This is a genomic window from Acinetobacter sp. TAC-1 (genome assembly GCF_029025845.1).
GTDB classification, from domain to species: Bacteria; Pseudomonadota; Gammaproteobacteria; order Pseudomonadales; family Moraxellaceae; genus Acinetobacter; species Acinetobacter guillouiae.
On sequence record NZ_CP118892.1, the window covers coordinates 403,701 to 634,386 of the forward strand.

Below are 230,686 nucleotides of genomic sequence, written 5' to 3' on the forward strand. Positions count from 1 at the left end.
GAATTAATAAATCGGTGCTGCCATGAGTGTTCTAAAAATTCCGTGATACGAATTAACGCTCGTACCAATAATATATTTTGCGCTAGTATAGTTAGAAACCCTAATCTAGCCAATTGGCTGAGTCGTATTATTTTTAAGTCAGCAAGGCATAAACCATGGTAAATCAAAATAATTCAACATCAGCGGCTCAAAATCAGCCAGATTCTGATAATAAAAACTTAATGAGCATTGCACAATACTTAAAAGATGTACAGGCGGGTCACAAAAGGTCAATACCCCCTTTAGAGCAGTGGCAGCCAAAGCATTGTGGCAAAATGGATTTGACGGTAAAAGCCAATGGAGAATGGTGGCACGAAGGTCAATTGATCAAACGCCAAGCGCTTTTAGACCTGTTTACAAAAGTACTTTGGAAAGAAGACGGAAAGTTCTATTTAAAAACCCCAGTTGAACAGATTGAAATTCAAGTTGAGGATGAACCTTTATTGGTCAATCAAGTTGATCAGGTGAATCTCGATGGACAGGTCTATTTACAAGTTACCACCACCAATCAAGACATTACACTGATTGATCCAGAACACCCTATTTTTATGCGTGAATATCAAGGTGAGTTAAGACCTTATGTACATATTCGTTTTGGGATAAATGCCTTGATTCAACGTTCTGCTTTTTTCCATCTGATTGAATATGGGAAATTGCTTGAAAATGCACAAGGAGATACCATTTTATCTTTAGAAAGTGGTGATTTTCACTTGCAATTAGGGACTTGAGGTTTAATCTTGTTAATTATTTTTACCGTATGCCAATAGTGGATCAAATGAGCGCGATTCTTCCTCTCTCTCCTCTAGAAAATCCAATGCCAAAAGCCTTGGCAGATGCCCCGATTGGTATTTTTGATTCAGGTATCGGTGGGCTTTCTATTGCACAGGAAATTGCCAATTATTTACCAAATGAACGTATTGTTTATTATGCCGATACTGCACATGTCCCTTATGGCCCACGGACGGATCAAAATATTCGTGAATTAACTGCACAAGCAATTGAATGGTTATATCGCCAAGGTTGTAAAATCGCAGTTGTGGCATGTAATACCGCTTCAGCATTTAGTCTGGATTATTTACGTGATCATTATGGTGAAAATTTTCCTATTGTTGGGCTGGTGCCTGCTTTAAAACCGGCAGTGCTACAAACCCAGTCTAAAGTGGTTTCCGTTTTGGCTACACCTGCCACTTTCCGTGGAAAATTGATCAAAGATGTGATGCAGCGTTTTGCAGAACCTGCCAATGTTGAAGTACTAACGATTACCAATCTTGAACTGGTTCCCTTGATTGAATCTGGACGTTATAACAGTTTGGAATGTAAACACAGCCTGCAAAAGGTTTTAGATCCAGTCATTGCCAAAGGCTCAGATTATTTGGTGTTGGGCTGCACCCATTACCCTTACTTAAAACAAAGTATTCAAGAATTATACGGCCCTCAGCTTAACTTAATTGATTCTGGATTAGCGGTTGCACGACAAACGGCGCGTATATTGTTAAAAAATGAGTTAATATCAAGTAGCTTGCAAGAAAAAGGGGTGCGTTTACAATGTTTTGTGAGTGGGGAAAATGCAAAACAATTAGAAAATGTCATCAAACATCTCATACAACCAAAAATTACATGGTCTGTAGAAAATATTGTTGAAAAACTCGGCTAATTCTTTCAATATTGAACAGATTTAATATATTTTCATAAGTGTAGGGCATATCCAACTTAAAGCTCATGGATGGATTTAAGTAGGGTGTGACAAGAATGGGTTAACCTATGCTCGATAAACGGTATCAAGTTTTTATTACAACATCTGGCAAAGAAATGCAGCCAGAACGGATGGTCGTGTCACAAACCCTTATAGGGATGGGTTTTTTTTCTTGGGGATTAGAGCAACGGACACCATTAAGTACCGCATTTGCACGTCGTCAGATAGATGACTGTGATTACGTTTTATTGTTGTTGGGGAGTCAGTACGGTGAACAATCTGTTTCAGGGGTGAGTTATCTACATCTTGAATATATTTATGCGGTGACCAAACAGAAACCAATTATTGTATTTATGCATGAGAGTCCTGAATTTCGTGAACCGCATTTAAAAGAAGAAAGTACGCTGCTAAAAGAAAAGTTTAATGAATTTAGACATCAACTACAAAAAGAAGTTGAGCAAGTCGTTACTTATCGAACTTTACGAGATTTAGAACTTGCGGTACGTTCATATATGCCACAAATGCTAGAGCGTTATCCTGTCGTAGGATGGGTCAGACCTCAGAATATTCAAGTCTTACAAGATGAGATTGATCGTTTAAAAGCAAAGTTGGCACATGTTTCCGTAGAGCAAGGAAAAAAAGAAGCAGATCCATTTTTAACTTTACCCAAAGTTTCATTACATGAAGTGTTTAATTTTGATTATCGAATGCATGCCTATCAAGATGGTAATTTTAAAGAGTTATCGCCAGCGCGTGAGATGACATGGGCAGAGTTATTGAAAATCTTATCAGTTGAATTTAGACAACCGACGTCTGAGGATTTTTTCTCTAAAGTCTTAAATGAATATTTGAATAATACGGGTTTAACCGATGCGCAAGTGGTGATGCCACGCGCTCATGCTGTGTCTAGAGCGCAGATTAATGTGCGTTCCTTGCATACGATTAAGCAACAAGTCCGTCAAAATGAATGGATCATCCCTGTGGGGCGTGATGATCGTCAGCGTATGCTCTGGCAGATGACGGATAAATGCGTGAAACTGCTTGAAAATTCACAACGTATTAGCAGTCGCTCTTCAATTTTTTAAGTTAAATAAATTGAGTGAGTTAAGATAAAAAATTTTGTTTAGATAAAGACTCTGTTAAGCTGATCATTCGAGATAAACTATTCTGTAAATCGGGTGAAAATGTCTTTATCTAAACCTAAAGTCCTGATTATTATTGCTAATTTAGGGACACCAGATGCGCCTACAGCTCCAGCTGTTCGGGCTTTTTTAAAGCAGTTTTTATCAGATCAGCGCGTCATCGAAATTCCCAAAATTTTATGGGCAATTATTTTAAATGCATTTGTTCTGCCTTTTCGACCAAAGCGTGTTGCCGAAGCTTATGCACAAGTCTGGTCAAATGATTCACCGATGCGTGAAATTCTATTTGAACAAGTTGAATCACTACAAAAAAAATTAATAAGTACCAATGCTGATTTAGATTTAGAGATTGTGCCAGCAATGACCTATGGGCGACCGGGTATCGATGCTGTATTGAATGATGCGAAAAACAAGCAGTATGACCATATTATTCTTTTTCCGTTATTTCCACAGTATTCGGCAACATCAACTGCCCCTTTATATGATGCCGTTGCACAATGGTTGTTAAAGCAACGCAATATTCCGGGTTTAAGTTTTATTCGAGATTATTATCAACACCCACTTTATATTCAGGCCTTAGCCAACAGTGTGCGTGACTATCAGCAGCAATATGGACAAGCCGCTAAACTGTTGATGTCTTTTCATGGGATCCCACAGCCTTATGCAGATAAAGGCGATCCTTATGCAGAGCGTTGTCGTATCACTGCACTTAAGGTAGCACAGGCATTAGATTTAAAAGACGACCAATGGGCGATCAGTTTCCAATCCCGTTTTGGAAAACAAGAATGGGTAAAACCGTATACCGATCAACTATTGCAAGAGTGGGCAGCGCAAGGTGTTGAATCTGTTCAAGTGCTGAGCCCTGCATTTTCGGCAGATTGTTTAGAAACCTTGGAAGAGCTGGCGATTCAAAATGCTGAATTGTTTTTAAAAGCAGGTGGTCAACACTATGCTTACATTCCTGCATTAAATAGCCGTGCGGATCATATTGACTTATTTGAGCAACTTTTACAGACTCAATTGAATACACTCAAGTTTCATTTACAGGTATAGGGTTTTTTAGGAAAATTATCATGTTACAAGTCAAGATTGTACCCGTTACTGCATTCGCCCAAAATTGTTCTATTGTTTGGGATTCGGAAACCAAAGAAGCGGTATTGATTGATGCTGGTGGTGAGCCTGAGAAATTAAAACAAGAAGTTGAAGCATTAGGACTGACAGTCAAAGCATTGTGGTTAACACACGGTCATTTGGATCATGCTGGTGCGGTAGGTGCATTGGTCAAAGAATGGAATGTGCCTGTGATTGGTCCGCATAAAGAAGACCTGTTTTGGTTAGAAATGATTCAAGACGTATCTGCCCGTTATGGATTTCCAATTCCTGAGCCTGTTCATGTCAATCAATGGTTAGAGGGTGGCGAAAAGTTAAACTTAGGGGATGAAGAGTTTGAAGTACGTTTTGCACCAGGACATACACCAGGTCACGTCATTTTTTACAATGCCAAATATGGTGTGCTTTGGACAGGAGATGTGCTGTTTAAAGGTTCAATTGGCCGTACTGACTTTCCAAAAGGCAACCATCAACAGCTCTTAGATTCAATTCAGCGTGAATGTTTTACCCTACCTGATGAAACTCAATTTATTTCAGGGCATGGTCCAATGAGTACCATTGGTTTTGAAAAGCAACACAATCCTTTTGTAGCAAGTAAAGCGGGTTAAGTATTCGCTGTCTGGCTTTATAGTAAAAATAAGAAATGAAAAATGGTGAAGTAATCAATGTTTTACTCACCATTTCTGTTTTAAATGTATATTTTATTAATGATTCAACATTTAGTAAGAATCTGTAATAGTAACGTGAATGATCTGAGTGAAAACAGTTCATAAAACAATGCTGTTTATGCTCATCTTTAAATAACTCCTGCAAAAGTCATTCATCTCATCATTGAAATAATATGCGTGGAGAATGAGAAAATTAAAATTAGACTTCTTTCATAAGTCCTTTTTTAAACTATAAATCAACATAAAATCCCCCTCATCCTAGCCTTCTCCCAAAGGGAGAAGGAACTTTCAATACCCATATGATTCGCTCAACATGATCATTTTTTGATTTATGAAAGAGATCTATAAAATAGTTTAATAATAGTGTTAAATTGATTTAAATCACCGCTACTTTACCATTTCCAATTTGATTAATAAGATGACTATTGCAAATAGAATTCCAATTGCGATAAAAGAAAAATCGAGTGCATATACTCCAATAAAAGTAAAAAATGCACATAAAATCAATAAAATAGTGATAAATATTTTTAAACCTATAAACATTTAAATGCTCCTTGTTTTATCATGGCTGAAAACTAATCAAACTTTTATTATGTTTAAAGTATGAAATAAACCTGTGGTATCAGATCCAAAGTCTTATGAAAAATGAATGCTTACTGTGAAGTTTTAATATAAAGTTTATTTAGTGTATTGTGATAATTGAGTAAGTTCAAGATCAGCCAGTAAAATGATAAAAATCTAGGAAAGTTTAGGAATCCTCAGCTTGCGGTGCATCTTCTGTAGGTAAGGTATAATCTCCATTGGCCCATGCACCTAAATCGATCAATTTACAACGCTCAGAGCAAAATGGACGAAATTCATTACCTTCCCATGTAGATGGTTCACCGCAGCGAGGGCAAGGAAAAGTTTTAGACATTTGGAAATCCTCATTTAAAAAAGCAAAAACCGTAAAGAGTTGTTAAACTTGTGAACGATTTCTTGTTAGTTTGATCTGATTATGTCGATTCGTCAATTTCAAGCACAGCGTATGCATGCTCCTCGTGATTTTCAATGTATTGAAAATAACCCAATTTGTGTGGAAATTGGGGCAGGAAAGGGCAAACATGCCTTGCTCTTTTCTGAACAGCACCCTGAACTGAAATTGATTGCGATAGAAAGAACCCGTGAAAAATTTATTGCCATGCAAAAACAGCATCAGTTGGAAGGTCAAACAAATTTAACCCCTATTCATGCTGATGCATTACCGTGGGTGGTGCATGCACTTTATCCCAATCAGGTACAACAGTTTTTTATTCTCTATCCAAATCCAGAACCGCATAATCCTGCGCAGCGCTGGTTAAATATGCCTTTTTTTGAATTTTTGCTTTCCAGATTATCTCCAAATGGCAGTATCACGTTAGCCAGTAATATTCCTGAATATATTGCTGAAGCAGAACAGCAACTAAAAGATGTTTGGAGGCTGCCTTATGAAAAACAAACGATTGCATCAGATTCAGCACGTACGCATTTTGAAATTAAATATTTAGAACGTGGTGAATTGTGTCAGCAATTGATTATTGCTAAACCTGAACACTATCAAACCCGTTTTGATGAGGTTGGACCACGTCAGGGTCAAAGCGTTGAAAACTTATCAGAGCTGTCTGATGCCAATTAAGAAAATTGCCATCATCGGGGCAGGGCCAGCAGGTTTAATGGCTGCAGATGTTTTAAGTCAGTCTACAACTGATTATGACGTTCATGTTTTTGAACAGAAACCTTCTGCTGCACGTAAATTTTTGATGGCTGGAAAGACGGGGCTGAATATTTCCCATGCAGAAGCATTTGAACAATTTATTCAACGTTATGATCATGTGGAATGGTTAAGACCTTGGGTTGAAAAGTGGGATGCGACATGGATTCAAAGTTGGATGCATGGTTTAGGGATTGAATCCTATGTGGGCAGTTCAGGGCGAGTTTTTCCTGTAGAAATGAAGGCCGCGCCTTTGTTACGTGCTTGGTTAAAGCAGTTGGCAGCGCAGCACGTTCAATTTCATTATCGTCATCAAATAATAGATTTAAAGCAGCAACAACTCGAAATTCTTGATCTAAGAAACAATGCAACACAGCAATTGGATTTTGATGCGATTATTCTGGCTTGTGGTGCTGTGTCATGGTCACGTTTAGGCAGTGATGGCGCATGGCAAAAGTGGTTGTCTGCTTCTGAAATTGAAGCGTTTCAAGCGAGCAATGCCGGTGTGGTTCGGGCATGGTCGAATTATATGCAACCTGTCTTTGGTCAGCCTCTTAAACGTGTAGATGCTTGGGTGGAAAATTCTGCAAAGACACAAGGTGATATTGTGATTACCCATTATGGACTAGAAAGCGGTCTCATCTATAAACAGGGGCGATTATTACGTCAGTTGGTACAGCACAATCAACCGATGTCGATTTATCTGGACTTGTTACCTGATCAAACTGTTCAACAGCTTACTCAGAAATTACAGGCGTCTAAAAAGCAATCCAGTACCAATATCTGGCGCAAAGCAGGTTTAGATGCTGCCAAAGCCAATCTGATTCGTGAATTGGTGGATAAATCAGTATGGAACATTCCTGAAAAACTCGCACAACAGATTAAGCATTTAAAAATTGAGCTTGAGGGGTTTCGTCCGATTGAAGAAGCGATCAGCTGTGCTGGTGGTGTAAAGCAAGCCGTATTAACACAGCATTTACAACTAAAATCCAATCCCTCTGTATTTTGCTGTGGTGAAATGCTGGACTGGGATGCCCCGACAGGAGGATATTTGTTGACGGCATGTTTTGCGACAGGGCGTGCTGCAGGTGAGGGTGTACATCAATATCTCAGTAGATGAGATTAGGCAAAAAAATGATGGTGTTTTGATTAAAAACGCGACTTTTATGCTAGTTTGATGCTATTGCCAATAGCTTTTGAAATAGGGAGATTTTCTCAATGTCTGCTGAAAAAATATATACAGGAAGTTGTTTGTGTGACGGTATTCACTATGAGATTCATGGTGAAATTGGAGCGGTGATCGAGTGTCATTGCCAACGTTGTCGTAAAGCCAATGGCACAGCATTTGCGACCAATGCGCCAATTCAAAAAGCAGATTTTAAAATCACCAAAGGTGAGGAACTACTGAAAAAATTTGCATCGACAGCAACAACAACACGTTGTTTCTGCCAAGAATGTGGCTCACCGATCATCAGTATTAAAGCAGAGACACCAGATACCTATCGTTTAAGAATTGGAACTTTAGATACAGCTTTAGAACAGAAGCCGACAATGCATATTTTTACTGCTTATAAAGCAGAGTGGGATACGATTTGTGACGGTTTACCTCAATATGATGAGCGTCCATAATCGTGTAGAAAGGGATCGAATAGATCCCTAACTTAATTGTATTGTTGTTATTTTGCTGTTAAAGCATCGCCTTCAAATTTGATGCCATTCCAGCCATTTTGCATAAACTGGCGAATGTTCTGATGGTCTGTTGCATCAGGCGTTGCCAAAACAGCAGCATAATGCTCTGCAAATAGATTCAGTGTTTGTTGTTGATCTAAATCATTTAATTGCGCAAAAGAAAAAACTTTGGCACTGCCTTGGTTCTCTGTGGCAGCATTATGCTGTTGACCATTTTGAAATGCAGTCGGGGTGTGGGTATAACGAGCTTCGATATGACTGATGACATCTGCAAATTTTGCATCGCCTGCTTGAAGTTGTTTCAATAATTCTTGAGCCATGATGTGAAAATTCCGTGTTAAATCGTGCCAATATCATAGCCTATGGTTAAATAATTCAGTAATGCTATTTAATATTTTGAGATGGGCCATTCTTTAACCATATTTGCTAAAATAACAGCATCGAAATTCATAAAAATAGGTCGGTATGAATCGTCATAATATTAAAAATAAAGATTCAAACTTTATTTTGAGCCTGATCGGTCTTTTTGCTGAACGCCCATTATTATTAAAACTACGCCGTATCTTGATGGGTTTTATTCCTTTTCTACAGCTACAAAGTCAGGTCAAGAATATTGTGTATTTGTCATGGTTGGTGGATATAGATCAAGTTCGTTCACGCTATCCACAGCCTATTCAGTTATGGGAAAAGCAAGGGAAAACGATTTTTACCATACTGACATATCAGCATGAACATTTTGGTTTTTCTTTTTTAGGTCCATTACGCAAATTGATGCCATCACCGAAACAAAGCAATTGGCGTTTTTATATTGCCCCTACACAACAGGATAAAACGGTGATTTTCGAGCAAGTTGTGATTGACCAGCAGCTTTATGTTTTGAGTGGGCGTTTGGCAAGTGATGCGATGCCAGCACAATATGCAAAGAAATTTGTTCATCAAGTCTCTGAACAGCTGATTCAAACAGAGCTTGAACTTGATCCAGTTTATCAATTATCCAGCACGGTTCAAATCAATACAGATCCGCGCTTACCTGAGGCGTGGCAAAATTTATTCTCTTCATGGGATGAGGCCATTCAATATCTGGCTGAACAAGACCATGCATGGGTAGAATGGGTCGATCAACCTGAAAAACTATCACAAGGGGATATTGAAATGCCTTTTGATTTTAGTCAGGTTCTGCCTGCGCAAGTGCTTAATATTGCTTGCCCCTTGCTAAAACAATGGGGTGTTCGTGAACAAGATGTATTTGCCTTTGTTGTGCCAACTTTGGACTTTTATGTCAGAAATGAGTTGCCACTTAAATTAGATCGTTAAGCTTCTCCATGTTAATCTGTGGATAACTATCCGCTTATACACAAGTTGCTTATAAACAAGCTGAGCTGTAAAAAATCGGATGGTGGGTAAATACGTTTTTTTAAAAGTTTGAAGGATGTCTAAACATGAATTGGCTATTGGTCGCATGCGGTGGGGCAATTGGTGCAAGCTTACGTTATGGTGCAGGATTTATTATTTCTAAACCACATAGCCTATTCCCTTGGACAACATGGTCGATCAATATCTTGGGCTGTTTCTTGGCTGGGATTTTTTTTGCTTTTACCCAACGCTATCCTATTTTACAGAATGAAACTCGATTATTTTTAATGGTTGGAATCCTCGGTGGTTTTACAACTTTTTCCAGTTTTGGTCTGGAAACATTCCAGTTGATTCGGCAGGGACAGTTTCCAATCGCTTTGGCTTATACCGTTTCTAGTGTGATTGTTGGTGTGATCTGTTTAGCGATAGGCTTTTATATTTTTCAAATGCTTTTATCCACAAAATAATTCGCAATATTCAAAAATGAAAAAGCCTAAGCTGAGGGAAGCTTAGGCTTAGACACAACATATAGTTCAATTAACGTTTAAAACGGGCAAAGCGTTTATTGAAGTTGGCAATACGACCCTCATTGCTTGCCTGACGAATTTCACCTGTATAGAAAGGATGTGAAGCACTGGATATATCGAGGGTGACATAAGGATATTGTGTGCCTTCATATTCTTTGGTATTTGTTGTCTTGATCGTGCTACCAATAACAAAGTATGCATTGGCATTGGTGTCATGAAATAACACTTGACGATATTCTGGGTGGATACCTTGGCGCATGGTTTTAACCTCTAATTATTTAAACATGGTGTAATGTTATAATATTACATTTAGTTTGTAAAGTACTTCATTTGATGGGTATTTGTGTTGTCTAGCGGATTTGAAAAAAGTGAGATAAAAAAAGAAGCCTGAGCAGGAGGATCTGGCTTAGACTTCAAATATAAGTTTAATGTAAAGCTCTATCCTTAAAATTAGATGAAGCGTATAACGAAATTTTTAAAGTGAATGCATTGATCATGTTACTTTTAAAAGAACTGGATGCAATCGACTTCAATAAAAAACATCAAGAAAACTTAGTCTTGTAAAGGCACCAGCTCTTCAAAGAGATCTTTTAAATTATCATGGACTTTAAGTTGAATCAGATTCCAGTATTGTCCTGAAATCGTACGATTTACCATTAAAGTATCTGGCGATGGTTTAAATACATCCCAATACTTCAATGATTTTTTCACCAGTTTGATGCCATCATGATGTGCTGAATTTTCAGCAAAATCATAATGTGTAGTCAGCGGTCGTAATAAAATTTCAAGCCATGCCTCATACAATTCTACGGGAAACTTACCTTTTTCAGCTAACGCATCTAAAACCGTTAAATGCTCTTCAATCGTCACAATATCTTGTTTTCGTGCAGCTCTGACCAAGGCTTTAAAATGAGTAATGATTTCATTGGATAAGGTTTTTACACCACCAAAATCGTAAATGATCACACTGCCATCTTCACGGAAAGCAAAGTTGCCAGGATGAGGGTCACAATGGAAACGTTTTAAGAAGAAAATCTGTTGACCCAATGCTAAGATTAAGCGTCGACCAATTTCATTGCGCACAGATAAATCCCAAGTACTTGCAGTCTCAATACTTTCACCTTTTTCAAGGCTTAGGGTTAAGATGCGACGACTCGAATAGTCTGTAAACACTTTGGGAATAATAATTTTTGTGTCCAAAGCTTGATGGAATGTTCTAAAAACTTGTAAGTTTTGTGCCTCAATTTCGTAATTGAGTTCTTCATGTAAGCTGTCTTGAATCTCTTTAAATAAGCGATCTTGTAATTTTTTATCTACTTTTAAAACACCCATTAAGCGTAATGCCAAACGAACCTGTTTTAAGTCACTTTCACATGCTTCATCTACCCCAGGATATTGTACTTTGACCACAACTTCAGTGCCATTTTTTAACATGGCTTTGTGGACTTGACCAATAGATGCTGCTGCGAAAGGTTGTTCATCAAAATGCAGAAAGGTTTGATCAATCGGTTTGCCTAGCTCGCGTTCTACTTGTTGTTTAATTTCAGCAAATGGCATTGCAGGCGCTTGACGTTGCAATTTAGCAATTGCCCGTGCGACTTCAGGTGGAAAGATATCTTTATATTGCGAGGCGATTTGACCAACTTTCATCACAGCACCTTTCATTTCTCCTAAGGTATCTGCAATTTGAACACCAATATCTTGGAACAGCTTACTGCGGGCTTCATTTTTTTGTTCTTCATCCGCATTAAAGTTACGAATTGAATTTGATACCGTTTTCGTCGCGATACTTGCAGTCATACTCGCAAGTTTCATAAAGCGGCGACCTGGGGTACTGGTACTTTTCGACATTCGTAACCATCCTTTAATTGGGATTAGACGTTTAATTCATTTTGATCATAGGCGACTATTGTTAAACTGCCTACTCTAATTTGTTAAGCGTTTGTTTCTACTTGGCTATTTTTAATCTTGAAATACCCAGCATGCTTTAGGTTTCTTCTCAGTAGTTTTGGATTAAAATATTCTTCAATATTTTAATCGTTGTTGGATCATGAAAGTTTATCGTTATTTAACTGGTAAGGATGATGTGAATTTCTGTGCACGGGTCAGTAAAGCTTTAAATGACGGCTATGAGTTATATGGTTCTCCAACGATGACGTTTAATGGAACTGATGTCATTGTGGGGCAAGCCATCGTAAAAGAGGTTGGCAATGAATCTGAGATGTCTGAAAAGTTTCAGCAAGCCTATCAGCTTCAATCTGAGTAAAATAAAGTACACTTATAAAAAATAATGCTGTAGTTAAACAGCATTATTTTTAGATAAACGCATTCAATATAAGCGTTTCTAATTTAAGCCTGACTCAACCTTTTATTGTTCATATACAGGCGCGTTAATAATAAAGCACAGGCGATGGTCAGTCCAATGATCAGTCCTGTCCATACCCCAGCGGCGCCCATATCGGTATGGCGAGCCAAATAAATTCCAACAGGGAAAGCGATGATCCAGTAGGCCAGCATGGTAATCCACATTGGACCTTTGGTATCTTGCATTCCACGTAAACAACCCGCAGCACTGACTTGCCATGCATCCATAAGTTGGTAGCCAATCGCAAATAAAATTAAATATATTGCTGCTTGGGAAACATCATAGTCACTGGTATAAACGGACACAATTTGAGGGCGTAGAATTAACAGGAGTAACATGGTGATGCAGGCAAATAAGGTACTGGTCATTAATCCAACTTTCTGGACTTTACGCATCGCATACCAATTCTTTTCGCCATAATAAGTCCCTGTACGAATCGTCAGTGCTAAAGCCAATGACATCGGAATCATAAACAATTGTGATGTGATGGATAAGGCAATTTGATGTGCTGCAACGGTAACTTCACCAAGCGGACTGAGTACAATTGCACCTGTACTAAAAATACTGACCTCAAAGAAAATCGCCAAACCAATCGGTAATCCCAGTTTGAGGATACGTTTAATCAGTACGCGGTCTATTTTCTCAAACATATTTAAGGGTTGTGTAGCTTGGTAGCGTTTGGCTTTTAAAATATAAATGCTAATCGTGATGAACATGATCCACTGCAACAAAGCTGTTGCAAAACCACAGCCAGCACTTCCCAAGTGTGGAATCGGCCCAATCCCATACATAAAAATAAAATTCAGCGGAATTTGCACCACAAGCGCAACAAGGCTGATCACTGTGACAGGGCGAGGGTAGCCTAAAGCTTCTGAATAGCCGCGTAATGTTGAATACATGGTAAAAGCAGGCATACCAAAAGCAATTGCATGTAAAAATAAACTGGCTTTAGGCAATAAAGATTCAGGCACACCAACCAAAGGCAACAATAAAGGAATGATCTGTAAAACCAGCATGCCAATAATACCCAGCAATAAGGCAACCCATAAAGACTGGCGAACAATCGAAGGGATGTTTTCTGGGGTACGCGCACCGTTGGCTTCTGCCACTAAAGGTGTGGTTGCGATCATGATGCCACTAAACAGCAGCATGACTGGAATCCATAAACCTACCCCAACAGCAATTGCGGCAAGATCTTCGGGAGACATATGCCCAGCCATAATGGTATCAATCAATCCAAAGCCTGCGGCAGCAAACTGAGTGATTAAAATTGGGAGCATTAAGTTAAAGAGTTGCTTTAATTCAAAGCGGGTAGTTGTGGCTTTTATCGATGCAGACACAGTAAATACTCGTTTTAAATGTGCTTAGAAAATAGATTGGTTAGCGTTGTAGAGTGAGAAGCACACCTATAAAAATCACCACGCCACCTAAAAGACGTTGCCAGTTTACTGGCGTTTTATCTGTACCCAGTAGTCCAAATTGGTCAACGATCATCGACATTGCAATTTGTCCAAAAATAATTAAGCCTGACAGGGTTAAAAAACCCAGTTTTGGTGCAGTATAAATGCTCATACTGATTGCATAAACACCTAAGCAGCCACCTAGCCAAAGATACCAAGGTATCACTGCTAAACTTGAAAGGGTTGGTCTTTGTTCAGCTTGTACAATTACTAAAATAGCGAGCAATAGTGTACCAACTAAAAAGGATAAAAGGGCAGCTTGTAATGGAGAATGTAGATATTCACGCAATTGAGTGTTAATCGCGGTTTGAAAGGTCATGGCAATGCCAATACCCATCGTAAGTGGTAAAAGGAACAATAATTGACTCGATAATTTCAGCATTCTTCTTCATCTACTTTTATTGTTAATGTTCAGTCTAAAGCAAATTGATGACTTGTTCTAATCGGATGGTAGAAGTCATGTTAAAATAATCATTCTCTAAACTTGTTCTGAGCTTTCTTTGACTGATTTAACACCTCAAAATATACCTTTGTCGCTTTATATCCATATGCCGTGGTGTGTCCGTAAGTGTCCGTATTGTGACTTTAACTCACATGCTGTACCCGATGGGAAGCTGTCTTTAGATTTAGAGCAAGAATATTTATTGGCACTGGTTGAAGACTTTAAAACCCAAGTGGATTTTGCTCAGGGACGTAAAATTCATAGTGTGTTTATTGGCGGTGGAACCCCGTCATTGATTTCCGCACAAGGTTATCAGTGGCTTTTTACCCAGTTAAAAGCTTTAGTACCATTTGAGCAGGATTGTGAAATTACTTTGGAAGCCAATCCTGGGACGGTTGAACATGATCCATTTGCTGACTATTTAGATGTTGGAATTAATCGTTTATCGCTTGGGGTACAAAGTTTTAATCCTGATCATTTAACAAAGCTGGGGCGTATCCATTCCAATGACGATGCTGTTTCCGCCATTCAACATGCCAAACAAGCGGGTTTTCAACGCGTCAACGTAGATTTGATGCATGGTTTGCCAGAACAGACTTTAGAACAAGCCTTGTATGACTTAAAACTTGCAGTTGAAAATGGGGCAACCCATATTTCATGGTATCAATTGACCATTGAACCGAATACGGTTTTTTTCCGCACTCAGCCTATTTTGCCTGTAGATGATGTTCTGGAAACCATCCAAGAACAGGGTGAGCAATATTTAAAGGCCAATGGCTTTATCAATTATGAAGTGTCTGCATGGCGGAAAGAAAAACCGTCATCACATAATTTAAATTATTGGCAATTTGGCGATTATTTAGCGATTGGGGCAGGGGCACATGGCAAAATCACCCAAGCTGATGGCGTATACCGTTTTCAAAAAACCCGTTTGCCTAAAGACTACTTAGCCAAAGTGCCGGCTGAACATTTGCAATTTAAACGTATTGAAAAACAAGACATGCCTTTTGAATTTATGATGAATGCTTTACGTTTAAATGAGGGTGTTCATGCGCAAATGTATCCTGAACGTACAGGATTGAATTTGTCTGATTTAGATCAGGTGATTGGTTCATTAAAACAGCGTAAATTGATGTTAAATGATGACACACAGTTGGCATGTACAGCGCAAGGTCATGTATTTTTAAATTCTGTGCTGGAAGAGTTTCTATAAATCTACAGCACAACAATTTAGCTTTTGTTATGATCTGACTTAAAACAATAATCTATTAAAAGTTAAGGTCATCACAATGAATAAGTTTCTAATCAGTATGTTATTTGCTGTGGCAAGCATTTCACTGGCATATGCAAAAAACGTTGTACCCCAATTTAGCGACTATCCTGTGAAAGCTGTGTATACAGGCAAGACTGCGAAACTTGATCTTTCAGACCCAAGCGCCAATATGTTTCGTACTCGACTGAGAGATGCATTAACACAAAAACCAGATTTTGCCGGTGAATATGTCACCACCATGTGGGGTTGTGGTGGGGGATGTAGAGTCTATTCTTTTATCAATAAACGTACGGGTCAGCTTTTAGCGGATGGCTTTGGTGGTGAGGCACGTACAGAAGATGTGATTGCAACACGTCCAAACAGCCGTCTCTTAGTCACACAAGAAGAGCATATGGATCAAAACTATGCAGTGGATCAAGTGACTACACGTTTTTATGTGCTTGAAAAAAATCGATTTAAGTTGCTTAAAACCATTACTCAACCCACATCTAAAACTCAATAGAGAGATAGGGTAGGATATGATCCTGCCTGTTCGTTCAACATCGTAACGGGTTTATTTAAATGATTGTTTAAACCTTATAATGTTTGCTTTAGCGCATCCTTGATTATTAAAAACGCGGGGGAAACCAGTTTTCTACTGGTATAAAATAAATAAAATGCTGGGTGGGTAATTGAGTATTCAGGCATGATTTCAATTAAATGCCTCTGATTGATCTGAGGACCTGCCAGATCTTGAGGAATGTACGCAATACCATAACCACATAAGCTTGCTTCTAGAATTTGCTCAATGCTGGTAAAGATCAATTGCCCTTCACCTTTAAATGCAATGTTCTGTCCATTTTCAGTAAAGGTCCAAGACAAAAGCGAATGATCTGTCAGTATTCGTACATGAAGACAAGCATGTTTTTTTAAATCATGGATCGATAGAGGCATTGTATGTTTGGCGATATAGTCAGGTGATGCAACCAAGCACATTTTGATAGGCTCGCTAATCGGAATCGCGACCATGTCTTTCTCGACTAAATTACCCAGTCGTACTCCTGCATCATAACCTTCCTTGGCGATATCAATACGTCTATTTTCTGAAATCAGCTCAATTTGAATATCTGGATAATCGAATACGATATTTTTGAGTTTTTTCCACAGATGATATTTGATGACATAATCATCTGCTGAGATTTTTACCTTTCCTACAGGTTTATCATGCATAGAGCTTAATAGTTCTAAACCAAGTGTAATATCTTCTATATTTTTACCCACCAGCTCAAATAATCGTTGACCTGCATCAGTAACTGTCAGACTACGTGTTGTGCGATTAAACAGTTTGAGTCCAATTTGCTCTTCTAAATGACAAATACTTTGGCTGATAGCAGATTGTGTCACACCAAGCTGAGCTGCAGTTTTGGTAAAATTTTTATTTTGAATCACTGCGGTAAATGTACAGAGATCATTTAAATTTGTTTTCATTATTTATAAGTATCACTAATGATAGCAATCAGATTATAGCAGCTAATTCTGTGAATGTTGCTTTGTTAAGATGTATCTATCGCAACAAAAATCAATTGGATTCAAAATGACAAATGTAAAAATCAAAGCACCGTATTGGGAAATTGCTGCAAATCTATATTTCCCTGAAAATTTTAATCAAACTGAAAAATATCCAAGCATTATCAGCGCTCATCCGATTGGGAGTTGTAAAGAGCAAACATCAGGAAATGTCTATGCTAAAGCATTAGCAAAAGCTGGCTTTGTCGTCATTGCCTTTGATGCCAGTTTTCAAGGAGAAAGTGGGGGCGAACCTCGTTCTATTGAAAATCCAACTTTACGCGTCGAGGATTTTCATTTAGTGGCTGATTATTTGGTCACACTTGATTATGTCGATGAAAATAGAATTGGTGTGTTAGGGATTTGCGGTGGTGGCGGTTATGCATTAAATGCAGCAATGACCGAAAAACGGATTAAGGCCGTGGGTACGGTAGATGCGGTGAATTTTGGACGCCTATCACGTGAAGGGTTTAGTCAATGGAATCCATTGGAAAAATTAGAGCTTATTGCAAAACAACGCACAGCTGAAGCGCGGGGCGAAGTACGACGAGTCGATGGTTTATTACCGAATACGGTGTCAGAAGCACAAGCCGCAGGTATCAATGATATTGATGTACTCGAAGCAACTGAGTATTACAAAACAGAACGTGGTCAACATCCTAACGGTGAATCTAAAGCATTATTTTCTCATTCAGCTGTTTCAATTGGATGGGATGCATTTCATCTAGCAGAAGTATTACTGACACAGCCATTGCTTATCGTCGCAGGAGATAAAGTCGGTGGCTTTGGATCATACCGTGACAGTCTGGAAATCTATGGGCGAGCACGTTCTGAAAACAAACAACTGCTGATTTTAGAAGGGTGGTCACATTATGATTTATATGACAAATCTGAACCTGTTGCCCAAGCATTAGCAAAACTGATCCCCTTTTATCAAAAATATCTTTAAGTTCAGGCTTTCAAAGATAGGCTTCTGCTACAAGTGAATGAATATCACTGTAGTGCAGCTTGCACTGTTATATCTTAAAAACAAAGAGCGCCGTAGCGCTCTTTGTTTTTTCAGAAATCTTAAATTTTAGTAATCAAAACTAAAATGTTCTGCATCAAGTGCCATCATGGTACGAGATGGATTCACCATAGACTCAGCATGACCTTGTGAACGTGGTAATAATTGTTCAAAGTAGAAATCTGCAAGTTTGATTTTTGCTTTATAGAACTCAGGAACTTCCGCACCATTACCAGACGCTAATTTTTCAGAAGCGACTGCTGCTTGTTGCGCCCAGTAGTAAGCCATCATTGCATAACCAGAGAACATTAAGAAATCGACAGAAGCAGACGATACGATTTCACGGTCTTTACGAGCTGCAAGCATGATACGAACAGTCAAAGCATTCCATTGCGCACAGATCTTGGTTAAATCCCAGGCAAAACGACGCATATATTTGTTACGTGCATGTTGACCACAGAATTTCAAGATTTCAGCGGTGTATTCACGAACCACTTTACCTTTAGATGAAAGCAGCACTTTACGACCAATTAAATCAAGTGCTTGAATACCTGTTGTACCTTCATACAAAGTCGCGATACGCGCATCACGTGCAATTTGTTCCATGCCATGCTCTTTGATATAGCCATGACCACCGAACACTTGCATACCCAAATTCGCAGATTCAAGTCCCATTTCTGTCAAGAAACCTTTGAGAATCGGGGTATAGAAACCAAGCTTATCATCATATTCTTCAAATTTTGCTTGATCACCTTGTAACATTGCATCAGTCATTTTATCTGCAAGCTGAGCTGCGTGATAAATCATGGCACGACCGCCTTCTGCAAATGCTTTTTGAGTCAAAAGCATACGACGTACATCGGCATGGTGAATGATTGCATCAGCCACTTTATCTGGATCTTTTTTACCAGATAGGGCACGCATAGACATACGGTCTTTTGCGTATGGTAAAGCACCTTGGAATGATAATTCCGCGTGAGCAAGGCCTTGTACAGCAGTACCAATACGTGCTGTGTTCATGAAGGTGAACATTGCATGTAAGCCTTTATTCACTTCACCAATCAAATAACCTGTTGCGCCATCAAAGTTCAATACCGCAGTTGCAGATGCACGAATACCCATTTTGTGTTCAATAGAACCACAAGTCACAGGATTACGTTCACCCACTGTACCTTCAGCTGTAGGGATGAATTTAGGCACAATAAACAATGAAATACCTTTGGTACCTGTAGGTGCATCTGGAAGACGCGCAAGAACGATATGGATAATGTTTTCAGTTAAATCATGTTCACCGGCAGAGATGAAGATTTTTGTCCCTGTAATTGCATAAGTACCATCAGCATTAGGTTCAGCTTTAGTTTTTACTTGACCTAAGTCTGTACCACATTGTGGTTCAGTCAGACACATTGTTCCTGACCATGTACCTGCAGTCAGGTGTGGCATATAGGTATTTTTTTGTTCGTCTGTACCAAATTGCAGGATGGTATTCATACATCCCATGCTCAAACCTGGGTACATGGTGAATGACCAGTTTGCAGTCCCCATCATTTCAGATTTGATCAGGTTTAATGACATCGGCAAACCTTGACCACCAAACTCTTCAGGATAAGACAGACCTTGCCAGCCACCTTGAATAAATTGGTTATAAGCTTCTTTAAAACCTTTTGGCGTCGTGACTTCACCATCTTTAAAATGACAACCTTCTTCGTCACCCGATTGATTCAGTGGAGAAAGTACATTTTCACAAAAATCTGCAGCACCTTCTAAAATCATATCGACAGTATCAGCATCGGCATTTTCGCCAATTGATAGTGTTTTATAATGTGCAGAATAGTCAAAAACTTCATTCATTAAAAAACGTATGTCACGGAGCGGCGCTTTATATGCTGGCATGTGTTTAATCCTAATTTAAAAATAGTTTTGGATTTTCAATCTATAGCTTCATTATTCATAATCATATGGGAATTACATTGATAAGACTCTCTAAAAAAATTGTCAGAAATGCGAATTTGGTAGAAAAAGCACATGTGAATTTGTTGATTTTTTGATAGTCTTGTACACTTTGTTTTTTATTGTTTCATTGTTATTTTTATTGTCATTATAATATTCACGTGGGTAGATCTATCATGCATTTAAAAAAATTAACATTGTGTTTATTGGGTTTGAGTTTATCAGCATGTTCTACACATGTGATTAAAAGCAATGCTTTAAATGCAGATCAAGACGCTCCGCAACGTGCAATTCAAGGCTTTAATGCCTTATATGAATATCCAAATTTTGATTACCGTGGACAAGTCAAGGTTCGACTTGATAGCGTTCAGAAAGCCAACACAGCTGATACAAAGCAATTAGATCCTACAATTGAAAAAAAGGTCAATCAATACCTGAAAGATCAAAAAATCAAGTTAACCGATGCGCAAAAAAAAGACCTTTATCAAGCAATTGCTAAACAGGACTCAAAGTATTTTAGTCGTTTTGCTGGTATGGGCGCAGATGTTGTACAAAATATCGTGAATGATTTGCAGATTCGTTATGATGGAACGGTAAATTATCGTCAGAAAATGGCATCATTTAACTTAGAGACACAGTATAAAAAACCCAACCTCTCTGTGGAAATGCGTGTTCCTACAGTGTTGGATCTGAATAATTATAAATTCTATACCCATATTTTTTCTTTAATGCCTTATTTGGCCAATTCACAAGATCAGGATAAATATGCCTATTATGATTTTTCTAAATACAAAGATGATATTGCCAAAGTAAATGGAAAAGCCTTGGTTGAGTTCCTTAAACAATCAGGCGCAACCTCTTATTTGATCGCTTCTCCGAATCAAATTGAAAGTCTTGCGGTGAGTTCAGCTGAGAAGCAAGCGGGTGTGGTTGAAAAAATCCGCTTAACTACCAGCATTGAAGAAATGTTTTTGCAAGGGCAATTGTATTCTACAGTGAATCGTCAATATTTCATGAATTCAGTGCTTGGATTGAGTCCTACAAATATTGCAAAACTCTTAGATACTACTGGAGAAAATCAATCAAGTGATGCTGCTAACGAAGCGGCACAAGCTGCAATGAAAGCAGTAGAAGAAGCCTCAGCGGGGATCAATACTGATGATGCGGGAGTGGCTGATGCCGCTAGCGCCATGTATCAACTTTATAGTGCAGTCAATCGTCAATCTCATGACGCGTCTGAAGAAGAGGTGGACGCTGTTTATGCAGATGCACAAGACGCGGCTAAAAAAGCAGTTGAAGATGATGAAGACTATGCCACTAGCCAAGCTTCCGATGCTGCTGAGCAGGAAGATGACAATGTTGAAGCTGAGTCTGAAGACGCATCAGCAGAGCGTCAGAAAATTTTAACTGAACAACAATGTGAAGACTTAACAAAAGCAAAAGCTCATCCACGTTTTGGTGATGTGGAATATTGTCAGTATCATTATGAAATTGATGTTTTAAGTGCTGAAGCAAAGGATGATGCATCTTCAGCCAGTAAAGCTTTACAGCAGCAAAGTAATGCAACGCTTGTCAAAACCTTTACAGGCTATGCGAAAGACCAGTTGGTTGATGCTCAACAATTTAAACAATTGTGGAATCAACATCATACTGAAGTTGAAGCCAGTTTGCCGCCTAAAAATAAACGTAATCCTTTAATCGTCGATCTGTCTTTAGATAACAAAGGACGGGCGGTAAAAGCAGATTATGATTTGGGTGTGGATTTTGATAAATTAAATCGTAAACTGAATGTTAAGATGGATATGCAATTCCTTAATTATGGAAATGCCAGCAAGATCGACCAGAGTGTTTTACAGCAAGCCAAACCATTTAAAGACATCTTTAAAGGCAGCATTATGGAGCAAGCTGTGGGCGGTATTGCGGGTGTTTCAGGTGATACAGGCAGTCGTTCAGAACAAAAATATTTAACTTTAGATGAGCGTTTAGCGCAGTTGGCTGAACAAGTGTATGCACAAACGGGTTCATATGAAAAAACCTATAAAGCCGTATTTATTGCCAAACTGACTGCAGAAAAACCTGAGGTAATCAAACAATATTCTGCTCAAGATTTACAGGAAATTGCGGCAGTCTACGCTTATTCTTATTCTGATGAAGAGATTTACAATCCGAAAGGTCAGGCTTTAAAACAGGTCCAAGCTTTACAGAAAAAGCATCATTTGGAAGATGACCACCAATATGATGATGGACTTGGAAATGCTGTTGATGAGATCGTGGCTAAAGTCTGGAAAGATAAGCAAAGTGTTTTAGAAATTCAGAATTTAGTCAAGAAATACAAAACCACTGAAGCCGTTTTTGCGCAATATTATATGCAGAAGTTTGAAGCAGAAAATGAGATTGAAAAAGGGCGACGCGCTGATTTTATCAAAACAGCGAAGATTTTAGCCAAGTCTTATACTGCATTTAAACGCAATAAATTTAACGATCAGGTTGTAGCTGGCTTGGATCAAGACGCGACTGAATTTATTGATTATGATTTATTTAAGCAAACCTATCAGATCTTGAGTGATGCCAAGTTAAAGTAATTGGTTTTGGTTTGGCTAAAAAGAACCTCAATTGAGGTTCTTTTTTTATGGATTTTTTAAACAAAGATACATCCATGATTAAAGAAAATCTTTTAAATTTGGACGAACCCCATTCCAAATATAAAAGGCTTCGATGGCTTGCCCAACCAACATACCGAAGCCTTCTGAGCTTGGAATCTGGCGCGCTTTGGCTTGATCGATAAAACTTGAAGGTTTGCCATAGGCCATTTCATAAGCATGGTGAAAGGTTAAGGTTTCAGGAAGAATCAGTGCATCACCCGTTAAGCTTGCCGAAGTCGCATTGATAACAAGATCAAATTGCCCATCTAATTCATCTAGGCTACAAGCGGAAAGTTTTGCTTCAGGAACAGCGCTTTGTAAATCGGCCACCAATTGTTCTGCACGTGAACGGGTACGGTTGGCAATCACAATTTTTTTAGCCCCCGCTTTTACCAGAGGGTAAACCACGCCGCGAGTTGCACCACCTGCCCCAATAATCAAAATATCTGTGTTTTCTAAAGTCCAGTCTAATGCTTTAATCGCATCGACTAAACCTTGTCCATCTGTATTGTCACCATGCAATACACCGTTTTCCATCCAAAGCGTATTGACCGCCTTGGCGATTTTTGCACGTTCTGTCAGTTGTTGGCATAAGGCAAAAGCTTGTTCTTTAAATGGCACAGTAACATTCATACCTACGCCATTGTGAGCAAAGAATTCAGTTACACTTGCAGTAAAGCCATCGAGTGGGGCAAGACGTTTTACATAGTTGAGATCAATACCAGTCTTTTCTGCAAAGGCATGGTGTAGTTCAGGTGAACGAGAGTGTTCAATCGGATTTCCAATGACTGCGAATAGTTTACTCATGCCAAATGTCCAAGTATTGATTGTGTTGATTTTTAGAGAATGTCGACAATATACGTGAAAATGGATGATACAACCAAACTATATGCGGTTTAGCTTATGCTAAAATTTGAATAAATTGATGATTTAGAGCGCTTTTTTAATCGCGCTAAAGCTGGTTTTTAAGAGGAAGGTTTTTGGGGAAATGTTGTGCTTTAAAAAAGATGTTTATGGATTGCAAACTGACTCTAAGAAGTCAAGAAAAATCATAGCAAAAACAACAAGAAAGCCAGCAGATAAAACAACACTAGAAGTAATTGAGATGCTGTCAGAGAGATGGTTGTTAGAGATAATGGTGGTTGAAATGGAACATGCTAATAAAAATAAAATACTGAATGAAAGTGTAACCTTGTGATTTTCTAATAAATTCCTCATACCTACCTCTGGTTTCTACCGCTATAATAATCTTTAAACGCTAAGACTTTATCAAAAAATTAAGGAAATTTTAAGGTTGGTATCTTAGTCAGGTTTGAGCATATATTAAATTAAAAAAGTGTCCTTATCGTGAATTATTCTCATTTTAATTGTGAGTAAATCTTTCAAGCGCTATCTTCTCAGAAGGATTCATCGGTAAAGGTTAAAAAGCTATCTTGAATGCAAGATAGCTTGGTCACGATGAAACCTAAATGGCGAGAGATTATTTTAATATCGACAACCAATCTTTAGGTTTTAAATAATGAGCAGTGAGACGTTTTTCTGGGCTGTTTTCATCCCATTCTGGGCGATAAGACCATGCTGCAAGCGGTGGCATACTGACCAGAATAGATTCAATTCGACCACCAGTTTGTAAGCCAAATAAGGTGCCACGATCATAAACCAAATTATATTCAACATAGCGACCGCGACGATACAATTGGAAGTCGCGTTGGGCTTGTGTAAATGGTTTATCCTGATTTCTTTGGAAAATAGGCAAAATAGCATTTAAATAACCATTTGCGACCGCTTGGATATATTCAAAGCACTTTTCAAAATCCCATTGATTTAAATCATCAAAAAACAAACCACCAATACCACGTTGTTCATCACGATGTTTTAAGTAGAAGTAATCATCACACCATTGTTTATGTTCAGCATAAACTTCTTCACCAAACGGTGCGCACAGGTCGAATGCTGTTTGGTGCCAAGATAAAACGTCTTCATCATTGGGGTAAAAAGGTGTGAGGTCAAAACCCCCACCAAACCACCAAATTGGTGCTTGCCCTTCGGGTTCTGCAACAAATAATCGTACATTGGCGTGAGATGTGGGAACATTGGGATTTGTTGGGTGAATGACCAAAGAAACCCCCAAAGCTTGTGCTTTGGCTCCAGCGATTGCCGGATGGCGTTCTGTTGCTGAAGCTGGCAGTTTGGAAATGTTGATGTGAGAAAACATCACCCCGCCTTTTTCGATCACAGTACCATTTTGTAGAACACGTGAACGACCACCACCTCCTTCAGGGCGTTGCCAGTCATCAATTTCAAATGTTGCAGTGCCGTGGCCTATTTGTTCTTGTTGCTCTAGGGTAGAGCAGATTCGAGCTTGTAAATCTGTCAGGAAATCACGAACACGTTGAATATCTGCAGAAGTCGGATTTTGCATGATCATCCTCGAAGGAGAATTGAAAAATTTTCTACATCAAAACATAAAACGCTAAAAAAACAAAACCAAGTCATCATAAAGACAGGTTTTGAACGTGGCGTGAATGAGTCGAATGAGCCTAAAAAATCTGTGGGTATCACGGATACACGCTACGCAATCCCGAGCAATTCGCTAGGTTGAAATCTATCCTTAAGCTCAGCACAATGTATTGAGGATAAATTCAATTTTTGGGTTTATTGCATTCTGAATGTTAATTGCGTATCGAGCAGTGAATATGAGTTGTTCTTTGATTCAAAAATACAATGTTGCTGGACCCCGTTATACCAGTTATCCAACGGTTCCATATTGGGAGGAGGCATCATTTTCGCTGCAACAATGGAAACAGACGTTAAAGCGCTCTTTTGATGAGTCTAATCACGTTGAAGGCATCAGTCTTTATATTCATTTACCATTTTGTGAAAGTCTATGTACATTTTGCGGATGCCATAAAAAAGTCACGAAACGGCATGATGTTGAACAACCCTATATTCAAGCCGTTTTAAAAGAATGGGACTTATATTGTCAGTTGTTAGCAGACAGACCCATCATTAAAGAAATCCATTTGGGTGGCGGGACACCAACATTTTTTTCAGTTGAGCATTTACAACAATTAATTCAAGGTATTTTAGCCAAAGCCAATATTGCAGATGGTTATGAATTTAGTTTTGAAGGGCATCCCAATAATACCACGCGAGATCATTTACAAGCCTTGTATGAGCTTGGTTTTCGCCGTGTCAGCTATGGGGTGCAAGACTATAATGAGACTGTTCAGAAAGCTATTCATCGTGTGCAACCTTTTGAACATGTAGAAAAAGTGACGCAATGGGCAAGAGAGATTGGTTATACATCGATTTCACATGATCTGGTTTTTGGTTTGCCATTTCAAAATTTAGCAGATGTGTTGCATACCATTGATTTGACTAATATGTTAATGCCAGATCGCTTGGCTTTTTATAGTTATGCGCATGTGCCTTGGATTAAGGGCAACGGACAGCGTGGGTTTAAAGATCATGATGTACCTAAAGATGGGATGAAGCGAACGCTGTATGAGGAAGGGAAAAAGCAACTTTTAGCGCATGGTTATCATGAGATTGGGATGGATCATTTTGCTTTAGATCGAGATGAGATGTATCAAGCATTTCATGCAGGTACTTTGCATCGTAATTTTATGGGTTATACCTCATCAAAAACACAAGTCATGATCGGATTGGGTCTATCTTCAATCAGTGATAGTTGGTATAGCTTTGCACAGAATGAGAAAAATTTAGATGCCTATTACACTTGTCTTGAAAATGATGAGATTCCTGTGGTGAAAGGGCATGTGTTAAGTGTCGAAGATTTAAAGATTCGTCAGCATATTTTGAATTTGATGTGCACCTTTCAAACCTCTTGGTCAGATCAGGCGATGGATTTTGCTGAGCGTGGTGATGTGATTCAACAGCTTGTTGAAATGCAGCATGATGGTTTATTGAACATTGAAGCGGATCGGATTGTGATCACGGAGCAAGGGAAGCCTTTTGTGCGAAATATTTGTATGGCGTTTGATTTACATTTAAAGCGTAGAAAGCCTGAAACACAAATTTTCTCGATGACGATTTGATTATATTTTACAAAATATTGTATTTAAAAATTTAGATGAAGAAGTGTAGATGATTCCTTTCCTTGCGCTGCAAACAAAGTAGTACTTTGTTTTTACTCAGGATGAAAAGAAACAAAAATCCTTTGTTGGGCAAAGGGGACTCCTGTCACCCTTGCCCAACGGCGACATCCCTGTCGCCATCCGCGATAGCAAAACCTTTCTTGATGTTTTATTTATAAAAATTAGTGAATTAATAGAGAGGTTATGGTTTTACTGATTTCTTTTGTTCAATTAACTTATTAATGACTTCACCATATACCCAATTATTTAAAATACCATCTGAGCTTTCTAGGCCAATAATATCTAAAAATTTTTCATAGCTAACAGCAACTTGTTCTCTATCATCTGTATCTAGGCTATATGGGTCAATTTGATTGAGTTTTTGCTTTAATTGAGGATTTTTGATCCCAGCATATAAAAAATGGTCTTGTTGTTGGAACTCTCTTAATTGTTGAATGATTACAGATTGGGCTTTTGAATCAGATGCCTGACACTATGCGCTGAGTTAAAGGAGACTGATTGCAAATAAAATTGAGCTTAATTTCATTAGTTCAGTCTCCTATTATTTAACTTAGTGATTATTTAAAAATCATCTTTCTCATACATATGTGACATACGATCATGTTTGGTTTTTAAATAATCTTCATTGAACTTATTTAAGCCCACGGTCAACGGTACACGGTCTAATACATCAATACCTAAATCTGTTAAAGCTTTTAATTTTAATGGATTGTTGGTAATGAGTTTAACTTGTTTGACCTGTAAATGATCGAGCATGATGCTACACATATCATATTTACGTGCATCAGCAGGTAGGTTTAACAATAAATTTGCATCAACGGTATCATGGCCTTGATCTTGCAAAGCATAAGCACGGATTTTATTGGTCAAACCAATACCACGACCTTCTTGGCGCAAATATAAAATCACACCTTGGCCTGCATCATTCATCATTTTCATGGTGTTGTGCAATTGAGGGCCACAGTCACATTTTAATGAACCAAAGGCATCGCCAGTTAAACATTCTGAATGAATACGAACTAAAACGGGGTTTGTAGGCGCGATTTCTAAACCCTTAGAAAGAGCAACATGCTCTTCACCTGTTTGTGGATCTTGAAATACAGAAATTTTAAAATCACCATAAGCAGTGGGTAATTTTGAAGTGGCAACAAACTCTATTGACACAGAATCTTCCATCTATTTGTTTAGAAATTGGCTAAAGTATAGCGTAATGCTTGGACATTGGTAGGTTTGTAAAGCATGTTTTTATAGATAACATTGCTATAAAAATTTCTTTTTTGTATAAAGCACACGATAATAGTTGATATATAGATAGATTATTCATGATAATTGACACCAAGAGCACACTTGCTGACTTGGAAGTTCCAATGACGCATCATTATAAATGTGGCTGATTGAATGTGATATCATTGGTTCTCACAATCATGCTAACCCGTTTACCTAGCTAGATTTGCCAGGCTTTAGAAGGCTTTGCCACATATGTTGTATACCGAAATACCTAGTCATCGTCCTGTTACGCCTTTGTTGAATGAAATTAATCATCCTCAACAATTACGTCAGTTTGAGCAAAGCCAATTGCCGCAGGTCGCAGACGAATTGCGTCAATTTATTTTGTATGCTGCTGGACAAAGTGGCGGGCATTTTGGTGCAAACCTTGGCGTTATAGAATTAACAGTTGCCTTACACTATTGTTTTGAAACTCCACGGGATCGTTTAGTTTGGGATGTGGGCCATCAGGCGTATCCACATAAAGTCCTTACAGGACGCCGTGAGCAATTGATGACCATCCGTTCTAAAGATGGTTTGGCGGCTTTTCCAGCGCGTGATGAATCTGAATTTGATACCTTTGGTGTAGGACATTCATCGACTGCAATTTCTGCTGGCTTGGGTATGGCCTTGGCACGTCGTTATCAAAAAGATCCTTGTGAAGTTGTTGCTATCGTTGGTGATGGTGCGATGACTGCTGGAATGGCATTTGAAGCCATGAATGATGCAGTGGCGCATAATGCTGATTTGATGGTGGTACTCAATGACAATGATATGTCGATTTCATGTAGCACGGGTGGTTTTGCTAAGCATTTAGCTGCAATTTGGGAACAAGGGCAATTCATCAATATTGATGAAGAAGGGCAAGCTTTTGTACAGGATTGCCCTGAATGGAACTACAACTCTCGTTTACATCAATCTGCGACAGATGCTGCGGATAATCTATTTAAAGCCATTGGTTTTGATTATTTTGGCCCATTTGATGGCCATGATGTGGAGCAACTAGTACAAGTCTTTAATGCGCTGAAAAAGCGTAAAGGGCCACGTCTGATCCATGTCTATACCGTGAAAGGTAAGGGTTTTGCACCTGCTGAAGCGGATCAAATTAAATATCATGCGATTGGCAAAATTAATGCTTCAGCAACTAAAAATGTAGCGCCAAAATATTCAGATGTATTTGGGCAATGGCTTTGTGATGAAGCTGCACAAGACGACAGATTACTCGCAATTACGCCTGCCATGTGTGAAGGCTCAGGCATGGTGCAGTTTGCTAAACAATTTCCAGAGCGCTACTTCGATGTTGCTATTGCAGAACAACATGCAGTGACATTAGCTGCGGGTATGGCGTGTGAAGGATTGAAGCCAGTTGTGGCAATTTATTCAACCTTCCTGCAACGCGGTTATGACCAACTGATTCATGATGTTGCTTTACAAAATCTTGATGTGACCTTTGGTATTGATCGTGCAGGTTTAGTCGGCGAAGACGGTCCTACGCATGCTGGTGCGTATGACTATGCTTATATGCGTACTGTACCCAACATGGTGATCATGGCGCCAAAAGACGAAAACGAATGTCGCCAAATGTTGCATACAGCATATCTATACAAAGGCCCAACTGCAGTACGTTATCCACGCGGTAACGGTTTAGGTGTAGAAATTCAACAACAGTTGATTGAGCTGGAAATTGGTAAAGCTGAAGTATTGTTAGAACTTAATACTGAACACGAAGAAGGAATCACAATTTTAGCCTTTGGTAGTCGTGTTCAACCTGCGCTTGAATCAGCAAAACAGCTGGCACCAAAGTTGGATATTGCAATTCGTGTGATCAATATGCGTTTTGTGAAACCATTGGATGAACAGATTATTCGTGATTTGGCAGACAAAACTCACTTATTTGTAACTGTTGAAGAACATGCGGTGATGGCGGGTGCGGGTAGTGCGGTCAATGAGTTCTTGGCACAGGCGCAAATTGTGAAGCCAATTTTAAACCTAGGTTTACCTGATGAATTCCTCGCACAAGCAAGCCATTCTGAAATGCTCCAAGACTGTGGTTTAGATGTAAAAGGTATTCAAAACTCAATTGAACAGGCTTGGTTAAAGCTGGTACAACACGTTTAAGCTCATGTAAAAGTTAAAGTTGTAAAAATTTAGCAACAAAATTTCCCAAAAAGCGCCGATATTTGCTAAAATGTCGGCGCTTTTATGCATTATTCTTTATCAGTATCTTCAAATTTGTAGTGGGTGTTCAATGGAACCTATGGTGGTGATGGCTGCGCGTGCGGCTCAGTTAGTTGGTCAAGAGCTTTTAAAAGCGCATCAAAATCGTCATAAACTCGATCTACAAGTCGAAGAAAAAGGTATTGATGGTCCAGTGACTCGTGTAGATCGTTATATCGAGCAGTTGACTATTGATACGCTTCGTAAAAGTTATAAAAATCACAGCTTCCTTGGTGAAGAGTTTGGACTACAAGAAGGTAAAGGTCACGATGCCGATTGGTGTTGGGTGATTGATCCTCTGGATGGTACTTTAAACTTTATCAATGCTTTCCCACATTTCTGTGTATCTATTGCAGTTCAACATAAAGGTGTAACTCAACACGGTGTTATCTATGACCCTGTGAAAGATGAGCTATTCTCTGCAAGCCGTGGTCGTGGCGCAATGTTGAATCAACGTCGTATTCGTGTGAATGTTAAAGACAGTCTTGAAAATACCTTTATGGGTGTAGGCCATGCTTACCGCGCTAAACGTAATGGTGAGATTGTTTCTTATGCGAAAAACCATTTTGAATCATTATTAAATGTAACTGAAGCTGGCGCACAATATCGTCGTGCGGGTTCTGCTGCATTGGACTTGGCTTATGTTGCAGCTGGTCGCTTAGATGGTTATTTTGAACTCGGTTTAAAACCTTGGGATATCGCAGCAGGCGAGCTTATGGTGAAAGAAGCGGGTGGTACTGTCGTTGATGCTCGTGGTGGTTCAGATTCTATGGAAAATGGTCAAGTGATTGCGTGTTCTATGAAAATGTTAAAACCATTGATGCAAGCTGTTGTTCCTGCTTGGGGTGAAGCTGCGAAGTAATTTATACTTGTGTAGATTGAGTTTTAAAAAGCCTTCATCGTTATGAGGGCTTTTTTATGGGTTGCGATTTAATGCGATACTATTAAGACGGAATATAGTCGTTTAAACATTGGTGAGTGCAAGACCTAGCGAATAGTACTGATATAAAAATAATACAACTTATTGGGGGAAGTTAAGAGCACATATCATTGGCAAACCAATACGATTATTCTCAGCGAGTTTACCGTGGAGTGTTTAGGGGGAGCTGTAGCAGATATTCTTGAGGATGAAAGTTTAGCTGTAGATCAAATTTTTTATTTAATTCCTGATGATAATGAATGACTTAATACAATACAGGAAAAAACAATAAAACTTCGTGACATTATTATAAATTCTGCTATACTCTGCGCACGCACTAAATTTCGTTCATTACCTGAACATTTCTCTTCTATATTGTGTATGCGCGTCCGGTCCAAAGAGAGGACAATATTTCGCGCCCCACCCAATCGCTTAAGCGATTCCTTCAGGTTGCGGCTGTTATCAAATGTGCGTTATACGCATCGTCGTTCTCGGATCGCCGCTGATTCTATATTTTCAGCGATTATTGCTGTGCCGCTTTTTGCCGATGTCCATCAGACCATATATTAATGGAGCACCCACATTAGGGTGAATATCTCTATGAGCAAAACTTTTGCTGAATTTTCATTAGACGAGTCGCTACAGAAAGCACTCGAGAGTCTTGGTTTTACTACGCCGACTCCTGTTCAAGAACTATCTATTCCAGCGGCTTTAGAAGGAAAAGACCTTCTAGTATCAAGCCAAACTGGTTCTGGTAAAACTGCTGCATTCTTACTCCCTACGTTAAACGCTTTAGCTGGTCAAGATACTTTTGTACCATTTAAAGATCGTATGAAAGCAGTAACTCAACCAAATATCTTGGTGATTTCACCTACTCGTGAACTTGCACAACAAGTATGTCAAGATGCGATTGCATTTGTACGCCATATGAAAGGTGTACGTGTTGCAGCAATCATGGGTGGTATGCCTTTTGGTAAGCAAATCCAACAATTAAAAGGTGCACAAGTTGTTGTTGCGACTCCAGGTCGTTTACTTGATCTTGTAAACCGTCGTCAAATTAAACTTGATTTAGTTGATGCTTTAATCGTCGATGAAGCTGACCGTATGCTTGACTTAGGTTTCTCTGAAGACCTAGAAGCAATCAGCGATTTAGCTTTAAATCGTAAACAAACATTAATGTTCTCTGCAACATTTGCACCACGTATCATTAATCTTGCTGAACGCATGATGAACGAACCTGAACGTATTGCAATTGAAACAGGTCATTCTACAAATACTGATATTACCCAAACTTTACATTGGACTGATGGCTTTGAGCATAAGAAAAAATTGCTTACGCATTGGTTAAATGAAGAAGACGTAGATCAAGCAGTTGTATTTGCTTCAACTCAAGAAGATACAGATATGCTTGCTGAAGAGCTTGCAGAAGCTGGTCTTTCAGTTGTTGCGCTTCATGGTGCTATGCCACAAACTGTACGTAACCGTCGTTTACGCAGTATCCGTGAAGGTCGTGCAAAAATTCTTGTTGCTACAGACGTAGCTGCTCGTGGTCTTGACGTACCAACAATCTCTCACGTAATTAACTTCGGTCTTCCAATGAAGAATGAAGATTATGTGCATCGTATTGGTCGTACAGGTCGTGCGGGTCGTACTGGTAAAGCAATCACTTTAGCAACTTACCGTGAACGCGGTAAAATCCGTGCTTTAGAAGATTATTTAGAAGCGCGTTTAAGTGTTTCTGAAATCGAAGGTTTAGAGCCATCTCCACCTCCAGCTCGCGGTAGTCGTGATGGTGGCGGTCGTGGTCGTAGTAACGGTGGCGGTCGTCGTGAAGGCGGTCGTGGCGGTTTCGGCGGTGGTCGTCGTTTTGAAGGTGAATCAAACTTCAAACGTCGTGAAGGCGGTGATGATCGTACACGTCGTAGCTTCGATGACAAACCACGTGGTGATCGTCCATCTTATGGTGATGACCGTCCTAAGCGTGATTTTGGTGATCGTCCACCACGCCGTGAAGGTGGTTTCGGTGATCGTCCACAACGTTCATTCGGTGGCGAAGATCGTCCTAAGCGTGATTTTGGTGATCGTCCACCACGTCGTGAAGGTGGCTTCGGTGACCGTCCACAACGTTCATTCGGTGGTGAAGATCGTCCTAAGCGTGATTTCAACTCTGATCGTCCACGTCGTGAAGGCGGTTTTAACGATAAACCTCGTTTTAACTCGAATGATGACAACCGTGGTAACAGCGTAGATTACAAACCACGTCGTGAAGGCAGTTTTGCTGATCGTCCTAAGCGTGATTTTGGTGATCGTCCACCACGTCGTGAAGGTGGTTTTGGTGACCGTCCACAACGTTCTTTCGGTGATGATCGTCCTAAGCGTTCATTCGGTGGTGAAGACCGTCCTAAGCGTGAATTTAATTCAGATCGTCCTAAACGTGCGTTTGGCGGTGAAGATCGTCCTAAGCGTGAATTCGGTGGTGAAGACCGTCCAAAGCGTGAATTCAATGCAGACCGTCCGCGTCGCAAATTCAACGATTAATTAGATATTTTTAATAAAAAACCAGCCTTCAGGCTGGTTTTTTATTGCAAGTTGAAAAGTATTTGGTAGAATAAAGTGTGACATAGTTCAATTTATTTAATAAAACAGTTAGACTTAACTTATGAAAAATTGAATCTAATAAAGTTGATGATTTCTTTGAGGTAATTATGTTATATATGTTCTCACTTTTATTGATCTCAAATGTTGGGTACTTTTTTTATAGCCTGCTTTTTAGATAATCTATTTGCTCATTAAATAAAATTTAAAAGTAAAAAACTAAAAAATAGCCCAACAAACATTGTTTATAAAGATGAATATTCTTTATGATTTTTTATTATCTTTTAATTACAAAACATATAGATATTTAAGAGTATAGTATGTGGGCTGATAAATGCAGGAAAAAGTTCAGCTATGAATAAACACAGTCATTCCGAAGCTGAAGCTTTAATTGAAGTCAAAAATTTAAGTTTTAACCGAGGTGAACGCGTTATCTACGATAATGTGAGTTTGCAGATTCGTCGTGGGCAGATTACCGCAATCATGGGACCATCTGGAACGGGTAAAACAACCTTGTTACGGCTCATCGGTGGTCAGCTTAGCCCAGATGCTGGTGAAGTACGACTTGATGGGAAAAACATTGCTTCGATGTCACGTAATGAGCTTTTTGCTGCACGTGCGCGTATGGGGATGTTATTTCAGAGTGGTGCGTTATTTACCGACATGACCGTCTATGAAAATGTTGCTTTTCCAATTCGCGCACATACAAAATTACCAGAAAATTTAATTGCTGAGTTGGTGGCACTAAAATTAGAATCGGTTGGTTTGCGTGGTGCTGAAAAGTTGATGCCCGCAGAACTTTCTGGCGGGATGAATCGACGTGTGGCGCTTGCTCGTGCGATTGCGCTTGACCCAGACTTGATTATGTATGACGAACCTTTTGCTGGGCAAGATCCGATCGTGATGGGGGTTTTGACCCGATTAATTCGATCATTACGTGACGCTTTAGATCTAACAACAATTATTGTTTCACATGATGTTGATGAAACATTATCAATTGCTGACTATATTTATGTTGTGGCTGAAGGTAAGGTGCAAGGCGAGGGGACACCTGAGCAATTGCAACAACACGCTTCTCCATTTGTACAGCAATTCTTAACAGGTTCGGTTGAAGGTCCTGTTGATTATCAATTTAGTCATCAAGCCTATTTAAGTAATGAGGTTAGTTCATGAATGCTATTGCCTTATTGGGTAGACGCGTTCTAGAACGTGTTCAGGGCATTGGTGTTGCAATGCTCATGTTGTTGCGCATTTTATTCTCTTTGCCAACAATACTTGGTGTAAAACTTTTCATTTATCAGATGTATCGAGTAGGCGTACTGTCTTTATTGATCATTGCTGTATCTGGGCTGTTCATCGGTGCAGTACTCGGTTTGCAGATGTATAACATCTTGGTCACTTTTGGTAGTGAAGCCATGTTGGGCGCAGCTGTGGCTTTAACCTTGTTGCGTGAACTTGCGCCTGTTGTGGCTGCCTTGCTTTTTGCTGGTCGTGCTGGCTCTGCTTTGACTGCTGAAATTGGCCTAATGAAGGCAACTGAACAATTATCCAGTATGGAAATGATTGGTGTTGATCCGTTAAAGCGTGTGATTTCTCCACGTTTATGGGCTGGTATTGTCAGTTTGCCGATGCTGTCTGTGATCTTTGCTGCGATTGGTATTATGGGTGGCAAAATGGTCGGTGTAGATTTTCTCGGCGCAGATGAAGGCTCGTACTGGAGTGGTATTCTGAGTAGCACTCAGTTTATGAAAGATGTGTTTAACGGGACCATCATTAAAAGTTTAGTATTCGCTTTAATTTGTACTTGGATTGCGGTGTATCAAGGTTATGCTTGTGAACCAACATCTGAAGGTATCGCAACATCTACGACACGTACTGTTGTGTATTCATCGTTATGTGTTTTAGGTTTTGATTTCGTGTTGACTGCGGTCATGTTCGGAGGTGTTTAATGAAATCACGTGCTAGTGAGCTGACCGTCGGTATTTTTGTCATCATTTTTGGTCTTGCTCTATTCTTTTTAGCCATGAAAGTGAGTGGTTTGGTCGGTACAAACTTAAAAGACAGTTATGAAATGACTGCAACATTCGACAATGTGAATGGTTTAAAACCGCGTGCCAAAGTGACCATGAGCGGTGTTAAAATTGGACAAGTTGATGCAATTACACTTGATCCTGTGACACGTCATGCAACGGTTAAATTCGATTTGGATGGTTCATTGACAACCTTCAATGCAGAACAGTTGAAGAAAGTAAAAGAAAATGCGCTAGGTGATTTACACTACAGTGCTGATTATCAGGCTGCGACACCTGAGAAACAAAAAGAAATGGAAACGCAACTGTTAGGTAACATGAAATCCATCACAAATATTGATGAAGATGCTTACATAATGGTCGCAACCAATGGTCTTTTAGGCGAAAAATATTTGAAAATCGTACCAGGTGGCGGCATTAACTACATTAAACGTGGTGAAAGCATTGAAAACACCCAAGGTACGATGGATCTAGAAGATTTGATTACCAAATTTATTACGGGTGGTGCAGGAAAATCATCAACTGGCACATCGGAAGCTAAAGATGCATCTGCATCCACTGAAACAACTGATGCTCAAACTTCATTTGTTGAATAGGCATTAGAGGAGTTATTGAAAATGAACATGCTGTTAAAACAAACTTTTACTGCAACTATTTTGGCAACTATGGTGGCGACTGCAGCTCAAGCTGCTCCAGCAGAAGCACCACCAGTATTTGTTAAACGTGTTGCTGATGGCCTGATTTCGCGCTTAAAAGCAGATCAAGGTAAATTGCAAAACCCTGCTACTGTTAAAGCGATTGTTCGCCAAAACCTTGATCCTTATGTCGATGGTCAAGCGTTTACACGTATTGTGATGGGAACTTATGCAAATAGCAGTACCCCTGCTCAACGTGCGCAATTTGAACAAAACTTCCGTAATACGTTGATTGAGAATTATGGTAGCGCATTTGCGAAGTATTCAAATCAATCGTATTCAATGCGTCCGTATAAGGCAACCAACAGCAAGTTTCCTGTCGTTACTTTAGACTTCAATAACAATGGTGAAAAGATCCCTGTATCTTTCCAGTTGTCTGATGCAGGTAGCCAATGGAAAGTGCGTAATTTGAATGTGTCTGGTATCGATCTAGGTTTGCAATTCCGTAACCAATTTGCTGCGAACGTGCAACGTAACGGCGGTAATATTGACAAAGCAATTGCAACATTCAAGCCTGATGCAGACGCTGCTGTTAAGAAGTAAGCTCATAACATAGATAGGTGCAAGCGAGTGATTGAATTTAAAAATCAGGAATTATATGTTAGCGGTAAAATTGCTTACGAGAATGCTGAAAGCTATTATTTAAATGGTTTGAGAGTGATTCAAAATGAGAAAAATTTTCCAATAACTGTGAATCTATCACAGCTTGAACATGGCAGTACCCTTGCTTTATCTGTGTTTGTGCAGTGGTTACGTCAAACACCAAATCTTCAGGGACTGCAGTTTAAAGCAGTGCCTGAAAAGATGATGAAAATTATTCAAGCTTGCCATTTGCAAGATGACTTGAAATTAATTTAGCATATGCAATATTGATGTAAAAAAGCACCTAAAGGTGCTTTTTTATTGACTCATTTTTCTTTCTGCATTGAGCAGTGCTAAATCTCAACTCAATTCAATAAGGGGAATGCAGTATTTAAATCCATTTCTTCCATCTAAAGTAAGCCAAAGGCCCCACAAAGAAAGCAATTAAGATGCTAATCACCACATAAAAGCTCCAGTGGCCATGGGCAAAAGGCAGAATCTCAGTGTTCATCCCATAAATACTGGCAATCAACATCGGTGGCGCAAGCATACTGGGTAAGATGGAGAAGCGACGAATGGTATCGTTCTGTTCAGTGTTAATAAATCCAGAGGTGGTATCAAGTAAGAATCGTACTTTTTGGAACAAGAACGCGTCATGTTCTACAAGGGAACGTACATCTTCACTTAACTCTCGAATATCTGCATCATAGATATGGCTCCCCAATGCGCGAGGGCGAGACAGAAAGGTCAAGACACGACGTAAGTCAATCAGACAGAGTTGCGCTTTTCCAAGCATATCTTCCTTTTGTGCTAAACGGGTAATCATGTCATCTAAGTCTAAAATCATTTCACGATGACGGACGTTGAGGACTTCTGTGGAATATAACTCTAAGTCTTTGTGGATATCTTCCAAGATATCCGCAAGCTCATCCAGTTTTGCTTCTAATAAACCTAAAAGAATCCATGTCGGATCTTTGTATTCAATTTCATAGTCATTGCGGCGTGCGCGTGCACGAAAGGCACGAAAGGCAACCAGCTTTTCACCACGTAAGGTAAATAAGCGATCTTTATGCAAAATGAATGCAACCGTCTGCACATTGGCAAGCATGTTTGAAGTATCTTCGGGATCGCCTTCAACTTGGTAATTTTTATTTTTTGTTAAAAAATAAGTACTGATATGTAGAATCCCATCATCATCACGGTAGAATCGTGCAGAGGATGAAATGTCTTCTAAAGATTTAAGAGTTGGTAAATTTTGCTGATAAGCATCTAAAACCCATTCTTGTTCTTCTTGTGAAGGTGCAATGAGGTCAACCCATACCAATTCAGGATGTAGGTCGAATCCACCATTAATTGTTGCATCTTCTAAGCTACCGCGCTCAGTGGCGTAAAAGGCTTCAAGCATTATGTCTTTTCTCCCTTGCGCAGTGTGGTGTCAATTTGATGTGTGTATTTTAGACAAGGATTTTAGGAAAAACACTCATTACATTGCTGTTTTGTAAAAAAAATCTTGATTGGCCGTCTGCATTTTTAGCATGACAAAATTAAAGTTAGGTTAAATTTATGAATTCTATTGCTATTTTTTGTGGTTCATCGTTAGGTACGGATCAAATTTTTGCTGATGTAGCAGAGCTGACTGGTGAAACAATCGCCAAGCAAGGGAAAACTTTGGTCTATGGTGGTGGTCGTTCAGGCTTAATGGGCATCGTTGCTGACAGTGCTTTGGCAGCTGGAGGCAAAGTGATTGGTGTGATCCCTCAGGGTTTGGTCGATCGTGAATTGGCTCATCCAGATTTGACCGAGCTGTATATTGTTAAAAATATGCATGAACGTAAAACAAAAATGTCTGAACTTTCCGATGGCTTCATTGCATTGCCTGGTGGTGCAGGAACAATTGAAGAGATTTTTGAGCAATGGACGTGGGCACAATTGGGAATTCATTTAAAACCTTGTGCATTTTTAAATGTTGAAGGTTTTTATGATGATTTATTGAAATTTATTCAACTCACGACAGACAAGGGTTTTTCTAAAGCGCGTTTTACAGATCAGTTGATTCATTCTGCTTCGATCGAAGAAATTCTAACCCAGTTTAGTCGCTATCAAGCACCAGAACCAAAATGGGGTGTAAAAGAACGTGAAGAATTGGTTAAATTAGATCAAGCAGATCGTACATTTGGTTAAAAAACTAAAACACAATATATTGTTTTTAAATTTATTGCTGTCACAATATATTGTGTTTTTATTCTATTTTTAAATCTTATGAATGTAATTACTGTCGCGGCAGCTGTGATTTTGAATGATAAAAATCAATTGCTCTTGGTGAGAAAGCAAAATACACAATTTTTTATGCAGGTTGGTGGAAAGCTAGAACCCAATGAACCACCTGAGCAGACCATGTTGCGTGAGATTTTAGAAGAAATTAGTGTTCAAGCCGAGATTACTCAGTTTATTGGGCGTTTTGAAACAAAAGCGGCCAATGAAGCAGACTTTCAATTGGTGAGTTATCTCTATCTAGTCGACCTAGAGCAAATACCAAAAATCAATGCAGAAATTGCTGAAATGAAATGGATTGATTTGGATGATGCGCAAACGCTTTTAGCGCCATTGACCAAAGAGATCGTGATCCCATGGTGTAAAGCAAATTTAATCCATTCATAATTTTTGCTATGTTTGCTTCACAATGTATGTATCGCTGAACGATGAGGAAAATTTATTGAGCTGCGGCAATGCAGACGCTATAAATCTGCTGGCAGCCCAAGTTTTCTAAAGCATGGGTTAAAGCATGAATTGAACTGCCTGTGGTCACGACATCATCAATAATCAGTACTTTTTTATATTTTCTTTTTTCTGTTTTGATCATTTTAAATTGATATTCAATATTTTCTAAGCGCTCAATTCTACTTAAACCTTTTTGTGAATGTTGTGCTTCTCGAATCACGGGTTGCCATACTGGGATATTTAATTGCCTTGCCATGATTTTGGCGATAATCAGCATTTGATTGTAGCCACGTTCTTTTAAACGAGCAGTAGAAATTGGCATAGGAACAATGGCTTGAATTTTAGGTAGGCTTAAATTCAATAAACTTTGTGCCAATAGTGTCTGATATTGCAGTTGTTGTTCATATTTATAGACTTGGATGATGCGATCAATTGGGAAGTCGTAACGGTGAGCACAAACAATCTGGTGTTGATGCCGTTCTATATGCTGCTTATACCAAGGAAGTTCGTTCCAACACGTGTTACAAAGGGAATGCTGTTGTTGTCGATCTGTTCCACAAAGTAGGCAAGGGGAAAGGCTTTGTACGCTTTTATGGAGAACTCGATTGATAAATTGGAGCATGCTCTGTTCTATTTTTTATTTGTGATTAATTTCGCATAGTGTGCTGAATAGATCAATAGCAGATTTTTATTAAGCTTTATATCGCTTAATCTTCATATCACCATGTAATGACAACTTCCATGTCATCATTTGTGGTTATCGATTTTGATAAGCATCGTTAGACTGAATGAATCAAATATCTAAGCTATGCTGTTTATGCATGGATATTCTAAATACATGTTTAGACATAGGCATATCTCGGTGCTTCAGGTAACCAGCGTTTTAATAAAGCTTCAGCATTTTCTGGATCATCTTTGAGTACTTGACTGGCAACATAATGTGCTTGATTAAGTAAATGATCATCTCGTTCTAGCTTGGCGACACGGAAACCCAAATCTCCTGTTTGTTTGGTGCCCAGTAATTCACCTGGCCCTCGGATTTCTAAGTCTTTTTCTGCAATGATAAAACCGTCATTGGTTTCACGCATGATGCGTAAACGTTCTTGGCCATTTTGTGATAAAGGATGTTTATAGAGTAGGGCGCAGAAACTTGCGGTTGCACCACGACCGACACGACCACGTAACTGATGCAACTGAGACAGGCCTAAGCGCTCAGCATTTTCAATCACCATAATGGAGGCGTTTGGAACATCGACTCCGACTTCAATCACTGTCGTTGCAATCAGCAGTTGCAATTCATTGTCTTTGAATTGTTGCATGACCAGTTGCTTCTCATCGGCTTTCATTTTTCCATGGACTAAGCCAATATTAATCTGTGGAAAGCGATCTTTAATCTCTTGATAGGTGGCTTCTGCGGCTTGAGCATCGAGAGTTTCTGATTGTTCGACCAATGTACAGACCCAATATGCCTGTTTACCTTCAGCGCAGTTGGTGGTGATACGATTCAAGACTTCTTCTCGTCTATCAAGTGGAATCGTGACTGTTTGAATGGGAGTACGTCCAGGAGGCAATTCATCAATCACTGAGGTATCTAGGTCACCATAGGCCGACATTGCCAGTGTGCGAGGGATTGGTGTTGCTGTCATGACCAATTGGTGTGGTGTGGTGTTATCCACGCCTTTATTACGTAAAGCTAGACGTTGATCTACCCCGAAACGATGTTGTTCATCAATAATCACGAGACCAAGTTTGGAAAATTCAACATTGTCCTGAAATAAAGCATGGGTACCCACCACAATATTGGCAGTTCCATCTTTAATGGTTTGTTCAGCCGCAGCGCGTGCTTTGCCTTTTTGTTTGCCTGAAAGCCATGACACATTTAAACCGAGTGGCTCGAACCATTTCTTAAAATTGATATAGTGCTGTTCAGCTAAAATTTCAGTCGGTGCCATCAGCGCCACTTGCCAACCTTCTTCCAAAATATGACAAGCCGCAACACCTGCAACCAATGTTTTACCTGCTCCTACATCACCCTGAACCAATCGCAACATAGGTTTGTTTTGTTTTAAATCTTTGGCAATTTCGTTTGATACACGTTTTTGTGCATTGGTCATTTCAAAAGGTAAGCTTGCCAATAAGGCTTTTGCAAATTTTTTACTGGTTGAAAATGCTGGCGCTGCAATTTGTTGAATATAAGCACGTCGGGTTAATAGGCTGATTTGATGTGCAACCAATTCTTCAAAAATTAAACGTTGTTGAGCAGGGTGAGAACCTTGTGAAAGTTGCAGCATATTGGCATTTACAGGAGGATGATGAATATACTCCAATGCCTGTTTAAGCGCATAACCATTGGTGAATTTTTCAGGTAATAACTCAGGTAAAGCATCAGCGTGCTGGTTTAAAGCTTGCTTAACATATTCGCGTAATTTGGGTTGGGTTAAGCCTTCGGTGGCAGGGTAAATTGCTGTTAGTTGGGTTTTAGGGAGCGCTGTATGTTCGGTAATTAATTGGATCTCAGGATGGTAAAGTTCAAGGCCCCGAGCCCCTACACGGACTTCCCCAAAGATTCTTAAACGATTACCCGCTTTAGCACGATCTGTGAGTGCTTTATAGATATGATAAAAGCGTAAGGTAACCTTGCCAAAATCATCTTGCAATAAAATCGCCATCGATTTGCGTTTACCAGGTGGCATATCGATTGATCTGACCACGCCTTCCATGAGATAACTACGACCGACTTGTAATTGGTTCATGGGAATGATCGTGCTACGATCTTCATAATCACGTGGCAAATGAAACAGTAAATCATCTGTGGTGAAAATATTTAGTTTTTCAAGTAAAGCAGCGGCGGCATTGCCAACCCCTTGCAATTGATGGACGGCAGCCATGTCCCCTCAACTTAAGTTTGATTAATTTTGAAAATCGGTTTCGAAGAATAGGTCGTGTAATGCATATTCTATTTATTGGTTATGGTAAAACATCGCAACGTGTTGCCAAACAATTATTTCAGCAAGATCACCAAATTACCACAGTTAGCCGCGGTGCGAAAGATGATGATTTCGCACAACATTTGATTCAAGACATTCAACAACTCGATTTAGCGCAAATTCAGCCTGTCGATGTGGTGTATGTATTGCTCGCACCATCTCGAAATTCTCCGCTAAGTGCTATCGAAAATTATCAACAAACCTATGTCGACTCGGTACAGCCGATTGTAAGGGCTTTAAAAGACCATCCGCTCAAAAGAGTTATTGTGGTTTCATCGACACGTGTTTATGGGGAAAACCATGGTGAACGTATTGATGATGAGTCAAGGCCTATTCCAAGTGATCAACAGGGGCAGTTGTTATTGGAAATGGAGCGGCGATGGCAACAGGCTTATCCATCTAAATGTGTGATTGTGCGCCCAACTGGGATTTATGGTACATCCGTTGCTCGTATGATTAAACTTGCAGAAACCACACACAGCTATCCCAATATTCATTGGTCAAATCGAATCCATATAGATGACCTTGCAGATTTCTTAGCGCATTTGCTTCACGTGGAACATCCAGAAAAATCATATATTTGTACAAATAATCAACCGCTACCATTGCATGAAATAATTTTATGGTTCCAACAACAGTTGAATTTATCGCACTTAGTTTTAGAAAGTTCCAATCAAACAGGGAAGCAGATTTTTGCGGAGAGGATGCTTGCAACAGGATTTAAGTGGGCACATCAAAATTGTTATCTTGATTATCAGAAGAATTTAAACCTTAAAATATACTAGCTATTTTTAAGGATCATTTTACGTTTTAGATAAGTTTGGAAATAAACTAAAAAATTGTTAAGTATGAAAATGGGTTGGTTCAGTATTGTTCATCATAGAGATATTGAAAAGTTCCCTCTCCTTGCAGGAGAGGGTTAGGGAGAGGTAATCATCCCAACCTTCTCCCAAAGGAAAAAGGTACTTTAAAGCTTTTATTTTTTCTTCCGTTTTAAGCGCTTCTTGGCTTGTTGAGCGGCTAAAGCATCTAAAGCTTCTTTTAACTCCTCATCTGTAAATGAGGTGATATGGTGTAGCATTTGCAAAGTTACATCATCAAGCACCAAATTGGCATATTGCGCAACATTTCTAAACTGCTCATCAAAAACAATGGCATGGTCTTCATTGGTTTTGATATAGCCTTGTTCAGTTAAGACTTTCATAAAACTTTGGAATAACGCTTTATCAAAGAACTCAGGTGAGTTGAACTCATACAACACAGATAAACGTTGCCCAACCAAGTGACTTAATTCTTCAACTTGGCGAATCGAGATATTTCCAGAGCCACGTTGAGTAATTAAAGCCAGCGTCATGTAATAACGTTCAAGACTTTGACGTACTGGCGCAGCCAAAACAGCCAATTGATTATGGTCTTCTGAGTTTGGCGCAGGGCTGAAGATAAAATCTTCATCATCGACAAAAATTAAATTCGCTTGAGCCAAAGCATCGACATATTCAGTCACTTGAGCCTTGATTTCACTATCTTTCCATTTTAAGAACAACTCTGCTTTTAAGAATGGATAAAGGGTACGAATCACATTGAGTAAATCAGACTTACTGATCTTGCCATTGTGTTCGACCAATGCCGCAACCAACGACGGTAAAACAAAGGCATGCAAAATGTTATTGCGGAAGTAAGTCAGTAAAATGGCTTGATTATCTTCAATGGCAATAATATCGCCAAGGACGTGTTGAACACGTTTAATCAATTTCAACTTCATACCATAGGCAATGATTTCTTTGCCTGACAATGGTGTGACCTGAGTACGGCTGTCATAAGGATTTGCGGTTAATAACTTGCGATATGTATCAAGCTGTTTAATGCAGATTTCTTCATCAAGTGTGTGTTTTGGAGTTGCCAATAAAATCAGTGACAATAAAGAAACAGGGTTGATCACCACAGCACGGTTGATATTTTCCAGAATCGCATTTGCCGAACTGGTTACTGCATCTGAGACTTCTTGCGGAATTGGATCATCATTATGTTCAATGGTGATTTGATCAGCGCCATGTGCTTTGAGTAAGTCATCTAAGAAAACAGGCTCACCAAAATTAACATGCACTTTACCAAAAATACGCTCAATTTTTTTCAGGGTTTGCAAGATTCCCCAGATGGATTCAGCTTCTTTTGGCTTACCATTCATTTCGCCGACATAAGTTGCGCCTTCCATCAAGCGCTCATAACCCACATAGGTTGGGATAAAGACAATCGGTTTGGCACGGCCGCGCAAATGACCATGTACCGTCATTGCGAGCATGCCAGTTTTCGGTGGTAACAAACGCCCAGTTCGAGAACGACCACCTTCAATAAAGTATTCAAGAGGTGTGTTTCTAGACAGGATACTAAATAAATATTCTTTAAATACCGATGTATAAAGTGCATTGCCGCGGAATGAACGACGGATAAAGAATGCACCGCCTCCACGCAGTAATTGACCGACAAATGGCATGTTGAGGTTATCGCCTGCAGCAATATATGGCACCATCAAACCACGTTTATAAATCACATAAGACAATAACAAGTAATCGATATGGCTACGGTGACAAGGTGTATAAATCACTTCATAGTCTTTGACTAACTCGCGCACAGTATTGAAGTTATGTACTTCAACGCCGTCATAAAGTTGTGTCCATAGACGAGTCAAAGCCATATCTGCAAAGCGTACAGCCGATGCAGAATAGTCGGATGCAATTTCGTTTACAAAACCAATCGCTTTATGTTCAGCATCAATCATGCTGATTTTTGAGCGAATACTTTCTTTACGAATTGCATCCTGTACATCAGGGGCTTTAATCAGTGATTGCATGACATTACGGCGATCAGATAAATCTGGACCGAGAATGACCTCACGCTGACGATCTAAGTAGTCATTTAACTGATTGACAATATAAGTGGCTGGTGAAATATTGGGATGAGCAATTTTCGCATGATCCACCAATGCTCTAAGTGATTGCGCTTCATGGAATTCAAGGAATGACTGTCGACCATGTAAACCAATGTTCATCAACTGTTTAACTTTACTTGGCGTTGCCCAAGTGTCAGTAAATAACAGCTTAAACCAAGAGTCTTCTTTATCTGGTGAACGTCCCCACAGTACTGTAACAGGGATCAATTCAATATCTAAATCAGCATTTTGATCAAGTGATTCAATCAGTCTAACTAAACGCGGCGGATAAGCATGCGTAGGCGGATTAAAATAATTGTTTTCGTCTTGGTGTTGTAAAAATAAAATCGCAGCTTTTTCGCGACTATTGCCAATCATTAATGGGTCAAGTGCAGGAGGAAGCTGCAAACGACGTGTTTCACCATCAACAACTAAAGCATTACTTCGTGAGTAATTCTGTAGAACATAACAGACAACTTTTTGAGTTGTGGGCTGAATGAGTTCAGAATTTTCAGTTGAAGGGTCTAAAGGTTGAGCTTCTGTAGGAACCTCTCCAAGAACATGTGGTGTTACCACAAGGTCAAGTATTTTACTCGAAAGTCGACGATACATTTGACCAAAGCCACTCTTGGACATAAATACTCCTAGCCAATGGTGAATCACGCAATAAAGCGGATAAAAAATATTTTCTGTAATTAAAGCACAGAACAGTATGTCATTTTCTGACAAACTGCGGGTCGCTTGTCAGATTTTATCGTTAAAAAACGTATTTTAAACAATCCATCAGCACAAGAGAAGTGACAATACAGTTTATGAAAATTTAATGTTTCTCTCAGGACTTATGGCAAAATAGAGTTAAATCTCTAAAATATGGATACTTTGTTCTATCCATTGGAATAAAGTCAGTATTCAGTATATAGAAAGGTCACTTATGAATGCTTTAACCCAAGAGCTTGTAGAGCTTTTAACCCTTGAAAAACTTGAAGAACATATTTTTCGTGGTCAAAGTCGAAATTTAGTTGGTAAGCGTGTTTTTGGTGGGCAAGTTTTAGGACAAGCACTGCGGGCAGCATCATATACCGCTGATCGCCCCGTACATTCTTTACATGCATACTTCCTATATGGCGGGGATATCAATGCCCCAATCATTTATGAGGTTGATCGTTTACGTGATGGCAAAAGCTTCTTGAGTCGTCAAGTACGTGCAATCCAGCATGGGCGTACCATTTTTTCTGCAATGGTGTCATTTGCAACACCTGAAGAAGGCTTGAATTATCAAATTGCTGAGCCAGAATATCCAGCACCTGATGAATTAAAAGCTGAGCAAGAGCTTAAAGAAAATTTAATTAGTTTTATCCCAGAAAATATTCGTGCTGCGTTTATGCGTCCACGTCAGGTAGAAATCCGTCCGATCAATGTGACCAATCCATTTCAACCACAACCTGAAGCGCCGTCTTATGCACATTACTTGCGTACGCATGAGCCATTAGCTGCAGAACAGGCGGATGATATTTCCTTAAATCAGGCAATTGTTGCGTTTTATTCGGACTATACCTTGATGATGACTGCTTTGCGCCCGCATGGTCTCAATTACCTCTCGCCAAGTTTGCAATGTGCCAGTATCGATCATACGATCTATTTCCATAAACCAGTGAAAGCAGATGATTGGATGCTGTACGATATGGATGCAACAGTCAGTGCAAATTCACGCGGTCTGAATTTTGGTCGTATGTGGCAAAATGGCGAATTGGTTTGTAGTACGGTGCAAGAAGGTTTGATGCGGGTACGTGAAATCGAAAACCAATAAGATTTTATACTGATACTCAAATCCTAGAAATAAGCCATCATCTCTGATGGCTTTTCTATTTTTTAGCAGAGCTTGTGACAAAAAAATGCTCGATTCTAAATAACTTCAATGGCATAGTTCAACGTGTAAATATTTATAATAGTCAGCGAAGATGAGTTTAAACACCCAAATTTTTATTGCAGCCATTCTTGGTGTGGCATTTGGATTTTTATTAAATCAATTCCCTAATACTCAATTTTTAGATGCCAGCATTTATGGTTTGAGCATCGCCAGTAGTATTTTTATTGGTTTATTAAAAATGCTTTTGGTTCCACTTATTTTTAGTTCAATCTTGGTGGGTGTTTCAAACTTAGAAGCGGGCAGTCAACTCAGTCGAGTTTGGAAAATAACCTTGGCTTGTTGTGTGACCACAACGACATTGGCACTTATTCTCGGTTTAGCCTCGACACATCTATTCAATGTAGGACAAGGTGTGGACATTGCAATGTTTCAAGATGCAATGAATCAACATAAAAGCCCAGATTCACTGACACCCAGCTCGTTTTTAACCAATTTTATTCAAAATACCCTCATCAATCCATTTAAAGCATTTAGTGACGGCAATGTTTTGGCAGTCGTACTGTTTGCTTTGTTATTGGGTTTGGCACTGGTACATGGTGGAGAGCGCTTTAATTCAATCAAACAACTGGCACGTCAGTTTTTTGACATCATGATGATGTTAGTGGGTTGGGTGATGAAAGTTGCGCCGATTGGTATTTTTGCTTTGATGGCAAAGCTGATTGCAACAGAAGACATCTCTATTTTAAGCCGTCTTGCTGAGTTTGCTATTGTTGTTACGGGAACCACCATATTTCATGGTGTTGTGGTTCTGCCATTGTTGTTATGGATCTTTGGAAAAATGGATCCGATTACCTTTTTTAAAGGAACGCGTGCAGCATTAATTACAGCTTTTGCAACCAGTTCAAGTTCTGCAACCATGCCTTTGAGTTTAAAGTGTACTCAAGAAAATTTAGGCGTGCGTCCACAAATTGCAGGCTTTGTGATTCCTTTTGGTTCCCAGTTAAACATGGATGGAACAGCACTTTATGAAGCAGCAGCAGCGCTTTTTATTGCCAATTTAATGGGTTTAGAATTATCAATCACCCAGCAGGTAATTGTCTGTTTGACCGCGATGATTGCTTCATTGGGCGCACCGGGTATTCCAAGTGCGGGCATGGTCACCATGATCATGGTGCTGCAATCTGTGGGATTACCAGCGGAAGCAATTGCGATTCTTCTGCCAATTGACCGTATTCTCGATACTGTACGTACCGTAGTGAATGTACAAGGGGATATGATGATTAGTGTGGTGGTTGACCGAAACACCAAAGATATGGAAAGTTCAACTTAGTCTATGGTTAGGATCTTGTTCTAAAAGATTGGCCCAAAAAAAGCAGGATCTTAATCCTGCTTTTTTGATTGGATTTCAGTATTCATCACTATTCAATAGTTATTATGCTGCAACTCTAGGCAATGCACGTTTTGCCGCAGGGGATTGATCCAAATAAGCAATCGCATCTTCTGTTTTTGCTTCATGTACTGGATCATACCAAGGCATTAAATAGCCCAATTGCTGTGAAACCAACCATAATGGATGTGGCATTAAGCGATTATCTGATTGTGCGATACTTGCCCATTCACGCCAAATCCAAGGCTTATAGAAAGCAGGTTTTTTATCTGCATAACGTGGGTCTTGCCCCATGATATGTGCAGCACCATCAACCCATAAGCCTAATACAGCGGCAATCACGATAACACTTTGATAATAACGGGAAATATAACCGCCACCTAAATGACGATACAGATCAAAAGCCACTGTGCGGTGTTCAATCTCTTCGGCACCATGCCATTTGACTAAATCAAGCATATTGGGATCTGCACCCAATTCCGCCCATTTTTTATTATAAAGCGCATATTTACCCAAGACACAAGTCATATGTTCAACAGTGGCGACGATACCTAAGCGGAACAAATCCCATTGATGATCAAGAGCTTTGGGTACTTTAAAGCCGAGTGGTTGATCTGCAAGTAATTTACCAAACAAGAAATCCATAATCTCAAGATTACGTTGAATATCAATATTACGCACAGTTAAGTATTCTTTATTTGCCGAAGCATGTGCTTGGGCATGCATAGCTTCTTGGCGGATAAAGGCGCGAACATCTTCAGCTAATTTTTCATCTGTGATTTTGGGTAAAACACGATTGTATAAACGGCAAAACCAAAATTCACCTGCTGGGAGAATATTGTTAATTTCATTGATAAAGTAGCTGACAAATGGCTGATTTGGAATCCAATCGACAGGGGTATCTTGCCATTCAAATTTCACTTTACGTGGTTTGATGTGGTACTGAATAGACGATCCAATCCGACTGTTCTTTAATTTAGCGAGTAACTTCATCACAGTGTCCTAATTTTTCTTTGGTGATTTCACACTTTATTATTCAAGTATAAAAAAATGTCCTAAATAGTTATTAGCAATTTAGGACATTCCAGTATCAATATGTGATGAATTTTGTTAGACAAGACTTTTTTATTTATGCTTGTGGATTTTCATCTACATTTCCATCAATATTTTCACTATTGAATTCGGATTCTTGGTCTTGATCAATGAACTCATCATCCAAATCATCTTCAGTGGCTTCAGGAATTGCATCAATATCAAAATCTAAAGTTTTGTCTAAGGTGTAATTTAAGCGACCGGCCATAATTGACGCAAGTTCTTCTAGACCTTGTTTATTGAGTGATGAAAACAGTTGTATTGAAAAATTCAACTTCATTTTCTTCAATTGTTGTTGTACATCTAACAACACTTTACTGGCAGGACCACGGTTGAGTTTGTCGGATTTAGTCAACAGTACATGCACAAACAAGTGACGTGAATATGCCCATTCCAGCATCATCACATCGAAGTGTTGTAAAGGGTGGCGAATATCCATGAGTAGAACCAGACCTTGTAAACTTTTTCGATGAATCAAATAATTCTCAAGTTCTTTTTGCCAGACAATTTTCATTGCTTCAGGTACAGCTGCATAACCATAACCTGGTAAATCGACAAGGCGTTGATCTGGATTACCTAAACTAAAAAAGTTAATCATTTGCGTACGGCCAGGTCTTTTCGACGCGCGTGCCAATTGCTTTTGATTGGTCAATGCATTGATAGCACTTGATTTTCCTGCATTTGAACGGCCTGCAAAGGCAACTTCATAACCGGTGTCTTCTACACAAAGATTCAGTTTAGGTGCACTCATCAGAAATTCAGCTTTACGCAACCAGTTCAAAGATGAAGTTGAGTATTCTGAAATCGCAGGATCAGCCTTTTTTTCATAACTGATTTTTTGTTTAGGGGCGCTTGAGGTCTTACTATTTTTAGACTTTCCACTGCTGCGATGCATATTTCAACTTCAATAAACGGATAAACAAAGTGCATTATAAAGGAAGTCGGTGATTCAAGCGAATTTTGATCGTGTTAACTGAGATATTGATTATTGAGATGCTGGATGATGAGCTTTTGCGATTTACACATTGAGATTGGGAATAGGCGAGTTTACGATCTTTGGATGTTGTGGTGGTGCATTGAGAACATCGGCAACAGTATAGTGATCTAGGCTTTGATAAAACTGTTCAACGGCCTGATCTAAAATACCCTTTAAGCCGCAGCGTGGACGTAGCACACAAGGTGGCGTATTGCACTCTACAATTTGTGCATCGCGTTGGAGAATTCTTACAATATGTCCTAAGCGAAATTCTAAGATATCTGGGTTTAAGCGCAAACCACCGCCTTTACCTCGTGTGGTAATCAACCAACCTTGTTTTCCCATAAAATGCACAATTTTGACCAAGTGATTTTCTGAAACATGTAAATCTTCTGCAATTTCGGCAATTGTATAAGGCACATCTTTTGGAGGCGCGATGTACATTAAGATGCGCAGGGCATAGTCGGTAAATTTATTTAGTTGCATGTAGGCTGCTCATCTATGGGTAAAGATGTATCTCATCCTGAAATAAATAAGGCCAGTCTATCATAGACCAGCCTTATAAAGAACGAATGGAGATTTAGATACCTGCACCACCCGTACCAAACGCTTCACTATGAATTTGTTCAGGTTTAATACCACGAGCCACCAATGCTTGGTGTTGTTGTTGCATAAATGGTATTGGGCCACAAAGATAATAATCAGCATGGGCTGGGAGTAATGCTGTATCAAGCGTTGCTAAGTCTAAACGACCAGCCACATCATAGTCCTCACCTATAACATCACCGCTATGTGGGAACTCATAAGCTGTAAATGTACTGAGACGTGGGAATTTAGTTTTTTGCTCTTGGATATGTTGTTTCATCGCATGTACTTGGCTACTGCGACATGCATGAATAAAGCTAGCCGGTTGAGGCATGTCTAAAGTCACCAATTGGTTAAGCATTGCAATCATTGGGGTTAAACCTACACCCGCACTAATGAAGACATTACGTTTGCTACTATCAATCAGGTAGAAGTTACCTGTTGGAGCAGACACTTCAATTTCTGAACCTTCAGCTAAGCCATGTAAAGTATTTGATACCCAACCACTTGCCAAATCACCTTTTTCATCTTCACGTTTAACTGAAATACGTAAATAGTCTGCCTGTGGACTTGTCGATAGCGTGTATTGACGTGGTTGTTTTAAGCCTAATGCTTCAACAAATACGCGCACTGAAATATATTGACCCGCTTCATATTTAGGTAATGCACCACCATTGACTGGTGCAAGATAGAAAGAGGTAATTTCTTCGCTTTCATCCACTTTTTTAGCGATTTTAAATTTACGCCAGCCTAACCAGCTGCCTTGAGTTTGTTGGTGCTGTTCATAAATCGCTTTTTCAGTACTGATAAATAGATCGGCCAATTGCCCATAAGCTGCAGCCCATGCGTCAATTAATGGATCTTCCATCGAAATAGTTAATACTTCACTAATTGAATGTAATAGGTTTTCACCGACAATGTTGTAATCAGGTGCTTGAATATTCAGACTGACATGTTTATGGGCAATCAGTTCAACCACAGGCAAAAGTACTGAAGGATCTTCAATATTTTCAGCATATGCTAAAACAGCACCAGCCAAAGCTTGAGCCTGTGCACCACTACGTTGATGCCCCATATTAAAGGTTTCTTTTAATTCAGGATTATTGCCGAGCATGCGGTTATAAAAATAACCGGTAAGTGCTACACCATTTTCGCGAAGAACAGGAACTGTTGCTTTTACAAGGTCAATTTGCTGCGGAGTCATTGTTGATCTCTCTTGGCTGTCATTTATAAGATGTATTTAAAATACATCTTATAAAATGTATTTGCAATACACCTTTAAGAAAAACACATAAAATAATTATGGTTTAGTTTGAGTTTAAGTTTTATTGATTGAAATTATTGAATTTATTTTTAAGTTTTTAGATGAATTTTTTGAATAAGTTTTTAGATATGCTTTTAGATATGTTTAGCGGGCTTGATAAGCGGTATAAGCGAATAAAAACATAAGCAAGAAGATAAGCTATAAAAATGGAGAATAAAAAAGGAGCGCTAACGCTCCTCATATTTGTGTTTAAACGAATCAACGCCCACCAAATAATGAACCTAACAAACCGCGGACCAGTTTTTGTCCTGTAGGACCACCTAAGGTTCTTGCGGCGCTTTTAGCAAAAGTTCCGATCACGTCTTGAGTCAGTTTGGCACGTGCAGCTGCAGCTTTTGCTTCCTCTTTTTCTAAGCGTTCTTGCTCTTTGGCTTGTTGTTTATCGATGGTCTGTTGTTGCTTTGTGAGCTCTTCTAATTGCTTGGCTTGTTGAGCCACTGCATCAAAAGCCACCTGCTGTTGTGAGCTATCAGAAACTTTACGTTGTAGCATTTCATAAGCGCTATCACGATCCACTTCATTATCATAAACACCCGCAACAATACTTTGTGCCATTAAGGCTTTTCGTTCATCTAAAGTGATTGGGCTAAATGATGAGTAGGGTGGCATCACCATCGCTCGTTCAACCACTTGAGGTGTACCTTGTTCATCTAGGCAACTAATAAGCGCTTCACCAACAGCCAATTCTGTAATTGCTTGATCTACTTTAAACTCTGGATTAGCGCGGAAGGTATCAGCAGCAGTTTTTACTGCTTTTTGATCTTTAGGGGTAAACGCGCGTAAGGCATGTTGTACACGGTTGCCCAGTTGTCCTAAAACATTTTCTGGAATATCTAATGGGCTTTGTGAGATGAAATAAATTCCGACACCTTTAGAGCGAATTAGACGGACCACTTGTTGAATTTTTTCTTGTAAAGCTGGGCTGGCATTATCAAAGAGCAAATGCGCTTCATCAAAAAAGAACACCAATTTTGGCTTATCTAAGTCACCGACTTCAGGTAGCTTTTCAAATAATTCTGAAAGCATCCAAAGCAGAAATGTTGCATAGAGCTTTGGTGTGTTCATCAGCTTATCCGCAGCCAAGAGGTTAATATAACCATGTCCATTGGCATCAGTTTGGATAAAATCCATAATATCAAGGCTTGGCTCACCAAAGAAACGTTGACCGCCCTGATCGCCTAAAGCCAATAGATTACGCTGAATAGCACCTAAACTTGCTGGTGAGAGATTGCCGTATTCTGCTTTTAAAGCCGCAGCATTTTCACTGACATAGGTCAGCATGGCTTTTAAATCTTTAAAATCAATTAACAGTAAGCCTTGATCATCTGCAACACGGAACACCGCTGAAAGTACACCTTCTTGAGTGTCATTTAAATTCAGCATTTGCGAAAGTAACAGTGGGCCAATTTCAGAGATTGTGGTACGGATCGGATGTCCTTGCTCACCAAATAAATCCCAAAAAATAGTCGGTGACCCAGCAAAAGGAACACTGTCTACCCCTAAGCTTTTAATGCGTTCTTCAAATTTAGGATTGGTTGAACCTGCTTTGGCGATACTGGAAACATCCCCTTTGGCATCGGCAAGAAATACGGGTACACCAATTCGTGAGAAACTTTCAGCAAGCACTTTAAGGGTAACGGTTTTACCTGTACCTGTGGCGCCTGCAATTAAACCATGACGGTTAGCAAATTGTGAATGTAATACAATATCTTGTGTTGTATCTGAAGTTTTTTTTGCGATGACGATTGGTGTGCCCATTGTTATTCCTATAGCTTTAATTTGAGTTTGGATATTCTTTATCTGACTCAATATTTATATCATTGTTGTTATACAAAATTGCATTAAATGATGATGTTGTAAATCTGTTTTTATTGTTGAATATGACTGTAGGGTGGTGTGGATTGTTTCTTGAAATGCACAGGGAATAAGTAAAAGCTAAATGTACTTTTCGCTGAATGATCTCTGCACTTAATCGTGTTTAAAGGTGAGTGTAGGGCCCTTGCCATCATTTATATAGCAAAGACCCAGAGATTATGTATTAAGCCTGCTGAGTTGAAATATTAAGCTTGAATGGCTTGAAGTGCGTTTTGAATATCTTGGATTAAATCGTCTGGATGCTCTAAGCCAATACAGAAACGAACCAATAGACCTTGCTCTAGATGTGCGCGTTCTAAATGACGCATGTCAGTCAGATTATAAATCATGACTAAGCTGACAGGACCACCCCAACTAAAACCGAGTTTAAATAAAGATAAATGATCACAAAACTTTCTGATTTTGTTGATATCAAACTCAGGTTTAAAAATAACACTAACCAGGCCAGCACTTTGTCCTGTTTGACAGGTCTGGTTCCAATAGGTGTGACTTATATTGTCAGAATCCGCAGGGTGTAAAACTTGAGCAAACGCATTTTGACTCTTTAACCAATTTAAAATCTTTAAAGCACTTTGCGACTGATGCTCATAACGAATTTGCATTGAGACCAAACTACGTTGCACTTGTGCAGCATCATCACCTGAAATCGCGATACCTTGAATGGCATGCATACGGAACAGCTTATGATGTAAGGCTTTATCTTGAGTGACCACAGATCCCATTAAAATATCGCCACCACCACTTGGGTATTTGGTTAAGGCATGTACACTGATATCTACACTTAAATGTTCATGACTAAAATCAAAGGCATTAAACGCTAGGCCAGCGCCCCAGGTATTGTCCAAAGCCGTGAGGATATTTTTTGCTTTGGCTTTTTTGACTAAACTCACCAAATCAGGAAATTCGAGTGTGACTGAACCTGCGGCTTCTAGCCAAATCAGTTTGGCATTTTCATTGGGTTGGAATGTGTCTGCATCGATAGGATTATAAACTTGAACAATAATGCCATAACTTTTTTCAAGATGACGTAGATGTTCCATGTTGGGACCATAGATATTGTCAGCGACCCAGACTTCATCTCCATGGCTCAAAAAACATGAATTAACCAGATTAATCGCAGATAAACCACTGGGTGCAAGCAAGCAATATTCACCACCTTCTATTTGGGCAATGTGATCGCCTAGGGTAAATGTTGTCGGTGTGCCATGTGTGCCGTAACTATAGTCATAACGATCTGTCCAATGGCGATTAAATAGTGCATCGGTATTTTCAAATATAATTGTTGACGCACGAAATAGGGGAGGCTGTATTGTATTTATATATTGTGGTGCTTTACGAGAAGAATGAATTAAAGCAGTAACTGGTTTTTGTTTCACAGGAATACTCAATTTTTGTTAATAGCTGGACTAAAGTAAGCAAAACATAATCGCTCAGTGACGAAAAGCAATAAATTGTGAAAAATAATAAATAAAATTGATATTGGCTTCATTTTTGCATTTATCCAACTATGTTTTGTGGTTTGTAGCGTAATTGATACAACAAGAATAGGTGATAACATGAAAAAACTTAAAGTGCATTATTTTCAGCATATTGCAGGTGAAGGCTTTGGTAGCTGTTATGAGTATTTAAAAGCAATGGGCGCAGAAATTACTGCAACAGAATTTTTTGCTTTACCCACAGATTCACAATTAGAAATAGAAGCTTTGCCGCATGTCAATGATGTGGATTTACTCATCATTATGGGTGGGGAAATGAGTGTAAATGATGAAGCCAACTATCCTTGGTTAAAGGTCGAAAAACGATGGATTCGCCGTTATTTGGCTTCGGAAAAGCCCGCAATCGGGTTGTGTTTGGGTGGGCAGTTGATAGCCAATGCTCTAGGTGCCAATGTTCGACGTAATACTGTGCAAGAGATTGGCTGGACCTTGGTCAATAAAAGCAACCATGTGCCAGAAGGTTATTTCCAATTGCCTGAGCGGGTCAATGTCATGCAATGGCATAGTGAGACCTTTGATATTCCTAAAGGCGCAATTCGTTTGGCGGAGAATCCAGCATGTCCCAACCAACTTTATCAGATTGGTAAAAATGTATTGGGGTTTCAGTTCCATCCAGAAATCACCCCGCATAGCTTAAAAATCTTCATTGAGCATGAAGAAGAAGATATGGTGTTTAGTGGAGTACACAGTCAATCATTATTGAAGCTAAAAAAATCGCAACAAACGGATTATGTGATTGGGAATCAGTTGCTCAATCATGCGATTGACTACGTTTTAAGGGTTTAAGCTGGTGTTTAAATAATAAGCGCTTTATTTATAATTAATTACTCAAAAAAAGGTAAAAATGTCCAAATAAGTTTGCTTAAGTGTTAAACAATCGTTATAATGAGCGACCCTCCGATATGGCGGGGTGAATGGCGAAGAAAGTCATTCAGATCGTTACAGTCGTGGCATCGATCACGACCTTAGTGATTTTCACTGCCTTTGACACTTACCTTATTTAGTGGGGTGAGATGCGTCAAGGGTGATTCTTTATATATTTGGCTTGGAGTTAACTGGTATGTCTAACCAGAGAATTCGTATCCGTCTTAAGTCTTTTGATCATCGTTTAATTGATCAATCTTCTCAAGAGATCGTAGAAACAGCAAAACGTACTGGCGCACAAGTGTGTGGTCCAATTCCGATGCCTACTCGCATCGAACGTTTTAACGTTTTAACATCACCACACGTGAACAAAGATGCGCGTGACCAATATGAAATCCGCACATATAAACGTTTGATCGACATCGTTCAACCTACAGATAAAACTGTAGATGCGTTGATGAAGTTGGATCTTGCAGCTGGTGTTGATGTTCAGATCGCATTGGGTTAAGGCTTTCGGTTAATTAACGCTCTATAAGTTAATTAGGCCGCTTTTTTAGAGGTTTATGCACATGGCTATTGGTTTAGTCGGTCGCAAGTGCGGTATGACACGTATCTTTACAGATGCTGGTGTTTCTGTGCCTGTAACAGTGATTGAGGTTGATCCTAACCGTATCACTCAAATCAAAACGCTTGAAACTGATGGTTATCAAGCGATTCAAATCACTACTGGTGAACGTCGCGAATCTCGCGTAACAAATGCTCAGAAAGGTCACTTTGCGAAAGCTGGTGTTGCTGCTGGTCGTTTAGTTAAAGAATTCCGCGTTGCAGAAGCTGATCTTGAAGGTCGTGAAGTTGGTGGCACTATCGGTGTTGATTTGTTCGCAGTAGGTCAAGTTGTTGACGTTACTGGTCAATCAAAAGGTAAAGGCTTCCAGGGTGGTGTTAAGCGTTGGAACTTCCGTACGCAAGATGCTACACATGGTAACTCAGTATCTCACCGTGTAATTGGTTCTACAGGTCAAAACCAGACTCCTGGTCGCGTGTTCAAAGGCAAAAAAATGCCTGGTCACTTAGGTGATGATCGCGTAACTGTACAAGGTCTTGAAATTGTATCTATCGACGCAGAACGTTCAGTTCTTGTTGTTAAAGGTGCGATTCCTGGTGCTACTGGTGGCGACGTTATCGTTCGTCCTACGATCAAGGCCTGAGGGGAAATAACGTGAATTTAAAAACTGTTTCCGGCTCTGCTGTTGAATTGTCTGAAGTTGCTTTCGGACGTGAATTTAATGAAGCTCTTGTACACCAAGTTGTTACAGCTTATTTAGCTGGTGGTCGTCAAGGCTCTAAAGCTCAGAAGTCACGTGCAGACGTTTCTGGCGGTGGTAAAAAACCATTCCGTCAAAAAGGTACTGGCCGCGCTCGTGCTGGTTCTATTCGTAGCCCAATCTGGGTTGGTGGTGGTAAAACTTTTGCTGCTCGTCCACAAGATTGGTCTCAAAAAGTAAACCGCAAAATGTACCGCGGTGCAATGCAATGTATCTTAGCTGAACTTGTTCGCCAAGATCGTCTTGTATTGGTTGAAGAGTTTGCAGTTGAAGCTCCAAAAACTAAAGAATTGCTTGCAAAACTAAACGGCTTGAACGCTACTCGCGCATTAATCGTTACTGAAGCTGTAGATGAAAATCTATATTTAGCTGCTCGTAACCTTCCACACGTTGATGTGGTTGATGCTGCTGGGATCGATCCTGTTGGCTTGATCGCGTTTGATAAAGTTGTTATGTCTGTTGCGGCTGCTAAGAAGATTGAGGTAGAACTCGGATGAACAACGAACGTATCTATCAAGTCCTAAAAGGGCCTGTTTTTTCAGAAAAAGCACAAGTTCTAGGCGAAACTGCTGGTGTTCAAGTTTTTAAAGTTGCTATCGATGCAAACAAACTTGAAATCAAAAAAGCAGTAGAGCAATTATTTGGTGTAGAAGTTGTTAAAGTTAACACGACTATCACTAAAGGTAAGACTAAACGCTTTGGTAAAACATTAGGACGTCGTTCTGATGTTAAAAAAGCATACGTCACCCTGAAAGCTGGCCAAGATGTTGAAATGGCTGACTTGGGCGATACCGCTGAAAGCACAGCGGAATAAGGACGAAAATTATGCCAATTCAAAAATGTAAGCCAACGTCTCCAGGACGTCGCTTTGTAGAGAAGGTGGTTCATAATCATCTTCACAAAGGCGCGCCTTATGCACCGTTGGTTGAAGCTAAAAAACGTACTGGTGGTCGTAATAATAACGGTCACATTACAACTCGTCACGTTGGTGGTGGTCATAAACAAAACTACCGTATCGTTGACTTCAAACGTAACAAAGACGGCATCCCTGCTGTAGTTGAACGTATTGAATACGATCCTAACCGTACATCACATATTGCTTTATTGAAATATGCTGACGGTGAACGTCGTTATATTATTGCTGCTAAAGGCTTGCGTGCTGGCGATAAAGTACAATCTGGTAACGATGCTCCAATTCGTCCAGGTAACTGCTTACCGCTTCGTAATATGCCTATCGGTTCTACATTACATAACATTGAGCTTAAAATCGGTAAAGGTGCACAATTAGTGCGTTCTGCTGGTACTTCTGCTCAGTTGTTGGGTCGTGACGGTTCTTACGCAATCATTCGTCTTCGTTCAGGCGAAATGCGTAAAGTACACGTTGAATGTCGCGCTGTGTTAGGTGAAGTATCTAACTCAGAAAGCAACCTTCGTTCACTTGGTAAAGCAGGTGCTGCACGCTGGCGTGGTGTTCGTCCTACCGTTCGTGGTATGGCGATGAACCCAGTTGACCATCCACATGGTGGTGGTGAAGGGCGTAACAAAGGTATTCAACCTGTAAGCCCATGGGGTCAAAAAGCTAAAGGGTACAAAACTCGTACCAATAAGCGTACGACTAAGATGATCATTCGCGACCGTCGCGTTAAGTAACAAGTAAAGGAATCTGACAATGCCTCGTTCTCTGAAAAAAGGCCCATTCGTCGATGCGCACTTGTTCGCTAAGGTTGAAGCGGCTATCGCGGCTAATAACCGTAAGCCGATCAAAACTTGGTCGCGTCGTTCGATGATCCTCCCGGATTTTGTTGGTTTAACAATTTCTGTACATAATGGTCGTAACCATGTTCCAGTGATCGTATCTGAACATATGGTTGGTCACAAACTCGGTGAATTCGCGCCAACTCGTACCTATCGTGGTCACGGTGTTGACAAGAAGTCTAAACGTTAAGGTGCTATGATGGAAGTTACTGCTAAATTACGCGGTGCCGCTATCTCGGCACAAAAAACTCGTTTGGTTGCAGACCTAATCCGTGGCAAATCTATTGCTCACGCGCTTAATATCTTAAACTTCAGCAACAAAAAAGCTGCAGTTGTAGTGAAAAAAGCATTGGAATCTGCAATTGCAAACGCTGAACACAATAACAGTTTAGATGTAGACGACCTTAAGGTTACTACGATTTACGTTGATGAAGGCACTAGCCTTAAACGTATTATGCCACGTGCTAAAGGCCGTGCAGATCGTATTACTAAGCGTACTTGTCACATTACCGTTAAGGTAGGGGTTTGATATGGGTCAGAAGGTTCATCCAATCGGTATCCGCCTTGGTGTTGTAAAACGTCATAACGCCAACTGGTATGCGAGTCCGAAACAATACGCTGAATACTTGCTTAAAGATCTTCAAGTTCGTGAGTTTTTAACTAAAAAACTTAAAAGCGCGATGATCAGCAATATTCTTATCGAACGTCCTACAGGCGCTGCTAAGGTAACAATTAGCACTGCTCGTCCAGGTATCGTTATCGGTAAAAAAGGCGAAGACATTGAGAAATTACAGCGTGAACTTACCAAGATTATGGGTGTTCCAGCGCAAGTAAGCATCAACGAAATCGATCGCCCAGACTTAGACGCTCGTTTAGTTGCTGAAGCAATTGCTTCACAATTAGAGAAACGTGTAATGTTCCGTCGTGCTATGAAGCGTGCGGTTCAAAACACTATGCGTGCTGGTGCTAAAGGTATCAAAGTTGAAGTTTCTGGTCGTTTAGGTGGTGCAGAAATTGCACGTACTGAATGGTATCGTGAAGGTCGTGTACCTTTACATACACTTCGTGCTGACATCGACTATGCAACTATGCGCGCTGAAACTACTTACGGTACGATTGGTGTTAAAGTTTGGATTTTCCGTGGCGAGATCTTAGGTGGCATGAAACAAGTCATGAACCCTGCTCCTGCTGAAGAACGTCCAGCTAAACGCGGTCGCGGTCGTGGTGAAGGTCAAGAGCGTCGTGGTCGTCGCAATGATCGTTCTGCTGAAAAAGGAGAATAATCCATGTTGCAACCTAAACGTACTAAATTCCGTAAGGTGCAAAAAGGCCGTAACACTGGTCTAGCGCATCGTGGTAGCACAGTATCTTTCGGTACAATCGCACTTAAATCTGTTGAGCGTGGTCAAATGACTGCTCGTCAAATCGAAGCTGCGCGTCGTACAATTAGCCGTCGTGTTAAACGTGGTGGTAAGATCTTTATCCGTGTTTTTCCAGACAAACCAATTACTGAAAAACCATTAGAAGTTCGTATGGGTAAAGGTAAAGGTTCTGTGGAATACTGGGTTTGCCAAATCAAACCAGGTAAGATCTTGTACGAAATGGATGGTGTTAGTGAAGAATTGGCACGCGAAGCGTTTACGCTTGCAGCTGCTAAGCTTCCATTTAAAACCACTATCGTTACTAAGACGGTGATGTAATGAAAACTAAAGATCTACGTGAAAAATCGGTAGAAGAGTTGGCAGCTTTGCTTGATGAGCAACAGCTTAACCAATTCCGTCTTCGTATGGCGAAAGCAACTGGTCAATTGGGTAAATCGCATGAAGTTGCGTTAACTCGTAAGACTATTGCTCGTATCAAGACCCTCCTTACCGAAAAACAGGGGAACGCACAATGAGTGAGCAAACAGTTCGCACGTTAACAGGCAAAGTAGTAAGTGACAAAATGGACAAGTCTATTGTTGTACTTATTGAACGCCGCGTTCAACACCCGTTGTATGGCAAATCAATCCGCCGTTCAACAAAATTACACGCTCATGATGAGAACAACACTGCTAAAACTGGCGATGTTGTAACCATTAAAGAAAGCCGCCCAATTTCAAAAACTAAAGCTTGGACTTTAGTGGAAGTTATTGAAGCAGCTGCTGAGTAATTAGACGTTCTTGTTGCATCATCGGTCAATTTCGAGTACTCTTTGAGCCTTTCGAAATTGCGACCGGTGATGCTCGGTTTTGGAGTAGGGCAATGATTCAGACCGAAAGTATGCTAGACGTAGCAGACAACAGTGGTGCTCGCCGCGTACAATGTATTAAAGTACTTGGTGGTTCACATCGTCGTTATGCTTCTGTTGGCGACATTATTAAAGTTACTGTAAAAGAAGCAATTCCGCGTGGCCGTGTTAAAAAAGGTGACGTGATGAATGCAGTTGTAGTTCGTACTAAATTCGGTATTCGTCGTCCAGACGGTTCTGTGATCCGTTTCGATGATAATGCTGCAGTTATCTTGAACAACAACAAGGCTCCGATTGCCACTCGTATTTTCGGACCAGTGACTCGTGAACTTCGTACTGAACAGTTCATGAAAATCATTTCATTGGCTCCTGAAGTTCTATAATAGAGGCAATCATGGCTAAGATTAGAAAAGGCGATCAAGTAATTGTGATCGCAGGTAAAGAAAAAGGCAAACAGGGTACTGTTTTGTCTGTTTCAAATGACCAAGTTAAGGTTGAAGGCCTTAATTTAGTTAAGAAGCATCAAAAGCCGAACCGTGCAACAGGTGCTGAAGGCGCTATTGTTACACAAGAAGCTTCGCTTCATATTTCAAACGTGGCAGTTTTTAATGCTGCAACCCAAAAGGCTGACCGTGTTGGTTACCAAGTGATTGAAGGCGTGAAAACTCGCGTTTACAAATCAAATGGTGAATCAGTGGCGGTAGCGAAGTAATAGGTTGAACTAGGCTATGGCCAGACTTAAAACACGTTATAACGACGAAATCCGAGCTAAGTTGAAAGAAGAACTTGGTTTGGGCAATGTGATGGAAATTCCTCGCATTACTAAAATCACCATCAACATGGGTGTTGGTGCGGCTTCAGCTGACAAGAAATTGTTAGATGGCGCTTTGGCGGATATGCAAGCTATTGCTGGTCAAAAACCAGTTCTTACATTAGCGCGCAAATCAATCGCTGGTTTTAAAATCCGTGATGGTTGGCCGATTGGTTGTAAAGTAACTTTACGCGGCGAACAAATGTACGAATTCTTAGACCGTTTGATCTCTATCGCTATCCCTCGTATTCGTGACTTCCGCGGTTTTTCTGCGAAATCATTCGATGGTCGTGGTAATTATTCAATGGGTCTCAAGGAACAAATTATGTTCCCTGAAATCGATTTTGATAAGATCGATCGTATTCGTGGTATGGATATTACTATCACTACGACTGCTCGTACTGATGACGAAGGCCGTGCGCTAATCCGTGCATTCGGCTTCCCGTTCAAATAAGAGGTCGATATGGCTAAGAAAAGTATGATTAATCGCGAATTGAAACGCGAAACTACAGTTGCTAAATACGCTGCAAAACGTGCTGAATTAAAAGCTACGATTGCAAACGTAAATGCATCTGATGAAGAACGTTTCGAAGCGATGATGAAGTTACAAGCATTACCACGTAATGCGTCTCCAGTACGTCTTCGTAACCGTTGTGGTTTAACTGGTCGTCCTCATGGTTACTTCCGTAAGTTCGGCTTAAGCCGTAACAAATTACGTGACACAGTAATGCAGGGTGATGTACCGGGCGTTGTTAAGGCAAGCTGGTAAGGAGCGACTATAAATGAGTATGCAAGATACCGTTGCCGACATGCTAACACGTGTTCGTAACGCACAAATGGCAAAGAAACAAACTGTTTCTATGCCTAATTCTAAGTTGAAAGTTGCAATTGCAAACGTACTTCAACAAGAAGGTTACATTTCAAATGTAGAAGTTGCTGATCTTGAAGGCAAAGCTACTTTGACAATTACTTTAAAATATTTTGAAGGCAAACCAGTTATCGAAACTGTGAAACGCGTAAGCCGTCCAGGTCTACGTCAGTATCGCGGTAAAGATGCACTTCCGAGCGTTAAGCAAGGTTTAGGTATTGCAATTGTTTCTACAAGCAAAGGCATCATGACTGATCGCGCTGCACGTGCTGCAGGCGTTGGTGGTGAAGTTATTGCTTTTGTTTCTTAATAGGTGATTCCTCATGTCTCGTGTGGCTAAAGCCCCAGTAACTGTACCTAACGGTGTAGCAGTTACTCAGAACGGCCGGCAGGTCGAAGTGAAAGGCAGCAAAGGTACGTTGTCTTTCAACCTGCATGCGCTGGTCGAGCTTAAACAGGAAGAAGGTCAACTTCATATTGCTCCAGTTAAAGAATCTCGCGATTCTTGGATGCAAGCTGGTACTGCTCGCGCTGTTCTTAATAACCTTGTAAAAGGTGTTAATGAAGGCTTCGAACGTAAGTTACAACTTATCGGTGTTGGTTATAAAGCTGCGGTTAAAGGTACAGTTGTGAACCTTAACCTTGGTTATTCTCACCCGATTGATTACGCTCTTCCTGAAGGTGTAACTGCTGAAACTCCGACTGCTACTGAAATCATTTTGAAATCAGCTAACAAGCAATTGTTAGGTCAAGTTGCTGCAGAAATCCGTGGTTATCGTCCACCAGAGCCGTATAAAGGTAAAGGTGTTCGCTATTCTGACGAAGTTGTTCTTCGTAAAGAAGCTAAGAAGAAATAAGGCGCGAGGTTCTTATGAACGAAAAGAAACAATCCCGTTTGCGTCGTGCGAAAAGCACACGCTTGCACATTCGTGCATTGGGTGCGACTCGCTTGTGTGTAAACCGCACGCCGCGTCACATCTATGCTCAAGTTATTTCTGCAGATGGTGGCAAAGTATTAGCGCAAGCTTCTACTTTGGATGCATCTTTACGTAGCGGAACTACAGGTAATGTAGATTCAGCTACTAAAGTAGGTGCTTTAATCGCAGAACGTGCAAAGGCTGCTGGTGTAACTAAAGTTGCATTTGACCGTTCTGGTTTTAAATATCATGGTCGTATCAAAGCCTTGGCTGATGCTGCTCGTGAAAACGGCTTGGAGTTCTAATCATGGCTAAAGTTGAACAAAACGAAGGTCTTGTTGAAAAGCTGGTTGCCGTTGATCGTGTAGCCAAAGTTGTTAAGGGTGGTCGTATCTTCTCTTTCACAGCATTAACTGTTGTGGGTGATGGTAATGGTCGTGTAGGTTTTGGTCGCGGTAAAGCGCGTGAAGTTCCAGCTGCTATTTCTAAAGCACTTGAAGCTGCACGCCGCAACATGATCACTGTTGATCTTGTTGATGGTACTGTACAACATCCTATTCATGCTCGTCATGGCGCTAGCCGTGTTTACATGCAACCTGCATCTGAAGGTACTGGCGTAATCGCTGGTGGTTCTATGCGCGCAGTTTTAGAAGCTGCTGGTGTACGTAACGTATTGACGAAATGTTATGGTTCTACTAACGCGGCTAACGTTGTAAATGCAACTTTTAATGGTTTACGTGATATGACGTCTCCTGAGAAAGTTGCTGCTAAACGTGGTCTTTCAGTAGAACAAATTTTAGGGTAATCAATCATGAAAACGATTAAAGTTACCCAGACTAAATCTTCTTCGCATCGTTTGAAAAATCACAAACTTTGCCTACAAGGTTTAGGTCTGCGTCGTATTGGTCATACAGTAGAAGTAATAGATACACCTTCTAACCGTGGTATGATCAACAAAGTCTACTATATGGTTAGTGTAGAGGAATAAGCCATGACTCTGCGTTTAAATGAGCTTGCACCTGCTGAAGGTGCAAAACGTGATAATCGTCGTTTAGGCCGTGGTATCGGTTCTGGTGTCGGTAAGACTGGTGGCCGTGGTGTCAAAGGTCAGAAATCACGTAAAAGTGGTGGCGTTCGTCCAGGCTTTGAAGGTGGTCAAACTGCGTTATATCGTCGTTTACCTAAATTCGGTTTCACAAGCCAATTGGCTTTGAAAACTGCTGAAGTACGTTTGTCTGAACTTGCTAAAGTTGAAGGTGATATTATTTCACTTGAAACTTTGAAAGCTGCGAATGTTGTACGTAAAGATATGTTGCGTGCTCGTGTTGTTCTTTCTGGTGAAATCACTCGTGCATTCACTGTTCAAGGTGTTGCATTGACTAAAGGCGCTAAAGCTGCTCTTGAAGCTGCTGGCGGTAAAGTCGAGGAGTAATCGCGAGTGACTATGTCTCCTAGTTCTTCAGGTCATGTTAACATGATGAAAGGTCAACCATTTCATGTGAAATATCGTGAAATTATTCGCCGATTAATGTTCTTGATTGGTGCATTGGTAGTCTTTCGACTAGGAGCGCATATTCCGCTGCCAGGTATTGATAATGTTGCTCTAGAACGTTTTTTCAAAGCTAATGAAGGTACTTTTTTAGGTTTGTTTAACATGTTCTCGGGTGGAGCATTAGAACGAATGTCCATTCTGGCGTTAGGTATCATGCCGTACATTTCTGCATCTATTATTGTGCAGTTGATGTCGACCGTGGTGCCTTCGTTAGAAGCATTGAAGAAAGAAGGCGAGCAAGGTAAGCGTAAGATTAATCAATATACGCGTTACGGCACCCTTTTACTCGCATTAGTCCAAGGTATCGGGATGTGTGCTGGTCTAATCAGTCAAGGTATTACTTTGACTTCGGGACTGGCTTTTTACATTCCAGCGCTAACATCGTTAGTTGCAGGTACCATGTTCTTAATGTGGTTAGGTGAGCAAATTACTGAACGTGGTGTTGGTAACGGTATCTCAATGATTATCTTTGCAGGTATTGTTGCTGGTTTACCAAACTTAGTGATTCAAGCATTTACTTCGGTAGATAATGGCCAATCAAGTTTAATTGGTTTGGCTATCTTTGGATTGCTATCAGTTGCTGTTTTAGCAGCGATTGTGTTTATTGAAAAAGCTCAACGTCGTATACCTGTGAACTATGCTCAAAAACAGCAAGGTCGTCGTGTATTCACTGCACAGCAAACGCATTTGCCATTGAAGATCAACATGGCAGGGGTTATTCCAGCAATTTTCGCAAGTTCGTTATTGTTGTTCCCTGCAAGTTTAGGTCAATGGTTAGGCAGTGCTGATCCAAATGCAGGAATTGTAAAACGTAGCCTACAAGATTTGGCATTGGTATTATCGCCTGGACAACCGTTGTATTTAGTGCTCTTCGGTGCGTTAATTATCTTTTTCTGTTATTTCTATACGGCGCTTGTTTTTAGCCCGAAAGAAGTATCAGAGAACTTGAAACGCAGTGGAGCTTATGTACCTGGTATTCGCCCAGGTGAGCAAACTGCTCGTTACTTAGATCATATTCTTAATCGTTTGACGTTTATTGGTGCAATCTACATTACAGTCATCTGTTTAATGCCGATGATTTTACAAAGTTCTTTTGGTATTCCATTCCATTTGGGTGGTACCTCATTACTTATCGTAGTTGTTGTTGTTATGGACTTTATGGCTCAGCTTCAAGCCCATTTGACATCACACCAGTATGACGATCAATCGTTAATGAGAAAAACGACTGCTCATCCTAAGGGATAAGCGCACTTAGAAGGTTTCATCATGAAAGTACAAGCTTCTGTAAAGAAAATTTGTGGTAGCTGTAAAGTTATCCGTCGTAATGGGGTTATTCGCGTAATTTGCAGCGCAGAACCTCGTCATAAGCAGCGTCAAGGTTAATTTAATTAAGACCTGTTGATTTCAGTAGGCTAATTAGGTTATTATCCGCCCCTCAAGATTTTTGTGGGGCGGTTGATTATCTCTACTGCCTTTTTGGAGAAATTTGAATGGCTCGTATTGCCGGTGTAAACATTCCGGATAACAAGCATGCTGTTATCTCTCTCACGTATATTTTTGGTATTGGCCGCCACACAGCTAAAAACATTTTAGCTGCTGCAGGTATTACGACTACTACTAAAATTCGTGAATTAGATGATGCTCAGCTTGATGCGATTCGTGCAGAAGTTGCTAAGGTTCCGACCGAAGGTGACTTACGTCGCGAAATTTCCATGAACATTAAACGTTTAATGGATTTAGGCTGCTACCGCGGTCTTCGTCATCGTCGCAGCTTGCCTGTTCGCGGACAACGCACCAAAACTAACGCACGTACCCGTAAAGGTCCGCGCAAACCTATTAAGAAATAAGATTTCTGGAAGCTAAAAGATGGCTAAAGATACTCGCACACGCAAGAAGGTCACTCGTACCGTCTCTGAAGGTGTTGCACACATTCACGCTTCTTTTAATAACACCATTGTTACGATTACTGATCGTCAAGGTAATGCATTGGCTTGGGCTACTTCAGGTGGACAAGGCTTCCGTGGATCACGTAAATCAACTCCGTTTGCTGCTCAGGTAGCTGCTGAAGTTGCTGGTAAAGCTGCTTTAGATTACGGTTTGAAAAACTTGGACGTCCTTGTAAAAGGTCCTGGTCCAGGTCGTGAATCTGCGGTTCGTGCATTAGGTGCAGTGGGTTATAAAATTAACAGCATTACCGATGTGACACCGATTCCGCACAACGGTTGCCGTCCACCTAAAAAACGTCGCGTGTAAGGAGAAACATTCATGGCTCGTTATATTGGTCCAAAATGCAAACTCTCTCGCCGCGAAGGGACAGACCTGCAATTAAAATCTGGCGTTAAACCATTTGACGTCAAAACAAAAAAATCTGCTAAAGCTCCTGGTCAACATGGCCAAAGCCGTGCTAAACAATCAGAGTATTCACTACAATTACGTGAAAAACAAAAAGTACGTCGTATGTACGGTGTTTTAGAGCGTCAATTTAGTAACTACTACAAAGAAGCTGCTCGTGTTAAAGGCGCAACAGGTGAAAACTTGTTGAAATTGCTTGAAAGCCGCCTCGATAACGTTGTTTATCGCATGGGTTTTGGTTCTACACGTGCAGAAGCTCGTCAGCTGGTATCTCACCGTTCAATCACTTTAAATGGTCGTCGTGTTAACATCGCGTCTATCCAAGTTAAAGCGGGCGACGTGATTGCAGTTCACGAAAGCGCTAAACAACAATTACGTATCAAAAACGCAATTGAATTAGCTGCTCAACGTGGAACAGCTGCTTGGATTGAAGTAGATCATTCAAAACTTGAAGGTACATTTAAAGCTGCACCAGATCGTTCTGATTTACCTGCTGAAATCAACGAAAGCTTGATTGTAGAATTGTATTCTAAATAATCCTTGAGGTAGCAATAATGACGCGTACTGCAAACGAGTTTCTAACTCCGCAAGCGATCAAGGTCGAAGCGGCAAGCGGGACCTCGGCAAAAGTGATTCTTGAACCATTAGAGCGTGGCTTTGGTCATACTCTTGGTAATGCTTTACGTCGCATCCTTTTGTCTTCTTTACCTGGCGCAGCCGTGGTTGAAGTAGAGATAGAGGGTGTCGAGCACGAGTACAGTACTTTAGAAGGCTTGCAGCAGGACATCGTCGAGCTCTTGCTGAACCTAAAAGGATTGTCTATTAAGCTGTTCGATCAAAACGAAGCATATTTGACATTGGAAAAACAAGGTCCTGGCGATGTAACTGCTGCTGACCTTCGTTTACCACATAATGTTGAAGTGGTTAACCCTGAACATCTGATTGGTACTTTAAGTGCTTCAGGCTCATTAAAAATGCGCTTGAAAGTTTCTCAAGGTCGTGGTTATGAAACTTCTGACTCACGTTTCCCTGAAGGCGAAACGCGTCCTGTAGGTCGTCTACAGTTAGATGCTTCTTATAGCCCGATTAAACGTGTGTCTTACACAGTTGAAAATGCTCGTGTAGAACAACGTACTGACCTTGATAAGCTCGTCATTGATCTTGAAACGAATGGAACTGTAGATCCTGAAGAAGCTATCCGCAAAGCGGCAACAATCTTGCAACAACAAATTGCAATTTTTGTTGATCTTCAGAAAGATCAAGCTCCAGTTGCTCAAGAGCCACGTGAAGAAGTTGATCCAATCTTGCTTCGTCCAGTTGATGATCTAGAGCTTACTGTTCGTTCTGCTAACTGTTTGAAAGCAGAAAATATTTACTACATTGGTGATCTAGTACAGCGTACTGAGGTTGAGTTGCTTAAAACTCCTAACCTTGGTAAAAAATCGCTTACTGAGATCAAAGATGTTCTGGCTTCTAAGGGCTTACAGCTCGGCATGCGTTTAGAGAACTGGCCACCAGCTAGTCTCCGTATGGACGATCGTTTCGCCTATCGTAGCCGTTAATTAAGTAGGACTATCACCATGCGTCATCGTAATAGTGGTGTGAAATTAGGCCGTACCAGCAGCCATCGTAAAGCGATGTTTCAAAACATGGCTAATTCTTTGTTTGAGCATGAGTTAATTAAAACTACTGTGCCTAAAGCAAAAGAGTTACGTCGTGTAGCTGAGCCTTTAATCACTTTAGCTAAAAACGATACTGTAGCAAACCGTCGTTTGGCGTTTGCTCGTACTCGTTCAGCAGCAACAGTTGGTAAATTATTTACCGTTCTTGGCCCTCGTTACAAAGAACGTAACGGCGGTTATCTACGTGTTCTTAAAGCTGGTTTCCGTGCAGGTGATGCTGCACCGATGGCTTATGTAGAACTTGTGGATCGTGAAGTAAACTAATTACTCACGTCACAGAACAATCGGTTGTTCGAAAAAGGTCGGTGTTTCACCGGCCTTTTTTTATGCTTTTTTGTTGGACAATTTATGGTTTTGTCCCAAATTGACTTAAATTTCGTCAGAAAAATGCAAACTTGACATTGCGTATTGTCAGATTTGTGCTTTAATAAAAAAGTACTCTTAAAAAGGTTATAAAAACAACATGGAAAAGCAAGTTGATATTCTTATCGTTGGTGCAGGTATCTCTGGTATTGGTGTAGCTGCGCATCTTTCAAAACACTCACCACAACGTTCATTTGAAATTATTGAGCGTCGTGAGAGCTTCGGTGGAACTTGGGATTTATTTAAATATCCGGGTATCCGTTCCGATTCAGATATGTCTACTTTTGGGTTTAATTTTAAACCATGGCAAAAAGCCAATGTCTTGGCAGATGGCGCTTCGATTAAAGGTTATATTGCTGAAGTTGTCGATGAATTTAAATTAAAAGATAAAATTCATTTTAATCAGCGTGTACGTACTGCAAATTATGATTCATCAATTAAAAAATGGGTCGTACAAATTGAAGATGAAAATCAAAAACTCAATACGTGGGTTGCAAACTTTGTAATCGGATGTACGGGTTATTATAATTATGACCAAGGTTATCAACCTGATTATCCAGGTAAAAATGATTTTAAAGGCGAATTTATTAACCCACAATTTTGGCCTGAAAACTTAGATTATACGGGTAAAAAAGTGGTGATTATTGGTAGTGGTGCAACAGCTATTACCTTAGTGCCTGCGATGTCAAAAGGTGGAGCAGGGCATGTGACCATGTTGCAACGTTCACCAACCTATATTGCTTCAATCCCATCTATTGATTTTGTCTATGACAAAATGCGTAAGGTTTTACCTGAAGATGTGGCCTATAAGTTAACCCGTGCACGTAATATTGGTATGCAACGCGGTATTTATGCGCTTGCACAAAAACAACCGAAGTTACTGCGTAAGTTCTTACTCAAATCGATTGAAATGCAATTAAAAGGCAAAGTGGATATGAAACACTTTACCCCAACATATAATCCGTGGGATCAGCGTTTATGTGTTGTGCCAGATGGCGACTTATTTAAGATTTTACGCTCTGGTAAAGCCAGTGTTGAAACAGATCAAATTGAGAAAATTACTGCAACAGGTATTCAATTAAAATCTGGTAAGCATTTAGATGCAGATATCATCGTTTCTGCAACAGGTTTAGAAATCCAAATCTTGGGTGGTATCAAAGCTACAATTGATAATAAGCCAATGAATACGTCTCAGCACATGCTGTATCAGGGTGTGATGGTTAGCGATGTGCCAAATATGGCAATGATCATTGGTTATATCAACGCGTCATGGACATTGAAGGTTGATATTGCAGGTGAGTATATTTGCCGTCTTGTAAACTATATGGACAAGAAGGGCTATGACGAAGTTATTCCACAAGGTGATGCAACTGAATTGATGGAAGATACGGTGATGGGTAGTTTAAGCTCAGGTTATATTGCTCGTGCGGCGGATGTGATGCCGAAACAAGGTAAGCATGCACCTTGGAAAGTGTCGAATAACTATTTAGCAGATCGTAAAGAACTTAAAAATGCCAAGTTTGAAGATGGTGTTTTAAAATTTCATAAGCGTGAAGCACAACTCGCAAAAAAGCCTAAACTGGTTTCTTAATCAAACCTAGAAGCAACCAAACTAAGAAATAGCAAAATAAACAAGCTATGAAATAAACAAGGAGCGTAAGCTCCTTTTTTATTGCGACATAAAAATTGATTTAAAAAGAATGCTTGGTGATAGAAAAAGGAGCCAAAGCTCCTTTAATAGTAATTGGATAAATTATAAAGAACGGGAAATCAGTTCTTTCATAATCTCGTTTGTACCTGCATAAATACGATTTGCCCGATTATCGATATAAGCACGTGCAATTGGATATTCCAGCATATAACCATAACCACCATGTAATTGAAGGCATTCATCAACCACATTAGAGAATACTTCTGAAATTTTGTATTTTGCAGCAGCTGCAGCATCAACACCTAAGGTGCCTTCAAGTTGTAATTCCATACAACGATCGAGGTAAGCACGGCAGAAATCAATTTCTGTGCGCATTTCAGCAAGTTTAAAGCGTGTATTTTGAAAAGCACCGATCGGTTTACCAAACGCTTTACGGTCTTTGGTATATTGAACGGTGTGTGCCAACGCTGCTTCTGCGCCTGCTTGGCAGATAATCGCGACCAGCATACGTTCCCATGCCAACTCTTTCATCAGCATGATAAAACCCATGCCTTCCATACCCAATAAATTTTCTTTTGGTACACGAACATCTTCAAAGAACAATTCACAAGTATCTTGTCCTTTCATACCAATTTTATTGAGTGGTTTGCCTTTGCTAAAGCCAGCACGGTCAGCTTCAACGATAATCAAAGATAGGTTGGCAGAACCTTTCTCTGAACTGCCTGTTTTACATACCACAATTGCCATATCACATAGATAACCATTGGTAATAAAGATCTTAGAACCATTGATCACATATTCATCCCCGTCTAAAACGGCGGTGGTGCGAACACCTTGTAGGTCTGAGCCTGTTCCCGGTTCTGTCATCGCAATGGCTGTGACGGTTTCTCCAGAAGCCATTTTAGCAATCCAATGTTTTTTCTGTTCTTCATTACCAAAGTTGTTGATGTAGTTGGCAACAATATCCGAGTGCAAAGAAAAACCTGTAGAAGAGTCCATTGCATAGGCTTGTTCTTCAATCAGAATCATACTGTAGAGGCGATCTACGCCATAGCCACCATATTCTTCAGGCATGGTTGCGCAGAGCAGCCCCATTTCACCTGCTTTGTTCCATAAATCGCGATCTACATGTTGTTGCTGTTCATATTTAGCAATATTTGGCACAACTTCTTTTTCATAAAATTTACGTACTGTTTCACGAAAAGCATCGTGATCGGAATTAAACAATTTACGAGGCAACATATTGGTTAAAGGTCGGATAGCACCTGATTGCATTTTTATAATATCCATATGAGTTTTAGTGAGTTGAAATTATGTGAATTGCTTATGTGTCGCAATGAGATGAATGCTCAAAACTCATTTTTAAATGATGAATTTGGTCATTTAGAAGAATTTAGCGAGAAATTGATCGGGAATCGGGTAAACTAAGTCAGAATTAACCATTGGGGGAAAATGATGTCAGAAGAACTTACTTTAGAAGAACGTAAAGTGATTTATCGTGCTCGTCGCGGTTTAAAAGAGATTGATGTATATTTTGACCCATACGTAAAACAATATTACTTAGCAGCAAGTGCGCAAGAAAAAGCCTTGTTTAAAGAGTTAGTTGATCAGGAAGACCCAGATTTATTGGATTGGTTTATGGAAGTTTCAGAGCCACCTCGACCTGAACTCAGAAGCTTGATCAATAAACTTAAAGATTATGTCCACGGATGAGTTAAAAACTCACCAACGATATCAATTCAAACCCAGTCGTATTGCACTGGGTTTTCAGCTTTTGTGTTTAACAATTATTTTTATAGTGCTGTACTCGATTATCACTGTATGGATAAGTGGATTACTGCTGTTGTTGGCATGCTTCAGTCTAAAAATATTTAGAATGCGTCCACAAGTCCGAAGTTTAGAACATTTTGATTTAGATCAGTGGACCCTACAATATGAGGATTCCAATCAAATTCATCATGTGCAAATTCAGCAAATGATTGATCATCGATTTTATATCGCAGTGTATTTTTGTGAGAAAAACAATAAAAGTTTAATTATTTGGCAAGATCAAGTGAGCAAAATACAGTGGAAATCTTTAAAATCTCGGGTAAAATTAAGTTAATTGTCTAACAAATATAAAAAATCTAATTTAAATTTAATCCAAATAAAACATAATCTTATTTGTATTTTTGTTTATTTAATATCCATTGTTAGACCAAATATATACAAAATAGCGCAATTGTAAAATTGTCAGACAATTATCTCTGTAAAAATCTGATTTTGCATGTAAATTAAAAATACCAACAGCGAGGAGGAATTTCCAAATGGGTGAAATTCATACGTTTTGGTTCTTAGTGGTTGCAATTGTTTTTGCAATTATATTTGGAAGACTAGGAACTATGCTGAGGGAACAGATTGAGAAAGCTAACGCTAACAGTGTTAACGGTAGCAAATTTAAAAGACTTAAAACCAATAAACTCTCTTAAAGAGTTTACCTTTTAACAAGTAGCATGTGCTGAACCGTCGCAATGCTACTTTTTTTTGCTTAAAATTTGTATAAAAACCAGATTAGGTCAATTGAATACTTTCTATATTGTGGCAAATTCTTCAGATGAAATTAGAGCTATTACTCTGTTATTCAGAGATTGCATCTGATATTGTTATTTTAAAAGGGATATAAACACAATTATATAGAGGACAGGAAGTATGTCTAAGGTCCACAAGCTTGGTCAATTGATGCTGACCGCTGTTGTTGCCTCATCTGTGTTATCAGGTTGTTCATATGTTGTAAAATCAGGTGCCAATGTTGCGCTTGGCTTTAGTGAAAAACATATCGTCCCACCCATTTTGGCGGGCAATGATACAGATATGGCGTGCAACTCAGGCAATGCATTAACGCCAGCGATTATGGCAACAAAAGATATGGGGGCCGACCCCACCCGTATGGCGGTATTGTTATATTCAGCTGCGGGGATGTGTGCAGAAAATCGTGCTTTGGATGCAGAACTCAGATATTTACGTGCTTCAAAAGATGGTAAAGTGACTGAAGCGCAAGATGCTCGTATAGAACAAAAACGTTGGGCAGCCCTTGCCGCAGAACGTCAATACACGGGTTATCAATTATTTGCAGAACGTTGGCAGGCAAAATATAAATATACTTTAGGTGATTCTTGTCCAACCATGCGTAAGGACTTAGATCAAACCATCTATTTAATTGGTATGCTCAGTGGTTTGCAAGCGATGACCAATGACATTAACTCTGGTGGTGCAGTCAATGTACCGAAAGATATTGCTGCGATTGTTGAACGTGGTATGGCATGTCTAGACAATAACAAATTCTGGGGTGCGCCAATGGCGACCCGTGCAGTGATTTGGATATTATTACCAGGTGCAGGAGATGGTAAGCCTGATCCAACCCAGACCTTACAACAATCAATGCAAATCGCAGAACAAAAAGGTGTTCGTCTAGCATTTGCAATGAATGCCGTTGCAGCACAAGCCAGTGGTGATGACGCTAAATTAAGAGCGGCGTTAAAAGCTTATGCCGCATCGCGTGCAGATGATAAGCCAGTAAACCCTGAATTTAGATTGTTAGATGGTATGGCGGGTCAAATGGTTCAAGGCATTGCAGATCGTTATTGGACTGAACATACTGGTGTTCGTGCAGCAGATGATGGAATGACCACATTCTGGGATGAACAAGCATCTACGGGTGATGATGAATTGTTTAATGATTTACCTGCACCGACTGAAGAGCCAAGTGCTTCAGCTGACGAACCTGCAGCAAATCCGTAGTATTCAATTGCATGAATTGGTTAGAATTGAGGAAGAGCGACAGCTCTTCTTTTTTTATGGTGTAGCATGGAACAACACAAGTTAGATAAAAATATATTGTTTATTGCAACCTGTATCATTTTTTTTGCAATTCTTCAGCTTTTTCAAAATCATTTCATTTATCAGCATGATGTTTTTTTAAGCCAGCCTTGGCGTTGGTGGACAGGGCATTGGGTTCATGTGGGATGGATTCATTATGTTTTAAATGTTGTGGCTTTGGCCTGTTTACCCTTTTTATTTCCAAACATTAAAAAGCAAGTTTTTATTGCTTTATTGCTTATTTTACCGCCTTTACTCAGTCTCTGTTTTTATCTGATTTATCCTCATATTTTTGCTTATGCAGGTTTGTCTGGGATTCTTCATGGTCTGTTTGTATTTTGTGCGATCGTCAGTTTAAAAGAAAAGCCAGAACGAAATTTTGCCTTCATCGTACTGTTATGCATCCTCGGCAAAATCGCTTGGGAACATTTTTTTGGTGCACTACAAACTGAACAATTGATAGGTCATCCTGTTTTAATACAGGCGCATTTGCTTGGGGTGATTTTTGGAAGTATTTGTGCCATTTTGAGCTTAATTTTTCGCCTTAATGTCATCAAATAGAAAGCAAATCAACGCTATTATTTGTATGAAATATTATTTTATAAAATTTCATTATTTTGATGAGGTTAAGCACATAGCATTGTAAAAATATTTAAAAAATAAATTTGAATAAATGCTTTGTAATGAATGGATAGTGATTCTCATTTGTGGTTAATTATGTGAATATTACATCTATTTTAGTGATAAAAAATATAAGTACTGAGTTGTTTTTTCACATTTAATGATAAGACTATAGATGAGTTGACAAAAAGCTCGCCAAAAAAATTAATCTTTGTCATGTTTTTCTTAGGAAAATTAAGGCAAATTTGAGTAGTGATGATAGGAATGGGTATTGGTAAAGGATTTTACCTCTCACCTAATAATAAAAGATAAGCTGTGCAAGCGATTGTACACTGGTTATAAAAACTGGAATAACAATGCAAGAACCTGTAAATAATAGATCGGGATTAGGTCTACTCAGTTATCTCTGGAATGAGTGGTTCTCAACCTTTTCCATCCTTATTCTGCTTCTCCTGACCTTGATCATTGGGACAGGGGATATGATTCATGGGCAAATGCTTCGTTTAGGTGAACGCCTATATGGAGACGAAAAAATAGGAATGCAATATTCCTTTTTACGTGCTGAGCCCAACAAACCTTCATGTGACCGCAATGTAGATATCGATAAGCTTGTCAAAGAAAAAATGCAACAGGAAGCCAGTGATCCTGATGCGGCATTTTTTGGTTTAACACCAGAAGCAGATGTTCGCGCTTCATTCGTTTCAGCTCAAACGGATTGTGAACAGAAATATGCGTTCTATGATAAGTCGATCAAACATATGGAAGATCATCCATCCCTTCGTACATATCGTTCGATGGAAACGGGGTTCTTCTGGATATTAAAATGGGGCTCTGAACATCGCGTACTCATCCTGATTTTGATGGTGGTGATCGCGGCAATTACAGCATCATTGAAGATGCATCATATTGGACTACGTCCAGCGCGTACCAAGCTTGATTTTAAAGTCTATAACATTGCGATGGTGCTGGGGAATGCCTTACTGAGCTTCTCGGTCATTAGCCAATATCGTTCAGTACTCAATTCTGGTGTTGAATCGACCCTTGAAACGATTGGGGTCTATTGGTTATGGATGATCCTGTTTGTAGTCTTAACAGTCATCAGCCTGTTTAAATTATTCCGGACACCAGAAAATGCTGAAGAAGGCGGTAAATTTGGCCTTGCGCTGTTGAGCATACCTTTATATGCCTTTATGGCAATTGTGACAGGTATTGCGTTTACTTTCTTTATGGACTACCCAATGGGGCAAGGTATTTACCTTGGCTTGTTGACTGAATTTTCAAATATCTTCCTTAACTTAGCACTGTTTATTTGGGCAGGGATGTTATTGACCCAAACACGTGTGATGGATCTTTTCTTAGCGATTCTTCGTCCTTGGAACTTAGCGCCTGAAACATTGACGTGGATCATTTTGATTGGTGCTGCAATTCCAACCGCATATACAGGTGCTTCGGGAATCTTCGTTGTTGCTGCTGGTGCAATTATCTATAAAGAAGTGTGGAATTCAGGTGCTCGTCGTCAATATGCACTTGCGGTTTCAGCAATGTCAGGTTCGCTGGGTGTTGTACTACGTCCGTGTCTCTTGGTGATCTTAATTTCAATGCTGGATAGCCGTCATGTAACTTCAGACGAGTTATTTAATCATGGTATTTATGTATTCTGGTTAACCGCATTTATTTTCTTAGGGGTGTCGTTATTCCTTGCTGAGAATAAGTTCCGTATTAACTCACCGAAAACCGCTGTCCCTGGTATGTTGCGTGCTTTCGTTCCAGTGCTTCCATATATCTTGATTGTTGCTGTCGTGATTGGCTTCTATCAGTTTGGTCTGGACACGAAAATGGATGAATTTACTGCACCTGTAATTCTTCCAATCATGTTATTGGCATTTATTTTATTTGATAAGTTATTTGGTAATAAATTACCGATACCAGAAAACCCAAATAAAGCGCTTGCTCTAGAACATGAAAAAAATTCTGAATACTTACGTGAGCATGGCGATACCGCTGAAACAAAACGTGGCTTCCGTAGCGCCATTCGTTTTGCAACATCGGAAAGTGTTGGTCATATTGGTGCGTTAATTATCTTAATGGCATTGTCTGCAAGTGTTGGTGGTCTGATTGAACGTAGTGAGATCGTGACCATGGTTCCAACGCATCTGGGTAGTATCTTGGTAACACTCGGCTTTATGGCATTGTTACTTGCATTAATTGGTATGACAACAGATCCATTTGGTGCGGTGATTCTTGTTGCTGCGACGATTGCGCCAGTTGCATTTGAAAATGGTATTCATCCGATTCACTTCTGGATGATTGTACTGGTTGCATTTGAGTTTGGTTATGTTACGCCACCTGTTGCGCTCAACCATTTGCTGACGAGGCTCTCGGTCGGTGATGCAGAGGTTGCCGCCGCCGATGCAGAGGCAAAAGCCAAATATACAAGCTTCTACTATCGTTATGAGCGTTGGATCTTACCAATCGTGGTGCTGTTCTCAGCATTGGTGATTGTGACCTATGCGCCGTACATGTTTAACCTGTTTGACTGGTATGCCAGTAAATAATTGAATGTCTAAAAAGCGCCTTCGGGCGCTTTTTTTCTGTCTGTAGATTTTGAATAGATTTAGTGATCTTCAAATTGAAACTGCTGAATGTACTCACTCGGCGTCAAACTGGTTTCACGTTTAAACATGGCACTAAAGGCACTGGCACTGTCATAGCCCAAATCCAGTGCAACATTGAAAATTGATTTATTCATTGCCAAATCAGTCATGGCTTGCATCAACCTTGCCTGCCGTACCCAATGACTAAAATGCATATTGGTTTCTTTCTGAAAATGTCGAGTGAGGGTTTTCGGACTAACATGTAAAAATTGGGCGGCATGTTCGAGTGTCCATGTATGGCTAAGATCAAGTTTGATTTCAGCACAAAGCTTTTGCAATTTAATATTTTGTGGCTCAGGTAAATTAAATGGTAGAACAGGGAGAAGCTCCAACTCATCTAAAATCAGTTCAAGCAATCGTGCTTCACGACTTTGAGGATGGATCGTGGTTTGAATCTGCATCGCGGAGCGAATAAGCTCTTTTAGCAGGGGTGAGATCGTGACAACACGACATTCATTGACTAATTTTAAACGTGCGTCTGGCTGAATAAATACACCATAAGCTTGCACATCACCACTGATCAGTAAGGCATGAGCCTTATATGCTGGAATCCATACACCGCGTCCCGGTGGCGTGACCCATGTTCCTTCTGTCGTTTGAATACGGATAACCCCAGAAAGCGTATGAATCAGTTGGATACGCTCATGGCTATGCCAATCTTCAATATGCCCATGGGAATAATTTTCAGTAAAGGCATAAATTGGATAATCTAAAAATCCATGATCATAATTATTCCCCACGATTTACTCCTCAATCAATACGGCACTGCCAATCATATATTCGTGGAATTGGCTTAGTCCTCAAGCATAATGTTCTTTTTGCGATAGTTATTGTCATTTTGTCGTACAAATACAAAATGATTATTTTTTAACATGGTTGAATCTTTCTGTATAGGCAGAGCAGCATGTTTCAAAAAGCTTATTTCTATCCATTGTTTGCCATTTTATTTTGGGCTGGAAATGTGATTGTGTCTAAAATGGCAAGTCATGCAATTTCACCTGTGGCGATTACATTTTATCGTTTGGTTTTTGCGCTCGCGGTGATGAGTACTTTTGTATTGATTCCCACGTGGAAAAATCGCCATATTATTCGCCAGTATTGGAAACATTTGGCTTTAGGTGGATTTCTTTCTGTATCCTTATTCCAATTTTTGTCTTATCAAGCAGCGACAACCACAACAGCGACCAATATGGCGATTGTGACGGCATTGATTCCATTATTGACGATTATTTTAAGTACATGGATTTTAAAGGATCAGATTAGCTATGGCTTAGTGATCGGAGGCTTCTTATCATTCTATGGTATCTTGTATTTATTGAGTCATGGGCATATTGCTCAAGTTTTTAGCCAAGGGATGCATCTTGGCGATGGCTTGATGTTACTTGCCGCAATCGGCTACGCCTTATATGGTGTGCTGTTAAAACGTTGGAAAATGCCGATCCCTGCATGGCAATCGAATTTTGTGATGTCGAGCTTTGCCATCTTATATGTTTTGCCGTTTTTTATCTTTTTACCTGCATCGCAAATGCAACTGAATCAACAGACCATTCCTTTGATTTTGTACGCCAGTATTTTCTCATCAATTTTATTGTCTTATTTATGGATTGAAGGTGTAAGACATTTGGGACCCAATAAAAATAGTATTTTTATGAATTTATTGCCCGTGTTTACAGCTTTAATTGCCGTGGTGCTCTTGGGTGAACATTTACAAGTTTTTCATTTGGTTGGTGGTGGTTTAACACTCTGTGGAATTTTATTGGCGCAAATTATTCAAAAGCCAATCCAATGGAAAAAATCAACACAGCAGTCATTGGACTCACTTTAAAATATTGAAATGACTATTGTTCAAATTAAAAAAAGCCTTAACTTATAAATAAGTTAAGGCTTTCTGATATCAGATCGTCATTTTTGCACATGATCAAAAATTATTGATTTTGTGCGGCCATTTGCTGTTGAAGTAGCTTGATTTGCTCTTCCTTAAGTTTAATCAATTGATCCGCATCAGCATGTTGTGATTTGAGGTTTTGTTGCTGATCATCAAGTTGTTTTTGGATGTCTTCTAGTTTAGCCACTTCTTCTTTCGCTAAACTGGCATTTTCAGGAATTTTATCTTTTAAAATGGATGCTTTGACCAATTCTACATTGGCAGCCTCTGAAGCAGCACTTTGTTCAACAGACGTTGCCACAGGTGGTGCCGTTGTTTCCACTTTCTTCGCAGCAGGTGTAGTCTGGTTCAATGGCTCATTGATTTGGGTGCTTTCAGAGGTGTTATTTAACCAGAAAAAAATAGCAATTAAAACGATAACTGCCCCCAACCCGCCTGCAATAATCCACATTAATTTTGAATTGTTTCTTTGTTCTATATGCATTTTATTCGGTCCGATCTATTTTGAAGAGCGAGGCTTGAATTGAATGACCCCAATTTCATCAGGTATAGCAGGTTCTTCAGGCGCATCTACATGGGTAGGGCGATTTTCAGAATATCCACACTCGATGCATTCAATCCATTCAGCATCGCCTTGGGTGAGCATAACAATACGATCCATCGCTTCACATTTTGGACATTTTGCACCAGCAATGAAACGACGTCTAATATTCATACACCCACCACACTTTAAACAATTTTGGCCGTTAGTTTAAGCGTTTTTTTAGCTATTCGTCCAACCTTGATGACGTAATAATGCATCTATTTTAGGTTCACGACCCCGGAAATTGATAAATGCATCAAGTGCTGTATCTTTTCCGCCAACTGCAAGGATTGCCTTACGGAACTCTTGTCCAGTTTGGGTATTAAACACACCTTCATGTTCAAAGCGGTCAAAAGCATCACTTGCTAAAACTTCTGCCCATTTATAAGAATAATAACCCGCAGCATAACCACCCGCAAAAATATGACTAAAGCCATTCTGGAAGCGATTATAAGGTGCTGTTGCTAAAACGGCATACTTCTGGCGAATATCATCTAAAGTTGCTTGGATTTGTTCAGCATTTAGGGCAGGTGTAAGTTTATGAATGGTTAAATCGAACAATGCAAACTCAATTTGTCGTAAAGTTTGCATACCTGACTGGAAGAAACGAGCATTTAGTAAGGCTTTTAAAAGATGCTCAGGAAGTGAGTCTTTAGATTCTATATGTTCACTGATTAAAGCCAAGCTTTCCGTATCCCATGTCCAAAATTCCATAAACTGGCTAGGTAACTCCACGGCATCCCATGCAACGCCGTGCGTTCCAGCAACTGCAATATTGTCTACTTCGGTCAACATATGGTGTAAGCCATGACCAAACTCATGAAATAAGGTATTCACTTCATCATGCGTTAATAGGGCCGGCTGATCACGGACAGGTGGGGTAAAGTTCCCAACCATATAGCAGATTGGTTTTTGTAACCCCGTTTCGGTTTGCATACGCGAGCGGAAACCACTCATCCATGCACCACCACGTTTACCGTTACGTGCATAGAGGTCAAAGTAAAAACCACCAATCACAGTGCCTTGGTCTTCTAGTTCATAATAATGGGCATCTGTATGCCAAAGTGGTGCTTGGCGTTCAATGACTTGAATCCCATATAAACGATTGACCACATTAAATAAGCCTTGAATCACTTTAGGCGCAGGGAAGTATGGTTTTAAATCTTCCTGAGAAAGGTTGAACTGTTGAACTTTTAGTTTTTCAGAATAATAACCGCTGTCCCAAGGTTTTAGCTCATCTATGCCATCTTGTTTGGCAATGGCTTTGAGTTCTTCGATTTCTTTTAATGCAGGTGTACGTGCATGCTCTGCTAAATCAACCAGAAATTGATCAACAGTGGCCACATCGGGTGCCATTTTTGAAGCAAGTGAGTATTCTGCAAAATTGTCAAAACCTAAAAGCTTGGCCATTTCCTGACGTAAGCTGAGGATTTCAACCATCACGGGTGCATTGTCAAATTGCGTATCGCTGGCTTGATCTGAGGCGCGTGTAACATAAGCGTGATAGATTTCTTCACGGAGCGCGCGATCTTCTGCATAGGTCATGATGGCCAAATAAGATGGAATATCTAAGGTAGCAACAGGCTGATCTAGTTCGCGTTGTTGACCATATTGTTTGAGTAATTCAATACTGCCTTGCGGTAGACCTTTAAGCTGATCCGTGGTTAAAGTTTTGCTATAGGCTTGGGTTGAATCCAAAACATGATTAGAAAAATCAGAAGACAATTGGGATAATCGTGCTGAAATTTCTGCATAGCGTTTTTTAGCCTCACCTTCGAGGGCAACACCTGAAAGTTTAAAATCACGTAAAGCCAGCTTAATTGCACTTTGTTGCGCCGTTGGCAAGTCGCTAAAAATCGCATGATCATAAACATTTTGATAAGTTTGGAACAAAGCAACGTGTTGACCGATCTGGGTGTAGTATTCACTTAGACCCGGCAATAAGGCTTGATAGACTTCACGCGTTTCAGTGTTATTCATCACTGCGTTGAGGTGTGACAAAATTCCCCAAGATTCACTCATGTTATTTTCAAGTGAATCTACATTTTCGATCACTGCAAGTTGTTGTTGAATGCTTTCAGGGACTTGCACCAAGTCATTTAAAAAGTTTTGACCGTCTTGGATGGCTTTTTCAATATTTTGTTTGAGTTGATCTAAACTAATTTGATCAAATTGCGGTACTGGCAACGTTGCCTGTTCTAGTGTCATGAGCTTTATGCCAAATCATTTCTTAAGTTATAGATAGATGTAGGGCTTCTGGCAGGGGAAATCAAGGTGTGACAATAAAATTAACACAGATGTTAATGGACTTGTTTGGTTTTGAGGTTGTATTCAAAAGGGATAGAATATGCGCCCGCATCAAAACTGATGCCCAAAATATCTTTTTTAAGATAAAAGCCATTTGCATTTTTTAGCGCAATAAAATTTCGATCTTCAGCATAGTATCGGTATAGGTATTGCAGATCTGCGCTATCACAGTCATTAGACGTTTTAGAAAGCGTTGCTGTTTTATTTTCAATACATGGGTCAAGTTGCTGAGCAATTTCATTTGAGATTTGTGCTGCAGACAATTGATATTTTTGTAGTATTTGGGACAATGTTGCGAACTGTTTATTTTTTAAATCGATCACATAATACTTTTCACGATAATAGCTTTGTCCGCCTTCAATTTCTAAATGGGTATAAACACTTAAATAGTTTTGATCCTGATAGATCTTTCCTGAACTAAAGTCGATACGTGTAGCATCATCTGCCAAAAGTTCGTGTTTGATCTGTTGGTTGATTTTTTCAAAACCTTTGCCTTGGATAAAGGGAATATTTCCTGAAAAATTCGTATATTGGGGGGGAATAGTTTGGGTTTTAAAGGTGATGGTTTCAGCAGAAGCTACAAAGCTGAGTAGCAGTATTGAGAGTGATAGTATATTTTTAATTTTCATGCTGTTATTTCTAGAGTTATTTGAGTCGCTATGCATGCATTATAAAACAAGGAAGATTCTATGAGGGTACAAGAAAAGTATTTTTAGACGTATTCAAATTTAAAATTTTAATGATAAAAAAGAGAGCCGAAGCTCTCTGATTTTACGGTAAGTCAAAATTACTCAGTCTTTGCTTTTGCGTTCGACTTTTTCTTTTTTGCTTTAGCCTTTTTCTTCACTTTATCTTTAGTCTTTGTTTCAGGCTGAGTTGCAGCACTTTTTCCAGGTTTTTTATTGTAAGAGCTGGGTTTTCCTTTGGGCTTTTTCTTTCGAATGGGACGTTCCCCATCTTCGCTGGCATTCCCACTGTCAGATTCAGATTTAACTTTGACAGGACGTTCAGAAAAAACTTCTTCTTTGGCAACGGGTTTTGCAACACGTGGTGCACGACTACGGATTACACGGCCCGCATGCGACAGTTGTTGTAACAATTCAAAATCAATCTTACGTTCTTCTAGGTTAACCCCAGCAACTTTAATTTTGACTTCGTCACCCAAGCCAAAGGCTTGACCACGATTTTGACCGACTAAATTTTGACTAACTTGATCATAAACAAAGTAGTCATCGCCCAATTGACTCACGTGAATCATACCATCCACATATAGATCTTTTAGGGTTACGAATAAACCAAATTCAGCAGTTGCACTGATCACACCAACAAATTCTTCGCCTAAATGTTGCTGCATATAGTGACATTTCAGCCATGAAGTAACCGAACGCGAAGCTTCATCTGCACGGCGTTCAGTTGCAGAGAAATGTTCACCCGCATCTTCTAACGCTGCACCTGAAAGAGGATACTTTTTGTTGGTTAAACTGGCTTTAATCGCACGATGTAATAGCAGGTCAGGGTAGCGACGAATTGGTGAAGTGAAATGGGTATATGCTTCATAAGCCAAGCCATAGTGCCCCACATTTTTTGGACCATAGTAGGCTTGCATCATTGAACGTAATAACACCGCATGAATACTCGGTGCATCAATACGATCTTTGGTTGCTTCAATCACCGTTTGATAATCGGCTTGTGTCGGTTGGTCAGGGAATTTAAAGCCCAATAATTTCACAAAGTCTTTTACTTTTTGAATGCGTGAAAACTCTGGTGCTTCATGCACACGATACAACATTGGAACTTCATTTTTTAAGCAATATTCCGCTGCTGCAACGTTAGCAAGCAACATACATTCTTCAATAAGCTTATGCGCAACATTACGTGAACGCGGTAAAATTTCTTTAATTCCACCCAATTCATCAAAAGTCATGTAGGTTTCAACGGTTTCAAATTCCATTGCATGACGTTGTGCACGTAAACCTTTTAAAGTTTCATACAATTGGTAGAGCGTATTGACTGACTTACGGACATCACGATCTTCAGGAATTGCATTGCTGTCGCCATCCAAATATTGTGCAACTTGGGTATAGGTTAAACGTGCTTTTGAATGCATCACTGACGGATAAAATTCAAATTTAGTCACTTTACCAGCACGACTTAAATTTAAATCACACACCATACATAAACGGTCAACATGTGGATTTAAAGAACATAAACCATTTGAAAGTGCTTCAGGCAACATTGGTAATACATAGTGTGGGAAATACACCGATGTACCACGTTCTTGCGCTTCATCATCTAAAGGTTTACCAACACGGACATAATGACTGACATCTGCAATCGCGACAACGACACGATAGCCACCACCAGGACGTTTTTCCGCATAGACTGCATCATCGAAATCACGTGCATCTTCACCATCAATGGTGACTAAAGGCAAATCTCGTAAATCTATACGGCCTTGACGATCTTTTGCAGAAGGTTCTTTAAATGCTTCAGCTTCTTTGATGACTTCTTCTGGGAATTCATAAGGTAAACCATATTCTAAAATGGTTTGCGGGATAATGATTTCAGTATCGGCTTTATCCGCCATTGATTGAATCACATGACCTGTCGCAAATTCATCTCGTGTTGGATAGTCATCAATTTCAACACGTAATGCATCGCCGACTTTGGCTTTGGCATGTTCAATCAGTTCTTTTTCTAAAGTTATGGGTTGATGTGCATTGGGAGGTGCAGGTTGAATAAAGTATTCACCTTCAAATTCTGCAACTTTACCGATCAGTTGTTTAACTCGACGTTGAGTCACTTCGGTAATATAGCCCCAAGCTTTACCTTTACGGTCTACAGAAGTTTGTTGGACTTTAACGCGGTCACCATGGAAGACTTGACGTAATTCGCGCTCAGGCAGAAGGAATTCATCTTTCTTACCATCTAAGCTTGCAACGCCTAAACCTTTAGCGTTGACATAAACAGTAGCGTCTAGGGTAGGTTGATCTGCCATCAGCTGATATTTAAAACCATCTTTCATCAACTGACCATCACGGACCATTGCACTTAAACGATGGCTGAGCGCATCTATACTTTTTTGATCGACAATTTCAAGCAGTTCAACAAGATCTGCATGTGACAATGCTTCTTGTTTTCGTTCAATGATTTCTAGGATAAGGGTACGACTTGGAATGGGATTGTCGTAACGCTCAGCTTCAGCTTTGGCTTCAGGATCGACCCAATTTTTCATGATGTATTTGGTTTCTAGTCAGAAGATAGGATTAGCATAAGACATACAGTGGAATACTGCACGTAATTGATTGCAATATTGTGTTTTTAATTTAGTTTTTAGAGAATTTTTCTTGGTATTTGTAGATTGTGATTATTTTACAGCATAAAAAAACAACAAAATGATGAAAATCGCTTAAAAAGTATTTAATTGAGTAAATTTCTCTATTTTTTTTAATGTCATCACTTGCCGAATCGGGTTTTAGTTTGTATTATGGCGGCTCGTTACGGTGAGATGGGTGAGTGGCTGAAACCACATCCCTGCTAAGGATGCATACGGGTAACTGTATCGAGGGTTCGAATCCCTCTCTCACCGCCAACGATTACTTATGACGCGCTCATAGCTCAGCTGGATAGAGCACTTGGCTACGAACTAAGGGGTCGGGAGTTCGAATCTCTCTGAGCGCACCAATAAGTTAATCATGATGTAACGAATGCCTTTTGGCAACACAAGTATTGCGCTCATAGCTCAGCTGGATAGAGCACTTGGCTACGAACTAAGGGGTCGGGAGTTCGAATCTCTCTGAGCGCACCAACTTGAAGAATTAACCGCATACCTTGCGGTTTTTTTGTGCCTGAAATTTAGATCGATGATTTTAGCTCATTGAATATCTTGATTCTCTTGGCTATTTTTCGAAAAATAAAATAGCTAAATGCAATAAGCCCAATAATAATGCCAGTGATCTCTAAATAGGAAAAAGTGCTAATTTTAAAAAGAAAAAAGATGCTGATTAAACTTAGACTAAGCCACAATAAACAGAAAATAGCATTTCATTAAAGAAGAATACTTGAAAGAGCCATTTGCGTAATGCCTTATTTTTAATTCGCGTCAGAAATAAAAACCGATGTTTAAAACCGAATGAACTGTTTGGCGAGATTTCAGCTTTGGACAGCAGCATTCGATAAAAATGGATCTCATCAAAAGACGCATTGAGTTTATTTTTAACAGGCTGTTGTGTCTTTTCATGATTATTTAACCATCTATCCACCTCACAACAGGGCAGTAAAGACTCTCCAAAACCATCGATATCTAAATATCGATTTTGTGGTGTGTTAAGTTCAAAAGATTTTGGCAGCCAATATTTGGATGGTGATGGACTTTTGGGATCTCGATGTTTTTCTTCGATGAAATGGATCATATCCGCCATTTCATTGTTAGCTTCTATGCTAAATGGATCAATCATCATTGCCATAATATCGGTAATATTAAGCTCGACTGAAAATGTTGGAGTACGTTGCAAATATTGTAAAAATGATTGCGCTAAAATGGCTACTTTTTCATCATTATAGAATGCTGACCATATATTGAGTCTAGATTTAAACGTTTCAGAGCTTTTTAAGATCGTTGCCCGAAAGGCGTAATAGCTTAAGCCATCTTCATCTTGAAGAGTGGTAATGTCTTCAACTTTAAATAAGGCCAACCAAAATAATGGAATCGAGTATTTAACTTCTTGATAGGTTTCATTTTCATCCATTTCACCCGTGGTTCTATCGAGATCGGATGAAATTAAAAGTGTTGAGTAATGTCCCATTGTTTCCTTTTATCATCTGAGTTTTATAGTTTATTAAACAAATTTGAAAAAAATTCTTTTAGTTGATTTTTAGGTTTTTGATTTACCGTTTGCGATTCAGTTTTAATAAATTGGACCATATCAGCATCTAAACCATTTCGCATATTCTCTTCTAGATATAGTTCAACAGATAGAGCTAAGTAACAGTAAGCTTTAACCTTTTTTAGGTTAGGTTTTTTAAGGAGTTGAGGGTAAAAATTTAACATTTCAATTAAAATTGAGTATACGTTTGGGGTGTCAGGTTCTTCAGCCATCGCAAATAAATCATCAAGTCTAAGAATTATATATTCTTGACTTTGGCTTTTTAAAAAATCTAGAAATAATTGAGAGAGCTGTAGTGCTTCCTGACCAAAGTGGATCCATATCCCAAAATATTTTTGAAAATTATAAATAGCATTTAATCGATTGGTTTGTAAGTAATAATAGGAATATTCATCCTCTATGTGAGATTCATAAAGATGGATATTTTCTTTAGAAAAAAGTGCTAACCAAAATAAAGGGATTAAATTTTTCGATGCAAAGTATGGCGTATCGGCATCATTGAAATCGTATTCAGGGGAGAGACTATTCGAAAAATGCAAAGTAATATAACAGCTCATTTTTAATATAGTGGCTAAGAATTATTAATTAATAAAACTACAAAATTTAAGAAAAGTCTACACCTATAATTGCAATTAAATCTACACGTCTATTCTTGTCGCAGAGTAAGGATTGCAACATCTATTCTAGAGCTAAAAACTTTAAAATAATAAAATAACCGAAGCTTTAGAAAGAAGAACATGAAGAAATATACAGATGGATATTATATTTACCAGCATGTTGATTTTATTTGTCATTTCAACCTGCAACAGTGTGATGGCTGTAATCGCACGCTGACAGGTTTTGTCTATGAACTGCAAATCCAAAGTTTAGAAAATGAATCTGTCATCTTCTGTGCTGAATGTATGGAATTGTTAGACGTGGTGAATGCCGAATAATTGCTTCGGGTCGATGACTGTTTAATTTTAACATTGCTTATTTTTTCACCGCAAAAAGTAAGCATTATCCAGCATTATTTTTATAGAAAAGCTTATCTGATAATCATATTTATTTAGAAAAAATTCTCGCTGTAAGATAGTTCCAAATCATTTTTTCTGCTTTAGAGCGTAACAATAAAATAATTATTTTGGACGATTTCTTTGAATTGGCAATATATCTACAGTGTGATGCCACAGTTTGCTTCGGCAATGGTGACCACACTCAAAATCTCAATCATCAGTATTATTCTCGCAATATTGGTTGGTTTAATTTGCAGTATTCTCATTACCTATCGGGTACGGGTCTTTGACAAAATTGCCAAAATTTACATTGAATTATCACGCAATACACCCTTATTGATTCAGCTATTTTTCCTCTATTACGGTTTACCAAAACTGGGGATCAAAATTGATGGATTTAGCTGTGGGGTCATTGGTCTAACTTTTCTAGGTGGAAGCTATATGGCTGAAGCCTTTCGCGCAGGCTTACAAGCTGTGGCCAAAGGGCAAATTGATTCGGGTGAAAGTATTGGACTGAATCCACTGCAAGTTTTTCAATATGTGATCTTCCCTCAAGCTCTAGCAATTTCAATTCCTGCAATTGGTGCAAATTGTTTATTTCTGATTAAAGAAAGTTCTGTGGTGAGTGCCATCGCAGTGGTGGAACTATTGTTTGTCACCAAAGACTTAATTGGTATGGATTATAAAACCACAGAAGCATTGTTTCTCTTGATCATGTCTTATCTGATTATTTTATTGCCTGTGTCTATTCTCACCAGTTACCTGGAATACCGCAGTCGGAAGGTGAGCCATGGAATTTGATTATCTGTTTCAACCCAGTCATCTTGCACGATTACTGGAAGGGCTGTGGGTTACTGCAAAAATTGCCTTTATATCAGTATTTTTTTCAGCAATTTTTGGCACGATTTTCGGTGTCATTATGACGTCAAAAAATTTACTGATTAAAAGTTTGTGCCGACTGTATTTAGAAGCGATTCGGATTATTCCAATTCTGGTTTTATTGTTTGTTTTCTATTTTGGCTTTGCAACATGGTTTAACTGGCAGCTCTCAGCGGTACTGGTATGTATTGTGGTTTTTGTATTGTGGGGGACTGCTGAAATGGGCGATTTAGTCCGTGCTGCCATCACATCGATAGATCAACATCAACGCGATTCTGCACATGCACTTGGTCTGAGTCCTATGCAAACTTTGGGCTATGTGATTTTCCCGCAGAGTTTAAAAAGAGTCACACCGGGCGCAATCAATTTATTCACGCGTATGATTAAAACCAGCTCCTTGGCAGTGCTGATTGGCGTGGTCGAAGTGATTAAAGTTGGACAGCAAATTATTGAAAATTCGCTGTTAATTGTTCCGAATGCATCTCTTTGGATTTATGGTTTGATCTTTATTTTATATTTCATCATTTGCTATCCCTTATCCCGTTTAGCGACGCATTTAGAAAAAGTTTGGGAGTAATCATGACTTTGTTATCTATACAACATTTACAGAAATCATTTGCAGAAAGTCATATTTTACAAGGCATAGATTTGGACGTAAAACAGGGTGAAGTCGTGGTGATCCTTGGTCCATCGGGATGTGGGAAAAGCACATTGTTACGTTGTATCAATGGCTTGGAAAAAATTCAGGGTGGCACAATCAATTTAGCTGGCTCAGGTGTATTGGGCAAAGATTTAGCGTGGGTGGATGTACGTCAAAAAATTGGCATGGTGTTTCAAAACTATGAACTTTTTGGGCATATGAATGTGATTGATAACATTTTATTAGGCCCTTTAAAAGTTCAAAAACGAACAAGAGCTGAAGCTGAGAAAGTCGCAGACGAATTATTGAAACGTGTCGGTTTATACGATCGTAAGCGAGATTATCCGCGACAGTTATCGGGTGGGCAAAAGCAACGTATCGCAATTGTGCGTTCATTGGTGATGCAGCCTCAAGTGATTCTGCTAGATGAAATTACTGCTGCTTTAGACCCTGAAATGGTCCGTGAAGTATTAGATGTGGTTTTAAAACTTGCGTATGAAGGGATGACCATGTTGATCGTGACTCATGAAATGTCTTTTGCCAGAAAAGTCGCAGACCGAATTATTTTTATGGATAAAGGCAAAATTATTGAGCAAGCCACACCTGAACAATTTTTTGAGCATCCACAGACTGAACGGGCAAAAGCCTTTTTAAATATGTTGAATTACTAACAGTAATTTAGACATCAATATTCACCCTAATAGCAACACAGAATGATCTATAAAAATGAGGATGTATGGCTTTATCTTATTTAACTCAACCATCGATTTTTTTTAATATTTCCAACGTTGTTCGAACATTGAGTGTGGCCTTATGTATGGGAATGTTGAGCGCATGTAGTCAGCCAACTGAACCAAATGCATCAGCGGAGAAAAATACCCAGAATGATCAATCTTTAGATCAGATTAAAAAGCAGGGCGTGTTTCGTGTGGCTGTTTTTGCAGATAATCCTCCATTTGGTTATGTAGACAGTGCAGGTAAACCACAAGGTTTTGATATCGCTTTAGCAAAAAGAGTGACCAAAGATTTGCTTGGGGATGAAAATAAAGTTGAATTTGTGGTGACTGAGGCTGCTAATCGGGTGGAGTTTTTAAAATCGGGTAAAGCAGATGCGGTATTTGCCAGCTTTTCAGTCACTCCTGAACGTAAACAAGTGGTTGATTTTGCTCAACCGTATTTAAAGGCAGCTTTAGGCATCGTATCGCCTAAAGCCAAGACGATTACAGATATTCAGCAGCTCGAAGGCAAAACCTTGATCGTCAATAAAGGCTCGACATCAGATATTTATTTCACTAAGAATTACCCAAAAATTAATTTATTAAAGTTTGAACAAAATACCGATGCCTTTAATGCCTTGAAAGATGGTCGTGGTGATGCAATTTCTCAAGACAGTACTTATGCCTTGGCATGGGCAGCTGAGAATCCAACATTTACGGCGGGAATTCAACAAATTGGTAATCAAGACTTTATTGCACCTGCAGTGAAAAAGGACAATAGCCAACTTTTAAATTGGCTCAATACTGAAATTTCAAGCTTACAAAAAACAGGTGAAATTCAGAAGATTTATGATCAGACCTTAAAGCCTGTTTACGGTGGAACTGTGGATGCTCAAGTCTTTTTGGATGTGACACCGAAATAAAAATTGCATTAAAGCGTTTAACTACGAAAAGAAATCATCGTTTAAATATGAAAATAGATCAGAGGAAAATTAAATGAATATATCAATAAAACAGCTGACTCATCTACTTGCGGCTTCAGTGCTTAGCTTAGGGTTGGCGGCGTGTAATAAAAACGCGCCAACAACTGAAAAAGCTGCTGAACCTGAAAAAACCAGCTCAAGTATCGAGCAAATTAAGAAAAATGGTGTGGTTCGTATCGGGGTGTTTAGTGATAAGCCGCCTTTTGGTTACTTGGACGCACAAGGTAAAAACCAAGGTTTTGATGTGGAAATTGCCAAGCATGTTGCCAAAGACCTATTGGGAGATGAAAACAAAGTTCAATTTGTTTTAACGGAAGCTGCCAATCGTGTGGAGTACCTTAAAGCCAATAAGGTGGATATTATTTTTGCCAATTTCACCGTGACACCTGAACGCAAGGAAGTTGTCGATTTTGCCAAGCCTTATTTAAAGGTTTCTTTGGGCGTTGTATCACCTAAAGCTAAGCCAATTACTGATATTGCACAGCTTAAAGATCAGATTTTATTGGTCAATAAAGGCACGACAGCAGACTCATTCTTTAGCAAATCACATCCTGAAATTAAATTACAAAAGTACGAGCAGAATACAGAGACCTTTGATGCGCTGAAAGATGGACGTGGTGTGGCTTTGGCACATGACAATTTATTGGTACTGGCTTGGGCAAAAGAGAACCCAAATTATACCGTGGGTATTACCAGCTTAGGTCAGCATGATTTAATTGCACCTGCAGTCAAAAAAGGCGATAAAGAATTATTGGATTGGTTGAATCAAGACTTAGAAAAATTATCTAAAGCAGGGGTTATCCAGCAAGCCTATGAAAAGACGTTAAAACCTGTCTACGGTGATAGCATTAATCCAAAAGATTTATTGGTTGAGTAAAACCCTTAAAACTTAAGTTTGCTCTTTAAAAAATATCATCGACTTTAACTGGGAAAACATGATTTGCATTTAATTGATCTTTTTCACAAAGGTCTCTTGTGCAAGTAGATGTTTTCCTTTTTTTGTCATAGGTTGCATAAGTGCCAATTCATCACCTGTATTTTTCTCGAGTAAAATAGAATGTGGTTGATCCTCAGCGAATAAAAATTGCTCACCCCATTGACGTAATGCCACGATGATCGGGAACAGTGCATAACCTTGTTCAGTGAGCACATATTCCAAATAGGCTGAGCCATTAGAAGCAGGTTGGTTCTTTAGAATTTGAGCATCAATAAGTTTAGCTAAACGATCAGATAAAATATTTTTGGCGACATTTAAATTTTTTTGAAAATCACTAAATCGTTTTACCCCATCAAAAGCTTCGCGAATGATCAATAAAGCCCAACGATCTCCAATCAATTGCACTGACCGCGCAACTGGGCAAGCTTCATATGTGTCTTGATTCATCAGCTGTTCCATCTTTCATCTTAAAAATAAGACTATAAATCTAGTTGCAATTTAAAACAAGATTGCGTAATTTAATCTAGTTGCAAATTAAAACCAGATTGGTGCAGAATGAACAAAACAGATCATCAACAGCGCAATAAAACAAGAGAACAGCAGAGATCCCATCTTTCTCCAGCTTTGGTGATGCTGTTGGCGTGTGCTGCTGGAATGAGTGTTGCAAATGTTTATTATGCACAGCCATTGCTGGATCTGATCGCCCAAGATTTTAAATTAGATTATTCGTGGGTGGGGTTAGTTGTTTCATTGACTCAAGTGGGATCAATCATTGCATTAATTTTTATTGTGCCTTTAGGCGATTTATTACCACGAAAATCTTTGATGTTGTTTCAGTCCATCATTTTATGCCTCGCTTTAATCTTGTTGGTTTTTTCAGATCATATTTTCACGTTGTTATTGAGTATGCTGATTGTGGGCATGTTGGGCACAGCGATGACCCAAGGCTTAATAGTTTATGCATCAGTTTTGGCCGCTGCTGATGAACGCGGCAAAATCGTCGGTACAGTCCAAGCTGGTGTGTTGATTGGCATACTTTTATCTCGGGTACTGTCTGGTAGTTTAGCGGATTGGTTTGGATGGCAAGGGGTATATATATTCTCAGTACTATGTATGAGTATGATCAGTGTGTTTTTATGGAAATACTTAGTTTTTATCCGTATCGAAAAAGATCCTATTCAGCAATCCACTTATTCCCAGATAATCTTTTCATTGTTTGAACAATTGTTTAAAAATAGAGTGTTACAGATTAGAGGCGTACTTGCTTTCATCATTTTCGTCAATTTAAATTTGTTTTGGAATGCTCTGGTATTTCCTTTATCTGTTCAGCCTTTTGAATATTCACATAGCTTGATTGGTTTTTTAGGCATCATTGGTGCTATCGGTGCGGTTATGGCAATCCGTGTCGGTGGGTTGGCTGATAGAGGCTATGCGCAGCGTGTTACACAATATGCGTTTCTATTACTGATCGGAGCTTGGGTCATTTTAACCTGCTTATATTTTTCAATTTGGATTTTTATTTTAGCGATTATTTTATTGGATGTGGCTATTCAATCAGTTCATGTGATTAATCAAAGTCTGATCTTCCAAGCGGATATTCGATTACATGGGCGATTGGTTGGTGCTTATATGTTGTTTTATGCATTGGGCAGTGCTGTGGGATCATTACTGGCAACAACACTCTATGGTCATTGGGGATGGTATGCCGTGTGTACGGCTGGAATATTATTGAGTGTAGTTGGCTATTTATTTTGGTTGTTTACCGAAAAATATTTAATCCAGTTTCAAATGAAACAGCATGCAAGCAGTGTATAAATGCATAAATCCTAGGTTTTTTGTCGATTTAAAGATAAATAGCCCAAATACTAAACACTTGGTGTTTAACTATTGAAATAATCCTTAACAAAAAAATGAAAAGGCGTATAATGCGTCCCATCAAGACGTCGCGCTCATAGCTCAGCTGGATAGAGCACTTGGCTACGAACTAAGGGGTCGGGAGTTCGAATCTCTCTGAGCGCACCAACTTGATAAAATATTTAAAAAAAACCGCTTTATTGCGGTTTTTTTGTGCCTAAAAAATGGCACAATGAGCGAGATAATAAAAATAAGGCCAATCATTCATGCATAAGTATTTCTCATTGTTTATCGTGCTGGTCATCAGTCAAATGATCGGATGTACCGCCATTCTGTGGAATAACAGTGACTCTGGCAGGTTGGCGACGGGTAAAGTGGTTTCAACCCATGCAGATCGTGTGATTGTAGATCAGGATCAAATTGTCGGTTTTGCCTATTTAATAGAAAATGCCTCCTCAAAAAATAGCCATGATAGAAACAATGTAGATCGCTCCTTAATCGTGGTGGGGCAAAAATATGCGTATATGATTGATATTGGAAATAAGGAAATTTTAGAGACCATTCAATCTGATTTAGACCCCAAGTATTGGCGGATCAAACCAGTCCATCCGAGTGACAAGCATTTTAGCTTATCTTTAATGCCTGAAAGCGATGATCAAAAAAATCCACAAGCAGCTCAATTTAGCGGTGATATTGAACTGTATTATGCAAAAAACAATTTAACTCGACTGGAAGAAAATAAGTTATCTCGACTTGGACTGAGTCAGTACGAGTATGGTCAGGAAAACTCTGAATTTTATCAAAGAAAAATTGGATTGGTTGGGCGTGTTGTGGGCTTAAACGCTGAAATTAAAAATATGAAATTTCAAAACTTTAGTCAAAATTATACGATTGCGATGTATACACAAGGAAAAACCAAATACTCACTACATTCTAAAACATTGTTGCAGAAAATCGCCTTAACCCCAGTCACTTTAGTCGGTGATCTGGTCGCAATCCCGTTATATTTCCTATTTAATATTGGTACAACAATTAAACATCTGGCTGATTAATTGAGTTTTAAAAGTTCAATCAGCACTACTTTACTTTTTGAGCAAAAATTGCATTTGCACCCAGTGCAGGTAACATTTCATGGTAGGGTAAACTGCGTGCTGCTTTGAGTAGGAATGGTGCTTTTTCATCAATTTTGATGGTGGTGGTCATTTTGAGTAAGGTGTTATTGCCTTGGGGTAAAAATTGAATTTGACCTTTGAGATAACGTAAATCACCGCCATTGGCATAGAAGTTATTTTCAGTGGCTTTGGGATAGCTAAAACGCATTTTAAAATCAAAAGGGATACTAATAACCCCCAATCCGACACTGACTTTAAAGTCTGCATCTTGTCCTTGTGTGTTGATCGCTGTGGTTTTAATGCTTTTGATTTGTTTTGGAAAAATTTCTTTATAGGATAAGGGTTGTGTCCAACGTTGTAATTGTTGCGGGGTGGCATTTAAATATTGATAGCTTGTGGTAAAACGTAAAACTTCCCGCCCATGGGTATAAGGTACAGTGACAGGATTAAGTACAATACTGACGGGCTGTTGTGCGTTGGCACTGACCTGAACAATTTTATTGATTTGAGCTGTATTTAATTGTGGGCTAGGTAGTTGCCCTGCATTTAATGCCGTCACTTTTTTAGCCGTATATTTATTTTTGAGTGCTTCTAAAACAAAGGCGCTCGAACCATTTGGAATCGCCAGTTTTACTTCAGGGAAAGCATTTAAAATTTTCTTAAATAGGAAACCTTGCGGTTGGTTTAAATCGCCCCATTGTGTCAGGGTCACTAAGGTTTTGTTGTCAGCTAAATTGAACCATTCAAATTTCCCTAATGCATAAGGAATTGGGCCATCAATCACCATGGTTGAAATGCTATTTTGTCCAATTTGATGTTGCATCACCACATCTTCATTAAAATTCAATACAGGTATCGGTGTCGGGATGGAAATACGATATTTTAATTGACTGACAGGTCCTGCTGTTTCGATGACTTTTGCTGATTTTAAAGTCGGGAATAACCCAACATATTGGGTGTAATGGCTTAAAGTTTTAGCCACTTCTTGGCTACTTACAGGCACAACAATGGCTGCTGTTGAAAATTTAGCTATAGGTTGGGGCTGTTTGTTGAGTGTCGGTAAGGAGGTCTTGGTCGCTGGATGGGCATAAATTAAAATATTGTCTTGTGCAATTGCCGCGATTTGCTGGGCATTATTGTCAAATGGTTTTAACGCACTGGGAATATTATCGCTCCAAGTGACCAATTTCGCGAAACTGATTTGACTGATACCGATTAAGAGCACGAGACTGATATTTAAATAAAAAACTTTCATCACAATTCCTTTTGCGCCTTGATAAGCGGCAATCTTTTGTTCTTATAAAAACCATTTGTATGAAAGACCCTAAAAGGATTCACTTTTAAAAAATAGAGGTGTTCTGTAAAACAAGATGAAAATCCGCATCTCGCTGGAAAAATCTAGTGTAATATCTTGGCATCGTAAAATATTTGTATTGAAGCAACTATGTCAGACACCCAGCCTGCATTATCTGCACGTTATTATCTTAATTTAGAAGAATCTCAAGACGGTTTTAAACTGGCAACTTTTGGTAAAAAGCAAATTAGCCAATTTCTCACGCCTTTGGTCAGCATCGGAATCATGGTTTGGGGGATTTACCTCGGTTTAGAGGGGGTGGGTAAATATTATGTTTGCTTAGGTGCTTTTTTCTTAATTCTGCAAATGCTGATGCGGTATTGGTTTTTACCGATGATGTTTAAACGCCAATTCGTTAAATATCAATTTGGTAAAAGCGAACAAGGTATTGAATTATTTCAAGACTATATGGAATTATTCAGTAGTGGTCGTCCAAAGCAAGTTCATCATTATTCAGATGTAGATAAATTTGCAGAAGGCAAGCTTACCTATATGATTGAATTAAAAAATCGTACTGTGGTGATTGTGCCTAAACGAGCATTTGCGACACCCGCAGATCAAACGATTTTTATCAATACTTTTAAAAAGTAATTTGGAATTATAAAGTTTTTAACGCTGATCAATAAGAAGGGAACAATATGAGTACACGTCCATCTAAAATTGTATGTGTCGGTCGTAGTTATGCAGCGCATGCAGCAGAATTAGGTAACGCAATTCCAGATCGTCCAGTCTTATTTATCAAGCCGCCCAGTAGTTTGATTTCATTGCAAGACGGTATTTCTTGGAATGAGGCGTGGGGAAATTGCCACCATGAGTGTGAACTGACGTTACGTATCGACAAGTCACTTAAGGGCGAAACCAATTTAGATAAAGTATTGGATGCGATTGGTGCGGTGACTTTAGGCTTAGATTTAACTTTACGTGATCTCCAAGATGACTTAAAGGGCAAAGGCCAGCCTTGGGAACGTTCAAAAGCTTTTGATGGTTCATGTGTACTGGCAGATTGGGTCAGTGTGGATGAGATTAAAGATTGGTCGGCTGTTACTTTTGAATTTGCAGTAAATGATGAAGTTCGTCAAAAAGGCGATACGGCTTTATTGATTTTTGATATTGCTTACTTACTTGCAGACATCTGCCAAGTATTCTCTTTAGAACCAGGGGATGTAGTGATGACAGGGACACCAGCAGGTGTTGCAGCATTGGCTTCTGGTGATCAATTGAGTATGACTTTACATGGTCAAAGCCAAGATTTTGTTTGGAAAACTTTTGTAAAATAAGCATTTAAAATGCAAGCAACCCAGTGTTTATTTATAATCAATACGCATTGGGTTTTTTATTATCTACAGTTTTATACAACAACAATTATCGCTAACTTTTGCGATATATTCTGCTTGATTTATCCGTTGAAATTTACAGCCAGTTAAAATTTACAGTATTGCTATTTTTTAGCTGTTGTTTGAATCGTATTAAAATCGCCAATTGATTCGTCATAATAAAATTACCAATGGATGACTTTGGTGAATTAATACATAAACCAAAATTAAATTCAGCCCATGCATTTTTAGATCGACATATAGATTGGTCGGGAAGATTATTGATTATCAGTATTTAGATCGCTCTACTTCATCTATTTAAAATGTAAAAAGTTGATTTAGTGATGCAACAATTTTCTAAACTGATCTGGGGTACGCATCATCCAACGTTTAAACATATTGATAAAAGCAGAAGCATTGGCATAACCTAAATCCAGTGCAATGCTTTCAACCGTTTTTCCCTCATTGAGCATAGACATCGCTTTCATGACTTTAAGCCGTTGTCGCCATTCATTGAGTGACATTGCCAACTCTTTTTGACTCAGCCTTGCCAAGGTACGTTCAGTCATATTAATCCGTCGGGCTAAAGCCTCTAGGGTACTGTGGTCAGCAGGGTGGGCATGTAAAAAATCCAAAACTTGTTTTAAGGCAGCATGATTGGTATGGGGTAAATAACTACCGATTAACTCAGCATGTTGTAACTGATCAAGTAACACCTGTAATAGTCGCAAATATTCAGGCTCAGATGCTTGCATTGGGTGTTGTTTGATGTGCTGTAAAATCGCTGAAACCAAGGGTGAGGTTAAGAGAATCCCTGCTTGTTGAGGTAAGGCACTACATAACGATTGGTGGATATACAAAGTTGCATGGGAAACAGGAGTCCGATTCAAACCACTGTGTTGCGTATTTGGCGGTAACCAAACTCCATATGGAGGTGGCGTAATATAATTAATTTGATCAATATTGACTTCCATCACCCCATTAAAGGCATAAATAAATTCGCCCCAAGCATGCCCATGTTCAGGATAAACAGACAGTGCAGGATCATGTCGAAAAATAAGCCACAGCGGTGCAACAATTTCATCATTGCTACTGAGTTGAGTCAGTATATTTTTATCGCTTTTTTTTGTTATCGTCATGCAAAGATTGCCTGAATAAAAAGATCTTTTGTCTACTTTGAATTATATCCTATAAAAAAGACAGGTTCATACCATTGAGGTGTCTTTTATCCGCTTTATGCAGTGGTTTTGACTATTGCGAAATTATAACACTTCATCAAAAAAGCAATATCACCTCCCTTTCCAATAAATATTGCTTGGAAAGGGAGGTTGTTTATCTATCTGGGTTAAAATTACTTATCATCCAAAATGGTTGAAAGTGGAATTGATAATTTGGCTGCCAAATATTCATCGGATTCGATTAAAGTTGGACCGATATGCTTCATCCAAACATCATCATCATGGACATGTTCAACATCATGACGACGAGGGAGGGTATAAGGTAATGATGTATAGAATGACCAGAAATCAATTTCATCTAAATTTCTGACCAGCACATATTCATTATTGTCAGTGCATTTAACCAAATTCTGTTTTTCTAGAAGTTGGATATAAACTGGCCAACGTCCAATTTCACCACGACCTAAAATATTTAATGCTTCTGCATCAGTTACCACTTCACCGGTTTTTTGTTTTTTATAAAATAATTCCAGAATATCGAGCATCATCAACACAGGATGGCGGGTCTGGATTTTACCTGTATGAAATGCGGTAAGCGCATAACTGATTTCCACACCCAATAAGACGATATTCCACGATAAAAAGATCCACAATAGGAAAATTGGCACAGCAGCAAAAGCACCATAAACAAGGGTATAGCTGGTGAAATTTGCCATAACAAAACCAAATAGGTTTTTAAGTAGCTCAAATGCAATCGCACCAAAAAGACCTGCAATCGCGGCCGCTCTAACAGGAATACTACGATTTGGAATCGTCCAGTATAGAATGAAAAAGCCTAAAGTGGTCAGTGCAAACGAAATGACCCCAAATAACGCTGTACCATCAACTTCATAACCAGCAAAGTTATTACTTAAAACATTCATAGAGGCCAATGTGGATGAAATGACAAAGGCACTCCCCAATAAAATTGGGCCTAAAGAAATAATGGTCCAATAACGCATAAAGCCAATGATGCCATTACGCGTTTCTTGAACACGCCAAATCCGATTAAAAACCGTTTCAATACTGGTAAGCATCAGTACTGTGGTAATGAATAAAAACAGCACACCAATAACAGTTAAATTACTTGAATTCTCGGTAAAGACATTAAAAGCCTTATCAAAAGCAATGCTGGTTTTTGGCAAGAAATTACTATAAATCATTTGCTGGAGTTGCTGTCTAGCAGGCTCTAAGGCTTTGATTGATGAGATAATAACCAAGAAAACAGTCAACATTGGAACAACAGCAAATAATGTCGTATAGGTCAGCGATCCCGCTTGTTCACGACAACGATCTGCTTCAAAACGACCAAGTACAAAAAGAATGAATTGAAACCAAGTTTTTTCATAGAAGGGGAGTTTTTTAAGTAATTCAAGCATATATATCTTTGATCTCAATTATTTTTCGGCATATCTTGCATTTTCATTGTCTAGCTTACCCAAAAAAGCAGAAAAATACCGTATAGTTTTATTTTCTTATGTTGAAATCAAGAAATCTCTATGCAAGCTTATGTTCTCGTACTCTATTACAGTAAATATGGATCTACCAAAGAGATGGCACACTTGATTGCCAACGGGGTAGAAGCAGCAGGTGTCGCAGTAAAAATTCGGACTGTGCCTAATCTTTCAACTGTTGTGAAAGAAGCGGAAGCCAGTATTCCAGAATATGGCGATATTTATTGTACATTGGATGATTTACAAAATTGTGCAGGATTGGCTTTAGGTTCACCAACACGTTTTGGCAATATGGCATCTGAAATGAAATACTTTTGGGATCAAACCACTAGCCTTTGGTTAAATGGTGCATTACATGATAAACCTGCTTGTGTATTTACCGCGTCAGGGTCAATGCATGGAGGGCAGGAAAGTACATTATTAACGATGTTACCGCCATTGTTTCATCATGGCATGATGATCATGGGGTTGACCAATGCCAATCCAGCCTTATCCAATACCAAATCAGGCGGTACGCCGTATGGAGTCAGTCATGTCAGTGGACCACGTCATGACCAAAACTTAAGTTCCGATGAAAAAACTTTATGTGCTGAACAGGGCAAACGTCTAGGTGAAATGGTTAAAAAGTTAAACCCATAATTTTTGATGCTCTTGCGAGATCTAGATAAAAATTCAAAGACTTCTCTTTTATCTGGCGTTTAGTGGATAAAAAGAGAAGTTCTTTATCATATTGATATTTTAAATTTTGTTATTTTAGATTAAAGCGATGGTTACATTTTTTACATTGGTAATCAAAAAAGATATTTTGGTCAACAATCACGCCAGCTCGTTTACCAAAGCGATTTCCTAAAAATCCACCTGTAATTCCAACACTGATTGCGCCTACGAAGGTTCCTACAGTTCCACCGACAATAACGCCTAAAGGACCTGCAACCGTTCCGATAGCTGCACCAATAGAAGCACCAGAGGCAGCGCCACCTACAGTTCCTGCTGCTGCACCCGCAGAAGTCAATAATACACTGCCTGCTTTGCCTAAAAGTTGTTCATGGTCACGGCGTTCTAAGTCTGTAGCGCCACACTTTGGGCACTTTACTGTTTGTTCATCAGTCATTGATTTTTACTCACTCAACAAAGTCTATTTGTCTTCGTTAAGTTATGGTTAAGCGTTATATTCACGTTCACTACTGGCATTTTTGTCATGCTTATCGCTATCGTTACAATCATGTCAGGGATATGACATGATTTTGATTGTAACTGAATACCGTGATCAGTCTTTATATTTTGTGTGAATGTAATCTCTAGAATGATTGACACAAGCTTATAGAAACATCTTGTTATTGTTTCAGCCGCATTAAACTTTCCTGATTAACGCTACACACCAATCGACCATCTTGCCACATCCGGCCGAAATTAAGCCCTCTGGATTGGCTAGATACTGTGGCATTCATATCATAAAGTAGCCACTCATCTACTCTAAAATCTGTATGAAAATAAATGCTATGGTCTAAACTTGCACTACGTACACCGCCGTTCGCATAGCTGACACCATGCGGTCTAAGTGAAACCGTCAGTAGGTTATAGTCAGAATAATATGCAGCAATGGCTTGGTGCATCATGGGTGTATCTTGTTGAGTGGGAATCGTTTCAAAGGTTTGAAAATATTCAGCATAATTTGTGTCTAATTTTATCGGTTTAAATGGATTGAATGGCTGTACAGGATGGATGTTGATCAAAAATTGACGCATAAATATTGCGCGTGCAGGTTCAGGAACATCCTCATAAATCATTTGTTTAAGTTGTTGTTCTGGGATCAGTTCATCTGGCGAAGGGTAGAGAGGCGGTTCAATCTGATTTTCTAAACCCTCTTCAATATTGGCAAATGAAACCATGGCCGAAAATATAATATGGCCGTTTTGCCAAGCATGGACTTGGCGAGTCGAAAAACTTTTGCCATCTCTTAAATTTTCAACTTTATATAAAATCGGAATATCTGTGCGACCACTGCGAATAAAATAAGCATGTAATGAATGTGCTGGTCGATTGGTGGTTTTTGATGCGGCAATCAATGCTTGTGCCACCAATTGCCCACCGACAAGGTGTGATCCAAATAAACGTGTGTTTTGCCCTTGAAATAGACCATCATCCAATTGTTGTACGTCGAGTAGATCAACTAATTTTTGAGTGATTGATCTCATTTATTATTTACCTGAGTTATCTCTTTATTTACACAATATAGCTGAGGGCTTGAGCAAAATAAAAGGCAAAACAAAGACGCTACTGATCAAAAAGCAAAAAAAAGAGCGCCTAAAGCACTCTTTTTTAATGAAAACTTTTGAAGTAAGACCAGCTTATTCTTCTACAAAGCTTACCGTACCGTTTGCCAAAGATTCAACACGTGCCAAAGATTCAACACGGTAGCCTTTATCTAATAACAATTGACGGCCTGGTTGGAAAGATTTTTCAATCACAATCCCAATACCCACAACTTCTGCATCCGCTTGATGAATCAAGTCAGCAAGACCTAAAGCGGCTTGACCATTCGCTAAGAAATCATCAATAACCAAAGCTTTATCGCCTTTGCTAATATGTTTCTTAGAAATCGCAATGGTGCTTTCAATTTGCTTGGTAAAAGAGAATACTTTTGAACGATATAAATCATCTTTAAGGGTTAAAGACTGATATTTACGTGCAAAAATAACGGGTACACCAAGTTCCAAACCAGCCATCACAGCAGGCGCAATGCCTGATGCTTCAATTGTGATGATTTTGGTAATGCCGGCATCTTTAAAAAGACGAGCAAACTCTTGACCGATGAGCTGCATCATCACAGGGTCAATTTGGTGATTTAAGAAAGAATCGACTTTCAGAACTTGATCAGATAGAACGATACCTTCAGCTAAGATTTTCTGTTCTAGTGCGTGCACAGGGAGAATCCTCTAGAGGCAAGGTGCTTTTTAAAGCAAAGGCGTATTTTAAAAAGCACTAAAAAAAATGCAAGCTGAAATTGATCAAAAGGTGAAAAATGTCTTACTTTTTGTAACTGGTCAAGGTTAGGTTATAAGATGTTTTACCATCAACATGTGACATTTTCACGGGTAAATAGTCTAATTGAGGCGCTAACCAGAAAATTGAACTCTTTTCACCATTGTCATGGGTGAGTACAACTTTGACCGTGTTATAGGTTCCCGCAGGGGTTTTAATTGACTCTGTGCCTTGTTTAACAAAGCGACGCGCATCTAAACCTTTTGCATCTGCAATCAAATAACTTGATTTTAGACCTGCACCTTTTAAGTCTTCACGTACTTGTAATTCAGCATTTAACTCATCTAAAGCACCTGCTTTCCATGGGAAAGAACGTGCCTGATCTTTTTTCTTGGTGTTAATGGTTTTGCTGTTTGGATTAAAGTTAATGGTCATGGTGTCATTATGTACCAACACTTTACTGGTACGACTAAAACTACTTGAGTTAATTTGACCATTGCTAAAGCTAAAACGGCTTGTTTCACTTGCAGAAGCAATTGCTGCTGCTTTTGCTGCAAATACATAGGTCCAGTTATTGCCACTTTGACTCAATGTACGGGTCGCAGTACCTAAGTTTTTACCATTATAGGCAAACTGGTAGCTTGCTTGGAACGGACTCATGGCAAGAGCATTGCTTGAAAATCCAACCAATAACATTGCAGTTGAAACACCAGTTGCGATACTTAATGTTTTAAATAACGTTTTTGCCATCATTAAATGTCCTATGCATTTAAAAGTATTTTTGGATATGACACCTATTATGCGGTGTAATTAAAGAGAAAATATTCACTTTATTGCTAATCCTGTGAATTTATGTATACATTTTGATTGCGATAACTTGAAGTCTAATCTGCAATTTGAGACTTAACTCTTTTGCTCAATCGGTGTAACTTCAGTTTCAAGATAATCATCTTCGTCCCAGTCTGGGTCTTTATCTTCTCTAAATTTACTCAATAAAGCGGTTAGGTTTACATTACCAATCACCACCAACTCAGTTTCACGTAATTCTGCATGGTTCACATGGACTTTGTTTAATGTGTCCATAATAGAACGATTTTTTCCTAACCAACGATTCAGGTCTAAATGAAGTAATTCATCTTTTACGGTAATGACATTAAATTTTTCTAGGATCATTCCTAAAGGATCTTTTTTCAGTACCTTTTGATAGAAGAATAAAGCAGTATTTACGCCCATCTTATACCAAATACTGGGATAGCTGGCTTCGATCACTTGGGTGTTGCTGATTTGTTCAAAAACAATCAACTGCATATCTTTGTTGAGTTCCATTTGAACTAACTTAAGATCAACCGAAAGAACCAAATGCATGCCTTTGACATTGAGTGTGGCATAAAGTTTTAACCAATCATCATGCAGATCGGCATGTAAATCTTCTAAAATTTTGACGTTGTCAGTGACAAAGCGTTTAAAGGTCGCATTTAAAAATACTTGTGATACTGGAAACTCGCGTTCTTCTTCTATAAAACCTTCTGCTTTTTGGTATACTTGTCGAATACGTTTAACAATGTTAGAAAGTAGCGTCGGCATAAGTATTGTCCCAAATCATCATCATTTTTTAAGGCGATAAACTTGTCGATTATTAAAAAAATACAAGTCTAACGATTGCAGTTTAACAAAAAACATTGCACCATTTTGAGTGTTTTAAAATTACGTTTTTACTTTTACTAAATAAGTCACAAAGTTTGTGAATAATGTAAAGTTAAACTTATTTTAATAAATTTTAAATTTGGCGATTGGGGAATTTTGTCGGATTAATGTCATGATAAAAAAATTATTTGCCAATACACAGCATTCTGAGTATTGGTGGCAAGACGCATTATTTGTTGGAGCTGTTTCTGCAGCTGTCATTGCACATGTACTTTTTTTATCTGTTCAATTTGGAATGCCACAAGAAAATAATACCAGCACAAAAGAAATCGCAATCAGTATTCGCCCAAGTGAAGATGAAATTAAAGATGCAGACTTTTTAGCGCAAGCAAATCAGCAAGGTTCTGGAACATTCCGTAAAGAGCATCGTATTTCAAGTGATATGCCAGCGCAAGCAGAAGACAAGAGTGCGGGTGATCAGCAACTGGAAGCTTTAGAACAAATACAGCAAAAACGAGAATTGAAATTCGAAGAAAAAGTATTAATGACGGTTCTTAGCTGGCAAAAGCAGGCCGAACAAAACGATCGCAAAAAGGCCATGGAAGAGTTGCAGAGCCAGATGCAAGCTAAAACGGCAATGGTGGCGAGTTTAGAAGCTCAATATTTACAGAAACAACAAAATTTTAGTAAACAACAAAAAATTAAAACCTTAGATGGTATTCAAGCCAAACAAGATGCATCTGCTGGATATTTAGATAAATTTCGTGAAAAAGTTGAGATGTATGGAAACCGATATTACCCAGACCTTGCCAAACAGCAGCGTCTTTCGGGTGAGGTCCGTTTAATGGTCATTCTCAATAATGAGGGTGGGATTCGTGCTATACGATTGATTGAAAGCTCAGGTCATTCAATCCTCGATGAAGCTGCCAAAAACTCAGTGCGTAAAGGGGCACCTTTTGGACGTTTTGATTCAAAAATGAAAGATATTTCTGAACTGCGGATTGTGCGCACTTGGCGTTTTGACCCAGCTGAATCTGAATTTGAAGTGCGCTAGAAACTGAACCAGATTGAATGGGATTATCTTGATTCTATTTTTTAGTATCTACCTTCATAAATAGACCGATTTTTAAGTGATCTAGAGTTAATAGCTTTTTTGAATTTGGCAAATCTCAACACTAAATTTTTTATACCACTGTTGTTTACCAATTCGTTGAGCTGCTTGATGTTCTGCATCTTTATGCCAAGCCTGGATATCTGCAAGTGTATTCCAATAAGAAAGCGCAATTTCAACGTCATTTTCACAAAGAGACTCAAATTTTTGACAGTTAAACTGGCTCAATGCTTTCTCTCGTAAAAGTTGTGCAGTTTGAAAATACTGTTGATCAAGCGTATTGATCTATGCCTTAAAGATAACCACATATTTCATTTTCAGTGCTCGGCCTTTACTTTAACTTCTCTTTAAAAAGGGCAATAAAATCAGAAATTGATGTATTAAAGTAAATTGTGATCATGGGCTTGAATCGGTGGAGGAGTCGGTTTCCCTAGAGTTCCCAATAATTCAATTTCAATCATTCTTACCATTGAATCTAAAGGTAAATCATTACTTTGCGTACCAAAAGGTTCTTCTATCTCGGTACTTAAAGCATCTAGCCCCAGAAAAGTATAGGCTAAAATACCCACCAGCAAAGGTGTTGCTAAACCCAGTAATGAACCTAAGCTAAAGGGCAACATAAAGCAGAAAAAATAGACCGTACGATTCAATAAAACTGAATAAGCAAAAGGCAAAGGTGTGGTTGCAATACGGTCACAACCGGTTTGTACCAAACTGAGCTCATTCACATGTTCATTTAATTGGGTATAGATAATGTCGGAAATTTCGCCTTCTTTGAGCGCTTGCATCAATTCCCATTGGATCAAACTCAGCGTGTATTGCGGCGCATTGGTTTGTTGATACAACTGTGTCAGTGCCTGTTGACTCATACCACTGGTTTCCACCAGCGCATCTGGATTTGCGGTTTGATGTCTCAGACGATCTCTTAATAAGTTTGCAAATACAATCACATGTTGAATGATCCGTTCACGACGCCCTTGAGGGAATATACGACAATCACGGTCAAAGTGACGCGCATTGGCGATCAGCATTCCCCAAAGTTTACGCGCTTCCCACCAACGGTCATAACAGGCGGTATTTTTAAAGCCTAGAAAAATAGAAAGCACCACACCAATCAGGGTAAAGCCAACCAAGGGTAATTCTGGAAAACGATATAAATTGGTATACTCAATGCCACCCACAATTGCAGAAATCAGCATCACAAAACCAAGCGGTGGCAGCACTTTGGGTAAAATCGTACCACGCCAAGAGAGTAATATTTTAAGGGTATCGTTTTGATCGCGGACAATCATACTTTTAAATCTATATTTTTTAGTGATCTTCACCGCTTCAAAGGTGCTTGTCAATCACATTTGTAGGGAAAGTTTTGGGTTTGATGAGTCCGTGTTCAGCAAAGGAGTAGCTTTGCTCAGCAGCAATGATCATATGATCCAATAATTCTATTTCAAGCAGTTGACAGGCTTTTAATATTTCTTGAGTTAAATCGTAATCTTCACGTGAAGGTTTGGCAAAACCTTTAGGGTGATTATGGGCAATAACGATAAAAGTCGCATGTTTTTGTATGACATATCGTAATAATTGATTGATGGAAATATTGCAGTAATTGATTGAACCATAAAATAGTTTTTTAAAACTCAATTTACGTAACTGGCTGTCTAAACACAGTACGGCAAAGACTTCTTGAGATTCTCCGATCAATTCATAACGTAAATAATCTCGGATTAAATCAGAACGACTCAAGTCTAAACCTTGGTTTAGTTGATGTTTCAAGTAACGCCGTCCCAGTTCTTTCACTGCCATGAGTTGTGAATACTTGCTTTCGCCAATGCCATGGAATTGTTTTAAATCATCTAAAGACGAATCAAATACAGCATTTAAATGACCAAAATGTTGAATGAGCAAGCGCGCTAATTCAACAGCGGAGTGTTGTTTTGAGCCTGAGCGTAGAAAAATCGCCAGTAATTCTGCATCAGATAAGCTGTGCGCCCCTTGTAAGAGTAATCTTTCACGTGGACGTTCTTGTTCAGGCCATTGTTTGATTGAATGATTCATTATTTTTCACATTTTAAAATTATTTTACTTCTGATTTTTCTCCCTTGAATGACTTGGGAGATAGACTATTTAATGATATTGTGAGCGCCACTGCAACTGAAAGGTAGCCTGATAGTGAGTTTTGATCTCAGTGTATTTTCTAATAAAAATATTATCCTCGCTGTAACAGGCGGTATTGCCGCCTATAAAAGTGCAATCCTGGTACGTCGTTTAAAGGATTACGGCTTTAATGTACGCGTGGTAATGACCAAAGGTGCACAGGCATTTATTACCCCTTTAACTTTTCAGGCCTTATCAGGCAATCCCGTTCATACCGAATTATTAGACCCTGAAGCAGAAGCGGGAATGGGGCATATTGAATTGGCGCGTTGGGCTGATTTAATTTTAGTTGCACCTGCAAGTTGTGACACCATTGCAAAGTTTGCCGCGGGTTTGGCTGATGACTTGCTCAGTACCTTGTATTTGGCAACCAAAGCACCTGTTTGGGTTGCGCCTGCAATGAATCAGCAAATGTGGGCAGCTAAGCCGACACAACGTAATCTGAATACCTTAGTTGAAGATGGCGTACATGTGATTATGCCTGAAGCGGGTTCACAAGCTTGTGGTGATGTCGGTTTAGGGCGTATGCCTGAACCTGAAGATTTAGCCGAACAAGTTAAAAATTACTTCCATCAAGCACAACGTGCGATTGCTGAGAAGTTTGGCTTGCTTGCTGGAAAACGTGTGGTGATTACTGCGGGACCAACACGTGAAGCGATTGATCCTGTACGTTATATTTCCAATCACAGTACAGGGAAAATGGGCTTTGCCATTGCAGCAGCCTGTTATTCAGCAGGGGCAAAAGTGACACTATTGGCTGGTCCAGTCAGTTTGGATACTCCGAATGGCGTGCGTCGTATCAATGTTTCTTCTGCAATAAAAATGCTTGATGAAAGCATGCATCAGCTTGAGGAAGGCTGTGACGTGTTTATTGCAACTGCGGCTGTCGCTGACTATCGTGTGGCAGAAGTTGCGGAACATAAGATTAAGAAAGCGGGTGATGAGCTGAATGTTTCGTTGGTGAAAAACCCTGATATTGTGGCGACCATTGCACAGCAGTCAAAGCGCCCATTTATGGTGGGTTTTGCGGCTGAAACCCGTAATGTAGAGGAATATGCAGCAGGAAAACTGGTTGCCAAAAAACTCGATATGATTGCCTGCAATGATGTCTCGCGTGCTGATATTGGTTTTGCTTCTGATCAAAATGCGATGACCGTGTTTTTTGCAGAACAGTACCAGATGGAAAAGCGTGATTTAGAAAAAGCCTCGAAACAAGAGATTGCACAACAATTGGTTGAAGCGATCCACGATGCCTTACATCATGAGATTGAACCAATTTAAGTCTTTTTCTGATTATTTCTGAATATAAAAATGCAACGAATTCGTTGCATTTTTATTTGCTATTTTTTGTGCTTTTAAACTATGTTTAATCTTGGAAATGGACAATAGCCACAATGGGCTTTTTTACACCCAACAATAGCCACAGTTTTAAGGAAGATCATAATGATCAAAAAAACTTTAGCCACCGTCATGATGATTTCTGCTTTAGGTTTCAGCTCAATGACTTTTGCTGCAACGCTACAACAAAATATGCAGGCATTAGGTAAAAACTATAAAGCATTTAATCAAACCAATAATGCTGCTGAAGCAAATAAAGCTTTAGATAATATGCGTGCTGCTGCAACGGACGCTAAAAAAGTCAAACTTAAAGGTCGTGGTGATGCCAGTGCTCCGACTTCGACTCAGTTATATGATCAATTGATTGCGCAAATTGATAAGACTCAAGCGCTAGTCAAAGGCGGTCATTTAGATCATGCCAAAATGGAAGGCAAGAAAATTGCTGAAATACGTGATCAAGGGCATAAGATCTATCAATAGTCTTATTGCGCAAATATGCATTTAGATGATTTATAAATAAGGTCAAAATTATAAATCATATATTTATATACTTTCATTAACGTGATTCATATGGTTATAACGCTTGCAATGCCACACTTTACAATTAAAGTTTAAATAGCTTTGCGTAGGCGATGCCTCACTTTTCAGAGATGAAAAGGTGACAAAAATCTTCCGTTGGGCGAGGGGTACGTCCTGTACCCCCGCCCAACAGCGACATCCATGTCGCCACAGGATAGATCGACCATGTACGATTCAATAATACAAAGAATCAGGTAAATTTATATAAATTGCGTATGGACTACTTGTTTTTTGACGAACGTAATTTCGAAGAATAGATTTATCCATTTAAAAGCCGTTAGTTTTAATGACTAACGGTTTTTTATTGTGAGGAGGTTTTTAACGATATTGAATCACTAAACTCAGCATGATTCGGATTTGCTCATTGCATAACAACTGTTAAGTTAGATGTAGAAAAGTGAGGAGAAATGCGATGCAACAGCACAATCAGTTTGAACGTATTGCAAAAGCCATTGAATACATTAAACACAATTTTAAAGCACAACCGAATTTAGATGAGGTGGCTGCGCATATTCATTTAAGCCCTGCACATTTTCAACGTTTATTTACAGAATGGGCTGGAACCAGCCCTAAGAAGTTCTTGCAATATATCAGCATAGAACATGCAAAAAACTTGTTAAAACAAGAGCATTCGGTATTTGATGTGACTTATGACACAGGACTATCAAGCACCAGTCGTTTGCATGATCTATTTATACAAATTGAAGGGATGACACCTGCTGAATACAAAAGTGGTGGGGAAAACTTAACCATCCACTACCAGTATGCTGAAACACGCTTTGGAATAGTTTTAGTGGCTTCAACAGCCAAAGGGATTTGCTTTATGTCTTTTGTGGAGCATGCGCAAGATGCCTATAGCGCACTCGTTGAAAAATTTCCTAAAGCAAGATTTTATCAGCAAGCAGATGCCTTGCATGAACATGCTTTGGCCATTTTCTCATCTGAACAAAAACCATGGAGCCAAATTAAGCTGCATCTAAAAGGTACTGATTTTCAGCTTAAAGTTTGGGAGAGTTTGCTTAAAATCCCGATGGGGCAATTGGCGACCTATGCAGACCTTGCGGAACAGATTGGAAATCCAAAAGCTTCCCGTGCAGTCGGTACTGCGATTGGCAATAATCCAGTGGCTTTTTTAATTCCATGTCATCGTGTGATTCAAGCGACAGGTGTTTTAGGTGAATACCATTGGGGTAAAACACGTAAAGCCGCTATGATTGGCTGGGAAGGTGTGCAAGTACATGCCAGCGTTTAATTCACAACAAGCAACAGCGTTGCTCAATAAAATTGAGGGTTTAGATTGGGAGTCAATCCATGCTCAGATGCATACACAAGGCTACTCAATCCTTAAAGATTTTTTATCTGATGAATTGTGTGAGCTGATCAAAAGTCATTACAACCATCAACAACTGTATCGAAAAACCGTCACTATGCAGCAACATCGTTTTGGATATGGCGAGTATAAATATTTTAATTATCCATTACCAAACTTGCTTCAACAGCTTCGAACTCAGTTTTATCCCTATCTGGTTCCTATCGCCAATGCTTGGTCTGATGCTTTAAAGTTGGATCGACAATATCCAGATTCACATCTTGAATTTTTACAACAATGCCAACAAGCGGGTCAAAATAAGGCCACTGTTTTGATTTTGCACTATCAGCAAGATGGGTTTAATACCTTACATCAAGATCTATATGGCGAGGTCTATTTTCCGATCCAAATGGTATTTGTTCTTAGTCAAGCCAATAGCGATTTTACCGGTGGTGAGTTGGTGTTGACTGAGCAAGTACCACGAGCACAGTCAAAAGCCATTGTTTTACAACCTGATCAAGGGGATGTGTTAATTTTCACCACGCAGTTTAGACCGAAGAAAAGCACTCATGGCTATTATCGAGTCAATATGAAGCATGCTGTCAGTCAGGTGCGTACAGGGGAGCGTTATACATTGGGGATTATTTTTCATGATGCTGTGAGTTAAATGATGATTAAGCATGATGACATTGAGCGTTTGGCGTTATATCGAAAAATCAGGAATGCTGAAATTTTATTTGCAGGCAACCAAAAGCTAAAAATTTATGGACGTTTAAACTGTGGTTCGGGCAAGCGTATGTTAAAAGCCAATCGGGTGTTCTTTAATAGTGAAGCCGAAGCCTTGGCATTGCAATTTCGCCCGTGTGGACATTGTATGAAATCAGCCTATGTGAAATGGAAAAATGCAACAACTTGAGTTTCTAACCGATCCCCATGAGAACTTGCTTCCACAAGATGGAACAGTGAATTATTTCGGAAAAATCATGGATGAAGCCATCGCCAATGATTATTTTGAGCAACTGCTAACGCATATTGAATGGCAAAATGACCAAGCGATTATTTTTGGCAAAAAGATCATCACCAAACGGAAAGTGGCTTGGTATGGAGATCGCGCTTTTGAATACACTTATTCAAATAGCTCCAAATATGCCTTGCCATGGACTAAAGAATTACTCGAACTGAAAAAACAGATTGAATTGATCACGGGTGAAACATTTAATTCTTGTTTGCTGAATCTTTACCATACAGGTGAAGAGGGTATGGCATGGCACAGTGATGGTGAAACAGATCTAAAAAAGAATGGTGCAATTGCATCTTTAAGCCTAGGCGCAGTTCGAAAATTTGCCTTTAAACATAAAAATAGCCAAGAAAAGATTGAGGTTTTTCTCGAAAATGGCAGTCTGCTGGTCATGAAAGACACCACACAAACATATTGGTTGCACCGCTTAGCCCCAACAAAGAAAGTGCATACGGCTCGGATTAATCTAACCTTTAGAACAATCGATGAATCATGATTTTTCCTCACGGATAAGCCAAACAATTGCGGCAAAAATAAAGCCAGGGTCTGTTGACAATTCGTCTATGTTTGCGACTACGTGTGTTTTTTAGACGATACTAGGCACGAAATACGAAATTTAGTCATTCTAAATGAGTAGTTCGTAACGAAGTAGCGGCAAAAAACACACTAGTCCCGAAGGGTTATGGCTAAAATTATCTCAGCCTACGTTATGAAACTCGAAAATAGTCTCGCTATTCTCTTCGTTTCCTGCCTTGCCTGCTCAATTTTAGCCTACAACGCAAGCCATTTATGAAATGTCAACAGACCCTAAACTTCCATAAAAAATAAAATTGTAGGGAATCATGTTGAGTAAAACTTGAGAATAACTCAGCGGATAAAAGGGATACATATCTGCATGCATCAACGCATCTAAAAAAACATGACTAAAACTCCCGACCAAAGCACTGACTGTCGCCACTTGCCATGTGATCTGCCAGTTTGCTTGTTTGAATAAGTTGCGTAAGCAAAACTCACTCATCACTTTACCTATGGGGACTGCAAGCAAAGCGATCAACAAAGCACCAAGTAAATTATGGGTATATAAATGGAGTGTGGTCCAGCCTCGAATGATGCCAATTAGAGGTTCTATATCCATCAAAACCTGAACACCAGAGAAAATTAACAAGCTAAATTTTTTATTTGCAATGGCTTTACAGCTTGCGCCTAAGCCCAAATGTAAGGGAGTAAATGGCATTGTTATTGTTCATGCTTATTATGATGTTTAAATTATAAAAAATTGCATCACCCACGGTTGTGAAGTTTGGGTGATTTTTATCTGATCAAACATAAAAAAGACCGCATAGTGCGGTCTTTTAAACTTAATTATTGAGAAATTAAGCTTGGCCTTCAGCAGCAGCGCCTTGGGCACGTTCCATATTTGCTTCAAACTCTGCATCAAAATTGATTGGCGTAAGAAGTAATTGAGGGAAGCTACCTTTCGTTACAAGATCATTAACTGCTTCACGCAAGAATGGGAACAAAATGTTCGGGCAGTAAGCACCTAAGATGTATGGAAGACGGTCTTCTTCAATACCATCAATCAAGAAAATACCTGATTGTGTTACATCGACGATAAATGCTGTATCGCCTGCATTGTTCGCTTGCACAACAACTTTTAAAGACACTTCAAAGTGGGTTGCATCCACTTTTTCAGCAGCAGAAGACAAGTTGATGTTTAATTCAGGTTGCCATTCTTTGGTAAAAACTTGAGCCCCAGGTACTTCAAAAGAAATGTCTTTTGTATAAATACGTTCTAAAGCTAGTTGTGGTTGAGCTTGTTGTTCTTCACTCATTCTTTATTCCTTAAATTTTAAGAAGTGATTCATTAATTAAGTTGTGGATTAACCAAGTAACTCATCGAGTTTGCCGGCTTTTTCTAGAGCATAAAGCTGGTCAAAACCACCGATAAATTCATTATTAATAAAAATTTGTGGCACTGTACGGTGTCGAGTTTTCTGGATCAGCTCAGTCTTAACTTCAGGTGCTTCTTCATCGAGATTGATTTCGGTAAAAGCAACACCTTTACGCTCAAGTAGAGATTTCGCACGTACACAGTATGGGCAAAAAGTTGTTGAATATACTTTTACTTCAGCAGTCATGTTGAGCTCCTTAAGCCTATTTTTTAGCTTTAACTAATGGCAAGCCTTGGGCTTTCCAGTTACTGATACCACCATCAAGACGATAGCTGTCTGCATGGCCGACTTGTTGTAAAGCACTTCCTGCAACTTGACCTAAGTTACAGATAAATACTAAAGGACGGTCAGCAGTTTTTAACTCTTCAATGTGACTGGCAATTTGACTGTATGGAATGTTGCGACTGCCACTCACATGACCTTCACGGAAATCTTTAGCATCGCGTAAATCAATCAACATCGCATTTTTAGCCTTCACTAAAATACCAAGTGATTGTGGTGAAATCTTACGACCACTGCGTTGTCCTTCAAAAATAAAGAACAAGATCGCCAGTACCCCTAAAATACCAAATAAGAAGGGGTGATTCCCCATAAACTCAAACCAACGTTCCACAAGTCACCTAATTACAATCAAAAATTGCGTCGAGTATAGCGTATATATATGGTGATCAAAATCACCGCTTCAAGGTTCTCAAAGAAGAAATTTAATTTTTTTGTTGCGCATCAGTGATTTCTTCAATTAAACGTAAATAACTTTCATGTCGTCTGGCTAGAATTTCACCATTTTCTACCGCTTTTTTAATTGCGCACTGTTTCTCATGTGTGTGGGTGCAATTACGATATTGGCAATGTCCAATCAAGTTAGAGATTTCAGGAAAGCCTGCATCAATCTTTTCTAGGCTCAAATGCCAAAGCCCAAATTCACGGATGCCAGGCGAGTCGATCAAGGCACCATTTTCACCAAAACGAATCAAACGGGTAGAGGTGGTTGTATGTTGTCCGAGTGCTGAGTTTTCAGAAATAATATTGGTCTTCTGCTCTGCATCAGGAACGATGACATTAATCAGGGTACTTTTGCCGACACCTGATTGCCCAACGAAAGCAACAGTTTCGTTGTCGAGTCGTTGCTTTAATTCGCTAATATCACCTTCAGACTGAGTGATCAGTACTTCATAGCCCAAGTCTTGATATTCTTTAATGAGATCTAAAATAGGATCATTTTCTTTGAGTAAATCTGATTTGTTTAACACCAAAAGGACTGGAATATCCGCATCTGCACATGCCACTAAATAGCGATCAATCAGCGTGGGTGCTGGCTCAGGCAGAGTTGCAAAGACAATGACGATTAAACTGATATTGGCTGCGACAGGTTTAACTTTATGATAACGATCGGGACGCGTTAACAACGAGGTCCTTGGGTGAATGGCAGTGATGATACCTAAACCTGTATTTGGATCTGCTTGCCACTGAACTTTGTCGCCCGTCACTAACAGCTCTAAATTGGTTCGTGTATGACAGCGCCAAACACTGCCTAATTCAATCGGTTTCCAAAAGGGTTCTGGATCACCTTCATTGACGATGGGTTTTTGCGGATGTTGAGTAGGAACAGAAAGGGCTTGTACTTCGAGTTGTCGTCCATAATGCTGAACAACAAGACCTTCAAGGTCATTGGAAGTGTCGATTTCTTCTTGACGTGTTTTATGTTGTTTCTGAATGCGGCGTTGCTGCTGTTCAGTTAAACGACGTTTACGAATTAAAGCCATTCATATCCTAAAAACCTTAAAAATGAGAAGGCAAAAATACCATGACAGGCGAATGAATTACAGCGAAGATGCAAGAAATTTGCTACTATTCATTTTTTATTGGCCTAATAAGATTGCACTATATGAGCAGCACTCCGGATACCCGCTTAATTTGGATCGACCTAGAGATGACAGGTTTAGATACAGATAATGACAAGATCATTGAAATTGCGACAATTGTAACAGATGATCATTTGAACATTTTGGCGGAAGGCCCTGTGCTCGCAGTGCATCAATCAGATGTTATCCTCAATGCAATGGATGAGTGGAACACCAAACAACACGGTCAGTCAGGTCTGATTGAACGGGTACGTCGTAGTAAACTCACAGCGCAAGATGCAGAGCAGCAAACCTTAGAATTTTTGAAGAAATGGATTAATCCTAAAACTTCGCCAATGTGTGGTAATTCAATCTGCCAAGATCGCCGTTTTATGCACCGTTTAATGCCTGAGCTTGAACAATTCTTCCATTATCGTAATTTGGACGTGTCTTCAGTGAAAGAGTTAGCAAAACGCTGGAGACCTGAAATTATGAGCGGTCTAAAGAAAAATGCTTCACATTTGGCAATGGATGATATCCGCGATTCGATTGCTGAACTTAAATATTATCGTCAGTATTTCTTTATCGCCAATCAAGATTAATCATTTGAGTGGTTAAATCTCATTACATATCAGATTGAAACAAGAGGCTTTTTAGCCTCTTTTTTTGCTATGCATTTTGGTTTTTTAAGCTATACTAAAGCTGATGTCCTCTGACAACTCGTTACAAAAAATAGCAAGCGGTTCAAATTGTTTGCATAAAAAACGTTTTAATATCCTTATATATATTTGAATTATTACAAAGAGATTGACTATGCAAAGTAATAACCCAATTTTAACGCGTGCGGAAACGTATGCAGATTATGAACAGCCAATGACCGTACAAGGCGCAATTCAAAAATCAGTTTTATTGACTGTTATTGCGGCCATACTCGGTGTTGGAATTTTTTTCTATAGCTTTACCACAATGAATGTTGGAATTGCCTATGCTGCCGCAATGGTCGGTGCAATTGGCGGTTTGATTCTTGGATTGGTTGCTACATTTAAGCCGAATACAGCACGTGTTTTAGCTATTCCTTATGCATTCTTTGAAGGTGCATTTTTGGGTGGTGTTTCAGTGATCTTCCAACTGAAGTTTCCGGGCGTACCATTACAAGCACTTTTAGCTACATTTATCACAACTTTAGTGATGTTTGGTTTATATAAATTCCAAATTATTCGTGCAACTGAAAAATTTAAATCTATTGTGATTTCAGCATCTATCGCAATTGCATTAGTTTTTGTGGTGCAGTTTATTATGCGTTTGGCTTTTGGTTCAAGTATTCCATTCTTATTTGAAAGCAGTATTTTAGGTATTGGTTTTGCTGCATTTGTTGCAGTGATCGCATCATTGAACCTGATTCTTGATTTCGATTTGATTGAGTCTGCTGCAGCTCAACGTGCACCAAAAGCTTATGAATGGTTATGTGGTATCGCTTTATTGGCAACATTGGTATGGATGTACTATTCATTCTTACGTTTATTGAGCTTGTTGCAAGGTGATGATTAATCATTCCCTTTATATCGATTGATAGATTTGAAAAGGCGCACTCGATTCAGTGCGCTTTTTTTATGTTTTTAGTAAACTTTTAAAAAAAGATGCATTATGCAATTTAGTTATGGGTCAAGACTTGGCATTATGCTTACAAAATTGATCAGGTGAGAATTTCATGGCACAAGGACTATTGGCAGGTAAACGCTTTTTAATCGCGGGTATTGCAAGTAAATTATCCATTGCATTTGGTATTGCTCAGGCATTACATCGTGAAGGTGCAGAACTCGCATTTACTTATCCAAACGATAAACTAAAAAAACGTGTAGATGATTTTGCAGAACAATTCGGTTCTACTTTAGTTTTCCCTTGTGATGTTGCTGTGGATGCTGAAATTGACCATGCATTTGCTGAATTAGCAAAGCATTGGGATGGTTTGGATGGTGTTGTACATTCAATCGGCTTTGCACCTGCGCATACACTTGATGGTGATTTCACGGACGTCACAGATCGTGAAGGTTTTAAAATTGCCCATGACATCAGCGCTTATAGTTTTGTTGCTATGGCTCGTGCAGCAAAACCTTTATTGTTGGCTCGCCAAGGCTGTTTATTGACTTTAACTTACCAAGGTTCAGAGTCTGTTATGCCAAACTATAATGTTATGGGTATGGCGAAAGCATCTTTGGAAGCTGGGGTACGTTATTTAGCATCAAGCTTAGGTGCTGAGGGTATCCGTGTAAATGCAATTTCAGCAGGTCCAATCCGTACTTTAGCGGCATCTGGGATTAAATCTTTCCGTAAAATGTTAGATGCCAATGAAAAAATTGCACCGTTAAAACGTAATGTTACGATTGAAGATGTTGGTAATGCAGCCTTATTCCTATGCTCACCTTGGGCAAATGGGATCACTGGTGAAATTCTGTATGTCGATGCTGGTTTTAATACGGTCGGTATGAGCCAATCAATGATGGATAGCGAATAAAGTTAAGTTTATTTAACTGGTTGAATTCAAAACATAAACCTCAATATTTAAACGTGAATATTGAGGTTTTTTTACAAATTTTAAAAAATTAACCGATCAATAAACTAGGATTCAATCGTTTTTTTTGATTAAATATTCATAAATATTAATATTATTTTAAGTTTGATAAAAAAATGAATTTTGCCAATATATTTTCGGCTCTGCAACACCTTGGATTGACTGCGCAAAAACGAGCCTTGCATATCCAATTTAGCAATCCTAATTTGACTGCTCAAGTCTTCTTACAACGCATCGATGGACAACATGGTCTAAACCAAGGCGTGTCTATTGAACTGATTTGTCTTGCCACTTCGGCTGTGATTCCGCTTAAACAATTCATTGGTAGCCAAGTGGCGATTGATCAAGTCACAGATCATGGACAACTGTTTCGTAGCACAGGGGTGATTACTGAGGCTGCACAAGGGCAAAGTGATGGTGCACTGACGCTATATAAACTCAAACTTGAAGATGCGACCTCATTGTGGCATAAACGCCGTAACAGCCGAGTGTTTATGAATAAGTCGGTTGTGCAAGTCATAGAAACGCTATTTAAAGAATGGCAAGACAAAAGCCCACTCTTTGCCTCCAGTCTAAGTCTCGATAAAAGTGGTCTTAAAAAAGATTACGATATCCGACCATTCATTATGCAGAGTAACGAAAGCGACTATGCATTTTTAACCCGCCTGATGCGCAGTGAAGGGATCAACTGGTTGATTGATGAAGCGCAATTGATTGTGCCTAGTTCTGCGACTCAAATTCAGCCACAAAAACTGCGTTTGGTGGATGACAACAGCGAATACAAAGCACTAGATCGAAGAAGGATCCGCTTCCATCGTAGCAGTGCCACAGAACAACAAGACAGCATCACCAGCTTTATCGGGCAACGTAACTTACAACCCACCGCTGTCCACGTACAACGCTGGCAAGCAGATGTGTTAGAACAAGAAGAGGGTGCAGGCAGTGTTCAAAGCAAACACCAGCACAGTCAAAATCAAAACAATGCCAGTCTTGGTTTAGAACAAGCTTGGCATATCAGCCCAGCATGGATTCAAGATCTGAATGGTGAAGACCAAGCAACTGCTTCAAATAACAATCAGATTGAAAAGATCAACCAAAACCTCAGTTATTACTATGATGCTCAATCCAAACAATTTATAGCCAATTCCACTGTACGTGATGCGCAAGTAGGCTACTGGTTTGAGTTAAACGAACACCCAGAAATAGACCAACACAGTGGCTCAGACAAAGAGTTTCTGATTACGTCAAAGACATTCTATAACCAGAACAACTTACCCAAAGATCTGAATGAGCAAATCAATCGCTTGCTCCAACAGAGCAATTGGGTCAATTCAAATGTAGACTCAAATAACCCAGAGCGCCAAGCCAATCAATTGGTGCTACAACGCCGTAATATCACGACTGTTCCGGAATACCACCCACTACAACACCGTCCAAGTACCCATCCACAACGAGCCAAAGTGGTTGGGCCAAGTGGAGAGGAAATTCATGTCGATGAATGGGGACGCATTAAAGTTCGCTTCCTGTTTACTCGCAATGAAGATCATAGTCATGATGGTGGTGCAGGAAGCAATGACAACGACACTGATTCCGCTTGGGTGGATGTACTGACCCCGTGGGCAGGTGACGGCTATGGTGCGCGGTTCTTACCGAGGATTGGTGAGATTGTCGTGATAGATTTCTTTGATGGCAATATCGATCGACCATTTGTGGTGGGACGTATCCATGAAGCGCAACGAAGTCCAACGAAATTTGATGACAAAGGCCAATTGCCTGATACTAAAAAATTAGCAGGAATCAAAAGTCGAGAAGTTAAAGGCAGTGGCTATGGCCAGCTTAGATTTGACGATACCACAGACCAAATCAGCAGCCAGCTACAAAGCAGTCACGGCGCGAGTCAACTTAACCTTGGTAATCTGAGTCATCCTAAAGAAACTGATACCAGTGAAGGACGAGGCGAAGGCTTTGAACTAAGAACAGACCAATGGGGAGCAGTACGTGCAGGGCAAGGTCTACTACTGAGTACCTATGCTCAAGATTCAGCTTCAGGCAATCATCTTGATGCAACTGCGGCGAAAAGTCAGTTAGAAAGTAGTCTAAATAACTCTAAAGCCTTAAGTGAAGTTGCTAAGAATCAGCAAACTGATCCTTTGGAAGTGTTGGAAAGAATAAAAGGATTTATCAATACACTAGACCAACAAGATCCGAAAAAAGCAGATGCATTTAAGTCTGCAGTGATGATGTTGGCTTCCCCTAATTCGATTGCGCTTGCCAGTAACGAAGATATTCATCTATCAGCAGATGGGCAAATCAGTCATACCGCAGGCGACAGTATCAACCTAAGCACACAAAAGGCTTTGATTGGGCATGCCAGTGCTAAGATCAGTCTTTTTGCGGCACAGGAAGGGGCAAGGTTATTTGCTGGAAAAGGCAAAGTTGAACTTCAAGCTCAAGATGGTGGTGCAGATGTGATTGCACGCAAAGGGATTCAAATCATTTCGACCGAAGACGCGGTTTATATCATTAGTCCGAAAGAGATTAAGTTGATTGGTGATGGTTCTGAATTAAAGATTAATGGTTCAGGGGTATTTTCAACTACAGGTGGTTTGTTTCAGGTGAAGTCGGGGCAACAGAAGTTTACCAGTGGTGCGAAGATTAATTCAGACATTCCTCAGCTTCCTATTTGTGAAATGCGTGTTTCTGGTGCTGCGGCAAAAGGTGATGCTTCTGTGGAGCTTTCATAATGTTATTAGAGCCTATACATCCAAAAGAGGTGATTGAGTATGATTACGTCATTATTGACCCGAATCTAAATGCGCAATATTTTTATGAAGTGGAAGCTCAACTTAAGTCTTTAGCACCTGATTATGCGAAGAATGTACAGCATGTTTTTCCGTATTTATTGCGCTTAAATTCAGTTGATGCTTCGCTTGTTGATGAAATAAAGCAACATGATCAAAATCAGATCAAAGCGGGGCTTTCACCTTTTTTTCTAATGACGTTTAAAAGTGTTCCAACTCGAGAACCTGATATTGTTAATCACTTAAAACAAAATTTAGTCTATGAAGTAGGCACTAAGAAGTATTTGTATCGGTTTTTTGATCCGAAAATTTGGATGCTACTCAATTATTTTGAGAGTCAGGATTTTTTATGGATCAATAAATATTTTAAAAATATTGAATTTAATTTCTTAAATGAAACATTGTGCTTTGACGCTGGATCTGAGGGGGATTTTATTCAACAGCCTGATCATGATTTATTGGAAAAAATCAGTGTAAACAACAGAGTATTTGAAAAGTTAAAATTCAAGACTGACGACCTGCCAGCATACTTTTTAAAAGTAAATCAGATTTTTAATTATGCAGACTTAATAAAAAATAAAGGAATTTTGATCAAGGATGATGCTGTAGCATCCATTTTTCATGCAGATTTAATCGGTGAAAGCTTTCTTGAAACCCACTTTTTTCAACGTTTAACAGAAAGTCCCAAAGGCTATGAACAGGCAAGCAAACAGCTTTCAACGTCTGAGTGGGATGATTTTTTTAAAAAACAAAATATTGAAGATGAAAATTTAAAAATTAAGGTGATGTATGGATTCTAAGAGTTGTGATTTTTGTAAAAGAGATATTGGCTTAAAGATTTTTGTGAATCGCTATATATTTTCATCAACAGGTACAAATATTCCACTTGATATGGCTGAAAATCAAAGTGAATTGTATGAAATAGAGGATATAAAATCAGATATCAAAGAATATTTATCGGGTTTAGAAGAAACCAAGTTTGATTTTATTAACTCCTATAAGCCACCTAGTCCGCAAGCTTCAACAGCCACGTCAGCTTTAGAAGCATCTAGTCATGATTCAGAAAATAATCTTGAAGCACCAGTTGAGTCTCTGAATACGATTAGGGTAACAGCCACAAAGGGTAGTTATAGTTATCCTAAACACAAAACTGAAACATCAATGAAACAGTATGGTTTTACAGGGAGTACTTTAAGAAAAGGCTTTTTATATGTTTATCTAAAACACGTAAACCAATGGCAAGAATATAAAATTTCTGAAAAGGGATTTTTAAAGCGTATTAATGAATCAAATTATGATCAAGATTACTCATCTAGACCCTTAGTTTTAATGGAGCAGGGTGATGAGCCTTGCATGAATATTAAGCATAGAGCAAATGCTTTAACGATCGTTGTACCCAAGCCCAATGAAGCCTCTTTTGTATATTTGAAATATTCTGAAAACGCATGGAGCAAAGCAACGAAGCTGAGAAATAAGTCACCTGAATTTTACGAAAAATATATGGATAAATTTGACGTAAAAAAATTTATTGCAGGACAATACGAAAAAGGCACATTCCCAATGAAGGCGGGAATTGAGAATTTTTGTGCAGATTATATAACAATATGGAAGTCGGGTGAAAAAGGTGAAGGGATTTTAGAAAACAGTCTATTAAAAAATAATATATCAAAAGAATTATTTTCATATTCAGAGTATTTTTCCTATCTGTCAGGGAAGACACCTACAGATATACTTGAAGATACTATGTCTCAAAATGAAGATATTAACCAAGTTAAAACTAATAATTTAGCTTATAGAATATTTTCAGACTCAAGTTTGGATGATTCATTTCTTAAAGAGCATAGCAAAGAGGAACTCACCGAGGCTTTATCAAATGATGCAAAAGCAAGAATACTTTTTGGAGCTGTATTTGCGATTGATGACCCTGTTGGCGTAGTGATGGATATTTCAGCTCAAGTCGCAAATCAAATGATGAGTGACGAAGATTATACTGATGATGAAAAAACCGTAAATACATTAGAAGTGTTAAAAAATAACTTTGGGATTAATGATTATCCTTACTTTACCAATGAAGAATTAAAACGAAAAGAAGAAGCGAAAGAGCTTAATCGTATGCTTAACGGTCCTGAAGGAGCTTATGGTGAGTTAATATATGAGATACAAAATGAAAAAAAATCTGTAGAAGTACTCAATGCCGAGGAGCGAGCGCAAAAAGCAGCAGAACAAATAGGAAAAAATAAAGAATGGAATACAAAATATATTCAATATATTGATTCAAATAGATTTAGTGCGGGTTTAGCCACGCTTAAGCAGAAAAAGCAACAGCAGACAACCTATGCGGATGAATTGGATGGAATAGGTCAAGAGTTTCTTAAAGAAAGCATAATTGCGGATCATTTTTTCTTTAACCAAGAAAAAGATAATTTAGTTGATGGTGTTTCTCTTGGCATGTGTGTCAATCTAGTTTTAGAAAGTAGCAAATTATGTCCAAAAATGAATAAATACATGGGGCAATACTTATACAACACGCGAGATCCTAACAATTACTTTTTAAATTTTCTTGCTTTAAATTCAAATGGACTTCGTCAAAAGTTAAATGAACAAATTAATAAATGGTCACTGACTAATTTAAATGGAGCTTTTGCTACACAGCCTTTTGGGGATTTCATCAATTCCTTTCATGGCTTTTTAAGTACAGCTCGAATGGAAGAATTAAAATTTACATTGTTGACAAATATCAGCAAAGCCTTTTTAAATATTACAGGTATAACACCGCCCAATGCTTTAGCTGCTCATCCATTACAACCCTTGATGATTTCAATGTTTAGTTTGTCTGAAATCAAGTCTGAGCGTATTACTTTTAATAGTTTGAGCGATTTCAACTCGAAAATGCGAAATTATTATAGATCACATCAGAATATCGTCGGAAAAGATAATGGTCTGGGCAATGCCATTAAAAAAAGTGACTGGTACTATCTATATGAAAAATATAAGCATCTTAAATATATAGATGTGCCACGTTTAGAAGTAAATCCTGAGTTTGAGAGAAATTTACCAAAAAACTTTAGAGAGGCTGTAAAAAAGCATGCTGAGTTATTAAAAAAACAAAGCGCGATGAATGTCAGCATTATTGCTGAAGATGTTATAGAGCCAAGCCCAAGCTCAGATTATTTTAAATTCTTTATGATTAAAGTCGCAATTGTTGGTTTACAAGGCTGGGCAATTTGTACTGTTTTTAGTCAAAGTTTTGACAATAAATATGAAAAAATTGGTCGCAGAAGTGCTGCTGTGGTTGGTCTCACCATGTCGACTGTAGAAGCAGTGGGTGCACTGTTGAATTCAAGTGATAAAATCACGTCAAAATCACGGCTGTTAAAGTCAATGAATAGTTTTATTCTTGAATTAACGACATCAAATAAAAACAGTGTAAAAGGGTTGGTATGGCGAGGTTTTGGATTATTTGCAGGATTAATTTTTGGTGGATTTGACGTATATAATGGATATATGGCTGCCAGTAATGGTGAGAAATCATTTGGAATTGTGTTGGGTTTAAGCGGAGTTTTCGTTATCGGTGGTTCTATAGCCATTTTCTTACTGAATCCATTAGGATGGATAGCAATTGCTGTAGGGATTATTCTTTCTTTAATTGCCTATTTTGTAAAAGAGAACAATATCCAAATATGGATTCAACGATGCCTACTATCGACCAATACTGAAAAGAAAAGATTTAGCGATATCTTCGAGCAAACAGATCAGTTAAAGACGATTGTACCCCCTGCAAACAAATAATTTATAATGGCTCTCTTATGAAAAGTAAAATTAAAAAACATGTGTTTGGTTATGATGTATTTAAAAAAAACATACCTTTTTCCAAATTAGATGAAGGTGATGTACTTTTAAATCCTCATGATGAGTTTAAACGTAATCATAACTGGTCTTTTCTAAGAATGAATGATGATTATATAGAACTTATAGATCAGTCATATGCAAGACTTGGAAAAGGCTTAAGCCCATTTATATTTGTAATTCCACTTATGTTAATTGCATTATATTTTTTATACTTATATTTTACTCTTGGTGGTGATAGTAATGATTCAATATTTATAACTTTCTTGATTGTAACTTCTGTTGTTTTTATAATATGGTTTTGCTTTTTTGTTTTTTTTCGTCCTTTTTATAAATATGATTATAAGAAACCATTATGTAAACCGATCTTGTTTAACCGAAAAACTGGTAAGGTATTTTTTTATTTAACTGATGCTGAGTATATCGAGCGAGATTGGAAGGATGTTGTTTATGTGATGGGGAATAGCTTTGGTCTTTCAGGTGCACCTTTAAGAGAGCTTAGAGCGCATATCGTTGAAGAAGGTATTTTAAAACATACTTTTGTTATTGGCTTCCCAATGATGGGTATATTCCGTACCCAAGGTTTATGGTCATTTATATGCCATTTTATGCATAAAGGACCAGCAGAATTGTATCCAAAGCCTAACCCAATGTATGGAACAATAGACCCGTTTACGCAGTTAACGTTTTGTCAACAGGTCATTGGAGAAAAAGAAAGTTATCGAGATACATGGAAGTCATTTCGAATCATTTATCATGATAACTGGGTTCCTGCTTTATTTTCTTTTCCTTTTGATCTTGGTAATTTTATTGCAAGACGAATATTGCTTAATATAAAGCCTCTACCTGTCTGGCATAAAGAGGTTATCCTTAAAAATAAAATGGAAAAAGAACGACCAGAGGAAATTAGTTTTAAAGACAGCTTTGAATTTAGTATGTTTGAGATGAAAGATAAACGATAAAGCGCGTAAGCGCTTTGATCTTTAATGATTAAAATGAAAATTATATTTTTTTGTGAGCTTAATATTTGGAAGCATCAGTAAAATGGTTGCATGATGAAAAGTAAAATTAAAAAACATGCGTTTGGTTATGACGTATTTAAAGAAAATATACCTTTTTCAAAATTAGAGGAAAATGATGTACTTTTAACGCCTTATGATGAGTTTAAACGTAATCATAACTGGTCTTTTTTAAGCATGAATGACGACTATATTGAGCTTATCGATCAATCATATGCAAGGTTAGGGAAGTCATTAAGTATGTTTGTATTTATTTCACCATTAATAATACTTTTATTTTGCATTCTTTTTTTTATTTTGTTTTATCCTGTTAATGATAAGGGGTGGTTTATTTATGGATTTATTTTAATTTGTAATATTTTTTTAATATGCTTTATATTATATTCTTTTTTGAGCCCATACTTTAAATTTGATCATAAAAAACCATTATGTAAACCGATCTTGTTTAACCGAAAAACTGGTAAGGTATTTTTTTATTTAACTGATGCTGAGTATATCGAGCGAGATTGGAAAGATGTTGTTTATGTGATGGGGAATAGCTTTGGTCTTTCAGGTGCACCTTTAAGAGAGCTTAGAGCGCATATCGTTGAAGAAGGTATTTTAAAACATACTTTTGTTATTGGCTTCCCAATGATAGGTATATTCCGTACACAGGGTTTATGGTCATTTATATGTCATTTTATGCATAAAGGACCAGAAGAATTGTATCCAAAGCCTAATCCGATGTATGGAACAATAGACCCGTTTACTCAATTAACGTTTTGCCAGCAGGTCATTGGAGAAAAAGAAAGTTATCGAGATACATGGAAGTCATTTCGAATCATTTATCATGATAACTGGGTTCCTGCCTTATTTTCCTATCCTTTCGATGTATGTAATTTTATTGCAAGACGAATATTGCTCAATATAAAACCTCTACCTGTATGGCATAAAGAAGTCATTCTTAAGAATAAAATGGAACAACAACGCCCAGAGGAAATCAGCTTTAAAGACAACTTTGAATTTAGTATGTTTGAGATGAAAGATAAATGATAAAGCGCGTAAGCGCTTTGATCTTTAATGATTAAAATGAAAATTATATTTTTTTGAGCTTAATATTTGGAAGCATCAGTAAAATGGTTGCATGATGAAAAGTAAAATTAAAAAACATGCGTTTGGTTATGACGTATTTAAAGAAAATATACCTTTTTCAAAATTAGAGGAAAATGATGTACTTTTAACGCCTTATGATGAATTTAAACGCAATCATAACTGGTCTTTTTTAAGCATGAATGATGACTATATTGAGCTTATTGACCAATCTTATGCAAGGTTAGGGAAGGGAATCAGTCTTTTAGTTTTATGTTTTCCTGTATTGTTATTAATATTTCATATCCTATATTTGTATTTTACACTTGGTGGAGGTCCTAACGAGTCTATTTATTTTTCAATATTTGTCGTTATTTCTGCATTGATTACCTTCTTTTTACCACTATACGCATTTTTGAATCCTTTCTTTAAATATGATTATAAAAAGCCAATATGTAAACCGATCTTGTTTAACCGAAAAACAGGCAAAGTATTTTTTTATTTAACTGATGCTGAGTATATAGAACGAGATTGGAAAGATGTTGTTTATGTGATGGGTACAAGCTTTGGGCTTTCAGGTATACCACTGAGAGAGCTTAGAGCACATATTGTTGAAGATGGTCTGTTAAAACATACTTTCGTCATTGGTTTTCCTATGATTGGTATATTTCGTACTCAAGGCTTATGGTCATTTATATGTCATTTTATGCATAAGGGACCTGAAGAACTATATCCAAAACCTCATCCGATGTATGGAACGATAGATCCGTTTACTCAATTAACATTTTGCCAACAGGTCATTGGTGCAAAAGAAAGTTATCGAGATACATGGAAGTCATTTCGAATTATTTATCATTATAACTGGGTTCCTGCTCTATTCTCCTATCCTTTTGATCTTGGTAATTTTATTGCAAGGCGAATATTGCTCAATATAAAGCCTCTACCTGTATGGCATAAAGAAGTCATTCTTAAGAATAAAATGGAACAACAACGCCCAGAGGAAATCAGCTTTAAAGACAACTTTGAATTTAGTATGTTTGAGATGAAAGATAAATGAAAAATCCATGGTATTTTGTTCCTCGTACTAGAGTCGGAGAAAGTGTAAAAAAGTATCAACTTTTTAAACTGGATACTTTTGAACTCAACCGAGTGATCAATCATAATTTTTCATTGGTTCAAATGAATTCTGGTTATATTGAATTAACAAATAAAAATTACGCGTGGAAGGGGAAAGTATTAATATTTTTATCTGTTTTTGCTTTGCCTATTTTTCTATTAATTATTTATCTATTATTTTTTACTTTAAGTGATGGTGTTGAAGATGAAAAAATTATTATTTATTCGAGTGCTATATTACTAGCATTTGGCGGATTATACGTTTTTTTTACAATGTTAATTCCTTTTTTGAAATTCGATTTTTTAAAGCCTATTTATTTACCAGTCGTAATAAATAGAAAAAATAAGACAATGACTGTGTGTTCTGATGGGAATAACACCACTCAGTTTTTATTAAACGATTTGTATTTTGATATCGTTCAATCACAAGGTGTAGTGGGACTACCGCTATATGAGTTACATGCCTATATACTTGATGGTGAAGTGATAAAACATGATATACAGTTGGGTACACCCAATATTCATAAAGACTATATAGAAGGCTTTTTACTATTTATAAAAACTTATGCAGAACAGGGGCCTGAACCACTGTACTACAGAAAAGGGATAGATGATCCTGAGCAAGATTATAAAAGCAAATTAACATATTGCTATGATATTCAAGAAAAAAAAGAATCCTTTAAGCAAAGTTGGCAAACCGTGTTTATCAATCATTTTCAGACACCACTCTATGCGCTTATTTTTGCCATACCTGAATTTATTCGGTTCTTTGGACGACGAATTACAGTTCTTTTTTCAAAATCATTCTATTGGAGCGAACAGCTTAAAAAGGATAATCCCGTAGATGAAAATGATCCCTATATAGTGACGTCGAAAGACAATTTAAAATTTGGTTTCTTTAGTGTGAAAGATAAATAAAAAGATTAAAATTAATTTTTATCTTTAATTATATTAATAGGTTAACTATGTTTAATGGTACTTTGCAATACCCAGTTTATAAGAATAGTAGGGTATTTCCCAAAAAGAAAACATAGCATTAAAAAAAAGCCCCTCAGGGCTTTCTTATCTCAACACATTCTTAAGGTAATTGCTTAATCGGACTGCCACCCAAAGCTTGCATCAAAGTGACATAAGCATTGTATTGGCTTTGCTTGGCTTGGACTAAAGACAAACGAGCACTACGTGTGGTTTCTTGGGCATCCAAAACATTTTTTAAAGCAATTGCACCATTACGATAACGTACATTGGTCAAACGTTCTGTTTTTTCCGCAAGTTCCAAGTTCTTTTGTTGAAAGGCGACTTGTTTATCTAGCTCAGTACGATTCGACAATGCATTTTCAGTATCTGCAAAAGCTTGGTACAAGGTATTGCGATATTGAACAATGGCTTTTTCATAGTCCAGTTCACTGATTTTTAAATTCTTTTGCATATCATTATATTGTAAAAACGGCAGGCTTAAGCTTGCGCCTAAAGACAGTGCAGGATTTTTCAATAAATTTGTCAATGATGTGCTGGTTGAACCTAAATTCCCCGTCAAACTGATTGAAGGATAATAGCTGGCTTTGGTGGCATCTTTGGTCGCCAAGGATTCACGTAAACGCAATTCGGCTGCTTTTAAATCAGGACGGCGCGACAAAATATCTGCTGGTAAACCCGCTGAGATATTGGGTAGACTGATCTGCGGTAATTGCTGTGGTTCTTGAATATTTAACTGTTGCACAGGTATTTGTAATAACACTGCCAAAGCGGTACGTGTTTCAACACGTTGCTGTTCAATTTGGCTTAAACTGGCTTTTTGGCTTTGTACCGATTGCTCAGCTTGGGTCAAATCTAGTCCTGAAACAGCGCCAGCACGATATTGAGTACGCACCAATTCAAAGGTTTTTTGAGTAGCAGCTAGGCTTTGTTGGGCAGAGCTATAGCGTTCATTTAAATAACCCAATTGCCAATATAAATTTGCGGTTGTGGCAATTAAGGTCTGCCCAGTCGCTTGTAAGTCTTGTTCAGTGGCTAAAGATTCCCACTTCGATGCTTCAGTTTGACGTGCTAATTTTCCAAACAAATCCACTTCATAACTGACACCCGCACTGAGAGATAGACCTTTGGCAGCATCATCACCTGAATGAAGGTCAAAGCTATGGCCTGTAGATACTCCAGAATTAACACGAGGACCTTGTTGGTCTCGCGCTAAGCCAGCTCTTAAACGGGCTGTTTGTAAGTTAATCCCTGCAACAGCTAAATCAGCATTGCGTTGAATCACTTGATTGACCAGTTGATTTAACTGAGCATCACCAAATAAGGTCCACCACTGATCTGCATATAAATCTGCCTGAACGTGTTTAGATTTTGCATTGTCATAAACAAAACCATTTGGAATTTGCACAGCAGGGGCCTCGTATGGGGTTTTAACCACAGCCGCACAACCGACCAATGAACTCCCAAGAATCAAGGCGCTTGCAAGTTTGCTTAAATTCATTTGCATTAATAATTTCCTTATTCTTCGGTTATTCACGCGAAAGTGCATCAACAGGATTGAGCTGTGCTGCATTGCGAGCTGGGATAAATCCAAATACCACACCAATCAAGGTTGAACATACAAATGCCGCAATGATTGAGGTGCTTGAATACGCCATTTGGAAACTGCCTTTGGCAATATGCCCAATTAACTGTCCAATGCCTAAAGAGAGCAGAACCCCTAAGATACCGCCCAAAATACACACCAAAACAGCTTCGATCAGGAACTGTTGCAGAATGTCACTTTGCCGAGCACCTACAGCCATACGCACACCGATTTCTTGGGTACGCTCAGTCACCGACACCAACATGATGTTCATTACCCCAATACCACCGACAACCAGTGAAATCACCGCAATAGCTGAAACCAATAAAGTCATAGTTTGTGTGGTCTGTTCAATGGTTTGACGAATACTGTCAGAGTTTTGAGTAAAGACATCTTGTGCGCCATGACGTTGTTCCAACAAACTTAAAATGGCATTTTCAGCAACCGCAGTTGGATATTCATCTTTAATACGTACGATGATGCTACGAACATTGGATTGTCCTAACATTCGGCTCATGACGGTTGAATAAGGCAGATAAACATTGAGACTGTCTGAGTTGCCCATAAAGCCTTGCTGTGCATCAATCACACCAATGATTCGGCTTGGAACACTCCCCAATAACAGCACTTGCCCTACAGGGTTAGTGCCATCTGCAAAGAAAGTCTTTTCAGTATTGGCATCAATCACCACATCCTGCGCTCGCCCAGTGATACTGTTTTTATCAAAAGCTTGCCCAGATTTAAAGGTCATACCACGCACATAGAAGAAATCAGCACTGACACCATTGACGGTTGCAGAAGCTTCGGTGTCTTTAAAACGTGCTGTTACGCTACTATTGACTGTTGGACTGACTGCTTCGACATACGGTTGCTCTGAGAGTGCGTCAGCATCTGCTGGAACCAAGGTTTTAAACTGTGCTGTTTTCGAGTTATCACCAAAGCCACGTCCCTGAAAGACGGTAATGGTATTGGTGCCTAAACTGCTGATGTTATCAAGAATCTGCTTTTGTGAGCCATTGCCCAAAGCCACCACCGAGACCACAGATGCAATCCCGATAATAATACCCAGCATGGTTAAAAAGGTACGCATACGATGGGCATTCATTGCCAGCAAGGCCATACGGAAGGCTTCTGCAAAACGATCTAATGCAGAACGCCATTTAGATGACTTTTTACGATTCGATTTAGGTTCTGGATCGACAACAATATCAATCTCATCATCATGTTCAGGAACATTTGGCTTATCCGCGATGATGTTACCATCACTGATTTCAATGATACGTGTCGCATTTTTTGCCACATTCATATCATGCGTAACCAGGATGATGGTATGCCCTTTGGCATTGAGCTCACGTAAAATACGCATAACCTCAACACCACTGTGCTTATCTAGTGCACCAGTTGGCTCATCCGCAAGGATGACATCACCACCATTCATCAAAGCACGGGCAATTGAAACACGTTGTTGTTGTCCACCCGAAAGCTGATTTGGACGGTTTTCAGTTTTTTCACCGAGTCCTAAGTCAGTCAAGATTTCATGTGAACGCTTTTGACGCACACTCGGATCCATACCAGCATAAATCGCTGGAACTTCAACGTTTCCTGCGGCATTTAAATCACCCAGTAAGTGATAACGCTGGAAAATAAAGCCAAAATATTCACGACGTAATTGCGCGAGTTCATCGGGTTCAAGTTGACCTGTTTCACGTCCATTGACTTGATAACTGCCTGATGTGGGTTGATCAAGACAGCCCAAGATATTCATCAATGTCGATTTACCCGAACCAGATTGCCCTACAATAGCAACCAGTTCACCGGGGTAAATTTTAAGGTTAATACTCTTTAAAATCTGAATAGTGGATTCACCCGCAGGGAACTCACGAATCAGATTACTGACCTCAAGTAGAGGTTTGATCTGATGATTGTTCTGATCCATGCTTAGAGTCTCATTGGGCCACTGTTTTTATTGCTTCGTTTTGCAGAGTCATTGGATGTATCTGAACCATCTGCTAGTACAACTTGATCACCTTCATTGAGGCCGCGCAGCACTTGGGCGGTTACACGGTTATTTAAACCAATTAAAACTTGTTTACGTTGAGCACTACCATCCGCCTGTAAAACACGAACAATCGAAACCGAAGCTTTACCTTGATCAATCAAAGTCTTTTCATCTGCGGTGAGTTCAAGGCGTTCTGGGCGATCAGCAGCATTTTGTCCATTTTTATTTGCTTGACCTTGAGGTGCAGATGCTGAACGAGTTGAATTTGCAGCAGATGCGCCATTTGCGGATTTATTGGCACGTTGTGGGCGGTTTGAAGACTGTAATGCCGCAGCAGGAACAGTCAGTGCATTTTTGGCTTCAGCCAAAATGATATACACCTGTGCGGTCATATCAATTCGGAGTTTACCGTCATCGTTTGGTACATCGAATAGGGCATTATAATAAATCGCTGTACTTGATGATGAGGAAGATGAATTGCTTGATGTTTCAGTATTAATTGATTCTGGTGCAGGCTCTACTTGACGCAGTGTTGCATAGCGTTTTTTCTCACTGTCACCCAGTGTGGTGAAATAAACTTTTTGACCTTCTTGAACTTTCATGACATCTGCTTCAGACACTTGTGCCTTGATGGTCATAGTGTCCAATTTTGCAAGTTTCACAATAGTTGGTGCACTTTGGTTGGCGTTTACCGTTTGACCTTCTTCGGTCACAATGGCTACCACGGTACCATCCATAGGAGCAACAATACGGGTATAACCTAAGTTTTCTTGTGATGTTGCAAGTGTAAGCTTGGATTGTTCAATTTGTGCATCCATCGAAGCAATATCAGCTTGTGCTGTTTTAAATGCCGCTAAGGCACTGTCATAATCTGCTTTAGAGGTTGCATCTTGTGCAAACATATTTTTTTGGCGGTTATATTCTGCCTCAGCTTTGGCTAAAGTCGCCTGTTTGGTTGTCAACTGAGCCTGTTGATTTTTAATATTGGCTTCAGCCGTTTTTAAATCGTTGCTTTGACGCACTGAATCAATTTGTGCAATCAGTTGACCTTGTTTAACTTGGTCCCCCAGCTTGACGTACATTTTTTTAACTTGACCTGAAACCTGCGCACCAACGCTCACCATCTTGGTTGCTTCTAAATCACCTGTTGCAAGAACTGCATCTTCAATATCACCACGTGTGACTTCTGAGGTTATATACTGCGGTTGTGTATTTTTAGGCTTTAATACGTACCATGCGATTGCGGCAATGATGGCAAGACAAACCGCTATAAGAATGGCTTTGGCTGGTTTTATTTTTGGCATAGCGATAATTGGGCTGAGAGAAAAATTGATCAAATTATAATGATTAAATAAGGATAAAGCGTGAATTTTTTAAAATAAATGGAAATGAGAATTATTCTGTGTAATATTTACCTAAGCATTGATAAATAAAGTTTTTCCACATAACTCAGCAATACATTGTTGAATGATATGTTCTGGACTTTCTTTGCTGAGTCCTTTGATTGCAGCATCTACACGCAATAACAGTTGTGGCCAAGTTAAAAATGAATGTGGATTTAAGCGTCTAAGTGCTTGTTGATACAACGAAATTTTGGTTTTCCAGATGCCGAGCTGTAAGGCATTTTGTGGTTGTTCATACAATTGCATCAAAAGACGCATTTCTTTACTAATTGTCCATAAAATTAAACTGTTGGGTTCGCCTGACTCTACAAGATATTGGAAAATTTTAATCGAAAGTGCCAAGTTTCCAGCAATCAATGCATCACTTAAATCAAAGGTGCTATAACGTGATTGATCCTGTAAACATTCTTGTAAATGTTCAATTGAAATCTGCTTTTGATCTGGGAAGGTGTCGGCAACACGCATCAGGCTATTTTTGGCAGCCAAAAGATTATGTTCATGATGTTGTTCAAGCCAGATCCAGGCATCTTGATTTAACTGGACACCGAGCTGATCTGCTTCGATTGACAATATTCGTTGACGGTCTTGCGGGTAATTTGCGGTTAAAGCTATCACAACACCATTGGCTTCAACGGTTTGAAAGAAACTTGACTTTAGACTACTTGAGTCTTGTTTGGGCATAATGATCACAAGCAGGTTGTGTTCATTATGTTGAATATAGTGTTTGAGTTGTTTGAGTCCATTGGCATCGGGTTTGATATTACCATGGACTTCAAGTGCCAGATTTTGAGAAAATAAAGATAAGCTATTCAAAGCATTAAAGACATTTTTCCAGTCGGAAACGCTATTGAGATCATAGCGTTGTCTTTCTACTTCATGTTCTGCCCAGCTTTTTCTTAAAGCATCGAGTAGGTTTTGTTCTAGAAGTGGTTCTTGACCATGTAAAATCCAAACACCTCGCGCTTCATCAACACGTTTAAGGGCTTGTAAATAGTCAAGTTTCATAGAATTATTGCGCTACAGGTTGGGTCGAAAGAGTACGTGCTTTAGGTAAGCGATTGGCTGCAATTTGACGTGACATTTGTTGTGCAATGTCATCAATCAAAATTTGGCTCAGATATTTATATTGTTGATCATCTGTGTTGACCGTTGCAACATCATATTGATAACTACGAGATGCATTTAAGGTTCGAGGTTCAGTAATCGGATTCCCTTGTTTATCTTCAATCTGGAAAGTAACACTTAGACGGAGTAGTGTTTCTACCAATTTACCATTTAACTCATGACGAACGGGTTTGTAGTCTAATACTCGTAATACATAAGCATCACTTGAATTACTCAGTTGGACACCTGTCGCGGTTAAATAAACACTGAGTTTCTTTTCAAGATCTTCAGTATTCGCTGGTAACACCAGTTGTAATTTGGTGTAAACCAAAGGCGTTGCTTGGGCATTGGTGCCCTTTAAATGAAAGCCACAACCTACTAAGCCCGCACTCAGACCCAAAGTTAATACAACTGCAGCAACACGTTGAACTAAATGCATGCTTTGTCCTCATGAAATTCCATTGGATATGGAATATTTAATCTTTATAAATTCACGCCATTTTAGAATCAAAGCCCGTTGAATGACAACGGGCTTTGTTTGGGTTTTGTTTATTGCATTTAGTCCCCCTCTTTTTAAAGAGGGGTTAGGGGAGATTTTTTTCATAAAATCCCTCCAAACCTCCCTTTTAGAAAGGGAGGCTTAAAAGCTTTTTAAACCACCAAATTCACAAGTTTATTTGGAACCACAATTTCTTTCTTGGTTGGCCCCGTTAAGAATTGTTGAACCTCAGGCAATGCTTTAGCCAATGCCAATAATTCATCTTTCGATGCATCAACAGAGACTTCTAACTTGCCACGAAGCTTACCATTGACTTGAACTACGATCGTTTGTGTATTACGTGTTAATGCAGACTCATCAACCGTAGGGAACAGTACCGAAGTTAAATCGATATCAAACTCAGTCAATAAGGTCTGACTTAAGTGTGGTGCAAATGGTGCAAGCAAAGTCAATAAAGTGGTAATCGCTTCACGTGCTACAGCAACATCGTTGTCATCTTTTGCTTCAAACTTATTGCTGGCATTGAGCAATTCCATCAAAGCTGCAATCGCAGTATTGAATGCATGACGACGTTCGATGTCATCACCCACTTTTTGAATCGTTTCATGAGTTTTACGACGTAGATCTTGCGCTTCAGTAGAAAGTTTCGAAGCATCAATTGCTGTTGCATGGTTGCCTTTTTCAAGGAAGCCTGCAACTAAACGCCATACACGTTTTAAGAAACGGTTTGAGCCTTCAACACCCGCATCAGACCATTCTAAAGATTGATCTGGTGGTGCAGCAAACATCATAAATACACGTGCGGTATCCGCGCCGTACTGGTCAATAATCGCTTGTGGGTCGATACCGTTATTCTTCGATTTCGACATTTTCTCTTGACCACCAACCACAACGTCTTGACCGTCACCTGAATATTTAGCAGAAAGTACACGACCTTTCTCGTCTTTTTCTAACTCAATATCCGCAGGATTAAACCAAGTTTTTTTGCCACTTTCCGCTTCACGATAGAAGGTATCCGCTAAAACCATACCTTGAGTCAATAAGTTGGTAAATGGTTCATTGCCTTGTACCACACCCTCATCACGCATAAGTTTATGGAAGAAACGTGCATAAAGTAAATGTAGGATGGCATGCTCTACACCACCAATATATTGGTTTACAGGCAACCAAGATTTTGCAGCTTCAGGTTTAACCAAACCACCCGTGAAATCAGGAGAAGCATAACGTGCATAATACCAAGATGACTCTACAAAGGTATCCAAAGTATCGGTTTCACGACGTGCATCACCACCACAGCTTGGGCATTTTGTTTGATAAAATTCAGGCATTTTATTTAAAGGATTACCTGAACCATCTGGAACCACATCTGTTGGAAGAACAACTGGCAGTTGATCTTCTGGAACAGTGACTTGACCACACTTGTCACAGTTGATCATCGGAATTGGACAACCCCAGTAACGTTGACGAGAAACTCCCCAGTCACGTAAACGGAATTGAACTTTAGCGCTGGCAAGACCTTGTGGTTCTAATTTACTTAGGAATGCATCAAAAGCAGCTTGGAAGTCTAAACCGTCAAATTCAGCTGAATTGACCAATTTACCTTCTTTAGAACCGTACCATTCCTGCCATTCAGACGCAGAGTATTCAGCATCATCTGAGCCTTTGGCATCAATGACTTGTTTGATTGGTAAGTTGAATTTATTGGCAAACTCAAAATCACGTTCATCATGTGCTGGAACGGCCATCACCGCGCCTGAACCATATGACATCAATACATAGTTTGCGATCCAAACAGGGATATCTTGACCCGTAACAGGGTGTTTAACAGATAAACTTGTTGCCATGCCTTTTTTCTCAGCAGTCGCAAGATCCGCTTCTGCAACAGAACCCATACGACATTCTTCAATAAAGGCAGCAAGTTCTGGCTTGCCTGCTTCAGATTGAATCGCAGCAGCTTTGAGCGCTAGAGGATGTTCAGCTGCAACCGCAACATAAGTTACCCCCATCAAGGTATCGGCACGTGTGGTATAAACCGTTAAACCATCTGCATAAATTTCAGGATTTGCCGACGGGAAGGTAATGTCCATACCCGTTGAACGACCAATCCAATTGCGTTGCATGGTTAAAACTTGTTGTGGCCAACCGTCTTTTAAGGTATCTAAATCGTCTAATAATTCTTGTGCATAATCGGTAATACGGAAGTAATACATTGGAATATCACGTTTTTCTACCAATGCACCTGAACGCCAACCACGTCCATTTTCAACTTGTTCATTTGCAAGAACAGTTTGGTCTACAGGATCCCAGTTTACTGTAGACAGCTTGCGATAAATCAAGCCTTTTTTATAGAGCTGTACAAATAACCATTGTTCCCAGTGGTAATACTCTGGTGTACAGGTGGCAAATTCGCGATCCCAGTCGACAGATAGACCAAGTTTCTTCAATTGATCGCGCATATATGCAATGTTTTCAAAGGTCCACTTTGCTGGCGCAACTTGATGGGCAATCGCTGCATTTTCAGCAGGTAAGCCGAAAGCATCCCAACCCATCGGTTGTAGCACAGTTTCACCTTTGAGACGGTGAAAACGGCTGATCACATCACCAATAGTATAATTACGCACATGACCCATATGCAGTTTGCCGCTTGGGTAAGGGAACATCGAGAGGATATAACGACGTGGACCTTCTACAGTGTCGGCAACTTTAAACGATTTGCGATCTTCCCAGTCTTTTTGGACTTGAGGCTCAATCGCATTTGCTTGATATTCAGGGTCAATATGAGTAGTCATAAATGTATTTGAGAATAATGGTTAAAAAACTGTGCACACAGCATAGCGCAAAATCCATCTAAAAGTGAATTTTGCGCGCTTTTAAATCTGAAAAACTTGTGATTTTTACTTTTAATTTAATTATTGACTGGGGCAACACTAATAGGTGTATTTTGCCCATTTTGTGGAACAACATTCGGCTGTTGTGTATTCGGTGGGTTAACCACTGGTGCTGGGGTTACCGGTTGAGTACCTTGTGGTTGCCCATTTTGTGGCTGATTTTGTGGTGTATGCGGCTGAGCTGTTGGTGCTGAGTTGGTGGGTGTTGAATCTCCATGATAGCCATAAGTATTCACCTTGCTTTGGCTACGCGCATTCTTCGGCGGTGGTGTGGTGGTGTAATGGGTAGAGCCTTTGCTGTCTACCCATTTATAATACTGTTTTGCATGACTGGCGCTGACCCCAACCACAGAGAATAAGGCAAAAATTGTCGATACAAAAGCCGTGTGTGCAAAGCGTTGACGTTGTTTCATTTTATAAAACCTTTGAGTCATTTTTTATTCAGATGAAAACGAAAAATCATTCTGCTATCTAATATACATCGGATTGTTTTCGCTTGATCTGGGTGTTTTAGAAATCGTATTTATTTTATACAGAAAAATAAAATTTTAAATAATTCTTTTGCAATTTTATTGGCTTATAAGTCTTTGAAAATTTTATTTATAAGACAACCAAAAAAAAGGAATAGTTTTAAAAATAAACGCTTGGTAAATAAACAATAAAAAGCCTGATAGAAACCTTGACTTTGTTCGCTAAAACTACAAAAATGCTTGCTTTAGTTTCAGATGTTTTTTTCGATCACCCTTCGAGTAAAAATATCAAAGCAAGCAATAACATTTTCTCTAAGCCGAGAAAATGACTCTACCGAAGCATGTTTATCCCAACATATTTCAGTGATTCATACAGCTCAAACAGCTGCGTGACGATTTATTTTTTTATTGCTGCAAAAACTAGTAAATATGTGTGCTATAACAGAGCGCACAATCAATGAATGAAACACGGCCTGTGTCTCCCATAGCGCTGTGGAATAAAGATTAGGGTGAATACGTTGGAACTTTTATCTGGTGGTGAAATGCTCGTTCGTGCATTGGCGGACGAAGGCGTTGAACATGTTTTTGGATATCCAGGCGGCGCAGTATTACATATTTATGATGCGCTATTTAAACAAGATAAAATCAATCATTACCTCGTACGTCATGAGCAAGCTGCTGGTCATATGGCAGATGCTTACTCACGTGTGACGGGTAAAACAGGTGTAGTGCTGGTCACTTCTGGACCTGGCGCAACCAACACTGTAACACCAATCGCTACAGCCTATATGGACTCAATCCCAATGGTGATTTTGTCTGGACAGGTTGCCAGCCATCTTATTGGTGAAGATGCATTCCAAGAAACAGATATGGTCGGTATTTCTCGTCCGATCGTAAAACATAGTTTCCAAGTGCGTCATGCAAGTGAAATTCCTGCCGTTATTAAAAAAGCATTTTATATTGCTGCTTCAGGTCGTCCGGGTCCTGTTGTGGTTGATATTCCGAAGGATGTCACCAATCCTGTCGACAAATTTGCTTATGAATATCCTGAAAAAGTGAAGATGCGCTCTTATCAGCCACCTCACCGCGGTCATTCAGGTCAAATTCGTAAAGCCATTGATGAGCTGATTAATGCCAAACGCCCTGTGATTTATACAGGTGGCGGTGTTGTTCAAGGCAATGCTTCTGCATTACTGACTGAATTGGCGCATTTATTGAATTACCCAGTGACCAATACGCTGATGGGTTTGGGTGCGTTCCCAGGCGATGATGAGCAATTCTTGGGTATGTTGGGTATGCATGGTACATACGAAGCCAATATGAGTATGCATAATGCTGATGTTATCTTGGCGATCGGTGCGCGTTTTGATGACCGTGTAACCAATAATCCAGCGAAGTTCTGTACCAATGCGAAAGTGATTCATATTGATATCGACCCAGCGACGATTTCAAAAACCATTATGGCGCATATCCCAATCGTGGGTGCGGTAGAGCCAGTACTTCAAGAGATGTTGGTTCAATTGAAACAAATGAATGTTTCTAAACCAAACCCTGAAGATATCTCGGCATGGTGGTCACAAATCAACGAATGGCGCAAAGTACATGGTTTGCGTTATGCGCCAGGTGAAAATGGTGTGATGAAACCACAACAAGTGGTTGAAGTATTAGACAAAGTAACCAATGGTGAAGCGATCATTACTTCTGACGTTGGTCAGCATCAAATGTTTGGTGCGATGTATTACAAATACAAACGTCCACGTCAATGGATCAACTCAGGTGGCCTAGGCACAATGGGTGTGGGTTTGCCTTATGCCATGGCTGCAAAACTTGCATTCCCAGATCAACAAGTGGTGTGTATCACAGGTGAAGCATCGATTCAGATGTGTATCCAAGAGCTTTCTACATGTAAGCAATATGGCTTAAATGTGAAAATTCTGTGCTTGAACAACCGTGCTTTGGGGATGGTAAAACAATGGCAAGATATGAACTATGAAGGACGTCATTCAAGTTCTTATGTTGAGTCATTACCCGATTTTCCAAAATTGATGGAAGCTTATGGCCATGTAGGTATCCAGATTGACCATGCGGATGAGCTTGAATCTAAGCTTAAAGAAGCAATGGCGATTAACGATAAATGTGTATTCATTAACGTGATGGTTGATCGTACCGAGCATGTATATCCGATGCTTATTGCAGGTCAATCTATGCAAGATATGTGGTTGTCTAAAGGGGAGCGTACTGAATGAGACATATTATTTCTGTACTCGTTGAAAACGAAGCTGGTGCGCTTTCTCGTTTAGTGGGGTTGTTCTCTCAACGTGGTTATAACATTGAAACTTTAAATGTCGCACCAACTGAAGATCCAACCATGTCACGTTTGACATTAACCACTTATGGTGATGACCATAAAATTGAGCAAATCACCAAACAGCTGAATAAGTTGGTCGAAGTGGTTAAAGTGGTTGATTTGTCAGAAGGCGCACACATTGAGCGTGAACTGATGCTGATTAAAGTCAAAGCATTGGGTTCTGCACGTGCTGAAATTAAGCGCACAGCGGATATCTTCCGTGCTCAAGTGGTTGATGTTACACCAACGACTTATACCATTCAGATTGCGGGTACAACTGAAAAAATTGATGGCTTTATTGATGCACTTGCAGAAAACACAATTTTAGAAGTTGTTCGTTCTGGTGTATCTGGTATTGCTCGTGGTGAAAAGGTTCTTTCACTCTAGTTGCACCTCAACCAGTAATTAATTATTTGATTTTTTATTCCCTCATGTATAACCTCTCCTCGCAATGGGAGAGGGACTTAGACTAGAAGATTCAAAACAATAATCTTCAGGATAGGAAGAGGAAACACAGCATTTTAGCGGAGACAGCAATGCAAATTTTTTATGATAAAGACTGCGACTTATCTATCATCCAAGGTAAAAAAGTAGCGATCATTGGTTATGGTTCACAAGGTCATGCTCACGCGCAAAACCTTCAAGATTCAGGTGTAGACGTTACTGTTGGTTTACGTGCTGGTTCTACTTCTTGGAAAAAAGCTGAAAATGCAGGCCTTAAAGTTGCTGAAGTTCCAGCTGCTGTTGCTCAAGCTGATTTAGTGATGATCTTGACACCAGATGAGTTTCAATCACAGCTTTATCGTGACGTGATTGAGCCAAACATCAAAGAAGGTGCGACTTTAGCATTTGCACATGGTTTCGCTGTACTTTATAACCAAGTTGTTCCACGTAAAGATTTAGACGTGATCATGGTTGCACCAAAAGCACCAGGTCATACTGTACGTTCAGAATTCCAACGTGGTTCAGGTGTACCTGATCTTATCGCGATTCATCAAGATGCTTCTGGTAATGCACGTAACGTTGCACTTTCTTACGCTTCAGGTGTAGGTGGTGGTCGTACAGGTATCATCGAAACTTCATTCCGTGAAGAAACTGAAACTGACTTATTTGGTGAGCAAGCAGTACTTTGTGGTGGTGCTGTTGAATTGGTTAAAATGGGTTATGAAACGCTTGTTGAAGCGGGTTATGCACCTGAAATGGCTTATTTCGAATGCTTGCACGAACTTAAATTAATCGTTGATTTAATGTTTGAAGGCGGTATTGCGGACATGAACTATTCAGTATCTAACAATGCTGAATACGGTGAATATGTGACTGGCGTTGAAGTGATCAACGAGCAATCACGTGAAGCGATGCGTAATGCACTTAAACGTATCCAATCAGGTGAATATGCGAAAATGTTCATCCAAGAAGGTGCATTGAACTATCCATCTATGACAGCTCGTCGCCGTCAAAACGCAGCTCACGGTATTGAAGTGACTGGCGGTAAATTACGCGCGATGATGCCTTGGATTCAAGCCAACAAAATCGTAGATAAAGAAAAGAACTAATTTTTAGTTTTTATCAAAGCCCACTCTTTTGAGTGGGTTTTTTTATGTTATATTTTAGCTAAAGTTAATAATAAAACAGAAAATAACATGACATTAAAAACATATTTAGTCAGCATTAGTATGCTTGGCTGTAGTGCTATATATCCCGTATATGCGCAGAATGCGAGCGTAGACGATTCTATGCAAAAATCTAGGCAGAATTATGATCAAGTTCAAAATACCCAAAATAAATTACTCGATGAAAAGATTGCGTACAATGCTTTAGAAAAAGCCAAGCAGTCTTTAAATGCGGGGCATCCACAACAGGCCATCGCAGCATTACAGACTGCAATTCAGTATTTTGAAAAATACCAAAACAATAGCCACGATACTCTCTATGCAGCCAATGGCACTGCTGAAACCTTGCTATACCTGATGCTTGATATAGGAAAGCAAAAAAATATTCGAGTTTTTTCAAGTTGTTGGGCGGACTTATACTTTCAAGCCGCTTATGCATTTATTGAATTGAATGATTTAAAGAATGCTCAAGTAAAGTTAAAAAGTGCTTTAACACTATCACCTTTTAATAGTGTGTATTTAAAAGAGGCAGGCTTTATTCAGCAAGCACAAAACCAGTGGCAAGCCTCATTGGAAAGCTATAAAGCTGCTGAACAGCATCTGTATTTGCTTGAGCCTGAAGAAAAAAGATTGGCAATTCAACAGAGTGTAAGACGCAGTTTAGGGGTGAGTTTGATTGAATTAAATCAACTGGATGAAGCTACTCAATATTTTAATAAAGTTTTAAAGGTTGATCCCTCAGACGCAAAAGCGCGTAATGAATTAAAGTATATTGAGGAGTTGAAGAAAAAAGGTCATGTTGCCAAACAGCCAATTGGTCGCGTCTAAATCGCGCTTTTTAAAATCATCTTTAGGGTAGCAATTTTTAACTAATAAAAATTTATTTTGTGATAAATTACACATTATTGATTCTGGTTAAACGTGGTATTCAAGCATGAAATCTAAACTTCTCATCGCAATGACGACTTTGTCTATTTCATGCTTTAGTTTTGCTGAAACGCAGTCCACTTCGAGCAACACTGCGCTAAAACCGTTGAGTGGCGTACGTGTATCGATGCAACGTATGCTTAAGTCGAGTGAAGGTCGATACTTTATGAACCTTTATGCGGGGATTGCCCATCCGCACGGTGTGTTGACGGATTTAATGGATGGTACAACAACAGATTTTAAAGGGACACAAAAAGCTGATCAGTTGGATTTAAAGTCGATCACTGCTCAATCAGATTCTTCTGCAAATGGTAGTGATCAATTAACTGGTCTATTAAATGCAAATACAGGTGTGTTTAAAGCATCATTGTTAAAGAAACCAAATACAGCTTGGCAGTCGATACAGTTTGAGCCTGCTTTTAAAGTCAGCAATAAACCCGTTTTTATCTTTAAATTTTATGCTCAAGATGATGCCAATAGCCCTTATGGAAAAACCTTAAAACGTGTTGATGTGTTAAATAAAACCAACAATACAGTGGTACAGAGCTTGACAGGTTTTACTGGTTATCCAAACAGTATTGGCTATATGGATATTAATTTTGATGGTTATTATGATGTCATTGTGTCGGACTTGTCACAAGGTCGTACAGTCGATGATAAGCGCTATATTTACTGGATGTACAATCCAAAAACACAACAATTTCAACGTTCTCCGCAACTTGAGAAAATTGTTGGTTTCCCAAGTTTACATAGTGAAAAACAACAAATTGATTTTGGTAATGGACAGCTTTATCAAGTTCAGAATGGTTTGTTAAATCGTATTTCTGATGAAAACTGATAATGGTCAAAAAACTGTCATTAAATAATCATTAAAATGTCAAAAACTTAGCCTAATCTATTCAAAAATGAAGAGATTAGGTATCGTATGAATAAACCGTACGCGAACACCTTGCAATTTAAACAACAAGATTTTCCCGATAACTTCAAATTTTATTTTAATCCAAACAAGAAAAAAATCGATACGAATAAAGACCATCTTATTCGTGACTTATCCCGACCTCGACTAAAAATTGCAATCGTGACTGAAACATGGCCACCAGAAATCAATGGTGTTGCTTTGTCTTTAATGCAACTGTGTAAAGGCTTGCAGAACCAAAGCCATAAAATATTACTAATTCGCCCTGCACAAAAGACCCAATGTCAAGACTTTAGCCCGAATAAAGAGTGCTTGGTGACTGGGCAATCAATTCCTAAATATCCAGACATGAAGTTTGGCTGGCCCCAATTTCTAAAAGTCTCTCAAGCGATTTCGGCATTTTCACCTGATGTGGTACATATCGTGACTGAAGGGCCTTTAGGCTTTACTGCGCTGCATGCGGCAAAGACACGACGAATTCCGGTATCAAGTGGTTTTCATTCACAATTCCAAGAGTTTAGCCGCTTTTTTGATTTAGCGTTCTTGGTCAAACCGATTCAAAGTTATTTGCGATGGTTCCATAACGCAACGCAACTGACTTGTGTGCCAAGCCGTGATACAGAACAGGCATTACGTGAGTTTGGTGTGACCTGTCCATTGGTTGTGGTCGGGCGAGGAATTGATACAGAACGCTTTTCATCACAACGCTACTCCGAACAGTTGAGACAACAGTGGGGTGCAGATGAAGACACCACAGTCTTGATCTATGTTGGGCGTTTGTCTTCTGAAAAAGAAGTCAATGTGGTGATTGATGCCTATTCTGAACTGCGAAAACAAGCACAACGAAAAGTAAAGTTGGTGTTGGTAGGGCACGGTCCAGATCGTGGTCGTTTAGAAAAAATGCCGGGTGCTGAACATGTGATTTTTATGGGCAGTCTAACTGGCACGCAACTTGCTGAAGCCTATGCGAGTGCAAATGTTTTTGTTTTTGCAAGTCAGGTAGAAACCTTTGGGAATGTCGTTATCGAAGCGATGGCGAGTGGTTTACCGATTATTGCTTATGACTATGCCTGCGCTCAACTTCATGGCAGACATGCGCAGAATGGCTGGTTATGTCCAATTGGAGACATCAAGCAATTCACTCAACATGTATTAGATATTCCAGATAACAGCACACTCAAACGTTTCGGGCAACAAGCGATGCATGATGTGCAAAGCATCGGATGGCAACATCCCGTACAACAATTCGAAGAAGCACTATACCAGGTAACGCAGTATGCAAAACGACTGACCTAGTTCATCTCAAATAATGAGAGGAGAGTGGAAAATGAATTTTAAAAATACCAAAATAAAAATGCTCGATCTTGACCTTAGAGGTTGTTTATATCTCAATAATTTATCGCATACCCAAAGTATTGCGACGTTCTTTAAAACTGTGAGCCGTTTGGGAGATGGTCCTTTCTGGTGCGCAATGTTGGTTCTGATTTGGCTACAAAAGAGCTGGAACTATGGTCTGCAACTTCTTTATGTTGTTGTTATGGGACTTTTAGGAACAGGAATTTATAAGTTCTTAAAACATAAAACAGTGCGACCACGACCTTATCAAGTTCATCAAGTCATTATTCTGGGTGAACGACCATTGGATCATTTTAGCTTTCCGTCAGGTCATACATTACATGCGGTCATGGTCACAATTGTGTTTGGCTATATTCAACCGGTTATGTTGTTCATTATGATGCCTTTTACCATTCTTGTGGCGTTATCTCGGATGGTTTTAGGCCTGCATTATCCAAGCGATGTCATTGTTGGCGCACTGATTGGTGCAAGTGTCGCGAGTTTGATTGTGTTAAGCGCACCATATTTAGGAGTGATGTTATGATGGTTTATTTACTGCTGGTCTGTAATTTTATTTTTAAAGAATCTGATGATTTTGATCATCAAGGTTTTAACTTTGAATAATTGCTTGATTCATCCGTTTTGTAAATTAAACGCTTGAATCCGTGGTGAATCTTGTAAATGTCTAGAATGATTTATTTCTGAATGAATTGAGATTTGATACAGTAGCAGAATTAAATTGAGCAAAGGAAGACCTGATATGGGCTTACGTTGGACAGATACAATTGATATCGCGATTGAACTCAGTGAAGCGCATCCAGATGTGGATCCACAATGGGTGCGTTTTACCGATATGCATGCATGGATTTGTGCATTGCCAGAATTTAGTGATGATCCAACCAAATCGACTGAAGGTCTGCTAGAAGCCATTCAAATGGCATGGATTGATGAAGCGAATTAATGGCTTGAGATGTTGCTGAATGATGCTAAACGTCACAGCGCATCGAAAAATCCAAATTTTTTACAGATTAAAAGCAGAAAATTGTTCATTATTCGGTATAATGCGCCCAAATTTTCGTGTCAATTTGACTAAAGGAGCCACTCATGGCTATTGAACGTACTTTATCTATCGTAAAACCAGATGCAGTTGCTAAAAACCACATTGGTGACATCTTTGCTCGTTTCGAAAAAGCTGGTCTTAAAATCGTTGCGACTAAAATGAAACACCTTTCTAAAGCAGAAGCTGAAGGTTTCTATGCTGAGCATAAAGAACGTGGTTTCTTTGGTGACCTTGTTGCATTCATGACTTCTGGTCCAGTTGTAGTATCTGTTCTTGAAGGTGAAAACGCAGTTCTTGCTCACCGTGAAATTCTTGGTGCTACAAACCCTAAAGAAGCTGCTCCTGGTACAATCCGTGCAGATTTCGCTGTAAGCATCGATGAAAATGCTGCGCATGGTTCTGACTCAGTTGCATCTGCTGACCGTGAAGTAAATTACTTCTTCGCTCAAACTGAAGTTTGCCCACGTACTCGTTAATTCGACGTATCTAGGGTCTCTTTTTCTACACGAATAAATCTCCGATTTATGAATTGATAACAGACCCGAAACCAGATAGGTGATATACTACTTGTCTGGTTTTTTTATTTTTGTTGCTTTATTTGGCTAAATATTGGTCAATATGTTTTATTACTACGGCATGATTTAGGTAATCCCCATGAATTCTGAAGTTGTCGCTTCATCGTTAAATCTAGATGAACAGCAGCCTGCATCATCAAAATCTGTACAGGCTGATCGTATTCAGACTGCAAATGTGCAGAAAGTGAATTTACTTGGCATGTCACGTCCGCAATTGGAAAAATTCTTCGAAGAAATCGGCGAGAAAAAATTCCGTGCTGGGCAGGTAATGAAATGGATGCATCAATTTTTTATCACTGATTTTGCTGAAATGACCAATATTTCAGGAAAGTTGCGTGAAAAACTAGAAAGAATTTGTGAAATCAAAGCGCCAGAAGTGGTGCATCGTAACTATTCGAAAGATGGAACTCGTAAGTGGGTATTCCGTGTTGGTGATGGTGCGGGCTCTTTGGTTGAAACGGTATTGATTCCAGCAGAAGATAAAACAGGTTCACGTAAAACACTGTGTATTTCATCACAAGTGGGTTGTGCTTTAGATTGCTCATTCTGTTCAACAGGAAAGCAAGGTTTTCAGCGTGATTTAACCCCCGATGAAATCATTGGACAGTTATGGGTGGCCAACTATTCTTATATGGAAGAAGTACCTGTTGCTGAACGTGAACGCTCAGTGACGAATGTGGTGATGATGGGAATGGGTGAGCCATTACTCAACTATGATGCTGTATTAAGCTCAATGAATATCATGTTAGATGACTTTGCTTATGGCATGTCTAAACGTCGTGTTACATTATCAACCTCAGGTGTTGTACCGAAAATCGACCAATTGGCACAAGATATAGATGTGGCTTTGGCGATTTCTTTACATGCGCCAAATGATGAATTACGTAATGAATTGGTGCCGATTAATAAAAAATATCCATTAGCACAATTGATTGCTGCATGTCAGCGTTATATTGCCAAAGATGGTAATGAAAGCTCTCGTAAACATGTCACTATTGAATATGTGATGTTGGAAGGGGTGAATGATCATCCTGAACATGCACAACAAATGATTAAGTTACTGAAAAACTTACCAAGTAAAATTAATTTAATTCCATTTAATCCATTTCCGCATGCGCCGTATGGCCGTTCAAGTCGAAATCGTATTATTTCTTTCCAAAAAACTTTGTCTGATGCAGGTTTTGTGTGTACGATTCGTCAGACACGTGGTGATGATATTGATGCAGCATGTGGGCAGTTGGTCGGGCAAGTGGCAGATCGTACCCGTCGTGCAGAGCAGTGGAAAAAGAAAGTTGCTGAACGTGGTGAGATTATTCGTTCATAAGCTTAAAGATTTGTAGACATACATTTATATCAACAAATAATCAGGGGCTGACTTTGAGAAAATCGATGTATCAAAAAGCAGTTGTAATATTGGCAATTGGTTTATCTGCATTGGTCGTACAGGGTTGTCAAACGACAAATTCAGACACAATAATAAAAAAAGATCCTGAAAAAGCCGTTAAAGTACGTACTCAGCTTGCTGCTGAATATATTCGTACAGGTGATTTAGATGCTGCAAAACGCGCACTAGACCAAGCTTTAGAAACTGATTCACGTGATTCTGCGGCAAATATGATGATGGGTGTCTTACTGCAACAAGAAGGCAGTAAGATCAGTATGGAAAAAGCAGACGGCTATTTTAAGCGTGCAATTTCCAGTGACTCAAAAAATGCACAAGCTCGTAATAATTATGGAACATATTTATTTGTTACTGAGCGCTATAATGACGCGATTGAACAATTGAGTATAGCTGGTGCTGCGCTTGGCTATGATCAGCGTTACAAGGCTTTAGAAAATTTAGGTCGGGTTTACTTAAAAGTGGGTGATGTGGCAAATGCTGAAAAAGCATTCAAACAAGCTTTACAAGTCAATCGCGATTCGATTATTTCTCTGGTAGAGTTATCAGAAATTTTCTATTTGCAACAAAAAAGTGCGCAAGCAAGTCAACTCTATGAGCAATATGTTCGTTTAGTAGGTCAGGACAAACAGGGTGCGAGAGCGCTTTGGATTGGTTTACGTATTGCACGTGCCAATAATGATCAGATGGGAATGCAAGTGTTGGTCAACCAACTGCGTGCATTGTTCCCGGACAGTAAAGAATATCAACGTTATCTGCAATTACAGTACAGTACTGAGGCCGTATGGAAGTAAATCCTAATTCACAGCAACCTACAGGTTCAAACGTAGCATCTAATGGCTTAGGAAATGTTCAACGTCCAGGTGAGTACTTGCGTCAAATTCGAGTATCCAAAAACCTAGACATTCAAGATGTTGCAAACGAACTAAAAATGCCTGTAAAAACCTTACAAGCATTGGAACAAGATGAATATAAGTCTTTGCCAGAAGCAACCTTTATTAAAGGTTATTATCGTTCATATGCCAAGTTTCTAGGTGTTGATGCAACGGTAATCATTCAACGCTTTGATGAAATTTATCAAAATGATACTGGGCTTTTGCCAAACCATGCATTGAACAACTCTCCAATCAAGATTATGGGGAAATTGCCTGGATCAAACAGTGATCGTAATAAAAAATGGTTAAAGCGAATTTTAATTGCCATTGTTGCGCTTGCGGTGATTTGGGCTGTGATTGCTGGAATTCAAAAAATGACATCGGGTAAAAGCGCTGATGTCGATGCCAAACCACAAGCCTCAGAAGTAGAAGTGTTGAATTTAAACAATGCAACTGCGACTTCAGGTGATCAAATGGTATTGAATTTCAGTCATCCAACTTCTGTACATATTGTAGATAGTACAGGAAAAGTTCTGGCGACTGGTCGCCAGTCGGCTGCTTTAACCGTTAATGGCCAATCACCATTCCAAATTCGTCTCGATGATGCAACTGCTGTGTCATTAAGCCTTAATAATGAACAGATTTCATTGTCTCCATATACAGTGAACGGAAAAGCAGAATTCCGTTTGTCACGTTAATGGGCAAGAGTAGATAAGATCATGATTGAGAATCCAATCAAGCGCCGTCCTACACGTAAAATACGTGTAGGTTCAGTGTATGTCGGTGGTGATGCACCGATCAGTATTCAAAGTATGACCAATACTGAAACCTGTGATGTCGATGCAACAGTTGCGCAGATTCAACGCTGTGCAGATGTTGGTGCGGACATTATGCGGGTATCGGTACCGACTATGGAAGCTGCTGAAGCTTTTGGTGAAATTCGTAAACGTGTCACGGTACCATTGGTTGCAGATATTCATTTCGATTATAAAATCGCATTGAAAGTTGCAGACATGGGTGCAGACTGTTTGCGGATCAACCCTGGGAATATTGGTTCTGAAGCCAAGATTCGTGAAGTGGTTGCTGCTGCACGTCATCACGATATTTCTATGCGTATTGGTGTCAATGCTGGATCTTTAGAAAAAGATATCCAAAAGAAATATGGTGAGCCGACAGGTCAGGCATTACTTGAATCTGCAATGCGTCATATCGACATATTGGATCGTTTAAACTTCCATGAGTTTAAAATTTCAGTAAAAGCATCAAATGTATTTTTAACAATGGATGCTTATCGTTTATTATCTGCACAAATTGATAATCCATTACATTTAGGTGTAACAGAAGCAGGGATTTATCGTACGGGTTCAGTGAAATCTGCGATTGCTTTAGGTGGTTTGCTGTTGGATGGTATTGGTGACACCATGCGTATTTCATTGGCGGCTGAGCCTGAAGAAGAAGTAAAAATTGGTTTTGATATTTTAAAATCCCTGAGCCTTCGTTCAAATGGGATTAACTTTATTGCTTGTCCAAGCTGTTCACGTCAGGAATTTAACGTGATCAAAGTGATGCAGGCTTTAGAGGAGCGTTTAGAAGATATTCGTACACCAATGGATGTGTCTGTCATTGGTTGTAAAGTCAACGGTCCGGGTGAAGCAAAAGAAGCTGATATTGGTATAGTCGGTGCAAGTCCGCGCTCACTCGTGTATCGTAATGGCGAAAAGAGTCACTTAATAGATACAAATCAGTTGGTTGATGAAATCGAAAGCATGGTTCGTCAACGTGTTCAAGAGCTTGAAAAAGCTAAAGCTAAAGAGATTATTCGTAGTTCATCATGAGTTCAATTGTCGCAATTAAAGGTTTTAATGACTTTCTCCCATCGCAAACACCTGCGTGGAGACGTCTTGAGCAGCATTTAGCATCACTTATGGATGCATACGGTTATCAGCAAATCCGTTTGCCGGTGGTTGAACATACCAATCTGTTTAAGCGTTCAATTGGTGATGCAACTGATATCGTTGAAAAAGAAATGTACACTTTCTTCGATAAGGGTAATCCACCTGAATCTTTAACTTTGCGTCCAGAAGGCACAGCGGGTTGTGTACGTGCAATGTTGGAACATAACTTACTCCGTGGTGCAAATCCACGTGTTTGGTATGTTGGCCCAATGTTCCGCTATGAAAAACCACAAAAAGGTCGTTATCGCCAGTTTCACCAATTTGGTGTAGAAACTTTTGGTGTAGCGACACCTGATCAAGATGCTGAACTGATTCTCATGACTGCGCGTTTATGGAAACGCATGGGTGTTGCAGATAAAGTTCAACTTGAACTAAATACCTTGGGCGAGTCTGATGAACGTGCAGAGTATCGTGCTGCATTGGTTGAATTTCTTACAGCGCATCACGCTGATTTGGATGAAGATTCGCAACGTCGTTTAACCACCAATCCATTGCGAATTTTAGATTCGAAAGATGCACGAACTCAGCAAATTCTTGAAAATGCCCCTAAGTTGCATGATTTCTTAAAAGAAGACAGTTTGAATCATTTTGCTCAATTGCAACAGTATTTAACTGATGCAGGTATTGAGTTTGTCATCAATCAAAAACTAGTCCGTGGTTTAGACTATTACAACAAAACTGTTTTTGAATGGACAACGACACATTTAGGTTCTCAAGGAACGGTGTGTGCGGGTGGTCGTTATGATGGTTTGGTTGGACAGCTGAAAGGTAAGCCTGATCAATCTGTACCAGCAGTTGGTTTTGCCATGGGTATGGAACGTTTATTATTGCTTCTTGAACAAGTTGAAGACAATACACCTGTGCGTGAATGTGAGTTATTCTTGTTGTCAGATCCTGCAACACAAGGTCAGGCTTTGGTATTGGCTGAACAAATTCGTGATCAACTTGAAGCTGTAAATAGTACAATTCGTTTGAAAACAGGTTCACAGGGTTCAATGAAGAGTCAAATGAAGAAGGCAGACCAATCGGGTGCCATCTATGCTTTGATCTTTGGTGAGCGTGAGGCTGTAGCGCAGCAAGTTTTAGTCAAAGAACTTGCGACAGCAGAACAATATGAAATTAAGGCCACTGAAATTGTGCCTTTTTTCATTGAAAAATTTTCGTCAAAATAAGCCGATAATCATAAGGAAAAGGGGAGTCAAATGAGTGCAATGACTGATGATGAGCAACTGGATAGTGTGAAGTCATTTTTTAAGAAATATGGCTCGGCTATGGTGACAGGTGTCCTCATTGCATTGATTGCCTTTTTCGGTTGGGAATATTGGCAAAAGAAAACTTTGGCTGAAAATCAAAATGAAACAGCCAAAGTTCAGCAATTGATGGATGAGGCGCGAGCAGCCAATGGTGATGCTAAAGTCACTGCTGCCTTAGTCGCGTCAGCAGATAAAATTGTCAAAGACAATCCAGATTCTGTTCATGCAATTCAAGCTCAAATTGTCATGGCAAAAGTTGCCTATGATAAAAATGACTATGCATTGGCTGAGCGTGAACTGAAAAAAGTTGAAAATTCTAAAATTAAAGACGCTGGTTTGTTACAAGTTGTAAAAATCAAACTTGCTGATGCACAATTGGCGCAAAAGAAGTTTGATGAAGCCTTGAAAACCTTGTCAGCTGTGAATGATCCTGCTTTTCAGGCAAGTGCTGATGAGTTAAAAGGTGATATTTATGTGGCAAAAAATGACACTGAAAATGCAAAAAAATCGTATCAAGCAGCATGGAATGCGGTCGTTGAGCGTAAACAAGAACGTCAAATTTTACAAATTAAACTCGAAAGTGTTGGCGTATTAGTAGAAGATCCTGATCTTGAACGCCCAATCTTAGCAACACAAGTGGATGAGTCTTAATGGATAGAAATTTTAAAATACCTTTTGCTTTAGCAATCTTATCAATCGCTTTAATCGGCTGTTCAAGTAATAAGACGAAAGAAGTGAAGATTAAGCCTAATCCACTGCCTAAAGTTGCACAAGCTTCGAGCTTGGTTCAAGTATTTTCGACCAGTGTTTCTTCGACCAGCAGTGAAGATGCATTACGTTTACGTTTAGATACAGACAATGGTGTTGTGTTTGCTTTAGATCCAAAAGGCGAAGTGGCTGCCTATAAAGGCAAACAGCGCTTATGGAATGCTAAAGTTACTAAAGACGGCTTAAGTTCTGGTGTTGAAGCAGCAGATGGTGTGGTGATTGTTGGTAATCAAAAAGGCCATGTTTTTGCATTAGACCAAGCAACGGGTGCGACCAAATGGTCTGCGCAATTGTCGGGTGCAATTATCAGTTCTGCTTTGATTCAATCTGGTCGTGTGATTGTGGTTGCAAATGACGGTACGGTTTATGCCCTAGATGTTGCGACAGGTCAGCAAGCGTGGACTTATAAATTACCAAGCGCTTCATTTAGCTTAAGAGGTCAAGCCACTCCAGTTAGTTTAGATCCACGTACCGTGCTTATCGGCACTTCTACTGGCTATATTTTTGCAATAGATAGCCTTGCAGGTGTACCGCGTTTACAACGTCGTGTTGCGGTATCTGAAGGTCGTTCTGATATTCAGCGTTTGATTGATGTGGACAGTGAGCCTGTTGTTTCAGGACAATATGTGGTTACGACGAGTTTCCAAGGTCAAGTCACTGTTCTAGATTTGGCTTCACAACGTGTTTTGTGGAGTGAAAATTCAAGCAGTATCAACCGTCCAGAAGTGACCGATGGTAAAGTCATCGTATCGCAAACCGATGGTCAAATTATTGCGTATGACTTGATTACAGGTCAGCAGCTTTGGAAAAATGAGCAACTGCTCAATCGTAACTTAAGCAATCCTGTATTGCTCGGTTCAAATCTTGTTGTGGGTGATTTAGATGGTTATTTACATCAAATTGATCCAAATACAGGAACAACGTTAGGTCGTGCTAAAACCAGTGGTGAAGTACGTACGTTGAGAGTGATTGATAATCAAGTTTATGTTTCGACACGCAAAGGTGCAATGAGTATCTGGCAAAGTCGTTAACAGTTAATCAACAGACACGATTAGGATTCTCTATTTTTTTAGTCTTGTGTTAAAATAGAGCAATCCGTATGAATTCCATACACGGGGTGATTGAAAATCAATACCCCGTGTTTTTATTTTAGGTTTTTCCTATTCTTCTTCCTATACATTTCTGATGTTCAGACCAGTCATACTGGCTGATCTTGAATAAAGGTTATTTTATGAAACCCGTAATTGCGCTCATTGGTCGTCCAAACGTCGGCAAATCAACGTTATTCAACCAGATTACCAAGAGCCGTGATGCACTCGTTGCTGATTTTGCTGGTCTTACCCGAGATCGTAAATATGGTGATGCAACTTATGAAAATAAATCTTTCATTGTCGTTGATACTGGGGGTATCGGTGAAAATGAAGGTGGTATTGACTCATATATGGCAGAGCAATCAAAAACTGCGATTAATGAAGCCGATATCATTGTTTTTGTTGTCGATGCACGTGCTGGGCTATTGGCTTCTGATGAGCAGATTGCCCGTGAGTTGCGTACACTTGGTAAAAAGGTTTACTTGGTTGCCAACAAAGTCGATGGTGTACATGCTGAAGCTGCATTAGTTGAATTTTATAAACTTGGTATGGGTGAACCCTTACAAGTTGCGGCAAGTCATGGTCGTGGTGTTCAACAAATGCTTGAGGATATCTTGGTGGATGTCCCTGAAGATGAAAACCCAGAAGAACACGATAAGGCAACAGGGTTACGCTTAGCAATTATTGGTCGTCCAAATGTCGGTAAATCTACTTTGGTTAACCGTTTGTTAGGTGAAGATCGCGTTGTTGCATTTGACCAACCGGGTACAACCCGTGACTCGATTTATATTCCGTTTGAGCGTGATGGTCGTCAATATACCTTGATCGACACAGCGGGTGTACGTCGTAAAGGTAAAGTTGATGAAATGATTGAGAAATTCTCAATCGTTAAAACCCTACAAGCGATTAAAGATGCACATGTCATCGTGGTGGTTTTAGATGCACGTGAAGGTGTGGTTGAACAAGATCTACATTTGATCGGTTATGCACTCGAAGCTGGTCGTGCCATGGTGATCGCCATTAACAAATGGGACAACATGACTGAGTATGATCGCAAACAATGTAAATTGGATGTTGATCGTCGTTTTGACTTTATTCCTTGGGCAAAAGTACATTTGATTTCTGCTTTGCATGGAACAGGTGTCGGTGAGATGTATCCAACTATTCACCGTGCTTATGATTCATCACACTTAAAAGTTTCACCTGCAAAATTAACTCAGATTTTGAATGATGCAACTGAAGCACATCAACCGCCAATGATCAGTGGTAAACGTATTAAGATGCGTTATGCCCACATGGGTGGACAAAACCCCCCAACGATTGTGATTCATGGTAATAAGGTGGATAAGACACCTGCGGACTACCGTCGTTATTTGGAAAATGTCTTCCGTAAAGTGTATAACCTTGAAGGTACACCGGTTCGCGTTGACTTTAAAACAGCTGAAAATCCATTTGAAGGCCGTAAATCTCAAATTGATGAGCGTGTTGCAGCACGTCGTCGTCGTTATGTACAGAAATTTAAAAAGGCTGAAAAGAAATTTAGAAGCTAAATTTAGCGTTGAACACATCAAAACCCAAAGTGATCTTTGGGTTTTTTTGATTTAAGATAATGAAAAATGTTTGGGAATGGATTGTGAATCGTATTATTCAATTGGATGTTAATTCTATTCAAAATATTCTTCCGACTTACCATTCGAGCGATCGAAAGGGGCAGATCCAAGAATTGAAACAGGCGATCTATCAATATAGAAACCAATTATTGTCCGATATTTTTTCAGTTGAAATCAGTAACCACTCTTTTGAAAAAACAGATTTTGGTAAACCCTATTTAATTGATTATCCAAAGTTTCACGTGAATCATTCACATAGCCAGCACCATTATGCTTTGGCGAGTAGCCAGCAGATCCAAGATTTGGGTGTGGATGTTGAGGACTTAGATCGAAAGGTGCGCTTTGAGGCTTTAGCTAAACATGCTTTTCATCCCCAAGAATATCAGGCTTGGCAAGCGTTAGACTTTGATCCTACTTTTTGGTTTAAGGTGTGGACCACAAAAGAGGCGATTTTAAAAGCATCAGGCTTAGGGATTCGTTTGAGTCTAAATGAGCTAAATACTGGAGTGCATGTGATGAATGATGGTGGGATCTCTACGCATCCGTTATTGGGCAGCTTTGCCTATCAAAATCTCCAGCTGAGCAGAGTCATGCTGACGGTGGCATGGCGTTCTGAATTATCCTGTAAGGGCTTTGCATTTCCACAGATTCAAATCATTCAACATGGTTAATTAAAGATTGTATAGACGTTTTCATTCTGCATAACACATAAATTGCAACAACGTTATTCCATATTAGAGTGTGGCATCTATACGTCTAAGTGCTGAAACTTTCAAGCTTAAGCCACCTGTATTGCAAATCGGCATTGTTTAATAAAACCAGTTAAATGTAAGCTGTTTATCTTTAAATAAAAATAAATAGTACTTGATCACCATCATAACAATCTTGCTCGTCGTGTGTAGTTTGTAAGCTATATTTTTTACATAAAAATTAGTTTATTTCTCCATGAAATTCTCTATACTTGATAAATTAAATGATAATTAAGTAGCGAAAATACTAATTATTGTGAATTTAAAGCGATGAAAAAGCGATAGGTTAGGATTAATTATATAGTGCGATTTAAATACTTCATCAGCTTAATTTGCATCATATTTTTTTATCCAAATTTTAGTTTTGCTTCAAGTTTAGAAAGTGACCTTGCTGCTTTTAATCTCATTACCAACTACGAGCTTTTATTCTTTGGTGGAATATTTGTCATTTTGATGCAAGCTGGTTTTGCTGTAGTTGAAGGCGGATATGAAAATACCTATAAGTCAATTTCCGCATTATTGGTCAATTATGTTTCAGCAGTTTTAGGAACGCTTATTTTTGGTTTCTTCTGCGCAAAAATTCTTCTTGCAGGAGATGCCAGCTCCGAAAAATATATGAATGGCATGCTGCATGGCTGGCATTGGAATCTATTATTTTTTTATACCCTAATGGCCACCACAATCACCACTGTGGTTGGGCGAGTGATTCCAAGTAAAGTTCCCTTATTCGTCAACTGGATAACCGGTTTAATGATCGCAGGTGTGATCTTTCCTTTCTTTAGTAGCTGGACTTGGGGAAATATCTTATTTGGTAAGGGCTGGTTAAAAGAGTTAGGATTTATTGATTTTGCGGGTTCAACAGTGGTGCATTCCACGGCAGCATGGATTGTTTTGGCAGGCTATTTAACTTTAAAACCTCAAGACCGACAAGAAATCTTAAAAAAAGACTTAATCTTTGAAGATTATAAAATCTTATCTTTGGCATTGGCTGGCTTTATTCTTTGGCTGGCATGGTCAGGTCTAAATGTAGTTTATATCTCAGCACTCTATGCGGATATTGGAGTCATTGTTGTCAATGCCTTTGCTGCACTCTTTGGGGCAATGATTGCACCCTTGGTTTTTTCCTTGGTACTCAACAATAAAATTATTTCATGGGTTGAAATGATTAAAGGTGCATTGGGTGGCTTGGTGGCGATCACGGCAAGTTGTGGTTTAGTGAATTTATCATCCGCATTGATTATTGGCTTGGTTTCTGGATTATTCACAATCTATTTACCCCGTTTATTGACCTATTGGATTGATTCTAAGCATATTCGTGAAGTTGTTGTGGTACATGGTATTTGTGGAGCATGGGGCACACTGGCTGTTTCTTTGACAGATAACCCCGTGATTAATTTAGCCAACAAAGCCAGTGTTATCGATCAAAGTATTGGGATTGCGGTAAATTTCGTGTGGAGTTTTGGCGTTGCATTCTTAGCATTTAAACTGATTTGTAAACTGCGTAATGCATACTCAATTAAGTCGTTAAAAAATTGAGTACTTAAAAGCTTTGAAAAAAGCCAAGCACTAAAAAAAGCGACATAAAGTCGCTTTTTTCATATTTAAGTTCTGTATTAAACGTTAGGCAACACTTTCAGGTGTCGCACGCCATAAACTTTCCAGATCATAAAATTTACGTGCTGTTGGTAGCATCACATGTACGACTACAAATCCTAAATCGATAAGGATCCATTCAGCGTCTCGTTCACCTTCAACACCAATTGGGCGAAAGCCTGCTTTACGTGCTTCTTCAGCGACATTGTCAGCAAGTGCTTTAACATGGCGTGTTGATGTCCCGCTCGCGATGACAATTGCATCTGAAACGTTGCTAATAGTGCTGACATCAAGTTGAATAATATCTTTGGCTTTTACATCAAGTAGAGCTTCTTGTACGACTTTTAAACAAGTCTGTACGTCTTGATTTTGAGTGTTCATTGCAAGTTCGTGAGAATTAGAAGCGCTGGGCGATGGTTCTAAATTCATATAAGGTATATTTTCCAGAAAATATCTCATCTTCTAATATAGCGCTTTTGTCTAAAAAATACAAATTATACAATGCAACCGTTTGCTTAAGTAAACACCTATTTAATAGCTATGGTTGTTGGAAAAATATTTTTCTTTCCATGCAAATGACTGATTTGAATGCGATTGTGGCTTGTATTCTGCTGCAATAAAGCCCGTATAGGCGCTTTGTTTTAACCAAGAAAAAATTGCAGAATAATCAATTTGTGCGGTATCTGGTTCGTGACGTCCTGGGCAGTCAGCAAATTGTATATGCCCAATCCAATCAATATTTTCTTGTAAGGCTGCCAGTACATCTTCGCCCATCATCGCCATGTGGTAACAGTCAAATTGCATTTTTAATGCAGGATGCTGTACTGCTTCTAACATTTCTTGGCCTTGTGCAATATTTTGAACCAAGAAACGTGGCATGTCTGTACCATTGATCATTTCAAATACAGGCTGAATATCACGATTAGAGAGCAGATGACAAGCCAGTTTTAAATTGTTTGCCAAGGTGTTTAAACAGGGGAGTAAATCGGCATCTTGTGGTTGTTTACCTGCCAAAATATTGACGTTTGGAACATTGAGCGCTTCTGCATATTCAATTGCAAGTTCCAAGGCTTGATGAAATGCCAGTTCTTGACCAGGCACACCAGCAAGTCCGTTTCCACCTTGCATCAAGTCACCGGTGGGAACGTTGATGAGGCAAAGGCTGAGGTCATATTGTTCAAGTTGCGCTTGAATCTCTTCAATGCTTAATTCATACGGAAATTGAATTTCTACATTGTGGAAGCCATGAAGATGTGCCAAAGCAAAGCGTTCAATGAGCGGCACTTCAGTAAAAATCAAAGATAGGTTTACTGCGAGTTTAGTCATAAGAACGCTCCTTGCTATATTTGGACTCTCATCTTCAATGTAGTAGGCAATAGATTATTTTTCAACTTATTTATGTGTAGTTCCGTGTATTTTAACCCGATTTATTTTCCACTTGATGAATGACTGTGGCTAAATCCGACTCAGCAAATCCGTTGTTTTGATGGCTTTGTAATTGCCCAAGTGCACGTTGAGCCACAGGGATTTCTAAATCAAATAGTTGTGCAAGTTGAATAGCATTATTTAAGTCTTTAGAAAGCGTTTGTACTTTCCATTGTACTGGCTCAAAAGTATGTGTTGCCATGCGTGGGGCTAAAATTTGGAAAGGTTTTGAGTCGGCAAAACCACCAGCCAAAGCTGGTGCCAATAGGGCTGTATCTACACCTGCTTTACTGGCAAGCGCAACAGCTTCCGCGATCAAGGTGCTATTGGCAGCAACGATAAGTTGGTTACAGATTTTAGTGGCTTGTCCAGTACCTGTTTCACCCATACGTGTGACACGCTGTGACAGGATATTGTAAACGAGGCTCAGTGCTTGGATCACCTCAGCATTGCCCCCAGCAAAAATAACCAGCGTGCCATTTTCAGCGCCTGCTGTTCCACCTGAAACAGGTGAGTCAATCCAAATCACCTGTTTTGTTGTGGCGCTTTCCGCCAGTTGCTTGGTTTTATCCACAGATAAACTGGAGAAATCCACAATCACTTGCTTGGCTTGTAAATAGGGCTCAATGTGCTCATAGACCAGCTGTACAGCGTTATCATCAGCAAGGCAGCTGAGAATAATCGGATATTCTGCAATATTCTCAAGCTGTAATGGGTGAGCGCCTAGATCAATAAGGGCGTCACAAGCAGATGCGGTTCTGTTCCAGACAGCGACATGCAAGCCTGCTTGGATTAATCGGGTTGCCATACGGCTACCCATTAATCCCATCCCTAAAAATGCAATTTTACTGTTACGATCAAAATTCATTTTATAACTCAAAAAGCTTTCAATAATAATTTTGGATTATTTGTATTGGCGCGGTAAAAATTTTAATTCAGGATTTTTATCCTTTTTACGTGCAATTTGACTATTTTTACCCAAGAGTAATTTTAACTGCCAAATCTTCTCTAAACGTAAAGATTTCTGAGGTTGATGTTCCATAGCATCTAAAACACGTTTAGCAGCCATCAGCGCATCTGGCGAGCGTTGCAGCATCTCTTCTGCAATGGCTTGAGCTTTTGCCAACGGTGAGTCGTCTACATGCGTCACCAAACCAATGTCTTTGGCATAATTGCCATCAAAAATACGTGCAGTGAGGGTAAGCTCTTTGGCTAAATCAATACCAATCACGCCCTTGATTGAACGGGTTAAGCCCATGTCAGGCACAAGCCCCCAACGGCTTTCCATGATTGACATTTTAGTCTCTGGGTGTGCAATACGAATATCTGCAGCCAATGCAAGTTGCATCCCAGCACCAAAGCAGAAACCTTCAATTGCTGCAATGACAGGGACAGGTAGTTCTTGCCAGATTAAAAATGCTTTTTGGAATAGGCTTTGACCGGGTTTAATCAGTTCCCAAGCAGCAAAAGCTGTATTTTTAGGGCTATTTAAGTCAGCAAGGTCAATACCTGCACTAAATACATTGGCTTCACCCGTCAGAATCACCACACGAATGCTGCGGTCTTTTTTAATCTGTTGTGCGGCGCTTACCAATTCACGGAGTAAAGCAAAACTCATGGCATTGCGTTTATCTGGACGATTTAATGAAACTGTTGCGATACCATTGTTTTTTTCTATATGTAGTAGTGCCATGATCTTGACTCATTTTTTCCTTGGTCATCAGCATAGCATGTGAATTGAATAGTTACATGACAGTAGAGTCACCGAAACTGTGTTGATGTGCCAATTGGGTAGTAAAGCCAAAACAGGATTGCAATAAAAAGATTGTTCTAATTCATGCTGTTTTAAAGAAGCAATAAAAGCCATACGCAGGATAAAACCTAGAGTCAATTTGGGTTGTATCCTGCGGATTTAAAAACAGCTTAAAACGCGATAAGAAAAGCATTTATAACGCTGAATCGGGTAGAACTGCACTGTATTTATGAAACGGGTAAAATCTGCTGTGCAGCTGTTTCAACTTCATGAATCGCCAATTGAAGCTCATCAAAGCGTTTCATCACGTCTTGGATAAAGGCTTCATCTGCTTTACGGCGCTCTTTGCGTAGCATAGAAATAAATTGTTCAAAATCACCCGTAATGCGTTGCAATTTTGGTGTGCCGACATAACGGGTAGCACCATATAAGCGATGTAAGACATGTTCTAATTGCGGGAAGTCCTCAAGCTCAATGAGTTGCTCGATTTCAGCCAGCTCTGTTGGAAAACTGTCGACGAGCATTTTTAACAAATCTTGTGCGAGATCTTCTTTATTGGCTGCTAAAGCAAGACTTTGTTTCCAATCTAAAATATACGCATCCAGCGCCTCGATATATACTGTATTTTCGATAGGCTGCTGATGTTGAATAAATTTATCGCTTGTCCAATTGGTGAGAATTTGAATAATTTGTTCAATCTGGATCGGCTTGGTTACATAGTCGTCCATACCCACTTTGAGTAGTTTTTGTTTTTCATCGGCCAATGCATGAGCTGTTAACGCAATAATCGGCATCCGCATACCATCTAAGGTAGATTCCAAAGAGCGAATCGCCCGTGTGGTATCAATCCCAGACATGACTGGCATTTGAATATCCATAAAGATAAGATCAAATGGTTTAGCGCCTTGTTCAACTCCTTGCTGAATAATGGTTAAGGCTTCTTGACCGCTGAGTGCCTTGGTGGTTTTTACATTGAGCTCGCCTAATAGCGCTTCTAGTACGATCAAATTTGGTAAATGATCATCTACTGCTAAAACGTGTAAATCTTGCCCTTTAAAGTCTTTATGATGTTCTTGTTCAAAAACAGGCTGATTACTTAATAGTTGAATCACTGAACTACGGCTCAGTGGTTGATACAGCGGACGCGCTTTATATTCAGTCAACATATTTGGATCAAGTGACATTTGATAACCATATACCGCCAAATGACCTTGATAACGACCACGAATTTCTTTAAGTAAGGCTTCAGTATCTCCACTGTGATCAACGATCAACCAAGTATTTTCAGTATTTTTTTCTAGGCTATTTAGGCGGCTAAACAGATCTAAAATCGATTGTGCTTCGGTGTGCTGAACTTGATAGTCTTCTAAGTAATGACGTAATACGTTGGCGGTTGCAGGGTGTGCCAAGAAAGACACCACATTTAAGTTTTTAAATGATGGATGAACAATTTCTTCATCTTCATTTACCGTTAACATGGCGGTAAACCAGAAGGTTGAACCTTTTTCTGTGGGTGCGCGTTCTTGGTTATCTTCAAAGCCAATTTGACCATGCATCAAATGTACAAGTTGCTTGGAAATGGCTAAACCGAGTCCTGTACCACCAAATTGGCGAGTGACAGAAGCATCACCTTGAGAGAATGATTCAAATAGTCGTTTACGATCGGTGCCACTTAAACCAATACCACTATCTTGTACGCTAAAGTGCAGCAAACATTGTCCGATATCATCATGTTCCATCCGCGCACGAACAATAATTTCACCATCAGGGGTGAATTTAATCGCATTGGAAATAAGATTGGTCAGCACCTGTTTAAAGCGTAAGGCATCACCAATGACATGTTTAGGCACATTGTCTGCAAAATAGAATGCCATCTCGATATGTTTTTGCGCTGCCAATGGCGAGAGCATATCCATCACATCGAAAATTGCTTCTTCAAGATCAAAAGGTGCGGTTTCGAGTTCTAATTTACCTGCATCAATTTTCGAGAAATCGAGTACATCATTAATCAATGCCAATAAATGTGCAGAAGACTTACGGATGGTCTGTAAATATAAACTTTGATCATTGCTTAAATTGTCTTGGCGCAACATCAAATGAATAAAGCCATCAATACTATTTAATGGGGTACGTAATTCATGACTGATATTGGCAAGGAAGACCGACTTCGCCTGATTGGATGAAATCGCCTGATCACGGGCTTGTTTATAGGTAATGTTTTGGACTTCTAAGGTGTCTAATGTACGACGTAAGTCATCTTCTGTTTGTTCCGTATGTTCTTTTAGCTCAAGGAAGCTGAAATGTAGCCGTTTCACCACATTGGCAATATCACGCTGTAATAAGCGCAGTTCCCCAGTACTGTTGATCACCATATGTTGATCAAGCGTATCTGCATTTAAGCGTTGCAATTGCATCCGAATTTCGTACATCGGTGCAATCCAGCGTCTTGAATAGAAGTTTAGACACAATAGAAGCAACAAGAGCGTTAATAAGGCAGTCGTAATCAATACGATCATGACACGATAATGTGAAATTTCTAAAGGTTGATTATCAAGTTCAATCACCAACCACATATTTTCAGCAGATTTGGTGGGGTTTAGTTTAATCCCATAAATATTGTTGTACTTATTTTGAATTGGTCCAAAGAAAGTGCCTGATTTTGGAATTTTTGGCCAAGCACGTTGATTTTGGTAGCCTACACTTAAATGATTGACATTATTTTCATCTAAAATCGCTGCGCTGAGTAAATGCTTTTCGTTAAACATTTTTTGTAAAATGCTTTCAGCTTTGGCGTGTTGAATTGGATCTTGTTCCATGACTGCGGTGAGTTGCTCAGCAGTATATTGGTAACGGCTCAATATCGCGATGGCTTGGAAGCGCTGTTTGGACTTGGCCGCAGCTGATGTTTCAGAAAGAACCAGTGCTGTTCCAACACATGCCAAAATCATAATTGGCACGAAAATTAACGCAATAAGTTGACCATAAGCGTGATTGAGTTTTAAGCGTTTAAAGAGTTTTTTATTGAAATTCGACATTGTTCCAGCAACTCATTGCCCATGGCAAAGATATTAACATGCTTTAATCATCCTGCATGACAATATGACTAAAAATCTTGTGAATTGAAAATGAGTTATGCTGTTTTATAGATAACTTTATCATTTCTAATTCTAAGTAAAGTTTATTTTTTTATATGTATTTAATTTTATTCAATAAAGAAAATCATGCTCCTGCTTGGGTCTGTTGATATATATGAATTTAGTTTGATCATTCCAAGTAAAATGAAGCGGAAAGATGTGCAGTATGTTTCTTTTTTTCATACAATATGCCCACCTCGATATAGGTGCAACCGATGAGTCACACACAACCTGATTTCTTAGCCGACGAATTTTTGTTAGATCACTATGTAGGAAAAACTCCTTTGGTGCGTTTACAACGTTTGGCAAGTCATACTCAAGCAACAGTATTGGCAAAGCTAGAAGGCAATAATCCTGCTGGTTCTGTCAAAGATCGTCCTGCATATAACATGATCATGAAAGCTGAACAGCGTGGTCAAATTAAGCCGGGTGATACGTTGATCGAGGCGACGAGTGGAAATACTGGGATTGCGTTGGCAATGGTCGCCGCAATGCGTGGTTATAAAATGAAATTGATCATGCCGGGGAACTCTAGCCAAGAACGTAAAGATGCAATGCGTGCCTATGGCGCTGAATTGATCGAAGCAACCAATATGGAAGTTGCGCGTGATATGGCTTTGCAAATGCAAAGTGAAGGCCTAGGTTTAGTATTAAATCAGTTTGGCAACCCAGACAATGTAGAAGCACACTACCTGACCACAGGTCCTGAAATTTGGCAACAAACCGCAGGGAAAATCACCCATTTCGTGAGCTCTATGGGCACAACGGGCACGATCATGGGGATCTCTAAATATTTAAAAGAACAAAATCCAGATATTCAAATTATCGGATTACAACCTTCAGAAGGTTCAAATATTGCGGGTATTCGTCGTTGGCCTCAAGAATACTTACCGACTATTTTTGATCCAAGCCGTGTCGATCAGATCATGGATATTCCGCAAATTGAAGCAGAAAAAACCGCACGCCGTTTAGCACGTCAAGAAGGCATTAGTGCTGGGACCTCTTCAGGTGGTGCTGTATGGGCATCGGTTAAAATTGCTGAAGAAAATCCAGATGCAGTGATTGTATGTATTGTCTGTGACAGAGGTGATCGTTATCTTTCTACAGGTTTGTTCTCTGTTGAGGATCAAGAATAGTTGCTTCGAAGTCATAAATTGCTTCATGATGGCAAACTTGAGTATTGAGTAAAGCTTTTATGCGTCTTCCAGTTTTAGTTTTTGATATCGAAACCCTGACCGATCTTAAGTCAGGGGCGCATTTATATGGCTTGGATTTACCACAGGACGATTTAGAACAGGCGTTGGCAAAACTACGCCGTCAAGAATCGGGGATGGATTTTCAGCGCTTGGCTTTACATGAAATTGTCTGTATTTCAGGATTGTGGATTGATGAAAATGGTGTGATGAAACTGTTTTCATTTAGTCGAGAACATTATACTGAAACTGAAATTTTACAAAAATTTTTATCTATCTTTGATAAAAGACATCCAACACTCGTGAGCTGGAATGGTTCACAGTTTGATTTGCCTGTGATTTTATTCCGTGCCATGTATCATGGACTATCTGCACCAAGTTTGTTCGATCAAGGTGAGATTGACACACAAAAAAGGTATAATAACTATCAGAACAGATACCACAACCGTCATGTCGACTTAATGGATGTCATGGCGATGTTTAATGCACGTCATTTCCAGAAATTAGATGATGTTGCGCATTTATTGGGTTATCCCGGTAAACGTGGTATTTCAGGTTATTTTGTTCCCGAATATGTGAATACACAGCAATGGTTGAAACTCACCAGCTATTGCGAAGGTGATGTTTTAAATACATGGTTGATTTTCTTAAGATGGGCTTTGCTTAAAGGTCAGATTTCTTTGCAAGATCACCGTTTATGGATTCAAGCCTCGATTCATTATTTGCAAGGACAAGCTCAACAACATGAGTTTTTAAATGTTTGGCGTGAAACCTCACAGCGAACTGAATTTACTCAAGCAGATTTTTCCTCCACACCCGATTAGGTATCCCTTTGAAACATAGAGCCAAACCTCGACCATCTCAGCTTCCACAATATATTTTTAAAGTTGAAAGATTGTCACACGAAGGGCGAGGGATTGCGCATTATGGAACAGAACTCAATCATCCAAGTGAAAAGCAGGGTAAAAAAGTTTTTATTCGCTATGCACTGCCTGGTGAAATCGTAAAAGCTCAAGTGACGCGTCAAGTATCCAAACTTGAAGAAGCGGACAGTATTGAATTACTCAGCGAGCCAAATCCATATCGTATTCAACCGATCTGCCCACATTTTGGTACTTGCGGTGGATGCAATATGCAACATATTCATCCAGATGAGCAAATTCGCTTAAAACAAGATGTTTTAAAATCACATCTTAGCCACTTTGCAGGCTTAGTACCTGAACAGTGGTTAGTGCCATTGCGTTCAACGCGTACCGACTATCGGCATAAAGCCCGAATAGGGGTGCGTTATTTAGCTAAACAAAATAAATTATTGATGGGTTTCCGTGAAGCGCAGAGCAATCACTTAACTGCAATTGAAACCTGTAAAATTTTAGATATTGAATTAGATCAGGCCTTACCTGAAATCAAGGCATTACTCGAAAGTCTAAAAGGCAAAAGCAGCATTGGTCATATAGAATTAGCCAAAGGCGATAGCGAAATTTCATTATTGGTTCGCCATACTGAAAAATTAAAAGCCCATGATGTCAACCTATTGCAACAATATGCGTTACAGAAACAGTGGCAGTTGTATTTGCAACCTGCGGGTGTGGAAAGTGTACAACGGCTAGATGATGCTCAGGCAGACATGCATTTGCATTACCGTTTAAAAGATTTTGATATCGAGTTTGCGTTTAATCCAACAGATTTTACCCAAGTGAATCCCACTGTAAATCCACAGATGGTTAATCTGGCATGTGATTTGCTTGAGTTGAAAGCAGGTGAAACTGTTTTGGATTTATTTTGTGGATTGGGGAATTTTTCTCTGCCGCTCGCTCAACGTGTGGGTGCTACAGGAAAAGTCATTGCTGTTGAAGGTAGCGAAGCGATGGTGAAGCGTGGTACAGAAAATGCACTGAACAATCGCATAAGCAATGTTAAATTCTATTCACAAGATTTAACAAAAGACTTTTCGCATTATTCTTGGGCAAATCAAGGATTTGATGCATTATTGATTGACCCTCCTCGTGCGGGTGCAGAACAAGTTATGCATTATTTGCCCAAATTTGGTGCGCAAAGAATCGTTTATGTGTCGTGTAATCCAGCAACATTGGCCAGAGATGCTGGAATTTTGGTACAACATGGTTATCAGCTCACTAAAGCCGGTGTGATGGACATGTTTACGCACACAGGGCATGTAGAATCGATTGCTTTGTTTGAAAAGAAATTAGAGATAAACGATTTATAATGAAATATAGAGTTAGAGGAGTAGGGTATGGTCACAGTACGTGAGCAACTTCCTGATCAGCTCAATGAGCTATCAGAGGAAGCGACTGTAGAACATGCCGATGAAGCGCAACAGGCTCTAGCAACTTGGCTAGATCGAGTGCGTGGAATTTTAGACGGTGCTGAACTTAAGCAGTTAGAAGAAGTCGCGCAATTAGTATTACAAAAAGAATTGGCGACCACAGTAAATTCCAGAACCAATACCTTTGCAACAGGCATTGGGATGGCCGATATTCTCGCACATTTACATGTCGATGAAGATACGCTGGCAGCAGCTGTGCTTTATCGTAGTGTGCGTGAGGATCTCACCACCTTAGAGGAAATACAGCAGCAATGCGGTGAGCAGGTTTACAACCTTGTCAAAGGCACTTTGGCGATGGGTAAACTTTCTGAACTGATTGAAAAGAATAAACGTTTAGAAGATCACTTTAATAATAATCAGCGTGAACATCTGACGGGCATCTACAAGATGTTGATTTCTGTGACAGAAGATGTCCGAGTGGTCTTGATTAAACTGGCTGAACGGACCTTTGCTTTACGTGAATTGGCGCATTCTTCAAAAGAACGTCAAGAGCGTGTTGCACGAGAAATTCTCACCATCTATTCACCTTTGGCGCATCGTTTAGGCATTGCCCAATTAAAATGGGAGCTCGAAGATCTTGCTTTCCGTTATTTGGCACCAGAACGTTATAAAGAGATTGCTTCTTTACTCAATGAAAAGCGTCTAGAGCGTGAACAATATATCCAGTTTGTGGTGGATAAACTCAAAAATGAGTTGGCTGGGCATGATATCGAGGCCGAGATTTCAGGTCGGGTCAAACATATTTATTCGATCTACCGCAAAATGAAGAGTAAAAATCTAAGTTTTGATCAGCTTTATGATATTCGCGCGTTACGGGTCTTGGTTAAATCTGTCGCAGAGTGTTATCACGCTTTAGGCATTGTGCATCAAATTTGGCGTCATATTCCTCATCAGTTCGATGACTATATTACCAATCCCAAAGCCAATGGTTATCGCTCTTTGCATACTGCGGTGATTGCAGAAAATAAATCTTTGGAAATCCAGATCCGAACCAAAGAAATGCATGAAGAAGCCGAGTTGGGCGTGTGTTCACACTTCAATTATAAAGAAGGCTCGAAAACCACTGACTATTCATTTAATCATCGTTTGCATTCTTTACGTGCAGTGCTTGAACATTATCAAGAACGTACCGAAACCAGTGCGCATCCCAATGAAGATGAAACAGAAGATTTTGAACAAATTCAAGATTTTGAAGGTTTTGAAAAAATCTATGTGTTTAGTCGTGATGGCGATATTAAAGAATTACCACGCGGATCGACGGTGCTTGATTTTGCTTATCATGTGCATACCGAAGTCGGCAATAAGTGCTATGCATCACGGGTCAATCAACGCTATGTGCCGTTAACCTATACCTTAAAAACAGGTGAACAGGTTGAGATTTTAACCAAGAAAGATCGTGAACCCAATCGTGATTGGTTGGTTAACTCTTTGGGTTATATTAAAACAGCGCGTGCGCGTGACAAGTTGCGCCACTGGTTTAGACAACAAGATCGCAGCAAAAATCTGGAAGTTGGGCGTGAGTTACTTAATAAAGAACTTTCACGTTTAGCGATTCACCCGAAAAGTATTGATTTAAGTGATTATTGTAATCATTTCAATGTGAAAACTGGGGATGACATTCTTGTGTCATTGGTGAGTGGGGAAATTAGCCTGCATGCCTTGATCAATCAAGTCAATCGCCACATGCACTTAGATCAGGATGAACCAGAGCTGGTTTTAAAACCAACATTAAATCCACGCGCAAGTCATACCTTGTCGGCGCATGGAATTTTAATTGATGGTTTGGACAATGTTGAATTACATATTGCACAATGTTGTCAGCCTGTTCATGGTGAATCGATTGCTGGATATATCACATTGAATCGTGGTGTCAGTATTCACAAGGTTGCATGCCCAGATTATATGCGCATGATCAAGTTAGAACCTGATCGTGCGGTTGAAGCGGATTGGGAGATGCAACCGACACGTGGGCAAAGTGTGCAAATTGTGGTGGAAGCGTATGATCGCCGTGGTTTGTTAAAAGATTTGACCCAAGTGATTTTTTCAGATCAGATCAATATCCGTCAGGTGAATACGATTTCTGAAGCAGATGGTATTGCCAATATGAAATTGTTGATTGAAGTGAAAGGCTTGGCGCAATTGTCTCGCCTCTTGGCAAGATTGGAACAACAGCCTGGCATTATCAGTGCTCGACGCTTGGTTCAAGGCAATTAGTTCGCTGTTCTGACCTCATGTATTTCAAAAAAACCTGCACAATGCAGGTTTTTTGATTTGAAATCACCCTATAAAAATTACACGCTACATTTTTTTGAGTTTTGGTAAATGGCGATATTTTCTATGTTGGCTTGAGCATCAGTCATAAGTTGAGTATCGACTTGACCAGGATCTGACTCAGTCGAGACCTTATTGGCAAAGCCTCCAGCTTTGGATGCTGTATCAGAGCCCCCACCAAAAGCATTTAAAGCACTACTTGCAAGACCCGCCCATTTACTAATGGTTTTGCCTGTTGCCTTAGTTTCAGAAGTGGAGAGCACGCGGCTTGCATTGGCTTTTTCAACAGCAAGCGCGGCACAATCCATACTTTTTAGTTCAGTAGTACTCAGTGGGGCAGCAGTTAGGATTGTGCTTGATACAAGTATGGTTATTGTTAGGAGTGTTTTTTTCATTGTTTATTCCATTTGCACATTGGAAACAAAACTATAAATTAAAATAACAAAAACAAAAATTACAAAGCTGTCAGGAAGCGAAATAGGCGCTTCCATAAGGCGGCATTACAATCAAAATCTAAAATATTTTTATATCAATATAAATGACTTAAGCCTATAAGCCATAATTTTTTTATGACCTATAGGCGAGCAAAAATTACTTTTTGGTGAGCAGTAAATTGGCTAAACGATTGACAAACTGGGGGCTGATTGCAGAGAGTTGGAACATAATTTTGGTTTTCAATCCCACAGGCGTATGCGTAGCCGTTAAGATGCTTCCTTTGGCTTTGACTAAGCCAAACACTTGTTCGGCAACATCTTGGGGCGTGAGACTGACCCCAATGTTTTGAATCGCGCCTGCATCCATGTCTGTCACCATCGCTGTTTGGACAAAAAGCGGCATCACATCCAGTACACGAATGCCGTATTTTTGCCATTCGATATCTAGCCCTTCTGTAATACCGCGTACGGCAAATTTACTGGCAGAATAAGAGACTAAATCTGCTTGTCCATAAATGGCTGATGCTGAGGAAAGATTGATGATACGCGCAAATTTTGCTTCTTTCAGATAAGGAAGTGCGGCATGACAGCCATTTAAAACGCCATTGACATTGATATTGATTGTGCGGTGATGGTCACTAATCTGAGTTTTTTCAAAATCTCCAGAATAAAGAATCCCAGCATTATTGACTAAAATGTTGAGGCCATTTGCCCATTGAGAAAATTCTTTAAGCGCGGTTTGCCATTGTGCATAATCGCTCACATCTAATTTGCCCGCTTTGGCATTGTCACCCAATTGATCTGCTAAAATTTGAGCCTGCGCTTCATTGATATCATAAATACCAACTTGATAACCTTGTTGGTAGAATAGACGTGCAATCGCAGCCCCAATCCCTTGCGCAGCACCACTAATGAATATGCTTTGACTCATTGCAGCATCCTTTTTAGTTTATTTTGATTGCAAAGAGTTGAACATAAAACATGCATAACAACAAGTGTTGTGCAGTCATTTGTTATTGATCTTAAAGGACATAAAATGCAACAGCTATTCGCCATCATGAAACAATTACGTGCAGAATGCCCTTGGGATCGTGAACAGACACCTGAAAGTTTAACGCGCTATGCGATTGAAGAAGCATATGAGGTAGAAGAAGCAGTACGTTCTGGTGATATAGATGAAATTAAAAATGAATTAGGTGATTTATTGCTGCAAGTGGTTTTTCAATCACAGATGTACAGTGAGCAGGGGGCTTTTGATTTTAACGATGTTGTCGATGTACTTTGTCAAAAATTGATCCGACGCCATCCACATGTTTTCCAAAAACAACAATTTGATAATTTAACGCCTGAACAAGTGTCGGTGTTGTGGCAGGAAATTAAACAACAAGAAAAACAGGGCAAAACTCAATCTCGATTAGATGCGGTAAAACATGGTCCCGCTTTATCTCAGGCAGAAAACATTCAAAAAAATGTCGCAAAAGTAGGCTTTGATTTTCCTGATGTGGCGCAGGCCTACGATAAAGTCAAAGAAGAACTGGCAGAGTTTGAAGAGGCGCTGCAATCGGAAAAACCTGATGAAATTATGGATGAATTTGGTGATTGTTTATTTTCTTTAATCAATGTAGGGCGTAAACTAGGCATTTCAAGTGAGATGGCGCTGTTAGGAACCATTTATAAATTTAAATCTCGCTTTGCTTATATTGAAGATCAAATCAATTTTAAAAATAAAAGATTAGAAGATGTGTCTTTAGAAGAAATGGATCTTCTTTGGGATCAGGCAAAGCAACAATTAAAATCACAGGTTAGCAATGAGTAATCAGCATTTTTATTTTAATCGTGTAGTAAAACTAATTAAATCGTCTTTTTTATTGGTGCTTTTGAGTTGCTCCTTGAGCTTGTATGCACAACAGTTTGATCAAGCTTATCTCAACTGGAAAGCACAACAACAGGCCCATGATGCACAATTAAAAAAAGTCGACGATCAATACTATCTTTCACGACCGAATAGCCAAAAATCGCCATCGAACAGTAGTCACAAAGGCCCTTCATCATCTGCCCAGTCTTCAAACAGCTCAGCTTTAAAAGTCAGTTTAAATTCTGCAAATGCTGAACAATTACAACAGCTCACGGGTGTGGGGGCAAAGAAAGCACAGGCGATTATTGCTTATCGTAATCAGAATGGCGGATTTAAAAGTATCGATGACTTAAAAAAGGTCAAAGGGATTGGCGAGAAACTTTTCGAGCAGAATAGAGCACGGCTGAGTTTATGATGGGTTTAACAGCCTGTAGATCGACGAATTATCAATAGTCCATAAATTCAAGTGAAGTTTGCGAGAATCAAATTGCCCTTTAGCTGTGTAAGCGATATCATTAGCACAATTATGATTTTTACGTCCTGACGTAGGAGACAGTGTCTTTTGCAAACTTTGCGTGCGTCAAAGTGTGGGTTATCCACCGCTCAATTACCTTCCTCCATTTTAGATGTTATTGATTCTTTAACTAAAGCTGGCTATGAAGCTTATATAGTCGGTGGTGGTGTACGTGATTTAATGCTTGGCTTAAATCCGAAAGACTACGATGCTGTGACCAATGCAACACCTTCACAGGTGAAAGAGGTATTTGGTCGTCGTTGCCGAATTATTGGGCGACGTTTTGAATTGGCACATGTGTACTCAGGTCGTGAATTGATTGAGGTGGCGACATTCCGTGCCCCACCGAAAAAAGCCATTACCTCTGCACAAGGGATGATTTTACGTGACAACAATTGGGGAACAATAGAGCAAGATTTTGCTCGACGTGATTTTTCCATCAATGCCATGTATTACCAACCTCGAAAAGGGGAAGTGCTCGATTTTTGTCATGCTATTGATGATATAAAAACTAAAACTTTAAGACTATTGGGTGATCCAGCACTTCGTTTTGAAGAAGATCCAGTACGGATGTTGCGTACATTACGTTTTGCTGCGAAGTTAAATTTTAGTATAGATCCTAAAATATTAGACGTTTTTACCCAAGAAATGACGCAATTGCTGCGTGATGTTTCTCCACATCGTTTATATGATGAGTCGCAAAAATTATTCACCATGGGGCATTTGCATCGTGTGATGCCGATGTTGATTGAATTTGGTATTTGGAAGCAATTATTTGCTGATATTAGCCCTGAGATTACCCAATTTATAGAGCGTGCAGCGAAGAATACCGATCAACGGATTCAAATGGGTAAAACCATTAATCCTGCATTTTTCTATGCGGTATTGCTCTGGAATAATTTCTTAGCGCGTTGTGATTTCTACCATGCTAAAGGTGTGGTTGCTGCAGAAGCACGTGCTCAAGCAGGTTTGGATGTGTTAAAACGCCAAGCGACACGAACCATTATTCCTCGTTTTGCCGAAACCTTTATTCGTGAAGTCTGGGAAATGCAAAGTCGTTTGCTCAACCCGAAACCACAACAGATTGAAGCGCTTTCAGGTCATGCACGTTTCCGTGCAGGATTTGACTTCTTGCTGTTGAGAGAGAAGTCAGGTGATGCTTCTACTAATGGTATGGGTGCATGGTGGGAAGCTTACCAAGACATGTCGACTGATGAGAAAGAGCGTGCAATTGGCAGCTATAATCGTCAGCGTGCCAAGAGTCGTAAGAAACTTGCTGAAGTTGCCCCTGTTGAAGATGTAAAAGCAGCAGCTTCCACGCAAATTGAACCATTGGTGAAAGAACAAGAATCTCGTAGCCGTCGTTCGCGGACTAAGCCAAATTCAACATCATCTCAAGATTTTAGAAGTAGAAATGATGCTCGAACAGCAGTAAACAAAGGCGAGATCACAGCGGATCATCCAATTACCAAGCGTAGACGCGTACAACGTGATTTAAGCAGTGTGATTTTTGGACCGACCCAATCATGATTAAAACCTATATTGGTTTAGGCAGTAATCTAGGTGATTCTGAGCAAATTTTACGGGAAGCTGTAGAAAAACTCAGAAACTTAGGTGTTGTTATCGTTTCAAAGCTGTATCAAAGCCCGCCGATGGGGCCTCAAGATCAGCCAAATTATCACAATGCAGTTGCAGAATTACACACCGATTTAGCGCCTTTGGCCTTGCTGGATGAGCTGCAACGTATTGAAAATGAATCAGGTCGAGTACGGTTACGCCGCTGGGGTGAGCGTACTTTAGATCTAGATCTTTTGCTTTATGCTGAAAAAAACATTATAAATGAGCGGCTCACAGTACCGCATATCGGTATTTTAGAGCGTGATTTTGTGGTGATTCCATTGTTGGATCTCGATCCTGAGATCCAAGTCAATGGACAATCATTGCAAAAGTTAGATTTCGTGCAACATTCAACCCTTCGTGTTTTAGCAGATCAGTCATGGGCTGATTAAAGGATTGAATGGGCAGAGGAACTCTCATTGATAGAGGAATATCGTCATGATTAGCCTAAGTGATTTAAGACAATTCAAAACTCAGGGACGTAAATTTTCATGCTTAACTTGCTATGATGCAAGTATGGCAAAAGGTATGGAAGTTGCTGAGATTGACACCATTTTGATTGGTGACTCTTTAGGGATGACAATCCAAGGGCATGATTCTACCTTGCCTGTGACTGTTGCAGATATGGCTTATCATACTGCGGCTGTACGTCGTGCAAATCAACATGCGTTTGTCCTGTGTGATTTACCCTTTATGAGTTATGCCACGCTCAATGATGCGTTGCTCAATTCAAAAACCGTGATGCAAGCGGGCGCTCAAATGGTGAAAATTGAGGGCGGTGAGTGGCTGGCTGAAACTGTAGAAGTTTTGACACGAAATGGTATTCCTGTTTGTGTACATTTGGGTTTAACACCACAATCGGTGCATGTTTTTGGTGGTTATAAATTACAAGCGAAAACGCGTGAATCAGCAGATCAACTGATTGCGGACTGTAAAGCTGTAGTTGAGGCAGGTGCCGCTGTGTTATTGCTTGAATGTGTTCCGGCACAGATGGGTAAAGAAATTGCTGAATTGTTCCCACACGTTCCTGTGATTGGCATTGGTGCTGGTGCAGATACCGATGGTCAAGTACTTGTGGTGCAAGATATGCTTGGTTTGACGTTTGGTAAAGTGGCACGTTTTGTACGTAATTTTATGAAAGAACAAGCAGGGGAAACTGCAATCGTGGATGCATTTAAGGCATATCATGTTGCTGTACAAGAGCAATCATTCCCTGCCAAAGAACATACTTTCCAAGTAGAGCTGTAAACATGAAAACAGAAACGACCATTCAAGGATTAACAGCATCACTTCAACCTGCTCGATCGGCACGTAAAATCATTGGTTTTGTACCGACGATGGGAAATCTACATCAAGGCCACTTAAATCTGGTTCGTGAAGCGCGTAAATTATGTGATGTGGTGGTGGTCAGTATTTTCGTCAATCCAATCCAATTTGGACCGAATGAAGATTTTGATAATTATCCTCGTACACTTGAGCAAGACAGTAATTTACTTGCTGAAGTGGGTTGCGACATTGTTTTTGCACCTTCTGTGGAACAAATGTATGGTAAATTCCCACGCTTAACCAATATTAGTGTGGGCGAAATTACCAATGACTTGTGCGGATTACAACGTCCAGGTCATTTTGATGGTGTTGCTGTTGTTGTCACCAAATTATTTAATATTGTACAGCCGAACTTTGCATTTTTTGGACAGAAAGATTATCAACAATTGGCTGTGATTAAGCAGGTTGTTCGTGATTTGAATATGCCAATTGAAGTGATTGGTGTGCCAATTGCACGTGCTGAAGATGGTTTGGCCTTAAGTTCTCGTAATGGTTACTTATCTGAACAAGATCGTCAAACAGCTCCTGTTATTTTTAAGAGCTTAACGACTGCTGAACAAGATTTACATGCAGGTAAAACACTTGTAGATGTCTTGGCGCAAATTCGTGAAAGTTTAAATGATGCAGGGTTGATTGTGGATTATGTCGAAGCACGTAGTCCAACGTTGCAAAAAGTTGAACAATTCGACCAAGATGTTGTATTGTTTGTTGCAGCGAAATTAGGCAAGACTCGTCTGATTGACAATTTACAAGTAAAACATTTTACATAAACTTTGCTTTTAGGATCGCCATGCCATGAAGCGCATACTTATCGTAACAGGACAGTCTGGTTCAGGTAAATCATCTGCTTTGCAGGTGCTTGAAGATTTGGGTTATTACTGTATCGATAATTTGCCTTTGGCATTGCTTCCTGAAATCGTTGAAAAGCTGGATAGAGAAAACAATTTAGAATTATTGGCACTGGGTGTCGATGTTCGAAGCGCCAAAGAAGATTTACAAGGTTTTGATCAGGTTTTTCAACAGTTACAGAAACATGGCAGCGTAGACGTTATTTATTTAACGACGCGTGATCAGGAGTTGATTTCACGTTTTAGCGCATCGCGACGTCCACATCCTTTGTCAAACCGCTTCCAAAGTTTGAATGAATGTATTCAAGAAGAAAAAAATTTATTGCTCCCCATTCAACTGCGAGCAACAGTACATATCGATACAACGGATAAAAGTGTACACGATTTAAAAGATACCTTATTGTCCAAACTGGGACAGTCCGATAAACTCATTTTAATTTTGCAATCTTTTGGTTATAAACATGGTATTCCATTAGATGCAGATTTTGTTTTTGATGTAAGGCATTTGCCGAATCCACATTGGGATTTAGAGTTACGTAAATATTCGGGTTTAGATGAACCAGTACGTAAATTTTTAGAAGCCAGCGAGCAAGCAAATGAGATGTATCAAGACATCTATCAGTTTTTAAATAAGTGGTTGCCTGCTTTTTCGGAAGGTCATCGTCACTATATTACAGTGTCAATTGGCTGTACGGGGGGGCAACATCGTTCGGTTTATATTGTGGATAGGTTGAAAAAGGCTCTTGAGTCGAAATGGACTATTCAGGTATTACATAGAGAAATGAAGCACTGGTCATGATTGACACAACTGTTGACGTAATTAATAAATTAGGATTACATGCGCGTGCATCTGGAAAACTAATCGAAGTCACGACTAAATTTAAATGCTCTATTCAAATTGGTAAGGGTGACAAGTTAGTCGATGCCAAGAATATCCTTTCTTTACTTATGCTCGGAGCGGGTAAAGGAACCACCTTGCGTCTAGTGATTGATGGTGCAGATGAAGAAAAAGCTTTGTCTGAAGTTCAAGCACTGTTCGCAGATAAATTTTACGAGGCAGAATAATCGTGGCACGTCGTCCGCAACGTTTTACTGAAGATGATTTTGAGTCTTTAGAAGGGCGTGCAAGTAAAACCGAACAGAAAAAAGCTGTACAACGTATGGCTGCTTTAGGTGAACAACTCGCAGAGTTGTCGAAGAAACAAATTGAATCTTTACCTGTTGAAGATCGGTTGATTGAGGCTTTGCTTGATGTGCAATTGATCACGTCTTTTGAAGCACGTCGCCGTCAATTTCAACGGATTGGAAAGCTTTTGCGTAATGAAGACGAAGCTATCATTTTGTCTTATTTAACCCCTAAACAAGGGATTAAAAAGTTGGCGCAATTGGATCGTTGGGTTGATCGAATGATTGAACAGCGTGATCCTGCAATTAAAGAATTCTGTAAATCTTATAATGCTGCAGAAAGTCATTCTTTACGTCAGCATGTATTGCGCATTCATCGGGATATCACCCGTCAAGCTACTGCTGAAGAATTAGCGGCTTCTAAACTTAAGCTATTAAATTATGCCCAACAAGTGGCTTTGATTTCGGATAATTCCAAGTAAACTCAAATAAATGTTCGTGGCAAATAAAAAACGACCCTTTTGGGTCGTTTTTTATATTTAACCGAGATAGGAATTAAACTTTTGATGGCATCATGGGCATGTTTTCGCCTGGTTTAAATTCTGGTTGGAATTTAACAACACATTTACCATCGATGATTTTATCACCCATTTTTACTTGGATTGCTTTGCCATCAGTCTGGCCTGCACATGATTTTTGAATCGCATCCCACTGTGCTTTACGTTCTGCACGTTTTTGTGCAAATTCTTGCTTAATTTGAGCACGTTGTTCTTCGGTCATGTCTTTCATACGTGGCCCGTCATGACGCATCATATGGCCACGTTGTTCTCCATCACGACGGAAATCTTGTTTCATCTCTTTCATCGCCTTGTGATCAGGCTTGAATACGATATTACATGTACCATTAATATTTTGCTGACCTGCTGTCACCTGAACCGTTTGACCAATTGCTTTACCATCACAGGCTTTTTGCATTTGTTGGCGTAACGCTTTATGTTGAGCACGCTTCTGTTTCATTTCTTCACGTTGTTCTGGTGACATTTTATGATGCTCACCATGCATCATTGGGCGACCATCTGGACCGTCTTTAGGACCAGGATTGGATTGGCAGGCTGTCAAAGCCCCCGCAGTTAAAATACTTGCTGATACCAGTGCGATTTTTGTCATTGCTTTCATTGTTACTACTCCAATGAATATTTTGATGTTCTGTTGATACAGTAAAGATTAAATAATAATGATGTAGAAACAATGGAGAGAATTTTGAGCAACTGTTGGGTACAATGTTGAAATGAGAAGAAAAACGTGAGACCAGTTTTGAAAATACGTCGAGTTCCCATTGCATTACGCTTATTTCTGACTGTTTTGTTGACAACTTTAGTCATTACAACAGTGAGCTTGGGTGTCTTACATTGGACCATGCAAAAGAACTTTGCCAGATATGTTGCAGATGTTGAAATGCAGAAACTTGATCATCTGATCGAAAACTTGGCAGATGTATATGGGGTCTATCAAGACTGGGGTAACGCGGTTCAAGCACAGATTTTGCAAATTGAAGGTGATGCTGCGCCTGATGATTATGATAAATTATCACGCTGGTGGCTACGTCGTCAGTATGATATCGCTTTACAGCAACGCTACTTTAAAGAACATACAATGGTGACGACTTTGGGACAAACGGACGGTGCAGTTCATAAGTCTCAGCTGGATAAAGAAGAACTGAAAATTCTCGAAGAAAATTTACCCTCGGCTTATCAACCTTTTGAAGGTTTGAAATTTCCGCTTAGTTCAAATCAAAACTTATATAGACCCTCAGATCGTAAAGCAAATAAACCGCCTATAGGTAAAGATAAAAGTCATCTTTCAGCAGGACACGAAGCAGCAGCTTCTGCAGCGAAAGAAGCATCAACGCGAGATCCGATGCGAACGGTAAATCCGCAGAATGGCAAAAAGATATTTGTGTCATTGCCTGACCGTTTGGGACTGAGTTCACGACTTTCTTTATATGATGCAAAACAACAGTTTATTTTAGGTGAACCGTCAGATGATCAGGTGTCTTATCGTCCGATTTTAGTCAATGACGAAGTGGTCGGTTACTTGGGTTTAAAACCAGTTTTAGATCAGGATGATGCGCTGAGTATTAACTTCTTTAGTAATCAAAAGCGTTATTTAGTGCTGATTTATATCTTCACCTTCTTATCCAGTTTGGTTGCAGCATTGTTATTGGCGACTTATTTTAAAACACCGATTCAACGTTTATTGAACGCAACTCGCGAACTAACCAAAGGTAACTACCAGCATCAAGTGGTGATTAACCGCAATGATGAATTAGGAGACTTGTCGACAGAGTTAAATCAGTTGGCCGTCATTCTTGACCAGCATGAAACATCACGCCGTCAGTGGGTTGCAGATACTTCACATGAGTTAAAAACGCCATTAGCAGTATTACAAGCACAGATTGAAGCCATGCAAGATGGGATTCGCAAGCCGACACCTGAACATTTTGAAGCGATGTTACGTCAGGTTACGAGCTTGAAAAAGTTGACACAGGATTTAGCCGATTTGGCGCAAGCTGAAGCACAACAATTAAAATGCTACTTTGCAGAAATTGATCCTTGGTCGGTGGTTTTACAAGAAATAGAGAATTTTAAACCTAAATTTGAACAGGCTGATTTAACAATTTCTGCCACAGGTGAGGGAGCGAAATTACAATTAGATATAGATCGCTTTAAGCAAATTATGGTCAACTTACTTGGAAATAGTATTCGCTATACTGAGGCAGGTGGTGAAGTCCAAGTGCATACAGAGCAAGATGCAGATTCTTGGAGTGTGATCGTCGATGATAGCCCATTGGGTCTGAGTGATGAACAGATTGCACACTTGGGCGAACGTTTCTATCGTGTGGATAATTCACGTACACGTAGTACGGGTGGTACAGGATTGGGCTTGGCTTTATCAGGTAAAATTGCACAAACACTCGGTGGTCAGCTTACTTTTGATCATTCGCCATTAGGCGGTTTGCGTTGCAAACTGACATTTTCAAAACATACTAAAGTTTAAAAGGAATAGTACAACATGAAGCATATCATGCTGGTAGAGGATGAAGTTGAACTTGCGCAATTGGTGCGGGATTATCTAGAAGCAGCGGGCTTTGAAGTCAGTATGTTTCATGATGGTCAAGAAGCTTATGACAGCTTCCTGCAACGCAAGCCAAGTTTAATGGTGTTGGATTTGATGGTCCCGCGTATGGATGGTTTGACCATTTGCCGTAAAGTACGTGAGCAAACCGACTTACCGATTATCATGGTGACTGCACGAACTGAAGAAATCGATCGTGTCTTGGGTTTAAATATGGGAGCAGATGACTATGTCTGCAAACCTTTTAGCCCAAAAGAGTTGGTGGCACGTGTACAAGCGGTATTACGCCGTTTAGAACGTAAAGCTGAACCTGAAGCCAATGACTTATTTCGTATTGATAAAGCACAACAACGTATCTGGTATCAACAAAAATCGTTGAATTTAACGCCAACTGAATTCCGCCTTTTAGAGCTTTTCCTCGAACATTTGGGACAAGTCTATTCTAGAGCGCAACTTTTAGACCATATTAACCCAGATAGTTTTGATGTTGCTGACCGTGTTATTGATAGTCATATCAAGAACTTACGTCGTAAAATATCTGAAGCTGCGGAAACTGGAAATCGTCATGAATGGGTACAAGCTGTTTATGGCGTAGGCTACCGTTTTGAATATCCAGAAGATTAAGTTTTCAACATTTTAAGTTCATCATTGTGGATAAACACAGGTTTATCCACAGATATTGTGGGTAAATGTTTATAAATGTAAAAAGTTATGTTTGAAAAATAAACATATAACTTTATGTTTATTGATACATTCTGATTTTGACTGAATCGTGGATAGATAGAGCTTAGGTCTGTTGGTCAAATGTGCGATCCAAAGCCCGCTAATTATTTAATGTGTTGATAAACCGCCAATACCTGCTTTTGGGCTTTGGTCAGGCTCTTGCTCACAAGCTCATAAGAGCCTTCAACTAAGTCTTGAATCAGATCAGCACTGATCTGTTCGCCTTCATAGACTGAAATCCAATGACGTTTATTCATATGGTAGCCCACCTGAATCGAGGGGTAGAGATCTCTCAACATTTCGCCATGATCAGGTTCAACTTTTAAATTAATCAGTTTTTTGCCATGCAGTTCAGAGCCTAACATAAACATTTTTCCCATCACTTTAAAAACAGGAACATCCTCACCAAAAGGATAGTCAGGTTCGGATTTAGGTAAATGTGATGCAATCTTAAATGCTAAAGTTCGGATTTCTTCACCAGTCATCATTGTCTCTTTTTAAAATATTCTTTATGAATAAATGCTAATCACTGTTCCATCATCGACCAGCTTCCAAATTTCATCCATGTCTATATTTCTAACGGCAATACACCCCCATGTCCAGTCATTTCTAGGTAAGTAGGTCATTAAACTAGGCAGCTTTTCCACTTGTGAGCGTGTTGCTGAACCATGAATCATAATGTCACCACCAGGAGAAACACCGAGTTGGTTGGCTTTAGATTTATCCTGTTGGTTTGGATAGGACACATGCAGCGATTTATAAAATGCACTATTGGGATTCCGCCAATCTAGAATATAACGACCTTCAGGGGTTTTTCCATCACCTTCTTTAACTTTATGTCCAATAGGATCAAAGCCTAAGCGCATTGGATATGTTCGTATGTCTTGATCATGATGCATGAGTTTAACAATACGATCTGATTTATAAACTTTAACTTCGGTGATTGGCGTGTTTTGACGAAGTCGTTGAATCTCTTGCTCAGATAAATTCTGCACATGTATAGCAGCATTTGCGGTTGGAATAAATTGATTATATTTTTGATAAGTCCAGACACTTGCTATAGCTATAGCCAAAAGAATCAAGCATGGAATGAGGTATTTTTTATTCATTTTAGAATACTAATGTTGTAAAACCCTGTATTGCCTAAATTTTATTCATTCTAAAGACAAAAGCTGTAGTTAATTTGTGATTGTGGATTTATCCTGTGGATAAACACAAGTTTATCCACAGAAATTGTGGGTAACTATGATGGGTCAGATCAAAGAAAGTGATTCGGCAATTTATTTGATCAAGACGAACAACTCACCATCACTTCAGGAACGTCGCTCGGTAAAGGCGCTAAATCTTTGGCTGTTTCTAAATCCGTTTGTTTGGTAAAGGGATGACTAAGCAATTTAAATAGACGATCAACCTCAGAAAAATCATCACGTTCAGCCTGTTCAATGGCTGTTTGTAGCATATGATTTCTTAAAATATAGACTGGATTGGCCTTTTTCATTTCTGCATCAAGTACATCAATATCTTGCTGCTCACGAATACTGTGATATTGCGTCAAGAAGTTTTCAAATTGAAAGCGATCTAGGCAATCATCTTTAATAGCTTCGTATTCTTTATTCTGTAAGCGAAGAAAACTGTCGGTATAGTCGAGTTGCTCACTTTGTAGAATTCTTAAAAATGCCATACCACAATCAAAACTATCTTTGTGGAAGGCAGGTAGTCCAAGTTTTTGGCATAGCCCATGGGTATAATGTTCTAGAAAGGTCGGTTCAAAATGCTCTAAACATTCGACGAGGTCTTGCTTAAATTGTTCTTTATTTTCTGCTTGTGCCAGTGGAATTAAATTGTTTAACCAATTCCATAAGTTCCAATGTGCAATACTCGGTTGGTTTTGGTAGGTATAACGGCCATTGTAATCACTATGATTGTTGATCCAATTGGGACGGAAACGCTCCATAAAGCCATAAGGGCCAAAATCAAGGGTAGAACCTGTAATATTGAGATTATCCGTATTCATGACCCCATGCGCAAAACCTACCAATTGCCATTTTGCGATCATGACAGCGGTGTTTTGGATCACTTGCGTTGCAAATGCTAAAACAGTGTCTTCAAACTTTTGCTGTTCAGCACTTAAACATTGTGGATAGTGCCATTCAATACATTTTTGGGTAAATTCAGTGAGTAACTCTGGCTGATATTGATTGATCCATTCAAAATGCCCTAAACGGATGTGGCAATCCGAAGTGCGTAACATCATTGCACCAAGTTCAAGTTTTTCTCGTTGTACACCTTGGGTTGAAGAAGTAAAGCCTATGGAATTGCTTGAAGCAACCCCCAGTGCATTGAGTGCATGACCTGCTAGATATTCACGAATCACAGAGCGTAATACAGCACGTCCGTCTCCCATACGAGAGTAAGGGGTTGAGCCTGCACCTTTTAAATGGAGGTCAATGGTTTGACCTTGTCGATTTAAAATTTGCGCTATCAATAGGCCACGCCCATCACCCAATTGACCTGCCCATTGTCCAAATTGATGCCCTGCATAAACCATGGCAAGGGGATGAAATTCAGCAAAGGTTTTTTGTCCGCTACAAATCTCGACCCATTGGGCTTTTTCATCTTCAGACCATTGTAATTCATCCGCAAGCGCAGCATTAAAATGCCCAGCCTTTGCACCTTTCAGTGGGCTAGGCATTTGCTCATGGTAGAGCTTTGAATCGAGAGATGGATAACGTGGGGCAAATTGCATAGCGATCGGTCACAATGGTTTTACTTGTCCCTCTCAATATAGCAAAGTTTTAAGCTGTTGAGATAATGTCGACTGTTTTAGTCGACAATAAATAGCTTTGCACCAAATGCGGTAGAAGAACGATGCGCTTCAGCTTGATCTGCAACTTGATAACTCATCCCTGCTTTTAAGGTAAAGGTACGTCCATCATCAAGTTCAGTGTGCAACTCACCTTCCAAGCAAAACAGGATATGACCTTTTAAACACCAGTGGTCAGCCAAATAATCGACAGAATATTCGACCATTCGCACTCGAATATTGTCAAATTGCTGTGTGCGCCAAAGTGCAAAACCTTGCTCACCCTCATGGCGTGTTGTTGGAACTTCTGCCCAGTTGGTAATACCAAAGGGGATGTTATTAATTTGCATATTATTTTCTCTCAATATTCTCAGTATGAATGTCTGTAAAAATGGATAAAAGAAAAGCCCCTTTCGGAGCTTTGCTTTTGATGTGTATTGAGAATTAAGAAACAACGTTCTTTTTGATTCCACGCATCAATGTTTCTAAGCGTTCACGATGGAAAGCAAGTTTCTGTTCGACCAATTGGAAATCAACTTTGAGTTTGACATCCATTTGGTGGATCTTTTCAGCAACAGATGCTTTTTTCGCTTGTAGCTCTTGTTCTTTTAACGCAGCCCAATCATTTAATGTATTGGTGAATGCTTCATATTCTTGCGATACTTTTTGTTTCATCGCGATAATATCTGCATTGACGTTATGACCATAAATCGCTAAATCCTGTTCAGCATATTTAAATCTCATCGCCAATTCCGCTTTTTTGATATTAAAGCTTGGGATACGACGTAGGTTCTTGGCTAAACCGATTTTAGAGCACGACCAAATCAACCATTTTGTTGGATCATATTGCCACCATTTCACCCCATTACGATAATCGTATTGGAAAATATGGTGATAGTTATGATAACCCTCGCCCCAAGTTGCAATGGCAAGAACAAAGTTATCACGTGCAGTATTTTCGTCAGTATAAGGACGTTTGCCCCACATATGGCAGAGTGAGTTGATAAAGAATGTTACATGATGGCTAATGATTAAACGGAGCAAACCACCTAAGAGTAATACGCCCCACATGTCTCCTACAGCCCAACCCAGTGGAACTAAAATCGCAGCATGTACAGCAATCACAAGTGGAACATAATACTTGTCTTGGAACATAACCACTTTGTCATTCAACAAATCAGGTGCATTTTTATAATTTGATTCAGCAGCAGGATAATTACGTAACATCCAGCCAATATGAGCGTACCAAAAACCATTGTTAATCGAATACGGATCTTGATCTACATCATCCACATGGCGGTGATGTGTACGGTGACCAGAAGCCCAGAACAAAATACTGTTTTGAACAGCAAAAGTTCCCATGATCATCAAAATGATTTTAAGTGGTAAAGTCGCTTCGTATGCACGATGTGCCCACAAGCGATGATAACCTGCAGTAATACCTAAACTACTGAGACCGAGTAAAACGAATAAACTAATCCAAGCTGCCGCACTAAAATCATGGTGGTAGGCATATAAAGGGATCGCAATTACTGCCACAAGGGGTAAAAACACCAAGGCAAAAACACCGATCCAATTTATTGGGGCTTTGGGTAGGGGAGCATTCATCTCCAACAGCACTCCTAAGAACCTTAATCAGGTAAAGTTAAACGCATAGCTTCAGCATTTTTCTAGGCTATACTTTCACAGATATTATCATGGGCGAACATGTGTTCACTAGTATTAGTGTACATCTGTATTGTATAAAACAGTAACAGAATAAAACATGAATTCTAGCGGTTTGATCGAAAAAAATGAATGGTTAAAACGTCGTATTTAAATGTCAAAATAGTGTAAGAATTTTTCTGTCTTATCCAATTTGATTTTTAGGGGGTTAGACAATTGATTCTCAAGTTAAATTTTAATTTTGGGACTCTCTAAAGTTCAAAATAAAATTCTACTTTATTGTGTTATTAAGGGCGGTTGAGTTATTGAATTTGTGCTAAGGCAAGCTGCATTATTTTGGGGAAATCAGTAATTAATCCATTGATCCCCAAATCTCTTAAATGCTTAGCGCGCTCAATATCATTGACGGTCCAAACACTGATGTCCAAATCTGCACGCTGAGTTGCTTGAATGAGCTCATCTGTTGCCAATTGATTCATCCATCCAATCTGGCAGCATCCCAGTTGTAATGCCTGTTCGATCGCACGTTGTTGGATGTCATCTTCAATCAGTAGACCACGTTTAAAACTTGAGTTTTGCTGTTGTAAGGCTTGATGTATTTTTAAATCAAAACTGGTAATCACTGCAACATTTTCAAAACTTTGCAGTTGTTTTTGTAATTCGATGATGAGTTTTTCAGCGTGTTGCAATGTTTCTACAGCTTTCACTTCAACTTCAATATGCTCAAAGTCCTGCATAATCTTTAGGCTTTGGCTTAAGGTTGGGGTAATTTGTTTTTCCCAATCCATCCAGATATTGGCTTGGTTATAGGCTTCTAATTCAGCGCTGTTTAAATCATACAGTGCTTGATCTATTCCAGTTGTTCTTAAAAAATTATCATCATGCATGATAATGAGTTCATCATCTTTTAATTGTCGAACATCGAATTCAACTGCACGGATACCTAAATCGTGAATATATTGAAATCCAGCTAAGGTATTTTCAGGTGCTTCACCACGCGCGCCACGATGTCCGATAATTCTCATAATGAACTCACATACTCATTTTCATCTGTCTAGTAATCGTTTAAGTCTTACTTTTAGCAATAACTTGATTTTATCATACTGTTAAAAAATTACTTTTAGACAGTGATTTATCGTTAAATCGTGTCATTGATGTTCTTTTGCCAAAGCACTTCACTACCGCCTTCTGCGCGTTGTAAGGTGCGTGAAGCAACAAAAAACCAGTCGGATAATCTGTTAATTAATTGTAGAGCAGTTGCTTGAATATTTTGATCACGACTGTGTACAGTCATTAAGCTGCGTTCTGCTCGACGACATACAGCACGTGCTTGATGCGCATAACTACATGCTAATGTTCCTGAAGGTAGAATAAAGTCTTTGAGCATTGGTAAGTCTTCATTCATTTTGTCGATTTCTTTTTCAAGAAATTCAACACAAACAGGTTGGAGCAAGTTGTAGTTAGGAATACAGACTTCACCACCTAAATCAAATAGCCAGTGTTGAATCAAGCTCAGTGATTTATCCCAATGGGCTTTATCGACGATGTTACTCATTGAAATTTGTGAACGTAATACACCAACAATAGAATTTAGTTCGTCTACATCACCGAGAGCGTTAATACGTAAGTCATCTTTCGCTACGCGAGAACCATCTCCTAATCCTGTGGTGCCTGAATCGCCTGTACGGGTATAAATTTTACTTAAACGATGTCCCATAATTTTGTCCTAGATAAAAATGTAAAGATAAAGAATAAAAAAGGATAATGTCGGTCAAAACATTATCCATAAACTGCGCTGTTTTAGATATTTTTTTTGGGTGTCGCTTTTAGTAGCGGAAAGTTACCCCAACTGAAGCTTGGCGGCCACTGTTGATATACCAATCTTGTGCTGGATAATTATTGAATACTTCACGATACTCAACATCACCTACATTTTGAATGTTGGTAAAGACTTTAACATTTGGCGTTGCATTCCAATAAGCATTTAAGTCCACAGTTGCATAACCTGGAACGCGAGTTTTATTCGCAGCATCTACATATGCTTTAGCACGTGCAATTAATGAAGCACTGATACCATAAGTTGAATTTTCTAAACCTGTGGTTAAAGTGAGTGTTTGGCGAGGACGATAGGCAATTTCATTACCATCTTTGCCATTCTCTGTCTTCACATAAGCATATGCGGTAGAGAGGAACAGGTCATCTTGATGCCATTTAACTTCTGCTTCACCGCCAGTAAATTTAGCTTTATCAACATTTTCATTACCAGCAGGGTAATTGAAAATAATCAAGTTTTTAATTTTGGTATGGTATGCAGAAAGATTTGTACTAATATTTGAGGTTAAATCGTAGTCAAAGCCAAGTTCATAAGAGGTACTCTCTTCAGGCTCTAATTTTTCATTACCACCCCATTGTGAATATAGTTCATTTAAGGTTGGTGCACGGAAAGCACTTCCGATATTGGCATATACACTTGCATTAGGTAAGAAATGATAACGTACTGCACCTTGTCCTACAGTGTGAGTACCAAAACGTTCATTATCTTCTACACGAATACCAGCTTGGGTGTCAAACAACTCATTTTTGAATTGGTGTTGTAAATAGTAACCTGTGCTATTCACACTTTGATCATTTTTCAAGATGGTATTACTTTTATAATTCGCATCATTATATGTTGCACCAACCAAGACATTTTGATTTGGTGTGAATTTCCATTTTAAGTTTAAATCACCTTGGTTGTTTTCAGTATTGTAGTGAGATGCATAAGCTGGAACATTCTGTTTATCTTGAACATTTGCATACTGCGCATTCAAAATTAAATCAGGCAAAATATTATAAGCAACTTTGGCATTGATCACACGGTTTTCAAATTCGCGTGGTGCAGTATTGACAATATAGTCATTACTAAAAATATTTGTGCCTTTATTTTCACTAATCGAAGCATATGCATCAACTAGGTTTTCTTGTGAATAACCAAATTTGGCATTGTAGCCTTTTTGGTCATAGCTTGCTTTTTCATTTTTAGGTTGGCTTTCAAAGATACGTGTTCCATCGCTTTCTAAACGTTGACCACCGACCTGTGCATAGAAGCCTTGATCCGTCACTAAATTTGCTTTGGCAATCGCTTTATAAGTATTGTTTTCACCATAAATACCGGTCACTTCCGCACCAGATTTTACAGGTTTTTTTGAAATAAGTTGAACAACACCGCCAATTGCATCACTACCATACTGAACAGATGCAGGACCTTTCAAAATTTCAATTTGTTGAACGTCTGTTGTATCTAGAAAAGCAGGATATAGAGGGCCTAATTCATTTTGGCTATTTAAGCGAGCGCCATCTTTTAAAACTAATGTATGTACAGCTTTCGTACCACGAAGTGCAATTTCTGAAACTTGCCCAATACCACCACTTTGCTTAATGTAAACAGAGGGATCACGTTGGATAATATCAGAGACATTGAGTAAAGGATTTTGTTCAATTGTCTTTTGTTCAATAACTGTGAGTCGAACTGGGACATTCTTAAGGTTTTCTTCTGAACGAGTGGCTGTCACAACAATTGGTGACAATGATGCTGTCGAATCAGAAGTCAGATTTTGATTTTCTGCAAAAGCAGTAGAAGATAACCCCATCGCAATAGCGACAGCACCTACAAGTGCAGTAGGTTTAAAAATAACAGACATGATATGCTCCATACATTCACTCCCCGTGAATGATTGAGTTTAAGGGCACAACAAGCTGGTATCCGGACTTAAATATAGAACCTAAAGCGATTCAGATTATTCCACCTTCCCACAAAACATTGCAGTGGTGTAAGTCTTTTGACTTATTAAAGAATAATATTTTCATTTTACCGTTGCGGGGGCAGTGTTGGATTTCCACCAACTTCCCAAAGCCTTAAGCTAGACTTGTTGCATTTGTGTGCAGTATAAAGTTTGTTTAGTGTATAAACAATGTAAAACAGATAATCCTATAGAACTTTAACGCAAGTGAATAAATTTGCTTTACAATGATTTGCTTAAAATACTGAAAAAATCAGTTTGGTCTGAACAAATTCGAGTTCAAAGCTATGCGTACCCGTGCCAAAATTTGTGGGATTACACGACCACAGGATATCCAAGCTGCTGTACAAGCAGGTGTGGATGCGATTGGTTTTGTGTTTTATGAACCTAGTCCACGTTATGTCACGATTGAATTGGCTCAGCAATTGGCACAACTTATTCCACCGTATATCAACATTGTTGGATTATTTGTTAATGCCAGTGCACAAGACATTGCACAAGTATTAGAACACGTGCCTTTGGATATTATTCAGTTTCATGGTGATGAAACTGCACAACAATGTCAGCAGATCGCACAGTATAATAAGCGCCGTTGGTACAAAGCGATTCAGATTAAACCTGATGCAAAAAATTCAGATATTATTACGACAATTCAGCAATACCAACAGGCTGGTGCGAGTGCTATGCTTTTAGATGCATGGCATCCTGAACTGAAAGGAGGGACTGGACACAGTTTTGACTGGTCTCAATTCCCTAAACTCGATATTGCTTTAATTTTGGCAGGTGGTTTAAAACCTGAAAATATTGAAGACGCTATACAAACGACTCAAGCGTATGCAGTCGATGTCAGCGGAGGCGTAGAATCCGCAAAAGGTATCAAAGACCAACAACTCGTAGAACGATTTATGCAAGGAGTCCAACGTGGATCAGCAAAGTAATCAACAAAATAGTGTGATTGACTATACCCAATTCCCAGATCAAAACGGGCATTTCGGTATCCATGGCGGACGTTTTGTGTCAGAAACTTTAATGGCAGCTTTAGAGGATTTAGAGAAACTCTATTTCCGTATGAAAGATGATGCGCAGTTTCTGGCAGAATTCGACCGTGATCTCGCTTATTATGTCGGACGTCCTAGTCCGCTTTACTATGCTGAGCGATGGTCGAAAGAGTTGGGTGGTGCGCAAATTTATCTTAAACGTGAGGACTTAAATCATACAGGCTCACATAAGGTCAATAACACCATTGGTCAGGCGCTACTTGCGAAGCTTTCTGGCAAAAAACGTATTATTGCGGAAACGGGTGCAGGTCAACATGGTGTGGCAACTGCAACAATTGCCGCGCGTTTAGGTCTTGAGTGTGTGGTATTCATGGGTGCTGAAGACGTAAAACGTCAGGCCATGAATGTCTACCGTATGCGCTTGCTTGGTGCAACAGTTGTGCCTGTAGAAAGTGGTTCTAAAACATTAAAAGATGCCATGAACGAAGCGATGCGTGATTGGGTAACTAATGTAGATTCGACTTACTACGTGATTGGTACAGTTGCAGGTCCGCACCCATATCCACAATTGGTACGTGATTTCCAATCGATCATTGGTCGTGAAGCACGTAAACAAATTCAAGAGCAAGCAGGTCGTTTACCAGATGCTTTGGTTGCATGTGTCGGCGGTGGTTCAAATGCAATGGGCTTGTTCTATCCATTCTTAAATGATCAAGACGTCAAAATGTACGGTGTTGAAGCCGCAGGTTTAGGCATTGAAACAGGTAAACATTCAGCACCATTAAATGCAGGCCATGTTGGTGTTTTACATGGCAACCGTACTTATTTAATGTCTGATGAGCAAGGCCAGATTATTGAAACACATTCAATCTCAGCAGGCTTGGATTATCCTGGTGTGGGTCCTGAACATAGTTTCCTAAAAGACATGCATCGTGTGAATTATGTGCCAATTAATGATACAGAAGCACTTCAAGGCTTCCGTGATTTGACTCATATTGAAGGGATTATTCCTGCATTGGAAAGTTCACATGCAATGGCCTATGTGACTAAACTTGCGCCAACAATGTCGAAGGATCAAATTATTATTGCGACGGTATCGGGTCGTGGTGATAAAGATTTAATGACTGTTGCACGTATTGATGGTGTTGAAATGGTTGAGATGTAATTCATCTCACTCGATTAATTTAAAAGCCTCTTTTATAGAGGCTTTTTTATTTCTGGACTAGACAGGATCATAGGGAAACTCTACAAAAAGCACATGGAAATCATGAGCTAAATTACCCAAAATTTAATGAAAATAATCGGTTAATTTTTTATATGCATTTTTTACAACGGGTTCGAGCTGAACCTTTTCCTGAAAAAATTGTCTGGGGATTGAAAGACACATTTGCGATTTGTATCATCCCTTTAATTATTTTAAATGGCTTTATTTTAGAAAAAATATTTGGAATCTCGATTGCTGTTAGTATGGGCGATACCATTTTAAGAGGCGTGCTGTTTATTTTAGTGTGCTACTTATATAAGGAAATGTTGCTTACGCATTGGCAAAAGTATAAACAGGCCTTTTGGCGCTCAAGTGTCTTGGTGGTGGTTGGTGCAATCGTGCTACAAGTGGTGATCTCACTGACACGTCAGCTTTTACCCCTCGGGCCGAGTACACAAGAAAAAGACCTGATTGATCCTGAACATATTCCTTTTCTCAGTCTGTTGATCATTAGCTTGGGTCCGTTATTTACTGCGCTTTTAGAAGATATTGTGTTTCGCTATACTTTATTGCAAAAGTTATTTATCCAACCGTGGCTATGGCGCATTGTACTGATTATATTGAACTCTATATTATTTGGTTTGATCCATTATCATAATTTTGATGGAAATTTAATCGCAACAATCAGCTTTATGAGTGCAGGTTTATTTTTAAATCTGATCTATTTGTGGACACGCAATATTTGGCATGTATTACTCATTCATTTTTTGAACAATGCCGTATTATCTGTGGGTGGGATTTTATTATTAAAACTTGTTCAAACATTAACTTAGTGACTGAATATGTCTAGTTTATTTATCGTTATGTTGGGTGGCCGTCATGCACGTGCCAATGTTGAAGTTCATGATGTGGTTCTTGCCGTAGGCGATTCGCTTGAAGAGGTTTATCCTCAATTAAAAAATGCATGGTTTGGTGAGCAACAGGGTTTACACATCGACGCATGGCAAAAATTAAATACTTTAGTGTTTGAAAATAAGAAATATCAAATACATTTTACTGATGCGCAACCGAATGCATCAGATCAGAAGCTTTGGCTGATTAATTTAGGCGGTTATGATGCAAATGAGTTTGGTGAGTTACACCGCTATATCCTGATTGTTGCTCAAGATGCGATTGAAGCGAAAGCCAAGGGTAAACAGTATTTTGCAGGGCATTGGCAAAAACCACACACTGATCGAGTTTTAGAGGTCGATGATTGTCTGGCGATAGATCAGGTATATGGCCGTTATGTGCAATTGGTTGAAGTAGATTTGAATGCTGATTCTCATACAGAGCTTGACCAAAGTGTTTGGGAGAATACCTATTTGACCATCTGAGTTGTCATCGCTTGATCTGCTTAAAAAGGGCGCTGTATTGCAGCCTTAAAAGATTAAGCGGATCTTAATTTTAAAAAATTGACATCAATCATTGCATTGCTCTCTCATAATCTAGTCATTGAAACAACAGAATCTTCGCAATGTTTTCAACAAGTTTGCATAAATTAAAAACTCAAACAAAACACTGCGGAGTGTGATCAATGAGCGGTTTATTAGACGAGTTAGGTAAAATTGCAGGTGCAGTGATTGCTGAGCAAAGTGTCGATAAGTTAGACCCTGATGCTGGCTTTCTAGAAAAAGCAGCTGGCGCATTTGCAGGTTATGAAGCCGCAAAAATTGCCGAAGATAAATTAGAAAATAGTGATGAGCAGCAGAAATCAGAGGATTAATTCAAAATCGGTAAACTTAGCTTTGGGCATTGATCTTAATCAATCCTGTATAAGCTAAATAAGCTACAGGGTTGAATAAGTTTAGTATTGGGATGACAGCTGTGATCAACGAGAGGGCATATTCGATATGCTCTTTTTTATTATCTAAAATAAAGATAAGCAATGAAGAAAAACATCCATAACGTAATAAAAGTATGCTTTGCCCGTAAAGCATTGCCAATTCGATCTTTGCACAATGCTTATCAATAAAACCGCTATAAAATATGGAAAAAAAGCATTTCTTTGATAGATCAATACTCGTTATATTGTGCATCGTTATAATGAAACTACTAGCTGTACGCCATGTATTTATATACTGATTTCGATCAGCAACTGATCAATGAACGTGTTGCACAATTCCGTGATCAAACGGAACGTTATTTAGCTGGAAAACTCACTGAAGATGAGTATCGTCCATTACGATTACAAAATGGTTTATACGTACAGCGTTATGCGCCAATGCTACGTATTGCTGTACCTTACGGTTTAATGAACTCTAAACAATTACGTAAAGTTTCAGAGCTCGCCAAAGAGTATGACCGTGGTTATGCACACGTTTCGACACGTCAGAACATTCAGTTTAACTGGCCTGCGCTAGAAAATGTGCCTGATATGCTAGAAGGTTTAGCTTCTGTTCAGATGCATGCGATTCAAACTTCAGGAAACTGTATCCGTAATACCACAACAGACCAATACGCTGGTGTTGTTGCTGGGGAAATTGCAGATCCACGCCCGACGTGTGAATTGATTCGTCAGTGGTCTACATTCCATCCTGAGTTTGCATTTTTACCGCGTAAGTTCAAAATTGCAGTTTCTGCACTTGAAGAAATTGATCGTGCAGCAACTTCATTCCATGACATTGGGGTGTATTTAACTCGTAATGAAGCGGGTGAGTTGGGTTATAAAATCAAAGTGGGTGGTGGTCTAGGCCGTACACCTATCATTGGTTCTATGATTCGTGAGTGGTTGCCACGTGAAGATTTAATTGCTTATTTAGAAGCGGTTCTGCGTGTTTATAACTTGCATGGTCGCCGTGACAATAAATATAAAGCTCGTATTAAAATTTTGGTTAAAGCATTAACACCACAAGTTTTTGCTGAAAAAGTTGAAGCTGAATTTGCTGAAACAATTAAAACTTTGAAAGTTCAACCTGAAATTTTGCAAAAATTAGACGAAGAGTTTATGCCGTTTGATTATCAAAATTATGTAGATGAAGATTTCAGTGGCCTATTTGCTGAGTATCCAAAGTTTAAACAGTGGTTCAATATCAATACCAATGCACATAAAGTTGCAGGCTATCGTATTGTTACTATTTCACTAAAACGTGCGGGTATTGCACCAGGTGATATGACTGTTGAAGAAATGAATTTGATTGCAGATCTTGCAGACAAATATACATTTGGTGAATTACGGACCACACACGAACAAAATATTTCATTGGTTGATGTACCACAGAAAGATTTATTTGAATTGTGGCAAACCCTTGAAAAGAATAATCTTGCTCGTGCACATATTGGTTTTATTACCGATATTATTTGCTGCCCAGGTGGTGACTTCTGTTCATTGGCAAATGCGAAATCTATTCCAATTTCTGAAGCCATTACACGTCGTTTTGATGATTTAGATACAGTCTATAACTTAGGCCATATCGACTTGAACATTTCAGGTTGTATGAATGCTTGTGGTCATCACCATGTCGGCAACATCGGTATTTTGGGTGTGGACAAAAAAGGTGCTGAATTCTATCAAATTACCTTAGGTGGAAATGCAGACCATGATGCTTCAATTGGTGATATTTTAGGACCATCATTTGCAGCAGAATCTGTACCTGACATTATTGATGAAATTTTAAATACTTATCTTGATCTTCGTAACGAAGGTGAAGAATTTATTGAAACTTATCGTCGAGTGGGTATTCAACCTTTTAAGGAGCGCGCATATGCTTAATACCGCACTTCAAGTCCTCTCTAAAGATGGCACTGTTGCAGACAATACCTATCAAATCATTGCTGAAGATGGTGTATTGCCACAAGGTGATGTGTTGTTGACTGTTGAGCAGTTGGACCAGCTTGCGAATGTGACGGGGAAAAAAGCACTATTTCTTACCGTAGATGCTTCACCTGAAACCAATGCGTTTCCATTAGATCAGTTAGATGCGATCTTTATTGATTTTGCAGGTTTTAATGATGGTCGGGGTTATTCATTTGCTGCGTTGTTACGTCGCCAAGGCTACGCAGGCGATCTTCGTGCAACAGGCGATGTGTTTAAAGATGTTTTGAACTATATGAAGCGTTCTGGTTTCGATACTTTTGTTGTGAAAGAAGGTAAAGATATCCATGAGGCAGCAGCAGGTTTAGGTGATTTTACGCACCCTTACCAAGCATCTACAGCTGTACCAAAAGCGCATTATCAAACAGGTGCTTGATTGTATTAAGTACTGATTTTGAAATGAAAGCCGAACGAAAGTTCGGCTTTTTATTGTTCTCAAGTTAAAGCTGGTGTAGCCATTGCATATTGTGAATATGATATCAATGATATAAATCGGTATTCGGCTTTATTTGTATCGTGCCCAAATCAACATTGATTCAACATAACATCATTAGGTCGTAAAACCTTCTCTACTTAAAAGCATCTACAAAAAATCATCGTTGCATTTTTGCAATGTTGTAGGCTGGAAAGTCTATGTATCTATAGCAATGAACAGCACATAATTAAATAAAGATGATTCATGGTGGATGAAATGTTAAATCAAACAATGGGTGACTTATCTCTACTCAAAGGCTGGAACGCAACTTTACCCAATACTGAAGTCATGCCTGTACTATTTTTGGGTCATGGCTCACCCATGAATGCAATTCAAACTAATGATTTTACTCGTTCATGGAATCGTATTGGCGCTGAAATGAGCACACAACCGACAGCAATTTTATGTATTTCTGCACATTGGCTTACCCAAGGTGGTACAGCCGTCACTGCAATGCAACAACCGAAAACTATTCATGATTTTGGTCGTTTCCCTCAAGCATTGTTTGATGTGCAATATCCTGCTACTGGAAATAAAGCTTTGGTTGAGGCAACAACTGAAGCAATTCACAGTATAGAAGTTCATCATGATCATAGTTGGGGATTAGATCACGGAACATGGGGTATGTTATGTCATGTATTTCCACAAGCCAATATTCCTGTTGTTCAATTGAGTGTCGACTATAGTCAAGGTGCCCAATATCATTATGACTTGGCTAAACAATTGGCGCAGTTACGTCGTAAAGGGGTATTGATTGTTGCTAGTGGTAATCTCGTACATAACCTAAGCAAAATTGCCTTTGATAAATTTGATGACCATTATGGTTATGATTGGGCTTTAGAGGCTGATGCAAAGATGAAAAATTTCTTAGCGACACATAACCATCAAGCTTTAATTGATTGGCAAAAACAAGGTGCTGAGTTTTTATTGTCGATTCCCACACCTGATCATTATTATCCTATGTTATATGCCTTAGGTTTGCAGGAAGAGAAAGATGAGTTACATATTTTTAATGATCAAGCCGTCGCTGGTTCATTAACCATGACCTCATTTCGACTTGATCAACATTAATGTCAAATGTTAAGAATATAAAAGTTGGGTCTAAGGATTCAGCTTTTATAGTATTGGTGAAATTGAGTTAGTCATATTTATTCTCTCAAGATAGAATTCTTGCAAGATCATTACGCAATTTTCAAATATTGATGTCTTACTTTCTTACAGAGCAGTTTAGACATCAATGAATCCATATGAAATTTAGAATAACGGTGAATTAATAAATTTATAGAAAAACGCTGTAGCTAATGATGGTTCTAATAGTAAAGGAAATAAGAAACCATAGATTGCACCAGTAATATGTGCGCGGTGATCGATTAATGGAGAATGTCCTGAACGGATCGCATACAGGCTATAGCATAAATAAATCGTCCCAAAAATAATTGCGGGTACAGGTAAAATATAGATATAAATCATGCTCCAAGGGTTAAACAGAATCGCACTAAATAACACTGCATTAACGGCACCCGAAGCCCCTAAACTTCGATAGGAATTTAGGGTTCGATTATGCAAATAGCTGGGAATCGCAGCAATGATGATGGCGCTACAATAAAATAAGACAAAGCCCATACCACTTAAGTAATCACGGAAAAACCGTTCAACATTTCGCCCAAAGAAGTACAAGGTAAACATATTGAAAAATAAATGCATACCATCTTTATGGATAAAACCATGGGTTAAAAAGCGATCATATTGACCATGCTTAATCGCTGAAACATTGAAAATCAAACGATTCATTACATTGCGTTGCTGCCAAGCAATAAAAGAAATCGCAAGTGTGATTAAAATAATCAGAAGGGTATGGGTAAGACCAGTGATCATATTGTTATAAATGAGGTTGTTATCGTAATAGCAATATAACCTATATCATTGTCAATCAATAGGCTATCGCAATATTCTATTCATTATCCTTCATTCAGTTGGCAGTTCACCATCCAGCGAATACCAAACTGATCGGTGAAAGCACCATATAAAGCACCCCAAAATGTAGGTTCTAGTGCCATTTCAATATGACCATTGGCAGAGAGTGCTGTAAATAATCGCTGAGCTTCATTCGCTTCGTGAGCTTCTAAGTTGATCGAAATATAATGGTTGGTGCCTTTGCTAAATGGCGCACTATTAGGTGCACAGAACTGCTCGCTGGTGTCTGAACCCATCAATACAGTAAATTCATTAATCGGCAGAGAAACATGTAAAATATAGTTTTTCTCTTGGTCTGGCACTTGGACATCGGGCAGTTCGGAATAGCGTTTTAAAAATGAAAATTCACCGCCAAAAACAGATTTATAAAAATTAAAAGCAGCTTCGGTCTGGCCTTCAAAGTTTAAATAGTGATTGAGTTGCATTGTGATTGTCCATTTTGTTGTTTTGAAGTGATTAATTTATCAGCTCACGGTTTAAAACTTGATGAATATTTTGTAATTGAAAATAAAAATCCCTCAATCATAAATGAGGGACGCTTGTTTTCTAGATTATCGCTTTGATCTGCTTAAAGCTGTTTATCTTGTTGTTGCTCTAATTTTAAATCCTGTTTATTGGCGTAACCGTCAATATCTTCATTTTGAAGAACTTCATTTGGATTTGGACGATCTACAAAGCCAATTTTTGGTACAGGGATTTCAATCTGATTTTCCACAAAACGATTGCGGATTAACTCATGAATTTCATCTTTAACTTGTAAGTAGTTTGCTTGCATACACCACAGTGCAAATAAAATTTCAATGGAGGATTCTCCAAAGGCTGAAACAGTCACACGTGGTTTAGGATCTGCTAGAACTAATGGGTAATCGTTGGCAACATCAATTAAAACTTCACGGACTTTATTGATATTTTCATTGAAGTTAATTGCAACTGTAATCGACAATCGCCGTATCGGGAATTTTGATAGGTTATGTACGGGGGCGCGAATCAATTGCTCATTGGGAAGGCGCACATAGACATTGTCCATGGTCAAAAGTTTCACTGAAAGTAAGTCAATCGAAATCACTTCACCTTCAATGGTATGTCCACGAATCAGGGTGATTTGAATCGTATCGCCAACTTCGAAGGAACCTTCACCAATTAAAAATAAACCACTAATTAAGTTCGATGCAGAAGTTTGTGAGGCAAAACCCAATGCAACAGTTAAAATCCCTGCTGCGCCTAAAAATACGCTGAGTTTAAAGCCCGCTTCTTTTAAGCTGGCAATCACAAACAGTAAGAAAATAAAATAAAAAATACCTCTACGCCAAACCAATCGTTGATGCGCATTAAAGCGCGCACCGATGGTACGGATAAAGGTATTGGAAATGACACGTGCCAGCACAAAACCCACAAAGCAGAGGATCAGAGCAACAGCAATTTCACTTAAGCGGTCGACATTTACATTGGTAAAGATGCCTTTTAGGCTATTGGCAATGTCTTTGGGAATATTGGATTCAGCCATTTTTACCTCATCCCTTAGAAAAATGAATCAAACATATTGAACAAAGCGCCGCCTGGTGAGCGTGGTGGATGCACATAAATCACTTCGCCGGCCAAAGGTGGTGTACGATTTTCAATTCTTACACGGGCAGGGCGATCATTGCCTTCATAAACAACCTTGATTTGTGATGTCCATAAACGTCCTGTGCTTTCACTATAAAATAAAGGCAGTGCAGGAACAGGCACATTCATACGGTCAAATCGAAGCTGATGACTACTGACATTGTGGAAATCAATCGGTGTTACTGCACGAAAGGCACGTGGACGTAATAAATTTAATTCGGTACGACCATCGACTGAGGTGGCATAACACATTTCACCTGTACGGTGATCAGGGCCAAACCATGTATCCTTAGGTAAAATTACAGGAATATCAAATAAGGGTTCTTTTTGGGCTTGTACAAAACCTGAAATCCACAGTGGTGTACTGATATAGAGTGTGCCGCGTTGGCCTGCGGGAATATAAATTGGATCGACAGGACGAATCACCACAGAGCGATCGGCTAAACGGGGCATGAGTTGAAATGCTTTATGGGTCTCGCGAAACATATAGCGTTCAACATGTACAGGTTCAGGAAAACCAAAGTTTACATCATGGATTTTATGCCATTGCTGCTCATAGTCATATTGGAATTTTGGACGATAATATTCCAAGCGCCATTCTTGTAAACCACGAGTAATGCGCATCATCATAGAACCAAATTGCCATGCTTTGGATTGGTTCAATTCAAACAGTTGTTCTCCCCACCACTTTAAATCAGGGAGTTCTGGTTCCAGATGTTCTTTCTTCTTAGACAAATGTGTTTATCCCATTCATAAAATCATCATCAAATCTTTAACAAACAGACTTCACGCTGTCATGAGCATAGAGTACACTCAAAGCAATTTAAATCATTAATATAAGTTGTAATGCAAGTTCTCAAACAATTACAAATACCATATAGTTTTGCAAAACGGCATGGAGTGCTGTTGCGTTATGAAGGTGATCAAGTTTTTATTGTTCGCCGTCAGGATACCGCACAAATTGCGATTCAGGAAGCCCGCCGCTATCTCGGTCGTACAGCACAACATCAATTATGTAATGAAACTGAGTTTAATCACATGCTCAGTTCAAGCTATGCTGGTGAAACGGGCGAATCGCAACAGGTTGCCGCTGGTCTTGAAGATCACCCTGATCTATTGAGTCTGGCCGATCAGATTCCTGAAACTGAAGATTTGATGGATCAGGAAGATGATGCACCAATCGTGCGACTCATCAATGCTTTATTGTCTGAAGCGATTCGAGTCGGGGCTTCAGATATTCATATTGAAGCCTTTGAAAAGAAATTATCTGTTCGCTTACGGGTAGATGGGCAATTGCGTGAAATCGTACAGCCTCGTCGTGAACTTGCGCCATTGTTGGTATCGCGTATTAAAGTTATGGCAAAACTCGATATTGCAGAAAAACGTATTCCACAAGATGGTCGTATTTCTTTACGTCTTGCAGGACGTGAGGTGGATGTCCGTGTTTCGACCTTACCATCGTCGCATGGTGAACGTGTCGTTATGCGTTTGTTGGATAAACAAGCGGGTCGACTCAACATGACCCATTTGGGTTTAATGAAGCCTGACTATGAACGTTTAACGCAATTGGTTCATCGTCCACATGGCATTATTCTTGTCACTGGCCCTACAGGTTCGGGTAAAACGACGACTTTGTATGCCGCGCTTTCTGATTTGAATGATGGCTCTAAAAATATCCTCACTGCTGAAGATCCGATTGAGTATCAACTTGAAGGGATTGGGCAGACTCAAGTGAATACCAAAGTGGATATGACCTTTGCCCGTGCGTTAAAAGCCATGCTGCGTCAAGATCCAGATGTGGTGATGGTGGGCGAGATCCGTGATTTGGAAACGGCTGAAATCGCAGTTCAAGCGTCTTTAACAGGTCACTTGGTTTTATCTACGCTGCATACCAATACGGCAATTGGTGCTGTGACCCGTTTAAAAGATATGGGGATTGAACCCTTCTTATTATCCAGTTCATTGATTGGGGTAATTGCCCAGCGTTTAGTTCGGACATTGTGTTCTCATTGCCATACATGGCGTGAAGCAGATGACTTTGAAAAAGATGTATTTAAACCTGTAAGTCTAGAAACGAATTTAAAACTGCCTGTGCCGAATGGTTGTGATTTTTGTTCCCATACGGGCTTTACAGGACGTACTGCGATTTATGAAATTGTTCCGATTGATGAGCAGATGCGCCGTTTGATTCATGGTAATGCAGCAGAATATGAGCTTGAAGAATATGCACGTAAAGACGCAGGTTCAATTCGAGATGATGGTTTACGTAAAGTATTGGCGGGTAAAACCACAATGGAAGAAGTTTTACGGGTGACCAATGAAGCGGCTGAGTAAGCCTGATTCTTTAATAGTTTATATGTTATTTCCTAGCCCTTAATAATCGTTTATCAAAATAGATATTTAGCTAAAGCAGCTTTTTTTGATAAGTATTTATTTAGGGTATGGAAATTTATGTTTGGATTTTCGTCATCTCTAAATGAAAATCATCCTTGTTCTGTTAACTTTTTGTTCTTCAAATCTAAAATCATATGGAAATAGATCAGAATCATCTTTTGTACATTTCATAAAATGCCTAAAAACAGTTAACTCCACTGCCTCATTTAGTTCTAAGTCTTGTTGATTTAACTCTTCCGTGAGTTCTATTGTTGGGGAGTTTAGGTTAAATCTCCCTGTTACGTTATAGATGTAAGAGTTTTCTGTTTCAATATCTAATCTTAAATCGGTTCTCCATTGTGAATTACTTCCCCATCCTTGAGATAAGTCAAAGTATTTTCTATTTTTACGTCTGAATGCCCAATAAATTGAAGCCTTGTTTATTAAGTTTAAATTGAATTTATCTGGATTGAGTAAAATTTTCACACCAGCTTTTTTTATCATTAAATTATTTAGTTTTACAGCAGGAAAGTTACACTCAATAATTTCGAAATCATTCATTCCTATTTGTGCTTCTATTATTTCACAATTAAAAGGTTTGAATGAAAAGGGTGTATTTATTTCAAGACCAAGAAGGTTATTAAATTCAATGTATTCCGCTACTGTAATTCTTGGTCCTTTCCAATCAGAATCATCAGCATCATTGTCAGTTTGAAAAGGAAGTGTCAGTAGGTCTAATACACGAGATAATGCATAAAGCTCCCAAATATCTTCTTGCAATAATTCATTTTTTCTACCACTTATTTTGTTGGATATATTCGAAATATAATTCTTATAGTCATTTTCAACAATCCATTTTTTAATTACAGATTCAAAAAAATCTTCAGCTTTAAAGTCTAATATTGTTTCAAAGTATAATATTTTTTCAAAGTCTAATATTTTAAAATATAAATCTTTAATACTAAATGCCATTGTTTACCCTAAGATTTAGATACATAAAATTATACAGAACGTTTTTTTAGCGAATAAATATACTTGGGTGAAAATTCAAACTGATTTAAATAGCTTTGTAAATTACCCCTACCTAAAAATAAATTTATACTTCTAGGTAGGTTTTATCATAACATTAAACAATCACATTTAACGTAACATCAATATTGCCACGAGTCGCATTTGAATATGGGCAAACGATATGTGCAGCATCTACTAATTTCTGTGCTTCTTCTTGCTCTAAACCTTCTAAATGAATATTTAAAGTCACTTGAATACCAAAACCAGTAGCGATTGGACCAATACCAACATCACCTTCGATATAAACATCTGGGGTAATTTTTAAATGATCACGGTTAGCAACAAACTTCATCGCACCAAGGAAGCAAGCAGAATAACCTGCTGCAAAAAGTTGTTCAGGATTGGTACCGCCACCAGCACCACCCATTTCTTTAGGCACTGCTAATTTAACATCTAAAATTCCGTCTGATGATGTTGCACGACCATCACGACCGCCAGTTGCTTTTGCATGTGCTGTATAAACTACTTTTTCTAAAGACATCGGAAATCATCCATTTTTGATTGCGTTCAATTATATCGTATACGATATAAATATTTAAACAAGTAGCGTTTGTGTAAAATTTGATAACTTTATTTTGAAATGTTTTCGCGTAAGTTTGAAAGAAGATCTTTCAATTGAGTAATGCTGTCTAAATCACAAGCACTGGCTTGAGCAACTTGTAACGGAATATCCACGGCTTTTAATTTTAGCGCATGGCCCTGAACAGTGAGGCTAATAATCACTTGACGTTCATCTTTCGTGGAACGTTCGCGGTTAACAATACCATTACTTTGTAATTTTTTGAGTAAGGGGGTAAGCGTAGATGATTCTAAAAAGAGTTTTTCTCCGATTTCAGATACAGTTAGACCATCTTTTTCCCAAAGCACTAACATGACCAAATACTGTGGATAGGTCAGTCCTAGTGGTGTGAGTAATTTACGATAAAGTTGATTTAATGCTAAGTTTGTAGAGTAAACAAGAAAGCAGAGTTGATGATCAAGATTTAAGTTTGAATAGTCTTGTTGCATGCTTGTCTCGTGAAGATATTACGCCTCACAAGTATAACGTTGTTTTGTCTCGTTCAGGAAATAAAAGTCATTAATGGCAATACAGGCTTAGAATGACATCAATTTGCGATGTTGCATTAAAGGCATTGATTCACGAATTGAGCGCTGCTCATTCAAATCAAAAGGAACCGTCATCAATTGCGCGCCTTCTGCATCTGTAATCGCTAAAATCTGCCCACGACTATTGGTTGCACCAGCATGTCCCCAGGTTTGACGTTTTTCACCATGCCAACCTTGTTGTGCTGCACCTAAAACATGACATTGGCTGTCCATCGCACGTGCTTGAAGTAATAACTGCCAATGCATTTGACCTGTGGTATAGGTAAATGCAGCTGGTGCAGTCAAAATATTTGCACCTTGCGCTCTCAAGGTGAGTGCAAGTTCTGGAAAGCGTAAGTCGTAGCAGACCATCAAACCGATTTGTCCAAAAGGTGTTTTCGCGACAACAATATCACTGCCTGGTTCAAAAAACTGAGATTCTTGATACCCACCAACAGCATCACCCACTTGTACATCAAACAAGTGGATTTTGTCATAACGTGCTTCAGTACCTTCTGGACTGATACATAGGCTGACAGTACGAACTCGACCGTCTGCAATAATTGAACCATCTGGACGGAAAGGGCAAGGCAATGTCCCAGCAACAATCCATATTTGATAATGATGTGCTAAGTTTTCTAAACGCTTTTGAATTTCTTCAAAACGTGCAGCAGTTTCCCGTTGTTTACCTGCGGCAAAGCAGACAAAGTTTTCAGGAAACACAATCAAAGAGGCACCATCAGCTTTACTTTGTTGTATCAACGACTCAATCACACTGAAGTTTGCTTCAATGTCATTTTGAGAGTTCATTTGAACAACGGAAAGTAAAGTCATGGGCTATCCCTGATAAAGCAATTTTGAAATTATTAAGCGTTTTGCTGGTTTGAAGATACACATTCCATTGTATCTTGCTGCTTTTCAAGTTGTTTAACTAATGGCTCGAACATATTTTGGTTGTTTTCATTGAGCTTCATTAATGTTTTGTGTGCATCGAGAACGGTACACAGCATTGTGCTGTGATTAACATTATCGTCAATCAAAGCATTGGTGCACACTTGAGGGTCACCACAGTAATTTAAAATGACAAAAACCTGCCCTAAGCCCATGCTATTGGCTAGAGTGGTAATATCTGGATTTGTGGACAGCATCACCGCTTGGATGTGGTGTACTTGTTTCAACTTTAAGCCAAGCTTGGCAAGTATTCCAAGAACTGTACTATCAATAAATGTGGTTTGGGTTAAATCAACAATTGCGCCAATGACGTTTTTCTGTTGTTCAATCCTTGCCAAAAGTTTGTCTAAACTAATACAAGATTGGGCTCGCACTTCACCAATAAGTTTGAAAATATGCGTTCCATTCAAGCTTGCATATTCAACATGACCTGTTGACATATAAATGCCATTTGCAGAGAAGGATAGGAAAATTATCACATAGCGCAAGTCTATACTCAAGCGTTTGCGTATAGGTTATTAGTCTAATTTATTATATGTATTTGATTATATTGTTAATTCATTCTGCGGAGACTGAGGATTGCAATGTCATCTGCTACATGTTCTGGTGCGCGGAATGATTGATTTTGCAAATGATAGACCAATTGTGAGAACTGTTCATTCAAACCACCAGAGAATGGTTCAAGGGCACCGTCAGAACAAATAATGAACCGTGCATGCTTGGTTAATGTACATTGGAATTCTTCAACCTCTAAGTCTTCTGTGAGTCCTAAAGGAAAACTGCTGGTATTCAAGACACGAGGGGCTTGGTTGGGTTCAAAAATGATGGGGGGAGGGTAATGTCCCGCACTTGACCATTTTAAAGCATGTGTTTCTAGATTTAGAATGCCAGCCAACATTGTGATGTGTTTTTCAATGTTTTCTTGAACCAGCATACCATTGAGTTTTTTAATCAATTCTCTTGGTGTTTTCGAGCGACCATGAAAGGCAGCCATCCAAGATGTCAGTAAGGAGCTGGTTACCCCATGACCCGATACATCGGCCAAATAGAACATGATTTCTTTATCACTGATTTTCCAGTAGTCATACCAGTCACCAGACAAATACGCAGAAGGCTGGAAAAGCGTTTCAACTTTATAGTTTTGCAGTTCAATTGGATTTGGAAGAAGTTTCTTTTGTAGTTCTGCGGCAGATGGTAAATCACGGCTATCTTGATTACGTTTATATTGCGCATCAATTTTTAATAAAGAATCTTCAAGATTGGCTGGAAGCTTGGTCCAGATCCAACCAGCAAGAGCACCAAGTTCCCATGCTTGAGAAAGTTCGCTTCCTTCATTTTCTTGTGCAATGACAATGGTAGGTAAAGCCCATTGGTATTGTAAAAAATCGTGGACGTCTGCAATTGCAATAATTGTTGGATCATAACGATGAATGTCTTCAATGGTAATCATCTGCAAGCTAGGAAGCGTATCTAATACTTGTTCTAAGCTTGAAATTTGGCGACTGGGTTGAATGAAATACATAGAAGAAATGAATGATCCTTAATCGGTATAAAAGCATTATCCAGTAGATTTACTATAGATGACACCACAATGCTAGTAAAACCATATGAATTACTAGCAAATAAGTTTAACAAAATATTGTGGTTATTTGTCTGCGTTTGTATCAGTAGGATGATTGCTGTCGTCCTCATCATCATCTACAAATGCGACAGCTTCCTGTCCACGGCCTTTTTTCTCAGCAATTTGGAATGCTAAACGTTGTAAATAGATATCGCGAATTGCTGAGTAACGATCACCTTGCAATACACTTTCAACATCTAGAAGTTTAGAACGGGTATTAATCCCACCTAAAGCACGATTACCCCAGATTAAACCTGTTTGATGGTTGTTATCCATTGGATAGGTAAGCGGATTGGCATAACCTTCAGCAACATAATCAACTGAGTGACGAAGTGTGCTTGGTCCTAAGATAGGCAGCATGACATAAGGGCCACTTGGAATACCGTAGTAACCTAATGTGGTACCCAAGCTTTCTTCTTCAGTTGCTAAACCTAAGCGAGTTGCAGGATCAGCTAAACCTAAAGAGCTGACGGTGTTAATGGTAAAACGACCTAGAGACTTGGCTGCACGACTAAAGCGCCCTTGAGCAAGTTGGTTGACCGCATTCCATGGTTCACTCAAGTTTTTACGAAATAAACTATATGAAGAACGTACATCACCAGGCACTTTTGCTTTGTACTGAACAGCAATAGGTCGAGCAACATTGCGGTCGATCATGTCATTAAATGCATAAATTTCACGGTTCAATGGTTGTAGTGGATCTTTTACAGCATCTGGTTGCGCTGCATTGGCATTCACTTTTAAGTCATTTTTTGTGATGTTTTTAAGCTCTCTAAGGGCTTCAATTCTTGGGTGTTTAGAAGCTGCTTCGTTTTCTAGTGCTGAAGAATTCTCTTGAGACGACTTATCATCTGAATCAGAGTTTGTAGAAACAGCATTGTCCGAATTCTCTTGAGCAGATAATTCGTCTTGAGCAAATACATGGCTAGTCAGACCAATGCTAAGTAAACAAGCCCAAAGTACATGATAAGGACGCATAGAATTCCTTGAAATATTCTTAAAGTAAAAGTAGTCGATAACGATATAGCTATATTAAAGACTTCATAATCGTATTCTAACAGTAGTTATTGCATATGTATTAAAGCAAATTTGATTAAAAAGTGTGAATAAATATGATAAACGAACATTATTTGTTCGAACAATTAAAATAATTAAAAAAAGGGGTTGTGTTGGTTTGTGAATGCTGTAGAATGCACATCCATCGGCGGTGATGTTAAATAAAACTTCTGATAAATCAGGCACTTGATTAAGTTGTTAAGATTTCGAATTGAGATTTTAAGATGAGGTTAGGGTTGGGTTTGTTAGAAAAAATAATTAACATTATTGATTGACTTTTTAGAGATAGAGAGTAGTATAGCCGACCTAGCTTGATGCTGACGAAGCATTGAGAAGATCATTAAGAGAATATGAAGAACAACTTGTGTGGATTTTTACTGATTGATTGATCGAAATATTATCATTGATTGATTGGTTTAAATTACTCGAAGTTTATTTGAGAGAATTTGTCAGTACATTGATGAGCCAGAATTGTGACCTTAAGTCACTAATGATTTTTAACTGAAGAGTTTGATCATGGCTCAGATTGAACGCTGGCGGCAGGCTTAACACATGCAAGTCGAGCGGGGGAGATTGCTTCGGTAATTGACCTAGCGGCGGACGGGTGAGTAATACTTAGGAATCTGCCTATTAATGGGGGACAACATCTCGAAAGGGATGCTAATACCGCATACGCCCTACGGGGGAAAGCAGGGGATCACTTGTGACCTTGCGTTAATAGATGAGCCTAAGTCGGATTAGCTAGTTGGTGGGGTAAAGGCCTACCAAGGCGACGATCTGTAGCGGGTCTGAGAGGATGATCCGCCACACTGGGACTGAGACACGGCCCAGACTCCTACGGGAGGCAGCAGTGGGGAATATTGGACAATGGGGGGAACCCTGATCCAGCCATGCCGCGTGTGTGAAGAAGGCCTTATGGTTGTAAAGCACTTTAAGCGAGGAGGAGGCTCTTCTAGTTAATACCTAGGATGAGTGGACGTTACTCGCAGAATAAGCACCGGCTAACTCTGTGCCAGCAGCCGCGGTAATACAGAGGGTGCGAGCGTTAATCGGATTTACTGGGCGTAAAGCGTGCGTAGGCGGCTTTTTAAGTCGGATGTGAAATCCCCGAGCTTAACTTGGGAATTGCATTCGATACTGGGAAGCTAGAGTATGGGAGAGGATGGTAGAATTCCAGGTGTAGCGGTGAAATGCGTAGAGATCTGGAGGAATACCGATGGCGAAGGCAGCCATCTGGCCTAATACTGACGCTGAGGTACGAAAGCATGGGGAGCAAACAGGATTAGATACCCTGGTAGTCCATGCCGTAAACGATGTCTACTAGCCGTTGGGGCCTTTGAGGCTTTAGTGGCGCAGCTAACGCGATAAGTAGACCGCCTGGGGAGTACGGTCGCAAGACTAAAACTCAAATGAATTGACGGGGGCCCGCACAAGCGGTGGAGCATGTGGTTTAATTCGATGCAACGCGAAGAACCTTACCTGGTCTTGACATAGTAAGAACTTTCCAGAGATGGATTGGTGCCTTCGGGAACTTACATACAGGTGCTGCATGGCTGTCGTCAGCTCGTGTCGTGAGATGTTGGGTTAAGTCCCGCAACGAGCGCAACCCTTTTCCTTATTTGCCAGCACTTCGGGTGGGAACTTTAAGGATACTGCCAGTGACAAACTGGAGGAAGGCGGGGACGACGTCAAGTCATCATGGCCCTTACGACCAGGGCTACACACGTGCTACAATGGTCGGTACAAAGGGTTGCTACCTAGCGATAGGATGCTAATCTCAAAAAGCCGATCGTAGTCCGGATTGGAGTCTGCAACTCGACTCCATGAAGTCGGAATCGCTAGTAATCGCGGATCAGAATGCCGCGGTGAATACGTTCCCGGGCCTTGTACACACCGCCCGTCACACCATGGGAGTTTGTTGCACCAGAAGTAGGTAGTCTAACCGTAAGGAGGACGCTTACCACGGTGTGGCCGATGACTGGGGTGAAGTCGTAACAAGGTAGCCGTAGGGGAACCTGCGGCTGGATCACCTCCTTAACGAAAGATTGACGATTGGTAAGAATCCACAACAAGTTGTTCTTCATTGATGTATCTGAGGGTCTGTAGCTCAGTTGGTTAGAGCACACGCTTGATAAGCGTGGGGTCACAAGTTCAAGTCTTGTCAGACCCACCAAGTCTACTGAACACAGAAGAGCAGATATATTAAGATCTTAAGCTGGGGACTTAGCTTAGTTGGTAGAGCGCCTGCTTTGCACGCAGGAGGTCAACGGTTCGACTCCGTTAGTCTCCACCAAATTTGAGGAAAAACAAAGCAACGCTTTGTCCGAAAATTTAAGCAAGAAGCTATGCTTCGCGCAGGCACCCATTTGAAAGATAAGATTGATTATAGAATTTAATGAACATTGAGTTTATTAACTTCTGTGATTTATCACAGTTAACTACTCGCTGACGAGGCGGTAGTGAATCATTAACAGAATATATTTGAGTTGAAATAATTGTTTAAACTCGTTTTAGTTGATGTTAGCAAGTAATTGTTAATGTTGAGTGAAATGAGCACTAGCGATAAAACTGAATCAAGCGTTTTGGTATATGAATTAAATTGAAGCTGTATGGTGATTAAGTTCACAGGCAACAAATAGAAGTGATTAAGTTCACATTGTTGATCCTCCTTGTAGGGATTAACGACTGTTTGGGGTTGTATAGTCAAGTAATTAAGTGCATGTGGTGGATGCCTTGGCAGTCAGAGGCGATGAAAGACGTAATAGCCTGCGATAAGCTTCGGGGAGGCGGCAAATATCCTGTGATCCGGAGATTTCTGAATGGGGAAACCCACTTACCATAAGGTAGGTATCGCATGATGAATACATAGTCATGCGAGGCGAACGAGGGGAAGTGAAACATCTCAGTACCCTTAGGAAAAGAAATCAATTGAGATTCCCTCAGTAGCGGCGAGCGAACGGGGATCAGCCCATTAAGTTATATGTGTTTTAGCGGAAAGCTCTGGGAAGTGCTACCGTAGAGGGTGATAGTCCCGTACACGAAAGGGCACATATAATGATGACGAGTAGGGCGAGGCACGTGAAACCTTGTCTGAATATGGGGGGACCATCCTCCAAGGCTAAATACTCCTGACTGACCGATAGTGAACCAGTACCGTGAGGGAAAGGCGAAAAGAACCCCTGTGAGGGGAGTGAAATAGATCCTGAAACCGCATGCATACAAGCAGTGGGAGCCGACTTGTTCGGTGACTGCGTACCTTTTGTATAATGGGTCAGCGACTTATATTCAGTAGCAAGGTTAACCGCATAGGGGAGCCGTAGAGAAATCGAGTCTTAATAGGGCGTTTAGTTGCTGGGTATAGACCCGAAACCGGGTGATCTATCCATGAGCAGGTTGAAGGTTGGGTAACACTAACTGGAGGACCGAACCCACTGTCGTTGAAAAGCCAGGGGATGACTTGTGGATAGGGGTGAAAGGCTAATCAAACTCGGTGATAGCTGGTTCTCCCCGAAAGCTATTTAGGTAGCGCCTCGGACGAATACCATAGGGGGTAGAGCACTGTTTCGGCTAGGGGGTCATCCCGACTTACCAAACCGATGCAAACTCCGAATACCTATGAGTACTATCCGGGAGACAGACTGCGGGTGCTAACGTCCGTAGTCAAGAGGAAAACAATCCAGACCGCCAGCTAAGGCCCCCAAATTATAGTTAAGTGGGAAACGATGTGGGAAGGCATAGACAGCTAGGAGGTTGGCTTAGAAGCAGCCACCCTTTAAAGAAAGCGTAATAGCTCACTAGTCGAGTCGGCCTGCGCGGAAGATGTAACGGGGCTAAAACTATATGCCGAAGCTGCGGATGTATACTATGTATACGTGGTAGGGGAGCGTTCTGTAAGCCGATGAAGGTGTATTGAGAAGTATGCTGGAGGTATCAGAAGTGCGAATGCTGACGTGAGTAACGACAAAACGGGTGAAAAACCCGTTCGCTGAAAGACCAAGGGTTCCAGTCCAACGTTAATCGGGGCTGGGTGAGTCGACCCCTAAGGCGAGGCCGAGAGGCGTAGTCGATGGGAAATTGGTTAATATTCCAATACTTCTGTGTAATGCGATGAGAGGACGGAGAAAGTTAAGTCAGCCTGGCGTTGGTTGTCCAGGTGAAAGGCAGTAGGCATGCATCTTAGGCAAATCCGGGGTGCTCTATGCTGAGAGCTGATAGCAAGCTAGTTTACTAGCGAAGTGGCTGATACTATGCTTCCAGGAAAAGTCTCTAAGCTTCAGTTACACAGGAATCGTACCCTAAACCGACACAGGTGGTCAGGTCGAGTAGACCAAAGCGCTTGAGAGAACTCTGCTGAAGGAACTAGGCAAAATGGTACCGTAACTTCGGGAGAAGGTACGCTGCTGACGGTGATAGGACTTGCTCCTTGAGCTATTGGCAGCCACAGAAACCAGGCCCCTGCAACTGTTTATTAAAAACATAGCACTCTGCAAACACGAAAGTGGACGTATAGGGTGTGATGCCTGCCCGGTGCTGGAAGGTTAATTGATGGGGTTAGCGTAAGCGAAGCTCTTGATCGAAGCCCCAGTAAACGGCGGCCGTAACTATAACGGTCCTAAGGTAGCGAAATTCCTTGTCGGGTAAGTTCCGACCTGCACGAATGGCATAATGATGGGGGCGCTGTCTCCAGCAGAGGCTCAGTGAAATCGAAATCGCCGTGAAGATGCGGTGTACCCGCGGCTAGACGGAAAGACCCCGTGAACCTTTACTGCAGCTTGACATTGAACTTTGATCTTACTTGTGTAGGATAGGTGGGAGGCTTTGAAGTAGTGACGCCAGTTGCTATGGAGCCATCCTTGAAATACCACCCTGGTAATATTGAGGTTCTAACTCTGTCCCGTTATCCGGGACGAGGACCATGTCTGGTGGGTAGTTTGACTGGGGCGGTCTCCTCCTAAAGAGTAACGGAGGAGTACGAAGGTGCGCTCAGCGTGGTCGGAAATCACGCGTAGAGTATAAAGGCAAAAGCGCGCTTAACTGCGAGACCCACAAGTCGAGCAGGTACGAAAGTAGGTCTTAGTGATCCGGTGGTTCTGTATGGAAGGGCCATCGCTCAACGGATAAAAGGTACTCTGGGGATAACAGGCTGATACCGCCCAAGAGTTCATATCGACGGCGGTGTTTGGCACCTCGATGTCGGCTCATCTCATCCTGGGGCTGAAGCAGGTCCCAAGGGTATGGCTGTTCGCCATTTAAAGAGGTACGCGAGCTGGGTTTAGAACGTCGTGAGACAGTTCGGTCCCTATCTACCGTGGGCGTTGGAAATTTGAGAGGATCTGCTCCTAGTACGAGAGGACCAGAGTGGACGAACCTCTGGTGTACCGGTTGTGACGCCAGTCGCATCGCCGGGTAGCTATGTTCGGAAGGGATAACCGCTGAAAGCATCTAAGCGGGAAGCCTACCTCAAGATAAGATTTCCCTAGGACTTTATGTCCTCTAAAGAGCCGTTGAAGACTACGACGTTGATAGGTTGGATGTGGAAGTGCGGTGACGCATGAAGCTGACCAATACTAATTGCTCGTGAGGCTTGACTATACAACACCCAAGCAGTTGTATATGAAGCATCATTTGATTCATAAAAGATCAAACATACTTGATTTAGTTGAAAAGCTAGTTACATGAGCGAGGAATAAACAAACATTAATTATGTTTGTCCGAGCGCAAGACATAAAGCTATGCTTTATGTTAAAATCAACTCAAATGTTCTGTTAATAACTCATTTGGTACGAAGTAAGGCATTTAAATAAGACCCGAACAAGTCCATAACAGTTTGCTGGCGACAATAGCAAGAGTGAACCACCTGATCCCTTCCCGAACTCAGAAGTGAAACCTCTTAGCGCTGATGGTAGTGTGGGGTTACCCATGTGAGAGTAAGTCATCGCCAGCTTTTAAATCTAAAACACCCCGATCTCTAACGAGAGCGGGGTGTTTTTTTATGTGCGGTGTTTATCGGGAAGAACTAAGTATAAAATCTAGATCAAGAATTTTTTATCATTAAATGATAAATTAATTGCTATACCTAACATGAAAAAAATATAGGAATATAAAAAATGTTAGAATACACCTTGCCGCATTTTGGAACACTGCAATTAGAATCACTAGAAGAATATTATCAAGTTGATCTTGAGCTTAATGGCAAAGCCGTTCAAGTTGATTTAAATTTTGAAGCGAATACTTTGGATGTAGAAACTTTTCAACGAGTTAAGTCTTTTATTGAAAATATAGAAAAATTTGATCAAAAAAACCAAGATTATATTCAACAAGATTTTGAAAATGAAAGGGACTGTTAAAGAATATGTGGATTTTCATATTGAAGAATTAGGCGATGATTTCTTAGAAAAAATTGGGATTTCTAATTCAATAGACAAAGCACAGCAGTTTTTAACCAAATTATATTTAACAAGAGTTGGGCTTTATCCAGATGGAAAATATGATACATCATATTTTGCTGTCTTTGATTACACTACAAATAGAGACTTAACTGATCAGTTAATCGTCGTTAAAACAGATGATCACGGTAATTTGGATCATTTAAGTTGGGAAAGCTAACGATGCAGTAAAGTGAAGCAGCCGTATTTAGAAGTCTATAGATTCTAAAACAATGTAGGTATAAAAAACAAAACCCCATCATGATGACGGGGTTTCTTCGTATTGATGCGTTAGATCTAACTTTTGTTAAATTTCACACCTTATCTTTAAAGTTTCAATCCAACAAACTCATGACATCATCTTCAGATAATTTCACTTCATTTTCATGATCAATACTTAGAATAGATTTGGCAAGATCAGCTTTATTTTTCTGTAATGCTAAAATCTTTTCTTCAATACTCTGGTTGGTAATCAACTTATAAACAAATACAGGTTTATCTTGACCGATACGCCATGCACGATCAGACGCTTGATCTTCAGCCGCTGGGTTCCACCAAGGATCATAATGAATCACAGTATCAGCAGCGGTGAGATTAAGCCCTACACCACCTGCCTTTAAGCTGATGAGGAAAACAGGAATATCGCCTGCTTGGAATGCGGTGATCACTTCATCACGTTTCTTGGTTTGTCCAGTAAGTTTTACATTTCGGATATTTAAGGTTTTTAAATGCTCTTCAATGAGTTGTAGCATCGTGGTGAATTGAGAGAAGATTAAAATTTTACGTCCTTCCTCAACCATATCTTGAACCATTTCCAATAAATGATCTAATTTTGCTGATTCAACATTTTGATTCTTGACTTGATCAAGTTGTAAAAGGCTTGGATGGCAGCAAACTTGTCGAAGTTTAAGTAATGCACTTAAAATTTGAATCTGGCTACGATGGAAGCCTTTCGCTGCAATCAACTCACGAATATTCTTTTGCATTGTTGCACGAACAGCTTCGTAGAGCTTAGATTGCTGTTCATTCATATCAATATTGACTTCAATCGTAGTTTTTTCAGGAAGCTCTTTCGCCACCTCTGTTTTTAAACGACGCAACATAAACGGTTTAATACGAGAAATGAGTTTGGTTTTAACCTGAAGATCTGCATGTTTCTCGATAGGATTGCGATATTTTTTATTAAACAGTTCCTGACTATATAAAAAACCAGGCATTAAGAAATGGAACAATGACCATAACTCACCCAAATGGTTTTCCATCGGTGTACCAGTTAAGCATAGACGATGTTTTGCTTTGATTTGTCGTACCACTTGAGAGGCTTTGGCGCGTGGATTCTTAATGTTTTGCGCTTCATCCAAAATCAATAAATGATATTGATAGGGCAGTAAAAATTCTTCATCACGGCCCAAAAGCGGGTAGGTACTGAGCACAATATCTACGTTTTTAATCTCTTGAAAATGCTCGACTCGATCATGTCCTTGTAAGACCAAAACTTTTAATTCAGGGGTGAATTTCTCAGCTTCTTTACGCCAGTTATGCATTAAAGAGGTTGGTGCAATAATCAAGGCTGGGCGTTGATTTAATCGGCCTGCCTGCTTTTCTAATAGAATATGCGCAAGTGTTTGTGCTGTTTTACCGAGCCCCATATCATCGGCAAGGATACCGCCATGTTCAGTTTCACGTAAAAACTGTAGCCATGCTAAACCTTGTTGTTGATATGGGCGTAGTTCACCTTGGAAACCTTGTGGTGTACAGATCTGATCTTGATAACTATTTTGAAGCTTTTCAGCAAATATTTTCAGGCGTTCGTTGGTGCGCCAAGGCATGCCCAAATGATGCTGTAAATCTAAGAATTGAGCGGCATCGTATTGATCTAATGTTGCAGATTCAGGATGTCGTAAAATTTCTTTTAAATAGATCAGAATGGGCTTAATTTCTTGATTTCTAAGCGCCAGTTGTGTTTGAGCTTCTTTTAAATGAACAATTAAGAAGCTGTCACTGTCCATTTTTTCAATATAGTCATCTTCTAAAAGATGTGGATTATGCTGTATCGCATAGCCAAGAAGATCAATCAGGTTATAGGTGTTGCCATTCATATCTTGAATCGTCGCACCGACATTAAACCAGTCTTGTTTTTTTTCAGATTCATTTAATGAGAGTTGCAGGTTTTGTGTTGCACTTAAATTGAACTGACTATCTAGGGTATGTTCAACTTTCCAGCCGAGACCTTCGATTTTATTTTCAGGAACCAGCTGCTCAACCCAAGCCATGGGATCTGCATAGACAATTGAGTTTTCAGTGATGTCATCAAAAGCAGGGCGTTTACTCTTTGGTAGCTTGCTAATCCGTTGCATGGATTTAACTGAATGAATTAATTCATCAATATGTTTCTTTTCAGCAACTAAATCGCGTTGTTGGCGAACCGCTTTTTCATCAATATTGATAATGAAACTGTCATCAGGGAAACCCGCTTTAATTCGTCCAGCTGAGTATTCAAATTCAATTTCAGCAATTGCATAATGATGCATATGACCAAGACGATCATATTGCGGATGTGTTCCAAAACGTAAAATAGGTGTGGGTTTACCTTTTAATATTTCTATACTTTGTGTAAATGGCGCTTGAGGTAAATCTTCAAAAAATGCATAGGGTTGAATCACTTGCTCAAATTCAGCCATTAATTCCACAGGCATTTGTGGCATATTCAGCAATTCTTCGATCATTTCACTAGAATATAACGACTCAAGTACACCGACTTGATTTTTAAGGGTATCGAGATAACTTAATGGATGAGAATGAATAATATAAATTTGTTCAGCATGGTCAGGTGAAATTTCTAGATGATTTTCATCAAAAAATTGTGCTTTAAGTTTCTCTGTTTGTTGTTCTGTACGTGTTTGCCAGTTGAATTCAATTTTATAAGCTTGATCAGACCATGTTAAAGGTAATCTTTGTACATCTAGTGCGTAACAAGCGCTACTTTGAATAGCCGTTCTTAGATGTTCTTGATAGATTCCTGAAATATCCCATGACGCTGGATAAAAATGAACATCGCTAAAATTTAGCTTAGCGAAAAAGTACAAATGACTAAAGATTTTCTTTTCTTCTTTGCTCACTTTAAGACGTTCATTTAATACATTGTCATAACTGGTGTAGAGCGCGGTATCTCTAATTTTTCCATCTTTGTTACGACGAACTTTAAAAACACTAAGTTGTAATTTGGCGGTGTTATTTTTTGGTTGGAAAATATAAATAAGTTGGTGCTGTACTGGCGTTTCAGTGCGTTGAACTTGTGCCAATTGTTGTTTAAATTGAGCGAGCCAAGCTTTTGCCGTGGTGTGGGTAGAGCTATTTGTTGTGGTTTGAGCTTGGTCTAATGGGTTTAGTTTTTGACGTGCAGCGGAGTTTGAAAGTTGTTGATCATAAAAATAACGTGCAAGTGCAGCCGAATGCTTACAATCGTAACCAACAGGGCAACTACAGTCGGTATCCACAATTTTATTGGTTAAAGGATTATAGATAACAGCCGTTTCATAATAATCCGTTCCCTGAATCTGTGCTTCGATGACTAAATTATCCCGATCAGGGTAGACCTCTAAGGATTTTAGATCAATTTTTTTGACATAACTCAAGCTTCTTTGAATGGTTGCAGGGTTAAAACGTGATAAAAATTGATTCAATGTCGCCATTATTTATAGAGCTAAAAATTAAAAGGAAATTACTAACAGTGTAACGGATTTTTGATCATGAATCTGAAATTAATATATGAGTTTTGATCAAAAATGACATGTTTTTAAATACAAATTGATCGTTTCTGCAACTTTAAATTAAATAAAATCTGTCAGTATAAGTTTTTCAAAATAATGCTGGGAAGCAAATCAAGATGAAGCATAATCCAATTTACTATACAGATCAGCATTTTGCATTTGCAGATTCCATTCGAAAGTTTGTTCAAAAAGAATTAATGCCACATATCAATCAATGGGAAGAGGCAGAGACCTTTCCAAAAGAACTTTATAAAAAAGCCGCAGATATCGGCTTATTGGGGATAGGTTTTGACGAAAACTATGGGGGAATTCCAGAAACCGATGCTTTTCATGTGTTGTTGTCTTCGATTGAGTTAGCCAAAACCGGTTCAGGTGGTTTATGTGCCTCCTTATTGTCACACTCGATTGGCGCACCTCCGATCAATCATTTTGCTTCAGATGAGATTAAACAAACTGTACTGACTCAAATTTTAGCAGGCAAAAAAATTTCAGCGTTGGCGATTACTGAACCCACGGGTGGTTCTGATGTAGCAGCACTTAAAACCAAAGCTGTACGGGATGGTCAAGACTATATTGTCAGTGGCGAAAAAACCTTTATTACATCGGGCATTCGTGCGGATTATTATACCGTTGCGGTACGTACAGATCCTGATGCCAAAGGCCCGAATGGTATCTCGATGTTATTGATGGATGCTCATAGTGACGGCATAAGCAAATCAAAACTCGACAAAATGGGATGGTGGGCTTCGGATACGGCTCATCTCCATTTTGATCAGGTTCGTGTTCCTGCAAGCAATTTGTTGGGGGCGGAAAATATGGGCTTCCTTGTGATTATGAATAACTTCAATATGGAGCGGTTTTTTCTTGCTGCCAGTAGTTATGGTTTTGCATTAGCCTGTTATGAAGAAGCATTGGAATGGGCACAAGAACGAAAAACCTTTGGTAAACGTTTAGTTGATCATCAAGTGGTTCGGCATAAATTAGTCGATATGGCGACTCGCTTAACCACAACACTTGCTTTATTGGAGGATACTGCTTATCGCTTAGGGAAGCCTGAAATGCAGGGCAATGAGTTGATTGCGCAAATCTGTATGCTTAAAAATGTGGCCACTCAAACTATGCAATTTTGTGCCGATGCAGCTGTACAAACTTTAGGGGGCATGGGCTTTATGCGAGGCACCAAGTCTGAACGGATTTACCGTGATGTTAAAGTCAATATGATTGGTGGTGGGGCGGAAGAAATTATGAAAGACCTCGCGAGTCGTCAATTGGGCTATTAGAATATCGAGAATGGATTAAACTAGAACTGTACACAATAAATCGCAATAAAAATAAGCAGGGAACAACAAGATATGGATCATTTAAATAATCCGATTTACTACACCGCTGAGCATCGTGCATTTGCAGACAGTGTGAAGAAATTTGTTGAAAAAGAGATTTCTCCTTTTGTCAATGAATGGGATGAGGCTGAAACTTTTCCTCGTGCGCTTTATCAAAAGGCTGCTGCAATTGGTCTATTGGGTTTAGGCTTTGATGATGAGCATGGGGGAATCTCAGATGCAGATGCATTTCATGTGTTCTTAGCCGCAGTTGAAACAGCCAAAGCAGGCTCTGGTGGCGTACATATTTCTTTGATGATTCATACCATTGGTACACCACCAATTCATCATTTTGCCCAGCCGCATATTCGTGACAAGGTGATGCCACAAATTATTTCAGGCGAAAAAATTTCTGCACTTGCGATTACTGAACCAAGCGGCGGTTCTGATGTTGCTGCATTACAAACCAAAGCAATCCGCGAAGGTGATTTTTATTTGGTCAGTGGTGAAAAAACCTTTATTACTTCAGGTATGCGCGCAGATTATTATACGGTAGCGGTGAGAACCGATCCTGAAAATAAAGGTGCGAGTGGTATTTCGATGTTATTGGTCGATGCACACAGTGATGGCATCACTAAATCACCTTTAAAGAAAATGGGTTGGTGGGCATCAGATACTGCTCATTTGCATTTTGACCAAGTGAAAGTTCCTGTAGAAAATCTTCTTGGTGAAGAAAATGCAGGCTTTAAGGTCATTATGAAAAACTTCAATATGGAACGCTTTTGGTTGGCCTCTATGGCCTATGGTTACGCCTTGGTCTGTTATCAAGAGGCTTTAGAATGGTCTAAAGCGCGGAAGACTTTTGGAAAACGTCTAGTTGATCATCAAGTGGTACGTCATAAGTTGGTTGATATGGCGACGCGTTTAACCACAACACGGGCATTATTGGAAGATACTGCGTATCGTATGGGGCAGGCTGAATTACAGGGCAGTGATTTAATTGCACAAATTTGTATGTCAAAGAATATCGCAACCCAAACTATGCAGTTCTGTGCAGATGCGGCAGTGCAAACTCTAGGTGGCATGGGCTTTATGCGAGGGACTAAATCTGAGCGTATTTATCGCGAAGTCAAAGTAAATATGATCGGTGGCGGTGCTGAAGAAATCATGAAAGATTTGATCAGTAAGCAGTTGGGGTTTTGATGACAAATTTTTAAGTGATAAAAACTTACAATGCTGGTTTCAGCTAAAAATAACCATAGGTGCGCTAGAGGCCTAGGGTTATTGTCAATTTAAGGAGTCTTTATGGAAGTAACAAAGGTTTTTCAATTAGGACATAGTCAGGCCGTTCTTTTACCTACGGCATTTCATTTTAAGGGCAAAGAAGTTGTGGTTAAACACTTTGGTAATGGTGTTTTACTCTTACCTTTAAATCATCCTTGGGAAATCATGCAAGAGGCTGTGTTTGAGTTTGAAGATGGTTTTTTGTTTGAGCGGGAAGATCAAGGTACTTAAAGTTGAGAAAAATTGTTGTGAATTCTCAAAAGTTTTCACTTTTAGAACAGCTCAATGCCTAGATCTAATGCTGCTCTTATTGTGTGATTTTTAGATGATTCCGAAGTTTAATTTTACGTAGATATGGCGTTATTCTCCAACAAAGATTGTAAGCTGAATTTCCACATGCCCAATAACAAATGGTCGTTGCATGAATGTCTAGATTGTCTTGTAAAATTTGAAGAATCGCCATCCATTGTTGATCTGAACCTAGTATTTTCGATGATTCCTCAAATGATTGTAAAAGTGTTTCCATAAGTGCAAATTTTTCGTCATCGTTAAGTTCATTTGAAAGATAAACATGCATAAATTCATCAATACGACTGGGATCTGCAACTTCATATTCCCAATCTTGCATATAAGGATCAATAGGTAAATTGAAACGTTGAGCTAATCCGTTAATTGCCGAAGCTGTAATGTACCGTTGAGGGTATATTTTATAAATTATTTCTGTCTGTTTTATCATGCAAGCAAATGTTAAGTTATTTCGGTTCTATAGAACTTAGAACAAGTGCAGCTGAGAAATCAACCATTGCTTGTCAATCTTCGGCCCAATCCTCATTAATTATCGCCCAACGTTGATGATCCATCCATTGCTGACCACCAATCCGCAAATATTGTCAAGAAAAGCCTTCCTGAATAAAGCCAGCACTAGCAACAAGGCGAATGGAAGCAGTATTCTCAGCTTGTATATTTGCCTTTAAACGATACAAATTTAAATCATGGAATGCTTCATTCAACAATAAATTAATGCCTAAACGCATGTAGCCATGTCCTTGAAAAGGCTCAAAACCCTCATAACCTAAATAAGCAGAAGGAAGATAACCGCGAATGATATTGGAAATGTTAAAGGTACCAATAATTTGATGGGTTTCAGTCAGACAAAGGAAATATCTGCTTTCTTATTGTAAGTAATGTTGAAAATCAGTTGGAGGATATGTCCAAGGATGATGAAGTGTTTGGCTTTTTTTATAGGACTTTTCGATTTCTTCAAGATCTGAAATGTTGGGCTTGCGAAGATAAATTGTGCTCATTTCAAAGCCATTTCTAAAACGATTTCAGTCAGTTCATCTAAGCTCATTTTACCATTGGGATTATACCAAGTGACGGTCCAAGCAATCGCACCGCCCAACAAACGGCGCCAAATAAAAGCATCATGCTTAATTTTACCGAGGTCGCGCAATTTCTCAATCACAGCGAACCAGATATCCTCATAATCATTTCGCAGTTTAAGAAGTTCATCTTGCCGTTGTTTCGACAATGCAAACCATTCATAAACTAAAACAGCCATGGCTGAACCAGTATCTCCAGTAATCGAAATTAACTCAGCTTTGATCAAGTGTTTTAACTGTTGTTCAGCATCATCCGATTTTTGGATTGCATCAAGCATACGGGCATGATTGTAAATAATGGTTTCATGCATGACATTGGCAAGAATATCATCCTTGCTTTTAAAATGATGAAATAAGCTACCCGATTGAATTCCAATAAAATTTGCCAACTCACGAACTGTGGTTTTGGCATAACCTTGCTTATGAAATAAATAAGCAGCACCAAGTAATAAACGACCTTTAGGGCTGTCATCAAAACATGCGATTGGTTGGATATCATCGATTGAGTGAGCAATCATCGGATCATTTTTTCCATAAAGTTAAGCAAATTATTCATTGTTTAAAACGTGTTTTAGCACATTTGCCAATTCAGGATAACATTTTGCCCTTTACAAACCAAGCGCTTGCTTGGTAGATTGATGTATAAATTTTATTCAGAACAATGAAAACAAGATAGGTGTGAAAATGGAAGATCAGCGTATTGTGAAAATTGGATGTGCTTCAGGTTTCTGGGGGGACACCAATACCGCAGCATTTCAGTTGGTACATTTGTCTGACATCAATTATTTGGTTTTTGATTACCTTTCAGAAATCACCATGTCTATCATGGCAAAAGCGATGATGACCAATCCAGAACATGGTTATGCTTTGGATTTTGTCAGTCGGGTGATGACACCGCTGCTTAAAAAAATCAGTGATAAAAAAATAAAAGTGATTAGCAATGCTGGTGGTGTCAATCCATTGGCATGTCGTGATGCCTTGCAGAAAGTGCTTGAAGCACAAGGATTGGATTTAAAAATTGCAGTGGTATTAGGGGATGACCTAATGCCACAACAAGCCGAATTAAACACGCAAAATATTAAAGAGATGTTTAGTGGCGAAGATTTGCCTAGCCAATTAGCCAGTTGTAATGCATATCTAGGAGCTGTTCCAATTCGAGACGCACTTGATCAAGGTGCAGATATTATCATCACTGGGCGAGTGGTGGATTCAGCTGTGGTGCTTGCACCTTTGTTGCATGAATATCAATGGTCCTTAGAGGATTATGACAAGCTGTCCCAAGGTTCTTTAGCAGGGCATATCATTGAGTGTGGTGCACAATGTACAGGTGGCAATTTCACCGATTGGCGCTTAGTACAAGGCTTTGACAATATGGGGTTTCCAATTGTTGAAGTGAAAGCAGATGCATCATTTATTGTGACTAAACCAAAAGGAACCGGTGGACTGGTTTCGGTTGCAACTGTTGCTGAACAAGTTGTCTATGAAATTGGCAATCCGCAAGCGTATTTACTGCCCGATGTCACAGCAGATTTTAGCCAAGTGAAATTAGAACAGGTGGGTGAAGATCGAGTTTTAGTGATTGGCGCAAAAGGTAGAGCACCGACACAACAATATAAAGTCAGTGCAACCTATCCCGATGGTTATCGTGTTTTGGTGAGTTTCCTGATAGCAGGACGCGAAGCTCCTGAAAAAGCCCAAGTAATTGCAGATGCAATATTAACTAAATGTGAGCGTGTTTTAGCATTACGTTCAGTTCCGCCATTCTTAGAAAAATCAGTTGAAATATTGGGTATTGAAAGTACTTATGGCGCAAATGCACAGCAGATCAATAGTCGAGAAGTGGTTGTCAAAATCGCTGTAAAGCACATGTTTAAAGAAGCATGTATGTTCTTTGCTTCTGAAATTGCCCAAGCATCTACCGGAATGGCATCTGCATTGGCTGGAATTGTTGGGGGGCGTCCCAAAGCTTCCCCTGTGATTAAGTTGTTCTCGTTTTTAGTGGATAAATCAAAACTAAGTGTTGCGATCGACATCAATGGTCAGCGTCAAAATATACCGATTCCATCAGGTTGCTCAGATCAATCTTTTGATGTTGTTGCAGTGGGTGAGGTGGCTCAATTTACGGGTCAGGAGATTGTAGTTCCTTTAGTTGAAATTGCCCATGCTCGGAGTGGCGATAAAGGCAATCACAGCAATATTGGAGTGATCGCACGTCAGCCTGAATATCTACCCTGGATTCGCGCCAATTTGACTGAGGAAAAGGTCAAAGAATATATGCAGCATGTTTTAGACCCTGAAAAGTCTAAAGTGATTCGTTATGAAATCACAGGGTTTAATGCCTTAAATTTTATGCTGGAAAATGCCTTAGGTGGTGGAGGAATTGCCAGTTTACGTATTGATCCACAAGGCAAAGCTTTTGCTCAGCAACTTTTAGATATGCCAGTCAAAATCCCAGCGAGTTTAAAGTCCTTCTAATCCTTGTTTACGAACGTGGGGCGAATTCCTCGCTTTTAAAAAGGGAGCTTAGAGCGAGATTTAAGCAAGTTAAAAGACAACAATTTGGATATAAAAATGCATTATCACTCAATATTTAGATCGGATGCTTTTCAGGACCAAGTCATCATTGTGACCGGTGGTGGTTCGGGTATAGGACGCTGTACTGCTCATGAACTGGCTGCTTTAGGGGCTCAAGTGGTGATTACAGGGCGGAAAATTGAAAAACTGGAAAATGTCAGCAAAGAAATCATCGAAGATGGTGGCAAAGTTCATTTTATCGTTTGTGATAATCGCGAAGAACACAACGTGAAAGAGATGATTGCTGAAGTGATTGAAAAATTTGGCAGACTTGATGGTCTTGTCAATAACGCTGGCGGTCAGTTTCCCTCAAATTTAGAAGGCATTTCTGCCAACGGGTTTGATGCTGTGGTACGCAACAACCTACATTCAACTTTCTACTTAATGAAAGAAGCCTATAACCAATGGATGGCAAAACATGGTGGCAGTATTGTCAATATGGCAGCTGATATGTGGGGTGGCATGCCGGGGATGGGACACTCTGGTGCAGCCCGTGCTGGGGTAGATAATTTAACCAAAACAGCAGCAGTGGAGTGGGGACGTTCTGGGGTACGTGTTAACTGTGTTGCACCGGGTTGGGTTGTTTCTTCAGGAATGGACAATTACACCGGTGATTTTGCCAAATTTATCATTCCAAGTTTGGCGGGGAATGTACCCCTGAAACGGATGGGGACAGAGTCTGAAATTTCTTCAGCGATCTGCTATTTGCTTTCAGAAGCAGCAGGTTTCATTTCTGGCATGACGATTCGTATTGATGGCGCTGCGTCCTTAGGCACTCGAATGTATCCATTGGCAGATGCTTCAAATAGTGAGTCGTTTAATGGCTTCCATCGTGCCTTTATTCCAGATGTATTAAAACAACAATTGAGTGATCAAACCAATAACCAGCAGACAGGAGAAAATTCATGACTGTTCTCCAATCCGAAATTGCAGTTGGCAGTGAGCAATTTGAACAGAACAAGCAGGCATTACTTGCTCAAATTGCCGAAGTGCGTGCAGTACAAAATAAGAATATTGAAAAATCTTATGCAGCCAAACCCAAATTTGACAAGAAAGGTAAAATTTTACCGCATGAACGTGTCCGTTTAGCTCTTGATGCTGATTCACCATTTGTAGAACTGTGTGGCTTGGTGGGTTATGCCATGCATGATGATAAAGATGGTTCAGATGCAGGTGGTGGGATTATTTCAGGGATCGGTTTTGTCAGCGGTGTTCGTTGTCTGATTTCAGCAAGTAACAGTGCAATCAAAGGCGGAACAATGTCGCCGATGGGCGTACAAAAAACCTTACGTCTTCAAGCAATCGCTTTTGAACAGAAATTACCGATGCTGACCCTCACCGAAAGTGGGGGTGCCAACTTAAATTATGCAGCTGAAGTATTTACTTATGGTGGAATGACCTTTGCCAATCAGGCACGACTGTCTGCTGCAGGTTTACCCCAAGTCTCTGTGGTACATGGCAATGCAACAGCGGGTGGAGCGTA

230 protein-coding genes, 6 tRNA genes, 3 rRNA genes, 2 pseudogenes and 1 riboswitch (1 of these 242 running past the window's edge) are annotated in these 230,686 nt (G+C 39.4%); of the genes and pseudogenes, 155 read left to right on the forward strand and 86 right to left on the reverse strand.

All coding sequences use genetic code 11. The features are described from left to right. Positions 1-155 precede the first annotated feature (155 nt). The 5 genes from PYV58_RS01800 to PYV58_RS01820 all read left to right on the forward strand — a co-directional run bounded on the left by PYV58_RS01800 (position 156) and on the right by PYV58_RS01820 (position 4,592). Entirely contained in the window at positions 156-767 is a 612-nt protein-coding gene (locus PYV58_RS01800; protein ID WP_034616450.1) for a DUF1285 domain-containing protein, read from the forward strand. A gap of 47 nt (positions 768-814) precedes the next feature. After that, positions 815-1,693, forward strand: coding sequence for a glutamate racemase (gene murI / locus PYV58_RS01805; RefSeq protein WP_034616447.1), 879 nt, complete (start codon positions 815-817; stop codon positions 1,691-1,693). 107 nt (positions 1,694-1,800) lie between these two features. Then, positions 1,801-2,817, forward strand: a complete 1,017-nt coding sequence (locus PYV58_RS01810) for a DUF4062 domain-containing protein (protein WP_004816781.1) — start codon at positions 1,801-1,803, stop codon at positions 2,815-2,817. Positions 2,818-2,916: 99 nt separating this feature from the next. Further along, on the forward strand, positions 2,917-3,927 hold the full coding sequence (gene hemH / locus PYV58_RS01815; RefSeq protein ID WP_034616443.1) for a ferrochelatase: 1,011 nt from the start codon (positions 2,917-2,919) through the stop codon (positions 3,925-3,927). A gap of 20 nt (positions 3,928-3,947) precedes the next feature. Continuing rightward, positions 3,948-4,592: an MBL fold metallo-hydrolase gene (locus tag PYV58_RS01820; RefSeq protein WP_034616439.1), complete on the forward strand. Its 645-nt coding sequence runs from the start codon at positions 3,948-3,950 to the stop codon at positions 4,590-4,592. An 808-nt stretch (positions 4,593-5,400) separates the two neighbouring features. On the opposite strand, the gene PYV58_RS01825 is transcribed toward PYV58_RS01820, so the two are convergent. Next, positions 5,401-5,568: a DNA gyrase inhibitor YacG gene (locus tag PYV58_RS01825; protein WP_004816790.1), complete on the reverse strand. Its 168-nt coding sequence runs from the start codon at positions 5,566-5,568 to the stop codon at positions 5,401-5,403. A gap of 75 nt (positions 5,569-5,643) precedes the next feature. Between PYV58_RS01825 and PYV58_RS01830 the strand changes: the two genes are divergently transcribed. The 3 genes from PYV58_RS01830 (at position 5,644) to PYV58_RS01840 (ending at position 8,010) form a co-directional block, all read left to right on the forward strand. Next, on the forward strand, positions 5,644-6,306 hold the full coding sequence (locus PYV58_RS01830; protein WP_171077798.1) for an SAM-dependent methyltransferase: 663 nt from the start codon (positions 5,644-5,646) through the stop codon (positions 6,304-6,306). After that, on the forward strand, positions 6,296-7,501 hold the full coding sequence (locus PYV58_RS01835; RefSeq protein WP_034616435.1) for a TIGR03862 family flavoprotein: 1,206 nt from the start codon (positions 6,296-6,298) through the stop codon (positions 7,499-7,501). The genes PYV58_RS01830 and PYV58_RS01835 overlap by 11 nt, the downstream gene beginning before the upstream one ends. 98 nt (positions 7,502-7,599) lie before the next feature. Then, positions 7,600-8,010, forward strand: coding sequence for a GFA family protein (locus tag PYV58_RS01840; protein ID WP_004816796.1), 411 nt, complete (start codon positions 7,600-7,602; stop codon positions 8,008-8,010). Between the two features lie 47 nt (positions 8,011-8,057). Here the strand turns inward: PYV58_RS01840 and PYV58_RS01845 are convergent, their stop codons facing one another. Then, the gene (locus tag PYV58_RS01845) at positions 8,058-8,390 is read right to left on the reverse strand and encodes a HopJ type III effector protein (protein ID WP_004816798.1); all 333 of its coding nucleotides are present in this window, start codon (positions 8,388-8,390) and stop codon (positions 8,058-8,060) included. A 145-nt stretch (positions 8,391-8,535) separates the two neighbouring features. On the opposite strand from PYV58_RS01845, the gene PYV58_RS01850 reads away from it, so the two are divergent. Then, on the forward strand, positions 8,536-9,384 hold the full coding sequence (locus tag PYV58_RS01850) for a DUF2071 domain-containing protein (protein ID WP_034616433.1): 849 nt from the start codon (positions 8,536-8,538) through the stop codon (positions 9,382-9,384). Between the two features lie 125 nt (positions 9,385-9,509). Then, a complete protein-coding gene (crcB, locus tag PYV58_RS01855) occupies positions 9,510-9,890 on the forward strand; it encodes a fluoride efflux transporter CrcB (RefSeq protein ID WP_034616430.1) in 381 nt (126 codons plus the stop codon). Between the two features lie 70 nt (positions 9,891-9,960). Here the strand turns inward: crcB and PYV58_RS01860 are convergent, their stop codons facing one another. Together PYV58_RS01860 and PYV58_RS01865 are read right to left on the reverse strand one after the other, a co-directional pair. Then, entirely contained in the window at positions 9,961-10,209 is a 249-nt protein-coding gene (locus PYV58_RS01860; protein WP_004816804.1) for a type B 50S ribosomal protein L31, read from the reverse strand. Between the two features lie 293 nt (positions 10,210-10,502). Then, the gene (locus tag PYV58_RS01865) at positions 10,503-11,801 is read right to left on the reverse strand and encodes an AarF/ABC1/UbiB kinase family protein (RefSeq protein WP_004816806.1); all 1,299 of its coding nucleotides are present in this window, start codon (positions 11,799-11,801) and stop codon (positions 10,503-10,505) included. Positions 11,802-12,000: 199 nt separating this feature from the next. Between PYV58_RS01865 and PYV58_RS01870 the strand changes: the two genes are divergently transcribed. Continuing rightward, positions 12,001-12,216, forward strand: coding sequence for a DUF1737 domain-containing protein (locus PYV58_RS01870; protein WP_034616427.1), 216 nt, complete (start codon positions 12,001-12,003; stop codon positions 12,214-12,216). 83 nt (positions 12,217-12,299) lie between these two features. Here the strand turns inward: PYV58_RS01870 and PYV58_RS01875 are convergent, their stop codons facing one another. After that, positions 12,300-13,655 carry an MATE family efflux transporter gene (locus PYV58_RS01875; RefSeq protein WP_034616424.1) on the reverse strand — a complete coding sequence of 452 codons (1,356 nt, stop codon included), beginning with the start codon at positions 13,653-13,655 and terminating at the stop codon, positions 12,300-12,302. 40 nt (positions 13,656-13,695) lie between these two features. Continuing rightward, positions 13,696-14,157, reverse strand: coding sequence for a DMT family transporter (locus PYV58_RS01880; RefSeq protein ID WP_004725603.1), 462 nt, complete (start codon positions 14,155-14,157; stop codon positions 13,696-13,698). Positions 14,158-14,275: 118 nt separating this feature from the next. Here PYV58_RS01880 and hemW point away from each other — a divergent pair, with 118 nt between their 5' ends. Together hemW and PYV58_RS01890 are read left to right on the forward strand one after the other, a co-directional pair. Further along, positions 14,276-15,430 carry a radical SAM family heme chaperone HemW gene (gene hemW / locus PYV58_RS01885; protein ID WP_034616421.1) on the forward strand — a complete coding sequence of 385 codons (1,155 nt, stop codon included), beginning with the start codon at positions 14,276-14,278 and terminating at the stop codon, positions 15,428-15,430. Positions 15,431-15,506: 76 nt separating this feature from the next. After that, positions 15,507-15,992, forward strand: a complete 486-nt coding sequence (locus PYV58_RS01890; RefSeq protein ID WP_034616417.1) for a hypothetical protein — start codon at positions 15,507-15,509, stop codon at positions 15,990-15,992. Positions 15,993-16,066: 74 nt separating this feature from the next. Here PYV58_RS01890 and PYV58_RS01895 read toward each other — a convergent pair whose 3' ends face one another. Further along, the gene (locus PYV58_RS01895; RefSeq protein ID WP_034616414.1) at positions 16,067-16,957 is read right to left on the reverse strand and encodes a LysR family transcriptional regulator; all 891 of its coding nucleotides are present in this window, start codon (positions 16,955-16,957) and stop codon (positions 16,067-16,069) included. Positions 16,958-17,063: 106 nt separating this feature from the next. Here PYV58_RS01895 and PYV58_RS01900 point away from each other — a divergent pair, with 106 nt between their 5' ends. Continuing rightward, complete coding sequence (locus PYV58_RS01900; RefSeq protein WP_034616411.1) at positions 17,064-17,984, forward strand: alpha/beta hydrolase; 921 nt, start codon at positions 17,064-17,066, stop codon at positions 17,982-17,984. A 126-nt stretch (positions 17,985-18,110) separates the two neighbouring features. Here the strand turns inward: PYV58_RS01900 and PYV58_RS01905 are convergent, their stop codons facing one another. Then, a complete protein-coding gene (locus tag PYV58_RS01905) occupies positions 18,111-19,934 on the reverse strand; it encodes an acyl-CoA dehydrogenase C-terminal domain-containing protein (RefSeq protein WP_034616408.1) in 1,824 nt (607 codons plus the stop codon). Positions 19,935-20,167: 233 nt separating this feature from the next. Here PYV58_RS01905 and PYV58_RS01910 point away from each other — a divergent pair, with 233 nt between their 5' ends. After that, on the forward strand, positions 20,168-22,573 hold the full coding sequence (locus PYV58_RS01910; RefSeq protein ID WP_034616406.1) for a hypothetical protein: 2,406 nt from the start codon (positions 20,168-20,170) through the stop codon (positions 22,571-22,573). Positions 22,574-22,651: 78 nt separating this feature from the next. Here the strand turns inward: PYV58_RS01910 and aroE are convergent, their stop codons facing one another. Continuing rightward, on the reverse strand, positions 22,652-23,440 hold the full coding sequence (gene aroE / locus PYV58_RS01915; RefSeq protein ID WP_034616404.1) for a shikimate dehydrogenase: 789 nt from the start codon (positions 23,438-23,440) through the stop codon (positions 22,652-22,654). Positions 23,441-23,621: 181 nt separating this feature from the next. On the opposite strand from aroE, the gene PYV58_RS01920 reads away from it, so the two are divergent. Continuing rightward, positions 23,622-23,831 (forward strand): hypothetical protein, encoded by a 210-nt coding sequence (locus PYV58_RS01920; RefSeq protein WP_034616401.1) that lies wholly within the window; start codon positions 23,622-23,624, stop codon positions 23,829-23,831. A 282-nt stretch (positions 23,832-24,113) separates the two neighbouring features. Here the strand turns inward: PYV58_RS01920 and hemF are convergent, their stop codons facing one another. Further along, a complete protein-coding gene (hemF, locus tag PYV58_RS01925; RefSeq protein WP_034616398.1) occupies positions 24,114-25,055 on the reverse strand; it encodes an oxygen-dependent coproporphyrinogen oxidase in 942 nt (313 codons plus the stop codon). A 274-nt stretch (positions 25,056-25,329) separates the two neighbouring features. Between hemF and hemN the strand changes: the two genes are divergently transcribed. Beyond that, a complete protein-coding gene (gene hemN, locus PYV58_RS01930; protein ID WP_034616455.1) occupies positions 25,330-26,694 on the forward strand; it encodes an oxygen-independent coproporphyrinogen III oxidase in 1,365 nt (454 codons plus the stop codon). 241 nt (positions 26,695-26,935) lie between these two features. Here the strand turns inward: hemN and PYV58_RS01935 are convergent, their stop codons facing one another. Both PYV58_RS01935 and ribA read right to left on the reverse strand, forming a co-directional pair. Then, a complete protein-coding gene (locus tag PYV58_RS01935) occupies positions 26,936-27,193 on the reverse strand; it encodes a DUF4844 domain-containing protein (protein ID WP_227504266.1) in 258 nt (85 codons plus the stop codon). 122 nt (positions 27,194-27,315) lie between these two features. Beyond that, complete coding sequence (gene ribA, locus PYV58_RS01940; protein ID WP_034616453.1) at positions 27,316-27,918, reverse strand: GTP cyclohydrolase II; 603 nt, start codon at positions 27,916-27,918, stop codon at positions 27,316-27,318. Positions 27,919-28,233: 315 nt separating this feature from the next. On the opposite strand from ribA, the gene dxs reads away from it, so the two are divergent. The 8 genes from dxs to PYV58_RS01980 all read left to right on the forward strand — a co-directional run bounded on the left by dxs (position 28,234) and on the right by PYV58_RS01980 (position 37,334). Continuing rightward, a complete protein-coding gene (gene dxs / locus PYV58_RS01945) occupies positions 28,234-30,138 on the forward strand; it encodes a 1-deoxy-D-xylulose-5-phosphate synthase (RefSeq protein WP_004816835.1) in 1,905 nt (634 codons plus the stop codon). 130 nt (positions 30,139-30,268) lie between these two features. Continuing rightward, positions 30,269-31,099 (forward strand): inositol monophosphatase family protein, encoded by an 831-nt coding sequence (locus tag PYV58_RS01950; RefSeq protein ID WP_004725624.1) that lies wholly within the window; start codon positions 30,269-30,271, stop codon positions 31,097-31,099. 657 nt (positions 31,100-31,756) lie between these two features. Beyond that, positions 31,757-33,694, forward strand: coding sequence for a DEAD/DEAH box helicase (locus PYV58_RS01955; RefSeq protein ID WP_275059693.1), 1,938 nt, complete (start codon positions 31,757-31,759; stop codon positions 33,692-33,694). Between the two features lie 411 nt (positions 33,695-34,105). Continuing rightward, positions 34,106-34,924 carry an ABC transporter ATP-binding protein gene (locus PYV58_RS01960; RefSeq protein WP_004725631.1) on the forward strand — a complete coding sequence of 273 codons (819 nt, stop codon included), beginning with the start codon at positions 34,106-34,108 and terminating at the stop codon, positions 34,922-34,924. Then, complete coding sequence (gene mlaE, locus PYV58_RS01965; protein ID WP_004725633.1) at positions 34,921-35,700, forward strand: lipid asymmetry maintenance ABC transporter permease subunit MlaE; 780 nt, start codon at positions 34,921-34,923, stop codon at positions 35,698-35,700. Before PYV58_RS01960 ends, mlaE begins: the two co-directional genes overlap by 4 nt. After that, the gene (locus PYV58_RS01970; RefSeq protein WP_004816841.1) at positions 35,700-36,377 is read left to right on the forward strand and encodes an outer membrane lipid asymmetry maintenance protein MlaD; all 678 of its coding nucleotides are present in this window, start codon (positions 35,700-35,702) and stop codon (positions 36,375-36,377) included. The genes mlaE and PYV58_RS01970 overlap by 1 nt, the downstream gene beginning before the upstream one ends. A 21-nt stretch (positions 36,378-36,398) precedes the next feature. Continuing rightward, entirely contained in the window at positions 36,399-37,019 is a 621-nt protein-coding gene (locus PYV58_RS01975) for an ABC transporter substrate-binding protein (RefSeq protein WP_004816842.1), read from the forward strand. A gap of 27 nt (positions 37,020-37,046) precedes the next feature. Then, positions 37,047-37,334 carry a toluene tolerance protein gene (locus PYV58_RS01980; RefSeq protein WP_034614405.1) on the forward strand — a complete coding sequence of 96 codons (288 nt, stop codon included), beginning with the start codon at positions 37,047-37,049 and terminating at the stop codon, positions 37,332-37,334. A 115-nt stretch (positions 37,335-37,449) separates the two neighbouring features. Here PYV58_RS01980 and PYV58_RS01985 read toward each other — a convergent pair whose 3' ends face one another. Further along, positions 37,450-38,463, reverse strand: a complete 1,014-nt coding sequence (locus tag PYV58_RS01985; RefSeq protein WP_004816845.1) for a magnesium and cobalt transport protein CorA — start codon at positions 38,461-38,463, stop codon at positions 37,450-37,452. Positions 38,464-38,621: 158 nt separating this feature from the next. Between PYV58_RS01985 and PYV58_RS01990 the strand changes: the two genes are divergently transcribed. Next, complete coding sequence (locus PYV58_RS01990; protein ID WP_034614402.1) at positions 38,622-39,239, forward strand: TIGR00730 family Rossman fold protein; 618 nt, start codon at positions 38,622-38,624, stop codon at positions 39,237-39,239. A 78-nt stretch (positions 39,240-39,317) separates the two neighbouring features. Further along, entirely contained in the window at positions 39,318-39,716 is a 399-nt protein-coding gene (locus PYV58_RS01995) for an NUDIX domain-containing protein (RefSeq protein ID WP_034614399.1), read from the forward strand. 52 nt (positions 39,717-39,768) lie between these two features. On the opposite strand, the gene PYV58_RS02000 is transcribed toward PYV58_RS01995, so the two are convergent. Together PYV58_RS02000 and recG are read right to left on the reverse strand one after the other, a co-directional pair. After that, entirely contained in the window at positions 39,769-40,398 is a 630-nt protein-coding gene (locus tag PYV58_RS02000) for a phosphoribosyltransferase family protein (protein ID WP_034614395.1), read from the reverse strand. A gap of 220 nt (positions 40,399-40,618) precedes the next feature. Beyond that, on the reverse strand, positions 40,619-42,664 hold the full coding sequence (gene recG, locus PYV58_RS02005) for an ATP-dependent DNA helicase RecG (protein WP_034614392.1): 2,046 nt from the start codon (positions 42,662-42,664) through the stop codon (positions 40,619-40,621). Between the two features lie 59 nt (positions 42,665-42,723). Between recG and PYV58_RS02010 the strand changes: the two genes are divergently transcribed. Next, the gene (locus PYV58_RS02010) at positions 42,724-43,548 is read left to right on the forward strand and encodes an NAD-dependent epimerase/dehydratase family protein (RefSeq protein ID WP_034614388.1); all 825 of its coding nucleotides are present in this window, start codon (positions 42,724-42,726) and stop codon (positions 43,546-43,548) included. 191 nt (positions 43,549-43,739) lie between these two features. Here the strand turns inward: PYV58_RS02010 and plsB are convergent, their stop codons facing one another. After that, entirely contained in the window at positions 43,740-46,325 is a 2,586-nt protein-coding gene (gene plsB / locus PYV58_RS02015; RefSeq protein ID WP_004816852.1) for a glycerol-3-phosphate 1-O-acyltransferase PlsB, read from the reverse strand. 295 nt (positions 46,326-46,620) lie between these two features. Here plsB and PYV58_RS02020 point away from each other — a divergent pair, with 295 nt between their 5' ends. Together PYV58_RS02020 and PYV58_RS02025 are read left to right on the forward strand one after the other, a co-directional pair. Then, positions 46,621-47,496, forward strand: coding sequence for an acyl-CoA thioesterase II (locus PYV58_RS02020; protein ID WP_004725658.1), 876 nt, complete (start codon positions 46,621-46,623; stop codon positions 47,494-47,496). 151 nt (positions 47,497-47,647) lie between these two features. Next, positions 47,648-48,886, forward strand: a complete 1,239-nt coding sequence (locus tag PYV58_RS02025) for a dicarboxylate/amino acid:cation symporter (RefSeq protein ID WP_034614383.1) — start codon at positions 47,648-47,650, stop codon at positions 48,884-48,886. Positions 48,887-48,988: 102 nt separating this feature from the next. On the opposite strand, the gene PYV58_RS02030 is transcribed toward PYV58_RS02025, so the two are convergent. From PYV58_RS02030 to PYV58_RS02055, 6 genes are all read right to left on the reverse strand, one after another. After that, positions 48,989-49,936 carry a metal-dependent hydrolase gene (locus tag PYV58_RS02030; protein ID WP_004816855.1) on the reverse strand — a complete coding sequence of 316 codons (948 nt, stop codon included), beginning with the start codon at positions 49,934-49,936 and terminating at the stop codon, positions 48,989-48,991. A gap of 136 nt (positions 49,937-50,072) precedes the next feature. Further along, positions 50,073-50,930, reverse strand: a complete 858-nt coding sequence (gene yihA, locus PYV58_RS02035) for a ribosome biogenesis GTP-binding protein YihA/YsxC (RefSeq protein ID WP_004816856.1) — start codon at positions 50,928-50,930, stop codon at positions 50,073-50,075. Between the two features lie 123 nt (positions 50,931-51,053). Beyond that, positions 51,054-51,497 carry an Rrf2 family transcriptional regulator gene (locus tag PYV58_RS02040; protein ID WP_004816858.1) on the reverse strand — a complete coding sequence of 148 codons (444 nt, stop codon included), beginning with the start codon at positions 51,495-51,497 and terminating at the stop codon, positions 51,054-51,056. Positions 51,498-51,591: 94 nt separating this feature from the next. After that, positions 51,592-52,800 carry an NO-inducible flavohemoprotein gene (gene hmpA / locus PYV58_RS02045; protein WP_275059694.1) on the reverse strand — a complete coding sequence of 403 codons (1,209 nt, stop codon included), beginning with the start codon at positions 52,798-52,800 and terminating at the stop codon, positions 51,592-51,594. Between the two features lie 318 nt (positions 52,801-53,118). After that, on the reverse strand, positions 53,119-54,678 hold the full coding sequence (locus PYV58_RS02050) for a helicase HerA-like domain-containing protein (RefSeq protein ID WP_034614375.1): 1,560 nt from the start codon (positions 54,676-54,678) through the stop codon (positions 53,119-53,121). Positions 54,679-54,980: 302 nt separating this feature from the next. Further along, the gene (locus PYV58_RS02055) at positions 54,981-56,171 is read right to left on the reverse strand and encodes a PLP-dependent transferase (RefSeq protein ID WP_034614372.1); all 1,191 of its coding nucleotides are present in this window, start codon (positions 56,169-56,171) and stop codon (positions 54,981-54,983) included. A 180-nt stretch (positions 56,172-56,351) separates the two neighbouring features. Between PYV58_RS02055 and PYV58_RS02060 the strand changes: the two genes are divergently transcribed. The 30 genes and pseudogenes from PYV58_RS02060 to PYV58_RS02205 all read left to right on the forward strand — a co-directional run bounded on the left by PYV58_RS02060 (position 56,352) and on the right by PYV58_RS02205 (position 72,600). Further along, positions 56,352-57,077 (forward strand): type 1 glutamine amidotransferase, encoded by a 726-nt coding sequence (locus PYV58_RS02060; RefSeq protein ID WP_004725673.1) that lies wholly within the window; start codon positions 56,352-56,354, stop codon positions 57,075-57,077. Between the two features lie 274 nt (positions 57,078-57,351). Then, positions 57,352-57,663, forward strand: a complete 312-nt coding sequence (gene rpsJ, locus PYV58_RS02065) for a 30S ribosomal protein S10 (protein WP_004725677.1) — start codon at positions 57,352-57,354, stop codon at positions 57,661-57,663. Between the two features lie 61 nt (positions 57,664-57,724). Then, on the forward strand, positions 57,725-58,363 hold the full coding sequence (rplC, locus tag PYV58_RS02070) for a 50S ribosomal protein L3 (protein ID WP_004816868.1): 639 nt from the start codon (positions 57,725-57,727) through the stop codon (positions 58,361-58,363). 11 nt (positions 58,364-58,374) lie between these two features. Further along, positions 58,375-58,977 carry a 50S ribosomal protein L4 gene (gene rplD / locus PYV58_RS02075; protein WP_004816870.1) on the forward strand — a complete coding sequence of 201 codons (603 nt, stop codon included), beginning with the start codon at positions 58,375-58,377 and terminating at the stop codon, positions 58,975-58,977. Next, positions 58,974-59,294, forward strand: a complete 321-nt coding sequence (rplW, locus tag PYV58_RS02080) for a 50S ribosomal protein L23 (RefSeq protein ID WP_004725684.1) — start codon at positions 58,974-58,976, stop codon at positions 59,292-59,294. Before rplD ends, rplW begins: the two co-directional genes overlap by 4 nt. An 11-nt stretch (positions 59,295-59,305) precedes the next feature. Continuing rightward, positions 59,306-60,130 (forward strand): 50S ribosomal protein L2, encoded by an 825-nt coding sequence (gene rplB / locus PYV58_RS02085; RefSeq protein WP_004725686.1) that lies wholly within the window; start codon positions 59,306-59,308, stop codon positions 60,128-60,130. A gap of 19 nt (positions 60,131-60,149) precedes the next feature. Beyond that, the gene (gene rpsS, locus PYV58_RS02090; RefSeq protein WP_004281508.1) at positions 60,150-60,425 is read left to right on the forward strand and encodes a 30S ribosomal protein S19; all 276 of its coding nucleotides are present in this window, start codon (positions 60,150-60,152) and stop codon (positions 60,423-60,425) included. Positions 60,426-60,434: 9 nt separating this feature from the next. Then, positions 60,435-60,764 carry a 50S ribosomal protein L22 gene (gene rplV / locus PYV58_RS02095; RefSeq protein ID WP_004816873.1) on the forward strand — a complete coding sequence of 110 codons (330 nt, stop codon included), beginning with the start codon at positions 60,435-60,437 and terminating at the stop codon, positions 60,762-60,764. 1 nt (position 60,765) lies between these two features. Beyond that, a pseudogene (gene rpsC / locus PYV58_RS02100) lies at positions 60,766-61,582 on the forward strand (30S ribosomal protein S3). Beyond that, positions 61,522-61,935 (forward strand): 50S ribosomal protein L16, encoded by a 414-nt coding sequence (gene rplP / locus PYV58_RS02105; protein ID WP_004725694.1) that lies wholly within the window; start codon positions 61,522-61,524, stop codon positions 61,933-61,935. The pseudogene rpsC and the gene rplP overlap by 61 nt, the downstream one beginning before the upstream one ends. After that, positions 61,935-62,132: a 50S ribosomal protein L29 gene (gene rpmC, locus PYV58_RS02110; protein WP_004725696.1), complete on the forward strand. Its 198-nt coding sequence runs from the start codon at positions 61,935-61,937 to the stop codon at positions 62,130-62,132. The genes rplP and rpmC overlap by 1 nt, the downstream gene beginning before the upstream one ends. Beyond that, complete coding sequence (rpsQ, locus tag PYV58_RS02115; RefSeq protein ID WP_004725698.1) at positions 62,129-62,386, forward strand: 30S ribosomal protein S17; 258 nt, start codon at positions 62,129-62,131, stop codon at positions 62,384-62,386. The genes rpmC and rpsQ overlap by 4 nt, the downstream gene beginning before the upstream one ends. 92 nt (positions 62,387-62,478) lie before the next feature. Then, the gene (gene rplN / locus PYV58_RS02120) at positions 62,479-62,847 is read left to right on the forward strand and encodes a 50S ribosomal protein L14 (RefSeq protein ID WP_004725701.1); all 369 of its coding nucleotides are present in this window, start codon (positions 62,479-62,481) and stop codon (positions 62,845-62,847) included. Between the two features lie 11 nt (positions 62,848-62,858). Beyond that, a complete protein-coding gene (gene rplX / locus PYV58_RS02125; protein ID WP_004725703.1) occupies positions 62,859-63,176 on the forward strand; it encodes a 50S ribosomal protein L24 in 318 nt (105 codons plus the stop codon). 16 nt (positions 63,177-63,192) lie between these two features. Further along, positions 63,193-63,729 (forward strand): 50S ribosomal protein L5, encoded by a 537-nt coding sequence (gene rplE / locus PYV58_RS02130; protein WP_004725705.1) that lies wholly within the window; start codon positions 63,193-63,195, stop codon positions 63,727-63,729. Between the two features lie 9 nt (positions 63,730-63,738). Beyond that, positions 63,739-64,044, forward strand: a complete 306-nt coding sequence (gene rpsN / locus PYV58_RS02135) for a 30S ribosomal protein S14 (RefSeq protein ID WP_004725707.1) — start codon at positions 63,739-63,741, stop codon at positions 64,042-64,044. 13 nt (positions 64,045-64,057) lie between these two features. Next, positions 64,058-64,453 carry a 30S ribosomal protein S8 gene (rpsH, locus tag PYV58_RS02140; RefSeq protein WP_004725709.1) on the forward strand — a complete coding sequence of 132 codons (396 nt, stop codon included), beginning with the start codon at positions 64,058-64,060 and terminating at the stop codon, positions 64,451-64,453. Between the two features lie 13 nt (positions 64,454-64,466). Beyond that, positions 64,467-65,000, forward strand: coding sequence for a 50S ribosomal protein L6 (rplF, locus tag PYV58_RS02145; RefSeq protein WP_004725711.1), 534 nt, complete (start codon positions 64,467-64,469; stop codon positions 64,998-65,000). Positions 65,001-65,014: 14 nt separating this feature from the next. Next, complete coding sequence (gene rplR, locus PYV58_RS02150) at positions 65,015-65,365, forward strand: 50S ribosomal protein L18 (protein WP_004725713.1); 351 nt, start codon at positions 65,015-65,017, stop codon at positions 65,363-65,365. A gap of 2 nt (positions 65,366-65,367) precedes the next feature. Further along, positions 65,368-65,865: a 30S ribosomal protein S5 gene (gene rpsE, locus PYV58_RS02155; RefSeq protein WP_004725715.1), complete on the forward strand. Its 498-nt coding sequence runs from the start codon at positions 65,368-65,370 to the stop codon at positions 65,863-65,865. A 6-nt stretch (positions 65,866-65,871) separates the two neighbouring features. Further along, a complete protein-coding gene (rpmD, locus tag PYV58_RS02160; RefSeq protein ID WP_004725717.1) occupies positions 65,872-66,048 on the forward strand; it encodes a 50S ribosomal protein L30 in 177 nt (58 codons plus the stop codon). 3 nt (positions 66,049-66,051) lie between these two features. Then, positions 66,052-66,492 carry a 50S ribosomal protein L15 gene (rplO, locus tag PYV58_RS02165; RefSeq protein WP_004725719.1) on the forward strand — a complete coding sequence of 147 codons (441 nt, stop codon included), beginning with the start codon at positions 66,052-66,054 and terminating at the stop codon, positions 66,490-66,492. A 45-nt stretch (positions 66,493-66,537) separates the two neighbouring features. Next, positions 66,538-67,857, forward strand: coding sequence for a preprotein translocase subunit SecY (gene secY / locus PYV58_RS02170; protein WP_171066869.1), 1,320 nt, complete (start codon positions 66,538-66,540; stop codon positions 67,855-67,857). Positions 67,858-67,878: 21 nt separating this feature from the next. Beyond that, entirely contained in the window at positions 67,879-67,995 is a 117-nt protein-coding gene (gene rpmJ / locus PYV58_RS02175; protein WP_000867907.1) for a 50S ribosomal protein L36, read from the forward strand. Between the two features lie 107 nt (positions 67,996-68,102). Beyond that, entirely contained in the window at positions 68,103-68,459 is a 357-nt protein-coding gene (gene rpsM / locus PYV58_RS02180) for a 30S ribosomal protein S13 (protein ID WP_004725722.1), read from the forward strand. Between the two features lie 19 nt (positions 68,460-68,478). Beyond that, positions 68,479-68,865: a 30S ribosomal protein S11 gene (rpsK, locus tag PYV58_RS02185; RefSeq protein WP_001040166.1), complete on the forward strand. Its 387-nt coding sequence runs from the start codon at positions 68,479-68,481 to the stop codon at positions 68,863-68,865. Positions 68,866-68,877: 12 nt separating this feature from the next. Continuing rightward, positions 68,878-69,501, forward strand: a complete 624-nt coding sequence (gene rpsD / locus PYV58_RS02190; RefSeq protein WP_004725725.1) for a 30S ribosomal protein S4 — start codon at positions 68,878-68,880, stop codon at positions 69,499-69,501. 17 nt (positions 69,502-69,518) lie between these two features. Beyond that, the gene (gene rpoA / locus PYV58_RS02195) at positions 69,519-70,526 is read left to right on the forward strand and encodes a DNA-directed RNA polymerase subunit alpha (RefSeq protein WP_004816876.1); all 1,008 of its coding nucleotides are present in this window, start codon (positions 69,519-69,521) and stop codon (positions 70,524-70,526) included. Between the two features lie 18 nt (positions 70,527-70,544). Next, the gene (gene rplQ / locus PYV58_RS02200; protein ID WP_004281488.1) at positions 70,545-70,910 is read left to right on the forward strand and encodes a 50S ribosomal protein L17; all 366 of its coding nucleotides are present in this window, start codon (positions 70,545-70,547) and stop codon (positions 70,908-70,910) included. 199 nt (positions 70,911-71,109) lie between these two features. After that, a complete protein-coding gene (locus tag PYV58_RS02205) occupies positions 71,110-72,600 on the forward strand; it encodes an NAD(P)/FAD-dependent oxidoreductase (protein ID WP_275059695.1) in 1,491 nt (496 codons plus the stop codon). 162 nt (positions 72,601-72,762) lie between these two features. Here the strand turns inward: PYV58_RS02205 and PYV58_RS02210 are convergent, their stop codons facing one another. Continuing rightward, positions 72,763-73,935 carry an acyl-CoA dehydrogenase family protein gene (locus PYV58_RS02210; protein ID WP_004725731.1) on the reverse strand — a complete coding sequence of 391 codons (1,173 nt, stop codon included), beginning with the start codon at positions 73,933-73,935 and terminating at the stop codon, positions 72,763-72,765. Positions 73,936-74,115: 180 nt separating this feature from the next. On the opposite strand from PYV58_RS02210, the gene PYV58_RS02215 reads away from it, so the two are divergent. From PYV58_RS02215 to PYV58_RS02240, 6 genes are all read left to right on the forward strand, one after another. After that, a complete protein-coding gene (locus PYV58_RS02215) occupies positions 74,116-74,373 on the forward strand; it encodes a succinate dehydrogenase assembly factor 2 (RefSeq protein ID WP_004816878.1) in 258 nt (85 codons plus the stop codon). A gap of 163 nt (positions 74,374-74,536) precedes the next feature. Beyond that, positions 74,537-74,764 (forward strand): hypothetical protein, encoded by a 228-nt coding sequence (locus PYV58_RS02220; protein ID WP_004725735.1) that lies wholly within the window; start codon positions 74,537-74,539, stop codon positions 74,762-74,764. Between the two features lie 202 nt (positions 74,765-74,966). After that, complete coding sequence (locus PYV58_RS02225; RefSeq protein WP_004725737.1) at positions 74,967-75,128, forward strand: hypothetical protein; 162 nt, start codon at positions 74,967-74,969, stop codon at positions 75,126-75,128. A 220-nt stretch (positions 75,129-75,348) separates the two neighbouring features. Then, positions 75,349-76,437 carry a hypothetical protein gene (locus tag PYV58_RS02230; protein ID WP_034614362.1) on the forward strand — a complete coding sequence of 363 codons (1,089 nt, stop codon included), beginning with the start codon at positions 75,349-75,351 and terminating at the stop codon, positions 76,435-76,437. Between the two features lie 66 nt (positions 76,438-76,503). Then, positions 76,504-77,076, forward strand: coding sequence for a rhombosortase (rrtA, locus tag PYV58_RS02235; RefSeq protein ID WP_034614358.1), 573 nt, complete (start codon positions 76,504-76,506; stop codon positions 77,074-77,076). A 416-nt stretch (positions 77,077-77,492) separates the two neighbouring features. Then, the gene (locus tag PYV58_RS02240) at positions 77,493-79,691 is read left to right on the forward strand and encodes a TRAP transporter large permease subunit (protein WP_034614355.1); all 2,199 of its coding nucleotides are present in this window, start codon (positions 77,493-77,495) and stop codon (positions 79,689-79,691) included. 59 nt (positions 79,692-79,750) lie between these two features. On the opposite strand, the gene PYV58_RS02245 is transcribed toward PYV58_RS02240, so the two are convergent. Then, positions 79,751-80,530: a helix-turn-helix transcriptional regulator gene (locus tag PYV58_RS02245; RefSeq protein WP_034614351.1), complete on the reverse strand. Its 780-nt coding sequence runs from the start codon at positions 80,528-80,530 to the stop codon at positions 79,751-79,753. A gap of 164 nt (positions 80,531-80,694) precedes the next feature. Here PYV58_RS02245 and PYV58_RS02250 point away from each other — a divergent pair, with 164 nt between their 5' ends. Next, entirely contained in the window at positions 80,695-81,615 is a 921-nt protein-coding gene (locus PYV58_RS02250; protein ID WP_034614348.1) for a DMT family transporter, read from the forward strand. Between the two features lie 100 nt (positions 81,616-81,715). On the opposite strand, the gene PYV58_RS02255 is transcribed toward PYV58_RS02250, so the two are convergent. The 5 genes from PYV58_RS02255 to rnr form a co-directional block, all read right to left on the reverse strand. Further along, entirely contained in the window at positions 81,716-82,159 is a 444-nt protein-coding gene (locus tag PYV58_RS02255; protein ID WP_034614345.1) for a hypothetical protein, read from the reverse strand. Between the two features lie 15 nt (positions 82,160-82,174). Continuing rightward, positions 82,175-82,384 carry a YheV family putative zinc ribbon protein gene (locus PYV58_RS02260; protein WP_171066870.1) on the reverse strand — a complete coding sequence of 70 codons (210 nt, stop codon included), beginning with the start codon at positions 82,382-82,384 and terminating at the stop codon, positions 82,175-82,177. 54 nt (positions 82,385-82,438) lie between these two features. Continuing rightward, the gene (locus PYV58_RS02265; protein WP_034614343.1) at positions 82,439-84,466 is read right to left on the reverse strand and encodes a M3 family metallopeptidase; all 2,028 of its coding nucleotides are present in this window, start codon (positions 84,464-84,466) and stop codon (positions 82,439-82,441) included. Between the two features lie 92 nt (positions 84,467-84,558). Continuing rightward, complete coding sequence (locus tag PYV58_RS02270; RefSeq protein WP_034614339.1) at positions 84,559-85,194, reverse strand: hypothetical protein; 636 nt, start codon at positions 85,192-85,194, stop codon at positions 84,559-84,561. A 158-nt stretch (positions 85,195-85,352) separates the two neighbouring features. Continuing rightward, entirely contained in the window at positions 85,353-87,803 is a 2,451-nt protein-coding gene (gene rnr / locus PYV58_RS02275; RefSeq protein WP_205622317.1) for a ribonuclease R, read from the reverse strand. A gap of 264 nt (positions 87,804-88,067) precedes the next feature. On the opposite strand from rnr, the gene PYV58_RS02280 reads away from it, so the two are divergent. The 3 genes from PYV58_RS02280 to PYV58_RS02290 all read left to right on the forward strand — a co-directional run bounded on the left by PYV58_RS02280 (position 88,068) and on the right by PYV58_RS02290 (position 88,373). Next, positions 88,068-88,157 (forward strand) — tRNA-Ser (locus tag PYV58_RS02280). Between the two features lie 15 nt (positions 88,158-88,172). Beyond that, a tRNA-Arg gene (locus PYV58_RS02285) sits at positions 88,173-88,249 on the forward strand. 47 nt (positions 88,250-88,296) lie between these two features. After that, positions 88,297-88,373 (forward strand) — tRNA-Arg (locus PYV58_RS02290). Positions 88,374-88,575: 202 nt separating this feature from the next. On the opposite strand, the gene PYV58_RS02295 is transcribed toward PYV58_RS02290, so the two are convergent. Together PYV58_RS02295 and PYV58_RS02300 are read right to left on the reverse strand one after the other, a co-directional pair. After that, positions 88,576-89,370, reverse strand: coding sequence for a hypothetical protein (locus PYV58_RS02295; protein WP_227504292.1), 795 nt, complete (start codon positions 89,368-89,370; stop codon positions 88,576-88,578). Positions 89,371-89,393: 23 nt separating this feature from the next. Beyond that, on the reverse strand, positions 89,394-90,008 hold the full coding sequence (locus PYV58_RS02300; RefSeq protein ID WP_004725757.1) for a hypothetical protein: 615 nt from the start codon (positions 90,006-90,008) through the stop codon (positions 89,394-89,396). A gap of 180 nt (positions 90,009-90,188) precedes the next feature. On the opposite strand from PYV58_RS02300, the gene PYV58_RS02305 reads away from it, so the two are divergent. The 6 genes from PYV58_RS02305 (at position 90,189) to PYV58_RS02330 (ending at position 94,541) form a co-directional block, all read left to right on the forward strand. Beyond that, entirely contained in the window at positions 90,189-90,386 is a 198-nt protein-coding gene (locus PYV58_RS02305) for a hypothetical protein (RefSeq protein WP_004816901.1), read from the forward strand. Positions 90,387-90,587: 201 nt separating this feature from the next. Continuing rightward, on the forward strand, positions 90,588-91,247 hold the full coding sequence (locus tag PYV58_RS02310) for an amino acid ABC transporter permease (protein ID WP_004816902.1): 660 nt from the start codon (positions 90,588-90,590) through the stop codon (positions 91,245-91,247). Beyond that, a complete protein-coding gene (locus PYV58_RS02315) occupies positions 91,237-91,902 on the forward strand; it encodes an amino acid ABC transporter permease (RefSeq protein ID WP_034618242.1) in 666 nt (221 codons plus the stop codon). The genes PYV58_RS02310 and PYV58_RS02315 overlap by 11 nt, the downstream gene beginning before the upstream one ends. 2 nt (positions 91,903-91,904) lie before the next feature. After that, on the forward strand, positions 91,905-92,636 hold the full coding sequence (locus PYV58_RS02320; protein WP_034618240.1) for an amino acid ABC transporter ATP-binding protein: 732 nt from the start codon (positions 91,905-91,907) through the stop codon (positions 92,634-92,636). A gap of 65 nt (positions 92,637-92,701) precedes the next feature. After that, positions 92,702-93,604 (forward strand): cysteine ABC transporter substrate-binding protein, encoded by a 903-nt coding sequence (locus PYV58_RS02325; protein WP_034618238.1) that lies wholly within the window; start codon positions 92,702-92,704, stop codon positions 93,602-93,604. A 73-nt stretch (positions 93,605-93,677) separates the two neighbouring features. Next, positions 93,678-94,541, forward strand: a complete 864-nt coding sequence (locus PYV58_RS02330; protein ID WP_034618236.1) for a cysteine ABC transporter substrate-binding protein — start codon at positions 93,678-93,680, stop codon at positions 94,539-94,541. 69 nt (positions 94,542-94,610) lie between these two features. On the opposite strand, the gene PYV58_RS02335 is transcribed toward PYV58_RS02330, so the two are convergent. Beyond that, the gene (locus PYV58_RS02335; RefSeq protein ID WP_034618244.1) at positions 94,611-95,048 is read right to left on the reverse strand and encodes a helix-turn-helix domain-containing protein; all 438 of its coding nucleotides are present in this window, start codon (positions 95,046-95,048) and stop codon (positions 94,611-94,613) included. A gap of 108 nt (positions 95,049-95,156) precedes the next feature. Here PYV58_RS02335 and PYV58_RS02340 point away from each other — a divergent pair, with 108 nt between their 5' ends. From PYV58_RS02340 to PYV58_RS02350, 3 genes are all read left to right on the forward strand, one after another. Then, positions 95,157-96,416: an MFS transporter gene (locus PYV58_RS02340; RefSeq protein WP_034618234.1), complete on the forward strand. Its 1,260-nt coding sequence runs from the start codon at positions 95,157-95,159 to the stop codon at positions 96,414-96,416. A gap of 130 nt (positions 96,417-96,546) precedes the next feature. After that, a tRNA-Arg gene (locus PYV58_RS02345) sits at positions 96,547-96,623 on the forward strand. A gap of 98 nt (positions 96,624-96,721) precedes the next feature. Next, a complete protein-coding gene (locus tag PYV58_RS02350) occupies positions 96,722-97,507 on the forward strand; it encodes a hypothetical protein (RefSeq protein ID WP_034617670.1) in 786 nt (261 codons plus the stop codon). 25 nt (positions 97,508-97,532) lie between these two features. Here PYV58_RS02350 and PYV58_RS02355 read toward each other — a convergent pair whose 3' ends face one another. Beyond that, complete coding sequence (locus PYV58_RS02355) at positions 97,533-98,822, reverse strand: hypothetical protein (RefSeq protein WP_034617673.1); 1,290 nt, start codon at positions 98,820-98,822, stop codon at positions 97,533-97,535. Positions 98,823-99,011: 189 nt separating this feature from the next. On the opposite strand from PYV58_RS02355, the gene PYV58_RS02360 reads away from it, so the two are divergent. Both PYV58_RS02360 and PYV58_RS02365 read left to right on the forward strand, forming a co-directional pair. Beyond that, positions 99,012-99,512: a YcxB family protein gene (locus PYV58_RS02360; protein ID WP_004816919.1), complete on the forward strand. Its 501-nt coding sequence runs from the start codon at positions 99,012-99,014 to the stop codon at positions 99,510-99,512. A gap of 47 nt (positions 99,513-99,559) precedes the next feature. Continuing rightward, the gene (locus tag PYV58_RS02365; RefSeq protein ID WP_004816920.1) at positions 99,560-100,198 is read left to right on the forward strand and encodes a fumarylacetoacetate hydrolase family protein; all 639 of its coding nucleotides are present in this window, start codon (positions 99,560-99,562) and stop codon (positions 100,196-100,198) included. A gap of 374 nt (positions 100,199-100,572) precedes the next feature. Here the strand turns inward: PYV58_RS02365 and PYV58_RS02370 are convergent, their stop codons facing one another. Both PYV58_RS02370 and PYV58_RS02375 read right to left on the reverse strand, forming a co-directional pair. Then, positions 100,573-101,373: a helix-turn-helix transcriptional regulator gene (locus tag PYV58_RS02370; protein ID WP_034617676.1), complete on the reverse strand. Its 801-nt coding sequence runs from the start codon at positions 101,371-101,373 to the stop codon at positions 100,573-100,575. Between the two features lie 212 nt (positions 101,374-101,585). Then, positions 101,586-102,830 carry a YihY family inner membrane protein gene (locus PYV58_RS02375; RefSeq protein WP_004816923.1) on the reverse strand — a complete coding sequence of 415 codons (1,245 nt, stop codon included), beginning with the start codon at positions 102,828-102,830 and terminating at the stop codon, positions 101,586-101,588. A gap of 120 nt (positions 102,831-102,950) precedes the next feature. On the opposite strand from PYV58_RS02375, the gene wrbA reads away from it, so the two are divergent. Further along, positions 102,951-103,544 (forward strand): NAD(P)H:quinone oxidoreductase, encoded by a 594-nt coding sequence (gene wrbA, locus PYV58_RS02380; protein ID WP_034617679.1) that lies wholly within the window; start codon positions 102,951-102,953, stop codon positions 103,542-103,544. Positions 103,545-103,653: 109 nt separating this feature from the next. Here wrbA and PYV58_RS02385 read toward each other — a convergent pair whose 3' ends face one another. The 5 genes from PYV58_RS02385 to PYV58_RS02405 form a co-directional block, all read right to left on the reverse strand. Continuing rightward, positions 103,654-104,016, reverse strand: a complete 363-nt coding sequence (locus PYV58_RS02385) for a hypothetical protein (RefSeq protein ID WP_004725792.1) — start codon at positions 104,014-104,016, stop codon at positions 103,654-103,656. Between the two features lie 223 nt (positions 104,017-104,239). Continuing rightward, positions 104,240-105,100 (reverse strand): acyl-CoA thioesterase II, encoded by an 861-nt coding sequence (locus PYV58_RS02390; RefSeq protein WP_034617683.1) that lies wholly within the window; start codon positions 105,098-105,100, stop codon positions 104,240-104,242. Between the two features lie 153 nt (positions 105,101-105,253). Next, positions 105,254-105,829, reverse strand: a complete 576-nt coding sequence (locus tag PYV58_RS02395) for a xanthine phosphoribosyltransferase (protein WP_004725796.1) — start codon at positions 105,827-105,829, stop codon at positions 105,254-105,256. A 103-nt stretch (positions 105,830-105,932) separates the two neighbouring features. Beyond that, positions 105,933-106,640 carry a DUF3108 domain-containing protein gene (locus PYV58_RS02400; protein WP_081407413.1) on the reverse strand — a complete coding sequence of 236 codons (708 nt, stop codon included), beginning with the start codon at positions 106,638-106,640 and terminating at the stop codon, positions 105,933-105,935. A 150-nt stretch (positions 106,641-106,790) separates the two neighbouring features. Next, positions 106,791-107,471 (reverse strand): hypothetical protein, encoded by a 681-nt coding sequence (locus PYV58_RS02405; protein WP_034617687.1) that lies wholly within the window; start codon positions 107,469-107,471, stop codon positions 106,791-106,793. A 232-nt stretch (positions 107,472-107,703) separates the two neighbouring features. Between PYV58_RS02405 and PYV58_RS02410 the strand changes: the two genes are divergently transcribed. Continuing rightward, positions 107,704-108,585, forward strand: coding sequence for a TonB family protein (locus PYV58_RS02410; RefSeq protein ID WP_004725801.1), 882 nt, complete (start codon positions 107,704-107,706; stop codon positions 108,583-108,585). Positions 108,586-108,672: 87 nt separating this feature from the next. Here PYV58_RS02410 and PYV58_RS02415 read toward each other — a convergent pair whose 3' ends face one another. The 3 genes from PYV58_RS02415 to radC all read right to left on the reverse strand — a co-directional run bounded on the left by PYV58_RS02415 (position 108,673) and on the right by radC (position 110,694). Further along, positions 108,673-108,927 carry an antibiotic biosynthesis monooxygenase gene (locus tag PYV58_RS02415; RefSeq protein ID WP_227504282.1) on the reverse strand — a complete coding sequence of 85 codons (255 nt, stop codon included), beginning with the start codon at positions 108,925-108,927 and terminating at the stop codon, positions 108,673-108,675. Between the two features lie 95 nt (positions 108,928-109,022). Then, a complete protein-coding gene (locus tag PYV58_RS02420; protein WP_004725806.1) occupies positions 109,023-109,934 on the reverse strand; it encodes a bestrophin family protein in 912 nt (303 codons plus the stop codon). A 37-nt stretch (positions 109,935-109,971) separates the two neighbouring features. Continuing rightward, positions 109,972-110,694: a DNA repair protein RadC gene (gene radC / locus PYV58_RS02425; protein WP_004725808.1), complete on the reverse strand. Its 723-nt coding sequence runs from the start codon at positions 110,692-110,694 to the stop codon at positions 109,972-109,974. 114 nt (positions 110,695-110,808) lie between these two features. Between radC and coaBC the strand changes: the two genes are divergently transcribed. The 6 genes from coaBC (at position 110,809) to PYV58_RS02455 (ending at position 115,533) form a co-directional block, all read left to right on the forward strand. Continuing rightward, positions 110,809-112,074 (forward strand): bifunctional phosphopantothenoylcysteine decarboxylase/phosphopantothenate--cysteine ligase CoaBC, encoded by a 1,266-nt coding sequence (gene coaBC, locus PYV58_RS02430; RefSeq protein WP_004816940.1) that lies wholly within the window; start codon positions 110,809-110,811, stop codon positions 112,072-112,074. A gap of 162 nt (positions 112,075-112,236) precedes the next feature. After that, positions 112,237-112,611 carry a cytochrome b562 gene (locus PYV58_RS02435; protein WP_004725812.1) on the forward strand — a complete coding sequence of 125 codons (375 nt, stop codon included), beginning with the start codon at positions 112,237-112,239 and terminating at the stop codon, positions 112,609-112,611. 511 nt (positions 112,612-113,122) lie between these two features. Further along, a complete protein-coding gene (locus tag PYV58_RS02440; protein ID WP_034618385.1) occupies positions 113,123-113,962 on the forward strand; it encodes a methylated-DNA--[protein]-cysteine S-methyltransferase in 840 nt (279 codons plus the stop codon). Further along, positions 113,949-114,686, forward strand: coding sequence for a 2OG-Fe(II) oxygenase (locus PYV58_RS02445; RefSeq protein WP_034618384.1), 738 nt, complete (start codon positions 113,949-113,951; stop codon positions 114,684-114,686). The genes PYV58_RS02440 and PYV58_RS02445 overlap by 14 nt, the downstream gene beginning before the upstream one ends. A 3-nt stretch (positions 114,687-114,689) precedes the next feature. Further along, positions 114,690-114,935, forward strand: a complete 246-nt coding sequence (locus tag PYV58_RS02450; RefSeq protein WP_034618387.1) for an Ada metal-binding domain-containing protein — start codon at positions 114,690-114,692, stop codon at positions 114,933-114,935. After that, complete coding sequence (locus tag PYV58_RS02455) at positions 114,922-115,533, forward strand: alpha-ketoglutarate-dependent dioxygenase AlkB (RefSeq protein ID WP_034618383.1); 612 nt, start codon at positions 114,922-114,924, stop codon at positions 115,531-115,533. Before PYV58_RS02450 ends, PYV58_RS02455 begins: the two co-directional genes overlap by 14 nt. 291 nt (positions 115,534-115,824) lie before the next feature. On the opposite strand, the gene PYV58_RS02460 is transcribed toward PYV58_RS02455, so the two are convergent. From PYV58_RS02460 to rsgA, 5 genes are all read right to left on the reverse strand, one after another. Then, positions 115,825-116,271 carry a DUF4184 family protein gene (locus tag PYV58_RS02460; RefSeq protein WP_034618318.1) on the reverse strand — a complete coding sequence of 149 codons (447 nt, stop codon included), beginning with the start codon at positions 116,269-116,271 and terminating at the stop codon, positions 115,825-115,827. A 139-nt stretch (positions 116,272-116,410) separates the two neighbouring features. Beyond that, positions 116,411-116,869 carry a protein-export chaperone SecB gene (secB, locus tag PYV58_RS02465; protein ID WP_004725824.1) on the reverse strand — a complete coding sequence of 153 codons (459 nt, stop codon included), beginning with the start codon at positions 116,867-116,869 and terminating at the stop codon, positions 116,411-116,413. A gap of 48 nt (positions 116,870-116,917) precedes the next feature. Further along, positions 116,918-117,175, reverse strand: a complete 258-nt coding sequence (gene grxC / locus PYV58_RS02470; RefSeq protein WP_004725827.1) for a glutaredoxin 3 — start codon at positions 117,173-117,175, stop codon at positions 116,918-116,920. A gap of 16 nt (positions 117,176-117,191) precedes the next feature. Then, a complete protein-coding gene (locus PYV58_RS02475) occupies positions 117,192-117,602 on the reverse strand; it encodes a rhodanese-like domain-containing protein (RefSeq protein ID WP_004725828.1) in 411 nt (136 codons plus the stop codon). Positions 117,603-117,693: 91 nt separating this feature from the next. After that, positions 117,694-118,752: a small ribosomal subunit biogenesis GTPase RsgA gene (gene rsgA / locus PYV58_RS02480; RefSeq protein WP_004725830.1), complete on the reverse strand. Its 1,059-nt coding sequence runs from the start codon at positions 118,750-118,752 to the stop codon at positions 117,694-117,696. 122 nt (positions 118,753-118,874) lie between these two features. On the opposite strand from rsgA, the gene orn reads away from it, so the two are divergent. The 10 genes from orn to PYV58_RS02530 all read left to right on the forward strand — a co-directional run bounded on the left by orn (position 118,875) and on the right by PYV58_RS02530 (position 132,167). Beyond that, positions 118,875-119,432, forward strand: coding sequence for an oligoribonuclease (gene orn / locus PYV58_RS02485; RefSeq protein WP_004725833.1), 558 nt, complete (start codon positions 118,875-118,877; stop codon positions 119,430-119,432). A gap of 211 nt (positions 119,433-119,643) precedes the next feature. Beyond that, the gene (locus PYV58_RS02490; RefSeq protein ID WP_004816949.1) at positions 119,644-120,378 is read left to right on the forward strand and encodes a Bax inhibitor-1/YccA family protein; all 735 of its coding nucleotides are present in this window, start codon (positions 119,644-119,646) and stop codon (positions 120,376-120,378) included. Between the two features lie 160 nt (positions 120,379-120,538). Then, entirely contained in the window at positions 120,539-121,342 is an 804-nt protein-coding gene (locus tag PYV58_RS02495; RefSeq protein WP_004725837.1) for an enoyl-ACP reductase, read from the forward strand. 173 nt (positions 121,343-121,515) lie between these two features. Then, positions 121,516-124,143 carry a type VI secretion system Vgr family protein gene (locus PYV58_RS02500; protein ID WP_275059696.1) on the forward strand — a complete coding sequence of 876 codons (2,628 nt, stop codon included), beginning with the start codon at positions 121,516-121,518 and terminating at the stop codon, positions 124,141-124,143. Then, positions 124,143-125,000 (forward strand): hypothetical protein, encoded by an 858-nt coding sequence (locus tag PYV58_RS02505; protein ID WP_034618343.1) that lies wholly within the window; start codon positions 124,143-124,145, stop codon positions 124,998-125,000. Before PYV58_RS02500 ends, PYV58_RS02505 begins: the two co-directional genes overlap by 1 nt. Further along, entirely contained in the window at positions 124,990-127,989 is a 3,000-nt protein-coding gene (locus PYV58_RS02510; protein WP_034618344.1) for a T6SS effector BTH_I2691 family protein, read from the forward strand. The genes PYV58_RS02505 and PYV58_RS02510 overlap by 11 nt, the downstream gene beginning before the upstream one ends. 17 nt (positions 127,990-128,006) lie before the next feature. After that, positions 128,007-129,008, forward strand: coding sequence for a DUF6708 domain-containing protein (locus tag PYV58_RS02515; RefSeq protein ID WP_275059697.1), 1,002 nt, complete (start codon positions 128,007-128,009; stop codon positions 129,006-129,008). Between the two features lie 93 nt (positions 129,009-129,101). After that, the gene (locus PYV58_RS02520; protein WP_275059698.1) at positions 129,102-130,097 is read left to right on the forward strand and encodes a DUF6708 domain-containing protein; all 996 of its coding nucleotides are present in this window, start codon (positions 129,102-129,104) and stop codon (positions 130,095-130,097) included. 94 nt (positions 130,098-130,191) lie between these two features. Beyond that, positions 130,192-131,190, forward strand: a complete 999-nt coding sequence (locus PYV58_RS02525) for a DUF6708 domain-containing protein (RefSeq protein WP_275059699.1) — start codon at positions 130,192-130,194, stop codon at positions 131,188-131,190. Next, on the forward strand, positions 131,187-132,167 hold the full coding sequence (locus PYV58_RS02530; RefSeq protein WP_034612297.1) for a hypothetical protein: 981 nt from the start codon (positions 131,187-131,189) through the stop codon (positions 132,165-132,167). Before PYV58_RS02525 ends, PYV58_RS02530 begins: the two co-directional genes overlap by 4 nt. 160 nt (positions 132,168-132,327) lie before the next feature. Here PYV58_RS02530 and PYV58_RS02535 read toward each other — a convergent pair whose 3' ends face one another. The 7 genes from PYV58_RS02535 to PYV58_RS02565 all read right to left on the reverse strand — a co-directional run bounded on the left by PYV58_RS02535 (position 132,328) and on the right by PYV58_RS02565 (position 142,115). After that, complete coding sequence (locus tag PYV58_RS02535; RefSeq protein ID WP_034612300.1) at positions 132,328-133,731, reverse strand: efflux transporter outer membrane subunit; 1,404 nt, start codon at positions 133,729-133,731, stop codon at positions 132,328-132,330. A 22-nt stretch (positions 133,732-133,753) separates the two neighbouring features. Then, positions 133,754-135,745 (reverse strand): MacB family efflux pump subunit, encoded by a 1,992-nt coding sequence (locus PYV58_RS02540; RefSeq protein ID WP_034612303.1) that lies wholly within the window; start codon positions 135,743-135,745, stop codon positions 133,754-133,756. Positions 135,746-135,747: 2 nt separating this feature from the next. Then, complete coding sequence (locus tag PYV58_RS02545) at positions 135,748-137,112, reverse strand: MacA family efflux pump subunit (RefSeq protein ID WP_004816969.1); 1,365 nt, start codon at positions 137,110-137,112, stop codon at positions 135,748-135,750. 111 nt (positions 137,113-137,223) lie between these two features. Beyond that, a complete protein-coding gene (gene holA, locus PYV58_RS02550; RefSeq protein WP_034612310.1) occupies positions 137,224-138,216 on the reverse strand; it encodes a DNA polymerase III subunit delta in 993 nt (330 codons plus the stop codon). Positions 138,217-138,220: 4 nt separating this feature from the next. Further along, positions 138,221-138,754, reverse strand: a complete 534-nt coding sequence (locus PYV58_RS02555) for a hypothetical protein (protein WP_004725857.1) — start codon at positions 138,752-138,754, stop codon at positions 138,221-138,223. Positions 138,755-138,966: 212 nt separating this feature from the next. Further along, positions 138,967-141,603: a leucine--tRNA ligase gene (gene leuS / locus PYV58_RS02560; protein WP_034612313.1), complete on the reverse strand. Its 2,637-nt coding sequence runs from the start codon at positions 141,601-141,603 to the stop codon at positions 138,967-138,969. A gap of 116 nt (positions 141,604-141,719) precedes the next feature. Beyond that, complete coding sequence (locus PYV58_RS02565; protein WP_004816974.1) at positions 141,720-142,115, reverse strand: DUF4124 domain-containing protein; 396 nt, start codon at positions 142,113-142,115, stop codon at positions 141,720-141,722. A 575-nt stretch (positions 142,116-142,690) separates the two neighbouring features. Here PYV58_RS02565 and PYV58_RS02570 point away from each other — a divergent pair. From PYV58_RS02570 to PYV58_RS02660, 19 genes are all read left to right on the forward strand, one after another. Continuing rightward, positions 142,691-144,418 carry an acetolactate synthase 3 large subunit gene (locus PYV58_RS02570; RefSeq protein WP_034612315.1) on the forward strand — a complete coding sequence of 576 codons (1,728 nt, stop codon included), beginning with the start codon at positions 142,691-142,693 and terminating at the stop codon, positions 144,416-144,418. Next, on the forward strand, positions 144,415-144,906 hold the full coding sequence (gene ilvN, locus PYV58_RS02575; RefSeq protein ID WP_004725868.1) for an acetolactate synthase small subunit: 492 nt from the start codon (positions 144,415-144,417) through the stop codon (positions 144,904-144,906). The genes PYV58_RS02570 and ilvN overlap by 4 nt, the downstream gene beginning before the upstream one ends. Positions 144,907-145,055: 149 nt before the next feature. After that, positions 145,056-146,072 (forward strand): ketol-acid reductoisomerase, encoded by a 1,017-nt coding sequence (gene ilvC / locus PYV58_RS02580; protein WP_004725869.1) that lies wholly within the window; start codon positions 145,056-145,058, stop codon positions 146,070-146,072. 87 nt (positions 146,073-146,159) lie between these two features. After that, positions 146,160-146,957, forward strand: coding sequence for a hypothetical protein (locus PYV58_RS02585; protein ID WP_034612319.1), 798 nt, complete (start codon positions 146,160-146,162; stop codon positions 146,955-146,957). Between the two features lie 106 nt (positions 146,958-147,063). Then, on the forward strand, positions 147,064-147,894 hold the full coding sequence (locus PYV58_RS02590) for a hypothetical protein (RefSeq protein WP_034612323.1): 831 nt from the start codon (positions 147,064-147,066) through the stop codon (positions 147,892-147,894). 87 nt (positions 147,895-147,981) lie between these two features. Continuing rightward, on the forward strand, positions 147,982-149,268 hold the full coding sequence (locus PYV58_RS02595) for a glycosyltransferase family 1 protein (protein ID WP_275059700.1): 1,287 nt from the start codon (positions 147,982-147,984) through the stop codon (positions 149,266-149,268). Between the two features lie 31 nt (positions 149,269-149,299). After that, complete coding sequence (locus tag PYV58_RS02600) at positions 149,300-149,851, forward strand: phosphatase PAP2 family protein (protein WP_034612334.1); 552 nt, start codon at positions 149,300-149,302, stop codon at positions 149,849-149,851. Positions 149,852-150,067: 216 nt separating this feature from the next. After that, positions 150,068-150,268 carry a Fe-S cluster assembly protein IscX gene (gene iscX, locus PYV58_RS02605; RefSeq protein ID WP_004725877.1) on the forward strand — a complete coding sequence of 67 codons (201 nt, stop codon included), beginning with the start codon at positions 150,068-150,070 and terminating at the stop codon, positions 150,266-150,268. A gap of 143 nt (positions 150,269-150,411) precedes the next feature. Next, complete coding sequence (ndk, locus tag PYV58_RS02610; RefSeq protein ID WP_004725878.1) at positions 150,412-150,843, forward strand: nucleoside-diphosphate kinase; 432 nt, start codon at positions 150,412-150,414, stop codon at positions 150,841-150,843. 178 nt (positions 150,844-151,021) lie between these two features. Beyond that, complete coding sequence (rlmN, locus tag PYV58_RS02615) at positions 151,022-152,266, forward strand: 23S rRNA (adenine(2503)-C(2))-methyltransferase RlmN (protein ID WP_004725880.1); 1,245 nt, start codon at positions 151,022-151,024, stop codon at positions 152,264-152,266. Positions 152,267-152,331: 65 nt separating this feature from the next. Then, a complete protein-coding gene (gene pilW / locus PYV58_RS02620) occupies positions 152,332-153,135 on the forward strand; it encodes a type IV pilus biogenesis/stability protein PilW (protein ID WP_004725881.1) in 804 nt (267 codons plus the stop codon). Beyond that, positions 153,126-153,914, forward strand: coding sequence for a helix-turn-helix domain-containing protein (locus PYV58_RS02625; protein WP_004816988.1), 789 nt, complete (start codon positions 153,126-153,128; stop codon positions 153,912-153,914). The genes pilW and PYV58_RS02625 overlap by 10 nt, the downstream gene beginning before the upstream one ends. A gap of 21 nt (positions 153,915-153,935) precedes the next feature. Further along, a complete protein-coding gene (gene ispG, locus PYV58_RS02630) occupies positions 153,936-155,051 on the forward strand; it encodes a flavodoxin-dependent (E)-4-hydroxy-3-methylbut-2-enyl-diphosphate synthase (RefSeq protein ID WP_004725885.1) in 1,116 nt (371 codons plus the stop codon). Further along, positions 155,048-156,343, forward strand: a complete 1,296-nt coding sequence (gene hisS / locus PYV58_RS02635; RefSeq protein WP_034612341.1) for a histidine--tRNA ligase — start codon at positions 155,048-155,050, stop codon at positions 156,341-156,343. Before ispG ends, hisS begins: the two co-directional genes overlap by 4 nt. Before the next feature lie 30 nt (positions 156,344-156,373). Further along, positions 156,374-157,075 carry a tetratricopeptide repeat protein gene (locus PYV58_RS02640; RefSeq protein WP_004816992.1) on the forward strand — a complete coding sequence of 234 codons (702 nt, stop codon included), beginning with the start codon at positions 156,374-156,376 and terminating at the stop codon, positions 157,073-157,075. Beyond that, on the forward strand, positions 157,075-158,223 hold the full coding sequence (gene bamB, locus PYV58_RS02645) for an outer membrane protein assembly factor BamB (protein WP_004725891.1): 1,149 nt from the start codon (positions 157,075-157,077) through the stop codon (positions 158,221-158,223). Before PYV58_RS02640 ends, bamB begins: the two co-directional genes overlap by 1 nt. A gap of 200 nt (positions 158,224-158,423) precedes the next feature. Next, entirely contained in the window at positions 158,424-159,833 is a 1,410-nt protein-coding gene (gene der / locus PYV58_RS02650; protein WP_004725892.1) for a ribosome biogenesis GTPase Der, read from the forward strand. A 59-nt stretch (positions 159,834-159,892) separates the two neighbouring features. Next, entirely contained in the window at positions 159,893-160,564 is a 672-nt protein-coding gene (locus tag PYV58_RS02655) for a 4'-phosphopantetheinyl transferase superfamily protein (RefSeq protein ID WP_034612347.1), read from the forward strand. Between the two features lie 381 nt (positions 160,565-160,945). Then, positions 160,946-162,178 (forward strand): ammonium transporter, encoded by a 1,233-nt coding sequence (locus tag PYV58_RS02660; protein WP_034612350.1) that lies wholly within the window; start codon positions 160,946-160,948, stop codon positions 162,176-162,178. Positions 162,179-162,262: 84 nt separating this feature from the next. Here PYV58_RS02660 and rsfS read toward each other — a convergent pair whose 3' ends face one another. From rsfS to PYV58_RS02685, 5 genes are all read right to left on the reverse strand, one after another. Then, a complete protein-coding gene (rsfS, locus tag PYV58_RS02665; RefSeq protein WP_034612353.1) occupies positions 162,263-162,664 on the reverse strand; it encodes a ribosome silencing factor in 402 nt (133 codons plus the stop codon). Between the two features lie 102 nt (positions 162,665-162,766). After that, a complete protein-coding gene (locus PYV58_RS02670; RefSeq protein WP_034612357.1) occupies positions 162,767-163,561 on the reverse strand; it encodes a TIM barrel protein in 795 nt (264 codons plus the stop codon). Between the two features lie 91 nt (positions 163,562-163,652). Beyond that, positions 163,653-164,528, reverse strand: coding sequence for an NAD(P)-dependent oxidoreductase (locus PYV58_RS02675; protein ID WP_275059701.1), 876 nt, complete (start codon positions 164,526-164,528; stop codon positions 163,653-163,655). Positions 164,529-164,564: 36 nt separating this feature from the next. Further along, positions 164,565-165,353 (reverse strand): crotonase/enoyl-CoA hydratase family protein, encoded by a 789-nt coding sequence (locus PYV58_RS02680; RefSeq protein WP_034612363.1) that lies wholly within the window; start codon positions 165,351-165,353, stop codon positions 164,565-164,567. A gap of 287 nt (positions 165,354-165,640) precedes the next feature. Next, entirely contained in the window at positions 165,641-168,448 is a 2,808-nt protein-coding gene (locus PYV58_RS02685) for an ATP-binding protein (RefSeq protein ID WP_034612366.1), read from the reverse strand. Between the two features lie 314 nt (positions 168,449-168,762). Here PYV58_RS02685 and cysM point away from each other — a divergent pair, with 314 nt between their 5' ends. From cysM to PYV58_RS02705, 4 genes are read left to right on the forward strand one after another with little or no spacing between them, the layout of a single operon-like run. Further along, positions 168,763-169,683, forward strand: a complete 921-nt coding sequence (cysM, locus tag PYV58_RS02690) for a cysteine synthase CysM (protein WP_004817001.1) — start codon at positions 168,763-168,765, stop codon at positions 169,681-169,683. Between the two features lie 59 nt (positions 169,684-169,742). Beyond that, the gene (locus tag PYV58_RS02695; RefSeq protein WP_034612368.1) at positions 169,743-170,564 is read left to right on the forward strand and encodes a 3'-5' exonuclease; all 822 of its coding nucleotides are present in this window, start codon (positions 169,743-169,745) and stop codon (positions 170,562-170,564) included. Between the two features lie 8 nt (positions 170,565-170,572). Then, complete coding sequence (gene rlmD, locus PYV58_RS02700) at positions 170,573-171,967, forward strand: 23S rRNA (uracil(1939)-C(5))-methyltransferase RlmD (RefSeq protein ID WP_004817006.1); 1,395 nt, start codon at positions 170,573-170,575, stop codon at positions 171,965-171,967. A 27-nt stretch (positions 171,968-171,994) separates the two neighbouring features. Then, positions 171,995-174,301, forward strand: coding sequence for a bifunctional (p)ppGpp synthetase/guanosine-3',5'-bis(diphosphate) 3'-pyrophosphohydrolase (locus PYV58_RS02705; protein ID WP_004725915.1), 2,307 nt, complete (start codon positions 171,995-171,997; stop codon positions 174,299-174,301). Between the two features lie 77 nt (positions 174,302-174,378). Here PYV58_RS02705 and PYV58_RS02710 read toward each other — a convergent pair whose 3' ends face one another. Then, entirely contained in the window at positions 174,379-174,753 is a 375-nt protein-coding gene (locus tag PYV58_RS02710; RefSeq protein ID WP_034612372.1) for a hypothetical protein, read from the reverse strand. Between the two features lie 196 nt (positions 174,754-174,949). Then, entirely contained in the window at positions 174,950-175,723 is a 774-nt protein-coding gene (locus tag PYV58_RS02715) for an SDR family oxidoreductase (RefSeq protein ID WP_034612375.1), read from the reverse strand. Positions 175,724-175,828: 105 nt separating this feature from the next. Between PYV58_RS02715 and mazG the strand changes: the two genes are divergently transcribed. The 9 genes from mazG to yjgA all read left to right on the forward strand — a co-directional run bounded on the left by mazG (position 175,829) and on the right by yjgA (position 182,559). After that, on the forward strand, positions 175,829-176,608 hold the full coding sequence (gene mazG, locus PYV58_RS02720) for a nucleoside triphosphate pyrophosphohydrolase (RefSeq protein WP_034612378.1): 780 nt from the start codon (positions 175,829-175,831) through the stop codon (positions 176,606-176,608). Beyond that, positions 176,601-177,062 (forward strand): ComEA family DNA-binding protein, encoded by a 462-nt coding sequence (locus PYV58_RS02725; protein WP_004817015.1) that lies wholly within the window; start codon positions 176,601-176,603, stop codon positions 177,060-177,062. Before mazG ends, PYV58_RS02725 begins: the two co-directional genes overlap by 8 nt. Before the next feature lie 147 nt (positions 177,063-177,209). Continuing rightward, positions 177,210-178,691: a polynucleotide adenylyltransferase PcnB gene (gene pcnB / locus PYV58_RS02730; RefSeq protein WP_034612381.1), complete on the forward strand. Its 1,482-nt coding sequence runs from the start codon at positions 177,210-177,212 to the stop codon at positions 178,689-178,691. After that, positions 178,685-179,170 carry a 2-amino-4-hydroxy-6-hydroxymethyldihydropteridine diphosphokinase gene (folK, locus tag PYV58_RS02735; protein ID WP_034612384.1) on the forward strand — a complete coding sequence of 162 codons (486 nt, stop codon included), beginning with the start codon at positions 178,685-178,687 and terminating at the stop codon, positions 179,168-179,170. The genes pcnB and folK overlap by 7 nt, the downstream gene beginning before the upstream one ends. 46 nt (positions 179,171-179,216) lie before the next feature. After that, positions 179,217-180,026, forward strand: coding sequence for a 3-methyl-2-oxobutanoate hydroxymethyltransferase (panB, locus tag PYV58_RS02740; protein ID WP_004725927.1), 810 nt, complete (start codon positions 179,217-179,219; stop codon positions 180,024-180,026). Positions 180,027-180,028: 2 nt separating this feature from the next. Then, a complete protein-coding gene (gene panC, locus PYV58_RS02745) occupies positions 180,029-180,874 on the forward strand; it encodes a pantoate--beta-alanine ligase (RefSeq protein WP_034612387.1) in 846 nt (281 codons plus the stop codon). Positions 180,875-180,899: 25 nt separating this feature from the next. After that, positions 180,900-181,751 carry an RNase adapter RapZ gene (gene rapZ / locus PYV58_RS02750; protein ID WP_004725931.1) on the forward strand — a complete coding sequence of 284 codons (852 nt, stop codon included), beginning with the start codon at positions 180,900-180,902 and terminating at the stop codon, positions 181,749-181,751. Next, positions 181,748-182,017, forward strand: a complete 270-nt coding sequence (locus PYV58_RS02755; protein WP_004725933.1) for an HPr family phosphocarrier protein — start codon at positions 181,748-181,750, stop codon at positions 182,015-182,017. Before rapZ ends, PYV58_RS02755 begins: the two co-directional genes overlap by 4 nt. 2 nt (positions 182,018-182,019) lie before the next feature. Then, the gene (gene yjgA / locus PYV58_RS02760; protein ID WP_004725935.1) at positions 182,020-182,559 is read left to right on the forward strand and encodes a ribosome biogenesis factor YjgA; all 540 of its coding nucleotides are present in this window, start codon (positions 182,020-182,022) and stop codon (positions 182,557-182,559) included. A 73-nt stretch (positions 182,560-182,632) separates the two neighbouring features. Here the strand turns inward: yjgA and PYV58_RS02765 are convergent, their stop codons facing one another. After that, positions 182,633-183,253 carry a hypothetical protein gene (locus tag PYV58_RS02765; RefSeq protein ID WP_034612391.1) on the reverse strand — a complete coding sequence of 207 codons (621 nt, stop codon included), beginning with the start codon at positions 183,251-183,253 and terminating at the stop codon, positions 182,633-182,635. Between the two features lie 138 nt (positions 183,254-183,391). Between PYV58_RS02765 and baeS the strand changes: the two genes are divergently transcribed. Both baeS and PYV58_RS02775 read left to right on the forward strand, forming a co-directional pair. Beyond that, a complete protein-coding gene (gene baeS, locus PYV58_RS02770) occupies positions 183,392-185,134 on the forward strand; it encodes a sensor histidine kinase efflux regulator BaeS (protein WP_034612452.1) in 1,743 nt (580 codons plus the stop codon). 15 nt (positions 185,135-185,149) lie between these two features. Beyond that, entirely contained in the window at positions 185,150-185,836 is a 687-nt protein-coding gene (locus tag PYV58_RS02775; protein ID WP_004725942.1) for a response regulator, read from the forward strand. A gap of 203 nt (positions 185,837-186,039) precedes the next feature. On the opposite strand, the gene PYV58_RS02780 is transcribed toward PYV58_RS02775, so the two are convergent. The 8 genes from PYV58_RS02780 to PYV58_RS02815 form a co-directional block, all read right to left on the reverse strand. Beyond that, a complete protein-coding gene (locus tag PYV58_RS02780; protein ID WP_034612395.1) occupies positions 186,040-186,420 on the reverse strand; it encodes an MmcQ/YjbR family DNA-binding protein in 381 nt (126 codons plus the stop codon). 24 nt (positions 186,421-186,444) lie between these two features. Then, entirely contained in the window at positions 186,445-187,044 is a 600-nt protein-coding gene (locus tag PYV58_RS02785; RefSeq protein ID WP_004817028.1) for a L,D-transpeptidase family protein, read from the reverse strand. 179 nt (positions 187,045-187,223) lie between these two features. Beyond that, positions 187,224-188,681: a YdiU family protein gene (locus PYV58_RS02790; RefSeq protein WP_034612397.1), complete on the reverse strand. Its 1,458-nt coding sequence runs from the start codon at positions 188,679-188,681 to the stop codon at positions 187,224-187,226. Positions 188,682-188,758: 77 nt separating this feature from the next. After that, positions 188,759-189,088: a DHCW motif cupin fold protein gene (locus PYV58_RS02795; RefSeq protein WP_004725953.1), complete on the reverse strand. Its 330-nt coding sequence runs from the start codon at positions 189,086-189,088 to the stop codon at positions 188,759-188,761. 94 nt (positions 189,089-189,182) lie between these two features. After that, positions 189,183-190,346 (reverse strand): acyl-CoA desaturase, encoded by a 1,164-nt coding sequence (locus PYV58_RS02800; RefSeq protein WP_004725954.1) that lies wholly within the window; start codon positions 190,344-190,346, stop codon positions 189,183-189,185. A gap of 359 nt (positions 190,347-190,705) precedes the next feature. Continuing rightward, positions 190,706-191,428, reverse strand: a complete 723-nt coding sequence (locus tag PYV58_RS02805; RefSeq protein ID WP_034612399.1) for a glycerophosphodiester phosphodiesterase — start codon at positions 191,426-191,428, stop codon at positions 190,706-190,708. Between the two features lie 113 nt (positions 191,429-191,541). Beyond that, the gene (locus tag PYV58_RS02810; RefSeq protein WP_034612401.1) at positions 191,542-192,120 is read right to left on the reverse strand and encodes a cob(I)yrinic acid a,c-diamide adenosyltransferase; all 579 of its coding nucleotides are present in this window, start codon (positions 192,118-192,120) and stop codon (positions 191,542-191,544) included. 109 nt (positions 192,121-192,229) lie between these two features. Next, a complete protein-coding gene (locus PYV58_RS02815; RefSeq protein ID WP_034612404.1) occupies positions 192,230-194,095 on the reverse strand; it encodes a TonB-dependent receptor in 1,866 nt (621 codons plus the stop codon). 23 nt (positions 194,096-194,118) lie between these two features. Next, positions 194,119-194,327, reverse strand: a riboswitch (cobalamin riboswitch). Positions 194,328-194,469: 142 nt separating this feature from the next. Between PYV58_RS02815 and PYV58_RS02820 the strand changes: the two genes are divergently transcribed. The 8 genes from PYV58_RS02820 (at position 194,470) to ygiD (ending at position 201,783) form a co-directional block, all read left to right on the forward strand. After that, the gene (locus PYV58_RS02820) at positions 194,470-195,120 is read left to right on the forward strand and encodes a phosphoribosylanthranilate isomerase (RefSeq protein WP_004817040.1); all 651 of its coding nucleotides are present in this window, start codon (positions 194,470-194,472) and stop codon (positions 195,118-195,120) included. After that, the gene (trpB, locus tag PYV58_RS02825) at positions 195,104-196,345 is read left to right on the forward strand and encodes a tryptophan synthase subunit beta (protein WP_004725964.1); all 1,242 of its coding nucleotides are present in this window, start codon (positions 195,104-195,106) and stop codon (positions 196,343-196,345) included. Before PYV58_RS02820 ends, trpB begins: the two co-directional genes overlap by 17 nt. Positions 196,346-196,497: 152 nt before the next feature. Then, positions 196,498-197,217, forward strand: coding sequence for a type II CAAX endopeptidase family protein (locus tag PYV58_RS02830; protein ID WP_034612405.1), 720 nt, complete (start codon positions 196,498-196,500; stop codon positions 197,215-197,217). A gap of 9 nt (positions 197,218-197,226) precedes the next feature. Continuing rightward, positions 197,227-197,760 carry a DUF1543 domain-containing protein gene (locus PYV58_RS02835; RefSeq protein WP_034612406.1) on the forward strand — a complete coding sequence of 178 codons (534 nt, stop codon included), beginning with the start codon at positions 197,227-197,229 and terminating at the stop codon, positions 197,758-197,760. Positions 197,761-197,960: 200 nt separating this feature from the next. After that, the gene (locus PYV58_RS02840) at positions 197,961-198,149 is read left to right on the forward strand and encodes a hypothetical protein (RefSeq protein ID WP_034612408.1); all 189 of its coding nucleotides are present in this window, start codon (positions 197,961-197,963) and stop codon (positions 198,147-198,149) included. Between the two features lie 342 nt (positions 198,150-198,491). Next, on the forward strand, positions 198,492-200,135 hold the full coding sequence (locus PYV58_RS02845) for a nitrite/sulfite reductase (protein WP_034612410.1): 1,644 nt from the start codon (positions 198,492-198,494) through the stop codon (positions 200,133-200,135). Beyond that, on the forward strand, positions 200,128-200,613 hold the full coding sequence (locus PYV58_RS02850; protein WP_004817045.1) for a DUF934 domain-containing protein: 486 nt from the start codon (positions 200,128-200,130) through the stop codon (positions 200,611-200,613). The genes PYV58_RS02845 and PYV58_RS02850 overlap by 8 nt, the downstream gene beginning before the upstream one ends. Positions 200,614-200,928: 315 nt before the next feature. Beyond that, a complete protein-coding gene (gene ygiD, locus PYV58_RS02855; RefSeq protein WP_275059702.1) occupies positions 200,929-201,783 on the forward strand; it encodes a 4,5-DOPA dioxygenase extradiol in 855 nt (284 codons plus the stop codon). Positions 201,784-201,966: 183 nt separating this feature from the next. Here the strand turns inward: ygiD and PYV58_RS02860 are convergent, their stop codons facing one another. The 4 genes from PYV58_RS02860 to PYV58_RS02875 all read right to left on the reverse strand — a co-directional run bounded on the left by PYV58_RS02860 (position 201,967) and on the right by PYV58_RS02875 (position 205,026). After that, complete coding sequence (locus tag PYV58_RS02860; protein ID WP_034612424.1) at positions 201,967-202,587, reverse strand: rhomboid family intramembrane serine protease; 621 nt, start codon at positions 202,585-202,587, stop codon at positions 201,967-201,969. 83 nt (positions 202,588-202,670) lie between these two features. Continuing rightward, positions 202,671-203,111, reverse strand: a complete 441-nt coding sequence (locus PYV58_RS02865) for a VOC family protein (RefSeq protein ID WP_034612428.1) — start codon at positions 203,109-203,111, stop codon at positions 202,671-202,673. Between the two features lie 143 nt (positions 203,112-203,254). Beyond that, positions 203,255-204,190 carry a mechanosensitive ion channel family protein gene (locus tag PYV58_RS02870; RefSeq protein WP_004725982.1) on the reverse strand — a complete coding sequence of 312 codons (936 nt, stop codon included), beginning with the start codon at positions 204,188-204,190 and terminating at the stop codon, positions 203,255-203,257. Between the two features lie 14 nt (positions 204,191-204,204). Further along, a complete protein-coding gene (locus tag PYV58_RS02875) occupies positions 204,205-205,026 on the reverse strand; it encodes a hypothetical protein (protein ID WP_004725984.1) in 822 nt (273 codons plus the stop codon). A 111-nt stretch (positions 205,027-205,137) separates the two neighbouring features. Here PYV58_RS02875 and gspE point away from each other — a divergent pair, with 111 nt between their 5' ends. Next, positions 205,138-206,625, forward strand: a complete 1,488-nt coding sequence (gene gspE, locus PYV58_RS02880; RefSeq protein ID WP_034612432.1) for a type II secretion system ATPase GspE — start codon at positions 205,138-205,140, stop codon at positions 206,623-206,625. Between the two features lie 138 nt (positions 206,626-206,763). Here gspE and PYV58_RS02885 read toward each other — a convergent pair whose 3' ends face one another. The 7 genes from PYV58_RS02885 to PYV58_RS02915 form a co-directional block, all read right to left on the reverse strand. Continuing rightward, positions 206,764-207,636 (reverse strand): hypothetical protein, encoded by an 873-nt coding sequence (locus PYV58_RS02885; protein WP_034612435.1) that lies wholly within the window; start codon positions 207,634-207,636, stop codon positions 206,764-206,766. Between the two features lie 154 nt (positions 207,637-207,790). Then, complete coding sequence (locus PYV58_RS02890; RefSeq protein ID WP_004817050.1) at positions 207,791-208,216, reverse strand: organic hydroperoxide resistance protein; 426 nt, start codon at positions 208,214-208,216, stop codon at positions 207,791-207,793. A gap of 89 nt (positions 208,217-208,305) precedes the next feature. After that, a complete protein-coding gene (locus tag PYV58_RS02895; RefSeq protein WP_034612440.1) occupies positions 208,306-208,743 on the reverse strand; it encodes a MarR family transcriptional regulator in 438 nt (145 codons plus the stop codon). An 87-nt stretch (positions 208,744-208,830) separates the two neighbouring features. Then, positions 208,831-209,655: a carbon-nitrogen hydrolase family protein gene (locus PYV58_RS02900; RefSeq protein WP_034612444.1), complete on the reverse strand. Its 825-nt coding sequence runs from the start codon at positions 209,653-209,655 to the stop codon at positions 208,831-208,833. Between the two features lie 32 nt (positions 209,656-209,687). Next, on the reverse strand, positions 209,688-210,212 hold the full coding sequence (gene gigB / locus PYV58_RS02905) for an anti-anti-sigma factor GigB (RefSeq protein WP_016539397.1): 525 nt from the start codon (positions 210,210-210,212) through the stop codon (positions 209,688-209,690). Positions 210,213-210,325: 113 nt separating this feature from the next. Beyond that, on the reverse strand, positions 210,326-211,294 hold the full coding sequence (gigA, locus tag PYV58_RS02910; RefSeq protein WP_004725998.1) for an RsbU family protein phosphatase GigA: 969 nt from the start codon (positions 211,292-211,294) through the stop codon (positions 210,326-210,328). Between the two features lie 123 nt (positions 211,295-211,417). Further along, a complete protein-coding gene (locus tag PYV58_RS02915) occupies positions 211,418-212,371 on the reverse strand; it encodes a VacJ family lipoprotein (RefSeq protein WP_004817058.1) in 954 nt (317 codons plus the stop codon). Positions 212,372-212,947: 576 nt separating this feature from the next. On the opposite strand from PYV58_RS02915, the gene PYV58_RS02920 reads away from it, so the two are divergent. The 7 genes from PYV58_RS02920 to PYV58_RS02950 all read left to right on the forward strand — a co-directional run bounded on the left by PYV58_RS02920 (position 212,948) and on the right by PYV58_RS02950 (position 219,055). Then, positions 212,948-214,486: ribosomal RNA gene (locus PYV58_RS02920) — 16S ribosomal RNA — on the forward strand. A 59-nt stretch (positions 214,487-214,545) separates the two neighbouring features. Then, a tRNA-Ile gene (locus PYV58_RS02925) sits at positions 214,546-214,622 on the forward strand. A 44-nt stretch (positions 214,623-214,666) separates the two neighbouring features. Continuing rightward, positions 214,667-214,742: transfer RNA gene (locus PYV58_RS02930), tRNA-Ala, on the forward strand. Positions 214,743-215,150: 408 nt separating this feature from the next. Next, positions 215,151-218,041 (forward strand): 23S ribosomal RNA (locus tag PYV58_RS02935). A 237-nt stretch (positions 218,042-218,278) separates the two neighbouring features. Then, positions 218,279-218,393: ribosomal RNA gene (gene rrf / locus PYV58_RS02940) — 5S ribosomal RNA — on the forward strand. The 16S, 23S and 5S rRNA genes sit together here with 2 tRNA genes alongside, the layout of an rRNA operon. A gap of 163 nt (positions 218,394-218,556) precedes the next feature. Next, positions 218,557-218,796 carry a hypothetical protein gene (locus PYV58_RS02945; RefSeq protein WP_227504273.1) on the forward strand — a complete coding sequence of 80 codons (240 nt, stop codon included), beginning with the start codon at positions 218,557-218,559 and terminating at the stop codon, positions 218,794-218,796. After that, complete coding sequence (locus tag PYV58_RS02950) at positions 218,780-219,055, forward strand: DUF2004 domain-containing protein (RefSeq protein WP_227504274.1); 276 nt, start codon at positions 218,780-218,782, stop codon at positions 219,053-219,055. Before PYV58_RS02945 ends, PYV58_RS02950 begins: the two co-directional genes overlap by 17 nt. Before the next feature lie 154 nt (positions 219,056-219,209). Here the strand turns inward: PYV58_RS02950 and PYV58_RS02955 are convergent, their stop codons facing one another. Then, a complete protein-coding gene (locus PYV58_RS02955; RefSeq protein ID WP_034617047.1) occupies positions 219,210-222,566 on the reverse strand; it encodes a DEAD/DEAH box helicase in 3,357 nt (1,118 codons plus the stop codon). A gap of 194 nt (positions 222,567-222,760) precedes the next feature. Here PYV58_RS02955 and PYV58_RS02960 point away from each other — a divergent pair, with 194 nt between their 5' ends. The 3 genes from PYV58_RS02960 (at position 222,761) to PYV58_RS02970 (ending at position 225,478) form a co-directional block, all read left to right on the forward strand. Continuing rightward, entirely contained in the window at positions 222,761-223,924 is a 1,164-nt protein-coding gene (locus tag PYV58_RS02960; RefSeq protein WP_034617050.1) for an acyl-CoA dehydrogenase family protein, read from the forward strand. A gap of 72 nt (positions 223,925-223,996) precedes the next feature. Beyond that, positions 223,997-225,166 (forward strand): acyl-CoA dehydrogenase family protein, encoded by a 1,170-nt coding sequence (locus PYV58_RS02965; protein ID WP_004817883.1) that lies wholly within the window; start codon positions 223,997-223,999, stop codon positions 225,164-225,166. A gap of 102 nt (positions 225,167-225,268) precedes the next feature. Beyond that, entirely contained in the window at positions 225,269-225,478 is a 210-nt protein-coding gene (locus tag PYV58_RS02970; protein WP_034617054.1) for a Virulence-associated protein B, read from the forward strand. Positions 225,479-225,554: 76 nt separating this feature from the next. Here the strand turns inward: PYV58_RS02970 and PYV58_RS02975 are convergent, their stop codons facing one another. The 3 genes and pseudogenes from PYV58_RS02975 to PYV58_RS02985 all read right to left on the reverse strand — a co-directional run bounded on the left by PYV58_RS02975 (position 225,555) and on the right by PYV58_RS02985 (position 227,147). Continuing rightward, positions 225,555-225,875: a hypothetical protein gene (locus tag PYV58_RS02975; RefSeq protein WP_227504275.1), complete on the reverse strand. Its 321-nt coding sequence runs from the start codon at positions 225,873-225,875 to the stop codon at positions 225,555-225,557. 181 nt (positions 225,876-226,056) lie between these two features. Beyond that, a pseudogene (locus tag PYV58_RS02980) lies at positions 226,057-226,551 on the reverse strand (GNAT family protein). Then, positions 226,548-227,147 carry a TetR/AcrR family transcriptional regulator gene (locus PYV58_RS02985; RefSeq protein ID WP_034617060.1) on the reverse strand — a complete coding sequence of 200 codons (600 nt, stop codon included), beginning with the start codon at positions 227,145-227,147 and terminating at the stop codon, positions 226,548-226,550. Before PYV58_RS02985 ends, PYV58_RS02980 begins: the two are co-directional and overlap by 4 nt. 166 nt (positions 227,148-227,313) lie before the next feature. On the opposite strand from PYV58_RS02985, the gene PYV58_RS02990 reads away from it, so the two are divergent. From PYV58_RS02990 to PYV58_RS03000, 3 genes are all read left to right on the forward strand, one after another. Next, positions 227,314-229,104: an acyclic terpene utilization AtuA family protein gene (locus PYV58_RS02990; RefSeq protein ID WP_034617062.1), complete on the forward strand. Its 1,791-nt coding sequence runs from the start codon at positions 227,314-227,316 to the stop codon at positions 229,102-229,104. A gap of 96 nt (positions 229,105-229,200) precedes the next feature. Further along, the gene (locus PYV58_RS02995; RefSeq protein WP_004817877.1) at positions 229,201-230,112 is read left to right on the forward strand and encodes an SDR family oxidoreductase; all 912 of its coding nucleotides are present in this window, start codon (positions 229,201-229,203) and stop codon (positions 230,110-230,112) included. Beyond that, positions 230,109-230,686 carry the 5' end (the start) of a carboxyl transferase domain-containing protein gene (locus PYV58_RS03000; protein ID WP_004724110.1) on the forward strand. The gene runs 1,036 nt beyond the window's last position, so 578 of the gene's 1,614 nt are visible here — the first part of the coding sequence; the start codon lies at positions 230,109-230,111; its stop codon lies beyond the right edge, outside the window. The genes PYV58_RS02995 and PYV58_RS03000 overlap by 4 nt, the downstream gene beginning before the upstream one ends.

Excerpts from the sequence above, each read along its gene's own strand:
- PYV58_RS01800 (WP_034616450.1), top strand. The coding sequence starts at position 156 with ATGGTAAATCAAAATAATTCAACATCAGCGGCTCAAAATCAGCCAGAT.
- murI (WP_034616447.1), top strand. The coding sequence starts at position 815 with ATGAGCGCGATTCTTCCTCTCTCTCCTCTAGAAAATCCAATGCCAAAA.
- PYV58_RS01810 (WP_004816781.1), top strand. The coding sequence starts at position 1,801 with ATGCTCGATAAACGGTATCAAGTTTTTATTACAACATCTGGCAAAGAA.
- hemH (WP_034616443.1), top strand. The coding sequence starts at position 2,917 with ATGTCTTTATCTAAACCTAAAGTCCTGATTATTATTGCTAATTTAGGG.
- PYV58_RS01820 (WP_034616439.1), top strand. The coding sequence starts at position 3,948 with ATGTTACAAGTCAAGATTGTACCCGTTACTGCATTCGCCCAAAATTGT.
- PYV58_RS01825 (WP_004816790.1), bottom strand. The coding sequence starts at position 5,568 with ATGTCTAAAACTTTTCCTTGCCCTCGCTGCGGTGAACCATCTACATGG.
- PYV58_RS01835 (WP_034616435.1), top strand. The coding sequence starts at position 6,296 with ATGCCAATTAAGAAAATTGCCATCATCGGGGCAGGGCCAGCAGGTTTA.
- PYV58_RS01840 (WP_004816796.1), top strand. The coding sequence starts at position 7,600 with ATGTCTGCTGAAAAAATATATACAGGAAGTTGTTTGTGTGACGGTATT.
- PYV58_RS01845 (WP_004816798.1), bottom strand. The coding sequence starts at position 8,390 with ATGGCTCAAGAATTATTGAAACAACTTCAAGCAGGCGATGCAAAATTT.
- PYV58_RS01850 (WP_034616433.1), top strand. The coding sequence starts at position 8,536 with ATGAATCGTCATAATATTAAAAATAAAGATTCAAACTTTATTTTGAGC.
- crcB (WP_034616430.1), top strand. The coding sequence starts at position 9,510 with ATGAATTGGCTATTGGTCGCATGCGGTGGGGCAATTGGTGCAAGCTTA.
- PYV58_RS01860 (WP_004816804.1), bottom strand. The coding sequence starts at position 10,209 with ATGCGCCAAGGTATCCACCCAGAATATCGTCAAGTGTTATTTCATGAC.
- PYV58_RS01865 (WP_004816806.1), bottom strand. The coding sequence starts at position 11,801 with ATGTCGAAAAGTACCAGTACCCCAGGTCGCCGCTTTATGAAACTTGCG.
- PYV58_RS01870 (WP_034616427.1), top strand. The coding sequence starts at position 12,001 with ATGAAAGTTTATCGTTATTTAACTGGTAAGGATGATGTGAATTTCTGT.
- PYV58_RS01880 (WP_004725603.1), bottom strand. The coding sequence starts at position 14,157 with ATGCTGAAATTATCGAGTCAATTATTGTTCCTTTTACCACTTACGATG.
- PYV58_RS01890 (WP_034616417.1), top strand. The coding sequence starts at position 15,507 with ATGAATAAGTTTCTAATCAGTATGTTATTTGCTGTGGCAAGCATTTCA.
- PYV58_RS01895 (WP_034616414.1), bottom strand. The coding sequence starts at position 16,957 with ATGAAAACAAATTTAAATGATCTCTGTACATTTACCGCAGTGATTCAA.
- PYV58_RS01900 (WP_034616411.1), top strand. The coding sequence starts at position 17,064 with ATGACAAATGTAAAAATCAAAGCACCGTATTGGGAAATTGCTGCAAAT.
- PYV58_RS01905 (WP_034616408.1), bottom strand. The coding sequence starts at position 19,934 with ATGCCAGCATATAAAGCGCCGCTCCGTGACATACGTTTTTTAATGAAT.
- PYV58_RS01910 (WP_034616406.1), top strand. The coding sequence starts at position 20,168 with ATGCATTTAAAAAAATTAACATTGTGTTTATTGGGTTTGAGTTTATCA.
- aroE (WP_034616404.1), bottom strand. The coding sequence starts at position 23,440 with ATGAGTAAACTATTCGCAGTCATTGGAAATCCGATTGAACACTCTCGT.
- PYV58_RS01920 (WP_034616401.1), top strand. The coding sequence starts at position 23,622 with ATGTTGTGCTTTAAAAAAGATGTTTATGGATTGCAAACTGACTCTAAG.
- hemF (WP_034616398.1), bottom strand. The coding sequence starts at position 25,055 with ATGCAAAATCCGACTTCTGCAGATATTCAACGTGTTCGTGATTTCCTG.
- hemN (WP_034616455.1), top strand. The coding sequence starts at position 25,330 with ATGAGTTGTTCTTTGATTCAAAAATACAATGTTGCTGGACCCCGTTAT.
- dxs (WP_004816835.1), top strand. The coding sequence starts at position 28,234 with ATGTTGTATACCGAAATACCTAGTCATCGTCCTGTTACGCCTTTGTTG.
- PYV58_RS01950 (WP_004725624.1), top strand. The coding sequence starts at position 30,269 with ATGGAACCTATGGTGGTGATGGCTGCGCGTGCGGCTCAGTTAGTTGGT.
- PYV58_RS01955 (WP_275059693.1), top strand. The coding sequence starts at position 31,757 with ATGAGCAAAACTTTTGCTGAATTTTCATTAGACGAGTCGCTACAGAAA.
- PYV58_RS01960 (WP_004725631.1), top strand. The coding sequence starts at position 34,106 with ATGAATAAACACAGTCATTCCGAAGCTGAAGCTTTAATTGAAGTCAAA.
- mlaE (WP_004725633.1), top strand. The coding sequence starts at position 34,921 with ATGAATGCTATTGCCTTATTGGGTAGACGCGTTCTAGAACGTGTTCAG.
- PYV58_RS01970 (WP_004816841.1), top strand. The coding sequence starts at position 35,700 with ATGAAATCACGTGCTAGTGAGCTGACCGTCGGTATTTTTGTCATCATT.
- PYV58_RS01975 (WP_004816842.1), top strand. The coding sequence starts at position 36,399 with ATGAACATGCTGTTAAAACAAACTTTTACTGCAACTATTTTGGCAACT.
- PYV58_RS01985 (WP_004816845.1), bottom strand. The coding sequence starts at position 38,463 with ATGCTTGAAGCCTTTTACGCCACTGAGCGCGGTAGCTTAGAAGATGCA.
- PYV58_RS01990 (WP_034614402.1), top strand. The coding sequence starts at position 38,622 with ATGAATTCTATTGCTATTTTTTGTGGTTCATCGTTAGGTACGGATCAA.
- PYV58_RS01995 (WP_034614399.1), top strand. The coding sequence starts at position 39,318 with ATGAATGTAATTACTGTCGCGGCAGCTGTGATTTTGAATGATAAAAAT.
- PYV58_RS02000 (WP_034614395.1), bottom strand. The coding sequence starts at position 40,398 with ATGCTCCAATTTATCAATCGAGTTCTCCATAAAAGCGTACAAAGCCTT.
- recG (WP_034614392.1), bottom strand. The coding sequence starts at position 42,664 with ATGGCTGCCGTCCATCAATTGCAAGGGGTTGGCAATGCCGCCGCTGCT.
- PYV58_RS02010 (WP_034614388.1), top strand. The coding sequence starts at position 42,724 with ATGCATATTCTATTTATTGGTTATGGTAAAACATCGCAACGTGTTGCC.
- plsB (WP_004816852.1), bottom strand. The coding sequence starts at position 46,325 with ATGTCCAAGAGTGGCTTTGGTCAAATGTATCGTCGACTTTCGAGTAAA.
- PYV58_RS02020 (WP_004725658.1), top strand. The coding sequence starts at position 46,621 with ATGAATGCTTTAACCCAAGAGCTTGTAGAGCTTTTAACCCTTGAAAAA.
- PYV58_RS02025 (WP_034614383.1), top strand. The coding sequence starts at position 47,648 with ATGAGTTTAAACACCCAAATTTTTATTGCAGCCATTCTTGGTGTGGCA.
- PYV58_RS02030 (WP_004816855.1), bottom strand. The coding sequence starts at position 49,936 with ATGAAGTTACTCGCTAAATTAAAGAACAGTCGGATTGGATCGTCTATT.
- yihA (WP_004816856.1), bottom strand. The coding sequence starts at position 50,930 with ATGCATCGCAGCAGTGGAAAGTCTAAAAATAGTAAGACCTCAAGCGCC.
- PYV58_RS02040 (WP_004816858.1), bottom strand. The coding sequence starts at position 51,497 with ATGCAACTAAATAAATTTACCGACTATGCCCTGCGCATCTTAATGTAC.
- hmpA (WP_275059694.1), bottom strand. The coding sequence starts at position 52,800 with ATGACTCCGCAGCAAATTGACCTTGTAAAAGCAACAGTTCCTGTTCTT.
- PYV58_RS02050 (WP_034614375.1), bottom strand. The coding sequence starts at position 54,678 with ATGGGCACACCAATCGTCATCGCAAAAAAAACTTCAGATACAACACAA.
- PYV58_RS02060 (WP_004725673.1), top strand. The coding sequence starts at position 56,352 with ATGAAAAAACTTAAAGTGCATTATTTTCAGCATATTGCAGGTGAAGGC.
- rpsJ (WP_004725677.1), top strand. The coding sequence starts at position 57,352 with ATGTCTAACCAGAGAATTCGTATCCGTCTTAAGTCTTTTGATCATCGT.
- rplC (WP_004816868.1), top strand. The coding sequence starts at position 57,725 with ATGGCTATTGGTTTAGTCGGTCGCAAGTGCGGTATGACACGTATCTTT.
- rplW (WP_004725684.1), top strand. The coding sequence starts at position 58,974 with ATGAACAACGAACGTATCTATCAAGTCCTAAAAGGGCCTGTTTTTTCA.
- rplB (WP_004725686.1), top strand. The coding sequence starts at position 59,306 with ATGCCAATTCAAAAATGTAAGCCAACGTCTCCAGGACGTCGCTTTGTA.
- rpsS (WP_004281508.1), top strand. The coding sequence starts at position 60,150 with ATGCCTCGTTCTCTGAAAAAAGGCCCATTCGTCGATGCGCACTTGTTC.
- rplV (WP_004816873.1), top strand. The coding sequence starts at position 60,435 with ATGGAAGTTACTGCTAAATTACGCGGTGCCGCTATCTCGGCACAAAAA.
- rplP (WP_004725694.1), top strand. The coding sequence starts at position 61,522 with ATGTTGCAACCTAAACGTACTAAATTCCGTAAGGTGCAAAAAGGCCGT.
- rpmC (WP_004725696.1), top strand. The coding sequence starts at position 61,935 with ATGAAAACTAAAGATCTACGTGAAAAATCGGTAGAAGAGTTGGCAGCT.
- rpsQ (WP_004725698.1), top strand. The coding sequence starts at position 62,129 with ATGAGTGAGCAAACAGTTCGCACGTTAACAGGCAAAGTAGTAAGTGAC.
- rplN (WP_004725701.1), top strand. The coding sequence starts at position 62,479 with ATGATTCAGACCGAAAGTATGCTAGACGTAGCAGACAACAGTGGTGCT.
- rplX (WP_004725703.1), top strand. The coding sequence starts at position 62,859 with ATGGCTAAGATTAGAAAAGGCGATCAAGTAATTGTGATCGCAGGTAAA.
- rplE (WP_004725705.1), top strand. The coding sequence starts at position 63,193 with ATGGCCAGACTTAAAACACGTTATAACGACGAAATCCGAGCTAAGTTG.
- rpsN (WP_004725707.1), top strand. The coding sequence starts at position 63,739 with ATGGCTAAGAAAAGTATGATTAATCGCGAATTGAAACGCGAAACTACA.
- rpsH (WP_004725709.1), top strand. The coding sequence starts at position 64,058 with ATGAGTATGCAAGATACCGTTGCCGACATGCTAACACGTGTTCGTAAC.
- rplF (WP_004725711.1), top strand. The coding sequence starts at position 64,467 with ATGTCTCGTGTGGCTAAAGCCCCAGTAACTGTACCTAACGGTGTAGCA.
- rplR (WP_004725713.1), top strand. The coding sequence starts at position 65,015 with ATGAACGAAAAGAAACAATCCCGTTTGCGTCGTGCGAAAAGCACACGC.
- rpsE (WP_004725715.1), top strand. The coding sequence starts at position 65,368 with ATGGCTAAAGTTGAACAAAACGAAGGTCTTGTTGAAAAGCTGGTTGCC.
- rpmD (WP_004725717.1), top strand. The coding sequence starts at position 65,872 with ATGAAAACGATTAAAGTTACCCAGACTAAATCTTCTTCGCATCGTTTG.
- rplO (WP_004725719.1), top strand. The coding sequence starts at position 66,052 with ATGACTCTGCGTTTAAATGAGCTTGCACCTGCTGAAGGTGCAAAACGT.
- secY (WP_171066869.1), top strand. The coding sequence starts at position 66,538 with ATGAAAGGTCAACCATTTCATGTGAAATATCGTGAAATTATTCGCCGA.
- rpmJ (WP_000867907.1), top strand. The coding sequence starts at position 67,879 with ATGAAAGTACAAGCTTCTGTAAAGAAAATTTGTGGTAGCTGTAAAGTT.
- rpsM (WP_004725722.1), top strand. The coding sequence starts at position 68,103 with ATGGCTCGTATTGCCGGTGTAAACATTCCGGATAACAAGCATGCTGTT.
- rpsK (WP_001040166.1), top strand. The coding sequence starts at position 68,479 with ATGGCTAAAGATACTCGCACACGCAAGAAGGTCACTCGTACCGTCTCT.
- rpsD (WP_004725725.1), top strand. The coding sequence starts at position 68,878 with ATGGCTCGTTATATTGGTCCAAAATGCAAACTCTCTCGCCGCGAAGGG.
- rpoA (WP_004816876.1), top strand. The coding sequence starts at position 69,519 with ATGACGCGTACTGCAAACGAGTTTCTAACTCCGCAAGCGATCAAGGTC.
- rplQ (WP_004281488.1), top strand. The coding sequence starts at position 70,545 with ATGCGTCATCGTAATAGTGGTGTGAAATTAGGCCGTACCAGCAGCCAT.
- PYV58_RS02205 (WP_275059695.1), top strand. The coding sequence starts at position 71,110 with ATGGAAAAGCAAGTTGATATTCTTATCGTTGGTGCAGGTATCTCTGGT.
- PYV58_RS02210 (WP_004725731.1), bottom strand. The coding sequence starts at position 73,935 with ATGCAATCAGGTGCTATCCGACCTTTAACCAATATGTTGCCTCGTAAA.
- PYV58_RS02215 (WP_004816878.1), top strand. The coding sequence starts at position 74,116 with ATGTCAGAAGAACTTACTTTAGAAGAACGTAAAGTGATTTATCGTGCT.
- PYV58_RS02220 (WP_004725735.1), top strand. The coding sequence starts at position 74,537 with ATGCGTCCACAAGTCCGAAGTTTAGAACATTTTGATTTAGATCAGTGG.
- PYV58_RS02225 (WP_004725737.1), top strand. The coding sequence starts at position 74,967 with ATGGGTGAAATTCATACGTTTTGGTTCTTAGTGGTTGCAATTGTTTTT.
- PYV58_RS02230 (WP_034614362.1), top strand. The coding sequence starts at position 75,349 with ATGTCTAAGGTCCACAAGCTTGGTCAATTGATGCTGACCGCTGTTGTT.
- rrtA (WP_034614358.1), top strand. The coding sequence starts at position 76,504 with ATGGAACAACACAAGTTAGATAAAAATATATTGTTTATTGCAACCTGT.
- PYV58_RS02240 (WP_034614355.1), top strand. The coding sequence starts at position 77,493 with ATGCAAGAACCTGTAAATAATAGATCGGGATTAGGTCTACTCAGTTAT.
- PYV58_RS02250 (WP_034614348.1), top strand. The coding sequence starts at position 80,695 with ATGTTTCAAAAAGCTTATTTCTATCCATTGTTTGCCATTTTATTTTGG.
- PYV58_RS02255 (WP_034614345.1), bottom strand. The coding sequence starts at position 82,159 with ATGCATATAGAACAAAGAAACAATTCAAAATTAATGTGGATTATTGCA.
- PYV58_RS02265 (WP_034614343.1), bottom strand. The coding sequence starts at position 84,466 with ATGACACTAGAACAGGCAACGTTGCCAGTACCGCAATTTGATCAAATT.
- PYV58_RS02270 (WP_034614339.1), bottom strand. The coding sequence starts at position 85,194 with ATGAAAATTAAAAATATACTATCACTCTCAATACTGCTACTCAGCTTT.
- PYV58_RS02295 (WP_227504292.1), bottom strand. The coding sequence starts at position 89,370 with ATGGGACATTACTCAACACTTTTAATTTCATCCGATCTCGATAGAACC.
- PYV58_RS02300 (WP_004725757.1), bottom strand. The coding sequence starts at position 90,008 with ATGAGCTGTTATATTACTTTGCATTTTTCGAATAGTCTCTCCCCTGAA.
- PYV58_RS02305 (WP_004816901.1), top strand. The coding sequence starts at position 90,189 with ATGAAGAAATATACAGATGGATATTATATTTACCAGCATGTTGATTTT.
- PYV58_RS02315 (WP_034618242.1), top strand. The coding sequence starts at position 91,237 with ATGGAATTTGATTATCTGTTTCAACCCAGTCATCTTGCACGATTACTG.
- PYV58_RS02320 (WP_034618240.1), top strand. The coding sequence starts at position 91,905 with ATGACTTTGTTATCTATACAACATTTACAGAAATCATTTGCAGAAAGT.
- PYV58_RS02325 (WP_034618238.1), top strand. The coding sequence starts at position 92,702 with ATGGCTTTATCTTATTTAACTCAACCATCGATTTTTTTTAATATTTCC.
- PYV58_RS02330 (WP_034618236.1), top strand. The coding sequence starts at position 93,678 with ATGAATATATCAATAAAACAGCTGACTCATCTACTTGCGGCTTCAGTG.
- PYV58_RS02335 (WP_034618244.1), bottom strand. The coding sequence starts at position 95,048 with ATGAATCAAGACACATATGAAGCTTGCCCAGTTGCGCGGTCAGTGCAA.
- PYV58_RS02340 (WP_034618234.1), top strand. The coding sequence starts at position 95,157 with ATGAACAAAACAGATCATCAACAGCGCAATAAAACAAGAGAACAGCAG.
- PYV58_RS02350 (WP_034617670.1), top strand. The coding sequence starts at position 96,722 with ATGCATAAGTATTTCTCATTGTTTATCGTGCTGGTCATCAGTCAAATG.
- PYV58_RS02355 (WP_034617673.1), bottom strand. The coding sequence starts at position 98,822 with ATGAAAGTTTTTTATTTAAATATCAGTCTCGTGCTCTTAATCGGTATC.
- PYV58_RS02360 (WP_004816919.1), top strand. The coding sequence starts at position 99,012 with ATGTCAGACACCCAGCCTGCATTATCTGCACGTTATTATCTTAATTTA.
- PYV58_RS02365 (WP_004816920.1), top strand. The coding sequence starts at position 99,560 with ATGAGTACACGTCCATCTAAAATTGTATGTGTCGGTCGTAGTTATGCA.
- PYV58_RS02370 (WP_034617676.1), bottom strand. The coding sequence starts at position 101,373 with ATGACGATAACAAAAAAAAGCGATAAAAATATACTGACTCAACTCAGT.
- PYV58_RS02375 (WP_004816923.1), bottom strand. The coding sequence starts at position 102,830 with ATGCTTGAATTACTTAAAAAACTCCCCTTCTATGAAAAAACTTGGTTT.
- wrbA (WP_034617679.1), top strand. The coding sequence starts at position 102,951 with ATGCAAGCTTATGTTCTCGTACTCTATTACAGTAAATATGGATCTACC.
- PYV58_RS02385 (WP_004725792.1), bottom strand. The coding sequence starts at position 104,016 with ATGACTGATGAACAAACAGTAAAGTGCCCAAAGTGTGGCGCTACAGAC.
- PYV58_RS02390 (WP_034617683.1), bottom strand. The coding sequence starts at position 105,100 with ATGAGATCAATCACTCAAAAATTAGTTGATCTACTCGACGTACAACAA.
- PYV58_RS02400 (WP_081407413.1), bottom strand. The coding sequence starts at position 106,640 with ATGATGGCAAAAACGTTATTTAAAACATTAAGTATCGCAACTGGTGTT.
- PYV58_RS02405 (WP_034617687.1), bottom strand. The coding sequence starts at position 107,471 with ATGCCGACGCTACTTTCTAACATTGTTAAACGTATTCGACAAGTATAC.
- PYV58_RS02410 (WP_004725801.1), top strand. The coding sequence starts at position 107,704 with ATGATAAAAAAATTATTTGCCAATACACAGCATTCTGAGTATTGGTGG.
- PYV58_RS02420 (WP_004725806.1), bottom strand. The coding sequence starts at position 109,934 with ATGATTGTCCGCGATCAAAACGATACCCTTAAAATATTACTCTCTTGG.
- radC (WP_004725808.1), bottom strand. The coding sequence starts at position 110,694 with ATGAATCATTCAATCAAACAATGGCCTGAACAAGAACGTCCACGTGAA.
- PYV58_RS02435 (WP_004725812.1), top strand. The coding sequence starts at position 112,237 with ATGATCAAAAAAACTTTAGCCACCGTCATGATGATTTCTGCTTTAGGT.
- PYV58_RS02440 (WP_034618385.1), top strand. The coding sequence starts at position 113,123 with ATGCAACAGCACAATCAGTTTGAACGTATTGCAAAAGCCATTGAATAC.
- PYV58_RS02445 (WP_034618384.1), top strand. The coding sequence starts at position 113,949 with ATGCCAGCGTTTAATTCACAACAAGCAACAGCGTTGCTCAATAAAATT.
- PYV58_RS02450 (WP_034618387.1), top strand. The coding sequence starts at position 114,690 with ATGATTAAGCATGATGACATTGAGCGTTTGGCGTTATATCGAAAAATC.
- PYV58_RS02455 (WP_034618383.1), top strand. The coding sequence starts at position 114,922 with ATGCAACAACTTGAGTTTCTAACCGATCCCCATGAGAACTTGCTTCCA.
- PYV58_RS02460 (WP_034618318.1), bottom strand. The coding sequence starts at position 116,271 with ATGCCATTTACTCCCTTACATTTGGGCTTAGGCGCAAGCTGTAAAGCC.
- secB (WP_004725824.1), bottom strand. The coding sequence starts at position 116,869 with ATGAGTGAAGAACAACAAGCTCAACCACAACTAGCTTTAGAACGTATT.
- grxC (WP_004725827.1), bottom strand. The coding sequence starts at position 117,175 with ATGACTGCTGAAGTAAAAGTATATTCAACAACTTTTTGCCCATACTGT.
- rsgA (WP_004725830.1), bottom strand. The coding sequence starts at position 118,752 with ATGGCTTTAATTCGTAAACGTCGTTTAACTGAACAGCAGCAACGCCGC.
- orn (WP_004725833.1), top strand. The coding sequence starts at position 118,875 with ATGAGCAGCACTCCGGATACCCGCTTAATTTGGATCGACCTAGAGATG.
- PYV58_RS02490 (WP_004816949.1), top strand. The coding sequence starts at position 119,644 with ATGCAAAGTAATAACCCAATTTTAACGCGTGCGGAAACGTATGCAGAT.
- PYV58_RS02495 (WP_004725837.1), top strand. The coding sequence starts at position 120,539 with ATGGCACAAGGACTATTGGCAGGTAAACGCTTTTTAATCGCGGGTATT.
- PYV58_RS02500 (WP_275059696.1), top strand. The coding sequence starts at position 121,516 with ATGAATTTTGCCAATATATTTTCGGCTCTGCAACACCTTGGATTGACT.
- PYV58_RS02505 (WP_034618343.1), top strand. The coding sequence starts at position 124,143 with ATGTTATTAGAGCCTATACATCCAAAAGAGGTGATTGAGTATGATTAC.
- PYV58_RS02510 (WP_034618344.1), top strand. The coding sequence starts at position 124,990 with ATGGATTCTAAGAGTTGTGATTTTTGTAAAAGAGATATTGGCTTAAAG.
- PYV58_RS02515 (WP_275059697.1), top strand. The coding sequence starts at position 128,007 with ATGAAAAGTAAAATTAAAAAACATGTGTTTGGTTATGATGTATTTAAA.
- PYV58_RS02520 (WP_275059698.1), top strand. The coding sequence starts at position 129,102 with ATGAAAAGTAAAATTAAAAAACATGCGTTTGGTTATGACGTATTTAAA.
- PYV58_RS02525 (WP_275059699.1), top strand. The coding sequence starts at position 130,192 with ATGAAAAGTAAAATTAAAAAACATGCGTTTGGTTATGACGTATTTAAA.
- PYV58_RS02530 (WP_034612297.1), top strand. The coding sequence starts at position 131,187 with ATGAAAAATCCATGGTATTTTGTTCCTCGTACTAGAGTCGGAGAAAGT.
- PYV58_RS02535 (WP_034612300.1), bottom strand. The coding sequence starts at position 133,731 with ATGCAAATGAATTTAAGCAAACTTGCAAGCGCCTTGATTCTTGGGAGT.
- PYV58_RS02540 (WP_034612303.1), bottom strand. The coding sequence starts at position 135,745 with ATGGATCAGAACAATCATCAGATCAAACCTCTACTTGAGGTCAGTAAT.
- PYV58_RS02545 (WP_004816969.1), bottom strand. The coding sequence starts at position 137,112 with ATGCCAAAAATAAAACCAGCCAAAGCCATTCTTATAGCGGTTTGTCTT.
- holA (WP_034612310.1), bottom strand. The coding sequence starts at position 138,216 with ATGAAACTTGACTATTTACAAGCCCTTAAACGTGTTGATGAAGCGCGA.
- PYV58_RS02555 (WP_004725857.1), bottom strand. The coding sequence starts at position 138,754 with ATGCATTTAGTTCAACGTGTTGCTGCAGTTGTATTAACTTTGGGTCTG.
- leuS (WP_034612313.1), bottom strand. The coding sequence starts at position 141,603 with ATGACTACTCATATTGACCCTGAATATCAAGCAAATGCGATTGAGCCT.
- PYV58_RS02565 (WP_004816974.1), bottom strand. The coding sequence starts at position 142,115 with ATGAAACAACGTCAACGCTTTGCACACACGGCTTTTGTATCGACAATT.
- ilvN (WP_004725868.1), top strand. The coding sequence starts at position 144,415 with ATGAGACATATTATTTCTGTACTCGTTGAAAACGAAGCTGGTGCGCTT.
- ilvC (WP_004725869.1), top strand. The coding sequence starts at position 145,056 with ATGCAAATTTTTTATGATAAAGACTGCGACTTATCTATCATCCAAGGT.
- PYV58_RS02585 (WP_034612319.1), top strand. The coding sequence starts at position 146,160 with ATGACATTAAAAACATATTTAGTCAGCATTAGTATGCTTGGCTGTAGT.
- PYV58_RS02590 (WP_034612323.1), top strand. The coding sequence starts at position 147,064 with ATGAAATCTAAACTTCTCATCGCAATGACGACTTTGTCTATTTCATGC.
- PYV58_RS02595 (WP_275059700.1), top strand. The coding sequence starts at position 147,982 with ATGAATAAACCGTACGCGAACACCTTGCAATTTAAACAACAAGATTTT.
- PYV58_RS02600 (WP_034612334.1), top strand. The coding sequence starts at position 149,300 with ATGAATTTTAAAAATACCAAAATAAAAATGCTCGATCTTGACCTTAGA.
- iscX (WP_004725877.1), top strand. The coding sequence starts at position 150,068 with ATGGGCTTACGTTGGACAGATACAATTGATATCGCGATTGAACTCAGT.
- ndk (WP_004725878.1), top strand. The coding sequence starts at position 150,412 with ATGGCTATTGAACGTACTTTATCTATCGTAAAACCAGATGCAGTTGCT.
- rlmN (WP_004725880.1), top strand. The coding sequence starts at position 151,022 with ATGAATTCTGAAGTTGTCGCTTCATCGTTAAATCTAGATGAACAGCAG.
- pilW (WP_004725881.1), top strand. The coding sequence starts at position 152,332 with ATGTATCAAAAAGCAGTTGTAATATTGGCAATTGGTTTATCTGCATTG.
- PYV58_RS02625 (WP_004816988.1), top strand. The coding sequence starts at position 153,126 with ATGGAAGTAAATCCTAATTCACAGCAACCTACAGGTTCAAACGTAGCA.
- ispG (WP_004725885.1), top strand. The coding sequence starts at position 153,936 with ATGATTGAGAATCCAATCAAGCGCCGTCCTACACGTAAAATACGTGTA.
- hisS (WP_034612341.1), top strand. The coding sequence starts at position 155,048 with ATGAGTTCAATTGTCGCAATTAAAGGTTTTAATGACTTTCTCCCATCG.
- PYV58_RS02640 (WP_004816992.1), top strand. The coding sequence starts at position 156,374 with ATGAGTGCAATGACTGATGATGAGCAACTGGATAGTGTGAAGTCATTT.
- bamB (WP_004725891.1), top strand. The coding sequence starts at position 157,075 with ATGGATAGAAATTTTAAAATACCTTTTGCTTTAGCAATCTTATCAATC.
- der (WP_004725892.1), top strand. The coding sequence starts at position 158,424 with ATGAAACCCGTAATTGCGCTCATTGGTCGTCCAAACGTCGGCAAATCA.
- PYV58_RS02655 (WP_034612347.1), top strand. The coding sequence starts at position 159,893 with ATGAAAAATGTTTGGGAATGGATTGTGAATCGTATTATTCAATTGGAT.
- rsfS (WP_034612353.1), bottom strand. The coding sequence starts at position 162,664 with ATGAATTTAGAACCATCGCCCAGCGCTTCTAATTCTCACGAACTTGCA.
- PYV58_RS02670 (WP_034612357.1), bottom strand. The coding sequence starts at position 163,561 with ATGACTAAACTCGCAGTAAACCTATCTTTGATTTTTACTGAAGTGCCG.
- PYV58_RS02675 (WP_275059701.1), bottom strand. The coding sequence starts at position 164,528 with ATGAATTTTGATCGTAACAGTAAAATTGCATTTTTAGGGATGGGATTA.
- PYV58_RS02680 (WP_034612363.1), bottom strand. The coding sequence starts at position 165,353 with ATGGCACTACTACATATAGAAAAAAACAATGGTATCGCAACAGTTTCA.
- PYV58_RS02685 (WP_034612366.1), bottom strand. The coding sequence starts at position 168,448 with ATGTCGAATTTCAATAAAAAACTCTTTAAACGCTTAAAACTCAATCAC.
- cysM (WP_004817001.1), top strand. The coding sequence starts at position 168,763 with ATGAGTCACACACAACCTGATTTCTTAGCCGACGAATTTTTGTTAGAT.
- PYV58_RS02695 (WP_034612368.1), top strand. The coding sequence starts at position 169,743 with ATGCGTCTTCCAGTTTTAGTTTTTGATATCGAAACCCTGACCGATCTT.
- PYV58_RS02705 (WP_004725915.1), top strand. The coding sequence starts at position 171,995 with ATGGTCACAGTACGTGAGCAACTTCCTGATCAGCTCAATGAGCTATCA.
- PYV58_RS02710 (WP_034612372.1), bottom strand. The coding sequence starts at position 174,753 with ATGAAAAAAACACTCCTAACAATAACCATACTTGTATCAAGCACAATC.
- PYV58_RS02715 (WP_034612375.1), bottom strand. The coding sequence starts at position 175,723 with ATGAGTCAAAGCATATTCATTAGTGGTGCTGCGCAAGGGATTGGGGCT.
- mazG (WP_034612378.1), top strand. The coding sequence starts at position 175,829 with ATGCAACAGCTATTCGCCATCATGAAACAATTACGTGCAGAATGCCCT.
- PYV58_RS02725 (WP_004817015.1), top strand. The coding sequence starts at position 176,601 with ATGAGTAATCAGCATTTTTATTTTAATCGTGTAGTAAAACTAATTAAA.
- panB (WP_004725927.1), top strand. The coding sequence starts at position 179,217 with ATGATTAGCCTAAGTGATTTAAGACAATTCAAAACTCAGGGACGTAAA.
- panC (WP_034612387.1), top strand. The coding sequence starts at position 180,029 with ATGAAAACAGAAACGACCATTCAAGGATTAACAGCATCACTTCAACCT.
- rapZ (WP_004725931.1), top strand. The coding sequence starts at position 180,900 with ATGAAGCGCATACTTATCGTAACAGGACAGTCTGGTTCAGGTAAATCA.
- PYV58_RS02755 (WP_004725933.1), top strand. The coding sequence starts at position 181,748 with ATGATTGACACAACTGTTGACGTAATTAATAAATTAGGATTACATGCG.
- PYV58_RS02765 (WP_034612391.1), bottom strand. The coding sequence starts at position 183,253 with ATGAAAGCAATGACAAAAATCGCACTGGTATCAGCAAGTATTTTAACT.
- PYV58_RS02775 (WP_004725942.1), top strand. The coding sequence starts at position 185,150 with ATGAAGCATATCATGCTGGTAGAGGATGAAGTTGAACTTGCGCAATTG.
- PYV58_RS02780 (WP_034612395.1), bottom strand. The coding sequence starts at position 186,420 with ATGACTGGTGAAGAAATCCGAACTTTAGCATTTAAGATTGCATCACAT.
- PYV58_RS02785 (WP_004817028.1), bottom strand. The coding sequence starts at position 187,044 with ATGAATAAAAAATACCTCATTCCATGCTTGATTCTTTTGGCTATAGCT.
- PYV58_RS02790 (WP_034612397.1), bottom strand. The coding sequence starts at position 188,681 with ATGCAATTTGCCCCACGTTATCCATCTCTCGATTCAAAGCTCTACCAT.
- PYV58_RS02795 (WP_004725953.1), bottom strand. The coding sequence starts at position 189,088 with ATGCAAATTAATAACATCCCCTTTGGTATTACCAACTGGGCAGAAGTT.
- PYV58_RS02800 (WP_004725954.1), bottom strand. The coding sequence starts at position 190,346 with ATGAATGCTCCCCTACCCAAAGCCCCAATAAATTGGATCGGTGTTTTT.
- PYV58_RS02805 (WP_034612399.1), bottom strand. The coding sequence starts at position 191,428 with ATGAGAATTATCGGACATCGTGGCGCGCGTGGTGAAGCACCTGAAAAT.
- PYV58_RS02810 (WP_034612401.1), bottom strand. The coding sequence starts at position 192,120 with ATGGGACATCGTTTAAGTAAAATTTATACCCGTACAGGCGATTCAGGC.
- PYV58_RS02815 (WP_034612404.1), bottom strand. The coding sequence starts at position 194,095 with ATGGAGCATATCATGTCTGTTATTTTTAAACCTACTGCACTTGTAGGT.
- PYV58_RS02820 (WP_004817040.1), top strand. The coding sequence starts at position 194,470 with ATGCGTACCCGTGCCAAAATTTGTGGGATTACACGACCACAGGATATC.
- PYV58_RS02830 (WP_034612405.1), top strand. The coding sequence starts at position 196,498 with ATGCATTTTTTACAACGGGTTCGAGCTGAACCTTTTCCTGAAAAAATT.
- PYV58_RS02835 (WP_034612406.1), top strand. The coding sequence starts at position 197,227 with ATGTCTAGTTTATTTATCGTTATGTTGGGTGGCCGTCATGCACGTGCC.
- PYV58_RS02840 (WP_034612408.1), top strand. The coding sequence starts at position 197,961 with ATGAGCGGTTTATTAGACGAGTTAGGTAAAATTGCAGGTGCAGTGATT.
- PYV58_RS02845 (WP_034612410.1), top strand. The coding sequence starts at position 198,492 with ATGTATTTATATACTGATTTCGATCAGCAACTGATCAATGAACGTGTT.
- PYV58_RS02850 (WP_004817045.1), top strand. The coding sequence starts at position 200,128 with ATGCTTAATACCGCACTTCAAGTCCTCTCTAAAGATGGCACTGTTGCA.
- ygiD (WP_275059702.1), top strand. The coding sequence starts at position 200,929 with ATGTTAAATCAAACAATGGGTGACTTATCTCTACTCAAAGGCTGGAAC.
- PYV58_RS02860 (WP_034612424.1), bottom strand. The coding sequence starts at position 202,587 with ATGATCACTGGTCTTACCCATACCCTTCTGATTATTTTAATCACACTT.
- PYV58_RS02865 (WP_034612428.1), bottom strand. The coding sequence starts at position 203,111 with ATGCAACTCAATCACTATTTAAACTTTGAAGGCCAGACCGAAGCTGCT.
- PYV58_RS02870 (WP_004725982.1), bottom strand. The coding sequence starts at position 204,190 with ATGGCTGAATCCAATATTCCCAAAGACATTGCCAATAGCCTAAAAGGC.
- gspE (WP_034612432.1), top strand. The coding sequence starts at position 205,138 with ATGCAAGTTCTCAAACAATTACAAATACCATATAGTTTTGCAAAACGG.
- PYV58_RS02885 (WP_034612435.1), bottom strand. The coding sequence starts at position 207,636 with ATGGCATTTAGTATTAAAGATTTATATTTTAAAATATTAGACTTTGAA.
- PYV58_RS02890 (WP_004817050.1), bottom strand. The coding sequence starts at position 208,216 with ATGTCTTTAGAAAAAGTAGTTTATACAGCACATGCAAAAGCAACTGGC.
- PYV58_RS02895 (WP_034612440.1), bottom strand. The coding sequence starts at position 208,743 with ATGCAACAAGACTATTCAAACTTAAATCTTGATCATCAACTCTGCTTT.
- PYV58_RS02900 (WP_034612444.1), bottom strand. The coding sequence starts at position 209,655 with ATGACTTTACTTTCCGTTGTTCAAATGAACTCTCAAAATGACATTGAA.
- gigB (WP_016539397.1), bottom strand. The coding sequence starts at position 210,212 with ATGTCAACAGGTCATGTTGAATATGCAAGCTTGAATGGAACGCATATT.
- gigA (WP_004725998.1), bottom strand. The coding sequence starts at position 211,294 with ATGTATTTCATTCAACCCAGTCGCCAAATTTCAAGCTTAGAACAAGTA.
- PYV58_RS02915 (WP_004817058.1), bottom strand. The coding sequence starts at position 212,371 with ATGCGTCCTTATCATGTACTTTGGGCTTGTTTACTTAGCATTGGTCTG.
- PYV58_RS02945 (WP_227504273.1), top strand. The coding sequence starts at position 218,557 with ATGTTAGAATACACCTTGCCGCATTTTGGAACACTGCAATTAGAATCA.
- PYV58_RS02950 (WP_227504274.1), top strand. The coding sequence starts at position 218,780 with ATGAAAGGGACTGTTAAAGAATATGTGGATTTTCATATTGAAGAATTA.
- PYV58_RS02955 (WP_034617047.1), bottom strand. The coding sequence starts at position 222,566 with ATGGCGACATTGAATCAATTTTTATCACGTTTTAACCCTGCAACCATT.
- PYV58_RS02960 (WP_034617050.1), top strand. The coding sequence starts at position 222,761 with ATGAAGCATAATCCAATTTACTATACAGATCAGCATTTTGCATTTGCA.
- PYV58_RS02965 (WP_004817883.1), top strand. The coding sequence starts at position 223,997 with ATGGATCATTTAAATAATCCGATTTACTACACCGCTGAGCATCGTGCA.
- PYV58_RS02970 (WP_034617054.1), top strand. The coding sequence starts at position 225,269 with ATGGAAGTAACAAAGGTTTTTCAATTAGGACATAGTCAGGCCGTTCTT.
- PYV58_RS02975 (WP_227504275.1), bottom strand. The coding sequence starts at position 225,875 with ATGCAAGATTGGGAATATGAAGTTGCAGATCCCAGTCGTATTGATGAA.
- PYV58_RS02985 (WP_034617060.1), bottom strand. The coding sequence starts at position 227,147 with ATGATTGCTCACTCAATCGATGATATCCAACCAATCGCATGTTTTGAT.
- PYV58_RS02990 (WP_034617062.1), top strand. The coding sequence starts at position 227,314 with ATGGAAGATCAGCGTATTGTGAAAATTGGATGTGCTTCAGGTTTCTGG.
- PYV58_RS02995 (WP_004817877.1), top strand. The coding sequence starts at position 229,201 with ATGCATTATCACTCAATATTTAGATCGGATGCTTTTCAGGACCAAGTC.